160 protein-coding genes, 4 tRNA genes, 1 pseudogene and 1 riboswitch are annotated in these 161,850 nt (G+C 70.9%); of the genes and pseudogenes, 71 read left to right on the top strand and 94 right to left on the bottom strand.

All coding sequences use genetic code 11. The annotated features are described in order from the left end of the window. Positions 1–114: 114 nt before the first annotated feature. Complete coding sequence (locus tag AB0F61_RS14845) at positions 115–543, bottom strand: DUF3151 domain-containing protein (RefSeq protein ID WP_357809010.1); 429 nt, start codon at positions 541–543, stop codon at positions 115–117. A gap of 249 nt (positions 544–792) precedes the next feature. Here AB0F61_RS14845 and AB0F61_RS14850 point away from each other — a divergent pair, with 249 nt between their 5' ends. Next, positions 793–1,986, top strand: a complete 1,194-nt coding sequence (locus tag AB0F61_RS14850) for a hypothetical protein (RefSeq protein WP_357809012.1) — start codon at positions 793–795, stop codon at positions 1,984–1,986. Between the two features lie 51 nt (positions 1,987–2,037). On the opposite strand, the gene fbaA is transcribed toward AB0F61_RS14850, so the two are convergent. After that, the gene (gene fbaA / locus AB0F61_RS14855) at positions 2,038–3,063 is read right to left on the bottom strand and encodes a class II fructose-bisphosphate aldolase (RefSeq protein WP_112640940.1); all 1,026 of its coding nucleotides are present in this window, start codon (positions 3,061–3,063) and stop codon (positions 2,038–2,040) included. 136 nt (positions 3,064–3,199) lie between these two features. After that, positions 3,200–3,583, bottom strand: coding sequence for a phage holin family protein (locus tag AB0F61_RS14860; RefSeq protein ID WP_357809016.1), 384 nt, complete (start codon positions 3,581–3,583; stop codon positions 3,200–3,202). Between the two features lie 124 nt (positions 3,584–3,707). Here AB0F61_RS14860 and AB0F61_RS14865 point away from each other — a divergent pair, with 124 nt between their 5' ends. Beyond that, positions 3,708–3,920: a hypothetical protein gene (locus tag AB0F61_RS14865; protein WP_357809019.1), complete on the top strand. Its 213-nt coding sequence runs from the start codon at positions 3,708–3,710 to the stop codon at positions 3,918–3,920. 4 nt (positions 3,921–3,924) lie between these two features. On the opposite strand, the gene AB0F61_RS14870 is transcribed toward AB0F61_RS14865, so the two are convergent. Then, complete coding sequence (locus AB0F61_RS14870) at positions 3,925–4,989, bottom strand: LCP family protein (protein ID WP_357809022.1); 1,065 nt, start codon at positions 4,987–4,989, stop codon at positions 3,925–3,927. Between the two features lie 2 nt (positions 4,990–4,991). Further along, entirely contained in the window at positions 4,992–5,471 is a 480-nt protein-coding gene (locus AB0F61_RS14875) for a SigE family RNA polymerase sigma factor (protein ID WP_357809024.1), read from the bottom strand. Between the two features lie 139 nt (positions 5,472–5,610). On the opposite strand from AB0F61_RS14875, the gene AB0F61_RS14880 reads away from it, so the two are divergent. Then, positions 5,611–6,432: a DedA family protein gene (locus AB0F61_RS14880; protein ID WP_357809026.1), complete on the top strand. Its 822-nt coding sequence runs from the start codon at positions 5,611–5,613 to the stop codon at positions 6,430–6,432. Positions 6,433–6,604: 172 nt separating this feature from the next. Here AB0F61_RS14880 and AB0F61_RS14885 read toward each other — a convergent pair whose 3' ends face one another. The 14 genes from AB0F61_RS14885 to AB0F61_RS14950 all read right to left on the bottom strand — a co-directional run bounded on the left by AB0F61_RS14885 (position 6,605) and on the right by AB0F61_RS14950 (position 18,669). Beyond that, positions 6,605–6,982 carry a metalloregulator ArsR/SmtB family transcription factor gene (locus AB0F61_RS14885; protein ID WP_030332125.1) on the bottom strand — a complete coding sequence of 126 codons (378 nt, stop codon included), beginning with the start codon at positions 6,980–6,982 and terminating at the stop codon, positions 6,605–6,607. Between the two features lie 57 nt (positions 6,983–7,039). Next, a complete protein-coding gene (locus AB0F61_RS14890) occupies positions 7,040–7,579 on the bottom strand; it encodes an orotate phosphoribosyltransferase (protein WP_357809029.1) in 540 nt (179 codons plus the stop codon). 169 nt (positions 7,580–7,748) lie between these two features. Next, a complete protein-coding gene (locus AB0F61_RS14895; protein ID WP_357809032.1) occupies positions 7,749–8,558 on the bottom strand; it encodes an SDR family oxidoreductase in 810 nt (269 codons plus the stop codon). Positions 8,559–8,568: 10 nt separating this feature from the next. Next, complete coding sequence (locus tag AB0F61_RS14900) at positions 8,569–9,234, bottom strand: hypothetical protein (RefSeq protein WP_357809035.1); 666 nt, start codon at positions 9,232–9,234, stop codon at positions 8,569–8,571. 72 nt (positions 9,235–9,306) lie between these two features. Next, complete coding sequence (locus AB0F61_RS14905; RefSeq protein WP_357809038.1) at positions 9,307–10,128, bottom strand: hypothetical protein; 822 nt, start codon at positions 10,126–10,128, stop codon at positions 9,307–9,309. A gap of 92 nt (positions 10,129–10,220) precedes the next feature. Further along, positions 10,221–10,826 (bottom strand): DUF4178 domain-containing protein, encoded by a 606-nt coding sequence (locus AB0F61_RS14910; protein ID WP_357809041.1) that lies wholly within the window; start codon positions 10,824–10,826, stop codon positions 10,221–10,223. 172 nt (positions 10,827–10,998) lie between these two features. After that, positions 10,999–11,379: a hypothetical protein gene (locus AB0F61_RS14915; RefSeq protein WP_357809044.1), complete on the bottom strand. Its 381-nt coding sequence runs from the start codon at positions 11,377–11,379 to the stop codon at positions 10,999–11,001. A 112-nt stretch (positions 11,380–11,491) separates the two neighbouring features. After that, on the bottom strand, positions 11,492–13,084 hold the full coding sequence (locus AB0F61_RS14920; protein WP_357809047.1) for a polyamine aminopropyltransferase: 1,593 nt from the start codon (positions 13,082–13,084) through the stop codon (positions 11,492–11,494). Between the two features lie 52 nt (positions 13,085–13,136). Continuing rightward, entirely contained in the window at positions 13,137–13,559 is a 423-nt protein-coding gene (locus AB0F61_RS14925) for a DUF350 domain-containing protein (RefSeq protein ID WP_357809049.1), read from the bottom strand. Between the two features lie 33 nt (positions 13,560–13,592). After that, entirely contained in the window at positions 13,593–14,018 is a 426-nt protein-coding gene (locus AB0F61_RS14930; protein WP_357809052.1) for a DUF4247 domain-containing protein, read from the bottom strand. Next, positions 14,015–14,527: a DUF2617 family protein gene (locus tag AB0F61_RS14935; RefSeq protein ID WP_357809055.1), complete on the bottom strand. Its 513-nt coding sequence runs from the start codon at positions 14,525–14,527 to the stop codon at positions 14,015–14,017. The genes AB0F61_RS14930 and AB0F61_RS14935 overlap by 4 nt, the downstream gene beginning before the upstream one ends. Before the next feature lies 1 nt (position 14,528). Then, positions 14,529–15,155 carry a DUF4178 domain-containing protein gene (locus AB0F61_RS14940; protein ID WP_357809057.1) on the bottom strand — a complete coding sequence of 209 codons (627 nt, stop codon included), beginning with the start codon at positions 15,153–15,155 and terminating at the stop codon, positions 14,529–14,531. 177 nt (positions 15,156–15,332) lie between these two features. Continuing rightward, the gene (gene clpB, locus AB0F61_RS14945) at positions 15,333–17,924 is read right to left on the bottom strand and encodes an ATP-dependent chaperone ClpB (RefSeq protein ID WP_357809059.1); all 2,592 of its coding nucleotides are present in this window, start codon (positions 17,922–17,924) and stop codon (positions 15,333–15,335) included. Positions 17,925–18,009: 85 nt separating this feature from the next. Then, complete coding sequence (locus tag AB0F61_RS14950) at positions 18,010–18,669, bottom strand: helix-turn-helix domain-containing protein (protein WP_357809061.1); 660 nt, start codon at positions 18,667–18,669, stop codon at positions 18,010–18,012. An 85-nt stretch (positions 18,670–18,754) separates the two neighbouring features. Here AB0F61_RS14950 and AB0F61_RS14955 point away from each other — a divergent pair, with 85 nt between their 5' ends. The 3 genes from AB0F61_RS14955 (at position 18,755) to AB0F61_RS14965 (ending at position 21,848) form a co-directional block, all read left to right on the top strand. Further along, the gene (locus AB0F61_RS14955) at positions 18,755–19,891 is read left to right on the top strand and encodes an epoxide hydrolase (protein WP_357809064.1); all 1,137 of its coding nucleotides are present in this window, start codon (positions 18,755–18,757) and stop codon (positions 19,889–19,891) included. A 236-nt stretch (positions 19,892–20,127) separates the two neighbouring features. Next, complete coding sequence (locus tag AB0F61_RS14960; RefSeq protein WP_357809067.1) at positions 20,128–20,628, top strand: TrkA C-terminal domain-containing protein; 501 nt, start codon at positions 20,128–20,130, stop codon at positions 20,626–20,628. A gap of 5 nt (positions 20,629–20,633) precedes the next feature. Beyond that, entirely contained in the window at positions 20,634–21,848 is a 1,215-nt protein-coding gene (locus AB0F61_RS14965; RefSeq protein ID WP_357809070.1) for a cation:proton antiporter, read from the top strand. Here AB0F61_RS14965 and AB0F61_RS14970 read toward each other — a convergent pair. Then, the gene (locus AB0F61_RS14970) at positions 21,837–22,295 is read right to left on the bottom strand and encodes a GNAT family N-acetyltransferase (protein WP_357809073.1); all 459 of its coding nucleotides are present in this window, start codon (positions 22,293–22,295) and stop codon (positions 21,837–21,839) included. The genes AB0F61_RS14965 and AB0F61_RS14970 overlap by 12 nt on opposite strands. A gap of 172 nt (positions 22,296–22,467) precedes the next feature. On the opposite strand from AB0F61_RS14970, the gene AB0F61_RS14975 reads away from it, so the two are divergent. Then, a complete protein-coding gene (locus AB0F61_RS14975; protein ID WP_357809076.1) occupies positions 22,468–22,899 on the top strand; it encodes a hypothetical protein in 432 nt (143 codons plus the stop codon). A 321-nt stretch (positions 22,900–23,220) separates the two neighbouring features. Here the strand turns inward: AB0F61_RS14975 and AB0F61_RS14980 are convergent, their stop codons facing one another. The 5 genes from AB0F61_RS14980 to dnaK form a co-directional block, all read right to left on the bottom strand. Continuing rightward, the gene (locus tag AB0F61_RS14980; protein WP_357809079.1) at positions 23,221–23,415 is read right to left on the bottom strand and encodes a hypothetical protein; all 195 of its coding nucleotides are present in this window, start codon (positions 23,413–23,415) and stop codon (positions 23,221–23,223) included. Between the two features lie 137 nt (positions 23,416–23,552). Next, positions 23,553–23,993 carry a helix-turn-helix transcriptional regulator gene (locus AB0F61_RS14985; protein ID WP_357809082.1) on the bottom strand — a complete coding sequence of 147 codons (441 nt, stop codon included), beginning with the start codon at positions 23,991–23,993 and terminating at the stop codon, positions 23,553–23,555. Between the two features lie 30 nt (positions 23,994–24,023). Continuing rightward, entirely contained in the window at positions 24,024–25,205 is a 1,182-nt protein-coding gene (gene dnaJ / locus AB0F61_RS14990; RefSeq protein WP_357809084.1) for a molecular chaperone DnaJ, read from the bottom strand. 85 nt (positions 25,206–25,290) lie between these two features. After that, positions 25,291–26,049 carry a nucleotide exchange factor GrpE gene (gene grpE, locus AB0F61_RS14995; RefSeq protein WP_357809086.1) on the bottom strand — a complete coding sequence of 253 codons (759 nt, stop codon included), beginning with the start codon at positions 26,047–26,049 and terminating at the stop codon, positions 25,291–25,293. 48 nt (positions 26,050–26,097) lie between these two features. After that, positions 26,098–27,960, bottom strand: a complete 1,863-nt coding sequence (gene dnaK / locus AB0F61_RS15000) for a molecular chaperone DnaK (RefSeq protein WP_357809089.1) — start codon at positions 27,958–27,960, stop codon at positions 26,098–26,100. Between the two features lie 220 nt (positions 27,961–28,180). On the opposite strand from dnaK, the gene AB0F61_RS15005 reads away from it, so the two are divergent. Genes AB0F61_RS15005 through AB0F61_RS15015 form a run of 3 tightly spaced genes read left to right on the top strand, consistent with a single transcriptional unit; the run spans position 28,181 to position 32,985 of the window. Further along, positions 28,181–30,022 carry an ABC transporter gene (locus AB0F61_RS15005; RefSeq protein WP_357809094.1) on the top strand — a complete coding sequence of 614 codons (1,842 nt, stop codon included), beginning with the start codon at positions 28,181–28,183 and terminating at the stop codon, positions 30,020–30,022. Beyond that, complete coding sequence (locus AB0F61_RS15010; protein WP_357809097.1) at positions 30,019–31,704, top strand: GTPase; 1,686 nt, start codon at positions 30,019–30,021, stop codon at positions 31,702–31,704. Before AB0F61_RS15005 ends, AB0F61_RS15010 begins: the two co-directional genes overlap by 4 nt. Positions 31,705–31,761: 57 nt before the next feature. After that, positions 31,762–32,985 carry a hypothetical protein gene (locus tag AB0F61_RS15015; protein WP_357809100.1) on the top strand — a complete coding sequence of 408 codons (1,224 nt, stop codon included), beginning with the start codon at positions 31,762–31,764 and terminating at the stop codon, positions 32,983–32,985. A gap of 79 nt (positions 32,986–33,064) precedes the next feature. Here AB0F61_RS15015 and AB0F61_RS15020 read toward each other — a convergent pair whose 3' ends face one another. Together AB0F61_RS15020 and AB0F61_RS15025 are read right to left on the bottom strand one after the other, a co-directional pair. Then, positions 33,065–33,688 (bottom strand): phosphatase PAP2 family protein, encoded by a 624-nt coding sequence (locus AB0F61_RS15020; RefSeq protein WP_357809103.1) that lies wholly within the window; start codon positions 33,686–33,688, stop codon positions 33,065–33,067. Between the two features lie 83 nt (positions 33,689–33,771). Beyond that, complete coding sequence (locus AB0F61_RS15025; RefSeq protein WP_357809106.1) at positions 33,772–34,632, bottom strand: hypothetical protein; 861 nt, start codon at positions 34,630–34,632, stop codon at positions 33,772–33,774. Positions 34,633–35,189: 557 nt separating this feature from the next. On the opposite strand from AB0F61_RS15025, the gene pdhA reads away from it, so the two are divergent. The 5 genes from pdhA to AB0F61_RS15050 all read left to right on the top strand — a co-directional run bounded on the left by pdhA (position 35,190) and on the right by AB0F61_RS15050 (position 42,288). Beyond that, on the top strand, positions 35,190–36,365 hold the full coding sequence (pdhA, locus tag AB0F61_RS15030) for a pyruvate dehydrogenase (acetyl-transferring) E1 component subunit alpha (protein ID WP_357809109.1): 1,176 nt from the start codon (positions 35,190–35,192) through the stop codon (positions 36,363–36,365). Then, positions 36,365–37,354 carry an alpha-ketoacid dehydrogenase subunit beta gene (locus tag AB0F61_RS15035; protein ID WP_357809112.1) on the top strand — a complete coding sequence of 330 codons (990 nt, stop codon included), beginning with the start codon at positions 36,365–36,367 and terminating at the stop codon, positions 37,352–37,354. Before pdhA ends, AB0F61_RS15035 begins: the two co-directional genes overlap by 1 nt. Further along, on the top strand, positions 37,351–38,808 hold the full coding sequence (locus AB0F61_RS15040) for a dihydrolipoamide acetyltransferase family protein (RefSeq protein WP_357809115.1): 1,458 nt from the start codon (positions 37,351–37,353) through the stop codon (positions 38,806–38,808). The genes AB0F61_RS15035 and AB0F61_RS15040 overlap by 4 nt, the downstream gene beginning before the upstream one ends. A 219-nt stretch (positions 38,809–39,027) precedes the next feature. Beyond that, positions 39,028–39,165 carry a hypothetical protein gene (locus AB0F61_RS15045; protein ID WP_167454674.1) on the top strand — a complete coding sequence of 46 codons (138 nt, stop codon included), beginning with the start codon at positions 39,028–39,030 and terminating at the stop codon, positions 39,163–39,165. Positions 39,166–39,507: 342 nt separating this feature from the next. Continuing rightward, positions 39,508–42,288: a hypothetical protein gene (locus tag AB0F61_RS15050; RefSeq protein WP_357809117.1), complete on the top strand. Its 2,781-nt coding sequence runs from the start codon at positions 39,508–39,510 to the stop codon at positions 42,286–42,288. Positions 42,289–42,442: 154 nt separating this feature from the next. Here the strand turns inward: AB0F61_RS15050 and AB0F61_RS15055 are convergent, their stop codons facing one another. Together AB0F61_RS15055 and AB0F61_RS15060 are read right to left on the bottom strand one after the other, a co-directional pair. After that, complete coding sequence (locus AB0F61_RS15055) at positions 42,443–42,634, bottom strand: DUF397 domain-containing protein (protein ID WP_357809120.1); 192 nt, start codon at positions 42,632–42,634, stop codon at positions 42,443–42,445. Further along, entirely contained in the window at positions 42,625–43,392 is a 768-nt protein-coding gene (locus AB0F61_RS15060) for a helix-turn-helix transcriptional regulator (protein ID WP_357809123.1), read from the bottom strand. The genes AB0F61_RS15055 and AB0F61_RS15060 overlap by 10 nt, the downstream gene beginning before the upstream one ends. Positions 43,393–43,827: 435 nt before the next feature. On the opposite strand from AB0F61_RS15060, the gene AB0F61_RS15065 reads away from it, so the two are divergent. From AB0F61_RS15065 to AB0F61_RS15075, 3 genes are all read left to right on the top strand, one after another. Beyond that, positions 43,828–44,049, top strand: coding sequence for a hypothetical protein (locus AB0F61_RS15065; protein WP_357809126.1), 222 nt, complete (start codon positions 43,828–43,830; stop codon positions 44,047–44,049). Beyond that, the gene (locus AB0F61_RS15070; RefSeq protein ID WP_357809129.1) at positions 44,049–44,294 is read left to right on the top strand and encodes a flavin reductase; all 246 of its coding nucleotides are present in this window, start codon (positions 44,049–44,051) and stop codon (positions 44,292–44,294) included. Before AB0F61_RS15065 ends, AB0F61_RS15070 begins: the two co-directional genes overlap by 1 nt. A 162-nt stretch (positions 44,295–44,456) precedes the next feature. Then, positions 44,457–46,295 (top strand): NHL domain-containing thioredoxin family protein, encoded by a 1,839-nt coding sequence (locus AB0F61_RS15075; RefSeq protein WP_357809132.1) that lies wholly within the window; start codon positions 44,457–44,459, stop codon positions 46,293–46,295. A 34-nt stretch (positions 46,296–46,329) separates the two neighbouring features. On the opposite strand, the gene AB0F61_RS15080 is transcribed toward AB0F61_RS15075, so the two are convergent. The 3 genes from AB0F61_RS15080 to AB0F61_RS15090 are packed head-to-tail and all read right to left on the bottom strand — an operon-like array spanning position 46,330 to position 48,579. Next, complete coding sequence (locus AB0F61_RS15080; RefSeq protein ID WP_357809135.1) at positions 46,330–47,079, bottom strand: 5-oxoprolinase subunit PxpA; 750 nt, start codon at positions 47,077–47,079, stop codon at positions 46,330–46,332. After that, a complete protein-coding gene (locus tag AB0F61_RS15085) occupies positions 47,063–47,926 on the bottom strand; it encodes a biotin-dependent carboxyltransferase family protein (protein ID WP_357809138.1) in 864 nt (287 codons plus the stop codon). The genes AB0F61_RS15080 and AB0F61_RS15085 overlap by 17 nt, the downstream gene beginning before the upstream one ends. Continuing rightward, complete coding sequence (locus AB0F61_RS15090; protein ID WP_357809141.1) at positions 47,923–48,579, bottom strand: allophanate hydrolase subunit 1; 657 nt, start codon at positions 48,577–48,579, stop codon at positions 47,923–47,925. The genes AB0F61_RS15085 and AB0F61_RS15090 overlap by 4 nt, the downstream gene beginning before the upstream one ends. Positions 48,580–48,686: 107 nt before the next feature. On the opposite strand from AB0F61_RS15090, the gene AB0F61_RS15095 reads away from it, so the two are divergent. Beyond that, the gene (locus AB0F61_RS15095; protein ID WP_357809144.1) at positions 48,687–49,364 is read left to right on the top strand and encodes a hemolysin III family protein; all 678 of its coding nucleotides are present in this window, start codon (positions 48,687–48,689) and stop codon (positions 49,362–49,364) included. A gap of 72 nt (positions 49,365–49,436) precedes the next feature. Here AB0F61_RS15095 and AB0F61_RS15100 read toward each other — a convergent pair whose 3' ends face one another. Then, the gene (locus AB0F61_RS15100) at positions 49,437–49,724 is read right to left on the bottom strand and encodes a DUF6458 family protein (protein WP_357809146.1); all 288 of its coding nucleotides are present in this window, start codon (positions 49,722–49,724) and stop codon (positions 49,437–49,439) included. A 112-nt stretch (positions 49,725–49,836) separates the two neighbouring features. On the opposite strand from AB0F61_RS15100, the gene AB0F61_RS15105 reads away from it, so the two are divergent. After that, positions 49,837–50,376: a histidine phosphatase family protein gene (locus AB0F61_RS15105; RefSeq protein WP_357809148.1), complete on the top strand. Its 540-nt coding sequence runs from the start codon at positions 49,837–49,839 to the stop codon at positions 50,374–50,376. 47 nt (positions 50,377–50,423) lie between these two features. On the opposite strand, the gene AB0F61_RS15110 is transcribed toward AB0F61_RS15105, so the two are convergent. The 4 genes from AB0F61_RS15110 to AB0F61_RS15125 all read right to left on the bottom strand — a co-directional run bounded on the left by AB0F61_RS15110 (position 50,424) and on the right by AB0F61_RS15125 (position 54,724). Continuing rightward, positions 50,424–50,693, bottom strand: a complete 270-nt coding sequence (locus AB0F61_RS15110; RefSeq protein ID WP_030487564.1) for a DUF6458 family protein — start codon at positions 50,691–50,693, stop codon at positions 50,424–50,426. A gap of 195 nt (positions 50,694–50,888) precedes the next feature. After that, a complete protein-coding gene (locus tag AB0F61_RS15115) occupies positions 50,889–52,745 on the bottom strand; it encodes an acyl-CoA dehydrogenase (protein ID WP_357809151.1) in 1,857 nt (618 codons plus the stop codon). A 117-nt stretch (positions 52,746–52,862) separates the two neighbouring features. Next, positions 52,863–53,987 (bottom strand): PP2C family protein-serine/threonine phosphatase, encoded by a 1,125-nt coding sequence (locus tag AB0F61_RS15120; RefSeq protein ID WP_357809425.1) that lies wholly within the window; start codon positions 53,985–53,987, stop codon positions 52,863–52,865. A gap of 104 nt (positions 53,988–54,091) precedes the next feature. After that, positions 54,092–54,724 carry a septal ring lytic transglycosylase RlpA family protein gene (locus AB0F61_RS15125; protein ID WP_357809154.1) on the bottom strand — a complete coding sequence of 211 codons (633 nt, stop codon included), beginning with the start codon at positions 54,722–54,724 and terminating at the stop codon, positions 54,092–54,094. Positions 54,725–54,911: 187 nt separating this feature from the next. Here AB0F61_RS15125 and AB0F61_RS15130 point away from each other — a divergent pair, with 187 nt between their 5' ends. Then, positions 54,912–55,463: a phosphoribosyltransferase family protein gene (locus tag AB0F61_RS15130; protein ID WP_357809157.1), complete on the top strand. Its 552-nt coding sequence runs from the start codon at positions 54,912–54,914 to the stop codon at positions 55,461–55,463. Between the two features lie 49 nt (positions 55,464–55,512). Continuing rightward, positions 55,513–55,944: an ASCH domain-containing protein gene (locus tag AB0F61_RS15135; protein ID WP_357809160.1), complete on the top strand. Its 432-nt coding sequence runs from the start codon at positions 55,513–55,515 to the stop codon at positions 55,942–55,944. Between the two features lie 10 nt (positions 55,945–55,954). On the opposite strand, the gene AB0F61_RS15140 is transcribed toward AB0F61_RS15135, so the two are convergent. Further along, positions 55,955–56,833: an LLM class flavin-dependent oxidoreductase gene (locus tag AB0F61_RS15140; RefSeq protein ID WP_357809163.1), complete on the bottom strand. Its 879-nt coding sequence runs from the start codon at positions 56,831–56,833 to the stop codon at positions 55,955–55,957. Between the two features lie 48 nt (positions 56,834–56,881). On the opposite strand from AB0F61_RS15140, the gene AB0F61_RS15145 reads away from it, so the two are divergent. From AB0F61_RS15145 to AB0F61_RS15160, 4 genes are all read left to right on the top strand, one after another. Further along, positions 56,882–57,376, top strand: a complete 495-nt coding sequence (locus AB0F61_RS15145; protein ID WP_357809166.1) for a GNAT family N-acetyltransferase — start codon at positions 56,882–56,884, stop codon at positions 57,374–57,376. Positions 57,377–57,433: 57 nt separating this feature from the next. Beyond that, complete coding sequence (locus tag AB0F61_RS15150) at positions 57,434–57,628, top strand: hypothetical protein (protein WP_357809168.1); 195 nt, start codon at positions 57,434–57,436, stop codon at positions 57,626–57,628. Positions 57,629–57,758: 130 nt separating this feature from the next. Further along, positions 57,759–58,463, top strand: a complete 705-nt coding sequence (locus AB0F61_RS15155) for a dihydrofolate reductase family protein (RefSeq protein ID WP_357809171.1) — start codon at positions 57,759–57,761, stop codon at positions 58,461–58,463. Positions 58,464–58,495: 32 nt separating this feature from the next. Beyond that, complete coding sequence (locus AB0F61_RS15160) at positions 58,496–59,140, top strand: dihydrofolate reductase family protein (RefSeq protein WP_357809174.1); 645 nt, start codon at positions 58,496–58,498, stop codon at positions 59,138–59,140. 18 nt (positions 59,141–59,158) lie between these two features. Here AB0F61_RS15160 and AB0F61_RS15165 read toward each other — a convergent pair whose 3' ends face one another. Further along, the gene (locus AB0F61_RS15165; RefSeq protein WP_357809177.1) at positions 59,159–59,503 is read right to left on the bottom strand and encodes a VOC family protein; all 345 of its coding nucleotides are present in this window, start codon (positions 59,501–59,503) and stop codon (positions 59,159–59,161) included. A gap of 181 nt (positions 59,504–59,684) precedes the next feature. On the opposite strand from AB0F61_RS15165, the gene AB0F61_RS15170 reads away from it, so the two are divergent. Further along, positions 59,685–60,440 carry a hypothetical protein gene (locus tag AB0F61_RS15170; RefSeq protein ID WP_357809180.1) on the top strand — a complete coding sequence of 252 codons (756 nt, stop codon included), beginning with the start codon at positions 59,685–59,687 and terminating at the stop codon, positions 60,438–60,440. Further along, positions 60,437–60,790, top strand: a complete 354-nt coding sequence (locus AB0F61_RS15175; RefSeq protein ID WP_357809182.1) for a transcriptional regulator — start codon at positions 60,437–60,439, stop codon at positions 60,788–60,790. Before AB0F61_RS15170 ends, AB0F61_RS15175 begins: the two co-directional genes overlap by 4 nt. Before the next feature lie 20 nt (positions 60,791–60,810). Here the strand turns inward: AB0F61_RS15175 and AB0F61_RS15180 are convergent, their stop codons facing one another. Further along, positions 60,811–61,614, bottom strand: coding sequence for a hypothetical protein (locus AB0F61_RS15180; RefSeq protein WP_357809184.1), 804 nt, complete (start codon positions 61,612–61,614; stop codon positions 60,811–60,813). Further along, positions 61,611–62,198 carry an RNA polymerase sigma factor gene (locus tag AB0F61_RS15185; RefSeq protein WP_357809187.1) on the bottom strand — a complete coding sequence of 196 codons (588 nt, stop codon included), beginning with the start codon at positions 62,196–62,198 and terminating at the stop codon, positions 61,611–61,613. The genes AB0F61_RS15180 and AB0F61_RS15185 overlap by 4 nt, the downstream gene beginning before the upstream one ends. Before the next feature lie 114 nt (positions 62,199–62,312). Here AB0F61_RS15185 and AB0F61_RS15190 point away from each other — a divergent pair, with 114 nt between their 5' ends. Together AB0F61_RS15190 and AB0F61_RS15195 are read left to right on the top strand one after the other, a co-directional pair. Then, positions 62,313–63,257, top strand: a complete 945-nt coding sequence (locus AB0F61_RS15190; RefSeq protein WP_357809189.1) for an ATP-binding cassette domain-containing protein — start codon at positions 62,313–62,315, stop codon at positions 63,255–63,257. Beyond that, complete coding sequence (locus AB0F61_RS15195; RefSeq protein ID WP_357809192.1) at positions 63,254–64,003, top strand: ABC transporter permease; 750 nt, start codon at positions 63,254–63,256, stop codon at positions 64,001–64,003. Before AB0F61_RS15190 ends, AB0F61_RS15195 begins: the two co-directional genes overlap by 4 nt. Here the strand turns inward: AB0F61_RS15195 and AB0F61_RS15200 are convergent. Together AB0F61_RS15200 and AB0F61_RS15205 are read right to left on the bottom strand one after the other, a co-directional pair. Then, positions 63,987–67,139, bottom strand: a complete 3,153-nt coding sequence (locus AB0F61_RS15200) for a BTAD domain-containing putative transcriptional regulator (protein WP_357809428.1) — start codon at positions 67,137–67,139, stop codon at positions 63,987–63,989. The two genes, AB0F61_RS15195 and AB0F61_RS15200, sit on opposite strands and share 17 nt — an antisense overlap. A gap of 144 nt (positions 67,140–67,283) precedes the next feature. After that, entirely contained in the window at positions 67,284–67,670 is a 387-nt protein-coding gene (locus tag AB0F61_RS15205) for a helix-turn-helix domain-containing protein (protein ID WP_357809195.1), read from the bottom strand. Positions 67,671–67,773: 103 nt separating this feature from the next. Between AB0F61_RS15205 and AB0F61_RS15210 the strand changes: the two genes are divergently transcribed. From AB0F61_RS15210 to AB0F61_RS15220, 3 genes are read left to right on the top strand one after another with little or no spacing between them, the layout of a single operon-like run. After that, positions 67,774–68,397, top strand: a complete 624-nt coding sequence (locus AB0F61_RS15210) for an NAD(P)H-binding protein (RefSeq protein ID WP_357809198.1) — start codon at positions 67,774–67,776, stop codon at positions 68,395–68,397. Beyond that, complete coding sequence (locus AB0F61_RS15215) at positions 68,397–68,819, top strand: nitroreductase family deazaflavin-dependent oxidoreductase (RefSeq protein WP_357809201.1); 423 nt, start codon at positions 68,397–68,399, stop codon at positions 68,817–68,819. Before AB0F61_RS15210 ends, AB0F61_RS15215 begins: the two co-directional genes overlap by 1 nt. 36 nt (positions 68,820–68,855) lie before the next feature. Then, positions 68,856–69,905 (top strand): LD-carboxypeptidase, encoded by a 1,050-nt coding sequence (locus AB0F61_RS15220; RefSeq protein WP_357809203.1) that lies wholly within the window; start codon positions 68,856–68,858, stop codon positions 69,903–69,905. Between the two features lie 251 nt (positions 69,906–70,156). On the opposite strand, the gene AB0F61_RS15225 is transcribed toward AB0F61_RS15220, so the two are convergent. After that, positions 70,157–71,191 carry an SDR family NAD(P)-dependent oxidoreductase gene (locus AB0F61_RS15225; protein ID WP_357809206.1) on the bottom strand — a complete coding sequence of 345 codons (1,035 nt, stop codon included), beginning with the start codon at positions 71,189–71,191 and terminating at the stop codon, positions 70,157–70,159. 73 nt (positions 71,192–71,264) lie between these two features. On the opposite strand from AB0F61_RS15225, the gene AB0F61_RS15230 reads away from it, so the two are divergent. Further along, positions 71,265–72,209, top strand: a complete 945-nt coding sequence (locus tag AB0F61_RS15230; RefSeq protein ID WP_357809209.1) for an AraC family transcriptional regulator — start codon at positions 71,265–71,267, stop codon at positions 72,207–72,209. A 115-nt stretch (positions 72,210–72,324) separates the two neighbouring features. Here AB0F61_RS15230 and AB0F61_RS15235 read toward each other — a convergent pair whose 3' ends face one another. After that, positions 72,325–73,425, bottom strand: a complete 1,101-nt coding sequence (locus AB0F61_RS15235; RefSeq protein ID WP_357809212.1) for a carboxypeptidase regulatory-like domain-containing protein — start codon at positions 73,423–73,425, stop codon at positions 72,325–72,327. Between the two features lie 551 nt (positions 73,426–73,976). On the opposite strand from AB0F61_RS15235, the gene AB0F61_RS15240 reads away from it, so the two are divergent. Together AB0F61_RS15240 and AB0F61_RS15245 are read left to right on the top strand one after the other, a co-directional pair. Beyond that, complete coding sequence (locus tag AB0F61_RS15240; protein ID WP_357809216.1) at positions 73,977–74,792, top strand: cellulose-binding domain-containing protein; 816 nt, start codon at positions 73,977–73,979, stop codon at positions 74,790–74,792. 73 nt (positions 74,793–74,865) lie between these two features. Then, on the top strand, positions 74,866–75,105 hold the full coding sequence (locus AB0F61_RS15245; protein WP_357809219.1) for a hypothetical protein: 240 nt from the start codon (positions 74,866–74,868) through the stop codon (positions 75,103–75,105). A 16-nt stretch (positions 75,106–75,121) separates the two neighbouring features. Here AB0F61_RS15245 and AB0F61_RS15250 read toward each other — a convergent pair. Together AB0F61_RS15250 and AB0F61_RS15255 are read right to left on the bottom strand one after the other, a co-directional pair. Continuing rightward, positions 75,122–75,195 (bottom strand) — tRNA-Gly (locus AB0F61_RS15250). Positions 75,196–75,630: 435 nt separating this feature from the next. Beyond that, positions 75,631–76,191 carry a pyridoxamine 5'-phosphate oxidase family protein gene (locus AB0F61_RS15255; protein WP_357809222.1) on the bottom strand — a complete coding sequence of 187 codons (561 nt, stop codon included), beginning with the start codon at positions 76,189–76,191 and terminating at the stop codon, positions 75,631–75,633. Between the two features lie 99 nt (positions 76,192–76,290). On the opposite strand from AB0F61_RS15255, the gene dcd reads away from it, so the two are divergent. Beyond that, on the top strand, positions 76,291–76,869 hold the full coding sequence (dcd, locus tag AB0F61_RS15260; RefSeq protein ID WP_285792496.1) for a dCTP deaminase: 579 nt from the start codon (positions 76,291–76,293) through the stop codon (positions 76,867–76,869). Positions 76,870–76,931: 62 nt separating this feature from the next. Here the strand turns inward: dcd and AB0F61_RS15265 are convergent, their stop codons facing one another. Continuing rightward, entirely contained in the window at positions 76,932–77,972 is a 1,041-nt protein-coding gene (locus tag AB0F61_RS15265) for an NlpC/P60 family protein (RefSeq protein ID WP_357809227.1), read from the bottom strand. Between the two features lie 13 nt (positions 77,973–77,985). Beyond that, positions 77,986–78,121: riboswitch (cyclic di-AMP (ydaO/yuaA leader) on the bottom strand. A 234-nt stretch (positions 78,122–78,355) separates the two neighbouring features. Between AB0F61_RS15265 and AB0F61_RS15270 the strand changes: the two genes are divergently transcribed. Beyond that, positions 78,356–80,332: an N-acetylmuramoyl-L-alanine amidase gene (locus AB0F61_RS15270; RefSeq protein WP_357809229.1), complete on the top strand. Its 1,977-nt coding sequence runs from the start codon at positions 78,356–78,358 to the stop codon at positions 80,330–80,332. Positions 80,333–80,387: 55 nt separating this feature from the next. Here the strand turns inward: AB0F61_RS15270 and AB0F61_RS15275 are convergent, their stop codons facing one another. From AB0F61_RS15275 to AB0F61_RS15295, 5 genes are all read right to left on the bottom strand, one after another. Next, positions 80,388–81,401: an NlpC/P60 family protein gene (locus AB0F61_RS15275; protein ID WP_357809232.1), complete on the bottom strand. Its 1,014-nt coding sequence runs from the start codon at positions 81,399–81,401 to the stop codon at positions 80,388–80,390. A 167-nt stretch (positions 81,402–81,568) separates the two neighbouring features. Next, complete coding sequence (locus AB0F61_RS15280) at positions 81,569–82,570, bottom strand: hemolysin family protein (RefSeq protein ID WP_357809235.1); 1,002 nt, start codon at positions 82,568–82,570, stop codon at positions 81,569–81,571. Then, entirely contained in the window at positions 82,563–83,888 is a 1,326-nt protein-coding gene (locus AB0F61_RS15285) for a hemolysin family protein (protein ID WP_357809239.1), read from the bottom strand. The genes AB0F61_RS15280 and AB0F61_RS15285 overlap by 8 nt, the downstream gene beginning before the upstream one ends. 104 nt (positions 83,889–83,992) lie before the next feature. Continuing rightward, on the bottom strand, positions 83,993–86,191 hold the full coding sequence (locus AB0F61_RS15290; protein ID WP_357809431.1) for a (Fe-S)-binding protein: 2,199 nt from the start codon (positions 86,189–86,191) through the stop codon (positions 83,993–83,995). 208 nt (positions 86,192–86,399) lie between these two features. Further along, positions 86,400–86,663, bottom strand: coding sequence for a cell division protein CrgA (locus AB0F61_RS15295; protein ID WP_357809242.1), 264 nt, complete (start codon positions 86,661–86,663; stop codon positions 86,400–86,402). Positions 86,664–86,884: 221 nt separating this feature from the next. Here AB0F61_RS15295 and AB0F61_RS15300 point away from each other — a divergent pair, with 221 nt between their 5' ends. Genes AB0F61_RS15300 through AB0F61_RS15315 form a run of 4 tightly spaced genes read left to right on the top strand, consistent with a single transcriptional unit; the run spans position 86,885 to position 90,252 of the window. Then, positions 86,885–87,685, top strand: a complete 801-nt coding sequence (locus AB0F61_RS15300; protein ID WP_357809245.1) for a DUF881 domain-containing protein — start codon at positions 86,885–86,887, stop codon at positions 87,683–87,685. Continuing rightward, positions 87,682–89,316 carry a class E sortase gene (locus tag AB0F61_RS15305; RefSeq protein WP_357809248.1) on the top strand — a complete coding sequence of 545 codons (1,635 nt, stop codon included), beginning with the start codon at positions 87,682–87,684 and terminating at the stop codon, positions 89,314–89,316. The genes AB0F61_RS15300 and AB0F61_RS15305 overlap by 4 nt, the downstream gene beginning before the upstream one ends. Positions 89,317–89,320: 4 nt before the next feature. Then, positions 89,321–89,599: a hypothetical protein gene (locus AB0F61_RS15310; RefSeq protein WP_357809251.1), complete on the top strand. Its 279-nt coding sequence runs from the start codon at positions 89,321–89,323 to the stop codon at positions 89,597–89,599. A 2-nt stretch (positions 89,600–89,601) separates the two neighbouring features. Beyond that, positions 89,602–90,252, top strand: coding sequence for an aminodeoxychorismate/anthranilate synthase component II (locus AB0F61_RS15315; protein WP_357809254.1), 651 nt, complete (start codon positions 89,602–89,604; stop codon positions 90,250–90,252). Positions 90,253–90,291: 39 nt separating this feature from the next. Here the strand turns inward: AB0F61_RS15315 and AB0F61_RS15320 are convergent, their stop codons facing one another. The 8 genes from AB0F61_RS15320 to AB0F61_RS15355 are packed head-to-tail and all read right to left on the bottom strand — an operon-like array spanning position 90,292 to position 100,028. Next, entirely contained in the window at positions 90,292–90,990 is a 699-nt protein-coding gene (locus AB0F61_RS15320) for an ElyC/SanA/YdcF family protein (protein ID WP_357809257.1), read from the bottom strand. A gap of 49 nt (positions 90,991–91,039) precedes the next feature. Beyond that, positions 91,040–92,857, bottom strand: coding sequence for a Stk1 family PASTA domain-containing Ser/Thr kinase (gene pknB, locus AB0F61_RS15325; protein WP_357809260.1), 1,818 nt, complete (start codon positions 92,855–92,857; stop codon positions 91,040–91,042). Beyond that, complete coding sequence (locus AB0F61_RS15330) at positions 92,854–94,263, bottom strand: protein kinase (RefSeq protein ID WP_357809263.1); 1,410 nt, start codon at positions 94,261–94,263, stop codon at positions 92,854–92,856. Before AB0F61_RS15330 ends, pknB begins: the two co-directional genes overlap by 4 nt. 1 nt (position 94,264) lies before the next feature. Beyond that, entirely contained in the window at positions 94,265–95,770 is a 1,506-nt protein-coding gene (locus AB0F61_RS15335) for a penicillin-binding protein 2 (RefSeq protein ID WP_357809266.1), read from the bottom strand. Further along, on the bottom strand, positions 95,767–97,257 hold the full coding sequence (locus AB0F61_RS15340) for an FtsW/RodA/SpoVE family cell cycle protein (protein ID WP_357809269.1): 1,491 nt from the start codon (positions 97,255–97,257) through the stop codon (positions 95,767–95,769). The genes AB0F61_RS15335 and AB0F61_RS15340 overlap by 4 nt, the downstream gene beginning before the upstream one ends. Before the next feature lie 30 nt (positions 97,258–97,287). Then, positions 97,288–98,751, bottom strand: a complete 1,464-nt coding sequence (locus AB0F61_RS15345) for a PP2C family serine/threonine-protein phosphatase (protein WP_357809272.1) — start codon at positions 98,749–98,751, stop codon at positions 97,288–97,290. Next, positions 98,748–99,233, bottom strand: coding sequence for an FHA domain-containing protein (locus AB0F61_RS15350; RefSeq protein WP_357410372.1), 486 nt, complete (start codon positions 99,231–99,233; stop codon positions 98,748–98,750). Before AB0F61_RS15350 ends, AB0F61_RS15345 begins: the two co-directional genes overlap by 4 nt. Before the next feature lie 6 nt (positions 99,234–99,239). Further along, a complete protein-coding gene (locus tag AB0F61_RS15355) occupies positions 99,240–100,028 on the bottom strand; it encodes a DUF3662 and FHA domain-containing protein (protein WP_007454122.1) in 789 nt (262 codons plus the stop codon). 206 nt (positions 100,029–100,234) lie between these two features. Between AB0F61_RS15355 and AB0F61_RS15360 the strand changes: the two genes are divergently transcribed. The 3 genes from AB0F61_RS15360 (at position 100,235) to AB0F61_RS15370 (ending at position 102,303) form a co-directional block, all read left to right on the top strand. Continuing rightward, positions 100,235–100,317: transfer RNA gene (locus AB0F61_RS15360), tRNA-Leu, on the top strand. Positions 100,318–100,384: 67 nt separating this feature from the next. Beyond that, complete coding sequence (locus tag AB0F61_RS15365) at positions 100,385–101,500, top strand: NAD-dependent epimerase/dehydratase family protein (RefSeq protein WP_357809276.1); 1,116 nt, start codon at positions 100,385–100,387, stop codon at positions 101,498–101,500. Next, positions 101,497–102,303: a WecB/TagA/CpsF family glycosyltransferase gene (locus tag AB0F61_RS15370; protein WP_357809279.1), complete on the top strand. Its 807-nt coding sequence runs from the start codon at positions 101,497–101,499 to the stop codon at positions 102,301–102,303. Before AB0F61_RS15365 ends, AB0F61_RS15370 begins: the two co-directional genes overlap by 4 nt. 66 nt (positions 102,304–102,369) lie before the next feature. On the opposite strand, the gene AB0F61_RS15375 is transcribed toward AB0F61_RS15370, so the two are convergent. Next, positions 102,370–103,926, bottom strand: coding sequence for a S8 family serine peptidase (locus tag AB0F61_RS15375; RefSeq protein ID WP_357809282.1), 1,557 nt, complete (start codon positions 103,924–103,926; stop codon positions 102,370–102,372). 214 nt (positions 103,927–104,140) lie between these two features. Here AB0F61_RS15375 and AB0F61_RS15380 point away from each other — a divergent pair, with 214 nt between their 5' ends. Next, entirely contained in the window at positions 104,141–104,740 is a 600-nt protein-coding gene (locus tag AB0F61_RS15380) for a hypothetical protein (RefSeq protein WP_357809285.1), read from the top strand. Here the strand turns inward: AB0F61_RS15380 and AB0F61_RS15385 are convergent. The 3 genes from AB0F61_RS15385 to AB0F61_RS15395 all read right to left on the bottom strand — a co-directional run bounded on the left by AB0F61_RS15385 (position 104,708) and on the right by AB0F61_RS15395 (position 106,388). After that, positions 104,708–105,109 carry a hypothetical protein gene (locus AB0F61_RS15385; RefSeq protein WP_357809288.1) on the bottom strand — a complete coding sequence of 134 codons (402 nt, stop codon included), beginning with the start codon at positions 105,107–105,109 and terminating at the stop codon, positions 104,708–104,710. The genes AB0F61_RS15380 and AB0F61_RS15385 overlap by 33 nt on opposite strands. A gap of 206 nt (positions 105,110–105,315) precedes the next feature. Then, positions 105,316–105,537 (bottom strand): DUF397 domain-containing protein, encoded by a 222-nt coding sequence (locus tag AB0F61_RS15390; RefSeq protein WP_357809291.1) that lies wholly within the window; start codon positions 105,535–105,537, stop codon positions 105,316–105,318. Further along, positions 105,507–106,388 carry a helix-turn-helix transcriptional regulator gene (locus AB0F61_RS15395; protein ID WP_110562910.1) on the bottom strand — a complete coding sequence of 294 codons (882 nt, stop codon included), beginning with the start codon at positions 106,386–106,388 and terminating at the stop codon, positions 105,507–105,509. The genes AB0F61_RS15390 and AB0F61_RS15395 overlap by 31 nt, the downstream gene beginning before the upstream one ends. Positions 106,389–107,015: 627 nt before the next feature. Between AB0F61_RS15395 and AB0F61_RS15400 the strand changes: the two genes are divergently transcribed. Together AB0F61_RS15400 and AB0F61_RS15405 are read left to right on the top strand one after the other, a co-directional pair. After that, positions 107,016–107,300 (top strand): hypothetical protein, encoded by a 285-nt coding sequence (locus AB0F61_RS15400; protein WP_357809296.1) that lies wholly within the window; start codon positions 107,016–107,018, stop codon positions 107,298–107,300. A 185-nt stretch (positions 107,301–107,485) separates the two neighbouring features. Next, entirely contained in the window at positions 107,486–107,860 is a 375-nt protein-coding gene (locus AB0F61_RS15405; protein WP_357809299.1) for a hypothetical protein, read from the top strand. A 7-nt stretch (positions 107,861–107,867) separates the two neighbouring features. Here the strand turns inward: AB0F61_RS15405 and AB0F61_RS15410 are convergent, their stop codons facing one another. Next, positions 107,868–108,770: a PASTA domain-containing protein gene (locus tag AB0F61_RS15410; protein ID WP_357809302.1), complete on the bottom strand. Its 903-nt coding sequence runs from the start codon at positions 108,768–108,770 to the stop codon at positions 107,868–107,870. Between the two features lie 169 nt (positions 108,771–108,939). Beyond that, the gene (locus tag AB0F61_RS15415; RefSeq protein ID WP_357809306.1) at positions 108,940–109,623 is read right to left on the bottom strand and encodes a PASTA domain-containing protein; all 684 of its coding nucleotides are present in this window, start codon (positions 109,621–109,623) and stop codon (positions 108,940–108,942) included. Between the two features lie 126 nt (positions 109,624–109,749). On the opposite strand from AB0F61_RS15415, the gene AB0F61_RS15420 reads away from it, so the two are divergent. Beyond that, the gene (locus tag AB0F61_RS15420; RefSeq protein WP_357809309.1) at positions 109,750–111,153 is read left to right on the top strand and encodes a hypothetical protein; all 1,404 of its coding nucleotides are present in this window, start codon (positions 109,750–109,752) and stop codon (positions 111,151–111,153) included. 25 nt (positions 111,154–111,178) lie between these two features. Here the strand turns inward: AB0F61_RS15420 and AB0F61_RS15425 are convergent, their stop codons facing one another. Together AB0F61_RS15425 and AB0F61_RS15430 are read right to left on the bottom strand one after the other, a co-directional pair. Continuing rightward, entirely contained in the window at positions 111,179–112,657 is a 1,479-nt protein-coding gene (locus AB0F61_RS15425; protein ID WP_357809312.1) for a glutamate--cysteine ligase, read from the bottom strand. A gap of 296 nt (positions 112,658–112,953) precedes the next feature. Next, positions 112,954–113,535 carry a YceI family protein gene (locus AB0F61_RS15430; protein WP_357809315.1) on the bottom strand — a complete coding sequence of 194 codons (582 nt, stop codon included), beginning with the start codon at positions 113,533–113,535 and terminating at the stop codon, positions 112,954–112,956. A 99-nt stretch (positions 113,536–113,634) separates the two neighbouring features. On the opposite strand from AB0F61_RS15430, the gene AB0F61_RS15435 reads away from it, so the two are divergent. Further along, positions 113,635–114,141 carry a MarR family transcriptional regulator gene (locus tag AB0F61_RS15435; RefSeq protein WP_357809318.1) on the top strand — a complete coding sequence of 169 codons (507 nt, stop codon included), beginning with the start codon at positions 113,635–113,637 and terminating at the stop codon, positions 114,139–114,141. Positions 114,142–114,371: 230 nt separating this feature from the next. Here the strand turns inward: AB0F61_RS15435 and AB0F61_RS15440 are convergent, their stop codons facing one another. The 3 genes from AB0F61_RS15440 to AB0F61_RS15450 form a co-directional block, all read right to left on the bottom strand. After that, positions 114,372–117,059, bottom strand: coding sequence for a helix-turn-helix domain-containing protein (locus AB0F61_RS15440; RefSeq protein ID WP_357809321.1), 2,688 nt, complete (start codon positions 117,057–117,059; stop codon positions 114,372–114,374). 132 nt (positions 117,060–117,191) lie between these two features. Continuing rightward, positions 117,192–118,340, bottom strand: a complete 1,149-nt coding sequence (locus tag AB0F61_RS15445) for an acyl-CoA dehydrogenase family protein (protein WP_357809325.1) — start codon at positions 118,338–118,340, stop codon at positions 117,192–117,194. A gap of 75 nt (positions 118,341–118,415) precedes the next feature. After that, entirely contained in the window at positions 118,416–119,948 is a 1,533-nt protein-coding gene (locus tag AB0F61_RS15450) for an acyl-CoA carboxylase subunit beta (protein WP_357809328.1), read from the bottom strand. 169 nt (positions 119,949–120,117) lie between these two features. Between AB0F61_RS15450 and AB0F61_RS15455 the strand changes: the two genes are divergently transcribed. Further along, the gene (locus tag AB0F61_RS15455) at positions 120,118–120,678 is read left to right on the top strand and encodes a snapalysin family zinc-dependent metalloprotease (protein WP_357809331.1); all 561 of its coding nucleotides are present in this window, start codon (positions 120,118–120,120) and stop codon (positions 120,676–120,678) included. Between the two features lie 53 nt (positions 120,679–120,731). On the opposite strand, the gene AB0F61_RS15460 is transcribed toward AB0F61_RS15455, so the two are convergent. From AB0F61_RS15460 to AB0F61_RS15470, 3 genes are all read right to left on the bottom strand, one after another. After that, complete coding sequence (locus tag AB0F61_RS15460; RefSeq protein WP_357809334.1) at positions 120,732–121,652, bottom strand: hydroxymethylglutaryl-CoA lyase; 921 nt, start codon at positions 121,650–121,652, stop codon at positions 120,732–120,734. A gap of 173 nt (positions 121,653–121,825) precedes the next feature. Then, on the bottom strand, positions 121,826–123,163 hold the full coding sequence (locus tag AB0F61_RS15465; protein WP_357809337.1) for a biotin carboxylase N-terminal domain-containing protein: 1,338 nt from the start codon (positions 123,161–123,163) through the stop codon (positions 121,826–121,828). A gap of 71 nt (positions 123,164–123,234) precedes the next feature. Continuing rightward, a complete protein-coding gene (locus AB0F61_RS15470) occupies positions 123,235–123,834 on the bottom strand; it encodes a TetR/AcrR family transcriptional regulator (RefSeq protein ID WP_357809340.1) in 600 nt (199 codons plus the stop codon). 82 nt (positions 123,835–123,916) lie between these two features. On the opposite strand from AB0F61_RS15470, the gene AB0F61_RS15475 reads away from it, so the two are divergent. Then, the gene (locus tag AB0F61_RS15475) at positions 123,917–125,140 is read left to right on the top strand and encodes an MFS transporter (protein WP_357809343.1); all 1,224 of its coding nucleotides are present in this window, start codon (positions 123,917–123,919) and stop codon (positions 125,138–125,140) included. Between the two features lie 27 nt (positions 125,141–125,167). Here the strand turns inward: AB0F61_RS15475 and AB0F61_RS15480 are convergent, their stop codons facing one another. After that, positions 125,168–126,325: an FAD-dependent oxidoreductase gene (locus AB0F61_RS15480; RefSeq protein WP_357809434.1), complete on the bottom strand. Its 1,158-nt coding sequence runs from the start codon at positions 126,323–126,325 to the stop codon at positions 125,168–125,170. A gap of 106 nt (positions 126,326–126,431) precedes the next feature. On the opposite strand from AB0F61_RS15480, the gene AB0F61_RS15485 reads away from it, so the two are divergent. From AB0F61_RS15485 to AB0F61_RS15495, 3 genes are all read left to right on the top strand, one after another. Then, on the top strand, positions 126,432–127,013 hold the full coding sequence (locus tag AB0F61_RS15485) for a TetR family transcriptional regulator (RefSeq protein WP_357809346.1): 582 nt from the start codon (positions 126,432–126,434) through the stop codon (positions 127,011–127,013). Positions 127,014–127,080: 67 nt separating this feature from the next. Further along, the gene (locus tag AB0F61_RS15490; protein ID WP_357809349.1) at positions 127,081–127,629 is read left to right on the top strand and encodes a SigE family RNA polymerase sigma factor; all 549 of its coding nucleotides are present in this window, start codon (positions 127,081–127,083) and stop codon (positions 127,627–127,629) included. Beyond that, a complete protein-coding gene (locus AB0F61_RS15495; protein WP_357809352.1) occupies positions 127,626–128,810 on the top strand; it encodes a hypothetical protein in 1,185 nt (394 codons plus the stop codon). The genes AB0F61_RS15490 and AB0F61_RS15495 overlap by 4 nt, the downstream gene beginning before the upstream one ends. A gap of 58 nt (positions 128,811–128,868) precedes the next feature. Here the strand turns inward: AB0F61_RS15495 and AB0F61_RS15500 are convergent, their stop codons facing one another. Both AB0F61_RS15500 and AB0F61_RS15505 read right to left on the bottom strand, forming a co-directional pair. Further along, on the bottom strand, positions 128,869–129,771 hold the full coding sequence (locus AB0F61_RS15500; protein WP_357809355.1) for a sulfurtransferase: 903 nt from the start codon (positions 129,769–129,771) through the stop codon (positions 128,869–128,871). A gap of 168 nt (positions 129,772–129,939) precedes the next feature. Continuing rightward, on the bottom strand, positions 129,940–130,707 hold the full coding sequence (locus AB0F61_RS15505; protein WP_357809439.1) for an SGNH/GDSL hydrolase family protein: 768 nt from the start codon (positions 130,705–130,707) through the stop codon (positions 129,940–129,942). 240 nt (positions 130,708–130,947) lie between these two features. On the opposite strand from AB0F61_RS15505, the gene AB0F61_RS15510 reads away from it, so the two are divergent. The 6 genes from AB0F61_RS15510 (at position 130,948) to AB0F61_RS15535 (ending at position 136,608) form a co-directional block, all read left to right on the top strand. After that, on the top strand, positions 130,948–132,081 hold the full coding sequence (locus AB0F61_RS15510) for a transporter substrate-binding domain-containing protein (RefSeq protein ID WP_357809358.1): 1,134 nt from the start codon (positions 130,948–130,950) through the stop codon (positions 132,079–132,081). Further along, positions 131,967–133,133 carry a hypothetical protein gene (locus AB0F61_RS15515; protein ID WP_357809361.1) on the top strand — a complete coding sequence of 389 codons (1,167 nt, stop codon included), beginning with the start codon at positions 131,967–131,969 and terminating at the stop codon, positions 133,131–133,133. Before AB0F61_RS15510 ends, AB0F61_RS15515 begins: the two co-directional genes overlap by 115 nt. A 78-nt stretch (positions 133,134–133,211) precedes the next feature. Next, positions 133,212–134,981: a proline--tRNA ligase gene (locus AB0F61_RS15520; RefSeq protein WP_357809364.1), complete on the top strand. Its 1,770-nt coding sequence runs from the start codon at positions 133,212–133,214 to the stop codon at positions 134,979–134,981. A gap of 57 nt (positions 134,982–135,038) precedes the next feature. Beyond that, on the top strand, positions 135,039–135,464 hold the full coding sequence (locus AB0F61_RS15525) for a CBS domain-containing protein (RefSeq protein WP_179781533.1): 426 nt from the start codon (positions 135,039–135,041) through the stop codon (positions 135,462–135,464). A 59-nt stretch (positions 135,465–135,523) separates the two neighbouring features. Next, positions 135,524–135,952: a SufE family protein gene (locus AB0F61_RS15530; protein ID WP_088950821.1), complete on the top strand. Its 429-nt coding sequence runs from the start codon at positions 135,524–135,526 to the stop codon at positions 135,950–135,952. Between the two features lie 20 nt (positions 135,953–135,972). Continuing rightward, positions 135,973–136,608 carry a DsbA family oxidoreductase gene (locus AB0F61_RS15535; protein WP_357809368.1) on the top strand — a complete coding sequence of 212 codons (636 nt, stop codon included), beginning with the start codon at positions 135,973–135,975 and terminating at the stop codon, positions 136,606–136,608. Positions 136,609–136,676: 68 nt separating this feature from the next. Here the strand turns inward: AB0F61_RS15535 and AB0F61_RS15540 are convergent, their stop codons facing one another. The 6 genes and pseudogenes from AB0F61_RS15540 to AB0F61_RS15565 all read right to left on the bottom strand — a co-directional run bounded on the left by AB0F61_RS15540 (position 136,677) and on the right by AB0F61_RS15565 (position 140,899). Further along, the gene (locus tag AB0F61_RS15540; protein WP_355028538.1) at positions 136,677–137,225 is read right to left on the bottom strand and encodes a YbaK/EbsC family protein; all 549 of its coding nucleotides are present in this window, start codon (positions 137,223–137,225) and stop codon (positions 136,677–136,679) included. A gap of 95 nt (positions 137,226–137,320) precedes the next feature. Beyond that, on the bottom strand, positions 137,321–137,515 hold the full coding sequence (locus AB0F61_RS15545) for a hypothetical protein (protein WP_357809372.1): 195 nt from the start codon (positions 137,513–137,515) through the stop codon (positions 137,321–137,323). Positions 137,516–137,552: 37 nt separating this feature from the next. Next, entirely contained in the window at positions 137,553–138,335 is a 783-nt protein-coding gene (locus tag AB0F61_RS15550; RefSeq protein ID WP_357809375.1) for an NAD(P)H-binding protein, read from the bottom strand. A gap of 95 nt (positions 138,336–138,430) precedes the next feature. Continuing rightward, positions 138,431–139,084 carry a GAP family protein gene (locus AB0F61_RS15555; RefSeq protein ID WP_357809378.1) on the bottom strand — a complete coding sequence of 218 codons (654 nt, stop codon included), beginning with the start codon at positions 139,082–139,084 and terminating at the stop codon, positions 138,431–138,433. Between the two features lie 51 nt (positions 139,085–139,135). Further along, positions 139,136–140,524, bottom strand: a complete 1,389-nt coding sequence (locus AB0F61_RS15560) for an MFS transporter (protein ID WP_357809381.1) — start codon at positions 140,522–140,524, stop codon at positions 139,136–139,138. 58 nt (positions 140,525–140,582) lie between these two features. Beyond that, positions 140,583–140,899: pseudogene (locus AB0F61_RS15565) on the bottom strand (hypothetical protein). A gap of 162 nt (positions 140,900–141,061) precedes the next feature. On the opposite strand from AB0F61_RS15565, the gene AB0F61_RS15570 reads away from it, so the two are divergent. The 3 genes from AB0F61_RS15570 (at position 141,062) to AB0F61_RS15580 (ending at position 147,459) form a co-directional block, all read left to right on the top strand. After that, positions 141,062–145,525: an HAD-IC family P-type ATPase gene (locus AB0F61_RS15570; RefSeq protein WP_357809442.1), complete on the top strand. Its 4,464-nt coding sequence runs from the start codon at positions 141,062–141,064 to the stop codon at positions 145,523–145,525. Between the two features lie 444 nt (positions 145,526–145,969). Continuing rightward, a complete protein-coding gene (locus tag AB0F61_RS15575) occupies positions 145,970–146,419 on the top strand; it encodes a hypothetical protein (RefSeq protein WP_357809384.1) in 450 nt (149 codons plus the stop codon). Between the two features lie 239 nt (positions 146,420–146,658). Next, positions 146,659–147,459, top strand: a complete 801-nt coding sequence (locus AB0F61_RS15580) for an MBL fold metallo-hydrolase (RefSeq protein WP_357809387.1) — start codon at positions 146,659–146,661, stop codon at positions 147,457–147,459. Positions 147,460–147,528: 69 nt separating this feature from the next. Here the strand turns inward: AB0F61_RS15580 and AB0F61_RS15585 are convergent, their stop codons facing one another. Next, positions 147,529–147,948, bottom strand: a complete 420-nt coding sequence (locus AB0F61_RS15585) for a CBS domain-containing protein (protein ID WP_357809391.1) — start codon at positions 147,946–147,948, stop codon at positions 147,529–147,531. 240 nt (positions 147,949–148,188) lie between these two features. On the opposite strand from AB0F61_RS15585, the gene AB0F61_RS15590 reads away from it, so the two are divergent. After that, positions 148,189–148,725 (top strand): hypothetical protein, encoded by a 537-nt coding sequence (locus AB0F61_RS15590; protein ID WP_357809394.1) that lies wholly within the window; start codon positions 148,189–148,191, stop codon positions 148,723–148,725. Beyond that, positions 148,718–149,524, top strand: a complete 807-nt coding sequence (locus AB0F61_RS15595; RefSeq protein ID WP_357809397.1) for a MerR family transcriptional regulator — start codon at positions 148,718–148,720, stop codon at positions 149,522–149,524. Before AB0F61_RS15590 ends, AB0F61_RS15595 begins: the two co-directional genes overlap by 8 nt. A 35-nt stretch (positions 149,525–149,559) precedes the next feature. Here the strand turns inward: AB0F61_RS15595 and AB0F61_RS15600 are convergent, their stop codons facing one another. Continuing rightward, the gene (locus AB0F61_RS15600; RefSeq protein ID WP_357809400.1) at positions 149,560–149,733 is read right to left on the bottom strand and encodes a hypothetical protein; all 174 of its coding nucleotides are present in this window, start codon (positions 149,731–149,733) and stop codon (positions 149,560–149,562) included. A 173-nt stretch (positions 149,734–149,906) separates the two neighbouring features. On the opposite strand from AB0F61_RS15600, the gene AB0F61_RS15605 reads away from it, so the two are divergent. Next, positions 149,907–150,284, top strand: coding sequence for a carboxymuconolactone decarboxylase family protein (locus AB0F61_RS15605; RefSeq protein ID WP_088986731.1), 378 nt, complete (start codon positions 149,907–149,909; stop codon positions 150,282–150,284). 413 nt (positions 150,285–150,697) lie between these two features. Here AB0F61_RS15605 and AB0F61_RS15610 read toward each other — a convergent pair whose 3' ends face one another. Next, positions 150,698–151,018, bottom strand: coding sequence for a hypothetical protein (locus AB0F61_RS15610; protein WP_357809404.1), 321 nt, complete (start codon positions 151,016–151,018; stop codon positions 150,698–150,700). A 622-nt stretch (positions 151,019–151,640) separates the two neighbouring features. Between AB0F61_RS15610 and AB0F61_RS15615 the strand changes: the two genes are divergently transcribed. Then, on the top strand, positions 151,641–152,327 hold the full coding sequence (locus AB0F61_RS15615; protein ID WP_357809406.1) for a hypothetical protein: 687 nt from the start codon (positions 151,641–151,643) through the stop codon (positions 152,325–152,327). Positions 152,328–152,799: 472 nt separating this feature from the next. Here the strand turns inward: AB0F61_RS15615 and AB0F61_RS15620 are convergent, their stop codons facing one another. Both AB0F61_RS15620 and AB0F61_RS15625 read right to left on the bottom strand, forming a co-directional pair. Next, the gene (locus AB0F61_RS15620) at positions 152,800–153,399 is read right to left on the bottom strand and encodes a suppressor of fused domain protein (protein WP_357809409.1); all 600 of its coding nucleotides are present in this window, start codon (positions 153,397–153,399) and stop codon (positions 152,800–152,802) included. 99 nt (positions 153,400–153,498) lie between these two features. Then, positions 153,499–154,401, bottom strand: a complete 903-nt coding sequence (locus AB0F61_RS15625; protein ID WP_357809412.1) for a DMT family transporter — start codon at positions 154,399–154,401, stop codon at positions 153,499–153,501. 38 nt (positions 154,402–154,439) lie between these two features. On the opposite strand from AB0F61_RS15625, the gene AB0F61_RS15630 reads away from it, so the two are divergent. Genes AB0F61_RS15630 through AB0F61_RS15640 form a run of 3 tightly spaced genes read left to right on the top strand, consistent with a single transcriptional unit; the run spans position 154,440 to position 157,701 of the window. Next, a complete protein-coding gene (locus AB0F61_RS15630) occupies positions 154,440–156,374 on the top strand; it encodes a GGDEF domain-containing protein (protein WP_357809415.1) in 1,935 nt (644 codons plus the stop codon). Then, complete coding sequence (locus AB0F61_RS15635) at positions 156,371–156,553, top strand: helix-turn-helix domain-containing protein (RefSeq protein ID WP_334626924.1); 183 nt, start codon at positions 156,371–156,373, stop codon at positions 156,551–156,553. The genes AB0F61_RS15630 and AB0F61_RS15635 overlap by 4 nt, the downstream gene beginning before the upstream one ends. Beyond that, complete coding sequence (locus AB0F61_RS15640) at positions 156,550–157,701, top strand: tyrosine-type recombinase/integrase (protein ID WP_357809418.1); 1,152 nt, start codon at positions 156,550–156,552, stop codon at positions 157,699–157,701. The genes AB0F61_RS15635 and AB0F61_RS15640 overlap by 4 nt, the downstream gene beginning before the upstream one ends. Positions 157,702–157,756: 55 nt before the next feature. On the opposite strand, the gene AB0F61_RS15645 is transcribed toward AB0F61_RS15640, so the two are convergent. From AB0F61_RS15645 to gyrA, 5 genes are all read right to left on the bottom strand, one after another. Continuing rightward, positions 157,757–157,832 (bottom strand) — tRNA-Ala (locus tag AB0F61_RS15645). A 42-nt stretch (positions 157,833–157,874) separates the two neighbouring features. Beyond that, the gene (locus tag AB0F61_RS15650; RefSeq protein ID WP_007453934.1) at positions 157,875–158,003 is read right to left on the bottom strand and encodes a DLW-39 family protein; all 129 of its coding nucleotides are present in this window, start codon (positions 158,001–158,003) and stop codon (positions 157,875–157,877) included. Between the two features lie 43 nt (positions 158,004–158,046). Next, positions 158,047–158,120: transfer RNA gene (locus AB0F61_RS15655), tRNA-Ile, on the bottom strand. 151 nt (positions 158,121–158,271) lie between these two features. Continuing rightward, a complete protein-coding gene (locus AB0F61_RS15660) occupies positions 158,272–159,186 on the bottom strand; it encodes a DUF3566 domain-containing protein (protein ID WP_357809421.1) in 915 nt (304 codons plus the stop codon). Between the two features lie 4 nt (positions 159,187–159,190). Next, the gene (gyrA, locus tag AB0F61_RS15665; protein ID WP_357109367.1) at positions 159,191–161,713 is read right to left on the bottom strand and encodes a DNA gyrase subunit A; all 2,523 of its coding nucleotides are present in this window, start codon (positions 161,711–161,713) and stop codon (positions 159,191–159,193) included. Between the last annotated feature and the right edge of the window lie 137 nt (positions 161,714–161,850).

Raw genomic sequence — 161,850 nt, forward strand, 5'->3', positions numbered from 1 at the left:
CGGCGGTGGTCAGCATGTTCACCAGGCGCAGCGCCAGGTCCTGGTTCTTGCTGTACTTGGCGATCACCAGGTTGTCACCGGAGAGGACGACGTCGGGCCGGCCGTCGGATCGGGTCAGTTGCTCGCGAGCGCGTCTGCCGCTTCCGGGTCGCAGTCACGCAGGAACTGGGCGCAGCGGGCCGCCTCGTCGGCCTCGCCGATCTCGTCCGCGGCTCGCGACAGCACGTAGAGGCAGCGGAGGAAGCCCCGGTTGGGCTCGTGTGACCACGGCACCGGGCCGTGCCCCTTCCACCCGCTCCGGCGTAGCTGGTCGAGGCCCCGGTGGTAGCCGGTGCGCGCGTAGGCGTACGCCGTCACCACCTGGTCCTGCGCGAACGACCGGGCGGCGAGTTCCGCCCAGGCAGCGCTGAAGGTGGGGAAGCCGGCCGCCACACTGGCGAACGCCTCCTCGGTGCCGGCCTCCTCGGCGGCAGCCAGGGCGGCGTCGGCCTCGTCGTTCGCGGGCAGGCGGGTGGCCGGTGGCTCTGGCAAAAGGTTCTGCATCGCCCCATTCAACCCGGTGGAGGGGGCGACACGCGAGCGGGTCGGCTGACGCGTTCGGCTGAACGGCTGAGGAGTTGGTCACGCCTGCGGCCCATGCCGCTGCCAAGTGTTTTCCACTACAACTAATGGTCCGGAGCCTCCCCAGGAACCGGTTACGCAGGAGCCCGGTGGCCACGGTCACCGGGCTCCTGTCGGTCGCACCCCAGGCCCGAGGTTTGGCCGCCCCCGACCGAGGGGCAGGATGGCCGGGTGCCGACTCCACCTCCCGCGGACGTCATCGAGCCGCAGCTGCACGCCGACGAGATCCAGACCCGCGACGAGTTCGACAGGCAGTTGGCCACCGGCCGACTGACCGGGCTCACCGTGCAGGGCCTGCGCCTCGACCTGGCGCCGGTGCCCGACCTCCGGGACGTCGAGGTCGCCGGCACGCTCTTCGTGGGATGCCGGTTCGCCTCCCGGGACGTCGGGGCCGACCTGGTCCGGCGCGGCGCGAACGTGGTGCCGCCGTTCTCGGGGCTGCCGTACCCGACCCAGCCGTCGCACCTCTACACCCCGGAGGAGTTGGCGGCCGGGTTCGCCGAGGGCGGGTTCACCGGGATGTACGACACCCGGGTGTACGACCACTACCGGGCGCACGGCGGCGCGCTGCCGGACGTCAAGGAGGCGCTGGGTCAGCGCCTGCACGACCACGGCGTGGACAATGCGCTCACCGACGCCACCCGGGCCTGGCTGGCCCGACACGGGTCGCAGTCGGTGGTGGGCATCATGGGTGGGCACGCGGTACGGCGTGGCAGTGCGCCGTACCGGATGGCTGCCGTGCTGGGTTGGGAGCTGGCGCGGGCCGACCGGCTGGTGGTGACCGGCGGCGGTCCGGGGGTGATGGAGGCGGCGAATCTCGGCGCCTACCTGGCGGACCGGCCGGCGGCCGAGTTGACCGAGGCGATCGACCTGTTGGCCGGCGCGCCCGACTTCACCGACCACCACCGGTACACGGCCACGGCGTTGACGGTGCGGCAACGGTACGCGGGCGTGCCCCGGCAACGTGGTGACGATCTCGCCTGGGCGCGGGCCGGTGGCCTGGCCATCCCGACCTGGCTGTACGGGCACGAGCCGGCGAACCTGTTCGCCGGGCGGATCGCCAAGTACTTCTCCAACGCGATCCGGGAGGACACCATCCTGCGGCTCGCCCGGGGCGGCATCGTCTTCGCGCCGGGGCGGGCGGGCACGGTGCAGGAGGTGTTCCAGGCGGCCACCAAGACCTACTACGGCACCGACGGCGCCAGCGGCGCGTACATCTTCCTGGACCGCGGCTACTGGACCTCCGAGCTGCCGGTGGAGGCGTTGTTGCGTCCGCTGCTGGCCGCGTCGCCGTTCGGTGACCTGTCGTCGACGATCCATCTCACCGACGACGTACGCGAGGCTGTCCGCCTGCTCACCGCCTGAACGACGACGGCCGGCTCCCCGCGAGGGAAGCCGGCCGTTGGTGGTGCGTCGTTACTTGGTCATCGTGGTGCCGGTCGAGCGCAGGTGCTCGCACGCCTCGACGACCCGGGCGGCCAGGCCGGCCTCGGCGGCCTTGCCCCAGGCGCGCGGGTCGTACTGCTTCTTGTTGCCGACCTCGCCGTCGATCTTCAGCACGCCGTCGTAGTTGCGGAGCATGTGGTCCGCGACGGGCCGGGTGAAGGCGTACTGGGTGTCGGTGTCGATGTTCATCTTCACCACGCCGTAGTCGAGAGCCTCGCGGATCTCGCTCAGCAGGGAGCCGGAGCCGCCGTGGAAGACCAGGCTGAGCGGCTTGTCCTTGCCGTACTTGGCGCCGACGGCGTCCTGGATCTGCTTGAGGATCTCCGGACGCAGCTTGACGTTGCCCGGCTTGTAGACGCCGTGCACGTTGCCGAAGGTCAGCGCCGCCATGTAGCGGCCCTTCTCGCCGAGGCCGAGCGCCTCGACCATGGCCAGGCCGTCATCGGTGGTGGTGTAGAGCTTGTCGTTGATGGCGTTCTCGACGCCGTCCTCCTCGCCACCGACGACGCCGACCTCGATCTCCAGGACGATCTTGGCCTTGGCGGCCTCGTCGAGGAGCTGGGCGGCGATCTGGAGGTTCTCGGCGACCGGCACGGCCGAGCCGTCCCACATGTGCGACTGGTACAGCGGCTCCTCGCCGCGCTTCACCCGCTCCTGCGAGATACCCATCAGCGGACGGACGAACTTGTCCAGCTTGTCCTTCGGGCAGTGGTCGGTGTGCAGGGCGATGTTCACCGAGTACTTCTTGGCGACCTCGTGCGCGTACGCGGCGAACGCCACGGCGCCGGTGACCATGTCCTTGATCGAGGGGCCGGAAAGGTATTCGGCGCCACCTGTGGAGACCTGGATGATGCCGTCGCTCTCCGCGTCGGCAAAGCCCTTGAGCGCCGCGTTCAGCGTCTGCGAGGAGGTCACGTTGATCGCGGGGTACGCGTACCGGCCAGCCTTGGCGCGGTCCAGCATCTCCGCGTAGGCCTCGGGGGAAGCGATGGGCATGTGATGCGCTCCTTACTTACCACTCTCGGCCGTGCTGGCCGCTGTTGTTCATTTGTGCGCCGGACCGCGCTGTCCTCCGCCCGGCAGTATCCCGTAGGTGAGGTGCGCCGGAACAACCGACCCGGGTGCTAGCGGTTCACCGGCGGTCCAGGTTGTCCGGCACGATGACGCTGATCAGCCAGGTGACCACCGTCATCACGATGGCTCCCCAGAACGCCGCCCAGAAACCGTCCACCTGGAACGGCAGGTCGAGCCCGCGGGCGATCCGGTCGGTGAGCAGGAACAGCAACGCGTTCACCACGAGCGCGAACAGGCCCAGGGTCAGTAGGTAGAACACGCAGCCGACCACGCGGATGATCGGTTTGAGCACCGCGTTGATCACGCCGAAGATCAGCGCCACCACGATCAGGGTGAGCACGGTGTTGCCACCCGAGCGGCCGTGCACGTCGACGCCGGGCACGATGAGCGTGGTTATCCACAGAGCGACCGCGGTGATCAGCAGTCGGATGAGAAAGCCCACCGCACCATCCTGGCACCGGGTCGCGTCGTCGAGGGCTGATTCCGCCTACTCCGCTTCCGGGCGCGGTGCCGGCTCAGCCCGTACGGTGGGTGGGAACCGTGCCCCGAGACCCCCGGGAGGGATGATGGGTCAGCCCGACGAGGACTTCGCCCCCGGCGACCACCTCGCCCCGGACGAGCGCAACCCCGAGGCGGAGCCGGCGGACGCCGTCGAGCAGGCCGCCCCGGCCGGCCCTGTCGACGGCGACGATGCGCCGCAGCGCGGCCTGGAGGTCGACGACTGGGACGCCATGGAGCAGGCCCGGGTGGTCACCGGAGACGAGGACGACTACCGCTGAGTGTTCAGCGGGCGCCGTCCACAAGCTTCGGGTGACGGGCCACCCAGTCGCCGAGCCGATCCTCGCGCAGTGCGGTCAGGAACTCCGGGGCGAGCTTCGGGTCCGCCTCCAGGTAGCGGCTGCGCCCGGTCGGCTCGTGCACCGGCAGGCTGAGCCCGACCGGGTCCAGCGAGCGCAGCGTCGGAACGAGCCGCATCAGGTCCAGCATGGTGGCCTCACCCGGTGACACGGCGAGGTCCGGCCCGACGGCGCTCAGCAGCCTGGTCAGTCGTACCGGATTGGTCAGCACGCCCTGGTCGGAGGCCGAACGCACAAGCCCGGCGGCGAAGATCCGGGCGTTGCGGTCCCGGTCCTGACTGCCCTCGGACAGCCCGCGTCGCTGGCGGAGCAGGTCGACAGCCGCGGCGCCGTCGAGCCGCTGGCACGCGGCCGGGAAGACCCGCCGGGTGTGGACCGACCGCACCTGCTCATCCAGGCAGACCGGCACCCCGCCCACCTCGTTCGTCAGCGACCGCAGAGCGGAGTACGTCAACACCACACCGGTCTCGATGCGGACGCCGGTCAGCTTCGCCACCGTCTGCCGGGTCAGCTCATAGCCCTTGGTCAGATCCGTTGGCCCGTAGCCCGCACCGAACGCGAACGCCGCGTTCAGTTTGTCGTTGTCATGGCCGGAAATCGGCACCCGCAGGTCGCGGGGCAGTGAGATCAGGTACGGGCGGCTGCGGTCGGCCGGAAGGTGCAGCAGCAGTACCGAGTCGGCAAGCGGCGGGGCGGGCGGTCGACTGTCGATGCCGAGCAGCAGGACGGTCACCGCACCCGTCGTCACCGGTCGATCCGGCGCGCCGATCAGGTCGGCGGTCTGCGGCCTCCCGGCGCGTTCGGGGGTGAACAGCGGCACCCCGATGCCCAGTACGCCGAGCACGGCCAGGGCCGCGCCACCGGCCTGCCAGCGACGCCGACGCTGCCGGCGACGTGCCGCCAGCCTGTCGATCGCCGCCCGTACCGGGCCGGTCGGTGGGGTCAGCGGCTCGTGCCGGTCGAAGGCGGCACGCAGGTCGTCCTCAATCATGTTCACGCCTCCACGTACTCGGCCCGAAGCGTGGCCAGCGCCCGGGAGATGGACGAACGTACGGTCCCGACGGCACAGCCGAGGATGTCGGCGATCTCGGCGTCGGGCAGGTCCTCGTAGTAGCGCAGCACCAGGGTGGCCCGTTGCCGGCGCGGCAGACGGGACAGCCAGGACCAGATCTGGTCCCGGTCCACGGCGGTCTGCGTGTGATCGGTGGGCACCGGCACTGTCGCGTCGGCCTCCCCGCGCAGCAGCACCCGGCGGACCCAGGAGCCACGCCGCCAGTCGACGTACTGGTTGGTGAGCATCCGGCGCACGTAGTGCTCGGGCGAATCCGCCCGGGCGACCCGACGCCAGTTGAGCTGGACCCGGACCATGGTGTCCTGAACCAGATCCTGGGCCTGGTGCGGATCACCGGTCAGCATCACCGCGTACCGCAGTAGCGGGGCCAGCCGCGTGTCCGCGAACTCCTCGTACGTCACTGCACCTCCCGGGGCTCCTACCGAGATGACGGAAGCGGGCGGGCGGAACATTGCAGCAGAGCTGACCGAACTCCACGACGCCGGCGGGTGGTGCGGGACCGGTCCGGCGCGGCCGGGACCTTGGGCTTCGGTACCCTTTGTGGCCGTGGACACAGCTGAGAAGACCCGCGCTCTCGTGGAGAGCGTCGCCCTGAACCCGCTCGATCCCAAGGATCTGTTGCAGACCTTCGGGCTGATCGGCGTGTGGGTGATCCTCTTCGCCGAAACCGGCCTGCTCGTGGGCTTCTTCTTCCCGGGCGACTCACTGCTGTTCCTCGCCGGGGTGGCCTCGTCGCCGGTGGCGGACGCGATCTTCGGTGACGGCACCCGTCTTTCGCTGCCCGCCCTGCTGGTCGGTGGCCCGGTCTGCGCGATCCTCGGCGCCCAGCTGGGGCACTGGCTCGGCGCCCGGTACGGCCGGCCGATGTTCGAGCGGCCGAACTCCCGGCTCTTCAAGAAGGAGTACGTGGAGAAGGCCGAGTACTACTTCCAGAAGTTCGGCCCGGCGAAGGCCGTGGTGCTGGCGCGCTTCATCCCGATCGTCCGGACGTTCCTCAACCCGGTCGCGGGCGCGCTCGGCATGCCGGCCCGGAAGTTCCTGGTCTGGAACATCGTCGGCGCGGTCCTCTGGGTGGACGGCATCCTGCTGATCGGCTACCTGCTCGCGGAGCAGATCTACGACGCCATCGGCGACAAGATCGACCGCTACATCCTGCCGGTGGTGGCCCTGATCATCCTGATCTCGGTGTTGCCGATCTTCTTCGAGTTCCTCCGCGACAGGCGTGCCCGCAAGCGCGGCGAGGCGGTCGCGGTGGTCGCGACGGCCAGCGCCGCCGGCGCGGTGGAGGCGGCCCGCGAGGCGTTCGACCACGACCGGCACCAGCACGGCCGGCACCGCCCGGAGCACGGCCAGGACCACTGAGCCCACGTACGACGACGACGGCCGGCCCCCTGGTGCGGGGGTCGGCCGTCGGCATGTCGAACCCGGCCTCCGGCGGTGCGGCCGGGGACGAGCAGGTGTTACCCACCGGTGACGCCACCCCTGGCTCGCCACCGGACGCCGTCCCGGCGCGGGACGGCGTGCAGTGCCTACGTCAGCGGGCCTTCTTGGTGGCCCGCTTACGCGGCGGGGTCAGCAGGTCGGCGATCGTCGCGATCGCACTCGGGACCAGGCTGTAGTACGCCCAGACACCGCGCTTCTCCCGCTGCAGCAAGCCCGCCTCGGTGAGGATACGCAGGTGATGACTGACCGTCGGCTGAGAGAGGCCGAGCGGCGCCGTCAGGTCACAGACGCACGCCTCGCCCTCTGGGGCCGACTGGATCAGGCTGAGCAGCCGCAGCCGAGCAGGATCCGCAAGGGCCTTGAGGACCCCGGCGAGACGCTCGGCATCGGCACGTTCGATCGGCTCGCCGTTAAGCGGCGAGATCTGAGGCATAGTCATTTCGGCCAACGCAGTTCCCACGTATTCCATCCTTCCACCAGCAGCATCGATCCGCCTGCATATCAGCAGATCCGAATCGGCAAACTTTTACGCCACAAGGCCGAGGTCAGCCAACGTATAGGCCGCCCGGTAAGGCAATCCGGCGGCTCGCACCGCGTCGCCGGCCCCTCGATCAACAATAACCGCCACGCCCACGACTTCCGCTCCGGCCTCGCGAAGCGCCTCGACAGCGGTCAACACACTTCCGCCCGTCGTGGACGTATCTTCCACCGCCAACACCCGGCGGCCGGCCACCTCCGGTCCCTCGATCCGCCGTTGCAGACCGTGCGCCTTGCCCGCCTTGCGCACCACAAAGGCGTCCAGGGCACGACCGGTCGGAGCGGTGGCGTGCAGCATCGAGAGCGCGACGGGATCCGCGCCCAGGGTGAGGCCGCCGACAGCGGCGTAATCCCAGTCGGCGGTGAGGTCGAGCAACACCCGGCCGACCAGAGGAGCGGCCTGGTGATGGAGCGTGACGCGCCGCAGATCCACGTACCAGTCTGCCTCCCGCCCCGACGAGAGCACGACCCGCCCGTGGACCACGGCCAGGTCGGTAATGAATTTACGCAGGTCGTCGTGGTCCCCCATGGCGATAGAGGTTACTGCGCAAGTCTGAACGGCGTGTGTGGGGTCCACCCTGACCAGCCCGGCGAGGGACCGATGGTTGGCGATGTTCGACTACGCTCAGCGACTGTCGTGACAGCGGCGCGCCAACGTCTCCGCACCGGCCTCCGGGGGCCGACGGGCCTGTCGAGGCTCAGCGCTCGTCGCGACCGATCCGACCGCGAGTGTCCCGGGCGACCGCCTGGAGCAGTCGACGCGGCGCATGCCGCATGCCGGCGACGACCACCTTGTACTTCCATGCGGGGACACTGACCATCTTGCCTTTGCCCAGGTCACGCAGGGCTTCGGCGACCACATCCTCGGCCCGCAGCCACAGCCACTCGGGCGTCTTCGACATGTTGATGCCGGCCCGCTGATGGAACTCCGTGCGGGTGTAGCCGGGGCAGAGGGCCATCACCCGGACCCCGAACGGTCGGGCTGACAGACCGACGGACTCGCTGAAGTTGGTGACCCACGCCTTGCTGGCCGAGTACGTCGAACCGGGCATGGCCGTACCGAACCCAGCTACCGAAGAGACATTTATCACTGCCCCATTTCGGCGTTCGGTCATCTGTCGCAACGCCGCCAGGGTCAGTCGCATGACCGCGTGCACGTTGAGCCGCAACAGGCGCGCCTCGTCCTCCGCCGTGGAACGCAGGAACGGTTTGTTCAAGCTGATCCCGGCGTTGTTGACAAGCAGGTGCACCGGGCCGCCGTCGGTGAGCCGTCGCTCCACGATGGCGCACCCGTCGTCGGTGGACAGATCCGCCGGGATCGTCTCCATCTCGCGGCCGTGGGCGGAACCCAACTCGCCGGCCAGCTCGGTCAACCGGGCCGCGTCGCGGGCGACGAGCACCAGGTGCCATCCGTCGGCGGCCAGCCGCCGGGCGAACGCCGCGCCGATGCCGGCGGTGGCCCCGGTGATCAGGGCTCGACGCTCGGCAGTCGTGGGGTCGAGCGGCACGGGGCTGTCCTCATCTGGGCGGGTACGGGGGCGCGGGCGGCGCCGACGGCGGTTGGTGCGGGGCGGACGTGAACGCGGGTGGCGCGGATGGTGGCGGCGGCGCGGTCGAGCGGCGGTGACCGAACCAGGCGTTTGCCGCCGGCAGGGCCAGCAGCGCAGCTACTACAAGGTAACCGAGCCCCTGCCCGACGGAAAGCCCGGCGTTGAGCGGGATCCACCAGGACGGGTACGCGTCGCCGACCAGGCCCAGCAACTCGGCGAGAGCCTTGTCGTCGGCACCCAGTTGCAGGGGCGCGGCCCGTTCACCGATGAGCACCGCCACGCTGCAACAGCCGCCGAGCACGCCGAGCCCACTGACCACCCAGGTAGCCACCCGGACGCCGTTGCGAGCCGCCAGCAGCCCGAGGGCCAGGCCGGCGAGCACCGGCGCGGAGAGCGCCGCCACCACCGCGGACAGCACGGCGGACGCGCGGATGAGGGTCACCACGTCGTCGATCTGCTCCGGGCTGGCCGAGGTGTCCCGGGCGGCGGAGCGGAACGCGTCGACCGTCCCGCCCAGCACGATCAGGTCGACCACGGTGTACGCGAGCGCGGCCACCGCCATCACCCACAGCACGGTTGCGGCCGACAGGACGACGGCGGGCCGGCGGGCCGATGCCGATTCGGGGTACGACACGACGAATCCCTCCGGTAGGCGTCGGCTTGCAACCTACTCGGAGGGATCGTCGGCGTCGTGCCTACCGGGCCGTCAACTCGTCGACGGCGGGGTGGACCCGGGCCGGTCCGCGGGCGGCGTGTCGTCCGGGCGGTCCGCCGGTGGCGGCGGGTAGCTCGGCTCCGCACTCGACGGATAGCCCGGCTCACCTGACGACTGCGGGTAGCCGGGCTGGCCCGGGGCCTGCGGGTAACCGGGCTGACCCGGGGCCTGCGGGTAACCGGGCTGACCCGGGGCCTGCGGGGCACCCGGGTAGCTGGCGCCCGGGGTCGGTGGCTCCCAGGCCGCGGTGGCCTTGCGGAAGAACGGGTTGGCCTTGGGCAGCGCCAGCAGGATCAGCGCCGTGAGCAGCGCGATCAGGCTGATCACGCCGAGCACCAGGCTGACCGGTTGGGCCCAGGAGGGCAGCGCCTCCTCCAGGCGACGCTGGATCTCCTCGGCGCTCGGCCCGTCGCCGCCGGCGTCACCGCTGCCGGTGAAACCGCCGGCCGCGTTGCTGAGCAGACCGCCGCCCACGCAGCAGACCATGATGCCGCCGACGATCCAGGTGGTGATCCGGGCGCCGTTGCGGCCCTGGTTGTTGAACAGGGCCAGCACAGCCAGCACGATCGCGAGCAGCAACAGCAGGATGCTGCTGCCGACGCCGATGGCGAGGAAGACGTCGCCCACCTGATCGGCGCCGTCGACGTTGCTGCCCTCGTACGCCGCTCGGATCGCGTCGCGCGTCGCACCGATGGTGCTGAGCGTGACGATCAGTGTGAGCACCTGGCAGGCCAGGAACAGGAAGAGCAGATAGCTGGAGATCGATACAATGGATGGCCGCTGACGGGCCGGCACGCTCTGGGAATCGACCATGATTCTCCTTCCCTCAAATCGCGCCCACACCGTATCGGCAACCGGCCATTTCGGCATGCCGTAACAAGTCGGCACGCCCACCCGGCTCGGGCTCAGCGCTCCAGTGGTCTGGGAAGGATCGTCAGGTCAGCGGGGTCGAGCAGGTCACCGCGGGCCACTCGCCAACCCTCTTCCCCGTACGCCTCGAAGGAGAGTCGTGCCGCGCCGCCGGACTGGTAGTCGTGATAGCGCATCGTCCCTGCCGACGGCAGCCCGGTCTCCGCGGTGGCGGTGTAGCGCGCCTGCCCCGTCTCGGCCCAGGTGTAGCGCCGCCGACCGAGGTCGATGGTCGGGGCACCCGGGGTCACGCTCGCGCCCGGCTCAGCCGTCCAGAGCACCAGCTCCAGTTCGGCGCCGTCCTCCACGGAGAGCCGGTAGCGGGTGCCGGAGCCGTCGTCGAGCAGGTGCTGCACCCAGCTCCAGTCCCCCTCGACCAGGCGGATCGTGCCGCTCACCGCGTACTCCCGATTGCGGATCCGTACCCGGTCGCCCAGGCCCAGGCGGAGTGGGTCGCCCCGCGGTGGCTCCGCCGCCCGGCCGTCCGACGTTCGCCCGCCGGGCCGGGCCGCCGTCGGCCGCCGGCCCCGCACGACGAACACGATGACGACCGCCGCGAGTACGACAAGCGCCACCACCAGGTACGTCACTGACCTGCCCACCCGACCATCTCCCCAGGGACCTCGGCGCAGACGGTAACAACCTTCGGCACCGGTGGGACCCGTACCGTGACCGACAGCTCAGCTACCGACGGCAGCGGTGGCATCGCCTGTTGTGCACGATCGCACTGTGGACGGCCGGGTGGGCGGTGGTTCGTCCGTGTCCGCAGATGGATCACGATGGGGCGAGCCGCCGACTGGCGTAGTCGCCGAGGGTTTCGCGGTCCATCACACAGCCGACGAACGTGGTGAATTCGCTCGGGTCGTCCCGCAACGAGGCCCAGGCCGCTCGGGCCGCCGCCGGGTCGAGCCGCTCCAGCAGCGTGGCCGCGTACGCCCGGCCGGCGGGTGTGCCGTCGGCCAGCACCCGGTCGAGCTGCCGGCGGACCTCCTCGGGGTGGTCGGCGGCGGCTGCCGAAACCCGCTCGTACGCCTCCGTCACCGGCAACACCTGGCCGGCGAAGCCGACCCCACCGAAGGCGAGCGTGTCAGCCGCCACCAACTCGTCGACGGCGGCGCCCAACTCGCGCTCCCAACCCTTGCGCATCCCAAACATGCCTCCACCCTTTCCCCGCCCGCCCCCACTCCACCCTGTTGATCAAGAGGTTTGCGCCATGAGCGGACACTCTCCGGACGCGGCCCGCCTTGTTCAGGCGCCAGTGGTGGGGTCAGTAGCCGCGCCACTCGGTGCGGGCGTAGTCCAGGACCCTCGGTTGCAGGAGGGTGCTCGGGGGCACGTTCAGGCGGGCGCGGTCGGCGGGAAAGGCCGCCGCCGCCCGCAGCACGCCCGGGTCGAGGAACCGCAACCGGGGCGCGTCGGCCGGCAGTTCCAGCACCGGCGGGACGGTTCCCGCCGTGGCGAGCAGAAAACCCCAGTCGCCGAAGGACGGCACGTCGACGTGGTACGGCACGGTGGCGAAGCCGGCTTCCCGCACCGACGCATCGATCGACCAGTACGAGCGCGGCGCGAAGTACGGCGAGCCGGACTGCACCACCAGCCGCCCCTGCTCGGCGAGCACCGACCTGATCAGCGCGTAGAACTCGACGGTGTAGAGCTTGGCGGTGGCCGTCTCGTCCGGGTCGGGCAGGTCGGCGACCACCACGTCGAAGCGCTCGGCGGCGGTACGCAGCCAGCCGAACGCGTCAGTGTTCAGCACCCGTACGCGGGGGTCGTCGAGCGAGCCGCCGTTGAGCGCCCTCAGCTGCGGCACGGTTCGGGCCAGCGCCACCACCGCCGGGTCGAGGTCGACAACTGTCACCCGGCGGACGTCGGGGTACCGCAGGATCTCCCGGACGGCGAGGCCGTCGCCGGCACCGAGAACCAGTACGTCGCCGCGCGGGCCGCGCATCGCCGGATGCACCAGCGCCTCGTGGTAGCGGTACTCGTCGACCGAGCTGAACTGGAGATCACCGTTGAGGAACAACCGCAGGTCGGTGTCGGCGTGGCCGACCTCGCGCACCGACCGGGTCAGCACGATCTCCTGGTAACGGGAGCGCTCGGCGTGCACCACGGGGTCCCGGTAGAGCTGCTGCCGGGCGGTCACCTCGAAGTCGGCGGCAGTCACCCAGGCGTACCCCAGGCTGAGCGCCACCACGACGGAGCCGGCGCCGAGGACGAGCCGGGCCCGGCGGCTCAGCTCCCTCCGGAACACCGTGCAGACCAGGGCGAGACCGGCCACCGCGTTCACCGCGCCGACCACCAGTGCACCCTTGAGCTGGCCGAAGACGGGGATCAACAGGAACGGAAAGGCGAGCCCGCCGAGCAGCGCGCCGACGTAGTCGGCGGCGAACAGGTCCGCCACCGCACTGCCGGCGGCCTGCTCGCGGATGCGCTGCAGCATCACCATCAGCAGCGGAATCTCCGCGCCGATCAGCAGGCCCAGCACGAAGGCGGTGCCGACAAGCGCCGGACCGTACAGGTCGAGCCAGGCAAAGGCGGCGTAGAGGCCGAGTACGGACAGGCCACCGAGCAGGGCCAGGGTCAGTTCGATCACCGCGAACGCAGCGGCGGCCCGGGGCTGCAGCGGCTTCGCGACAAGCGCGCCGACCCCCATCGCGAAGACCATCACGCCGAGCACGATCGACGCCTGCCCGACGGTGTCGCCGATGAGGTAGCTACCGAGCGCGACCAGGGCCAGCTCGTAGACCAGTCCGCAGGCGGCGCAGACGAAGACCGCGAGCAGCACCGCCGCGCGGGCCAGCCGCCAGTGCGGCCGGGCGTCCGTGCCGCCGTCGACCACCGGCGGCACCCCGGTGCTCACGATTCCCCCGGGTACGGCCGGCCGGCACCGCCCGGCCGCGGTCTCCCGGTCATCAGAGGATCGCGGCGGCGATGATCGCGCCGGTAGCCAGGTGCACCACTGCCGACACCCACACGGCGGGGTGCGGCTCCGGGTCGACAAGCAACTCGCCGAGCCGACCCGGGGTCACCGCGTCGAGCAGCAGGAACGCGGCGGCCATGATGACCAGGCCGACGATCCCGTACGCCGCCGCGCCGACCAGCCCCAGGGCGAAGTCGTCGTCGCTGGCGACGATCGCCGCGACCACGATGGTGCCGACGCCGAGCAGGTTGGACGCGAGCAGCAGCGCCGCGTTGCGGTTGCGCTCGGTCCAGATCAGTTCGTGGAGCTTGCCAGGCGTGGTCAGGTCGACCAGCCCGTAGCCGACGCCCATGAGGACGACGCCGACCGCGCCGAAGGCGAGGGTGGCCAGCAGATCGGTGACGAGGTTCTGCACGGAGGGCTCCAGGTGAAGGGGTGGGTCGTCGGGCTACTTGCCGGTGCCGGGGCCGCCGCCCCGAACGCTGCTGCCGCGTCCCCAGCCCCAGTACGACCCGACGGTCGAGTGGTAGCGGGGGTGAGCGGTGTCCATGCCTTCGAGCAGGATCACCGAGCCGGCGGCGATCGGCAGGATCACCACCGAGTCGTCGTCGTAGCGCAGGTAGACGCCGCTGTTGTCGGCGTACCGGTCGGACGGCTTCCACGCGTCGGTCAGTTCCTTGGCGACAGCGGTCGGTGACTTGGTCGAGGTGTACGCGGTGGCCTCCCGGCCGATGTCCCGGCTGACCGCTCGTGAGTACCTGTCCTGCACGTAGTCGCGCGGGGAGAAGGTGCCGTTGACGAGCGCGAAGGCCGCGACCAGCACACCGACCACGGCCGTCGCCGCGCCCACCACGAACCAGCGTCGGTACGTCATCGCAGTGCCACCACCGTCTCGGTCAGGACCAGCTCATTGGTCTGGGGGTACGCGTGCCAGGTACGCCAGCCGACCGACCCGTGCGGCAGGTCGGTGCGTACGGCCAGCGCGGTGACCGCGTCCGGGTCACCGGGAAAGACTCCGACCAGGGCGTACGGGTCGTCGGCCAGGTCGGCGCGGAGCGCGGCGATGCGGCTGTGCAACTCACCGTCGGCGGGGCGCAGCACGCTTGCGGTGAAGCGGTAGCCGCCCGCCTCGTCGTGCAGGGTGCCGGGCAGATGCGGTGGCCGACCAGGCAGGCAGGCGACCGTCTCGGTGAGTCCGACCGCACCGCCGGGGTCGACAAGCACAACCTGGTGGGACGCGCCGAGCAGGCGCAGCCGTAGCCGGACGTCCCCGGGCTGCGTGAGGTCGCGGACGTGCAGCGCGGGGCGCTCCGGGCCGCCGAGTGCCAGGCTCAGGTCGGCGGCGCAGGTGTCGACGTACGGGGTGTGGAGGTTCACCAACACGTCAGCTGGCCTCCGGCCCGGCCTGCGGGTACACCATCACGTCGGCGCGGTGCAGTTCCTCGCCCCGGGCGACCTCCCAGCCGGCCTGGCCGTACGCCTCGAAGGAAAGCCGTTCACCGCCCTGGGCCCGGTAGTCGTGGTACCGGAGGGTGCCACTGGGGTCGAGGCCGGTGCTGCCGGTGGCCGTGAAGCGGGCCTGACCGGACTCCTCCGAGGAGTAGCGGCGGCCGGCGAAGTCGAGGGTGGGCGCACCCGGGGTGATCGTGGCGGCCGGCTCGGCGGTCCAGAGCACCAACTCCAGGTCCGGGTCCTCCTCCACGGAGAGCCAGCGCTTGTCGCCCTCGACGGTGTCCAGCAGGTGCTCGGCCCAGCTCCAGCCGCCCTCATTCACCTGCACCGAGCCCCGGACCGCGTACGACACCTGGCGGATCTCGACGATGTCGCCGGGCTTGAGCGTGCGCGGGTCGCCGCGGAGCGCGTCGCTGTCGGTGTCCCGGAACGGGTCTGCGGGTGCCGCCGGCCGGGTGGCCTTGCGGCCCTTGCGCGCCGCCACCACCGCCACCACGATCCCGGCGACTCCGATCAGACACCCCAGCGTCGCCACCAGGTACGCCACGAAACCATTCATGCCGACCACCTCCCCAAGTGCGTCGGCGGGAACGGTAACAACCCCGCGCACCTGCGGAAACTGATCATTTTCTGGTGACGCGGCAGCTACGGAGCGTCCCGGTGGATCGCCGGTGGGGGTGCAGGACGGGTCGGGCCGACCCCGCCGGCGAGGCGGGATCGGCCCGGGTACGACGGATCAGGCGGCGATGACGGCCAGCCCTTCCTTCGCGTCGGCCAGGTCGACCTTGACGGTGTCACCGTCCCGGATCGTGCCGGACAGGAGAGCCTTCGCCAGTTGGTCACCGATTGCGGTCTGGACCAGGCGACGCAGCGGGCGGGCTCCGTAGATCGGGTCGTAGCCGTGCTCGGCCAGCCACCCCCGAGCGGACTCGGTGATCTCCAGGCCGAGCCTGCGGTCGGCGAGGCGCCGCCGCATCCGGTCGAGCTGGATGTCGACGATGGTCCGCAGGTCGTCGCCGCGCAGCGAGGCGAAGACCACGATGTCGTCCAGCCGGTTGAGGAACTCCGGCTTGAAGTGCGACCGGACCACAGCCAGGACACCCTCCCGGCGCTGCTCGTCGGCGAGCGTCAGGTCACCGATCACCGACGACCCGAGGTTGGACGTGAGGATCAGGATCGCGTTGCGGAAGTCCACGGTGCGGCCCTGACCGTCGGTGAGCCGGCCGTCGTCGAGCACCTGGAGCAGCACGTCGAAGACGTCCGGGTGGGCCTTCTCCACCTCGTCGAGCAGGATCACCGAGTACGGCCGGCGGCGCACCGCCTCGGTGAGCTGGCCGCCCTCGGTGTAGCCGACGTAACCGGGTGGGGCACCCACCAGGCGAGCGACCGAGTGCTTCTCGCCGTACTCGCTCATGTCGATCCGGACCATCGCCCGCTCGTCGTCGAAGAGGAACTCGGCGAGGGCCTTCGCCAGCTCCGTCTTGCCGACACCGGTGGGGCCGAGGAAGAGGAAGCTGCCGGTCGGGCGATCCGGGTCGGCGATACCGGCCCGTGCCCGGCGGACCGCGTCGGAGACCGCGCCGACCGCCTCGACCTGGCCGACCACCCGGCCGCCCAGCGACTCCTCCATCCGCAGCAGCTTGGCCGTCTCGCCTTCCAGCAGCCGGCCGGCGGGGATGCCGGTCCAGGAGGCGACCACCGCGGCGATGTCGTCCGCGCCGACCTCCTCCTTGAGCATCGCGCCGTCGGCCTGGAGCTGGGCCAGCTCCTCCTCGGCCTGCCTCAACTCGACCTTGAGGGCGGGGATGCGGCCGTACCGCAGCTCGGCGGCGCGCTCCAGCTCACCGTCCCGCTCGGCCCGCTCGGCCTCGCCGCCGAGGCGTTCCAACTCCTCCTTGGCGGTGGAGAGCTTGGTGATGTGGCTCTTCTCCGTCTGCCAGCGCTCGGAGAGCACGGTGAGCTGCTCGCGCTTGTCGGCCAACTCCTTGCGCAGCCGTTCCAACCGCTCGGCGGAGGCGGCGTCCGGCTCCTTGGCCAGCGCCATCTCCTCGATCTCCAGCCGGCGGACCGCCCGCTCGATCTCGTCCACCTCGACCGGCCGGGAGTCGATCTCCATCCGGAGCCGGGACGCGGACTCGTCGACCAGGTCGATCGCCTTGTCCGGCAGGAACCGGTCGGTGATGTAGCGGTCGGACAGGGCGGCGGCGGCGACAAGCGCGGCGTCGGTGATCCGTACGCCGTGGTGCACCTCGTAGCGCTCCTTGAGCCCGCGCAGGATGCCGATGGTGTCCTCGATCGTCGGCTCGCCGACAAGCACCGGCTGGAAGCGACGCTCCAGCGCCGGGTCCTTCTCGATGTGCTCGCGGTACTCGTCGAGCGTGGTGGCACCCACCATCCGCAGCTCACCGCGGGCCAGCATCGGCTTGAGCATGTTGCCGGCGTCCATCGAGCCCTCGCCCTTGCCGGCGCCGACGACCGTGTGCAGCTCGTCGAGGAAGGTGATGACCTGCCCGTTGGAGTTCTTGATCTCCTCCAGGACGGACTTGAGGCGCTCCTCGAACTGGCCCCGGTACTGCGCGCCGGCGACCATCGCGCCGAGGTCCAGCGAGATCAGCTTCTTGTCGCGCAGCGACTCGGGCACGTCGCCGGTGACGATCCGCTGGGCGAGGCCCTCGACGATCGCGGTCTTGCCGACGCCCGGCTCGCCGATCAGCACCGGGTTGTTCTTGGTACGCCGGGAGAGCACCTGGATGACCCGGCGGATCTCGGAGTCCCGGCCGATGACTGGGTCGATCTTGCCGTCCCGGGCGCTGGCCGTCAGGTCGACGCCGTACTTGGTCAGGGCCTGGTAGGTCTGCTCCGGGTCGGCGGTGGTGACCCGGCGGTCGCCACCCCGGACGGTCGGGAAGGCGGCGACCAGGGCCTCCTCGGTGGCACCTGCCGTCGTCAGCGCGCCGGACACCGCGCCACCGACGCGGGCCAGGCCGGCGAGCAGGTGCTCGGTGGAGGTGTACTCGTCGCCCAACGGCCGGGCGATCTGCTCGGCGGCGCCGATGGCGTTGACGAACTCCCGAGCCAACGTCGGCTCGGCGATGCTCGAACCGCGGGCGGCCGGCAGGGCGTCGACCGCGCGCTGGGCGGCCCGGCGCAGCTCGGCCGGGTCGGCCCCGACGGCGCGCAACAGACCGGTGGCGGTCGAGCCATCGGTGTCCAGGAGTGACAGCAGCAGGTGCCAGGGCTCCACGGTGGCGTGACCACGCTGGTTGGCAAGCGCGACAGCGCCCGTGATGGCTTCGCGGCTCTTGGTGGTGAGTCTTTCGGTGTTCATGGGCTCCCCCGGATCGGCGTTGTCCACTGAGAAGGACACAACCAGAGTTGAGCGTATTCCACTCAACCTTAGCGCGTGACGCCCATCACTCCCGAGGACGCCACCGCCAGTCGAACTCCCCGGCCGCCGGGGGCGGGCCGGGCAGCGGGTCCGCGTCCGGCACCGTCGACAGGCCCGCCAACAGCACCGCGAGCTGGCGGCGGCGCAACTGCCCGGTCCGCTCCGCATCGGGTACGCGCACCGCCGCGCACGACTCCAGCAGCAACCCCAGATCGGGTACGACCACGTCGGGGCGAAGCCGCCCGCTGGCGCGGGCCCGTTCGAACAGGGCGGTTGCCAGCTCGTTGGCGCGCATCGCGTCCCGGCCCATCTCCTCGGTCGGGGTGAAGGTGCCGGCCAGGTGAACGGTGAGCGAGTGCACGTCGGCGTCGACCACCCGCGCCAGGAAGCCAGCGAACGCGGACCAGTCGTCCGGCTCAGCGAGGGCCGACTCGGCCTCGGCGACGTACCGGCGCAACCCGTCGTGGCAGAGCTGACGCAACAGGTCCTCCTTGCCCGCGTACCGCCGGTAGAGCGCGCTGATGCCGACGCCGGCGCGTTCGGCGACGGCGGCGATCGGGGCCTTCGGGTCGTCGAGGAAGACCGCGCGCGCGGCGTCGAGGATCACCTCGTCGTTGCGGGCGGCCTGGGCACGGCGGCCGGCAAGCGTCTTGCCGGGGGCCGTCTTTCCGGGGGTTGTCGGCATGAACCCAGTCTACCAGTGGAACGGATCGTTCCGGTCTGCTACTGTGATTGCAGAACGAAACATTCCGTTCCGAAGGAGTTCCGAGATGACCGGCACCGCGATCCGCCCGTTCCGCGTCGAGATCCCGCAGACCGACCTCGACGACCTGGCCGCCCGGCTCGGCCGCACGACCTGGCCCGCCGAGCTGCCCGGCACGGGCGACACCTACGGGATGAGCGCCGACCGGGTGCGGGCTCTCGCCGAGCGGTGGCGCGACGGGTTCGACTGGCGGGCCGTCGAGGCCCGGCTGAACGCCCACCCCCAGTTCGTCACCGAGATCGACGGCGAGCAGATCCACTTCCTGCACGTCCGGTCGCCCCGGCCGGACGCCACAGCCCTGGTGCTCACCCACGGCTGGCCCGGCTCGGTCCTGGAATACCTGGACGTGATCGCCCCGCTCACCGAGCCCAGCGACCCGGCCGCGCCCGCCTTCCACCTGGTCATCCCGTCGCTGCCCGGCTTCGGGTTCTCCGGACCCACCCGCAGCGCCGGCTGGAACCGCTTCCGCACCGCCCGCGCCTGGGCCGAGCTGATGAACCGCCTGGGGTACGACAGCTACGGCGCGGTCGGCAACGACGCCGGCTCGATGGTCGCGCCGGAGCTGGGCCGGATCGACCGGGAACACATCCTCGGCGTCCACGTCACCCAACTCTTCTCGTTCCCCTCCGGCGACCCGGCCGAGTTCGCCGGCCTCTCCGAGGCGGACCAGGCAGCGCTCGCGCACCTCCAGTGGTTCTACGAGAACAAGTTCTCCTTCAACCAGGTGCACAGCCAGCAGCCACAGACCCTGGCGTACGCGCTTGCCGACTCCCCGGTTGGTCTGCTCGCCTGGAACGCGCAACTCTTCGACGAGAGCCTGGACGCCGACTTCATCCTGGCCAACGTGGCCCTCTACTGGTTCACCGGCACGGCCGCCTCGGCGATCCGGTTCTACTGGGAGGACGCGCACGCCGGGCAACCGCCGACCGAGCCGACCACCGCGCCGACCGCGCTCGCCATGTTCCCCGGCGACTTCCAGTCCATCCGCCGCTTCGCCGATCGGGACCACGCGAACATCGCCCGATGGACCGCCTACGACAACGACGTCGAGGGTCGCGGTGACGTCGGCGGTCACTACGCCGCCCACCAGGCCACCGACGTCCTGGTCGGCGACATCCGCGAGTTCTTCGCAAGCCTCCGCTGACCGGCCCTGTCGTCGGTGCCCGCGCCCGCTCCACCGGGGGCGGGCACCTCCACGTCCGGACCCGCCCCGCTGCGCGTGCCGAGCCCCTCGCCCGGTTGATCCACTCGGCGTTCCGAAAGTCGGCGTATCCGGACCGCCCGGACACCGCGACTTCGTGAAAACCGAGTCGATCACGCCCGGAGAGACCAGACGCTTCCAAGATCTGCCTTTTGTTCACCGAGCGGTAGCCTTGGCGCGTGCGAGTACGCGTGGAACAGGTTGCCTTACCCGGCATCGGAGTGCGTCACGACCTGGTGACCGAATCCGGCCGTCGGCTCGGCGTGGTCTCCCACCGCAACGGCCGCCGGGATCTCGTTCTTTACGATCCCGACGATCCCGACTCCTGCCAGGCGGACATTCCGTTGACCGACGACGAGGCTGAGGCGCTTGCCGACATCCTCGGCGCGTCGCTGATGCTCGGCCAGCTCTCCGGGCTGCGTGAGCAGGCCGCCGGTCTGCTCACCGAGCAGATCGCCATCACGGCCGGCTCGCCGTACGTCAACCGGAAGCTCGGCGACACCAAGGCGCGTACCCGCACCAGCGCCTCCATCGTGGCGGTGCTGCGCGAAGGCGAAGTGATCGTCTCGCCACTCCCCTCCTTCCGCTTCGCGGCCGGCGACGTGGTGGTCGTTGTCGGGACCCGCAGGGGTCTCGACGGCGTGTCCGCCATCCTCGCCGACAGTGACCCGGACGGCTGAGGCGGATGCACGACTCCACCACACTGCTCGTCGAAGTCGGCGCGCTGCTGCTGCTGCTTGGCGTCCTCGGCCGGCTCAGCCGCCGGGTAGGCCTCTCACCGATCCCTCTCTACCTGCTCGCCGGGCTCGCATTCGGGCACGGCGGGTTGCTTCCGCTCGCCGCCAGCGAGGAGTTCTTCGCCGTCGGCGCCGAGATCGGCGTCATCCTGCTGCTGGTGATGCTCGGCCTGGAATACTCGGCAAACGAGCTGGTCGGCAACCTCCGCTCGGCGGCCCCGGCCGGGTTGATCGACGGCGTGTTCAACGCGCTGCCCGGCGCGGCGTTCGCCCTGCTGCTCGGCTGGGACTGGGTGGCCGCCCTGGTGCTCGGCGGCATCACCTGGGTCTCCTCCTCCGGGGTGATCGCCAAGGTTCTCGCCGACCTGGGCCGACTCGGTAACCGGGAAACCCCGGTGATCCTCTCGGTCCTGGTCATCGAGGACCTGGCGATGGCGCTCTACCTGCCGCTGGTCACCGCCGTACTGGCCGGCACCGGCCTGCTCGGCGGCGGCATCGCACTCGCCGTCGCGGTGGGCACCGTGCTGCTCGTGCTCGTCGTCGCCATCCGGTACGGCCACCTCATCTCGTCCGCCCTGTCGGCGAAGGATCCGGAGGCGCTGCTGCTGGGCGTACTCGGTCTGACTTTGCTGATCGCCGGCCTCGCGGCGAAGCTTCAGGTGTCGGCGGCGGTCGGGGCGTTCCTGGTCGGCATCGCGCTCTCCGGCCCGGTGGCGCACCACGCGACCGAGTTGCTCTCCCCGCTGCGGGACCTGTTCGCCGCGGTGTTCTTCGTCTTCTTCGGCCTGGTCACCGACCCACGGGACATCCCGCCGGTGTTGCTGCCGGCGCTCGCGCTGGCGGTGGTCACGATGGCGACGAAGACGCTCACCGGTTACCTCGCCGCCCGCCGGGTCGGCATCGCGGAACCCGGTCGATGGCGGGCCGGCCTGGCACTCGTACCTCGCGGTGAGTTCTCCATAGTCATCGCCGGGCTCGCGGTGGCCGCCGGGAGCGTCGAGCCGCGGTTGGCGGCGTTGGCCGCGACGTACGTCCTGATCACCGTGGTGACCGGGCCGATCCTCGCCCGGCTGCCGGACTTCCCGTGGTTCAAGCGGTGGCTGCGTACCCGCGCGGCGGCCCAGCGGCGGAAGACCACCCCGGCCGTCGACTCACTGCCCTGAGGTCCACCTGAACGCCGCTGCCGCGTGGGTCGCACCCTCGCGGAGGTAGAAGCGGTGCGCCTCGGTGCGGGCGAGGCCGGACTCCAGGAAGACGTAGTCGGCACCCTGTTCGTCCGCCCACGCCCTGGCCGCCGCCAGGAGGCTGGAGCCGACGCCCCGGGAGCGCCATTCGGGGTGCACGGCGAGATCTTCGATGGAAGCCCTACGGCCGAAGCGCACCGAGAGGATGTCCAGGTAGACGCTTGCCACGCCGACCAACTGATTCTCCTGCGATCGAGCTTCGAAGAGCGCGACGTTTCCGTCGGCGAGTATCTGCGCGGTCCGCGTGACGGCGCGGTCGTGGTCCCAATCCTCGGGACGGCGACCGGGAGGGGCGAAAAGCCATTCCAGCCCCGTGACGAACTCGGCCTCGGCACCTCGCTGGAACCGTTGAACGTGGACTGTCATAGGGGCATCATCTGCCGCGCTGTCGATGCAATGGACCCGCCCGCGCCAACAGTTGCGGAATTGCTCCTCGCGGGTACTACCGCAGCACCCGACGGCGCGTTACCGTTTCGCCGCAGCAGCCAGGGTCCGTAGGCAGCGTTGCCACACGCGGGCGAGAGCGGAAGGTTGGCCGGTGAGCGTGCAGGAGTCGACGTTCCACGGCTTCGCCAACCCCGTCGATCCGAGTCCGGCGGAGTTGCGAGCTTGGGCGTACAAGCCCGATTCGGTGCCGTTGGCTTCGATGCCACCCGACTGGGACCTGTTGGTCTCCGGCGATCGACTGGTGCTGACACTCTTCGAGTTGGCGATGGATCCGACCTGCCCGGCCCGGCGTTTCGCCCTGCACTGCCTCTACATCTACGCGGCCGACGGCATCCGGACGAACTTCCGGGCCCATCCCAAGCGCCGCTTCCGCAAGCTCGTCGAGCAGGCCGAGCGGGACGGCGACGAGCTGATGAAGATCTGGGCGCACAACGGGCGGGTGCTGCTGGCCCGCCCGGACCTCTTCGTCTACCGGGACTGGTGCGAGGGCGGCCTGGTCCGCGAGAACCGCCGCCTCGGCTGAGCTGGATTTTCGGCAATCGACGGCGGGGCGGGGTTGATGTTCGCGCCCCTATGGAGCTGATGTCGTAGACGAGTCGGGCCGGCCCGCTCGGATCGATTCACGCCGGCCCGCTCGGATCGATCGCGACAGAGCCGCGGCGTGATGTCGTAAACGATTCAGCTCCAAAGGGCCCGCGAAGAGGTAGGGCATTCGTCGCGGAAACAACGCCCCCGGGTCCGCGTCCCGGCCCGCACTCGGGACGACGTGCGGGCCCGGACCCCCACTCGGGACGACGAACGGGCCGGGACCCCCCGTGGGTCCCGGCCCGCACGTGGTCACCGGTCAGTCCTGCTTGTGTTCGGTTTCGGCTCGGTTCTTGTCGCCGCCGTGGTCGCCCTGTTCGGCGAACCGGCCCGCGACGATCCGGTCCCGGTAGGTCCCCTCGGTCACCTTGTCGAACTTCTTGCGGACGGTTTCGGCCAGGTTCTCCAAGCGGTCCTCGGTCTGCTGGGCCACCTTCTTCGCCGGCTCCGCCATCGCTCCCCCTCGCCACGCGGGTAGGTCCGAAATAGGCCGATTGCACCCGTATCAACAGGCTAACCGAAGCGGCCCGGACCGCGCCGGGGAATCCGGTGCGGTCCGGGCCGAAGAGACAGCGTCGGGTGAGCGGCAGGTCAACGATCGGGAGTACGGCGAGGTCGCCAGACCACCAGAGCGGTGGACGTGCGATTGGTCGGCACCAGGTCACGTCCCGGAAAGCGGGCGAGTGACTCCAGCTCGGCCACCCGCCGGTAGGCGGCGTCCAGCTCCGCCTCCAGGCGGGCCACCCGCTGCTGCGCCTGCTCCAGCAGCCGCTCCAGCCCGATGATCCGCTTGACGCCGGCCAGGTTGACCCCTTCGTCCTGACTGAGCCGCTGCACCTCGCGCAGCAGCACCACGTCGCGGACGCTGTACCGACGCCCGCCGCCAGCGGCCCGACCGGGCTGCACCAGCCCCAGTCGGTCGTACTGGCGCAGGGTCTGTGGGTGCATCCCCGCCATCCGCGCCGCAACCGAGATCATCAGCACCTTGGCCTCGTAGGCAGGGTCACCCGAACCGAGGAACTCGCCCGACATCCCGCTCACCTCCGCGTCCCTTCCACCGGACTAACTGACCCGACGCACCCGCGCCTCAAGATGTTCCCGTGACGCTGGCGGGCTCTGCTCGGCGAACGCCTCCAGCGCGGTGCGCGCTTCGTCGGACAACCGGGCCGGCACCACCACGTCCAACGTCACGAGCAGGTCGCCGGCCTGCCCGTCGCGGCGAACCACACCCTTGCCCCGGGCGCGCAGCACCCGGCCGCTGGGCGTCCCCGGCGGGACCCGCAGGGTCACCGCGCCGTCGAGCGTGGGCACCCGCAGGTCCGTGCCGAGCACGGCCTCCGCGAAGGTGATCGGCACGCTCAGCGTCAGGTCGTCACCGGTACGCCCAAACAGCTCGTCCGGCCGAACCTTGACGTGCACGAACAGGTCACCGGCCGGACCGCCGCGCTCGCCTGGCTCACCGCGCCCGGTCAGCCGGATGCGCTGACCGTCGGCCACGCCGGCCGGGAAGCGCACGTTCATGGTGCGTGTCTTGGTGACACCGCCGCTGCCGTGGCACTCGGGGCACTTCTCCTCGACCACAGTGCCGACGCCCTGGCAGTTGCGGCACGGCTCGGAGAAGCTGAACGACCCCTGGTTGCGGGTGGTCACGCCGGCACCGTGGCAGACCGGGCAGGTCCGCGGCTGGGTGCCGGGCTTGGCCCCGTTGCCGTGGCAGGTTTCGCAGACGCCCGGCGCGCGCAGCGTCAGGGGCAGCGTCACCCCGCGCACCGCGTCGCCGAAGTCAAGTGCCACCTCGGTCTCCACGTCCCGGCCACGGCCCGGACCGCGTGGCGCCGCCTGCCCACCACCCTGACCGCCGGTGAAGATCGAGCTGAACAGGTCCTGGAAGCCGGTGCCTCCGAAGCGGCGGTCGCCGCCCCCGCCACCGCCGAACATGTCGGAGACGTCGAACGGCATGCCGCCCGGCTGACCCGCGCCGCGGGCGTTGCGCCGGAACGCGCCCGAGCCGAACAGCGAGCGCATCTCGTCGTACTCGCGGCGGCGGCCGGAGTCCGACAGCACGTTGTACGCCTCGGACGCGGCCTTGAACCGCTCCTCCGCCTTGGCGTCACCCGGGTTGTGGTCCGGGTGCGACTCCCGGGCCACCTTGCGGTACGCCTTCTTGATGTCATCCGCGGAGGCGGCCTTGTCCACGCCGAGCACGGCGTAGAAGTCCTTCTCGATCCAGTCCTTGGAACTCACCGGTCCACCCCCTTTCGACCGTCGCGGCCCGGCCGTCCCGCCCACCGCGCGGCGGTGGGCGAGACGGCCCGGTCACTGCTTCGCACTATTCCGGGTCCGCGACCGCGACCAGCGCGGGGCGCAGCAGCCGCTCACCGAGCTGGTAGCCGCGCCGCATGACCTGAACGCAGGTCGGCTCGGTGACCTCGGCCGAGGTCTGGTGCGCGACCGCCTCGTGGCGGGTCGGGTCGAACGGGTCGCCCTGTTCACCGAAGGCGTTCAGGCCGAACTTGCCGAGCGCGGTGGTGAGCTGTTCCGCCACCGTGCCGAACGGCCCGACCAGGTCGCCGTGTTCCCGAGCCCGGTCCAGGTCGTCGAGGATCGGCAGCAGCGCGGCCAGCACCGAGCCGGTCGCCTGCTCCTGCACCAGGTTGCGGTCGCGGTCGACCCGCTTGCGGTAGTTGGCGTACTCCGCCGACACCCGCTGCACGTCCCGGGTCCGCTCGTCCAACTCGGCCCGGAGCGCCTCCAGCTCGGCGCCGAGGGACGTGCCCGTGGGGACGCCGTCCACCGGCTGTGCCGGGGCATCCACCACCGGCGGGCCGGACGGCTCCGGCCCGTCGGTGGAGTTGACCTCGACCTCGATCTCGTCGACCACTACCTCGGCATCCTCGACCAGGCCCTCGGCCGGCACACCGGTCTCCGCGTCGGCGGCGGTGCCCTCCGGCTCCGCCGTGTCGACGAGCTTGCGCTTGTTGCGGATGACGACCCGCTCCCCGTCGCCGGTGGTCGGCTCCGTGGGCGCGGAGCCACCCGGCGTCGACCCGGTGTCGCCCGGGTCGGCGGCTCGTGGCTTCTGCGTCATGCGGCTACCTCATCCCCTTCGCCGTGGACACGTGTCGGAGGCCGAGTGTCACTTCTTGCCGTCCTCGTCCACGATTTCCGCGTCGACCACGTCGTCGGCGCCGCCGGACTGCGGGCCAGGCTGGGCGCCGGTCGCACCCGGGCCGGCCTCGCCACCCGGCTGCTGACCCTGCTCGGCCTGCTGCGAGTAGAGCAGCGAACCGGCCTGCTGGGAGACCTGGGCCAGCTTCTCGTGCGCCGACTTGATCTTCTCGATGTCCTGACCGCCGAGGGCGCCGCGCAGCTCGCCGAGCGCCTCGTTGAGCTGCTCCCGGTTTTCACCGGGCAGCTTGTCGCCGCTCTCGGCGAGGAACTTCTCGGTCTGCCACTGGAGCGCCTCGGCCACGTTGCGGGTCTCGGCGTCGTCGCGACGGCGCTTGTCCTCCTCCGCGTGCTCCTCGGCGTCCCGGCGCATCCGCTCGATGTCGTCCTTCGGCAGCGAGGAGCCGCCGGTGATCGTCATCTTCTGTTCCTTGCCGGTGCCCAGGTCCTTGGCGTGCACGTTGACGATGCCGTTGGCGTCGATGTCGAAGGCGACCTCGATCTGCGGCACGCCGCGCGGCGCCGGCGGGAGGCCGGTCAGCTCGAAGGTGCCGAGCTTCTTGTTGTAGGCCGCGATCTCGCGCTCACCCTGGAAGACCTGGATCAGCACCGACGGCTGGTTGTCGTCCGCCGTGGTGAAGACCTCGGAGCGCTTGGTCGGGATGGTGGTGTTGCGCTCGATCAGCTTGGTGAAGATGCCGCCCTTGGTCTCGATGCCCAGGCTCAGCGGGGTCACGTCGAGCAGCAGGACGTCCTTGACCTCACCCTTGAGCACACCGGCCTGGAGGGCGGCGCCGACGGCGACGACCTCGTCCGGGTTGACGCCCTTGTTGGGGTCGCGACCGGTGAGCTGCTTGACCAGGTCGGTCACGGCGGGCATCCGGGTCGAGCCGCCGACCAGGATGACGTGCTCGACGTCGGAGATCTTGATCCCGGCGTCCTTCACGGCCTGCTCGAACGGGCCCTTGCAGCGGTCCAGCAGGTCCTGCGTCATCCGCTGGAACTCGGCGCGGCTGAGCGTCACGTCGAGGTGCAGCGGGCCGGCCGCGCCGGCGGTGATGTACGGCAGGTTGATGTTGGTGGTGGTGGCGGCGGACAGCTCGATCTTGGCCTTCTCGGCGGCCTCACGGAGGCGCTGGAGGGCCATCTTGTCCTGACCGAGGTCGATGCCGTGCTCACCACGGAACGTCTTGACCAGGTGGTCGATGATCCGCTGGTCCCAGTCGTCGCCGCCGAGGTGGTTGTCACCGCTCGTCGACTTGACCTCGATGACGCCCTCGGCCAGCTCCAGCAGCGACACGTCGAAGGTGCCGCCACCGAGGTCGAAGACCAGGACGGTCTGCTCCTTGGAGCCCTTGTCCAGCCCGTACGCCAGGGCGGCGGCGGTCGGCTCGTTGACGATCCGCAGCACGTTGAAGCCGGCGATCTCGCCAGCCTCCTTGGTGGCCTGGCGCTGGCTGTCGTTGAAGTAGGCCGGGACGGTGATCACCGCGTCGGTGATCTGCTCGCCCAGGTACGCCTCCGCGTCCCGCTTGAGCTTCATCAGCGTCCGGGCCGAGATCTCCTGCGGGGTGTACTTCTTGCCGTCGATGTCGACGGACCAGTTCGTGCCGACCTCGCGCTTGACCGAGCGGATCGTCCGGTCCGGGTTGGTCACCGCCTGGCGCTTGGCGACCTCACCGACGAGCACCTCCCCGTTGCGGGCGAACGCGACGATCGACGGGGTCGTCCGCGAGCCCTCAGCGTTGGCGATGACGGTGGGCTCACCGCCCTCGAGAACGCTGACGCAGGAGTTCGTCGTGCCGAGGTCGATACCGACCGCACGTGCCATCTTCGCTTCCTCGCTTCGTAAGGTTGTGCAGGTGACGGGCGCTGCCCGTTGCTGCCTGGCGGGCACCGCCCGCAGCGGGCCACACCACAAGTTGAGTGAACTTGACTCAATAGTGCCACGCGTTGGCGAATCGTCAAGTCGAGTTGAGTCAACCCGACGCAACCCAGCCGTTACTACCGTCCGGTTGTCTTCTCTTGCATCGGTCGGGCACGCTTTAGCGGTGACGACGCACGGCGATTCCGCCACCCGTTCCGGCGCGCCCGCCGTCGCAGCCCGCACCGGTCCGCCGGACGCCGCGGAGGAGCCGCCCGCCACCACCGGGGACGACGGCCTCCCCGGCGCCCTGTCGGGCCTCCGGGAGGCGATCGGTGCGACCCGGTACCCCCTCGCGCTGCCCTCCGCCGGCCCCGCCCGGCACACCGCCACCGCCCTCACCGACCAGCTCGACGACTACCTGCTGCCCCGACTCGCCCGGTTGGACGCCCCGCTGCTCGTGGTGGTCGGCGGCTCCACCGGCGCGGGCAAGTCGACGCTTGTCAACAGCCTGGTCAAGGCCCGGGTCAGCGCCGCCGGCGTGCTCCGACCGACCACCCGCTCCCCGGTGCTGGTCTGCAACCCGTCCGACGCGGCGTGGTTCCGGCAGGGCGACCTGCTGCCCGGCCTGACCCGCACCACCGAGCCGAGCGACGACCCCCGCGCGCTGCACCTCGTCACCGCCCCCGCCCTCCCCGCCGGGCTGGCCTTCCTCGACGCGCCCGACATCGACTCGGTGGTCGACGCCAATCGGGCGCTCGCCACCCAACTGCTGGCCGCCGCCGACCTCTGGCTCTTCGTCACCACCGCCGCCCGGTACGCCGACGCGGTGCCCTGGGAGCTGCTGCGCAGCGCCCGGGCGCGCGGCGCGGTGATCGCCATGGTGCTGGACCGGGTGCCCGCCGAGGCCAGCGACGAGATCGCCGCGCATCTCGCCGAGATGCTCGCCGAGCAGGACCTCGGCCGGGCACCGCTGTTCGTGTTGCCGGAGACCTGGGTCGACGGCCAGGGGCTGCTGCCCGAGGGCGTGACCGCCTCGCTTGCCGACTGGTTCGCCCGGCTGGCCGGCGACGCGGACGCCCGCTCGGCGGTGGTCCGCCAGACGCTGGACGGGGCGCTGGCCGCGCTCCACCCCGCCGTCGAGGAGCTGGCCGACGCCGCCGACGAGCAGGTCACCGCCGCCGCCGAGCTGGACGAACGGGTCCGGGCCGCGTACCGGGGTGCCGAGCGCACCGTCGAACAGGGGCTTCAGGACGGCCGACTGCTCCGGGGTGAGGTGCTCGCCCGCTGGCAGGAGTTCGTCGGCACCGGGGAGTTCTTCCGAACGCTTGAGGCACGGATCGGCCGACTCCGGGACCGGGTCGTGGCCGCTGTCACCGGCCGGCCGGCACCCGCCGTCGAGCTGCGCAACGCCATCGAGTCGCAGTTGGTCACGCTGCTGCGCGGGGTGGCCTCGGAGGCCGCCGAATCGGCGTACACGGCATGGAAGGCGCACCCGGCGGGCAGCGGACTGCTCGATCCGGCGCTCGCCCACCCGAGCGACGACCTGAGCGAGCGCGCCGAACGGATGGTCCGGGACTGGCAGCGCGGGGTGTTGGAGCTGGTCCGGGTCGAGGGCGGCGACAAGCGGTTCGTGGCCCGCACCGCCGCGTACGCGGTGAACGCCACAGGCCTGGCCGTGATGATCGCCGTCTTCGCCTCCACCGCGTTCATCCCGACCGGGCTGGAGCTGGCCACCGGGGCCGGCACCACCGTCGCCGCGCAGGCCGTGCTCCAGGCGATCTTCGGCGACCAGGCGGTGCGTACCCTGGCCGCCAAGGCCCGCACCGACCTGCTGGCCCGGGTGCGGACGCTGCTCGACGCGGAGGCCGACCGGTTCCTCAGTCGCACCGCGGACGCCCGCCCCGCCGAGGACGCCGGCGACAGGCTGCGCCGGGCCGCCGGCCGGGTCGAGCTGGCCCGGCACCGCAGCGGCCTGTCCGCCGGCGGCGACACCCAGCCGGCCCGTGACGAGGAGGGCTCCCGGTGACCAACATCACCGGCCGGGTACGCGAGGCGTTCCGCGGTGACCAGCGGGTGGACGCCGACGCGCTCATCGCCCGACTGGAGGCGGTGCGGCGCTTCCTGACCGCGGTGGACGGCCTGCTGCCCGACGCCGAGCTGGTGCCCGCGCACACCCTGGTCGAGCGGGCCGGCACCCGGCTGACGCTGTCCCGGGACCACACAGTGGTCGCACTGGCCGGTGCCACCGGCAGTGGCAAGTCGAGCCTCTTCAACGCGTTGGCCCAGTTGGAACTCTCACCGGTGGGGGTTCGCCGGCCCACCACCGGTGTCACCCACGCCTGCGTGTGGGGGCAGTTGTCGGGCGCCAACCAGTTGCTCGACTGGATCGGCGTGCTGCCCCGGCACCGCTTCGTCCGGGAGAGCGCCCTGGACGCGGACGACGAGACGGCGCTGCACGGGCTGGTCCTGCTCGACCTGCCCGACTTCGACTCGGTGCAGCGCTCCCACCGCCTGGAGGTGGACCGGCTCCTCGGCCTGGTCGACCAGGTGGTCTGGGTGGTCGACCCGCAGAAGTACGCCGACCGGGTCATCCACGACAGCTACCTGCGCGAGTTCCACAGACACCGCGACGTCACAGTGGTCGTGCTCAACCAGGCCGACCGACTGCCCCCGGCCGAGGTGCCCCGGGTCCTGGACGACCTGCGTCGCCTGCTCGACACGGACGGGCTGACCGGGGTGCCGCTGCTGTCCACCACCGCCATCGACCCGGCCGGCATGGTGGGGTTGCGCGGCGCGCTGGAGCGGACCGTCGCCGAGCGGCAGGCCGCGCTTCGCCGACTCGCGGGTGACGTCGACACGGTTGTCGCAGGCCTGGACGAGCTGGTCGGCTCGGCCCGCCCGGCGGAGGGACCGGACGACTCGACGGTCGACGGGCTGAACCGGGCGTTGGCCGGGGCGGCCGGCGTGCCCGCGGTCACCAACGCGGTGGAGCAGGCGTACCGGCATCGGGCCGGCGCGGCCACCGGATGGCCAGTGGTCCGGGGTTGGCGGCGGCTGCGACCCGACCCGCTGCGTCGGCTGCACCTGCCCGGCCCGAGCGGCGACCGGGACGACCCGGCGGAGAGCCTTGTCGCGGCCACCTCGGTCCCGGAACCGTCGGCCGCCCAGCGCTCGGCGCTGGGCCTGGCGATCCGCGCGGTGGCCGACCGGGCAGCCGCCGACCTGCCCGCCGCCTGGCCCGGCGCGGTGACCTCGGCCGCCCGGTCCCGCCTCGGTGACCTGCCGGACGCGCTGGACCGCTCGATCGCCGGCACCGACCTCGGCCTGGGCCGTCGACCGCTGTGGTGGCGGGTCGTCGGCGGTGTGCAGTGGTTGGTCACCCTCGCCGCCGTGGTCGGGCTCGGCTGGCTGGTGCTCGGGTACGCGCTGCGGGCCCTGGGCCTGCCGGCGCTGGACAACCCGACGGTCGGTCAGGTGCCGCTGCCCACCCTGCTGCTGCTCGGTGGCCTGCTGGCCGGGCTGCTGGTGGCGGCGCTGACCCGGCCGGTGGTGCGCTGGGCTGCCCGGAGTGCCCGAGCCCGCGCCGAGCAACGGTTGACGGCGAAGGTCGCACTGGTCGGCGACGAGTACGTGCTGACGCCGGTGCGGACCGTGCTCGGTTCGTACGCGCAGGCGCGCGACGCGCTGCGGGACGCCGCCCGCCGCTGACGCCCCGCGCGGCTCGCTACCGCTCTCCATCGGCCCTGGGCGGCGTAGGGTCGGAGCATGGCCACGCCTGAGACCCCCTACGACGCGGTGCTGCACGCCGCACGCGACGTGACCAAGCTGGAGTCCGCCCTCGACGCCGAGATGCTCGGCAGCGCGCTTCTGGGCAGTGTCTACGCCATCGCGGAGACCGACCGCGACACCGCCGTACGGGAGTTCGTCACCGGGTTCCTCGCCGCCACCGCCCGCCGCCGGATCGCGGCGGCCACGACCATCCGGCAGGTCTTCGCCGCGCTCGTCCCGAACGCCGAGGGCACCGAGCGGGTCCGTCCGGGCAGCCAGGCGCCCGCCTGGTCCGGGCAGCTCGGCCGGGTGCACCTCACCGGCACCTGGGCGTACGGCGACGTGTACGGCGACCAGACCTCCTATCTCGCCACCTTCGCCTACGACGACGCGTCGGGTGGCGCCGAGCACGCGTTGGTGGCCCTGGTGGATCACAACATCGGGATCACCAAGGACATCTTCGTCGGCGGGCCGGCGGAACGGATCCTGGACCAGGTCCGGCAGATGTGCGCCGACGACGAGTTGACCTGGTTCCGTACCGAGAATCCGGCCCGACTGCGGGGCGAGGTGGCCCGCCACCTCGCGGTGACCGACGACCTGAGCGAGTTGCCGGGCGAGGGTTCCCTCGCGACCGACCGGGCGCTTGTCGGTGCCCGGCTGGCGATGCTGCCCACCGCGGCCGACCCGACCGGCCCGGCGGCGGTCGAGCCGCTCTCCGCGGCCGAGCGCACCGACCTGGTCCGGCAGTTCCTCGCCGCGCCGGAGGCTGCCCGCTTCGGGCTGGACTCCGTCGACGGGGCGGAGTTGGCCTCACTGCACTTCTGCCTGAGCCTGGTGCTCGACCACTCGGCGAGCTTCCCGGACGGCGATCCGATGCGGTGGAGCCCGGCGGTGTCCGGGTTGTTCCTGCTCGACTGGGTGCACCGCCGGGCGGTGCTGGACATGGACGACGCGGCGATGCTGCCCCGGGTGCTGCGCGCCTGGGCGCGGTACGCGTCACGCCAGCGCGGGCTGCCGGAGGCGGCGGCGACGCGTACCGACGAGGCGATCGAGGAGATGGTGCCGGAGTTCGCCCGCCTCTACTCGACGGGTGAGCGGCGCAGCCCGGCGACCGCCGCGGTGGCGCAGTTGATGGCCGACGGGGTTGACCCGGACGACCCGGCCGCTCTGGACGCCTGGATCGAGGCGAACCGGCACCGCCTCGCCGACGACGGCGCCTGACGGTTTTCCGGGGCGGGCGGCACCTCGCCCGTCCCGGGTCCGCGCCCCAGCGGCGGGCCCCGGTCGCGAGCAGTTCCGGTCAGCGCAGCGCGCCGAAGACCCCCGCGGCGATCAGAGCGCCGAGCACACCACCGGCGAGCACCTGCGACACCGTGTGGTCCCTGAGCCGCACCCTGGACCAGCCGACCAACACCAGCAGCGGCGCGGCGACGACCAGCCGGGTCCCGAAGGTCAGCATCAGGATGACAAGTGTGCCGGCGGCCACCGCCGAGTGGATCGACATCTTCCACCAGTGGCTCACCGACACGCTGACCACGAGACCGACCAGCCCGGCCACGGCCAGCGCCAGCACCGGGCGGGGCGCGCCGAGCACGATGAGCAGGGCGAGTCCTGCCGTCACCGAGGCGAGGCCGACCAGCAGCGGCGCACGGCGCTGCTCCCGGCGGCCGACGTGGTGGTCGGTGAGGCGGCCACGGCGTACCCCGCCGACGACGTAGGCGAACGGAATGCCGATGACGAAGAGCGTGGCGAGCAGACCCCAGACCAGGCCCTGACCCGGTCGGCGCGCGCTGTGCCAGCTCACGGTGACGATCAGCAGCGACACGAGCACGGCCGGCGCGCTCACCTCGGTGACCAGCCGGGCGAGCCGCAGCCCCGGGCCGGGCCGGGTCGTGACCGGGCGGAGTCCCGCACCGCCGCCCACGCCACCCCCTCCGGTACGTGCCTCCGCCGGCGCACCGCCGGCACCGGTCACCGTACCGTCGCGGACACCGCGGGGTGCGTCGGTCAGGCCACTGGGGAACGACTGATCGGGGGCGTCGGCGGAACGCCCGTGGGCGACGGGACCGCTGGGCCGGGCCGGCTGGTCGGTGTGGCCGGGGCGGCGGGTGGCCCGGGGGTGGTGACCGGCACTGACGGCGCCCTGGTCGGCACGGCGGTCGCGGTGGGGACGTCCGTCGGCGTGGGCGTCGGGTCCATCGTGGGCGTCGGGTCCATCGTGGGAGTCGGCTCCGTGGTGGGGGTCGGGTCCGTCGTGGGCGTCGGGTCGATCGTCGGGGTCGGGGTCGGGTCGGGATCCGTCGGATCGGGTTCGGTGGGGTCAGGGTCGGTCGGGTCGGGGTCCGGGGGGTCGGTCGGCGTACCGGTGGTCGGCGGTGGCGGCGGACCGGGCGGGGGGACGGCCGGCCAGGTGCCGCGGGTGGGCTTCGGCGCCAGCGGCGGGTAGGTCGGCGGCCGGCCGGGCCCCGGGCCGGTAACCGTTTCCGATGCGGGCCTCTCCGAGGTACGGCGGGGAGCGGCGGGCAGCCAGCCGCTGGTCGGGCCGACGCTTGGTGTGCCGGGTGGCGGGAGCGCCGGCTGGCTGGTCATCGGCATCGGGATCACCACCGGCCCGATCGACGGAGTCGGAATGAACGGGGTGCTGCTGTCGGGCAGCGCGGTGCTGCCCGGGGTGGCCGAGCCCGCGCTTATCGCGGCGAGGATGGGCATCGACGCGGTGCCGGCCAGCAGTGCGACGGTGAGCAGATAGCCCCGGGAGGGGCCGCCCGCGCCGGGGGCGCGGTGGACACCGACCACCCGGCGGTAGCCACCGGCCGACCGATGCCGGCCGAGCGCCGGTGTGCCGGGACCATCACCTGGCTCGTGCACCGCACACCCCTTGTCGTCGGCTGTCGGAGGACATGGACGCCCACGCGAACGACTGGCCGCCATCGCCGCCGGGCTCGCGCGTCAGGCATGAAAGCCGCATATAACCCGATAGACGTAATCCTGCGGGAATCAGCCTGGCCCAGTTACCGTCCGTCAGCCAACCTCCACCGCGTGTCGACACGCCGGGCTGACCGAACCGTGACGAATCATCGCCGGAACGCCTCGGAACCACAGGCCGGTAGGAGGGCGACAAACAGCGGCAAAGGGTGGGCTGTCGGAATCCGGGCCGGGCGTACTGTGGGCGCGCTCACCTGCTCTGCGAATATGGAGCACGACGGCAACGCAGCCGTGACCTCCGCGCACCCTCGCGGCAGGCGCGGCCCGGCGCCGGCGCTCCCGATCCGGGTTCGGCCAGAACCCGGCTCACGCCGTGCGGCAACCCCCACCGGGGCTAGGCGCGGCCGCCAGGAACCGGTCCGGCAAGAGCCGGGCAGGCGCACGAGTTGCGTGGCCGGGTGACCCCCCGGTGCCGACGCAGACACGACAGGGAGAGACCGATGGCAAAGGGCGACCCCGGGGGCACCACCCGCGGCAGGCGGGCGGCACCCCGCTCCAAGAAGGGCACGGCCGGCGACCCCGAGCTGGTGCAGTTGCTCACCCCCGACGGCGAGCGGATCGACAGCGTCACCGGGCCGGACGGCACCGAATACCGCGTCGACTTCACCGACGAGGAATACCGCGGCCTCTACCGCGATCTGGTGCTGGTCCGCAAGCTGGACGCCGAGGCGACCGCCCTCCAGCGCCAGGGCGAGCTGGGCCTCTGGGCCAGCCTGCTCGGCCAGGAGGCCGCGCAGGTCGGGTCGGGACGGGCACTGCGGACGCAGGACATGGCCTTCCCGACCTACCGGGAGCACGGCGTCCTCTACTGCCGGGGCATCGACCCGATCATGCCGCTGGGCCTGTTCCGCGGTGTCGACCAGGGCGGTTGGGACCCGAACGAGTTCAAGTTCAACATGTACACGATCGTCATCGGCGCGCAGACCCTGCACGCGACCGGCTACGCCATGGGCATCACCATGGACGGCAAGACCGGCACCGACGACGGCGAGGCGGCGATCGCCTACTTCGGCGACGGGGCCACCAGCCAGGGCGACGTGAACGAGGCGTTCGTCTGGGCGAGCGTGTTCAACGCCCCGCTCGTGTTCTTCTGCCAGAACAACCAGTACGCGATCTCCGAGCCGCTTGAGCGGCAGACCCGCGTCCCGCTCTACCAGCGGGCCGCCGGCTTCGGCTTCCCCGGCGTACGGGTGGACGGCAACGACGTGCTCGCCTCGTACGCGGTCACCCGCACGGCGCTCGACAACGCCCGCCACGGGCAGGGCCCCAGCCTGATCGAGGCGTACACCTACCGGATGGGCGCGCACACCACCTCCGACGACCCGACCCGCTACCGGATCGCCAGCGAGGTCGAGGCGTGGCAGGCCAAGGACCCGATCACCCGGGTCAAGGCCTTCCTGGAGAAGCAGCAGATCGCCGACGCGTCCTTCTTCGCCGAGGTCGACGAACAGGCCCGCCGCGAGTCGGTGCACCTGCGCGAGCGGGTGCTCGACATGCCCAACCCCGAGCCGGTGACGATGTTCGACCACGTCTACCCGAACGGGTCGCCGCTGCTCGACAAGCAGCGTGCGCAGTTCAGCCGCTACATGGAGTCCTTCGAGGGGAGCGCCCACTGATGGCCACTGAGACGCTCACCATCGGCAAGGCCCTCAACACCGGTCTGCGCCGCGCCCTGGAGAACGACCCCAAGGTCATCATCATGGGCGAGGACGTCGGCAAGCTCGGCGGCGTCTTCCGGATCACCGACGGGCTCCAGAAGGACTTCGGCGACCAGCGGGTGATCGACACCCCGCTTGCCGAGTCCGGCATCATCGGCACCGCTGTCGGTCTCGCCATCCGCGGCTACCGGCCGATCTGCGAGATCCAGTTCGACGGCTTCGTCTACCCCGCGTACGACCAGATCGTGTCGCAGGTGGCGAAGATGCACTACCGCTCCGGCGGTCGGCTCAACATCCCGATGGTGATCCGGATCCCGTACGGCGGTGGCATCGGCGCTGTCGAGCACCACTCCGAGTCGCCCGAGGCGTACTTCGCGCACACGGCCGGCCTGAAGGTGGTGACCTGCGCCAACCCGCAGGACGCGTACGTGATGATCCAGCAGGCCGTCGCCTCGGACGACCCGATCGTCTTCCTGGAGCCCAAGCGGCGCTACTGGGAGAAGGGGCCTGTCGACCTGGACGCGCCGTTGTCCGAGGCGTACCCGCTGCACTCGGCCCGTGTGGTGCGGCCCGGCACCGACGTGACGGTGCTGGCCTACGGGCCGATGGTGCGGACGTGCCTCGAGGCGGCGACCGCCGCCGCGGAGGACGGCCGGGAGCTGGAGGTCATCGACCTGCGTTCACTCTCCCCGCTCGACCTGGCGGCGGCGTACGAGTCGGTGAAGCGCACCGGTCGAGCGGTAGTGGTGCACGAGGCGCCGTCGAACATCGGCCTCGGTGCCGAGCTGGCCGCCCGGATCACCGAGGAGTGCTTCTACTCCCTGGAGTCGCCCGTGTTGCGGGTGACCGGCTTCGACACCCCCTACCCGGCCGCCCGGGTGGAGGAGGAGTACCTGCCCGACCTCGACCGGGTGCTCGACGCCGTCGACCGCACCTTCGGCTGGTGAGCGACATGTCCCGGATCAAGACGTTCAACCTGCCCGACCTGGGCGAGGGGCTGACCGAGGGCGAGATCCTGGCCTGGCTGGTCAAGGTCGGTGACACGATCGAGCTGAACCAACCGATCGTCGAGGTCGAGACGGCCAAGGCGGCGGTGGAGATCCCGGCGAAGTGGGCCGGGCAGGTGCAGGCGATCCACCACCCGGAGGGCACCACTGTCGAGGTCGGTACGCCGATCATCGCGATCGACACCGACCCGGGTGCCGGCCCGCTGGAGACGCCGTCGACGACGGCGACGCCCACCGGCGATCTCCCCACTCCGTCGGCGGCTTCGCTGGCGGCTGTGGAGTTGGCCCCGGCCGAGGGCATGATCGAGCCGGGCCTGATCGGCGGTGCCGCCCCCGGCGGGCGGACGGCGGTGCTGGTGGGCTACGGCCCGCGTACCACCGCCGCGAAGCGCCGGCCCCGCAAGGGTGCCGTCCCGACGCAGGCCGAGGCGCCTGTCGCGCCGGCACCGGTCACGCCGGCACCGGTCACGCCGCAGCCGGTCGGTAACGGCAACGGCGGTCCGGTGACGGGCGGGCTCGTGTTGGCCAAGCCGCCGGTACGCAAGCTCGCCAAGGACCTCGGCGTCGACCTGAGCACGCTCACCGGGTCCGGGCCGCTGGGCTCGATCACCCGGGAGGACGTGCAGCGGGCGGTGAACAGTCCCGTCGTGGTGGCGGAACCTCTCGCGGCGACGACGGCCCCCAGCTTCGGCGCTGACCGGGAGCAACGCATCCCGGTCAAGGGGGTCCGAAAGCTCACCGCCGAGAACATGTCCCGCTCGGCGTTCACCGCCCCGCACGTGACGGAGTTCCTGACCGTCGACGTGACCCGAGCGATGAAGGCACTTGACCGACTCCGGGGTCGGCGGGAGTGGCGCGAGGTGCGGGTCTCGCCGCTGCTGCTGGTGGCGAAGGCGGTGCTGCTGGCGGTACGACGGCACCCGATGGTCAACTCGACGTGGGCCGGCGACGAGATCGTGGTGAAGGAGTACGTCAACCTCGGCATCGCGGCGGCCACCGAGCGCGGTCTGATCGTGCCGAACGTCAAGGACGCCGGCCGACTCTCGTTGCGTGAGTTGGCGGACGCGCTCACCGACCTGGTGCAGACGGCGAAGTCCGGGCGTACCTCGCCCGCGGCCATGTCCGGCGGCACCCTGACCATCACCAACGTCGGCGTGTTCGGGGTGGACACCGGTACGCCGATCCTGCCGCCGGGCGAGTCGGCGATCCTGGCCTTCGGTGCGGTGCGGGAGATGCCCTGGGTGCACAAGGGCAAGGTCAAGGTGCGTCAGGTCACCACGCTGGGGCTGAGCTTCGACCACCGGATCATCGATGGTGAGCTGGGTTCGAAGTTCCTCCGCGACGTCGGCGACTTCCTCGCGGATCCGGAGGCGGCGCTGCTCGCCTGGACCTGATCGTTCGGAGACGCCAGCCACGGCCGGTGTGCCACGGGTTAACGCCCGGCACACCGGCCGTGTCGTTTAGACGACGGAAGCGTCGGTCAGACGGTCTGTTGACCTTTGATTGTTAGGCAGGTGTCCCAACTCACCTAATAATCGATGGAAGTTGGCGGGGTCCTGCTGTTGAATAGAGGCATCAGGGGCTGACAACCGAATAGCTAGGGGGACCCACCAATGAGCATGATCGAGCGAATCCGCAACCACCGCGACGCCACCCGCCGCGCCCGTGCCATCGAGCACGCGCTGCGCTCGGCGAACTCGCCGGCCGTTCGCGAGGAACTCCTCGTCATCGCCCAGCGTCACATGAGCTGACGCTCCACGACTTCCTCACCTCCTCCAGATCGATGGCCCACCCGGCCCACCGGGTGGGCCTTCGGCGTTCCCGGCCACCCGCCACCGGGATTCCGCCCTGCCGCAGCGCCCGGTACGGTGGGCTTCGGTCGCCGCCCGCCGACCCGGCAGAGGCCGAGCAAACCGAAGCTGCTCGACACCGACCGGCCACGGGGAGTGACGACCGGTGCTCCTTGGACGTGCCGTGCCACCACCCGATACCGTGCGGGGAGCCGGCACAGCGGTACGCCGGCGACGCCGGCAGCCATGCCGAGGAGACCGATCGGCACCGGCGAGCCGACATGTGATGGAGGAGGCGCACCCATGACGTCCGAGGGCCCGCACCGCACCGGCCATGAGCCGGACGAGGTGTCACCGGGCGCCGGCGGACCGGCGCCGTACGGCGACCGCCCGGCGCAGCCGGACAACGGCCACAACGCCGCCGGCCCCGACCTGGGCTGGGCGCCCCCGCCACCGGCGCGGCCCGACCCGTCGACGCCGGCATGGGCGACCCAGTCCGAGCAACCGCCGGCCCCCGCCTGGGGCGCCGCCGCTGCCCCGCAGCCCAACGACCCGCCGCAGCCGGCCTGGGGCGCCGCCCCGGCAGCGCAGCCCAACGACCCGCCGCAGCCGGCGTGGGCGGCCGGCGGTGGCGTGAGCGAGCCGCCGCAGCAGCAGCCCGGCACCTGGCCCGGCAGTGACGGCGCACCAGCCCCGGCGCAGCCGACCTGGGCCGCACCGCAACAGCAGGGCTGGACGCCGGCTGAGCAGGGCACACCCGCACCCACCTGGACTCCGAACGCCGCCGAGCAGCCCGACTGGGCGCAGGCCCAGCCGCCGGCGCGGGGTGCCGCGCAGGTGCCTCCGGCCACCACCGCCTGGCCCGCCCAGGAAGATCCGGCCAACGCCGGTGGCTGGGGCGGCACGGCGCAGACCAACCCGCCCACCGCCGAGTGGCGCGGAGCCGAGGCGCAGCAGGCCGAGCCGCAGCAGGCCGCCAACTGGCCCGGCGGCGCTCAGCAGGACGAGACGCCCGGCAACGGCGGCTGGCCCGCCACCTCCCCGGGACGCGACGACCAGCCCGTGTGGACGCCGGCGGAGCAGTCGCCGCCGACCTGGGGTCAGCCCGCCGAACCGGCCGAGCAGCCCGCCCCCGGGTGGGGCCAGGCCCCCCAGCCCAACGCGGCCCGTGGCGCGGCCCAGGTGCCGGCACCGGCGACGAACTGGCCCGGACAGGACGACCCGGCCCGCTCCGGTGGATGGGCCGCTCAGCAGCAGCAGGCGCAGCCCGCCGGGTGGGGTGACGGCGACGCGCGGCAGGACCAGCCCGCGCAGCCGGCCGCCTGGGGCGAGGCCGAGAGCCGTCCGCAGCAGCCCGACTGGGTGCTCTCGCCGCAGGACCAGCCCGCCGAGCGACCGGAGCCGGTCGGGTGGACGCCAGCGGAACAGAGCCTGCCCTCCCGCGCCAGCGTCAGCGTGCCCGGCAAGGACGGCCCGTCCGAGGTCGAGCCGTGGGCACCCGGCGAGGTGTGGGGTCGCGCCGAGGCGGAAGCCTCCGCGCAGGCCCGCGGGGGCTGGGAGGCGGACCGGGGCGACGAGGCACCGGCCTACCAACCGGGGCCCGCGCCGGGCATCTCACCGGCGAACGCGGTGCCGCTGCCCCCTCAGGAGCAGCGCGTGCCCGGTGCCAGCCTGGCGGCTGCCCCGCCGGCCGACTACGCACCCCAGGCCCAGTTCGCACCGATCCCCGAGCAGCCCGCGTACGCCGAGCGGGAAACACCGGACAACGCCGCGCAGCACGAGGCGGACCCGGCCGGTTGGGGCCGCGCCGAGGACGCCGCCGCGAGTGGCGCGGTGGTACCGGCACCGCGTACCTCTCCGGAGTCCGGAGCGGGCCGCGCGGTGGTGCCGGTGTCGGACGCCGAGTCGGCAGCCGGCGCGGCGGCCCGGGCCACGGCAAGCGCTTCGGTGCCGCTGGCCAGCCGGGTGATGCCCCCGACCGACCAGGCCATCCGTCCGACTGGCACGGCCACACCACAACCTCGGGTGTACGGTCGGCCAGCTCGACCCGAGCCGGAGAACGAGCCGGAGCCGGAGGCGTTCCAGGCCGACCCGGGTGCCGAGCGTCAGGGTGCACCCGAGTGGCAGAACGACTCCCCGCGCCAGGTCACACCGGATTGGCAAAACGACTCGCCGAGCCAGGCCGCACCGGACTGGCCGAACGACTCCCCGCGCCAGGCCGCACCGGATTGGCCGAACGACCCGCAGCGGCAGGCCGCACCGGACTGGCAGAACGATCCGCAGCGGCAGGTTGGCCCCGGCTGGGGCGGCGAGCCCGCCGCCGAGCCGCGCTTCGGCGACCGGCAGCCCGCACCGAACGCGTACGGTGAGGCCCCGTCAGCACCGCCGGCGTTCCCGCCTGGCGTCCCGTCCTTCGTGGACGCGCCCGGCAACAACCGACCGGTGAACGGCACGCGGCCGCACGGCGGTGCCGAGCGGCCGGCCGACCAGTTCGGCGGCCCCGGTTCGCCTGCCGCCGGCACCGCCACGGTCGGTGGCACGTCCACCTTCGGCGCGCCGAACTACGGCGGACCGGGCTCCGGCGGGCCAGGCTTCGGCGGGCCGGCGATCGAGTCGGGGCCGGGCAGCAACTTCCCGCCGGCCTTCCCGCCACCGCAGCAGCCCGCGCCGTCCTGGGGCCAGGAGCCCGGGCAGTCGGATCAGGGCCGATTCGACGCGTTCAAGCCGGACGCCGCCGACGAGCCCAAGGTCGAGCCACCGACGCCGAAGGTCCGCAACGGTCGGGTGCTGGCCGCGGTACTGATCGCGGCGGTGCTCATCCTCGCGGTGCCGCTCGGCCTGCTGCTGCTCCTCGGAAAGGTCGGCAAGGACGACGCGCCGGCCTTCGACCCGGCGGTCGGCACCTGCGTGAAGCAGTCCGGTGAGGGTGGCGCCTCGGCGGCGGACTGCGGCGAGGCGGACGCCTTCACCATCGTCTCCAAGGTGGACGCGAAGGAGAAGTGCACCGACACGACGCAGCCCCACGTGGTGCTGCCGGGTAGCGGCACCAACCGGGTGCTCTGCCTCAAGCCGGCCACCAAGTAACTCCACCGACGGCGGGGTCACGGGCAACCGTGGCCCCGCCGTCGTCGTACCCCCTGGGCCGGCTGCGGCTCAGGCAGGAGTCGCGTCGTCCCGCACAGCGTGAAGCGCCCACCCCCGGCATCAGGGACGGGCGCTCTCGTTCGTCTGGCGTCGGTTACGGCCGCTCGGCGACCTTGCCGACGAATGCGACCCACGCGGCCGGCGGGAAGGTCAGCGCCGGACCCGAAGGGTCCTTCGAGTCGCGCACCGCGACGACACCTGGAAGATTGTCGGCAACCTCGACGCAGTCGCCGCCGTTGCCGCTGCTGCGGGTGCTCTTACGCCACTGCGCGCCGGTCAGGTCCATGTCTTTGCCATCTCCCTAAGTAGGTCGACCGATTGCCAGTGGGACAACGCCTCGCCACGTACGTTTTCCCACGCTGCCAGTATCGCCGCGATGTCTTCGGCCCCGGTAACGACTTGTCCCTGAAGCTGGTTGTCGAGATAGCCGGCGGTTCGGTGCCCGGGCCCGACGGCGATGACGAACGGGCCGTTCAACCCGGCGTACGCGCCAACCGACGACGGAACGATGTGGACGCGAATGTGTGGCGCCTCGCATGCGACGAGGAGCGCCTGAACCTGCGTGCGCATGGTGGCCCGACCGCCGACGGGTCGCCGCAACACGGCCTCGTCGACGACGGCCGTGAAGTGGGGCGGGTCGTCGCGCGTCAGGATGCTTTGCCGGGCAAGCCGTGAAGCCAGGTGCCGCTCGATGTCGCCTCGCGCGATGACGTCGGCCCCGACGAGCACGGCTCGGGCGTACTCCTCGGTTTGGAGCAGACCCGGCAAAACGACCGATTGATACGACCGGAGCGAGATTGCGTCGCGCTCGATCTCCTGCCACGGCCGGAACCAAATTGGCTCACGACGTCTCGAAGTGTCCGGCCAGATGTCCCCAATGGGTCGCCGGAGCGCACTGGCCGCCGCCTCCCGGTGGCGCGGATGGGGTATGTGGTCGTGATTGAGCCAGCGCGCGACCGTCTTACGGTCAACACCGACCCGCTCGGCCAGGGACTCGATCGTGTGGCCCGTCTCGCTGAGGGCGGCGCGTAATGCGTCGTTCACGGCCTCTCCCGTCGGATGCGCGGAATGTCTCGCGACCATATCGCCTACGGGCTGTTTCTGTCCCGTCACCGCCCGCAGGGTTCTTCGTAGACGGCGCGGCCGGTAGGGGCACACCAACCCGGCGGACGCGTTCGTACCGGGGCCGCCCCGACGGCGAGCACTCACGGGGCGGCCCCTCCCAACGTCAGCCAGGGAGAGATCGTGCAAGACGAAAACCCAGAGGAGCAGGCGTCCGCCTCGCCGCCCACGAACCCGGATGTGCCAGCCGCCTCATTCAACCCACGGCCGCCGGGACCATTCATTCCGCCCTTCAACGCCAGCCGCCCAAACCGCGGTCCCTGCCCATCGCTGGCTGCTGGGGGCGCAGTGACGACTGAGGGTGGATTCAGAGCTGGCGACATCGTCCACCTGACGGCCGCCGCGAGCGTGCAATTCATGAAACCGATCTCTGTCCGGGTCATCCGCGAGTTATCCGACCGGCACACGTACCACGGCTGGGTGTGGATCGATGGGTACGAGCTGGGCCCGAAGGGCGAAGCCGTCGCCCGACGCGAGTTGTTCGTGTTGCGCGGCGGGGTGCGCGTTCAGCTTCAGGCCCCACGCCGACCCAACGAACCTCGTCGCCCCTTACGGCGCACTCCCGCGAGGGTCGGCTGATGCACGACCGACCCGAACACAAGCCCTTACGCCCGTCGTGGCGCTGCCCCAACTGCGGCATCCTCTGGCCCTGCTCGGCTGCGAAGCTGCGCCTCCTCGGCCAGTACCGCAACGATCGACCGGGGCTGTTGGCGCACATGACGAAGGTCCAGGAGGAGGCGGAGGCCGACCTCGCCAAACTCAATCCGGACACCGCGCTTCCCGACCTGACGCCCCGCTTCGTCGGGTGGGCCGAAGCCCGTTAGCCCCTACCCCACGCCCCCAGCAGGCCCAGCCCGGGTTGATCAAGAGGTTTGCGTCGTCGGAAGCCGTCCTGCTGACGCAAACCTCTTGATCAACGAGACGTAGGCAGCGGTCTGTCGTCCGGCTCACGGCGGTTCGGACCGGGGCGTGGCAGGCTGACAGGCATGGGAACGACAGCGCGTGTACGTGCGCCCGAACTGCGGGGCCGCCAGTGGCTCAACACGGGCGGACGGAACCTGACCTTGCAGGACCTTCGCGGCAAGATCGTGATCGCGGACTTTTGGACGTTCTGCTGCATCAACTGCCTCCACGTCCTCGACGAGCTGCGCCCGCTGGAGGAGAAGTACGGCGACGTGCTCGTCGTGATCGGTGTGCACTCGCCGAAGTTCGAGCACGAAAAGGACGCCGACGCGCTCGTCGCGGCAGTCGAGCGGTACGGGGTGCACCACCCCGTCCTCGACGATCCTGAGATGGACATGTGGCAGCAGTACGCGGCGCGAGCCTGGCCGACCCTGTCGGTGATCGACCCCGAGGGTTACGTGGTGGCCACCATGGCGGGCGAGGGTCATGCCGAAGGGCTGGCCCGGTTGATCGACGAGCTGATCGCCACCCACGAGGCCAAGGGCACCCTGCACCGGGGTGACGGCCCGTACGTCCCGCCGCCGGCCCCGGAAACGGCGCTGCGCTTCCCGGGCAAGGCGGCGCTGCTGCCGAACGGGAACCTGCTGGTCTCGGACTCGGCCCGACACTCCCTGGTCGAGGTGGCCCCCGACGGCGAGACGCCGGTGCGCCGGATCGGCTCGGGCGAGCGGGGCCGGGCCGACGGGCCGGGTGCCGCGGCGACGTTCTCCGAGCCGCAGGGGGTGTGCCTGCTGCCCACACACGTCGCCGAGGTCGCCGGCTACGACCTGGTGGTGGCCGACACGGTCAACCACCTGCTGCGTGGCGTACGGCTGGAGTCCGGCGAGGTGGTCACCGTGGCCGGCAGCGGCCGGCAGTGGCGCGCCGAGGTCGACGACCACGCCCACGACGCGCTCGCGGTGGATCTTTCCTCCCCGTGGGACCTGGCCTGGTACGACGACAAGCTGATCATCGCGATGGCCGGCATCCACCAGCTCTGGTGGTTCGACCCGATCAAGCGGACCGCTGGCATGTACGCCGGCACCACTGTCGAGGCGCTGCGGGACGGCCCGCTGGCCGAGGCGTGGATGGCGCAGCCGTCGGGGCTGTCCGTCTCCACCGACGGCACCCGGCTCTGGATCGCCGACAGCGAGACCAGCTCTCTGCGGTACGTCGAGAACGGCGTGTTGGGCACCGCCGTCGGGCAGGGCCTGTTCGACTTCGGGCACGTGGACGGGCCGGCGGAGTCGGCGCTCCTGCAACACCCGCTGGGTGTGTGCGCGCTGCCGGACGGCTCGGTGCTGATCGCGGACACGTACAACGGCGCGGTTCGCCGCTTCGACCCGGCGACCAACCAGGTCTCCACCGTCGCGGACGGGTTGGCGGAGCCGAGCGACCTGGTGCTCAGCCCGGCCGGCGAGGTGCTGGTGGTGGAGTCCGCAGCGCACCGGCTGACCCGGCTCGCCCCGGGCGCCCTGTCGGCGGCGGGGGCCAGCACGGTCGACGGTCCCCGGCACCGTACCGAGCGCAAGCCGACAGATGTCGCGGCCGGTGAGGTCACCCTGGACATCGTCTTCACCCCCGCGCCGGGGCAGAAGCTGGACGAGACGTTCGGGCCGTCGACCCGGTTGGTGGTCTCCGCGTCCCCACCGGAGCTGCTGGTGGACGGTGCCGGCACGGGCACCGAACTGACCCGTCGACTGGTGCTCAACGGCGAGGTCACCGCCGGGGTGCTCCAGGTGACCGCCCAGGCGGCGACGTGCGACGCGGACATCGAACACGCGGCGTGCCACCTGACCCGGCAGGACTGGGGCGTACCGGTCCGGGTCGTCGACGGTGCCGTGACCCGACTGCCGCTGGTGCTGCGCGGCCTGGACGCGTGATGTGGTCGGAGGGGCCGGTCGGGCCCCTCCGACCTCACGCGAAGGGAGCCAGGGTGATGCCCGCGTCGATCAGGCTGGCGCGGACGAGTTCGGCGGCGGAGACCGCGCCCGGGGTGTCACCGTGCACGCAGATCGAATCGACCGAGCAGGGGATGATGGTGCCGTCCACCGCCACCACGCTCCGTTCGGTGGCCATCCGCGCCGCCCGTTCGGCGATCTGCTCCGGGTCGCTGATCACCGCGCCGGGTGTGCCGCGCGGCACCAACGCCCCGGTGGGCAGGTAGGCACGGTCGGCGAAGGCCTCCGCGACGACCGGCAGGCCCGCGCCGACGGCGAGTTGGGCGAGCGTCGAGCCGGGTAGGCAGAGCACCGGCAGCTCAGGGTCGTAGCCGCTGACCGCCGCGACCACCGCCGCCGCCTGGGACTCGTTGGTGCTGGCCGCGTGGTAGAGCGCGCCGTGCGGCTTGAGGTAGCGGACCCGGGTGCCGAACAGCCGGCAGAACGCGTCAAGCGCCCCCAACTGGTAGGTCACCTCGTCGCGTAGCTCGGCGAAGTCGTACGCGATGTGCCGTCGACCGAAGCCGGCCAGGTCGCGGTAGCCGACCTGCGCGCCCACCGCGACCCCGCGTCGCGCGGCGCCCTCGCAGACCCGCCGCATAGTGGACGGGTCGCCGCCGTGGAAACCGCAGGCGACGTTTGCGGAGGTGACGAGGCTCAGCAGCGCCTCGTCGTCGCCGAGCCGCCAGATGCCGAATCCCTCGCCCAGGTCAGCGTTGAGGTCCATGGAATCTGACGGTAGTACCTGGCCGGGCCTGCGCGAGCGGGGTCACGTCGGTGACCACTCCGATGACGGGGTATCCACCGGTGGTCGGATGGTCGGCGAGGAAGATCAGGGGCTGTCCGTTCGCCGGCACCTGCACCGCGCCGAGCACGATGCCCTCACTTGGCAGTTCGCCGGGCACCGCGCGGGGCAGCGCCGCGCCGGCGAGCCGCGCGCCGACCCGGTTGCTCACCGGGCTGACGGTGTACGCGGTGCCGAACAGCCGGTCGAGGGCGGTCGGCGTGAACCAGTCCTCCCGAGGACCGGTACGCAGCGTCAGGTGCAGCTCCGACGCCGACGCGGAGCAGACGGTCAGGTCCACCGGCGCGGGTGGCCCGAGTGGCTCGCCCAGCGGCAGCCGGTCGCCGTCGCGCAGCGGAGCCGGGCCGAGCCCGGACAGGGTGTCGGAGGCCCGGCTGCCGAGCACCGGCGACACGTCGATGCCACCCGCCACCGCCAACCAACTCCGTACGCCCCGACGGGCCGGGCCGATCCGCAGTACCGTCCCGGCCGGCACGGTGAGTGGTCGTCCGCTGTCGCCGGGCCGGTCGCCCGCCTGGACCGTCACCTCGGCCCCGGTGACCGCCACCGTGGTGGCCCGGGTCAGCCGCAGGGCGCAGCCGGACAGGGTGATCTCCAGGCCGGCGGCGTGCTCCGGGTTGCCGACCAGCCGGTTGGCCAGCCGCAAGGCCGCCGGGTCGAGGGCACCGGAGCGGGGTACGCCCAGGTGCGCCCACCCCGGCCGGCCCAGGTCCTGCACTGTGGTGAGCGCGCCGGCGCGAAGCACCTCGACAGCGGCCGGACGGGTCATGCCGCCACCATCCGGACCCGGGTGCCCGGTCCGAGCCCGGCCGGCGGGTCGGCGTCCACGTCGAAGAGGACCAGCTCGGTCCGGCCGACCAGCAGCCAGCCTCCGGGGGACGCGCTCGGGTAGATACCGGCGTACGGGCCGGCCAGGGCGACCGACCCGGCCGGTACCCGGGGGCGGGGTGTGTCCAACCGGGGCAACGCCAGGTCGTCGGGCAGCCCGGTCAGGTAGGGGAACCCGGGGGCGAAGCCGCAGAACGCGACCCGGAACCGGGTGCCGGTCAGCCGGCGCAGCACGACGGGCTCGTCCACACCCCAGTGCTCGGCCACCACCGGCAGGTCCGGTCCGTCGAAGGAGACCGGCACGACCACGTCCGCCGCGTCGTCGTCGGCTGTGGTCGCGTCGGGGCGGCTGGTGGCGGCGACGACGCCGGACGACCATCGGGTCAACTGCTCGGCAGTGGTGCTCGGGTCGGGCAGGCCGTCGAGCAGGACCGTGCTGGCCGCCGGCACGATCTCGACGGCGGTCAGCTCACCCTGCGCCCGACGCCGCCACAGCTCGGCCCGCCACGCCTCCACGAGCGCGGCTGCGGAGACGTCGGCGGTGGCGGTGCAGTCGAGGAGCAGGGCGTGCGCCCCGACGGGTCGGATCCGCATCCGTTCATCCTCGCCGATGTCGCGCCGGTACGGAGTTCACGATGACGGTGCCGGGCGTCACCAACACCACTACTTGCAAGTAACCTACGGTGCCGTAACCTGACTACGTGAGCACCTCCGCCCCGCTTCGCCTGAAGCCGGTCGACATCGGCAAGCCCCGGATGCGCGGCTGGCTACACACGTACGCCTTCTTCGTGGCCCTGATCTGCGGCGTCGTGCTCTGCTCGATCGCCGCCACCCGTCCGGGATGGGCGCCCCTGGTCAGCTGCCTGATCTACAGCGTCACGGTGTGCGGGCTCTTCGGCACCAGCGCGCTCTACCACCGTCGGGTGTGGTCGGAGCGCGGCTACCAGGTGATGCGCCGGATCGACCACTCGATGATCTTCGTGTTCATCGCCGGCACGTACACACCCCTCTGCACGATGCTGCTCGCGCCCCGGCCGGCCACCGTGATGCTGGCCCTGGTCTGGGGTGGCGCACTGGCCGGCGTGGCGGTCACGATGGCCTGGCCGCACGCGCCACGCTGGGTGTCCGCGCCGCTCTACCTGGCGCTGGGCTGGGTGGCGGTGGCCATGCTGCCGGAGATCCTGCACGGCGGCGGCGTCGCGGCACTGGTGCTGCTCATCGTCGGTGGCGCGATCTACAGCGTCGGCGCGGTCTTCTACGCGTTGCGCCGACCCAACCCGTGGCCGACGGTCTTCGGTCATCACGAGTTCTTCCACGCCTGCACGCTGCTGGCGGCGCTCTGCCACCACATCGCGATCTACTTCGCGCTCTTCGCCTGAGCCCAGCCGCCGGGCCGACATGCGAGCCGGGGCCCCGCGACGCTGCGGGGCCCCGGAGTTCGCGGGCGAGGATCAGAGCGGCCGGCCCGGCCGACGCACCTCGCGGTACTCCTCCACGACCTGGTTGTCCTGGACCGGCACGACCCGGTCAGCCACCACGCGCTCTTCGCGAACCGGCGCGGCGACAACCGTGCGACGGCGGCTGTTCCAGAAGTAGAGGGTGGTGATCAGACCGGCGACACCGGCCAACATCAGCACCCAGCCGACCACGGAGAGGTCCAGCCAGCCCAGATCGGCTTCCACGGCGAATGCGAGGATCGCGCCCAGCGCGATCAAGAAGATGCTGCCACCAATGCCCATGTCTCGCTCCTCGGCTCTAACCTGGCGTACGACGCGCCGCGGCCGTCGGTAGGGGTGCGGCATCCATCGACTTACCCAGGCACGGAGATCGCCAATCGGGCAAGCTGGGGGCATGACGGACGCCGACCCCGAGACGCGGGCACTTGTGTTGCTCCGGCACGCGAAGGCCGAGCAGGGCAGCGACGCGGCAGATGATGACCAGCGCCCACTCAGTGCCCGCGGGGAAGCGGACGCGGCGGCGGCTGGTGCCTGGCTGGCGCATCACGGCCTGCTGCCCGACGTGGTGATCTGCTCGACGGCGAGACGTACCCGGCAGACCTGGCACGGGGTGGCGATGGGGATGACCGGCACACCGCCGGAGGGTGGCCCGGCCGGTCCTCGGCCGACTGTCCGTTACGAGCCCGGGGCGTACGACGCCCACCCGGAGGAGTTGTTGGCGCTGGTCCGTACGGTCGACGCGGCGGCCCGCACGGCACTGTTGATCGCCCACAATCCGGGCATCTCGCTGCTCGCGGCCCTGCTCGATCCGGAGGGTGCGCCCGATGAGGGTTTGCGGACCGCCGAGCTGGCGGTGCACCGTGGTCGGTTCGCCTGGGCGGAGTTGGGGCCTGCGGGAGCGCCGATCACGGCACGGCACACCGCACGCGGCTGAGCCACCCGTCGATCATCGACGGGTGGCTCAGGGGGTACCTGCCGGCGTCAGGACGGCGGCGCGGTTGGTGGCGGTGGGTCTGGCGGCGGCGGCATCATCGCCGTCGGATGGGAGAGCCGGTTCTCCTCCACGATGAGGGTCCGGGCCCGCTTGCGTCGGTCCTGCCAGAACCAGACAGTGGTCAGCAGTACGGCCAGCCCGGCCAGGATGAACACCCAGCCGACCGCCCGCACGTCGATCCACCAGACGTTGGCCCTCAGTGCGAAGGTCAGGATCGCGCCGATCGCGATGAGAAAAATGCCGCTTCCTACACCCATGTGCGCTGCACTCCCCCGTGCGGTGGCTCTGGGCGTTCCCTTTCGAGGTCACGCGACGGTTACCCGCCACGCCAGCGGCATACCCGACCGGGCTCGGCCAATACGTGCCGCCGCCGGGCGGAGACGGCGACGGCCGGCGGGGCAGAAGCCCCACCGGCCGTGGCAAGTGCCGGGTGGTGCGACCCAGCACAGGACCTAGAAGGCCTCCTCCGGGAGGTCCATGATGTCGAGGTCGGTGCCCTCGATGATCCGCCGGTCGGCGCCGATGCGGGGCAGCACCTCGCGGGCGAAGAAGCGGGCAGCGGCCACCTTGCCGGTGTAGAACGCCTTGTCGCTGGCGGTGACCTCGCCGGCCAGCGCCTTCAGCGCCACGTCTGCCTGCCGCTGGAGCAGCCAGCCGACCACCAGGTCGCCGATCGCCAGCAGGAAACGCCGGCTGCTCAGCCCGACCTTGTAGAGCGCGCGGGTGTCGCCGCCCTGCGCCTCGCCCAGCCAGCCGGTGAGCACACCGAGGATGTTCTGGATCTCGGCGAGCGCCTTGCCGAGCGCCTGCCGCTCCTCCTTGAGCTGGCCGTTGCCCGCCTCGGAGGAGATGAACTCCTGGATCTCGCCGGCGACCGCCATCAGCGCCTTGCCGTTGTCCCGGACGATCTTGCGGAAGATCAGGTCCAGGCTCTGGATGGCGGTGGTGCCCTCGTACAGGGTGTCGATCTTCGCGTCGCGGACGTACTGCTCCAGCGGGTAGTCCTGGAGGAACCCGGAGCCGCCGAAGGTCTGCAGGGACTCGTGCCCGAGCATCTCGTACGCCCGCTCCGAACCGACGCCCTTGACCAGCGGCAACAGCAGGTCGTTGACCCGCTTGGCCAGCTTGGTGGCCTTCTCGTCCCCGGCGGCCTCGGCGATCGCTACCTTGTCCTGCCAGGTGGCGGTGTAGAGGACAAGGGCACGAAGACCCTCGGCGTACGACTTCTGCAGCAGCAGCGAGCGGCGGACGTCCGGGTGGTGCGTGATGGTGACGCGCGGGGCGGTCTTGTCCGCCTGCTGGATGAGGTCGGCGCCCTGCACCCGGCTCTTCGCGTACTCGAGGGCGTTGAGGTAGCCGGTGGAGAGGGTGGCGATGGCCTTGGTGCCGACGAGCATCCGGGCGTACTCGATGATCATGAACATCTGCCGGATGCCGTCGTGCTTGTCGCCAAGCAGCCAACCCTTGGCCGGTACGCCGTGCTCGCCGAAGGTCAGCTCGCAGGTGTTGGAGACCTTCAGGCCCATCTTGTGCTCGACGTTCGTGGTGTAGACGCCGTTGCGCTCACCAAGCTCGCCGGTGGTCTCGTCGAAGTGGAACTTCGGCACCACGAAGAGCGACAGACCCTTGGTGCCGGGGCCACCGACGCCCTCCACCCCGACCGGGCGGGCCAGCACGTAGTGCACGATGTTGTCGCTCAGGTCGTGCTCGCCCGAGGTGATGAAGCGCTTCACACCCTCGATGTGCCAGGAGCCGTCGGGCTGCTGGGTCGCGCGGGCACGGCCGGCGCCGACGTCCGAGCCGGCGTCCGGCTCGGTGAGGACCATCGTGGAGCCCCACTGCTTGTCGATGAAGAGCCTCGCCCACTTCTTCTGCCGCTCGGTGCCCTCGACGTGCAGCACGTGCGCGAAGGACGGGCCGGAGGCGTACATCCAGATCGGGGCGTTCGAGCCGAGCACCAGCTCGGCGAGGGCCCACCAGAGGGCGCGCGGCGCGTTCGTGCCGCCCAGCGCCGGCGGGAGGTCGAGCCGCCAGAACTCGGAGTCCATGAAGGCCTGGTAGGACTTCTTGAACGACGCCGGCAGCGGCGCGGTGTGCGTGGCCGGGTCGAACACCGGCGGATTGCGGTCACTGTCGGTGTAGCTGGCGGCCAGGTCCTCGCGCGCGAGGCGGTCAAGCTCGGCGAGGAAGCTGCGGGCGGTGTCGGTGTCGAGATCCGAGTACGGCTCCTGGCCGAACGACCGGTCGGCACCGAAGACCTCGAACAGGTTGAACTCAAGGTCCCGCAGGTTGCTCTTGTAGTGGGTCATGCTCGCTGGCCCCGCTTCCGGACAGGTGTTACCGATCAGTAACCCCGACTGTATTACTCGCGGGTAGGCAGCGACAAGCGGATCACCCAAGTGACGGCGATTACACACCCGCTCCGGTCAGCTCTCGGCGGCGCCGACCTCCCAACTCGGGACGGCCGCCGCCGCGCCGGTGCGGGCACCGACGTACTCCATCAGGACCAGGGCGATGTCGTCGTCGAGCCGGCCGTGCACCCACTCGATCAGGGCGGTCTCCAGGGAGGCCAGCCCGTCGGCGACCGTGCCGTGACCGAGCAGCCGCCAAGCGCGGTCGGCGGTGGGGAAGAACTCACCATCCCGCCGCGCCTCGCCGAGACCGTCGGTGAACAGCAGCAGCCGGTCTCCCGGCTCCAGGCGCTCGACCCGGGGGCGGACCACAGGCATGAACCCGAGTGGCGGTGCCGGCGCCGGTGGTTCCAGCGGGATCACCGCGCCCCGGCGCAGCAGCAGCGGTGCCGGATGCCCGCAGTTGACGATGGTGAGCGTGCCGCCGCGCTCCTCGACCAGTGCCGCGGTCACGAAGTCCTCGTCGCCGACGTTGCGGGCCACGGCGCGGTCCAGGTCGGCCACGACGGCGCGCAGGTCGGCCCGCTCGTACGCCACGTGCCGGTAGGAGCCGAGAACGATGCTCGCCAGCCGAACCGCGTCCAGACCCTTGCCACGCACGTCACCGATGATCATGCGGACGCCGTAGGGCGTGTCGATCGCCTCGTACAGGTCACCACCGATCTCTGCCGTCGCGGTGGAGGAGATGTAGCGTCCCGCCACCGAGAGCGTGCCGACCTGCGGCCCGAGCGGACGCAGCACCGCCTGCTGGGCCACCGAGGCGAGCTTGGTCAGCTCGACGATCTGCTCCGCCTGCCGCTGCCGGACCGACGCCACCGCCACCGCCAATCCGGTGGTGACCGCGACCGAGACCACGCTGACCGGGGTGATCATCGACATCTTCGGCTCGGTCAGGGCGAAACCGGCCCCGGTCAGGGTCGCCACGGCGCCCACCCCCAGCACCACCGGCCAGGACGCCACGGCGGCGGCCAGCAACGGTACGGCCGACAGCAGCGCGACGTAGTGCGCGAAACGGCCGTCCGCCGCCTCCACCGCCGACACGATCGCGAGCAGGACAAGGGCCGCGCCGAGGCCGGCGCGGGATCCGGGGCTCAGCGGGCGACGGCCCGGCTGGAGGAGTCGCGTGGGTACGACAGACAGTTTGCCTGATCCACGTGAACCGGTGAATGAACCTGACCCGTCGTCCGAGAAGGTTCTGTCCGGCCGGCCCGGGTGACCGGCCGAATCGGCGCGCGCCGACCCGGTCAGCCGAGGACCTCGTAGCGGACGGTGAGCGCGCCCACGTCGACCGAGGCGATGGTGGCGAACGCGGCCCGGGAGAGGTCGAGGCAACGACCGTCGATGAACGGGCCACGGTCGTTGATCCGCACCACCACCGACTTGCCGTTGGCCGGGTTGGTCACCCGGACCTTGGTGTTGAACGGCAGCGTCTTGTGCGCGGCGGTCAGGGCGCTCGGGTTGAACGACTCGCCATTGGCGGTGAGCTGGCCGTCGGAGTAGAACGACGCCCCACACGAGCCGCTCTCCAGCACCTTCGGTGCCGCTGTCGTCTTCTTGGCGGTCGGCTTGGGCTTCGGCGGCGCGGTACGGGTCTTGCCCCGGGAGGCCGCCTGCTGCGACCGGATGGCCGACGGGCTGACGGACGCGCTCGGCGAGGGGATGGCGGTGGGAGAGACGGCCGGGGAACTGGGGGTGAGGCTGCTCGCAGCGGTGGTCGGGGTGAGGTCGAGGGCCACCTGCTCCGACTGGCCCGAGCCGGAGGTCAACTGGACGGCACCGACCGTGCCCCCGACCGCGAGGGCGACGCCGACCGCCGCGGTGGCCACGATGCCCGCCGGGGAGGAGAACATGCGGGTACGGGAGTGCTTGGCTGCCACCGGCCCGGTCCTTTCGTCGTCTGAACAAACCGGGTCGGACCGTAACGAGAGAAGCACTTCCGACGTCAACGTGATCATAGTGGTATGCCCGCATTTGCACGGGTACGTGTAGCCGATCATCCGACCCGGGGTGGGCCGGCCGGCCCGGGTGCCGACGCGCCGACCACCGGTGCCGCAGGATGAGCGGATGCCCGCCGAGCTGACCGCACGCCTGTCCACCCTGTTCCAGTGGATCGACCCCGGTCCGGGCACCAGCCACCTGGTCAGCGACATCTCCGGCTGGTGGCGGGACCCAGCGGTGCTGGTGGAGCTGGGACCGGCCCTGGTCGCGCCGTACCGGGCCGCCCGGCCGACTGTGGTGCTCGCCCCGGCGGTCACCGGGCTGCTGCTCGGGCCGTTGGCCGCCACCGCCCTCGGGGTCGGCTTCGTGGCTGCCTACAAACCCGGCGACGGGCGGTTGCCGGCCGGGCCGCTCACCTGGGCGCAGAGCCCACCGGACTACCGGGGCCGGCGGGTCGACCTGGCCGTGCGGGACCGACATCTCGGCCCCGGCGACCGGGTGCTGGTGGTGGACGACTGGGTGCGTACCGGCGCTCAACTCCACGCTCTCTACGACATCTGCGCGGCGCGTGGCGCCGAGGTGCTGGGCACCGCCGTGGTGGCCGTCGACTGCCCACCCGAGGTCGCAGCCGACCTGCGGATCACCGGCCTGATCAACGCGGCGGATCTGCCAGCCTGACGGCGTATTGCGGCGGCGGTATGGGTCGCACTGGCCTAGCCTCGGCAGGATGTGGCCTCGGATCGGTGAACTGCGCACCCTCGCCCTCGGCACCCCCGGCGAGCTGCGGGCGACCCTCAACACCCTCGTGCTGGCCGGTCTGAAGACCGCGACAGCCGGCCGGCTCGCCGAGTACGCGGAGCAGGGCGAGGAGTTGGAGCACGTCGGCGAACGGTTGGCGATTGTCGACGACGACGACGCGCTGGCCGGCGTGGTGGAGGTCACCGAGGTCGAGGTGGTCCGCTTCGCGGACGTGTCCTGGGACTTCGCCCACGCCGAGGGCGAGGGCGACCGCTCGATCGAGGAGTGGAGAGCCGGGCACTCGGCCTACTGGGCGCGGCTCGGCACCCCGGTCGACAGCGACACCCCGATCGTCTGCCTACGCCTGCGACTGGTCTCCGGCGGCGAGGGCGGAGTGTCCAGCGGCGACCTCGGCACCTGACGCGACCACCTCAGCCGCGCAGCTCGGGCAGCAACCGCGTCGCCACGTCCGCAAGGATGGCCTCGTCGCCGGCGTACCAACTGCTGGCACGCGGCCAGTGCGTCACCACGTCGGTGAAGCCGAGGTCGGCGGCCCGGCCCACCTGATCGGCGAAGAACTGCGCGCTGCTGAGCGAGAAGACCGGTGCGGCGTCCAGCGAGAGATAACGGTCCAGGCTGGCCGGATCGCGGCCGGCCTCGTCCAACGTCCGGTCCATCCGCGCGGACAGCGCCGACACGGTGTCCCACCAACTCTCCACGTCGTCGGCATCCGTGCCGGTGGTCACCCAGCCCTGACCGAAACGCGCCACCAACCGCATCGACCGGGGCCCGTTGGCGGCCACCACGAACGGCACCCGGGGCTGCTGCACGCAGCCGGGGTTGTTGCGGGCGTCCACGGCGGCGAACCAGTCGCCACGCCAGGTGGTGCCGTCCTCGCGGAGGATCAGATCCAGCAACTCGGTGAACTCGGCGAACCGTTCGACCCGCTGGCGCGGCGGCAGCGTCTCGCCGCCCAGCACCGCCGAGTCGAAACCGATGCCACCCGCGCCCAGGCCGAGCAGCAGCCGACCGTCGGAGACGTCGTCCACGGTGGTGATCTGCCGGGCGAACGCGGCCGGGTGCCGGAAGTTCGGCGACGCGACGAGGGTGCCCAGCCGGATGTGGGAGGTCACCGAGGCCGCGGCGGTCAGCGTGGACATCGAGTCGAACCACGGGCCGTCGACGAGGTCGCGCCAGCCCAGGTGGTCGTACGTCCAGGCGTGGTCGAAGCCCCACTCGTCGACCTGCCGCCAGCGACGCCGCGCCTCCGCCCACCGCTGGTCCGGCAGGATCACGATGCCAATCCGCATGATCGCCAGCCTAGTCGTGCCCGCCGGAGGTGCCCTAGCATCGCGGTGATGCGGAGGACCGGACCGACGGTACGACCGGCGGAATTGTCAGATGTGCCGGTACTTGTGGATCTGCGCCTGGCGAACGCCGAGGCCCACCTCGCGCTGGCCCCTGACGTCTACCGACTGCCGCAGCCCGAGACGGTCGCCCACCACTTCACGACCGTGCTGGCCGACGGGACCGGCCGGGACGCGATCCTCGTCGCGGAGCTGGACGGGCAGGTGGTGGGGATGGTCGAGGTGCTGCGCCTACCCGAACCGCCGCCGCACCAGATCCTGCGCCCCGAGCCGTCGGCACAGATCCACACGGTGGTGTCGGGTACGGCCCGGGGACGCGGGGTCGGTTCGGCGCTGCTCGCCACGGCTGACCGGTGGGCGACCGAGAACGGGATCACGAGGCTGTCCGCGGGCATCCACCACCGCAACGACGGTGCGGTGCGCTTCTACCGCCGCCACGGCTTCGGCCCCTCGGGCACCTTGCTGAACAGGCAACTCGGGGGCTGACTCGGTGCGGCACCGCGCAGGGCACCACGCGGCCGTGGCTCCCGCTACCGTTCCGCTGTGGACGTACAGGCGCAGCGGGTGGCCACCGTACGAGCGTTCGGCACGGTGTCGTTGGTGGCCGGCTTCATGACCTCGCTGATCACCATGGCGTCCGACTACGGCGGGTTTGAGCCGCACATCCTCGCCACCTTCCTCATCCTGACCGGCCTCGGTCTGCGGATCGAGGCGGCGATCGTCAACCGAAGGTCGTAGCCTCCCCACCGGACCGAACGGCAGGTGACGCGCGTCACAGTCCGACCCGGTAGGGAGCTGGCGTTCGGCTCCGACTCCTCGGTGAGCGACACCCACGGTGAGGTGTCAGCCGAGGAGAGGACCAGGCGCGATGACGAAGGTGACCGCACAGCTGTCGGTGTCGGTGGACGGCTTCTACGCCGGCCCACAGTTCGACGGGAACGGCAACTGGATGGACTCGGCGGAGAGCGCCGGGTTCTTCCGGGTCACCCGCTGGGTGACCGAGGCGATGGCGTGGCGTGAACGACTGGGTTTCGCCGGTGGCGAGCAGGACACCAACTCCGAGGTCGTGGCCGAGTCGTTCGGGGCCGCCGGTGCGTACGTGATGGGACGCCGGATGGCCGACGGCGGTGAGGTGCCCTGGGGCGAGGAGCCGCCGTTTCGCGCGCCGGTCTTCGTCGTCACGCACCGCCCCCGCCAGCCGTTGCTGCGCGGCGGAGGCACCAGCTTCACCTACGTCACAGATGGCGTGGCCAGCGCCGTCGAGCAGGCGCGCGCCGCGGCCGGCGGCAAGAACGTCGCCGTGGCCGGAGGCGGCAGCCTGGTGCGGCAGGTGCTCAGGGCCGGCCTGCTCGACGAGTTGGAGCTGCACGTCGTACCCGTCGTGCTCGGCACCGGTCTCCGGCTGCTCGACGCGGACCTCGACCTCGGCGAGAAGGAGGCGATCGAGCTGACGCCGACCCGGGTCATCCACACACCGCAGGTCACCCACATCCGGTACGCGGTGAACGGTCGGGCGCCGCTCGTGCTCGACGATCGGGGCAGCGGCGGTGGCTCGACGGTGACCACGAACTGAATCCGACAGGTCAACCCGGAGAGGAGATGCCCATGCCGCAACTGCTGCGGGTGCAGTGCTTCAACGTGTCGCGTGACGGGTTCGGCACCGGAGAGGGGCAGAGCCTGGAACGGCCCTTCGGCCACGCGGACCCCACCGCGCTGTTCTCCTGGCGGGCCGCCACCGCCAGCTTCGTGTACCGCACCGAGCCGGGCGGCACCCGCGGCCTGGACGACTACCTGACCCGCGACGCCGAGTGCAACATCGGCGCGGAGATCATGGGTCGTAACAAGTTCGGCCCCCAGCGTGGTCCCTGGGAGAACCATGACTGGCAGGGCTGGTGGGGGGACAACCCGCCGTTCCACACGCCGGTCTTCGTGCTCACCCACCACGAGCGCCCGTCGTTCAGCCTGTCCGACACCACGTTCCACTTTCTCGACGCCAGCCCGGCCGAGGCCCTGGCCCGGGCGAAGCAGGCGGCCGACGGTCGGGACGTCCGCCTCGGTGGTGGGGTCGCCACCGTCCGCGAGTTCATCGAGGCCGACCTGGTCGACACGATGCACATCGCCGTCGCGCCCGTGGATCTCGACCGGGGCGAGCGGTTGTGGGACAGCCCGGACGAACTGCTCGACCGCTTCCACCTCGAGTCGGTGCCCAGCCCCAGCGGGGTCACCCATCTCCTGTTCTGGCGACGATGACCGTCGTGCCGACCGCCCCTACGGCAGGCGGGACAGCACCAGCATGCGGTTGCCGTCCGGGTCGGTGACCCGGGCGGACCGCTCACCCCACGGCTGGTCGACCGGCTCCTCGGTGACAGTCGCGCCTGCCGAGCGCAGAGCGGTCACGGCGGCGTCGCAGTCGTCGGCGTAGACGCACAGCTCCCAGCGGTGAGCGTCGGCCGGCCCGCCAGCCTCCGGGTTGGCGGCCAGGCCGAGCTCACTGTTGCCCAGGCGGAGGGCGACGAACTCCGGAACGCCGTCGGCGGGGAACCGGTAGGTCAGCTCGAAGCCGACCACGTCCCGGTAGAACCCGATCAGTCGTGGCAGGTCAGGTGTCGTCACGATCGGAAAGGCTTCGGTGAACACGGACCACCTCCACGCCGGACCCTAGTCGGGCCATGGCTCCGGCGGAACAACCACTGTCGATACGGGCAGACGTCGTCATCCACGGAACTCTTGCGCAGATTGGTTTGCGATGCAAACCTATTGGTATTGCAGTTTCGGAGACGACCTGGAGGTCACCGTGTCGGAGCAGCCGAGCACCGCGCCGGACAGCAGAGACACCCCCGGCGAACTCCTCGCGTCGGTCGCCGCGCTCCGGCGGCGCACCCGGGTCACCCGGCACGCCTACTGGTTGCCGCTCCTGCTGTCCGGTCTCCTGATGGTGGCGGCGGCACCCCTGTACGTGGAGTCCGTCGAATCACCCGCCCTGCGCGCCACCCGGGACAATCCCGCGTTGACCGGCCTCGGCGGGGACTTCCTCGAACGCTCGGCGGCCCTCGGGTGGTACTGGCTGGTGGCGCTCATCGGCGGCTACCTGCTCAGCCTCGGTTGGTACCGATGGCACGGCGCGCGGGTGGGTGTGCAGACGCCGACCCGGGCGTACGTCGTCGCCGGCATCGTCGGCACGCTGGTCGGGCTCGTGCTGCCGATCGTGCTGCGGTTCCTGTTGCTCAACTCGGCGACGGCGCTGTCGAACGCGACCAGTTGGGTGACCACACCGCTGTTGGGCGTCTCCCATCGCGGTATGGTCCCGCACCTGGTCATCGCGGTGGGGCTACTGGTCCTGGCCCGACTGGAACGCAGTCGCGGCCTGACGGCCGTGACCCTGTGCTACGTCGTCGCGGTCGTCCTCGTGAACGCCTACTTCCAGACCGCGGACCTCCAGCCGGGTGACCTGAACCGCTACAGCTTCCTGCTGGCGGCCCTGCTGCCCGCACCGATCCTGCTCGTCGGTGGCATCATCGCTCTTTTCACCACCGGTAAGAGGTCGACATGAGCACCGGCACCGGCGGGCACCCGACGAACGGGCTCAGCGACACCGTTCACCAGCGCAACCGACTCGGCATCCTCACCATCGCCGCCGAGGCCGAGCAGGTGGAGGTCGCCTACCTCCGCGACGCGCTCGAACTCACCGCAGGCAACCTCTCCCGGCACCTCGCCGTGCTGGAGGAGGCGGAGCTGATCCGGATCGACCGGGGCTACCACGGGCGCAGGCCCAAGACCTGGATCAGGATCACCGAGCAGGGGCAGGCCGCGTTGACCGCCGAAATCAACGCGCTGCGGGAACTCCTCAACCGCCACACACAGTTGGGCAGTGCTTCGCGGCCGGACGGGCACGGGCAGTGACCTGAGTGCGCCCGGCCTGCCTATCGCCCCCAGGGCTCGGCGGGTCGGCAGTCAGCTCCCGGCTTGCCGTAGACGAGGGTGCCGGAGGAGTCCACGTAACAGTGATCGAACTCGTCCGACGGACGAAACAGCGGTCGCCGGTCGATCTCCACTCCGTTGACGTCGTAGCTGACCAACTCGGCGCTCCTGGTGACGTTGGCATCATCGGTGAGCAGGCCGAACACCCCGTTGACCAACCGCGCCGCGGTCGTCTGCCCGTCGCCGTGTTCCAGCACCAGCCGCTGCACCCGGGCGCTGACCCGGCCGGTCACCGCGACGTCGCCCCCGTCGACTTCGGTCGACATGACCAGGAGCCGCTGGACCGGTCCAGGCAACCAGTCCCGTTGCGGCCAGACACGTTCACCGTTGGCGCCCCCACTGATCTCCCTGTGCGGCTGCATCCAGACCTCGCAGGTGAAATATCCGGTGTCCGTCATGAACAGCACCACGCCACGGTGGTCCTGCTCGGCGGCCACGGCCACATCGTTCATCGACAGTGGAATCCGCTCCATCTGCGTGTTCCACTCCAAGCACTGCTTGACCACCTGGTGCAGCGTCGGTGACAGCTCACTCGAACCCATCGCCAGGTGCTGCACCTCGTCCCCGCTCGGCACCATCGCCACGCCGGCCACCACCGCCGCGGCCGTCGCCACGGTGGCGATCCCGAGTCGTACCGTCCTGCGGCGTCGAGGCCGGCGGATCGACGTCATCAGGTCCGCTCGCATTCGCACCGCCGTGCCGGGCGGCAGGTCACGCTCGGCGGGCGTGTCGAGAATGTCCCTCATCGCTCATCCTCCTGCTTGTTGCCGTCAGTAACCATCCGTGCCAGCCGAGCCCGTGCGCGACTCACACGTGAACGAAGCGCGCCTTCGCTGATGCCCAGGACCGTCGCCGCCTCGCCGTACGGCACGCCGGACCACAGACACAGGGCAACCGCCTCCCGCTCCGCGCGAGGTAATCGGCGGACCACCGCCAAGACCTTGGTCATCTGCCGTTCGTCGTCGAGCCGGGCGACGATGTCGCTGGCCGGGTCCGCGTCCGCCTCCCGCTCCGGTGGCAACCTCCGCAGGGCTGCCCACCACCGGCGGGCCGAGCGCCACTCGGTGCGGGTCGTGTTCGTGGCGACCACCAGCAGCCACGGCAACGCCAACCCGTCCACCAGGACCGCCGCTTCGCCGCGCCTACGCCACGCGACCAGGAAGGTCGCCTGCGTGACGTCTTCGGCCAGCGTCCAGGAGCCGGTAAGCCGGAACACGTGGTTGTAGACCGCCCGGGCGTACCTGTCGAAAAGCCGGCCGAAGGCGACCTCGTCACCGGTTGCGATGGTCGACCACAGGTCCTGGTCAGACGGTCGTATCTGGCTCGTCACACCTGACTATTGCCGGTCGGGGCGAATCTGTTGCAGTCCTGCTCGAAGTCCGTGTCAGGGGCCGTGTCACGGTCGCGTCAGGGCGGTGACAGGCCGGCCGCCGATGGTAGCTGCATGACGAGTTCAGCGATTGCGGTCTCCGGACTGCGGAAGGCCTACAAGGACAAGGTCGTGCTCGACGGCATCGATCTGGACGTCCCCGCGGGCACGATCTTCTCCCTGCTCGGCCCGAACGGGGCGGGTAAGACGACGACGGTGAACGTGCTGACCACGTTGGTGAAGGCCGACGGTGGGACCGTACGCATCGCCGGCCACGACGCCGCCACCCAGGCCAAGGCGGTACGCGCGGCGATCGGTGTCACCGGTCAGTTCGCGGCCGTGGACGAACTGCTGACCGGGCAGGAGAACCTGCGGCTGATGGTGGACCTGAGCCAGGTGCCCACCAGGGACGGCGGGAGGGTCGTCGCGGAGTTGCTGGAGCGGTTCGATCTGACGGACTCCGCGCAGAAGCCGGTGTCGAGCTACTCCGGCGGTATGCGCCGCAAACTGGACCTGGCGATGACCCTTGTCGGAAACCCGCGGATCATCTTCCTCGACGAGCCGACGACGGGCCTGGATCCGCGCAGCCGCCGCACGATGTGGTCGATCATCCGGGACCTGGTGGCCGACGGTGTGACGATCTTCCTCACCACCCAGTACCTCGAGGAAGCCGACCAGCTCGCCGACCGGATCGCCGTACTCGACCAGGGGCGCGTTGTCGCCCAGGGCACGCCCGACGAGCTCAAGCGCCAGATCCCCGGCACGCACGTCCGGCTCCGCTTCACCACCGTCGCCGAACTCGACGCAGCCGCCCGGGTGCTCACCGACTCCACCCGGGACGACGAGGCGCTGGCCCTGCGGGTTCCCAGTGACGGCGGAACCGCCTCGCTGCGGGCCCTGCTGGACCGGCTCGACGAGTACGCGATCACCGCCGAGGGGTTCTCCGTGCAGACGCCGGACCTCGATGACGTCTTCCTCGCCCTGACGGGCACCCGCACCCAGGAGGTTTCCGCGAAATGAGCGCCAAGTCCCATTCGATCGTCATGCTGCGTCGCAACTTCAAGCACATCGCCCGGAACCCGACCTCGGTGTTCAACGCGGTCCTGATGCCGATCGTGATCATGTTGATGTTCGTGTACATGTTCGGCGACGCCTTCAGCGTCGGTGTCGACTACATCGACTACGCCACTCCGGGACTGATGCTGTTGGCGGTCTGCTACGGGCTGGGGGCCACCGCGACGGCGGTGAACTCCGACATGACGAAGGGCATCATCAACCGGTTCAAGGTCATGCACGTCTCCCGAGGTGCGGTGCTGACCGGTCACGTCGTCGCCAGCGTACTGACCAACCTGGTCGCCATCGCGGCCCTGGTCGGGGTGGCCTTCCTGCTCGGATTCAGTCCGTCGGCGAGCCTCCTCGGCTGGCTCGGCGTGATCGGTGTCATCGTGCTGCTCGGCTTCGCCGCCGGCTGGCTCACGGTCGCCCTGGGGCTTTTCGCGAAGTCTCCCGAAACGGCGGGGCTGGCTTCCGTACCGCTTGTCATGCTGCCCTTCTTCAGCAGCGCGATCGTGCCGGCGGACAAGATGGGACCCGGGCTGCGCGAGTTCGCGCAGTACCAGCCCTTCACGCCGATCATCGAAACCCTGCGCGGGTTCCTCAACGGAACGCCGTCCAGCGGTGACGTGATCCCCGCCCTCGCCTGGTGCGTCGGCATCGCTCTCGTCGGATACCTGTGGGCACGTTCCACGTTCACGAAGCGAGCGTGACCGCGACCAACCGGTTCCAGTCCGTCCCACTGCCTTCTCGCGCCGCCTCTGCGAATCTCACTTCGCCGAGGCGGCGCCGTACTTCCCGCTCGATCCGGGCCACGTCCGGCTGGGAATGATCCTGCCGTCCTCGCACACCGGTGCTCGCGGCAAGCAGCCGCGCGGCCAGCTCATGCTGGTCACGGCGCAACGCCAGGTCCGCGACGCCGACGAGCACCCGCGCGATCGAGGGTGCGTGCCCCGTCGAGGCTGCCGCCTCGCAGGCCAGGGCATGGTGTCTGCGCGCCGCATCGAGATCGTCCGCGACGTAACCGAGCAGGTCGTGTGTCACCACGCGGATGTGCGCCTGCTTCGCCTCGTCGCGCAACAGGGTCGTCGCGACACCGACCTGGTGGGCCACCTCGTCGGCATGGCCACGCCAGCGGGCGAGTTCCGCCTGGGACAGGGCCAGCACCGCCAACGCACCAGGCCACGTGACCCGCGCCGCGTGTCGCCGCGCCTCGGCCATGGCAGCCGCGCTCGACTCCTCGTCGCCGAGCAACCAGTAGAGCTGGGCCTGCCGGGACCGCATCCGGATGATGTCCTCGACGGTGCCGACCTCGGTGACGACCCCGGCCGCCTCCTCGTAGTGCTCGCACGCACCGGCGAACTCACCGCGTACGGCGATCAGCTCCGCCAGCTCGGTGAGGGCGAACGAGATCCCGAACCGTTCGCCGATGGCCCGGAACTCGGCCAGCGCCGCCACGAGATACGCCTCCGCATCCCCACCGTCCTGGCCGAAAATGATCCGCATCTTGCCAAGCTGCAAGCGGCCCAGTGCGCGTACCCACGGATCCTCGTCGTCCAGCAGCGGTTCCCATGCGGGCAGGATCGCGTCCGGAGCTCGCAACATGCGTTCCAGTGGGACGACGAGCGCCATCCCCGGGTGGCTGCCGTTACTGCGTCGGCTGAACTCGTATGCCTTGTGAATCCACTCCGCGGCCTGGTGCTCGTCGCCCGGTCCCGAGTTCACGAAGAGCACGACGAGCGCGTACACCGTGGCCCGGATCTCGTCGCTCACCTCACCGGGCGTCTCGGTGGCCGCCATGATCAACTCCATGCCCTCGGTCCGGTGACCACCGAGCCACCAGTACCAGCCGGCGGCCGCGGCCAGCCGCATGGCCGCGTGCGCTTCGCCAGCAGCGAGGGCACCGCGCATCGCGGAACCGATGTTGTCATGCTCGACTTCGAGAGTGGCAAGCCATTTCACCTGGTCCGCGCGGCGAAGCTGCGGCTCCGCGGTCGCGGCCAGGTCGGTGAAGTACGTCAGATGCGCGTGACGCGCCGAGTCCGATTCCCCCGCCTCGGCGAGCCGGTGCGCGGCGTACTCCTTGATCGTGCCGAGCATCCGGTAGCGCAGGGCCTCGTCGCTCTCGGCGACCAACAGCGACTTCTCGGCCAGCGCGGTGACCAGTTCGAGCACGTCCTCCTGCTCGACCTCGCCGCCGGCGCAGACCCGTTCGGCCGCTTCCAGGCTCACCCCGCCCGAGAACACCGAGAGCCGGCGCAGGACCGCCCGCTCGGCGTCGGTCAGCAGCTCCCAACTCCAGTCGACCACCGCGCGCAGCGTTCGGTGCCGGGGCAACGCGGTACGGCTGCCGCCGGTCAGCAGGCGGAACCGATCGTCGAGCCGGCTGGCGAGCTGGTCGATGGACATGGTGCGCAACCTGGCGGCGGCCAGTTCGATCGCCAGCGGCATGCCGTCCAACGCCCGACAGATCCGCGCCATCGTCGACAACGTGGAACGGTCCACCGCCAGATCCCTGCGCACCGCGCCCGCTCGCTCCCGCAGCAACCGGACCGCGGGAGAGGTTGCGATCTCGCTGGGGTCGGCGTCGACGTCCGGCAGGGCCAGCGGCGCGACCGGCCAGAGCGCCTCACCGGTGATGCCGAGCGGTTCCCTGCTCGTCGCGATGATCCGCAGTCGCCGACACTCCCCGAGCAGCCGGTCCGCGAGCACAGCCGCCGACTCGATCACGTGCTCGCAGTTGTCCAGGATCAGCAACGCATCCCGCTCGCGGATCGCGGCGACGAGCCGGTCCATCAAGTCCATGCTCGGTGCCTCGCCGAGCAGAGCGTCCCGGAGCCCGAGCCCCGCGAGCGTCGCCTGCACCACGTCACCGTCCGCGCCGATGGCGGCGAACTCGACAAGCCAGGCGCCGTCCGGCAGGTTGTCGAGCATTCTGCGCGCGGTTTCCGTGGCCAGCCGGGTCTTCCCGGAGCCACCCGGCCCGATCAGGGTCGTGAGCCGGTGTTCGGCGACGAGCGCACCGACCTCGGCGACTGCCTCGTCCTTGCCGATGAAGCTGCTCAACTCGGCGCGAAGGTTGGTCTTCCGGCTCTCCTCGCGCCGTCGCACCTCGCGCCCTTGCACCTCGCCCCGCAGGAGCGCGACGTGCAACGCCGAGAGTTCCGGCGAGGGGTCGACGCCCAGCGCGTCGGCCAGGGCCGCACTCGTGCGCTGATACACCAGCAGCGCCTCGTTGTCCCGGCCGCTCGCGGCGAGGGCCCGCATCAACGCGAGGACCAGCCGTTCCCGCACCGGGTACGCGGCCACCAGGTCGGTCAGCTCCGCGACCAGCTCCGGACCGTGGCCGAGGCCGACCTCAACGTCGAAGCGGTCCTCCAGGGCGGTCAGGCGCAGCCTGTCGAATCGGGTGACCACCGCGTCGAATGCCGCGCTGTCGACCAGACCGACGTCCTGCATCGCCGCACCGCGCCACAGGTCGAGGGCCTGGCGCAGCCGCCGTCCCCGCTGCGAGCCCTCGTCATCGCGAGCCAGGGCGACGAGGCGTTCGAACCGTACGGCGTCCACGGCGTCGGGTTCGACAATCAACCGGTAGCCGTCGGTCTGTCCCTCGATCGACCCGTCGGGCAGCGCCTTGCGCAGCCGGGAAACCAGGCGGTGCAGGGCGTTCGCCGCGTCGGAGGGCGGATGTTCGCCCCAGATCCAGTCGACGAGGGTCCCCTTTGGGACCACCTGACCCGGGTTGAGCGCGAGGACGGTCAGCAGCCCGCGCAGCCGCGCACCCGGCACGTCGATGACGGTGCCGACGTCCGTGCGAACCTCGAATGGACCAAGCATCCCGACCTGCACCTGGCAGATCTTGCCACGGACATGAGAAGTATCCGTGTCACCGATGCCCGCTCCGCCGACGGCTGTCAGGGCGGTCGACCACGCCTTCCACCGCCACGTCGGGAGCTGACCGTGCCGCGGCGTCGAGGCCGCGAGCACGCGAGGTCACCCGGCGCGGTTGTGCCGGGTGTCGTTGTCGTACGACTCGCGGGCGTCGAGCAACTCGTCCCAGTGCTGTTCGGTCCAGGCGCAGGCGACCGCGATCGGTTCGAGCATGCTGCGGCCCACCGGCGTCAGCTCGTACTCCACCCGCGGGGTGACCCCGGCGAAGACGGTGCGCCTGACCAGCCCGTCGCGTTCGAGGGAGCGCAGCGACTGGGTGAGGACCTTGGGGGTGACGCGGCGCAGCGGCACGCGTAGCTCGGAGAACCGGCGAGGCCCCTGCTCAAGGCAGCGGATGATGAGCGCCGCCCACTTGTCGCCGAATCGGATCGGGTTGAGCGAGGACGGGCACAGCTCGTCGAACATGTCGGCGGGCAGAGGTTGCCTCATCGCCAAACCATAACTGGTATCCCGGTGGTAACCACGACCCTCGATAGCGTCGGCGAACCGGCCGAGCGTGTGGGCTCCGGCCGCCGAGGAGAGGGCGTAACTCATGAGGATCGTGGTCTTCGGCGCGGGCGGCCGGGCCGGACGGCAGGCCGTCGCCGAGGCGCGACGGCGCGGCCACCAGGTCACCGCCGTGGTGCGCAACCCGGCAGGCCACGGCGACCTGACCGACGTACAGGTGGTGGCAGGCGACGTGACCGACGCCGTGAGCGTCGCGCGGGCAGCCGCCGGGCACGACGCCGCCGTCAGCGCCGCCGTCGACCTGTCCGTAGCGCCGCACGACTTCTTCACCACGTCGTCGCGCGCCCTGGCCGCCGGCCTGGACAAGGCAGGTGTACGTCGCCTGGTGGTGGTCGGCCTCGCCTCGATCATGCCCGGGGCGTCCGGTGCCGCGCTGATGGACCAGCCCGGCTACCCGAACGAGTACCGGTCCTTCTACCTGGGTCACGCGGCGGGCCTCGACGAGCTTCGGGCCTCCGACCTCGACTGGGCCTACCTGGCCCCCGCCGGCGACTTCGACCACGACGGCACCCGCACCGGCCACTACCGGATCGCCGAACACGGCGACCCGGCAAGCCGGATCAGCTATGCCGACTTCGCGATCGCACTTGTCGACGAGATCGAGGCACCCCGCCACCACCGGGCCGCCGCGAGTGTGCGGGAGGTGTGATGCCGGAGGTCCACGACAGCCCACATCCCTGGGTCGCGGAGCACATCCGCCGGTTCGAGGAGACCGGCGGCCGGCCACGGCCCGGCGTGAACGACCTGCTCCTGACGACCCGAGGCAGGAAGACCGGCGAACTGCGTCGCACCGCACTCGTCTACGAACGCGACGGCGATCGCTACGTGCTTGCCGCCTCCAACCGCGGCGCAGACCACCACCCCGCGTGGTACCTCAACCTGCTCGCCGATCCCTACGTCACGGTGCAGGTCGGCACGGAGACCTTCGGCGCGTACGCGCGCCCCGCCACGGCCGGGGAGCGTCCGCACCTTTGGCGCTTGATGGTTTCGGTCAGGTCGGAGTACGCCGCCTACCAACAACGGATCACGCGGGAGATCCCCGTGGTTCTCCTGGAACCTGTCTCGAAATGAGATGCGTACGGACGGGCAGCCCGGTTGGATCTCGACATGCAGCATGAGCTTGTTCGTCCTCGCAAGGCCCGACCCGGGGACAAGATCGCGGTCCTCTCGCCGTCCTTCGCCGCGGCCGGCGCCTTTCCCGAGATTCACCAGCAGGCCATGCGACGGCTCGCCGACCTGACCGGCCTCGTTCCGGTCGAATACCCGACCACCCGCCAGGTCGGTGCGACCCCGGCAGCTCGCGCCGCGGACATCAACGCCGCCTTCGCCGACCCACAGGTACGCGGCATCCTCGCCGTCGTCGGGGGCGACGACCAGATCACGGTCATCCCGCACCTGGACGCCGACCTCGCCCGAGCCGACCCGAAGCCGTTCCTCGGCACCAGCGACAACACCAACCTGCACCACTGGCTCTGGGGCCTCGGCATCGCCAGCTTCTACGGCGGCTCCTCCCAGGTGCACCTCGGCCCCGGGCCGGCCGTGGACGACATCCACGTCCGGTCGCTGCGAGCGGCGTTGCTCACCGGGGAGCGGCTGGAGATCACCGACCCGGGCGAGTCCGAGGATGTCGGGATCGACTGGGCTGATCCGCGGGCGTTGAAGTCCTTCGGCGAACGCGAACCGACGGAGCCGTGGAGCTGGTACGGGCCCCGTCGCGCGGTCACCGGCCCCACCTGGGGTGGGTGCCTGGAAGTCATCCAGTGGATCCTGACAGCGGGCCGTTTCCCACTTCCTCCCGAGGCTCTCCAGGGCGGGGTGCTGGTCATCGAGACGTCGGAGGAGCTTCTCCCCGCCCGTGAGGTCGGCTGGATCGTCCGCTCACTCGGTGAACGCGGCTTCCTCCGCGCCGTCGACGCGGTGCTTGTCGCCCGTCCGCCGGTCTCCGACCACACCCGCCGACCCCCGGCTGCCGATCGGGCGCGGCTTCGCGAGCAGCAGCGCGACACAGTCGTCGACGTGGTGACCCGCTACAACCCGGAGGCAGTCGTCTGCGTCGGCATCCCCTTCGGCCACACCCGACCGCAGTGGATCCTTCCCCATGGCGGCCCGGTCACCGTCGACGGCGTGCAACGTCGGGTGTTCGCCGACTACCGATAGATCCCGCTCACTCGCCATGCCGGCGGTTGCTCCCCAGCTACCGGTGCCGGCCCCCGCGTCGAGCGCGGCACGGACACCTGTCCGCACCCAGGTGATGAGTGGACAGCGACGTCGAAGGCCCTGACCGGGACTCACGTCCTGGACAGGGCCTTCGCGGTGGAGCGGGTGACGGGATCGAACCCCCACTGTGGTCTCGACCTGTCGAGTGGGGTCACTCGACACGCCGAGACCGCGGTGAGCTTTGCGCCTGGTTACGCCTTGAGCAGTTCCTCGCTCAGGTTCCAGAGGCGCTGTGCGGACTGTGGGTCGATGGCGTGCGGCACGACGGTGGCGGGGGGTAGCTTCCCGGAGCCGAAGGTGATGGGCTGTGGGTTCTCGTCCAGTGGTGAGATGTCGTTGTCCTTCAGGTAGACGCCGCCGATGTCGGCCAGCAGCGGGCTGGTCGCGGCGAAGACGCTGGTGCTGGCGCCCTGTTGCGGCGTCTTGTGCTCGCGGTCGGGGTCGATGACCGGCTGGCCCGACTCGTCGATCAGGCCCATGGCCCGCAGCTGCTCGTCGCTCAACGTGTCCGTGCGCGCCATCCCCTCGGCGATGTGGGGACCCAGATTCGTGCCGTGGATGATGCCCGGATGCACGGCGTAGCCCCGGATTCCGTCTGCGGCCCATCGGCGGTCCAGCTCGACGGCGAACAGCACGTTGGCAGTCTTCGACTGCCCGTATCCGAGCATCCCCATGGGGTCGTACCCATTGGTGAAGTGCGGGTCGTCCCAGCGGATGTCAGAAAGACGGTGCCCCCCGGACGTGAGGTTGACCACCCGGGCGCCGTTCGCGGCCCGCAGGGCAGGCAGCAGACCGAGGGTCAGCTGGAAGTGTCCGAGATGGTTGGTGGCGAACTGCGACTCGTACCCGCGGGCGTCCCGAACCAGGGGACCACCCATGATGCCCGCGTTGTTGATCAGGATGTGCAGCGGGCGCCCTGAGTCGAGGTACTGGGCAACAAAGGCGTCGATCGAGCCTGGGTCGAGAAGGTCGAGCCGGCCGGTGTCGACGCGCTCGATGCCCGTCAACCTGGCCGCCGCCCGGTTGGGGTTACGCGTAGCCACCGTCACGGATGCGCCCGCCTTGCTCAGCGCCCGGGTCGCCTCCAGGCCGAGTCCCTGGTGGCCGCCGGTGATGACGACGTTGATGCCGGACAGCTCGATCCCCGCGAGCACCTCGTCGGCCGTCGACGCCGCGGTGAAGCCGGATCCGATGGGGTGCTGCCGGTGGGTCATGTTCTGTGTCATGGCACCACTGTGCGCCCGAACCCTCGTACTCTGAATGGTTGTCGGTCCGGATTTCTTGTGCGAGAGTACGGAAGTGGCCGGTGATCAGTTGTCCGAGGTGTTGGACCTCGTCGAGGTGCGCGGGCTGCTGACCGGCGGGTTGGCAGCCAGCGGCCGGTGGGTGTCGCGCGCGCCGGTGCAGGATCGCCTGAAGTTCTTCGCGATGGTGAGCGGCAGCGCCCAGCTGACCACCGACGGCGTCGACGGGTCGATCGAGCTGGAGCCGGGTGACGTCGCGATCGTGAACGGCCGGTCGTGGCTGCAGGTCGAAGGCGGCACCGGCGACGGTCCGCCCCGCGTGGTCGTCCCGGAGGAGGCCGATCGCCACTCCGGCCTCGCCGGCGCCGACCGGCACTCCGACGACGTCCTCATCGGTGTACGCGTGGACCTGAACCAGGCTGGTCGCACACTGCTGCTGCAGGCGCTCCCTCCGATGGCGCACGTCCGGGCATCGGCCGCAGCGGCCAGCAACCTACGGACAAGCCTCGACCGGCTGTTCGACGAGGCGACGGGCGGTCGGCTCGGCTCGGCGTTCGCGATCCGGCAGCATGGCCAGCTCCTGCTGCTGGAGGTGCTGCGCGCCTACGTCGACCAAGCCGAGCTGCCTCCAGGCTGGCTACGGGCGCTGACCGACGAACGGCTGCGCCCGGCGATCACCCTCATGCACACCGAACCCGGAAAACCGTGGGGCCTGCAGGAGCTGGCGCGTGCCGCGGCGATGTCGCGCACGTCGTTCGCCGACCGCTTCCGGACAGTTGCGGGGATGCCGCCGGTCACCTATCTCAACCGGTGGCGGATGCTGCTCGCGCAACGCGCCCTCCGCGACGGCGACGTCCGCGTCGGGTCGCTTGCCTCCCACCTGGGATACGCGTCCGAGAGCGCCTTCAGCACTGCGTTCAAGCGCGAGGTGGGCGTGTCACCACTGCGCTACCGGTACAGGGTGCGCGAGGAACAGGGGAACGTGACAGCCGTCGTCTGACACGGACACGTGATCCTGAGCCGTACCCTGATCTGGAACCAACCGCTCCTCCACGCCGTAACTCCCACTACCGCCGACTCAGCACGCTCGGAAGCTACGAACCGCCGCAACAGTATTAGCGGGCCGGCCCGCCGTATGGGTCGTGGCTGAGCTGCTGGATGCCGCCCTGCGGGGGCCCGCTGTACGGGCCGGGGAACCCGTCGGCCGGCGGCCTCGTGTGCAGCACCGCGGTCGGTGCGTCGCTCATGCCCGCTCCGGCCGGCGCCGTCAGCTGAGTGGCCGCGTGCGGAGCTGGCTTGTCCGGCGTGTTCCGGCGGCGGTTCACCAGCAGAGCCAGTGCGCCCAGGCCGGCGGCGACCAGCAGGCCACCCAGGATGAACGGCAGCGAACCGCTGCCCTCGTCGCTGACAGTTTCGAGGGCGGGGGGTGCCGCCGCGGCTACGCTGGTCTCCGGCTCGGGAGCCTCGTCCGCTGCCGCCGTTGCGGTGGGCGACGGCGGGGTCTTGGCGGGCGCGGCCACGGCGGCCAAGGTCAGCCGCACGCTCGCGGTGTCACCGGCGGAGCCCTGTACGGTCGTGCGGGTGGTGCGATAGCCGTCCAGGGCCGCGACGACTGTGATCCGGCCCTCGGCGATCGTCTTGCCGGCGCCTGACTTGATCGAGAACCGGCCGCTTTGGTCGCTCGTTGTACGGTGTTCGTGCCCGGCGCTGTCCCGGACGGTCAGAGCCACGCCGCCGATCGCCTTGCCGTTGGTGTCGCGGACTTGGCCGGACACCCCATCCACCTCGGACGACAGCTTGTCCGCACCGGGTTGCGGCGCGCCCGCGCCGGGTTGCGACGTGCCTGGGCCGTGAATGTAGACCATCTTGTAGGCGAAGCTGTTCTGCCCGCCGAGCCGTACGGCGACCGAGATGTTGAGACCGAGAGTCTCGCCCGCGTTCACCTGGGGCGCGACGACGGTGGCCTGGAAGTCCTGGCTCTGGCCGGGTTTGAGGTTCGGCTCCGCCCGGCAGCCGGTGGTGCATTGCAAGCCACCACTGACCACCACGATGGCCGTTTCGGCCCCACTCCCGTTGTTCGTGACGCGGATCTGAACGCGAACCTTGTCGCCGGGATTCACGTTCTCCGCCGACACGCTCAGGATGCTGATGGGTGCCGGGGCGCCCGCCACGGGTGCCGCGGACACCGCGAGCGTCCCCCCGGTCAGCGCGACCAATGCGGCGGCCCGGGCCCATCGGGCGCGTAGGCGCGTCGTCACTTCCTACCACCCTCTCCACGGGCAGGCGACATCGGCCGATGACGCCGCGGGACACTATGCCCTGTCGAGGATGGGTTGCGCGACTCGCGGCCCCCTACACGGCCTCTCGCAGGGGGACCTCGCGCCGGGCGCTGCTTGATATGCAGCTTCGTGATTGCCGTATTTCTGGCAGGCCGACAGCTACGTCCTGCTGAGGGTCAGCCTCCTCCTCGGCCCATGATCTATCAGCACGCCACCTCGGAGGCCGATCGGGCCATCGCCCAGGCGGTGAGCGACGCGGTAAAGGCCGAGCGAAGGAAGGCCAGCAAGCCCGCGGCTGGCGCCTCGGGCAGGCCCAAGAGGAAGGGTAAGAAGCGTGGCTAGTGGCCCGTGGATGGCCCGCCCGGCGCTCGTGACCCCTGGAACGTCGAAGGCCCTGGTTGGGACTTTCGTCCGGTCAATTGACAGACATTGATTGATGCGGTCAACTGGCGACGCCCGTATCCCCCGGCTCGCCCAGGAGGACCCTCTTGCGTACGCTCCTGACCCTCGCCGCGGCCGCCGTCTGCGCCGCCGGTGCACTGGCCGTCCCCGCAGCGGCGGCGCAGGCCGATCCGGCCGGCACCGCCCTGGCCGGCGCGACCGTCCCGGCCGACGCCTGCGCCGGTACCGTCCAGATCCAGTCGCTCACCTTCAACCCGCCCCGGGTGGTTCCGGGCCAGGCCGTCAGGGCCACGGCCGTCGGGCAGAACTGCACCGCCCAACAGCAACAGGTCGGCACGGCGATCTACGCCCGGTTCGTCGGCTCCAGCCCCGGCATCCCCACCGGCTGCCCGGCCCTCGACCCGCTGCCGGGCTGGGCGGTCACCGTCGATCCGGGCGCGACCTTCAGCTGGCACGAGGGTTACTTTGTGCCCTCCGGCTGTACGGCCACCGGTCTGGAGGTCACGGCCCGGTTAGAGGACGACGCCACCGGCGGCGAGCTCACCCAGACCGCCACGGTGCCGATCGACCCGCCGCCGGCGGCGCCCTGCACCGTGAGCTACCGCACCGGGAGCGAGTGGCCGGGAGGCTTCACCGCCCAGATCACCATCAAGAACACAAGCACCGTGCCGATCAACGGTTGGACGCTCAGCTTCACCTTCCCCGGTGACCAGCACATCGTCCAGTCCTGGTCCACCACCGCCCAGCAGAGCGGTGCCACCGTCACGGCCCGGAACCTCGGCTACAACCCCCTGGTGGCGCCGGGCGCCTCGGTGGTCTTCGGCGTCCTGGGCACCTGGCAGGCCAGCGACGCGGTGCCGATCGCGTTCACGCTCAACAACGTCAGCTGCGCCGCCGGGTAGCCCGCGCACCGGACCCGGCAACACGCTCGCGTCGCGGGCGCCCGGCGCCAGCCTGCGAGACATCATGGCCCGGATGGGCCACGACAGTCCCCGCGCCGCGCTGATCTATCAGCACGCCAATCGGGAGGCCGACCAGGTCATCGCCGACGCGATCGACAAGGCCGTCAGGGCGGCCCGACGCAAGCCGAGCAGGCGTCGGACGCGACCGGGCGCCGAGGACGACGGGACGGGCGCCGAGGCGGGCCAATGGCACAGCGCCCCGTTTCAGCATGACCTAGAACCACGGAAGCCCTGGCGGGACCATCGGTCCTGACCAGGGCTTCCGCGCGTGGAGCGGGTGACGGGAATCGAACCCGCACTGTCAGCTTGGGAAGCTGATGTTCTGCCATTGAACTACACCCGCAAGCGGCACCACTGTACCCGAGTCGTCGAGCCCTTGCATCCAGGCACCCGACCCGCCGCTTGCCCGCGCGCCGCCCTGGCCGCCCTGCCCCGTCTTGCCCGGGTCGGCGCAGGTTGATCCACTCGGGTTCCTGAAAATCGGGGCGTCCGAGCGGCCGGGACACCGCGATTTCACCGAAACCGAGTCGATCCAGCCGGGGCGGCCGCCCGCAGGCCGGGTCGAGCCGGGGCGACGCGACACGAGGGCGGCGCGGGGGCAGTGCCGGGCGGCGCGGGGGGCGACGCGGGGCGGCGCGGGGCGGGGCAGTGCCCGCCGGCGCGGGGCAGTGCCAGACCACACGAGGGCGGTGCCGGGCGGCGCGGGGCAGTGCCCGGCGTACAGCCGGATGCCGGCTCCGTCAGCGCGGAGCCGGCACCGGCTGTCTCTGGGCCGTGGTCAGGCAGCCGTGCACTGGACGTCACGGCTGCGGCGGGTCGGGCGGGTCTGCGGCACGGTGAGCGGCGCGGCGGCCGCCGCCGACGGGGCCTGCGGGTCGAGCCAGACCCGAACGGCCGGCCGACCCGGCGCGAGGCCCGGGACGCCAGCGATGTGCTGCTCGCGGCGGGTCAGCATCGCCACGTCGACGGTGAACTCGAACAGTTGCCAGTCGACCCGTGGCTCGGCGCGGGCGCCCTGCGCCAACCGGGCGACCCGCGCCGGATCGGTCACCGGACGGGCATGGCCCGCCACGTACGCCTCGTCGTCGCTCTCCTCCGGAGGGAACGAGTGCAGCGCGTAGCGGCCATCGCGTTCGAGGTCACGACGCTTCGGGGAGTCGATGATGAAGCAGAACAGACCCTCGTCGGTGATGACCGGGGAGACCGGATGGACCCGGGGCCCGCCGTCGGCGCGGACCGTGGCCAGGTAGCCGAAGCCCGGCCCGTACTGCTGGAGGAGAACGCGGATCCCGTCGGCGAGTCGGGGCTCGTCGGCGGCGAATTCGGACCAGGAAGCCATGTGGGCATTCTATCGAACAAATGTACGAGCAGCGAGCTCGACGCGCTGGTCACCGGCACCGAATCCGGCGGGTTTGAGTCCCGCCGCTATGGTGGTCCGATGCTGCTCTCCGACCGCGACCTGGTCTCCGAGATCAAGGCCGGCACGCTGGGCCTGGAGCCGTTCGAGCCCACCCTGGTCCAACCCTCCAGCATCGACGTGCGGCTGGACCGGCTGTTCCGGGTCTTCAACAACCACCTCTACACCCACATCGACCCGGCGATGCAGCAGGACGACCTGACGTCGGCGGTCGAGGTGCCCGACGGGGAGCCGTTCGTGCTGCACCCCGGGGAGTTCGTGCTCGCCTCGACGCTTGAGGTCATCTCACTTGGCGACCAGCTCGCCGGCCGACTGGAGGGCAAGAGCTCACTCGGGCGGCTCGGGCTGCTCACGCACTCCACCGCCGGCTTCATCGACCCCGGCTTCTCCGGTCACGTCACGCTTGAACTCTCGAACGTGGCGAACCTGCCCATCACCCTCTGGCCGGGCATGAAGATCGGGCAGCTCTGCATCTTCCGGCTCTCCTCGCCGGCCGAGCACCCGTACGGCTCGGCGGTCTACGGCTCGCGCTACCAGGGGCAGCGCGGGCCGACACCGAGCCGCGCGTGGCAGCACTGGCGCACCTGGCCCACCCGCTGAACAGGTGACGACGAGGGCCCGCCGCGACGAATCGCGACGGGCCCTTCGGTCGGCACCCTCGATCAGCCGGGACGGCCGTAGCTGTGGATCGGACCGTCGTCGACCTTCTTCATCTTGATCGGTTGACCGGCCTGCGAGGCGTGCACCACCCAGCCGCCGCCGACGTACATGCCGACGTGGTGGATGTCGCTGTAGTAGAAGACCAGGTCGCCGGGGCGCAGGTCGGCCTTGCTGACGTTCTTGGTGACGCGGCTCTGCGCGGCGGCGTTGTGCGGCAGTGACACCCCGGCCTTCGCCCAGGCGGCGAGCATCAACCCGGAGCAGTCGTACGAGTTCGGGCCCTCGGCGCCCCAGACGTAGGGCTTGCCGATCTGCGCGCAGGCGAACTTGACGGCCGTGCCGGCGGCGCCGCCGGGGTAGCTGCCGGGGCAGGGCGCCGGGCGCAACGGACCGCCGCCGCCGCTGCCGTAGACCTTGAGGCGCAGCTTCTGCAGCTTGTCGATCTCGTCGTTGATCTGCTTCTTCTTCGCCGCCAACTGGGCCTCGGTACGGGTGAGCTGGGTCACCATCTCGTCGAGCGGCGCCTTCTGCCTGGCCAACTCGTCGCGCAGGTCGGCCACCTCGCGGACGTCCTGCTGCTGGTTGTGCGCGAAGCGGTCGAGCATTTCGAGCTGGCCGACCACCTCGCTCGGTGACTGGCTACCCAGCACCGCGTTGACGGTGAGCACGTTCTCGCCCTTGTAGGCGCGCACGGCCAGGGCACTCACCTTGTCCATCGCGACGTCGACCTGACGCTCAAGCGGGGCGATCCGGGCGGCCAGCGCCTGGGCCTGCTTGCGCTTGTTGGCGAGGTCGATCCGGGTGGCGTTGTGCTGTTCGATGACCGGTTCGAGTTTGTTCCAGTCGGCGTCGATCTGGCGTTCGATCTCGGCGACGGACGGGTCGGCGTGGGCCGCCGTGGCGCTGCCGGTCAGGACGACGGCGACGCCGGCCAGTGCGGCGAGCGCGGTGGTGAAGCGGGACCAGCGTGGGCGCGGCGCGATCGACGTGGGGCCGGCTGCTGCCGACCGCTCGGACGACGGCCGCGGGGCATGGAGTGCCACCGGGGTTCCGTACTCCTTCTTCCTGACCGCCTACCGGGTTAGCTGACGGGTTCGGGCGGGAAGTCGGCGCCCTACCGCAGTGGTTGCGGATTCACCCCGGGAGACATGGGTCCCCGGTTCGTTCGGAAACGACTCGGCGGTGTCGGTCCGTTACCGCCCGGGCTGGACGGAGCTGCTATCGGGCCGACGAATGACCAGAGTAGAGACGCTTGTTACCACTCCGCAACCCGTGCGGCCGTGACACTCCGTACCGATCGGAGAGGGTCACCGACCGTACGTGAAGATTTCTTTCCCGACGAGTCGATACATGGAAAGGTATTGACGCGGACTCCCGGCCGGCGCGAAGGTGGCCTCATCTTCACCCGCGAAATCTAGGGGGTTCGATGCACCATCCAACCCTGCTCGCCGGCCGGCGTGCACTGCTCGCCGCCGCCGTGGTCGCCGCCGCGACCGCGGTCCCACCACCCGCCAACGCCGCCGCGCCCACCGCCGACCGTCAGCAGCAGTACGCCGCCGCGGCGGCCGAGTACGGCGTACCGACCGACGTGCTGCTCGGCGTGTCCTACCTGGAGTCCCGCTGGGACAGCAACGCCGGCACACCCAGCACCAGCGGCGGTTACGGCCCCATGCACCTGACCGACGCCCGACACGTGGCCGCGCTGCCCGTGGGCGGCCACCACGACACCGGCACCGAGGACCCGCGCGGCGACGACTCCCGTACCGCGCTGGCACCCGCCCCCCGGCCGGCCGAGGATCCGGCGCCACCCGCCGCCGCGTTGCAGACCGTGGATGCCGCCGCCGCCCTGACCGGCGCGGCCCCCGACGCGCTGCGCACCGACCCCACCGTCAACATCCGGGGCGGGGCGGCGCTGCTGGCCTCGTACCAGCGGGAGTTGGGCGCGCCGGTCGGTGCCGGCACCGACCCCGCCACCTGGTACGGCGCGGTGGCCCGCTACGCCGGCGCGGACAGCGCCGACGCCGCGGCGGCCTTCGCCGACGAGGTCTTCACCACCATCGGCGCCGGCGAGTCGCGGGTGACCGACGACGGCCAGCGGATCACGCTGCCGGCCCGCGCGATCCGTCCGGAGCGCTCCTGGCTGGACCGACTGGGTCTGCGCCGGCTCGCCCGCCCGGACGGGCTGGAATGCCCCCGGACCATCTCCTGCGAGTGGATCCCGGCGCCCTACGCGGCGTTCGGCGACGGGGACTACGGCAACCACGACCTGTCCGACCGGCCCGCCCGGCAGAAGATCGAGTACATCGTCATCCACGACACCGAGGGAAGCTGGGCCACCACCCTGCAACTCGTCCAGGACCCGACCTACGTGAGCTGGCACTACACGCTGCGCTCCGTGGACGGGCACGTCGCCCAGCACGTCAAGACCAAGGATGTCGCCTGGCACGCCGGCAACTGGTACGTCAACGCCAAGGCGGTCGGGCTGGAGCACGAGGGCTTCGCGGCGCAGGGCACCTGGTACACCGAGGCGATGTACCGGACCTCGGCGAAGCTGGTCCGTCATCTCGCGTTGCGGCTGGGCGTCCCGCTGGACCGCCAGCACATCATCGGCCACGACAACGTGCCCGGCACCATCGCCGCGAACGTCCGTGGCATGCACTGGGACACCGGCCCGTACTGGGACTGGACCCACTACTTCGAGCTGCTGCACGCCCCACGGTTGGACACCGGCACCCCGGCCACCGGTCTGGTCCGGATCGACCCGGACTTCGCCACCAACCAGCCGGCGTTCGTCGGCTGCGTCACCGCCGGCGTACCGTGCGCGCCGCGCGGCTCCTCGGCTGTGGTGCTGCGCTCCGCGCCGGCCGCGGACGCGCCACTTGTGAACGACATCGCGCTGCGCCCCGACGGCACCCCGAACACCATGGAGGTGTCCGATCACGGCGCCCGCGCCTCCGCCGGGCAGACGTACGCGCTTGCCGGCCGGCAGGGTGACTGGACGGCGATCTGGTACCTCGGGCAACGGGCCTGGTTCCACAACCCGGCGTCCGCGCCCACCGCGAGCTGGACCGTCGGCCTGGTGGCCACCCCGAAGCCCGGCCGGGCCACCATCCCGGTCTACGGACGGGCCTACCCGGAGCAGGCGGCCTACCCGGCCGGCGTGCCCTACCAGACGATCTCGCCACTGCAGTACACCCTGGCCGCCGGGCAGCGGTACGCCGTCGGCGCGGTGCTGCCGGGCGAGTACTACCGGGCCAGCACGTTCGACGGCTCCTCGCCCGGTGACTGGACGGTGATCCGCGGCAAGAACCGGTACGCGCAGATCCAGTTCGGCCACCGCATCATGTACGTCGACCTGGCCGACGTGCAGCTCCTGCCGTCCCCGGTGGGCGCACCCCGCTGAGAACGACGACGGCCCCCGGTCGGTGACCGGGGGCCGTCGTGTCGCGCGAGGTGTATCAGCCGGGTCTACGGAACCCGGCGACGGGCATCGTGTTGATGCTCGACACCTGCACCGGTTTACCGGCACGTGGTGCGTGCACCATCTGGTTGTTACCCAGATACAGCCCGACGTGACTCAGACCGGAGAAGAAGAAGACCAGGTCACCGGGGCGGGCATCGGCTCGCGCCACGGCCTTCCCCTCGTTCCACTGGTCACCGGTGTGGTGGGTGAGGTAGATCCCGGCCGCCTTGTAGGCGTACTGGGTCAACCCCGAGCAGTCGAACGAGTTCGGGCCGGTGGCGCCCCAGACGTACGGCTTGCCGACCTTGCCGCAGGCGGTCCTGATCGCCGTACGGGCGGCCGCGCTCACCACTCCGTTGATGGTCGGGCAGGCCGCGGTCACCACCGTGGTCTTCGGCATCGACGCCTCAAGCTGCTTGATCTCGGCGTCGATCTGCTTCTTCTTCGCCGCCAGCTCGTTCTGCTGCTTGGTCTGGGTGGTGATCAGGGTGTCCAGCTTCTGCTTCTCGCCGTCGTACTTGGCCCGCACGGCGAGGACGCCCTCGACCTCCTTGCGCTCCTGCGCGGCCAGCCGGTCGAGGATGGTGAGCTGCTCGGTGAGCGTGTCCGGCTTGGCGCTGACCAGCAGTGCGCCAATGTCGTGCGACGGGCCCGAGATGTAGTAGCGGGAGGCGAGATCGCCGACCCGGTTGAGCGCCAGCTCGCTCTGCAACGCCAGCGGCTCGATCTTCTTCTGCAGGTCAGCCGACTTCTGCCGATTGACCTTCAGTTGCGCCCTGACCTTGTTGTACTGCTCGATGGTGGGCTCCAACTGCTCCCACTTCTTGTCGATCTGCGCTTCGATCTCGTCGACCGTGGGCGCGGCGTGCGCCGGGGCGGCGAGCAGGCCCGCGCCGACCACGGCGGCGGCGACCAGGACGAGCAGACGGTGACCAGCCCGGCGCAGACCACCCGGCCGAGCAGACGCAAACAGGTCGTGACGATGAGGGGGCATGGTTGCCACCGGCACCGACTCCTTTGCAACCGACCGCCGGGCGCCTCGCGTGAGGGAAGGGCCGAGGCAGACGACCCACAGCGGTCGGTGCCCCACATTAGGGAAGCGCGGGGCGGTAATCAAGGCGAGTGGAGTAACGGTCACTGTCGTGCGACCGCTTGCACACCAAGGGTATTGGCGCATCAACCAACGATTGCCGTCAATACATCGTCAAGGGTGACCACACCGAGCGGGCGCCGGCCGTCGCTGACCAGCACCATGTGCCGCCGTTCGCGGCGCATGGCCAGCAGCAGGTCCGCCAACGTACGCTCCGGCGGCACCACCGCCAGCGGCCGGTAGACCTCGGCCGGCACCGGCGACCGGCGGCCCTGCCCGGCGTACCCGAGCACGTCCTTGACGTGCACGAAGCCGAGCACCCGACGGGTCGACCGCTGCACCACCGGGAACCGGGACCGGCCGGTCCGGGTCGCCAACACCTCAAGCGACGCAGGCGAGACGTCCTCGGCCACCGTCACCACCGTCGACCACGGCTGCAGGGCGTCCGCGGCCGTGCGGCTGTGCAGGGCCAGGGCGCCGGTGATCCGGGCGTGCTGCTCCTCGTCGAGCAACCCCTCGGTGCGTGCCTGCGAGACGAGCCCGGCCAACTCCTCGGCGGTGAACACCGTCTTCACCGCCTCGGACGCCTCGATCCGCCAGATCGCGAGCACCCGGCGGGCCGCCCACTTCATCGCCAGCAGCAGCGGCTTGGTGGCCACACAGAACGCCAGCATCGCCGGGCCGAGCCAGAGCGCGGAGACCTCCGGACCGGCAAGCGTGATGTTCTTCGGCACCATCTCACCAACGACCGTGTGCAGGAAGACCACCACGCCCAGGGCCAGCACGAACGCCACCGGGTGCACCGCCCGCTCCGGCAGGCCGGCCGCGTGGAACGGAGGCTCCAGCAGGTGCGCCAACGCCGGCTCGGCGATCGCGCCCAGGCCCAGCGAACAGACCGTGATGCCGAGCTGCGCGCCAGCGATCATCAACGGGATCTGGTTCATCGCCGACAACGCCCACCGGGCCCGCTTCGACCCGGCGGCCAACGGCTCGATCACCGTTCGGCGGGACGCGATGAGCGCGAACTCACTGCCCACGAAGAACCCGTTGCCGAGCAGCAGCAGGACGGTCACCAGCAGCTCAGTCATCGTCGTCCGGTTCCGCCGGGCGCAACACCCGGACCTGCTCGATCCGGTGCCGTTCCACCTCGACCACCGTGAACTCCCAGCCGTCCGCCTCGACCGTCTCGCCGGCCAGCGGGATGTGCCCGAGCTGGGCCATCAGGAAGCCGGCCAACGTCTCGTAGGGCCCCTCGGGCAGCCGGAAGCCGGTCTGCTCGGCCACCTCGTCGGAGCGGAGCACCCCGTCGACAAGCACGGTGCGTTCCCCACCGGGCACCGTCAACTCGACCGGGTCGGCGTCATCCACACTCGCCGGGTCGAACTCGTCGGCGATCTCCCCGACCAACTCCTCGACGAGATCCTCGATCGTCACCACGCCGTCCGTGCCGCCGTACTCGTCGACCACGATGGCCAGGTCGGCCCCGGCCGCCTTCAACGCGGCCAGCACGCCGTCCAGGTTGAGGCTCTCCGGCACGTACACCGGCTCACGCGCCACCGAACCGACAACTGTCGTTGCCCGGTCGGCAAGCGGCACGCCCAGCGCGTCGGGCACCCCGGCCACGCCTGTCACCAGGTCCAGGGTCTCCTCGTACACCGGGAACCGGGTCCGCCCGGTCCGCCGGGACTGCTCAAGCAGCTCGGCCACGGTGGCCGTGGCGCGCAGCGCGACCACGTCCACCCGGGGGGTCATCGCCTCGGCGGCCCGCTTGTCGCCGAACCGGACGGTGCGGCGCAGCAGCATCGCGGTGTCGGTCGGCAGCGCGCCGGCCCGAGCCGAGATGGCCGCCAGCAGGCCCAGCTCCTCCGGCGAGCGGGCGCTGGCCAGCTCCTCCTGCGGCTCGACGCCGAGCGCCCGGACCAGCCGGTTCGCGGAGCCGTTCAACCCCCGGATCAGCCAGCCGAACGTCCGGGAGAAGGTGTGCATCGGACCGGCGGTGGCAAGCGCCGCCGGCATGGGCCGGGCCAGCGCCGCGTTCTTCGGCACCAACTCACCGAAGAGCATGGACAGCAGCGTGGCCAGGGCCAACGCCAGGAACGGGGTGAACCGCTCGGTGCTCTCCCCGGCCAGCGGGCGCAGCAGCGGGGTGAACAGCCGCGCCAGGGCCGGTTCGGCCAGGTAGCCGGTGAGCAGCGCGGTGATGGTGATGCCGAGCTGCGCGCCGGAGAGCTGGAAGGAGAGTTCGCGCAGCGCCGCGCGTACCGTCAGGGCGGCCTGGTCGCCTGCGGCGGCCCGCCTGTCGATCTCCGCGCGGTCGACAGTGACCAGGGCGAACTCGGCCGCGACGAAGAACGCGTTGCCCGCGGTCAGCGCAACGAAACCGACCAGGGGCAACAGCGTGGTCAAGAGTAGGCCGTCGATGTCGCCTCACCTCGGCGAGATTCTTGCACGACGGCGGCGGACCCTGAGGGCCGCCGCCGTCGGTGTGCAGAACCCGGGGGTACGCGGCCTCAGCCGCCGACCGGGGCCGTCTCCCTGCCGCCCTGCGGCTGCTCCGGCTTGACCGAACGGAGCAGCACACTCGCCACGTCGATGACCTCGACCTGCTCGCCGGCGCCCTTGCCGTTGACCCCGTCGTTGAGCATCGTCGAGCAGAACGGGCAGCCGACGGCCACCGTCTTCGCCCCGGTGGCCATGGCCTCCTCGACCCGGTCCACGTTGATCCGCTTGCCGATCTTCTCTTCCATCCACATCCGCGCGCCGCCAGCGCCGCAGCAGAAGGAACGCTCGCTGTTGCGCGGCATCTCGGTGAGCTCTCCGGCGATGGCGTCACCGAGCACCTCACGGGGGGCCGCGAAGATCCGGTTGTGTCGACCGAGGTAGCAGGGGTCGTGGTAGGTGACGCCGCCGTCGACCGGCTGCACCGGGGTGAGCTTGCCGGTGGCGACCAGGTGGGCCAGCAACTGGGTGTGGTGGACCACCTCGAACTCGCCGCCGAGCTGCCCGTACTCGTTGCCCAGGGTGTTGAAGCAGTGCGGGCAGGTCGCGACGATCTTGCGCTTGGCCTTCTCGCGGCCCTCGAACGCCTCGTTGAGCGTCTCCACGTTCTGCTGCGCGAGCATCTGGAAGACGAACTCGTTGCCGATCCGTCGCGCCGGGTCGCCCGAGCAGGTCTCGCCCTCGCCCAGGATGGCGAACGACACGCCCGCCTCGTTGAGCAGCGTGGCCACCGCGCGGGTGGTCTTCTTGGCCCGGTCCTCGAACGCGCCGGCACAGCCGACCCAGAACAGGTACTCGAAGTCGTCCACCTCGCCGACCCGGGGCACCTCGAAGTCCAGGCCCTTGGTCCAGTCCTCGCGGGTGTTCTGCGGGGCGCCCCACGGGTTGCCCTTGTTCTCCAGGTTGCGCAGCATCACGCCGGCCTCGGAGGGGAAGCTCGACTCGATCAGCACCTGGTAGCGGCGCATGTCGACGATGTGGTCCACGTGTTCGATGTCCACCGGGCACTGCTCGACGCAGGCCCCGCAGGTGGTGCAGGACCAGAGCACGTCCGGGTCGATGACACCGCCTTCCTCGGCGGTGCCGATCAACGGCTTGTCGGCCTCGGCCAGGGCCAGCACGTCCAGGTGGGCGAGCTGCGCCTGGGTGGCCTTCTCCTCGCCGGTCAGGTCCTTGCCGCCGCCGGCCAGCAGGTAGGGCGCCTTGGCGTACGCGTGGTCGCGCAGGCTCAGCACGAGCAGCTTGGGTGACAGCGGCTTGCCGGTGTTCCAGGCCGGGCACTGCGACTGGCAGCGACCGCACTCGGTGCAGGTGCTGAAGTCGAGCAGGCCCTTCCAGGTGAACTGCTCGACCTGGGCGACGCCGAACTGGTCCTTCTCCGGGTCGGCCTCCTCGAAGTCGAGCGGCTTGCCCTGGCTCGTCATCGGGCGCAGGGCACCGAGGCCGGAGCCGGCCGGCCTGGTCGGCTCCCGCTTGAAGAAGATGTTGGGGAACGCCAGGAAGCGGTGCCAGGCGACACCCATCGTGACGTTCAGTGAGATGACGATCAGCCAGGTCATCGAAATAATGATCTTGATGGCCGCGGCGACGCTCGTACCGTCCTGCCAGTCGGGCAGCACCGCGCCGACGGCGTGGCTGACCGGGGTGGCCCAGATCGGGTACTCGAAGTGGTCGGTGGCGACCTTGAAGCCGCGGATCACCAACCCGAAGATCAGGACCAGCAGCACGATCCACTCGACGAAGTAGCCCTGCCACATCGTCGAGCCGGTGAACCGGGACCGCCCGCCCGGGCGGGTCGGCCGGTTGCGTAGCCGGATCGCCATCAGCACCACGATGCCGACCAGGCCCAGCACGGTGATGACCTCGGTGACCAGGCCGAAGATCGTCCAGTGCCCGACGATCGGCAGCCCGCCGGTCGGGGTGACCACCTCGAAGTACGCCTCGAGCACCAGCAGCGACAGCACGACGAAGCCGACCATCACGAACCAGTGCGCGGCACCGACCACGCCCCACTTGAGCATCCGCGTGTGACCGGCGGTCTCCACGAGCATGGTCCTGGCGCGGGCGGCCTTGTCGGTGAACCGTTCCGGTGCGGGCTGCCCGAGCCGGATGACTGCCACCATCTTCAGGACCGCACGCACCGCAAGCCACACCGCCACGGCGGTGATGGCGGCCGCGAGGATCGTGGTGACGATCTGGACGCTGCCCATCGAGTTGGCCTCCCCGGTCTGCTGCCTGATGACCTCGCTCTGCTCGGTCATGCAATGCAGCCTACGCGAAGGTTACCCAGCAGTAACGTGAGTCATCTCGCAGTAGGCCGCGCTGCCTGCGGACACCATAGGGGGCCCCACCCGATCCTGCCGGGCAGGGGCACGGTGGGGTGACGTGGGACCGCCGACGCGACGACCCCGAGCCGGCTCAGCGCCAGCGGGAGAGCAGCGCCAGCGAGGCGACCATCGCGCCGAAGCCGACCGCGAGGTTCCAGTAACCCCACGCCATGACCGGGTACTCCTGCTCGGACAGGTAATAGAGCACCAGCCAGCCGATGCCGACGACGATCAAGGCGACCGCGGTGATCGGCAACCACACCGGGCTAGGCTTGCGCGTCGACGCCGCCGTCGTCGGACGGACGTCCGTCGGCGGGGTGTACACCTTCTTCTTACGGACCTGAGACTTGGGCACGACGCTCTCCAGAGGGGTGACGACCTCGTCCGGCCTGACAACCGGGCGCGGGGGCGACGGTCCATGGCCAATAATGTTCGACAGCTAGCGTAGTCCCGATTGCCCGTCCGGACCATGAATGGGGTCAGGCCGGTGCACGGAGTGACCGAAAAAGGCGGGACTGTTCGCATCACCGGCCCAGCCGGGGCGGACCGATCCCCGACACGCGGAAGGAACGCTCGGTGGAGTACACATCCGGCGCAACCTCCTGGCAGAAGGTCCTCCGACGGGCCGCCGCCGGGCTACTGCCCCGGCGACCGCGTCAACGCCGACCAGGCTGGTCGATCGGGGTGCCCCTGATCGCCGCCGCGGCGGGGCTGCTCTTCACCACCACCGCGACCACCGCTGGCGGCACCGCTCTGCGTGAGGACCGCCGGCCGCAGCTCAACCAGCTCATCGAGGACCGGCGCGAGCAGGTGGCGGCGAGCGAACGCCGGGCCGCCACGCTGCGCGACGAGGTCCAGCAACGGACCAACACGCTTGCCGGCTCGGACGCCCCGATCAAGGACCAGCAGGATCGCGCCCAGGGCAGCCTCCAGGCCGCCGGCTTCACCGCCCTCGGCGGGCCCGGGGTCACGGTCGAGCTGAACGACGCGCCGCAGCTCGACCAGACCCAGTCGGACGCCGACAACGACGACCTGGTGGTGCACCAGGCGGATGTGCAGGCGGTGGTCAACGCGCTCTGGGCCGGCGGAGCGGAAGCCATGTCAATCATGAACGTCCGCGTGCTGGCAACCAGCGCGGTACGCTGCGTCGGTAACACCCTGCTACTCCACGGCCGGGTGTACTCCCCACCGTTCAAGATCGTAGCGATCGGCGATCCCGCTGCCCTCCAGCAGGCCCTCGCCAGCTCTGAGGGAGTCCAGTGGTTCAAGGACGCGGTCGACGACTACCAGCTCGGCTACAAGGAAACGGCTTCCACGGTGCGAGTCCCGGCATTCGAGGACTCGACCGCCCTACGCTCGGCCACGGTGCCTGAGTGAGTGCGCCGGACGAGCCTCGCGACGGGCGGCACCGGGACCAGGCCGACGACCCGACCGACTTCCTGCCCAAGGTCGACCGGCCCGAGCCGGCGCCGGCCCGGTCGACGCCGGCCGGCAACTGGCCCGAGCCGATGCTGCCCACCCGGCCCAGCGCGTCGCGCCCGCCGGCCACGATTGAGCCTCCCCGCCCGGCCGACCCGACCCCCGGTCACCGGGGTGTCGACGCACCCCCGCCGTGGCCAGGCAGCACCGCCCCCCGATCCGGCCCGCACGGAGGGTCCGACGGTCCGCCGGCGCCCGGCCAGCCGGCCGCGACCAACCCGGGCCCGGTACGGCCCGCGGCCCCGGGCGACGCCCCGAACCGACCCCCCGCGTCCACCGGCCCGTCCACCCGACCGGCGCCCGGGGCCGCGCCCACCCATCCGGCAGCGCCGGCCACCGGTGGCGCGTCAGGTGCCACCGGGACCGTCCCGGGCACGCCCGGTCGGATGCCGACCCGGCCGACGGCCTCCGGCACGCCTGGTCAACAGGCCCCGTCCGGCCCTCCGACGCCACCGGTTGCCGACTCACCGACCGCGTTCATCCCCCAGATCACCGCCCGGCCCATGCGCCCGGCCGCTCCGGGCCCGGATACCTCCTCGCCCGCCGCGCCGGGCCGTGTCCCGCCCACCGGGCCGGGCCGTGCCCCCGCCGCCGGGCCCGATCGTGTCGCCGACCCGGCCGCCACCGCGTTGATCCCCACCGTGACCCCCACCACCCGCCCACCAACAATGGACTCGACAGCGCTGATGGGTGCCGTCCCCCGCACGGCAGGCCCCCAGGAGCCGACCGGTGGCGGCGACCACCCGGGCGAGCCGCCCCGGCCCCGGCGCGGCGAGCGGGTGGTCCAACTCCGGCCGCACCAGACCGGCGAGGGCTACAAGAGCGTCTACTCCGAGCTCACCCGCCCGTCGCTCGGCTCCCGAATCCGCACCGGCGTCCGCGTCACCGGCGAAATCCTGATCACCTTCGGCCTGGTGGTGCTGCTCTTCGCCGGCTACGAGGTGTGGGGCAAGTCGGCCATCGTCGACGCCCACCAGAACGACCTCAACAGGGCACTCACCCAAGAGTGGGGCCCGACCGACGACCCGACTGTCGTCCCGTCGGCCGGCCCGAGCGTCAAACCGTCGCCCCCGGTACACGGCAAGCCGCTCGCCGGCCTCTACATCCCCAAGCTCGACAAGAACTGGGTCGTTGTCGAAGGCGTCACCCAGCAGGACATCCGCTACGCCCCGGGCCACTACCCGGGCAGCGCCCTGCCCGGCCAGGTGGGCAACTTCTCCGTCGCCGGCCACCGCAACCGGGCAACCTTCTGGCGGCTGGACGAGCTGGACGAGGGTGACGCGATCGTGGTCGAGAGCAAGACCGACTGGTACGTCTACCTGGTGTCGCGGTCGCGGATCGTCCGGCCCACCCAGGTCGAGGTGGTGGCGCCGGTGCCCGGCGAACCGGACAAGAAGCCGACCAAGCGGATGCTCACCCTGACCACGTGCAACCCCAAGTTCGACAACTACCAACGCCTGATCATCCACGCCGAACTGGACCGCACCCAACCCAAGTCGGCGGGCCGCCCGGCGGAGCTGGGAGGCTGACCCGATGTACGCGTTCATCTGGCGCAAACTTCCCTTCGGCCTGGCCGGAAAGCTGATCGGCTCGGTGCTGCTGGTGGCCGCCACGGTGGCCCTGCTCTGGTATGTCGCCTTCCCCTGGGCCGAGCCCCTGCTGCCCTTCGACGACGTGCAGGTCGAGTCCGGCGTCCCCGCGGAATCGGGCGACGGCGGCCCGGTGACCGGCGACACCCCGGCCGGCAACGAGCACGAGCTGCCGTACGACACCGACCAGAACAACCCCGCGCCGCCCTCCCCGAGCAGGTGACCATGCGCATCCTGGTGATCGACAACTACGACTCGTTCGTCTTCAACCTCGTGCAGTATCTCGGCCAGCTCGGCGTGGCCTGCGAGGTCCGTCGCAACGACGAGATCGACGTCGACGCGGTGGGCAGGGTGGGCGCGGCCGGCATCCTGCTCTCCCCGGGGCCGGGCAGCCCCGACCGGGCCGGCATCTGCCTGGACGTCATCCGGCAGTACGCGGGCGAACTGCCGATCTTCGGCGTCTGCCTCGGTCACCAGGCGATCGGCGAGGCGTTCGGGGCGACCGTGGCGCGCGCGCCGGAGCTGCTGCACGGCAAGACCTCCGAGGTACGGCACCAGTCGGTAGGCGTACTCGCCGGCCTGCCCGACCCGTTCACCGCCACCCGGTACCACTCCCTCGCCGTGCTGCCCGACACGCTCCCGCACGAACTGGAGGTCACCGGCTGGACCGGCTCCGGCGTGGTGATGGCGATGCGCCACCGGACCCTTCCCATCGAGGGCGTCCAGTTCCACCCCGAGTCGGTGCTCACCGAGGGCGGCCACCTGATGCTCGCCAACTGGCTGGCCACCTGCGGTCACCAGGAGGCGTTGGAGCGCGCGCCCGCACTGGCCGCCGAGGTCGACGCCCGCCGCCGGTCGGCGTTCGCCACCACCTGAGGCCGCGCCGCTCCATCAGCGGTCAGCACGCCGGCCGGATCAGCCGCGCAGCGCGTCCTGCACCGCCGGATCAGCGGGCGAGCGGACCGCGGGCGGGCGACCAAGGACCATGTCCCACGCCGCTTTGCCGCTGGCGAAGTAGTCCCGGACCGACTTTCCGGCGAGCAGGAGCGGACCGCAACCCTCGCACCGTGCGGTGACCCCGTCGACGTCGAGGCCGAGATGCCGGCACAGCGTCACCGCGCGGGACAGATGGAAGGACTGGGTCACGATCAGGGCCCGCTGAACGCCGTACACCTCCCGCGCTCGGGCGCAACTGTCGTACGTGTCCAGGCCGAACGGGTCAGCCACCACGCGACGCGCGTCCACACCGAGTCCGGTCAGATACGCCGTCATCACCGCGGGCTCGTCACCCGACGTGCCGCCCCCGTCGCCCGACACGAGCACGACCTTGGCCCGCCCGCTGGTCACCAACGCGGCGGCGGTCTCCAGGCGGCCGGCGAGCCGGTCACCGGGCCGTTGCCGATCGGCCGCCACGGCGGTACCGAGGACGATCACCACGTCGGCGGCCGGCGCGTCGGCCTCGGCGTACACGTGGCCGCGGGCGGCGAGCGTCGTCCACAGCCACGGAAGGCTGGACAGCAGCAGCGCGACGACCCCGAGGATCACCACGCGTCTGCGGCGTCGAGGACGTCGGCTCACCACCGAGCCGACGCCGGCCACGTCGGCGTCACTCATGCCGCCGCCTGGGCCTGCCACCGGCCGGCCAGGGGCGTTGCCACCCGCCCTAGTCCTCGGGAAGCCGGCTCGGCGGGGGCGGGAACGGCAGACCGACGCCGCCCCCGGTGCCGGGCGTGGTTGGCGTGGCCGACGGCGTGCTGGTCGGCGTGCCGGAGGGCGGCGGCTCGACGACCTTCTCCGGGATGCCGATCTCGATGGTCACGGTCCTGTCCTTGGCCAGTTCGGTGTTCGGAGCCGGATTCTGCTTCTGGACCCGACCGGCCTGGTCCGCCGGCACCTCGTCACCGTCGCGGAACTCGACCTTGTAACCCGCCTCGCGAAGCTCCTGGGCGGCCTCGTCCCGCGTCGAGTTGATCACGTTGGGCACCTTGCTGACGTTGCCCTTGGAGACCTCGACGATCACCGTGCTGTCCTGCGCGACGGTGGTCCCCGACGGCGGGGTCAACTTGAGCACGGTGCCCTTCGAGGCGGGGTTGTCCACCTGCTTGTCCTGGACCTTCAACCCCTGGCCCTCAAGCTGAGACTTGACAAGCTCGTACTGGGAGTTGACCAGGTTGGGGGGGATCTTCACGTCGGGCTTGCCGTCGCAGAGCTGGATGGTCACCGTCTTGGACTGCTCCAGCCGGGTGTTCGGCGGCGGATCCTGCTTGGCGACAGTGCCCTTCGTACAGTCGTTGTCCCGGACCGGGTCACCAAGCTTCGGCTGGAGGTTGGCGGCCTGGATCTCGGTGACCGCGACCGCCTGGGTCTTGCCGACGAGGTTCGGCACCGCCTTGTTGGCCTTCTCCTGCTGCTGGTTCCAGAGCAGGGCGGCGACCAGGGCGATCACCGCCAGCACGCCGACCGCGCTGAACGTCGCGATCAGCCAGGAGGACGCCTTGCGCTGACGCGGGTCACCCACCCGGGCCATCTGCCCGGTCTGCTGCCCACCGGCGGGAGCCGGGTAACCACCCCGACCGCCGGCCGGGGCCATCGCCACCGTCTCCGCCTCGCGCAGCACCGGGGTCGCCAACACGGGCCGGCCGGCGGCGGCGCGGAGCAGGTCGGCGCGCATCTCGCCGGCGCTCTGGTAGCGGTTGAGCGGATTCTTCGACAGCGCCTTCAACACGATCGCGTCGACCGCCGGGGTGACGTCCGGGTTGATGTCGCTCGGCGTCGGCGGCGTCTCCCGTACGTGCTGGTAGGCAACGCTCACCGGGCTGTCCCCGACGAACGGCGGGTGCCCACAGACCAGCTCGAAGAGCACGCAACCGGCCGCGTACACATCGGAGCGGGCGTCGACGGCCTCGCCGCGCGCTTGCTCCGGCGACAGGTACTGCGCCGTGCCGATCACCGCGCTGGTCTGCGTCATGGTGGTCGCGCCGCTGGCCAACGCGCGGGCGATGCCGAAGTCCATCACCTTGACCTGGCCGGTCTGGGTGAGCATCACGTTGCCGGGCTTGATGTCCCGGTGGATGATGCCGTGCCGGTGGCTGAACTCCAGCGCAGCGCACATGTCGGCGCAGATCTCCAGCGCCCGACGCGGCTGCAGCCGGCCCTCGGCGCCGAGGACCTCCTTCAAGGTCCGACCGTTGACGAACTCCATCACGATGAACGGCAGCGTCTCGCCGGTCGGCGCGGTCTCCTCGCCGGTGTCGTAGACCGCCACGATCGCCGGGTGGTTGAGCGAGGCGGCGTTCTGCGCCTCCCGGCGGAACCGCATCTGGAACGTCGCGTCCCGGGCCAGGTCGGTCCGGAGCATCTTGATCGCGACGTCCCGACCGAGCCGGAGATCGCGACCGCGGTGCACCTCGGCCATGCCGCCGTAGCCGAGCAGCTCGCCGACCTGATACCTGCCACCGAGCAGGCGGGCCTGCGCTGTCATCGCGTCTGTCGTCCTTCGCTCGTCGTCGTCCCGCCGTCGCCCGGCTGGAGTCGTATCTCCCGACGGTACGACGTCCGGGTCGGATCGTCGCGCCCGTCGAGCCGCAGCGCGCCGGACGTCGCGGTGCGCGCACGCGTCCCCACGGGTTCGTCGGCCTGCGACTGCTTCTTCAGGTTGTAGGAAATCACGCCGGAGCAGAGCAGGACCAGCACGGCCAGCAAGATGGCGAGGAGCACCATGCCGGGCCGGGACCGCCGCGGCTCGGGGGACGGCGCCGACGGGACGGCCTGCCGGGCGTACGCCGCCGGTTGCTGCTGGCGGGGCGGTGCCGACGGCACCGCCGCGGCACCGCGCGGGTACCCGTTCGGTGCGGCCGGCGGACGGGCGGACGGGACGGCCGGCGCGACGGCGGTGGGGCGCGGCTGCTGGGGTTGCGCGACAGCGGTCGGCCGCAGCCCGGCGGCCGGCGGACGGGCACCCGGCGGACGTAGCTGATGCGCCTGCGGCACCTGGGCCCGACCGGGGGCGGCCGGTGAGGACGGCGCCGCGGAGACCGGCCCGGAGTTGCCACCGGCCCTGGCCTGCTGGGAGAGCGCGGCCTTGAGCTGGCGGGCGACCCCGGCGAGGGCGGCGGCGCTCGGCCAGCGGGCGGCCGGGTCCTTGGCCAACGCCCGTTCCACCACCGCGCGGACCTGGGGCGGGATGTCGGCGGGCAGCGGCCGGGGCGTCTCCCGCACGTGCCGCATGGCGATGTCGAGCGGGTTGTCGCCCTCGAACGGACGCCGCCCGGCAAGACACTGGTAGGCGACCACGCCGAGCGCGTACACATCCGACGCCGGGGTGGCCACGCCGCCGGTGGCCTGCTCCGGTGAGATGTACGAGGCGGTGCCGAGCACCGAACCAGCGGCGGTGAGCTGGCCGACCAGGTCGGAGCGGGCGATGCCGAAGTCGGTGAGCACGAGCGTGCCGTTCGGCCGGACCAGCAGGTTGCCCGGCTTCACGTCGCGGTGCACGATGCCCTTCTCGTGGGCGGCGTGCAACGCGTCCGCAGCCTGCGCGACGAGGGCCATCGTCCGGGCCGGGGTGAGCCGGCCGACCCGACTCAGCGTGGACGACAGGGCGTCGCCCTCGACGTACTCCATGACCAGGAACGCGATCTGCTGGTCGTTGCCGAAGTCGTAGACGTCCACCACGCCGGGGTGGTTGATGGTGGCCATGGTGCGGGCCTCGCCGCGGAACCGCTCGGCGAAGTCCGGGTCGTCGAGCAGGGCGGGGAGCAGGCTCTTGACCGCGACCGTCCGACCGAGCACCTGGTCGGTGCCGCGCCAGACGTCGCCCATGCCGCCGCTGGCGATCCGCTCGTCGAGACGGTAGCGGTTGCCGAGCTGGACGCCAGGGCTGAGCATGTCAGCGACCCCCGGGGTCGTTGATGGCGGCCCGCATGATCTGGCCGGCGATCCGGGCTGCCTCGCCGCTGCCACCGGGGCCGGCCTGCTCGAGCATCACGCAGACCGCGGAGACCGGGGTGCCGTTCTTGTCCATCGCGAAGCCGATGAACCAGCCGTGGTCGGGCCGGTCCGGCGCGGACTGCGCGGTGCCGGTCTTGCCACCGACCGTGTAACCGCTGATCGCGGCCTTCCGTCCGGTGCCGTTCTGGACGACGCTGACCATCATCTCGCGCAGGTCGGCGGCGATCTGCGGCTCGACGGGCTGACGCAGCTCCCGCGGCTTCGCGGTGTAGTAGCTGGTGGTCCGGTCCGGGGCGAGCAGCTGCTGGACCAGGTACGGCCGCATCTGGCTGCCGTTGTTGGCGATCGCACCGGCGATCATGGCGCCTTGGAGCGGGGTCATCCGGACGTTGTTCTGGCCGATCGAGGACTGGGCCAGTGCGGCCTGGTCGGTGCTGCCGTCCGGGTTCTGCATGTCACCGGTCCGGCTGGCCGCCGTGGGCAGACCGTCCTCGCCGAGGTGACCGACGGTGAGGCCCTCCTGCTCGAAACCGAACTGCCGGGCCTTCTCCTTGATCGTGTCGGCGCCGAGCCGCACGCCGAGTTGCGCGAAGCCGGTGTTGCACGACTCGGTGACAGCGGTCATCAGGGTGACCTTCGGCTGCGGGCAGATCGACTGTTCGGCGTTGCGGATCGGGGTGCCGGAGGTGGGCGGCGTCCAACTGGGGCCGGCCGGGATCTGGGTGGTCTTGCTGATGCCGTTCTCCAGCGCCGCCGCGGCAACCACGATCTTGAAGGTCGAGCCCGGCGGCAACGTCTCGCTGAGCGCCCGGTTCTTCAGGGGGCCCGCCGGGTCCTGATCCAGCTTGTTGAACGCTGCGGTCGCCTCGCTACCGGTGTGACTGGCAAGCGGGTTCGGGTCGAAGCTGGGCATGGAGACCAGCGCCTGCACCGCCCCGGTGCGCGGGTCGATGGCGATGGCCGCGCCCCGCTTCGCCCCCACCTGGTTGTTACGCAACTGGTTGTAGGCCGCATCCTGAGCCCGCTTGGAGAGCGCGAGCAGCACGTTGCCGCCACCGGTGTCGTCGCCGGTGAACATGTCCTTCAACCGGTCGCCGATCAACTGGTCGCTGGTGCCGGCCAGGAAGTCGTTCTCCACCCGCTCGATGCCCTGCTCCGCCAGGTTGACCGGCTTGTAGCCGAGCACGTGCGCGTACTCCGCGCCACCCGGGTAGGTGCGCAGGAACTTCAGCTTGCCGGTGGTCTCCTTGCTGGTGGCCACGGCCGTGCCACCGGCCTCGATGTTGCCGCGCTTGTTCTTGTAGTCGGCCACCTGGACCCGGCCGTTGTAGTCGCTGGTGCGGTACTCGTCGGCCTTCTGGAACTGCACCCAGTTGAGGTTCGCGAAGAGCAGACCGAACAGGACCATGACGACGACGCCGACGCGGCGCAGTGGTGCGTTCACGGCTTGATCACCTCCGTGGGAGCACCGTGTAGCTGCTCCGGCGCGCCACCGGTGGGTCGGGCGGCCTTGCTGGCGCTCCCGCCGACCGGCCGGCGGGCTCCGTCGGAGACCCGCAACAGCACCGCGATGAGCAACCAGTTGGCCATCAACGACGAACCACCGGCGGACAGGAACGGGGTGGTCTGACCGGTCAGCGGGATGAGCTTGCTGATCCCGCCGACGATCACGAAGACCTGCAGGCCGAGGGTGAACGCGAGACCACCGGCGAGGAGCTTGCCGAACGAGTCCCGGACCGCGAGCGCGGCCCGCAGCCCCCGCTCCACGATCAACAGGTAGACGACAAGCAGGGCGGAGAGACCGAAGAGGCCGAGCTCCTCACCGAGGCCGGCGAAGATGAAGTCGTTCTGCACCTCGGGCAGGATGTCCGGTTGGCCGCCGCCCGGCCCGGCGCCGAAGAGCCCACCCGTGCCCAGGGCGAGCAGCCCCTGCACGAGTTGGTAGCCCTTGTCGGTCGGGTCGGCGAACGGGTCCATCCAGATCTCTGCCCGCAGGTAGAAGTTGGCGAACGGGCCGCCGACCGTCGAGCCGAGGAAGTAGGCGAGGTAGGCCCCGCCGAAGAAGAGGACCAGACCGATCAGCAGCCAACTGACCCGTTCGGTGGCGATGTAGAGGGTCACCACGAACATGCCGAAGTAGAGCAGCGAGGTGCCCAGGTCCTTCTCGAAGACGAGGACCAGGAGGCTGACCAGCCAGACGCCGACCACCGGACCGAGGTCACGCCCACGTGGGAAGTCGATGCCGAGGAACCGTCGACTCGCCAGCGAGAGCACCTCGCGCTTGCGGACCAGGTAGTAGGCGAAGAAGACAAGCAGCGCCAGCTTGGCGAACTCACCCGGCTGGATGGAGAAGCCACCCACCCGGATCCACAGCTTCGCGCCGTTGATCTCGGAGATGCTCGACGGCAGCACCGCCGGGAGCATCACCAGCACGATGCCGGCCAACCCCAGGGTGTACGCGTACCGGGAGACCGAACGGTGGTCGCGCATGAGGGCGAGCAGACCGGCGGCGAGGATCACCGCGGCGAGCGTCCACGCCAACTGCCGCCCGCCGATGCCGGCGAAGATGGCCAGGCTCTCCCGCTCGGCGACCGGGGCCTCGCCCAGGTCGATCCGACGGAGGAAGCCCACCCCGAGCCCGTTGAGCAGGGCCACCGCCGGCAACAGCGCCGGGTCGGCGAACGGGGCGAGGAATCGGATGACCAGATGCAGACCGAGGAAGACCGCGCCGAGCGCGGCGGCGGGCATCCAGAAGTCCGGGGTGACGGTGTCCAGCAGGTTCGCCTCGACTGTCGCCCCGTACGCGGCCACCAACGCCATGGCGAGCAGAAGCAGGGACAGCTCGGCGTTGCGGCGCGACCGCGCCAGGCGTACGCCGGACTGCTCGCCCGCGGTGGCGGGCGAGGGTGCCGGTGTGGCCGCTACGGTCACAGGTGGAATCCTCGGGATCTCAGCCGACGCTCACTCAGGAGATCGGCAGGCGGCCGGGTCGAGCGCCGGCGTGGCCGAGTCGGAGGGCGTGTTGTCGGGCGTGGTGGATGAACCGGTCGCACCGACAGCGGCGGTGGCACCGACGGTCGGGCTCGCGCTGACGACCCCGTTGGAGGTCGGCGACGCGATGGTGCTCGGGCTGCCGTTCGGGCTCGACGGCGGGTCGGCCGGTGTCGGCGTGCCGCCCGGCGAGGCGGTCGGATCGAGCGGGCAGAGCGGTTTCAGGTTGGGGTTGGTCGGGGTGTCGCTGGTCAGCTCGGCGAGCTGGCGCTCGGCGTCCGGCTCGCTCTTGGCCCGGATGCCGACCTTGACGGTGTCCTGCGCCGCGACCGTGAGGTCGTCCAGTCGCGTGCCGCTGCGGCGGTGCACGGTGGAGAGGTCCATCCCGGCGATCTGACCCTGGACGCCACGGAAGACGGCGACCTGGCCCTCCTCGGTGGCTCCCACGTAGTACTGCCGTTGGGTGTACGTCCAGCCCGCGAAGGCCCCGCCACCGACGATCACCAGCAGGGCCAACGCCATGGCGGCGGTCCGCACCGGGCGGCGCTTCGGCCGGTCCGGTTCGTCGTCCGAGGTCGCTGGCTCCTCGGGCGCGGCCGGGCGTGGTGCGGCGAGCGCCGAGGCTCGGGCGGCCGGAGTGGAGTCGTCCGCCGAGGTCGCCATGCCGCGGTCCCGGGCGGCGGCACCGCCGACGATCGGGCTCGCCTCGACGATGTCCTGATCCGTGGCATCGGCGATGATCACGGTGATGTTGTCCGGTCCGCCGCCGCGCAGTGCGAGCTGCACCAGCCGCTCGACGCACTGCTGCGGATCGGTGTACTCCCGCAGGGTCTCGCCGATGGTTTCGGCGCTGACCACACCCGACAGGCCGTCGCTGCAGATCAGGTACCGGTCGCCGGGCAACACCTGGCGCACCGAGTATTCCGGGTCGATGTCCCGGCCGTCGAGAGCCCGGGTGAGCAGCGACCGCTGCGGGTGGCTGCTCGCCTCCTCGGCGCTGATCCGACCCTCGTCGACGAGCATCTGGACGTACGTGTCGTCCTTGGTGATCTGCGCGAAATCGCCGTTGCGCAGCAGGTAGGCCCGCGAGTCGCCGATGTGGACCATCCCCAGCTTGCTGCCGGTGAAGAGGGTCGCCGTCAGCGTGGTGCCCATCCCCTCCAACTGCGGGTTGGCGTCCACCGTGTCGCGGAGTTGTTGGTTGGCGGTGCCCACGGCCGAACGCAACGCGTCGACGAGTGCGTCCCCGGGGACGTCCTCGTCGAGCGGCGCCATGGCACCGATGACGATGTTGCTGGCGACGTCACCGGCGGCCATGCCGCCCATGCCGTCGGCAACGGCGAGTAGCCGCGGCCCGGCGTAGACGGAGTCTTGATTACCGTCTCGGATCAGACCGCGGTCGCTGTGGGCCGCATAGCGCAGGGTCAGAGTCATGGCCGTAATTCGAGGGAAGTGCGGCCGATCCGGATCGGCACGCCGAGGGGGACGGGGGTTGGTCCGGTGACCTTAGCGCGATCGAGGTACGTGCCGTTAGTCGAGCCGAGGTCCTCGACGTACCACTGCCCGTCACGCGCCACGAGCCGGGCGTGTCGCGCGGAGGCGTAGTCGTCGGTGATGACCAGGGTGGAGTCCTCAGCTCGACCAATGGTGATCTGCGCATCACCGAGAGTGATCCTGGTGCCGGCCAGCTGACCGGCTGTCACTACCAGCTGATGCGCCGCTCTGCCCCGTTTCACCTTCGCCGGCTTGGCCGCCTGCCCCGTCGAGGCGCCGACCGCGCGCGGCGCGGCCACCAGACGACCGGAGCGGGCGCCCGCGAAGAGATCCCGGCGGATCACGCCGACCACTGTGAATACGAAGATCCACAGCAGGATCAGGAACCCGAACCGGGCAACGGTGATGACCAGTTCCGGCAAGGCGGGTCAGCCGTCCACGCGGAAGGTCAGGGTCGTCGTGCCGAGCTGCACCATGTCACCGGGGTTGAGTGCGACAGCGGAGACCCGCTGCCCGTTGACCATGGTGCCGTTCGTCGACCCCAGATCGGTAAGCACGACCTGGCCCCCGTCGAAATCCAACCGGGCGTGTCGCCGGGAGATGCCGACGTCGGGCAGACGCAGGTTGGCCTGATCACCGCGACCGATCACCGTCGACCCCATCTGAAGGGGGTAGGTGCGACCGTCGCCGGAGACCAGCCGCACGTTGCGACCGCCACCGTGCCCGGGCGGAGGGCCGTAGCCACCACCCTGGTCGTACGCGGGGTAGGCGGGCGGGCCGGCGTCGTAGCCGGGTGCCGACACCGGGGCGACCTCGCCGCCGGTGTAGACCTCGGCTGTGACACGGAACATGCCCGTGTCCAGGCCCTCGCCTCGCTCGATCTCCACGATCACGTCGCCATAGACCGTCCAGGCCTGCTCGCCGATGAACTCCGCCTGCGACTGGGCCAACTCCTGGGCCAGCGCAGCGGCGTACGGCGCCAGCCGACTGTGGTCGAACGGCGAGAGATCGATCACGTAGCGGTTGGGCACCAACGTGCGCCCACCGGCCAGGATCGCCTTGTGCGCCTCGGCCTCCCGCTGCATGGCGTTGAGGATCTCCACGGGGTGGACCACCCCTTTGAAGACCTTGGCGAAGGCCCCTTCGACCAGGCCTTCCAGACGCTTCTCGAAGCGTTGCAGCACGCTCACCGGCTCCTCCTCGGGTCCCGAGGACATGATGGTATCCGGCCGGCGCGCGCGCAGCTCACACGCCGCTCGGCCACCTGCTCTCGGCCCGTTCGGAAGGGCCGGGACTGCCGTGCTAATCTTTCGTCCGCCACGAACGGTAATCGTTCGTGGCGAGCGTTTGGGACAGCGTAGTATTCCCGGGGCCGCTGGAGACAGCGGGGCCGGGGCGGCTAGAGTGTTCCGGGTTGTGCCACGGGGATGTGGCGGAATGGCAGACGCGCACGGTTCAGGTCCGTGTGCCCGAAAGGGCGTGGGGGTTCAACTCCCCCCATCCCCACCGACGACGAGGGCTCCGCTTACCGCGGGGCCCTTCCGTCATATCGGGGCGGGCCGGACGTCACGCTATGCTGCGATGGATTCTGTCTCCGATGGACCAGGAGTGGCGTGTGAGTGTCGCGTTGGTGACAGGGTCGGGTGGCCTGATCGGCTCCGAGGCGGTCCGGCACTTCGCCGGCCTCGGTCTGGACGTCGTCGGCATCGACAACGACATGCGCCGGTATTTTTTCGGCGAGGACGGCTCCACATCCTGGAGCCTTGAGCGGCTCGCTGGTGACCTGGGCAACGCGTACACCCATTTCGCGGTGGACATCCGGGACCGGGACGGCCTGGAGCAGGTCTTCAAGAAATACGGCTCGGACATCGCCGTGGTGATCCACAGCGCCGCTCAGCCGAGCCACGACTGGGCGGCCAAGGAGCCGTACACGGACTTCGACGTGAACGCCGGCGGCACGCTCAACATCCTGGAGAACACCCGCCGGCACGCGATCGACGCCCCGTTCATCCACTGCTCGACCAACAAGGTCTACGGCGACCGGCCCAACAGCCTGCCGCTCGTCGAGCTGGAGACACGGTACGAGCTTCCTGAGGACCACCGCTGGTACCAGGGCATCACCGAAGAGATGTCGATCGACCACTCGCTGCACTCGGTCTTCGGCGCCTCCAAGGTCGCCGCGGACGTGATGGTCCAGGAGTACGGGCGCTACTTCGACATGAAGACCGCCTGCTTCCGGGGCGGCACCCTTACCGGTCCGGCGCACTCGGCGGCCGAGCTGCACGGGTTCCTGGCGTACCTGATGCGCTGCGTGATGGAGGGCCGGACATACAACCTGTTCGGCTACAAGGGGAAGATGGTCCGGGACGCGATCCACTCCCGTGACGTGCTCACCGCGTTCGAGGCGTTCTTCCGGGCTCCGCGATCCGCTGAGGTCTACAACCTCGGTGGCGGCCGGCACTCCAACACCTCCCACATCGAGGCGTTCCGGATCGCGGAGGAGATCACCGGCCGCGAGGCGCGGATCAACTACGTCGAGCAGAGCCGCACCGGCGACCACCAGTGGTATGTCAGCAGCATGGCCCGGTTCGAGGAGCAGTACCCGGACTGGAAGATCACTTACGACGTGCCGATGATCCTGCGGGAGATCTACGAGGCCAACGTGGGTAAGTGGGTACCCAAGGCATGACCGCGCGGACCAAGCGCAACGTGCTCGGCGTCCTGGTCGACGCCACCGACTACGCGACGGCGACCGACGCGGTGGTGACCGCGGCGCACGAGCGGCGTCCGCTCGCGCTCACCGCGTTGGCCGTGCACGGCGTGATGACCGGGGTGCTCGACCCGGCGCACAACGCCCGGCTCAACTCCTTCGACGTGGTCACGCCGGACGGCCAGCCGGTGCGGTGGGCACTCAACCTGCTGCACCACGCCGGGCTCTCCGACCGGGTCTACGGGCCGACGCTGACCCTGCACGTGCTGTCGCGCTTCGCCGACGAGGGGCTGCCGGTCTACCTGTACGGCTCGACCGAGGAAACCCTTTCCCGTTTGATCCCGGCACTGGAGCGGATGTTCCCGGCCCTGAAGATCGCCGGGGTGGAGCCGTCCAAGTTCCGTGCTGTCCAGCCGGGTGAGGACGCCGAGATCGCCGACCGCATCCGGTCGAGCGGCGCCCGGTTGGTCCTGGTCGGGCTGGGCTGCCCGCGCCAGGAGGTCTTCGCGTACGCCATGCGACCGCTGCTGGACATGCCGCTGATGGCGGTCGGCGCGGCCTTCGACTACCACGCCGGGTTGCTCCGCCAGCCCCCGCCGTGGATGCAGCGCGCCGGCCTGGAGTGGTTCTGGCGTCTGGGCCTGGAGCCGAAGCGGCTCTGGCGTCGCTACGTCATCCTCAACCCGGCCTACCTGAGCCGGCTCGCCGCCCAGAAGGTCGGCCTCTGGAAGGCCCGCCCGCCGGCGCCGGCCACCGAGCGGCCGGCAACCTTCTCGGTCTGACCCCGATCCGTACGACGCGAGGCCCCACCCGGTGGACCGGGTGGGGCCTCGGTCGTGGGAGACCGGTCAGACGGTCAGGGTCCACGTGTTGATGTAGCCGGTGTCGGCCGAGTAGGTGTCGCGCACCTGGAGCCGCCAGATGCCGTCGGCTGCCTCACCGGAGACGTTCACCGTGTACGTGGCGTTCACGTTGTCGGCGCTGTCCGAGGTGCTGCTGTTCTTCAGCCGGTAGGCGCTGCCGTCCGGCGCGAGCAGGTCGATGACCAGGTCACCGCGGTACGTGTGCACGATGTTCACAGCGACGGTGGAGGCCGACGAGGCGTTGCGTCCACAACCGGAGATGGTGATGGAGCTGGTCACCGCGGCGCCGGCGTCCGGGATCGACACGTCCGTGCCGTTGGTGCCGGTGCAGCCGGTGGGCGGCGGCGGGGTGCTGCCGGTGCCCACGTAGAGCAGCAGGTTCGGCGAGCCCGAGCCGGGGTTGCTGACCACGTTTGGCGTCGCGTTGGCCACCAGTTGGTTGCGGACCTGCGCCGGCGTCCAGCCCGGGTTGGCGCTGGCCACCAGGGCCGCCGCTCCGACCACGTGCGGCGTGGCCATCGAGGTGCCGCTGATCGTGTTTGTCGCGGTGTCGCTGTTGTACCAGGCCGAGGTGATCGACGAGCCGGGCGCGAAGATGTCCAGGCAGGTGCCGACGTTGGAGAACGACGAGCGGGCGTCCGAGCTGGTCGTCGCGCCCACCGTGATGGCCTCCGTGGTACGCGCCGGCGAGGTGTTGCACGCGTTCGCCCCGTTGTCGTTGCCGGCCGCCAGGCCGTACGTCACACCCGAGGCGATCGAGTTGCGCACGGCGTTGTCGAGGGAGCTGTTCGCGCCGCCGCCGAGGCTCATGTTCGCCACCGCCGGCTTGATCGCGTTCGCGGTGACCCAGTCGACGCCGGCGATCACACCGGCGTTGGTGCCGCTGCCGGAGCAGTTCAGCACCCGTACGCCGACGAGTTGGACGGCCTTGGCCACCCCGTACGAGGACCCGCCGACGGTGCCGGCGACATGCGTGCCGTGCCCGTTGCAGTCGTCGGCCGCCCCGCCGTCGACCGCGTCGTAGCCGGAGGTGGCCCGGCCGCCGAAGTCGTTGTGGGAGAACCGGATGCCGGTGTCGATGATGTAGGCGTGCACGTTGCTTGCCGTGTTGGGGTAGGTGTAGGAGCTGTCCAGCGGCAGGTTGCGCTGGTCGATCCGATCCAGGCCCCAGGAGGGTGGGTTGGCCTGCGTGCCGGAGATGGACACGGTGTGGTTCTGCTCGACGTACGCCACCGCCGGGTCGGCCGCGATCCGCGCCGCCGCGCTCGCGCTCACGGTGACCTCGAAACCGCGCAGTGCCGCCGCGTAGGTGCGTGCCACCGTGCCGCCGTGACGGCCGGAGAGCCGCTTCGCGGTGTCGCCGACCCGGTCGCGGGCCACGGCGCTGTCCTTGAGAACGACGATGTAGCTGTCCGGCACGGCGGTGGCCCCGCCGGCGGCCCTGACCACACCGGCAGGTTCGGCGGCCAGGGCTGGCGTGCCGACGGCCAGCACCGTCGCCGTGGCCACCCCGACCAGTACGGACCTTCGTGGAAGACCCATCTCCTACCTCCCTCTGACCGATGGTGGAACGTGACCACCGGCCCAACATCAATCGACGCTCGCCGATCTAGCTGAGGGTAAGTCAGTGGCGGGGCAGTTGGACATGCCGGAACGTCCATATCTCCGTGCGATGACCCCTACGGGCTGGGCGTCCGGGACGAACAGGGGACCGGCCCGGATTCGCCCCAGCGCGATTCGAGAAAGACTCTCGAGCATGGAGAGTCACCTCACCATCCTGCTTCCCGTCGCCGCCGTCTGGCTGGTCGCCGGCGTTGTCGCCGACGGGCTGCCCCGGCTGCGCAACACCCGCATGCTGCGCCGGCGTACCGGATGGTTGCTGGTGCTGACCCTCACCGGGGTGGCGCTCACCGCGGCCGTGCTCGGCGGCGGTCTGTTCAGTGCCGGCAGCGCGCCGGTCGACCGGGCCGCCGCCGGGCTCACCCTGGCCGCCGGTCCGGCGCTGGTGGCGACGGTCTGCTCGGTACGGCGGATCCGCCGGCTGCGGGCCGGGGCGGGCGCGTTCGCGAGCGCCCCCGGCACGCCCGCGCCACACGGGCTGCGTGCCGCCGCGGCCCACCCGCTCGTCGGCTTGCCGTTACAGGTGACCGCCCTGGCCACGGTGCCCGCGGTGATCGGGGCGGTCGGCACCGACCTCGGAGCCGACCCGGGTGTCACCGGGCCGGCGATCACCGTGGGCGCGCTCGCGGTGATCGCCATCGGCGTCCGGCACGCGCTCCGGCACAGCCGGTTCGCCGAGCGGGCACAGCCGGACGTTCCGCGATCAACGCGGACGGCCAGCCCCCTGCACGTATAGCAGTTCCAGGATCGCCCTGGTCGCCTCGAACCAGCGGTCCAGCCACTCCGACGGTGGCAGGCTGCCCTTCGGCGGCAACTCCATGAGCAGGCCGCGAAGCAGCGGATGGTCGGCCAGCGACCCGCTGGGCTCCATCGGCCAGCCGGTGGGCGGAAACGACGGCTCCACAAGTGGGTTCGGGTCCAGCGAGGGCAGCGAGAGCGGAATATCCGCCGACTCGGAGGCCGACGTGTCCCGCCCACTCATCTCCTGGTCGGTCGAGACCACCTCGGTCAGTACGCTGTCCCGACGCGCTCCGCGGTACTTTCCACCGAACCGCTCCGGTTTACCCGGACCGTTGGTGAGATTGTCTGACCCGATCGTCGTCATCCGTCTCGCCTACCTCGCTCGGTTGCCGGTCGGTGCGACGGGTCGTCGACCTGCGCCGTACCGACCAGTTCAACGAGACGGGCCGCCTGTGGCGACGGGAATCCCGGCGGAACCTCGCCGACCCCCGACCCGACCGACCCTCCCCGGACACGGCAAGGCCCCCGTCCGGATGGGAATCCGGACGGGGGCCTCAGTTGACCACTCGGTCAGACCGCGCCGAACGCACCGCCTCGGGTGCCGCCGACGAAGGCGTGCCAGTCACTCGGTGCGAAAACCAGGGCCGGGCCCTTCTTGTCCTTCGAGTCCCGCACTCCGACCGCCCCCGTCACGTACGCCACCTCCACGCAGTTGTCACAGTTCGGCCCGCTCTTCGAGCTCTTGAACCATGCTGCCTGCGTCAGGTCCACGGGGAACCTTTTGGTCGCCATTTCCACAACGGCTCCTCTGCCAGTTTTGCGATGTGTGCGACGGACTCCTCTGGACGTATGGCCGCGGCGCGGATGTGATCGAAGATGAAGCTGTACTTCTGCAGTTCGTCGCTCTTCTCGAGGAAAAGCCCACCCGTGGCGTTCTCCGCGTACACAACATCCGGATCACCGGGCTCAGGGAAGCTGAGGATCGTGAAGGTGCCGTCCATGCCGGCGTGCGCGCCCACCTCGAAGGGCAGGATCTGCAGCGTCACGTTCGGCAACTCGGCCACCTCGACCAACCGCTTGAGTTGGCCACGCATCACCTCGTCCCCACCTACCGGCCGACGTACCACCGCCTCATCGAGTACCACCCACAGATCGACCGGATCGTCCTGGGTCAATAACGACTGACGGCCCAGACGGACACGCACCCTCTGGTGCACCTGATCGGCGGTGAAGTCCGGCCGAGCCGCGCGGATCATCGCACCGGCGTACTCCTCGGTCTCCAGAAGACCCGGTACGACCTGCTGTTCGTACGCCCGGATCGAACTCGCCGCCGCCTCCAGTCCGACGTACGCGCCGACGAGCACCGTGCTGTACGGATGCCACCAACCTTTTTGTCTGGCCTCCCGGGCGATCTGCACCAGCTCGTCGCTCTCGGCACCGACCACGCCGTAGATCCGCAGCATGTCCCGGACGTCGCGAGGTGTGGCGGTGGTGTGCCCGGTCTCGATCCGGGAGACCTTGGACGCGGAACACTCCAACTGCTCGGCGACCACCTCGATGGTGATCCCTGCGGACTCACGCTGGCGGCGCAGCTCGGCACCGAGCCGCCGCCTTCTGATTGTGGGACTGCGCCGCTCACTCATCGCGCAACCCGTGAGTCGCTGGTCCCCGCCGCTGGCTGCTCGACCCCACTCGGGCTACCTCCGGTCGACGCGCCACTGGCTGACACCCGCCGGTGGCGCGACCGTCGTCCGGCGGGCGTTCGCGACGAAGGGGGTGGTGCCGGTCCTCGGCCGGCCGCGACGGGCGAAACCGGCTCCCAGTGTGCCGTCCGTACGCGGAAGGCATCAATAGGCCTTTCGCGGGACTCGCTCACGTATTGGCAAAAGTCGACGTGCAACTTGCATGAAGCACGTCCCTGATGCACTCTGTCCGTATGGCACGGGTTACTCAGCGTCTCGATCCGCTCCCTTGCAGTGGTGATCCCACCGAGGCGGGGAAGCCGGGCACGGCGCGGGCCCGGCCGGCACGACCGAGACGTGCTCCGGGGTAATGACCCCGCCGCTGCAAGCCGGCAAGCTGCGGCGGCGGGCGCGGTTCCCGGAAGCATCCGGGTGGTGGTCGGGTGGCGGCACGTCACCAGCGAGGTACGGCCCGACCACCACCATCCGCACCACCGGTTCACGAGGCACGACCCCGTCACCGGCCGAGACGTCCCCCGTTCAGGCACCGCCGGCACAGCCGCCGGCCAATCCTCCCCAGGAGCCCATGTGCTTCCCCGCACCGGTGACGTACTGCTCGTGACTCGCGCGGCGAGTGTCCAGTTCCTCAGGCCCATCAAGTTCCGGGTGATCCGGGTGCTGGACTGGCCCACCTACGACGGTTGGCTCTGGCTCGACGGCTACGAGTTGAACGCCGCGGGCGACGCGGTCAACCGACGGTCGATCTTCGTCCAGCGGGACGGCTTGCAGCAACTGCAGGCCGCCCCGGAGCCCCGCCCGCACACCGTACGGGCCCGGCGACCGGTCACCCGTACCCCGCTCCGGGTCGGCTGACCGACTCGATCCGCCGCCGGTGGGCGTGCCGTCGCCATAGAATTGGTACGCCCACCCCGGCACCGTTCCACCCGCGCGTCCAGGACCCTGACCCTGGGATGGTCATGGTCAATCAGCCCGCCCTGCGGCGGCACCACCGCTCCCGTATCGCCTATGCATGTGGCCTCCTCGCTCTCCTCGGGGCGATGGTCACAGCCCTGGTCCTCGTCCGCGACCCGGCGATGTCGTCCACCCGGCTGACCGCACCGGTGCCCGCACCGGAGATCACCGTGGTCGACGATCACCCGCCGACGGACGACGGTCCACCGGCGGCCGAGGAACCCGCCTGGCTCGGCGCTGACGCCCAGGGCAACCAGGCCGGCGTCACCGACCCGACCGGATCGGTCGCCGGCCACGGCGCCGGCGGCCAGTCCGACGGCCGTCAGCACCTCGGCGAAGCGGCTCCGACCGGGCACACCGCGACGGACACCCGCCGCTCCCTGTTCTGGTCCGGGATCTTCGGCCTCGCCATCTCACTGGCCGGCCTCGGCCTGGTCGGCACCCGCCGCCGAATGTGGTGACCACCGGTCAGGGCGTGCTCGTCACCGTCGGGCTCGGCGCGGTCGGGCTCACCCCGGTCGAGGGCCGGGCCTGAGAGATGATCAACAACACCTCGTCGTCGGTCGACACCGCCGTGCCAGCTCCCGGCTCGGTGCCCACCACGGTCCCCGGCGGCAGCTCCGACGGCCGGTACACCACCTGGTAGGCAAGGCCGAGCCGGCCCAGCAACCCCTCGGCGGTGGACTGCGGCAGGCCGGTGAGCGGCGGCACCGGCACCTCGACCGGCGCGCTGGTGACCGGCGGGCTGCTCGGTGCCTCGCTCGTCGGCGCGGCCGAGGTGGGGGATGCGCTTGTCGGCGCGGCACTTGTGGCAGTTGCTGACGGAACGGACGGGGTGGAGCCGGGATCGTCCCGGTCGTCATCCTGGTTGGCGAGCACCAACCAGAGCGCCCCGCCGAGCAGGCCGGCGAGCAGCAGCGCGAGGACACCCCACAGGATCGGCAGCCACCATCGCCGACCGCCCTGCTCCTCGACGTACCACTCCCCGGCGGCTTCATCCGGCCGGGGCGGCCGAACCTCGGCCCGACCGGACCACGACGGCGAGGTCGACCGCTCCGCGGGCAGTCGCGTCGTCTGGTCGGCGGGCGGGGGCGGCGGAGTCGGCGCGCCCGGCGCGCCCGGCTTGGTCGGCGCGCCCGGCGGGGTCGGCGCGCCCGGCGGGGTGGCGGCGGAACGATCGATCGGCATGGTCTGGTCAGGCGACCCGGCGGGACGAGCCGGGACGGTCCGGTCGATGGGCGCCGTCTCGTCCGGCTCGCCGGCGGGTCGGGTCGGCTGCGGTGACTCCGCCCGGTCGGCGGCCGGTGGCAGTGGGCGGGTGCGGTCGTCGTCGTGCTCGCCGGCGGGAGGCTCCTGGCGGTCGTCGCTCATCGCACGTCCTTTCCCCAACCGGACGGGCGTCATGGCCCTCGACCGTCAACCTAGTCGCCCAACCGGCCATCGGTGGGGAGCAGCGTGCCGAGCCGCGCCGGTCGCGGGCACGTCGCTCCTCCTCGGCGCCCGCCCCCGGCTGCGACGACGATCGGCTACGGGCCTCAGCTCAGGGAGTGGGCTTCGTCGTCGGTTGTTCGGGGGCCCCCGCGCCACACCAGATGCTGACCTCGTCGTTCCACCGGGCCGAGCCGTCCTCGACCGGCTCCTGCCGGGCGACCTTTCCGTTGCGCCCGCTGATGTACCGCGGATACAGACCCTCGTCGATCAACTCGTCGACGGCCTTGGCGCAGTCCTTTCCGACCACGTCCGGCACCTCGGCCTCTGGCGCCGGCCCAGCCACCTGAAGTTGCACAGTCGTGCCCCGGGCAACCTCGGTGCCCACGGCCGGTGAGGTGCTCTCGACCGTACGACCGGCTCCGCCGCCGAACACCAACCGCCAGCCCAGCCGCTGCTCGCGCAGCATGTCCCGGGCCTGCACGAAGTCGGTGCCGAGCACCGGTGGCACTGTCAGGCCGGCACCCTTGGTCGCCGTGGCGGAGGTCCGGACGGCCGACGGCGTGGTCCGGCCAATGCTCGGCCGAGGTGCGGTGGCCCGGCTGGTCGGCGGGCTGGTCGTGGTCGCGGAAGCCAGCGGCTCCCCCGAGGATTTGTCGCCGTCGCCGGCCAGCAGCCAGCCACCGGTCGCGCCGATCGCGGCGAGCAGCACAACGGCCAACCCACCACCCAGCCACATGCTGGCCCGGTTCGCGCCGCCCGCGGCATCCTGCGGGCCCGTGTTCGTGTCCGTCATACCGCCCACCGCCTCATCACCGGCGACCGTACCGCCCGCCGCCCAGTCCGCCGCACCGGCGGTCCGTCCATACCGGCGGGTCGTTGCGACTCGCCGCGCCGACGACGGGACGTTACGCTGCCCGGCATGGCCAGACAGGGCTGGGGAGTGTCGATCGCTACCGCGATCGGGGTCGCTGCCGGCGCGGGCGCCGCGCAACTGGGCTTCGGCTACGGGCTCGGCGTCATCACCTGGACGCCCACCGATGCCGCAGCCACCGGCACGGCCTGGGCCGACGGCCTCGCCTGGGCCACCTGGCTCGCCGCCAGCTCGACGGTCCTCGGCGCGGTCTGCGCGCAGCGGCTCCATCAACGCGGTGCACCGGCGACGGCCACGCCACCGATGACCGGTCCGGAGGCGACCGAGGATTCCGACCCGGCGACCGCCACGGATCCACCTGCCACCGACACGACGGGCCCGGAGCCGACGGACAGCCGATCGCCGCAGGTGGCCGAAGCGCCGTCCGTCGACCGGGGTGGGCTGCTGCGGCGGGTGGTCCTGGCGCTCGGTGCCGGGATCGGCGGACTGGTCACCGTACTGCTGATCGCCGTTCCCGCGCGGGTCGCGACCGGTGCCGACACCGGGGCACCGCAACGGACCGCCGCCGTGCAGGCGACGCTTGGCATCCTGATCGGCGTGCTCGTCGCCGGCTGGGCGCTTCGCTCCCGGGCCGCCGCGGTCAACGTGACCGCGACTGCCGCCTGGCTCTGGCTGCTCGCGGTGGTCTCGGTGATCGACGGGGTACGCGTCGGACGCGGGCTGACCGGTGCCCAGCTCGGCACGTGGCAGCTTGATCCGGACCACCCGCGGTACTGGATCTCCGACCAGCTTTACTGGCCCGGCGCGCTGTTGGCACTCGTGCCCGCGCTGCTGATCGGCGTGCTTGCCGCCCGGCGGACGGCCCGGTCGTCCGGGCACCGGGTCGGGGCCGCGGCCTCCGGGGCCGCCGGTCCGTTGCTCGTCGCGCTCGCCTACCTGACCACCCTGCCGCACTGGTCGACGCTGGGTCCCGCGCAGCTCTCCACCCAACTGGTCGCCCCGTACGCGGTGATCGCCGGGATCGGCGGCTCCGTGCTCGCCGCTGTCCTCGCCGAGCGCGCCGAGCGGAATCGGGCGGCCCACCGGAGTGCGGCTGGTTCGGCCACGAGGACGGACCTCCGCCCGGCTGCTCAGGTCGACTCGACCCGGGCCACCGTCGACGAGCCGGCCCCGGCCTATCGGGCCGAACCGGCTCCGACAGCCGGACCCGACTCCGAGTCGTCGACTTCCGGCTTGTCAGTCGACACCGTGGGCGGGCGCGGCAGGGCCGACACCGCACCGCAGACGACCAGGACGGGCTCCGCAGCGGGTGCGGGTGCCGCATCCCGGGTGCCCGCGCCGCGTACCGAGCCGGATCTCTCCGGTGCCGCCGAAGCCGCGGAGGACCCGACGCCGAGCGTTCGGCGTACCCGCGCGACCCGCCGATCCGCCCGCCCCACCACCACCGACTGAGCCCGGTCGCCGGGCGGCGGTGGGGTCAGGGCACCGGCCAGGTGTGGACGGGTTCGTTGGCGCGCTGGAGTTCCGCGTAGCGCTTGACCATGTGGTGCAGCGCGGCCGACCGGTCCATGCCGTGCCGCCGCTCCGCCGCCCACACGGCCTCGGTCTGCCAGACGGCACCGTTGCGGCCGGTACGGCAGCGTTGCTCGATGATGCCGAGCAGCCGGTCCCGCTGCGCCGGGGCGACGCCGAAGCCATCCAGGCCGGCCGCGGCGGTGGGCAGCAACCGCTCCTGCACCAGCTTGGTGACCGGCACGTCGCCGAGCCCGGGCCAGTGCAACACGGCGTCGAGGCCACGTCGGGCGGCGGCTTGGAAGTTCTCCTCGGCGGAACTGAAGGTGAGTTGGCTCCAGATCGGGCGATCGGCCTCCGCCAGGCCCCGCGCCAGCCCGAAGTAGAAGGCCGCGTTGGCGAGCATGTCCACCACCGTCGGGCCGGCCGGCAGCACCCGGTTCTCCACTCGCAGGTGCGGCCGGTCGTTCATGATGTCGTAGACCGGTCGGTTCCACCGGTAGACCGTGCCGTTGTGCAGCCTCAACTCCCCGAGCTGGGGCACGCCGCCGGCATGCAGCACCTCCACCGGGTCCTCGTCCTCGCAGATCGGCAGCAGCGGCGGGAAGTACCTGACGTTCTCCTCGAAAAGATCGAAGATCGAGGTGATCCACCGTTCGCCGAACCACACCCGGGGCCGTACGCCCTGGGCCTTGAGCTCGTCGGGACGGGTGTCGGTGGCCTGCTGGAACAGTGCGATCCGGGTTTCGGCCCAGAGCTGGCGCCCGTACAGGAAGGGGCTGTTCGCTCCGATCGCCACCTGCACCCCGGCGATGGCCTGGGAGGCGTTCCAGTAGTCGGCGAAGCTGTCCGGTGCGACCTGGAGGTGGAACTGGAGACTGGTGCAGGCAGCTTCGGGGGCGATCGAGTCGGTGTGCGTCTGCAACTGCTCGACGCCCCGGATGTCCAGCTCGATGTCCTCGCCGCGGGCGCCGACGATCTGGTCGTTGAGCACCCGATAACGCTCGTTCGTGGACAGGTTGTCCTCGACCAGGTGCCCCTCGGTGAGGGTGGGCAGGATGCCGACCAGGACGATCTTCGCGTCGGACTTGGCCGCGCGCTCGTCGGCTCTGGAGAGGCTGCCGCGCAGGTCGTGCTCGTAGTCGGCGAAGCCGGTGCCCTCGATCAGTCGGGGTTCGGCGTTGAGTTCGAGGTTGAACTGACCAAGCTCGGTCTGGAACAGCGGGTCGGCGATGTCGGCGAGGATCTCCTCGTTGCGCATCGCCGGCTCGGCCGCCGAGTCGACCAGGTTGAGTTCGATCTCCAGGCCGGTCATCGGCCGATCGGCGTCGAACCCGAAGTCGTCGAGCATGAGGGCGAAGACATCAAGGCACCGTCGCACCTTCTGCCGGTAGCGGACGCGATCATCCCGGGTGAAGGCGCCCTGCGAGACGTCCCTGCCCATGTGTCCTCCCGACAACCGGCGCGGTCGGGATTCTTCCGTCCCGGATAGCGCATTGTGAACCCTCCACGGTAAGAGCGCCCCCCTGACCGGGGCCAGAGGCCGATGACGGGGAACCGACGTCGACCGGAGCGGCGCACTCGTGGCGCCATCTGTACCCCGTTCGTCGCCAGACCGGACGCGATGGCGGCGCGAGCCGTTCGTGACAAATACCACGACATCGGCGTCAGAGGCGCAGACGACACCGGGCCCACGCCGAGATGCGGCGTGGGCCCGGTGTACCGGCGATGCGGGGCGGATCAGGCCTGGCGGACGGCCTCGCCCTCGATCTCGATCTTGATCTTGCGGCTGACCAGCACGCCCCCGGTCTCCAGGGCGACGTTCCAGGTCAGGCCGAACTCCTCGCGGTCGATCTCGGTGCTCGCGGAGAAACCGAAGATGTCCTGACCGAACGGGCTGCGGCCGACACCCTCGAACTCCACCTCCAGCTCGACCGGCCGGGTGACGTCCTTGATGCTCAGCTCACCGGTGAGCACGAACTCGCTGCCACGACGGGACTTGACCCCGGTGCTGCGGAACTCGAGCGTCGGGAACTTCTCGGAGTCAAGGAACTCGGGGCTGCGCAGGTGTGCGTCCCGGTCGGTCTGGGTGGTGTCGATGCTGGCCGCCTGGATGGTCGCGACGACCGACGACTGCAGCGGGTCCTCGGCGACGGTGATGGTGGCGGTCGCCTCCTTGAACTCACCGCGAACCTTGCTCACCATCATGTGCCGGGCAACGAAGCCCACCCGCTTGTGCGCCACGTCGAGGGCGTAGGTGCCAGCTGCCGGGATGGTGAGGCCGTCCCAGTCGCGGGTAACCGCATCGATGCTGCTGGTCATGCTGCTGTCCTCCAGGAGATTGTTTAGTAGCCCAACGACTGCTGGAGCAAATGTAACCGCAACAATATTCCCTGTGTCAAGTACTGCTAGGATTGACGAGTGAGCAACGTCTTCGACGATCCCCGGATCACCGCCGTCGGCCTGCTCTTCGAGGCACACGCCGGGCTGTCGGCCCGGTTCACCGCCCAACTCGAGGAGCACGGCCTCTCCGCGGTCGAGTTCGAGGTCATCACCCGACTGGCCCGCTCGCCGGGCAACCAACTACGAATGACCGACCTCGCCGCGCAGACCTCGTTGTCGACGAGCGGCGTGACCCGGGTGGTGGACCGGATGGAACGTGACGGGCTACTCACCCGACGGGCCTGCCCGAACGATCGACGCAGCTCGTACGCGGTGGTCACCGCCGCCGGGATGCAACGACTGAACGAGACGCTACCCGGGCATCTTCAGATGATCGAGCAATGGTTCACCGGCCAACTCGATCCGGAGGCACTGGCGGCCCTGCTCGACGGGCTGCGGCGGGTGCGCGACGCCGCGCACCCGTGCGCCACCGCCGGCAGCGAGGACGTCAGCCCCGAGGAGGAGACCGTCCCCACCCAGCCCTGAGCGCCAGGGGCCGACGGTTGCCAGCACCGGCAGAAAGACCGGCAGAACTGGGCCAGCCAAGCCGAAGAATTCGGCCTAACCCGACTTTCCGCTCCCGTGGCGGTGGCAGGCTTCCTGCACCGGGGATTCACCGGGGGGTGACGGCGCGGGCGAACAGCGAGGGGTAGCACCAAGGGGGCTCTTCGTCCGCGCCACTCTCCCCGCCCGTGTGCAGAGGGCACCGGCCCCGCCTATGGCGCTTCCGGGCCGGTCCGGGCGGCCGTCAGCGCGTAGAGCAGCCCCGACTCCTGCGGCAGCAGCCGAATGCCGCTCTCCTCGCAGACCCGTTCCAGCCGTTCCAGGATCGCCGGATCCGCTGTGCTCGCGGCCAGTCCGACAAGCGCCTCCACTACGTCACGGCGCTCCTGTCCTCTGGCGTCGGCGGCGGCCGCGAACCACTCGGCGGCCAGTTCCCGGTCACCCCGGTGCAGCGCCAGATTCCCCTCGATCAACGCACCGAGCCCCGCCTCCGGCCCGCCCGCGGACAGCGCCGCGTCCGCCGAGCGTTGCCTCGGTGCCACAGTCCGCCGGGCCGGCGCTCGCGGCGATTCGGCCGCCACCGCCTCGGCGGCCCCCGAGCGCAGCTCGGTGAGCACCTCGGCCGCCTCCGCGGCACGCCCGTCCTGGGCGAGCGCCAACCCGATCTTCCCGAGCACCCGACTGCGGCGTTTCGGATCACCCAGCTCGGACAACGCCGCGAGCGCCCGCCGGCCATGGTCGACGGCGTCCGCGTACCAGCCCTCCAGGCGGGCGACCTCGGCTCGATTGGCCCACGCCTGCACCCGAAGGCGCTGCTCCCCACTCTCGGCGGCGAGCCGGTCCATCGCGGCGAGCCGGCGGCGGGCCGCGGCCAGATCGCCGGACCGGATCTCGTGCCAGGCAAGGCTGTTCTGCGCCACCGCCAGATCCCGGGTGCGCCCATTGCGGGCGGCCAACCGCAGCGCCGTCTCAGCCTGCTCGCGAGCCTCGTCCTGCCCGCCGACCAAGATCAGCAGGGTGCCGAGGACGTCTCGCGCCTCCAGCTCCCCGGTGACATCGCCGGCCTGTCGGAAGATGTCCAACGCCGCACGCGCCGTCGGCAACTCCTCGGCGCCCGCACCGTGCTCCGCCGCGAGCCGGGCAACCCCGAGCGCGGCCCAGCCACGCAGGATCGGATCGGCGTCGGCGGTCCGCGGGTCCGCCAGCAACCGCCGCAGCCACTGTCGCCCGGCGACGTCACGCCCCCGGAACCCCCACCAGCGGGTCAGGCACGCCGCCAGCAGCAGCGCGGTGAGCGGGTCGTCAGTGGTCGCGTGCGCCAGCGACGAGTTGATGTCGGCGCTCATCTCGTCGAGTCGGTGTACCGCGTCGGGCAACCGGGGGCCGACCAGGTCGTTCGCGGTCCGCGCCACCAGGCGCGCGATCACCTCGGCATGCCGACGTCGGATGCAGGTCAGCTCACCCGCGCCGGCCGCCTGCTCGATGGCGTAGTCGCGGACCGCGTCGAGCAGCCGGAACCGGAACGGCCCGGTGCCGCGTACGCTCAGCAACCCGAGCTGGACGAGCCGGTCCAGCAGCGGAACGGGGTCGATCGCCACCGTGCCGTCCCGGTCTGCCTCGTCGCCGAGCATCTCCTCGGCCAACTCCACCGACCAGCGGTCGCCGAACACGGCGAGCTGCCGCAGCGCTGCCCGCTCGTCGGGCGCCAACAACCGGTAGCTTGTCGCCACCGCGTCCCGCAGGGTGACCGACGCCGCCGAGCCGGGGTACGACTCGTCGGAATGACGGGCGCGTGCCTGCGGGGAGTCCCAGCTCGGGCGGGCCGCCGGATCGGCCGGAGTGGAGAGGTCGAGCACGCGGTCGCCGTACCGGTCGAGCAGCTCGGTGAGGTCGAGCAGTCGGCCCCGGGCGGCCATCAGCTCGATGGCCAGCGGCAGCCCTCCCAGCCGGCGGACCAGCGCGGCGAGCGCTGGCAGCTCGTCGGGGGTGGGCGGCTCCCGGCGGACCTGAGCCAGCCGGGAGGTGAACAACGCGACCGCCGGCCATGATTCGAGCGCGGTCGCCCCGGAGCGTTCGGCGGCAGGCGGCGGCACGTCGAGCGGAGCGACCGGCCAGACCCTCTCGCCCGGCAGTCCGACCGGGTGCCGCCCGGTGACCAGCACCCGCAACGAGGGCACGGAACCGATCAGCCGGTGCAGCGTCGTGGCCACCGGGCCCGGCGCGTGCTCCACCGCGTCCATCACCAGCAGCGCCGGCTGTCCGGTGAGCCGGGCCACGAGGTCCGGCAGTCGGGCCGCGCCCAGTACGGCCATCGCGGCGGCAAACACGTCGGGCCCGTCCGAGCCCTCGGCGACAAGCATCCCGGCCACACCGCCCGGGTGGGCGACGGCCACCAAATGTGCCACCGCCGTCGCCAGCGCGGTCTTGCCGACCCCGGCCAACCCGACAAGGCTCACCAGCCGCGGTCCGCGCTCCGCCGTCAGCATCTCGGCCAGCTCGCTAAGGTCGCGATCCCGGCCGACAAGCGCGACCGGCGGCGGGAGTGCGACAGGAGGGTTGGTGGATGCCGCCCGTGGCGTCGTCCGGTCACCGATCCCGAGCGCGGCCGGGGTGGTGGCCGGCAGGGGTGGCTCGGCGCCGGAGGAGCCGCGGGCGGCGGCCAGGAAAGCCGCCCGGCCGGTGCCGGTCAGCGCCAACGCCGTGGCGAGCAACTCGACGGTGGTGCGTTGCGGCCGGACCGACCGGCCCCGCTCCAGGTCACGCACCGTCCGCACACCCACCCCGGCCCGGGACGCCAACTCGGCCTGGGTCAGGCCGGCGGCGCGTCGATGCCCGCGGAGCAGCTCCGGCAGGGAGGTAGGGCCAGCCGGGCTCCGTGACCGATCATGATCCGGAGTCATGGGCACGAAGAGTACGGATGGACTACGACCGTCGGCAGCCGAACGTCGGGCTACCGACGCCCGTTCGCCGATAATCCGACAGCCCTACGGACAGCCCTGCCGGACCGATCGGTAGGCCGACGCGGCGGACCCTCAGAGACCCAGATCGCGAGCGATGATCATGCGTTGCACCTCGCTGGTGCCCTCGCCGATCTCCAGGATCTTGGAGTCCCGCCAGAATCGGGCCACCGGGTACTCGTTCATGAAGCCGTAGCCGCCGTGGATCTGGGTGGCCTCCCGGGCGTTGTCCACAGCGATCGTGCTGGCGTGCAGTTTGGCGATGGCGGCCTGGCGCTTGAACGGCTCACCGGCGAGCATCCGGGCGGCGGCGTCGTAGTACGCCAGCCGGGCGGTGTGCGCCTTCAACTCCATGTCGGCGATCTTGAACTGGATGGCCTGGTTGGTGCCGATCGGCCGGCCGAACGCGTGCCGCTCCTTCGCGTACTTGATCGACTCGTCGACGCAGCCCTGGGCGAGGCCGACCGCGAGCGCGGCGATGGCGATCCGGCCCTCGTCGAGAATCCGCAGGAACTGGGCGAAGCCCCGGCCCCGCTCGCCGAGCAGGTTGGCCGCCGGCACCCGGCAGTCGTCGAACGTCAGCTCGTGGGTGTCCGAGGCGGTCCACCCCACCTTGGAGTAGCCCGGTGCCACGGTGAACCCGCGCGTGCCGGTCGGCACGATGATCGTCGACAGCTCCTTGGAGCCGTCCGGGTTCGTGCCGGTCACCGCAGTGACGGTCACCATGGCCGTGATGTCGGTGCCCGAGTTGGTGATGAACGCCTTCGACCCGTTGATCACCCACTCGTCACCGTCGAGCACCGCCCGGGTCTGGGTGCCGGCGGCGTCCGAGCCGGTGCCCGGCTCGGTCAGACCGAAACCGGCAAGCGCCTCACCGCTGAGCAGCCTGGGCAGCCACGTCGCCTTCTGCTCCGCCGTGCCGAAGCGGTAGATCGGCATCGCGCCCAGCGAGACCGCCGCCTCCAGTGTGATGGCGACGCTGGAGTCGACCCGGGCCAGCTCCTCCAGGGCCAGGCAGAGCGCGAAGTAGTCGCCGCCCATGCCGCCATGCTCCTCGCCGAAGGGCAGGCCGAACAGGCCCATCTTGCCCATCTGGCGGATCACCTCGTACGGGAAGGTGTGCTGCTCGTAGTGCTCGGCGATGACCGGGGCGACCACCTCGCGGGCGAAGTCCCGCACGCTCTCCCGCAGTGCCGCTTGTTCGTCGGTGAGCCGGAAGTCCATCTCATCCTCCTGTAAGGACGGTCCGTCGGGCGCTCGTGACGCCGGGACGGGTCGCTGCGGGGCCCGCGTCGGGGATCAGACCGGGGTGACGCCGTGCCGACGGCGGGAGAAGTGCCGATCCTTCGTACGGGCGGCCGCGAAGCGACGGACCAGCTCGGTACGCAGGTCGTGCGGTTCGACGATGGCGTCCACCACCAGCTCGCTGGCCAGCCGGACGACGTCGATGTCCTGCTCGTACTCGGCCCGCTTGGCGGCCACGAAGGCGGCCCGTTCGGCCTCGTCCTCGATCGCCGCGATCTTGTTGGCGTAGACCGCGTTCACGGCGGCCTCGGCGCCCATGACCGCGATCTTCGCGCTGGGTAGTGCGATGGTGGCGTCCGGCTCGAACCCGGGGCCGGCCATCGCGTAGAGGCCGGCGCCGTACGCCTTGCGGACCACCACGCAGATCTTCGGCACCGTCGCCTCGGAGATCGCGGTGATCATCTTGGCGCCGTGCCGGATGATGCCCTGCTTCTCCACCGCGCTGCCGACCATGAAGCCGGGTACGTCGCTGAGGAACAGCAGCGGCACGTTGAACGCGTCGCAGAGCTGCACGAACCGGGTCGCCTTGTCGGCCGAGTCGACGAAGAGCACACCGCCCTTGAACATCGAGTTGTTGCCCAGCACGCCGACGACCTGACCGTCGAGGCGGCCGAAGCCGATGGTCAGCTCCTTGGCCCAGAGCGCCTGGATCTCGAAGAACGAACCCTCGTCGAGCAGGCCCTTGACGTACCGCCGCATGTCGAACGCCTGCCGTTCGCTGGCCGGCACCAGCGCGGCCAGGTCGGCCTTCGCGGCCGCGGCGACCGCCGGCGCGGTCGGCGGCGCCTGCGTCCAGTTCGCCGGCAGGTACGACAGGTAGGTCTTCACCACGTCCAGCGCGTCGGCCTCGGTCTTGCAGAGGAAGTGCCCCACGCCGGACTCGGCGGTGTGCACCTTGGCCCCGCCCATCGCCTCCAGGGTCGTCTTCTCCCCGGTGACCATCTCGACCATCCGGTCGGAGCCGAGGTACATGCTGGCGTTGCCGTCGACCATGGCGACCACGTCGCAGAACGCCGGAATGTACGCCCCTCCGGCGGCGCTCGGGCCGAACAGCGCGCACACCTGCGGGATCGAGCCGGAGGCCCGGACCTGGTTCCAGAAGATCTTGCCGGCGCCGCGACGGCCGGGGAAGAGGTCCACCTGGTCGGTGATCCGCGCGCCGGCCGAGTCGACCAGGTAGACCATCGGCACGCCGGCGCCGTACGCGCGCTCGATGATGCGGATGATCTTCTCGACGGTGCGGGCGCCCCAGCTTCCGGCCTTGACCGTGGAGTCGTTGGCCATCAGGCAGACCTGCCGCCCGTCGATGGTGGCGGTGCCGGTGACCACGCCGTCGGCGGGCAGTCCGTCGGCGAGCGCGTTGGCGTAGAGGCCGTCCTCGACGAACGAACCCTCGTCGACCAGGAGGGCGACCCGCTCGCGGGCGAAGAGCTTGCCCTTGGCCGTGTTGGCCGCGTGGTACTTGTCCGCGCCGCCGGACCGGGCCCGCTTGCGGAGCTGCTCCAGTGCCTCACCGTCGAGCGTCACGCCGACTCCCTCGCCATACTGACCTGAACGATCGTTAGGCTAGCGCATCGACGCGACCGACCGCGACCCATGAGCGAATCAGACGGCGACGCTCAGGACAAGACATTGAATAACGTGAATACTTGTCGCTAGGCTCCTGGCACCCCCTCCTCCCGGATTGGAGTCAGCGATGACCTCACGACTCAGTCGGCTCGCGGTCGCCCTGGTGGCGACCGCAGGTGCCACCCTCGGCGTCACGGTCGCCAACCCCGCGCCCGCGTCCGCCGCCATGACCATCTGCTACAACACCAGCCAGGCAGGCAGCTACGCCGGCACCGCCAACCAGGCCGCCTCGATCTGGAACAACGCCACAGTCAACCTGACGCTCTCCGCCAACTGCGGCTCCAACCTGCGGATCTACCAGATCACCGGCGGCGGCTCGTACGCCGTGCGCACCAGCCTCGGCAACGGCCGGGTCTACATCGACACCCAGCAGGCGGCGCAGTACAGCCCGCTGCGGATCATGACCCACGAGATCGGGCACATCCTCGGCCTGCCGGACAACTACAACGGCAACTGCGCGATCCTGATGTCCGGCGGCAGCGCCGGCACCGGCTGCACCAACCCGTACCCGAGCACCGCCGAGGCGAACCGGGTGAGCAACCTCTTCGCCGGCACGTTCAGCGCCACCGACCGTAGCGCGGACATCTTCCGGGACAGCTGGCCGGCCGCGCTCGCTCCGGTGAGCTGACCGAGCAGGCACGTGGGAGGGGCCGGCCCGTCGCCGGCCCCTCCGTCGCGTCCTCAGCCCGGCATCGGCGTCAGTCGGGTCCGTGGGCCGGCGCGCAGGACGCCGGACGGCAGCTTCTTACCGAGCAACTCCTCGGCCAACTCCGCCACCTCGATGAGGGCCGCCAGGTCGATACCGGTGTCGATGCCCATGTCGTGCAGCATGTGCACGGCCTCCTCGGTGGCCAGGTTGCCGCTCGCCCCCGGCGCGTACGGGCAACCGCCCAGACCACCGACGCTGGCGTCGAACTCGGTGACCCCCAGCTCCAGCGCTGTCAACAGGTTGGCCAGCGCCGTACCCCGGGTGTTGTGGAAGTGCAGCAGCACCGGCACCTGCGCGTTGCGGTCGCGTACCGCGGTCAGCAGCTCGCGGACCCGGCGCGGCGTGCCCATCCCGGTGGTGTCGCCGAACGCGACCCGGTCCGCGCCGTCGCGGACCACCCGGTCCACGATCCCGGCCACCCGCTGCGGGTCGATGTCCCCCTCGTACGGGCAGCCGAAGCTGGTCGCGACGATCACCTCGACCCGCGCTGAGGCGCCGTGCAGCAGGTCGATCAGCTCGGCGATGTCGTCGAGCGACCCGTCGGTGGACCGGTTGACGTTGCGCCGGTTGTGCGTGTCGCTGGCCGAGACCACCACCTCGATCTCGGTGAAGCCGGCCGCGAGGGCGCGCTGGGCGCCCCGGGTGTTCGGCACCAGCGCCGAGTAGCGCACCCCGTCGGCCCTGACCGCCCGCTGCCACACCTCGTCGGCGTCGGCCATCTGCGGAATCGCCTTCGGGTGCACGAACGACACCGCCTCGATCCGGCTCACGCCGGTGCCGGAGAGGGCGTCGAGCAGCCGCACCTTGGCGTCGGTCGGGATCGGGTCCTCGTTCTGCAGACCATCCCGCGGCCCCACCTCGCGGATGGAGACGGAATCTGGCAGTTGACTCATCGGTCACCTCGCTGTGACGTCGGATCGGGACAGCAGGTCGGCCGCTTTGCTCTGCTGCCCTATGTGCAACGGTTACTGTCCGCCATCCGGACGACCGCTGTCGCCTATAGGTAAGCAGAGCAAAGGGCGGACGAACCAGTCTTGCCTCCCCGGAGGGACGACGGCCTGGCCGGTCAGCGCATGCGGGAGACGATTCCGGTGTCGTAGGCACCGGAGAGGAACTCCTGGTTGGTCAGCAGCTCGGCGAAGAAGGGGAGGTTGTTCTTCGGGCCGGCGATCTGGAAGGCGGCCACCGCACCCTTCGCGCGTTCCAGCACCTCGTCCCGCGTCGCGCCGCTGATGACCAGCTTGGCCAGCAGACTGTCGTAGAACGGGGTGACCGTGTTGCCCGCGGTGTAGCCGGAGTCCACCCGGACCCCCTCGCCGGTCGGCTCCACCCAGGTCGTGACCTTGCCGGGGCCGGGCAGGAAGCGCTTCGGATCCTCGGCGTTGATCCGCAGCTCGATGGCGTGCCCGCGCGGGGTCAGCGCGTCCGGGTCGAACGTCGGCGCCAGGCCGGACGCCACCCGCAACTGCTCCTCGACCAGGTCGATCCCGTAGACGTACTCGGTCACCGGGTGCTCCACCTGCAGCCGCGTGTTCATCTCCAGGAAGAAGAACTCACCGGTGGCCGGATCGAGCAGGCACTCCACCGTGCCGGCGTTGCGATAGCTGACCGCCTCACCCGCGCGCACCGCCGCCGCCAGCAGGCGGGACCGCAGCTCCGGCGAGACCGCCGGGGACGGGGACTCCTCGACCAGCTTCTGGTTGCGCCGCTGCACCGAGCACTCCCGCTCGCCGAGCGCCACCACCCGACCGTCGGCCAGGCCGAGGATCTGCACCTCGACGTGCCGCACCCGGGGGAAGAACCGCTCGATCAACACCGAGCCGTCCCCGAACATCCGCTCGGCGAACGCGCGCACCTTGTCGTACTCGGTGCGCAGCGCCGCCTCGTCGACCGCCACGCCCATGCCCATGCCGCCGCCACCGGCGGCGGCCTTGACCATCACCGGGTAGCCGATCTCGGCGGCGGCCGTCACCGCCGCGTCCAGGTCGGCGGCCGGGTCGGTGGTGCCGGGCGCGACCGGAACGCCGGCCGCCGCCATCAGGTTCCGGGCGTTGATCTTGTCGCCCATCGCGGTGATCGCGTCCGCGCCGGGCCCGACCCAGATCAGGCCGCTGGACTCGACGGTACGGGCGAACTCGGCGTTCTCCGACAGGAAGCCGTACCCCGGGTGGATGGCCTGCGCACCTGTCGACTTCGCGGCGGCGAGGATCGCCTCGGTGTTGCGGTAGCTCTGCGCCGGGGCCGGCGGGCCGATGAGGACCGCCTCGTCGGCCTCCGCCACGAACGGCAGGTCGGCGTCGGCCTCCGAGTACACAGCGATCGCGCGAATGCCGAGCCGCTTCGCGGTACGGATGATCCGGCGGGCGATCTCGCCCCGATTGGCGACCAACAGCGACTCGATCATGTTTCCTCCCGGCGTCCGGATGGTGGGACGATGTCAGGGAATCATGACCGGCCCGCTTCTGACGAGTCGGCTCAGGCGAGCAGCGCGGCCAGAGTCGCCCCGCGCAGCAGCTCGGCACGACGCCGCCGGTCCACCTCACCACCGAGGAACGGGGTCGAGTTCATCAGGCCGAACGCGGCGTGCGCGAGCACCCGCGCCTCGCCGTCGGGCATGCCCGGGTGCAGCGCGGTGAGCACCGTCACCCACTCCTCGACGTAGAGCCGTTGCAGGCGGCGGATGCGTCGCCGTGGCTCCTCCGGCAGGCGGTCCAACTCGTGCAGGTGCAACGCGATCACCGCCGGGTTGGCCAGCGCGAACTCGACATGAAAGTCGATAAGCGACTCCAACACCTCGCGCGGATCGTCCGGATGCCCGACCGCGCGTTCCCGCCCGCCGGCCAGCAGACCCTCACTCACCGGGATGAGCGCGGCGGCCAGCATCGCCTCCTTACCGGCGAAGTGGTGGTAGAGCGCCGGACCGGTGACCCCGGCGGCCGCGCCGATGTCATCCATCGACACACCGTGGTAGCCACGGGCGGCGAACAGACCAACCGCGATCTCCAGAATCTCGTCCTTGCGGGACCTGCGCCGGCCCGCACCCGCCGCACCCCGTGCCTGCTGATCCACCGTCACCGGGCAAGCCTAGACCGCGAACTGCCTGCGGTGGAGGGCAGCGGCTTGACCCTCGACCCGGTTGAACCCGCACGGTCACCGGATGACCTCCCCTCCTCTCGGCCGAAATTTCCGGCTGCTCTGGTCCGCCGCCGTCTCGTCGAGGCTCGGGGACACGCTGCGTACGCCGGCACTGGCCCTGCTGGCCGCGACGGTGACCCGCGACCCCCGGATCATCGCGGCGGTCACCGTGGCCGGTCAGCTACCGCCGCTGCTCTTCGGCCTGCTCGGCGGCGTCTACGCCGACCGCTGGGACCGACGTCGGACGATGGCAGTGGTCGACGGGGTACGCGCCACCGTGGTGGCGGCGCTGGCCGTGGCGGTCGCCCTCGACCGGGTCGGCGTCGCGGTGCTGCTGCTGGCCGCGTTCCTCCTCGCCGCGCTGGGCACGCTCTTCGACTCCGCGTCGTTCGCCCTGCTCCCGGCGTTGGTGCCCCCGGACGCGCTGCCCCGGGCAAACGGTCGGCTCCAGGCGGGGTCCGCGGTGGCGGGCGGCTTCCTCGGCGCACCCGCCGCCGGCGTGCTCTTCGCCGTCGCCCCGGCCCTACCGTTCGCCCTCGACGCCGTCACCTTCGCCGCCGCCGCCCTGCTCGTGCTGGCCCTGGCACCGGTTCCGGTCGCGAGCGCGAACGTCCGACGCCTGTCGGTGTGGGGCGAGATCGTCGAGGGGATGCGCTGGCTACGCGGCAACCGGCCACTGTGGCGGGTCACCCTGCTCGCCGCCGCCAGCAACCTGGCGATCAGCGGGATCATGGCGGTGCTTGTGCTCTACGCGCTTGACGTGCTGCGGGTGCCGCCCGCCGGGTACGGCCTGTTCGCCGCAGCCGCCATCGTCGGCGGTGTGGCGGGGGCGCTCGGGGCGGGTCGGCTCGCCGCCCGGTTCGGCACGCTGCTGGCGCTGCGCGCCGTGCTCGCCGCGCAGACCGTGGCGCTTACCGGGTTCGCGCTGGCCCGCCATCCGGTGCCGGGTGGCCTCGCGTTGGCAGTCTTCGCCGCCGGGACCGTGGTGTGGAACAGCCTGTGCGCGTCGTACGGGCAGCGGCACGTGCCGGCCGGGCTGCTCGGCCGGGTCGGTGCGGCCCAACGGATGGTCGGTCTGCTCACCGCACCGGTCGGGGCGGTGCTCGCCGGCCTGGCCGCCGCGGCGTACGGCACGGTGCCGGTGGCGGGAGCGGCGGCGGCGACGTTCGCGCTCGTCACAGTGGCCGCGTGGCGGACACTGCGGTCGGCTACGCCCGGCGTGCTGAGCCGCAGCGGGGCAGCCTAGCCGGGCGCCGGCGTCCGGCGGGGCAACCTAGCCCGGCGTCGGCGTCCGGTGGGACAGGCCGGACAGGCGTAGCGCTACCTTCCGGCGGGCCGGCGGCAGCGCACCGAGCAGCCGGATCAGCACGTCCCGGGCGGGTCGGCGGGCCGGGGAGACGGTCGCCAGTCGGGTCAGCCCGGCGGCGAAACCCAGCACGTCCTCGGCCATCGGCCGCTGCCGGGCGCTGTAGTCGTCGAGCAGCGATTCCGGGCCTCCGTCGAGCACGTCGGCCACTGCGGTGCCGAGGGCGACCGCGTCGCAGATGCCGAGGTTCATGCCCTGACCGCCGGCGGGGCTGTGCACGTGCCCGGCGTCCCCGGCCAGCAGCACCGGCCCGGCTCGGAAGGTGTCGGCGATCCGGTGATGCACGCGGAACCGGGAGCCCCAGAGCACCTCGGTCACCCGGTCGGGTCGTCGCGCCGGGCCGCGCTCGTCAAGCAGCCGCTGCAGGTACGACCCATCCGGATCCGAGGGAGCCGTCGCCACCGCGGCCACCAGCCGGACCACTCCGTCCGGCAGCGGTGCCCAGATCAGCGGGCCGGACCGGGCGAGGAAGAGCGCCACCTCGTCGCCGGGCAGGGCGCTGTCCGCCCGCACGTCGGCGAGCACGAAGGATTCCTCGTCGCGGGGGCCGGTGAAGCCGATGCCGGCTGCCCGCCGGACGGTGCTGTGCAAGCCGTCGGCACCGACGACGTACCGGGCGCGCAGCGCCGCCCCGTCGATCTGCGCGAGCACCCCGTTACCGGTCGGGCTCAGGCCGGTCAGCCGGGACGGCCGTCGTACCGGGACGCCGAGGGCATCGAGCTGTGCGGTGAGGACCGCCTCGGTGACCGACTGCGAGACCAGCAGCGCGTAGGGGAAGGGGGACGGCAACTCGTGGAACGGCACCTTCAGCAACACCCGGTCCCGGTCGCGGACGGTGAAGCGCGGCGACCGGATCCCCTGGGCGACAAGCGGCGCCGCGGCGCCGATCCGGTCCAGCACCTCCAGGGTGTACGCGTGCACGACCGCCGCACGGGAGGTCGTCGGCGGCTCGGTCAGTTGGTCCAGCACTGTCACCTCGATCCCGCGTCGGGCCAGGGTCAGCGCGGTGGCGAGACCGGTGGGGCCAGCGCCCACCACCAGCACGTCGGTGCTCACGGGCAGCATGTCCACCTCCGGGGATCTTTTGCCAACATGTGTTGGCAAACACTTGTTGGCAACGCTAGGGCGCTGCTGATTGTGTGTCAACAGTTGTTGGCATACGGTCGTCGACATGACCGCGTCCGCCCAACCGACCCACCCCCGACGCTCCGACGCCACCCGGGCGGCGATCCTGCGAGCGGCCCGGGAACGCTTCGCGGCGGACGGATACGAGCGCGCCACCATCCGGGCCATCGCCTCCGACGCCCAGATCGACCCGTCGATGGTCATGCGCTACTACGGCAGCAAGGAGGGGCTCTTCGCGGCGGCGGCCGAGTTCGATCTCCGCCTGCCCGATCTGGCAGCGGTGCCGCCCGCTCACCTCGGCGAGGTGCTGATCCGGCACTTCCTCGCCCGCTGGGAGGGCGACGAGACCCTCGTGGCGCTGCTCCGGGCCGCCAGCACCAACCCAGGCGCCGCCGAACGGATGCGCGGCATCTTCGTCGCTCAGCTCACCGCAGCCGTGGCCGCGTTCGGCACCGACCCGGCGACGACCGCCCGCCGTGCCGGTCTGGTGGCCAGTCAGGTCCTCGGCCTGGCCTTCACCCGATACATCGTCCGCCTGCCGCCCATGGTGGACACGCCAGCCGAGGACCTGGTCGCCTGGATCGCACCGACGCTGCAGCGCTACCTGACCGGGACGCCGGAAAACTGACCCAACCTTTTACCCCTCCCCATGCGTCTGCCAGGTGACGCGTGACGCGACGGCCGGGAGGGGGCGGATGGCACCGACGGGACACGACGGCCGGGACGGCTACCTCGCCTTCGTGGAAAGCCACCAGCACCGGCTGCTCAGGGCGGCCTATCTGATCTGCGGCAACCAGCACCAGGCCGAGGATCTGCTCCAGGAGGCCCTGATCAAGCTGGCGCTGCGCTGGGCGTCGGTCCGTGACGGCGACCCCTCCGCGTACGTGCGGGCCATCCTCTATCGGGATGCGGTGTCGTGGTGGCGTCGCCGGCGGCGGGAGTGGCTGAGCGCCGCGCCACCGGACCGGGTCACCCACGACCGGGACGGCGCGCTGCGGCTGACGCTGCACGACGCACTGTGCCTGCTGCCGCCCCGGCAGCGGGCCGTCCTGGTGTTGCGCTACTACGAGGATCTGACCGAGGTCGCCACCGCCGAGGCGCTCGGGGTGACCGTCGGCACCGTGAAGAGCCAGTGTCATGCGGCGCTACGCCGCCTCCGCGAGGTCGCCCCGGACCTCGCCCGGGACGCCCGGCCACGGCAGGGCTCGGCCGATCTGGCCACCGGTCTGGAGGTGAACCCGTGAACGAGCAGGACCTGCGCCGGCTGATGACCGTCAGCGTCGAGGACGTCCTGCCCAGCCAGCCGGCAGCGGCCGGCTGGGACCGGGCCCGGCGCAGGCGGCGTACCCGACGGGTCGTGGGCGTGGTCGCCGTGGCCGTGGCACTTGTCGGCGGTGGCACGGTGGTGGCGCTGCGGCCGCCCGGCCCACCGCCGAACCACTCGGTGGCACCGACCCCGACCGTCGTCCCCACGCACGCCGAGCCCGTGCAGCGACCCCCCGCCGAGCTGACCTTCCCACCCGACCCGCTGGCCCGGCTCGGCGGTCCGGCGACGGTGCCGCTCTCCGAGCGACCGGTCCAGCGGGCGCTGGCGCTGTTCCAGCCGACGGACGAGGAGAATCGCGCGGACGGCCCGGTTCGGGTACTCGGCAACGACGGCGTGGTACGCAGCCTCGACGTGGTGACGCTGACGCCCACCCGGGACGCGAGCGGCAACGAGGCGCCCGCCGTGAAGCCGGGCGTGCTGTCGCCGGACGGAAAGTCGGCGGCGTTCGCGCAGCCCGGTGAGCTGATCATGGTCGACCTCACCACCGCGGCGGTACGCCGGATACCGCTCTTCGGCTACCTGGAGATGGTGGTCTGGGCGAACGATCGGGTGCTTGTCGGCGCGGAGGACCGGACGTACGCGGTGGACCGGGTCACCGGGGCGGCGAGCACGATCGACGTGTCGATCTGGGTCGTGGCCGCACCCGACCCGGAGGCCGGCCGCGAGGCGGCGCTGATCGAGCTGATCGGCGAACGGGATGGCCTGAAACTGCGCAGTCGGACCGCGCGCGAGGCGACGATCCGTTCCGAAGAGCGGATCACCGGCGGCGGCCTGCCCGCGCCGTACCAGATCAACGAGTTCTACGGCCGGGGCTGGTTGCACGGCGGGCGGCTGGCCAGCGCGGCGTGGATCACCAGCGGTGAGATCGACGGCGCCGAGGGGGCAGCCGTGCTGGATGCCCGGACCGGTGCCGTGGCCCACCTGCTCGACCTGGGCCGGGAGCGCAGCAAGGGCTGCTGCGAGGTGCTGGGCTGGGACAACAAGGGTGCGGTGCTGCTCCGGATGGAACCGGCCGCCCTGGCCCGCTGGAACCCGGAGACCGGCGAGATCACCGGCATCATCCGCGACCTGCGCGGCGTGATCGCAGTCGCTGGTTGAACGACCGTCCCCGCGCGACAGGGCATCGCGCGGGGACGGTCCACACCACCGCGGCCGCTCAGGCGGTCAGGCCGCCGGGCTGGTCGCCCTTGACGACTGGTGCCCGGACCAGGTTGCCCCACTCGGTCCACGAGCCGTCGTAGTTGCGCACCTGCGGGTAGCCCAGCAGGTGCCGCAGCACGAACCAGGTGTGGCTGGACCGCTCGCCGATCCGGCAGTACGCGATCACGTCGTCGTCGGGGCTCAGCCCGAGCTGGTCGGCGTAGATCGCCTTCAGCTCGTCGGCCGACTTGAACGTGCCGTCCTCGTTGGCGGCGGACTTCCACGGCTTGCTGACCGCGCCCGGAATGTGCCCGCCCCGCAGCGCACCCTCCTGCGGGTAGTCCGGCATGTGCAGCGTCTCGCCTGTGTACTCACTCGGCGACCGGACGTCGACAAGCGGACGGCCGGCGGCGATGTGCGCCATGACCTGCTCACGGTAGGCCCGCAGCGGCGCGTCGTCGCGTCGCGGCACCGGATAGTCGGCGCGGGGACGAGCCGGCTTGTCGCGGGTCACCTCGCGCCCCTCGGCGATCCACTTCTGCCGACCGCCGTCGAGCAGCCGCACGTCGGCGTGGCCGAAGAGCGAGAACACCCAGAGGGCGTACGCGGCCCACCAGTTGAAGTTGTCGCCGTAGAAGACGACAGTGTCACCCCGACCGATGCCCTTCGCGGCGCACAACTCGGCGAAGCGCTCGGCATCCAGATAGTCCCGGGTCACCTGGTCGTTCAGCTCCAGGTGCCAGTCGACCTTCACGGCACCGGGAATGTGACCCGATTCGTAGAGCAGCACGTCCTCGTCGGACTCGACAACCACGAGGCCCTCGTCGCCCAGGTGCTCGGCCAGCCACTCGGTGGTGACCAGCCGTTGCGGGTCCGCGTACGACTGAAGGCGGGGATCAGGATCGTTCGGCACAGACATGATCCCCAAACTACGCCGTAACCCGGGCCGGTGGACGGCCATCGGGGTGCGACGGAGCGCACGTGAGACGCCCTCAGGCGTCACCGCTCACCACCACGGCGTGCTCGGGCTGCGACGCGCCATCGGCGGTGCGCCGCGGCAGCGGCGCGGTGTGCAGCGTGCGCACGGTCAGTCGACGATCGGCCCGAGCGACGGGCGCTTCGCCGTCACCCTGTCACCTGACGACCGGCCGGTCAGCCGCCGCTTCAGCCAGGGCGCGAGGTGCTGGCCGGCCCAACGCACGTCGGCGGCACGGGCGGCCAACCACGGCGACGGCGCCGGGTGCGGCGGGACCATCAGCCACTCCTCGTCGCAACCGACCCCGAGCGCGTTCAACACCTGCCCCGCGACCCGCCGGTGGCCGGCCGGGGAGAGGTGCAACCGGTCGGTGCTCCACAGCATCGGGTTGAGGAAGGTGTCGTCGGCGTACAGGTCGACCATGATGGCGCCGTGCCGCTCAGCGGTCTCGCCGACGGCCTGGTTGAGCAACTGCACCCGGGGGGCGACGAGGCGCTGGCCGGGCAGCCGGGCCATCACGTCGGCGAACCGGAAGAGCAGCACGTCCGCGCCGCCCGAACGCAGTTGCCGGACCACCTCGTCGAAGCGGGACACCAGCGTGTCCGGGTCGAAGGTGCGGCGCAGCACGTCGTTGCCGCCGGCCGCGAAGCTGATCAGGTCCGGCTTCATCGCCACCGCCGACGGCACCTGCTCGGCTACCACGCTGGGGAAGAGCCGACCACGGATGGCCAGGTTCGCGTACCGGAAGTCGGGCCCCGCCTCGGCGGCGAGCCGGGTCGCCACCAGGTCCGCCCAACCCCGGTAGGTGCCGTCCGGGTACGCGTCATCCATGCCTTCGGTGAAACTGTCCCCGACCGCGACAAAACTGCGCCAGCGCACCCGCGCCCCCTCACACCACTCGTTGCCTGCGGCGACCAGTCTGTCACCGGAGACACGGCGGGCAGTGCCCCGATCGGGCGACGTGGCGGAGGTCATGGGCCAGCGGATCGGTTCGGCCACTGGTGCAGAAATCGGTCAGGCGCTACTGTCGCCAATCCGGCCGGTGGCGGAGTGCCGTGGCTCGCGCCCAGGCCCCACAATGGGGGCCGATCACCGGTCCGAGCAGCGGGGAGGGCCCAGTTGAGCCAGGCAAGCGAGCCGAGCCCTCCGGTGCCGGCGGCGACCACATCACCGCGCACCGCACGGACCCGCCAGATCCGGCTCGTGGGGCTCATCGTCGCGCTTGCCGTCCTGGCCGCCGCCCTGGTCCCGATCGTCCTCGCGATGGGACCGCCGACCCGCGACGAGTTGCTGGAGAAGGCCGGCCTCAAGGGGAAACAGCAGCTCGTCATCGGGGTGAAGGACGACCAGCCGGGCATCTCGCAGCACCTTGCGAACAACGTCTGGAAGGGCTTCGACGTCGACATCGCCTACCTGATCGCGGGCTATCTCGGCTTCGACCACTCCCAGGTGCGCTTCGTGCCGATCGAGAGCGAGGACCGGGCCCGTCGACAGGCCCGGGACAACGATGGGTTCGTCATCGTCGACCTGGTCATCGCCTCGTACAGCATCAACGACAAGCGCCGGGAAGAGGGCGCCGTCTTCTCCGCCGCGTACCTGCACACCGAGCAGTCGGTGGTCACCCTGAAGAGCTTCGCGGGGCCGGTGAGCAGCCTGGAGGATCTCCGTGGGCTGACGGTCTGCTCGCTGACCACCTCGACGTCCATCCAGCGTCTCGGCGAGGCCGGCGCCACGCCGGTGGGCCGAAACCGGATCAGCGAGTGCATCCAGGAGTTGTACGACGGCAAGGTGCAGGCCGTCACCACCGACGCGGCGATCCTCGCCGGCTTCGTCACGGCCGACCAGCCGGGCGACGACGGGCAACGTTTCCCGGTGACCCTCAAGAACGCGAAGCCGTTGCGGCACTGGGACATCGGCTCGTCGCCGCAGGAGAGGTGGGGCGTCAACGTCGGCCCCAACCAGGCCCTGCTCGACCTGGTCGACCTCGCGCTCTACGAATCGGCCAAGGACGAGGAGAACTCGGCCTGGGAGAACGCGTACAACGCCAACCTCCGTTGGCAGCAGGGATACAACCTCCCGCAGCCGGTCGCCGAACAGCAGCAACCCGACGCGAGGAAGGTGGAGGTGCGACAGTGGCCGTGGGAGAGGATCGCGCTGCCGCCCCCGGCGCACCCCGGATCACCACCATCTCCGGCGAGACCCGCCGCCCGCGCCGGATGGCGGGGGCGCGGCAGGCGCAGCAGTGGCTGCTGACCCTCCTACCCGCCTTTCCCGTCCTGCTCCTGGTGCTGCGACTGTGGCAGCTCAGCCAACAGGACATGTCCACGATGCTGCTGCTGGTGCAGTACGTCAGCCCGCTCGGCCTGCTCAGCGCCCTGCTGATCGCCCTGGTCTGGGCGTTCCCCGTCGTCGTGCTCACCTTCGGCGTGCTCGGTCGGCTGCTGCGGCTCAGTGCTCCTGACCGGTTCGACCCCGAACGGTCACTGCTGGCCTCCGGGACGGCACGCACCCCTGGCTGGGTGATCAGCGCCGCGGTCGCGTTGGGGGCGCTCACCTGGCAGCTCCGCTTCCTGCCGTCGCTGCTGATGCTCGCCCTCTGGCTGCTCGCGCTGCGCACCCGCTATCTGCACCCGGACCAGCCGACCCGGGTCCTGTTGGTGAGTGTGGCGCTGCCCCTGGCCGCGGCGGTCCTGGCGTACAGCGTGCTGGGGCCGGCGATCTGGGCGGCGTACCAGGATCGGGAGTTGGCCACAGCGGCGCTGCTGGCGGTGCCGCCCGCCGTCACCGTGCTGCTCACCGGCCCGATCCCAGGCTGGATCGCCCCGGCGCTGACCCACGGCCTGGCGTTCACTGTCGCCGCCGTGCTGCCGGTGGTGATGGGCGCGGTCTTCCTCCGGGTGCCGCTGTTGCCCACCGCCGCCATCGAGGTGGTGCCGAAGGAACCGGTCAGGGCGACCCCGGCGGCACCGGCCCCGACAACCGCGACGGGCGACGGCGCGCCGACCCCGGGAAACGGAGCCGGGCCGCCACCGGCCGCCGCCGGCCCGGAGGTGGTGCTCGGCGCGCTCATCGCGGTCACCGACACGTCGACGATCGTGCTGGACCGGGCCGCCACCGTACGGTTCCTGCCGAACGGTTGGGTCGAGTCGCAGGTCCTCTGCCCGCAGGTGACAGCGGTGCCGTACAGCCTCGTGTCGGTGCGTGGTTGGCCGGTCGAGGAGACCGCGCTGAACTGGATGATGCCCCGGCGGCCGGTGGCCGATCCGGACGTCCGCTGTGAGGGCCGGCTCCCCAGCGCGCGGTGACCCGGACCCAAGACGTTCGGGCGACGCACCTGACGAATAGGGTCGCTCGGCCGGTCGGGACGGCTCTACGCTGCGCGCATGCTGCTACGCATGTCGACCCTGCTGCTCCGGACCCTGCGCGAGGACCCGGCCGACGCGGAGGTGCCGAGCCACCGGCTTCTCCTGCGCGCCGGTTACATCCGCCGCGCCGCGCCGGGCGGCTACACCTGGCTGCCGCTGGGCAAGCTGGTGCTGGATCGGATCACCGACGTGGTGCGTGGCGAGTTGTTCGCGATCGGCGACCAGGAGGTGCACTTCCCGGCGCTGCTGCCGGCCGATCCCTACCGGACGAGCGGCCGGTGGACGGAGTACGGCGACGACATCTTCACCCTCGCCGACCGGCGCGGTGCCGAGCACCTGTTGGCGCCCACCCACGAGGAGATGGCGGCACTGCTGGTCAAGGACCTGTTCACCTCGTACCGGGACTTCCCGGTGACGCTGTTCCAGGTGCAGACGAAGTTCCGCGACGAGGCGCGGCCCCGGGCCGGGTTGCTGCGCGGCCGGGAGTTCCTGATGAAGGACGCGTACTCCTTCGACCTGGACGAGGCGGGGCTGCGGGACGCGTACGCCCGGCACCGCGCCGCGTACCAGCGGATCTTCGACCGGTTGGGCCTGGACTACACGGTCGTGCACGCGATGTCCGGCGCGATGGGTGGCTCCGCGTCGGAGGAGTTCCTGGCGGCGACACCGGTCGGCGAGGACACCTTTGTCGGCTGCACCGTCTGCGCCTACGCGGCAAACACCGAGGCGGTGGTCACCCGGGCGCCGACCGCCGGTGACCCGACCACGCAGCCGGCCGTCGAGGTGCACGACACCCCGGACACCCCGACGATCGCCGGTCTGGTGGAGCTGGCGAACACCAGGCGGTTGGGCGGTCGGGACGGCTGGACCGCCGCCGACACCCTGAAGAACGTGGTGCTGTCCGTCCGGCAGCCTGGTGCCGACCGGGCCGAACCCCTGGTGGTCGGGCTTCCCGGGGACCGGGAGGTCGACCTGAAGCGGGTCACCGCCGCGCTGGCGCCGGCTCAGGTGGCCGTCTTCGACGAGTGGGCCGAGCATCCGGAGCTGGTTCGCGGGTACATCGGTCCGCAGGTGCTGGACAAGCTGGGCATCCGCTACCTGGTCGATCCCCGGGTGGTGCCCGGCTCCGCGTGGCTGACCGGGGCGAACGAGGCGGGCCGGCACGCGACAGATGTCGTCCTCGGGCGGGATTTCACGCCCGACGGGACGATCGAGGCGGCCGAGGTGCGCGCCGGCGATCCCTGCCCCGACTGCGCCGACGGCGAGCTGACGATCCGGCGGGGTATCGAGATCGGGCACATCTTCCAGCTCGGTCGCCGGTACACCGACGCGTTCGCTGTCGACGTGCTCGGGCCGGCCGGTAAGCCGGTCCGGCCGACCATGGGCTGCTACGGCATCGGGGTGTCCCGGGCGGTCGCGGCGGTCGCCGAGCAGCACCACGACGACCGGGGGCTGGTCTGGCCGGCGGCGATCGCGCCGTGCGACGTACACCTGGTGGTGGCGGGCAAGGGGCCGCAGCTCGACGCGGCGCTGGAGCTGGGCGGGCGTCTCGCCGCCGCCGGCCTGCGGGTGCTCGTCGACGACCGCACGCACGTCTCGGCCGGGGTCAAGTTCACCGACGCGGAGCTGATCGGCATTCCCCGGGCCGTCGTGGTCGGCCGCCGACTCGCCGAGGGGTACGTGGAGCTGCGCGAGCGGGCCGGCGACGGGCGCACCGAGCTGCCGCTTGACGGTCTGGTGGACCGACTCGTGCAGGAGGTACGCCAGGAACGTGCGAGCCTGGTGTAGCTGCCGCGTCACCGGGTAGTGCAGTCGGATCGGGTGGAAACGTCTTCGGAGGCTCTCATGACCGGTTACCGGGTCAGTGACGTGATGACCAAGCAGGTGGTGTACCTGCCGGCGGAGACCACCCTGGACGAGGCGGCCAGGGTGATGAAGGAGGCGGACATCGGCGACGTGGTGGTCACCGACGGCGCCAGCCTCGCCGGCATGCTCACCGACCGGGACATCGTGGTACGGGCCGTGGCGGAGAACAGCTCACCCGCGGCCACCACCATCGGCTCGATCGTCACCCGTGAGGTGGTCATGATCGAGCAGCACTGCACGGCGGGCGAGGCGGCGGCGCTCATGCGGGACCGGGGCATTCGCCGGGTACTGGTCTGTGACAGCGACCGCAAGCTGGTCGGGATCGTGTCGCTCGGCGACCTGGCCATGCAGCTCGACCCCACGAGCGCGCTCAGCGAGATCAGCGAACAGTCGCCGACGGCGTGACGAACGGCCCGGTGTGCGCCGCCGGCCTGTACGCGAGTGGCCGGCGGTAGCCTCGACGCATGGCTGACATGCCGGCCCGACTGGCCGAGATCGTCGACGAGTTCGCCGCCGCGCCGCGCGACCTGGTGCTGGAGATGCTCCTGGAGTACGCGGACGTCATCCCGGTGCTGCCGGAGGGCGCCGCCGCACGCGAGGGCATGGAGCAGGTCCCGGAGTGTCAGACGTCGTTCTTCCTGCGCGCCAGGGTGACCCCGGAGGGCACCGTGGAGACGGTCTTCGACTGCCCGCCGGAGGCGCCCACCACCCGGGCGTTCGCCGGGATCCTCGCCGAGGGGCTGGCGGGCGCGAGCGCCGAGCAGGTGCTGGACGTGCCGGACGACCTCTACCAGCGGATGGGCCTGGCGCAGGCGATCAGCCCACTGCGGATCCGCGGCGGCACGGCGATCCTGGGCCGGCTCAAGCGTCAGGTGCGGGAACAACTCGGCTGACCGCGAGGTTGCCACCGATCATGGAGATCGAGATCTACGCGGACGTCATCTGCCCGTGGTGCTACATCGGCAAGCGCCGCCTGGATGAGGCTCTCGCCAGCTACCCGGGCGAGGTGACGGTCCGCTACCGGCCGTTCCAGCTCGACCCGTCGCCGGTCGCCGAGCCGCTCCCCCTGGTGCAGGCGTTGGCCGGCAAGTTCGGCGGCCCGGACCGTGCCCGGCAGATGGTCGACCACGTGACCCAGGTCGCGGCAGCCGACGGGCTCCGACTGGACTACGACCGGGCGGTGATCGCCAACACCTTCGACGCGCACCGGCTGGTCTCCTACGCCACCGACCACGGTCGGGCGGCCGAGATGGTGGAGGCGCTCTACCAGGCGCACTTCGTGCAGGGTGTCGACGTGGGCTCCCGGGAGGCGCTGGCGACCCTGGCCGGCACGATCGGCCTGGACGCGGCCGACGCACGCCGCTTCCTCGACTCCGACGAGCGCGTCACCGACGTCGCCACCGAGTTGGCCACCGCCCGGGACCTCGGCATCACGAGCGTGCCGACCTTCGTCCTGGCCGGGAAGTACGCGGTCTCCGGTGCCCAGGAGGTGCAGACCCTGCTCGCCGCGCTCGCCGAGGTCGAGCAGCGCGAGGCCGCCGCACACTGAGCCACAGGAGCGCCGGGCATCGGTGATCACGATGTTTCACGTGCAACAACATCGATGCCGGTGCCTGCTCAGGCCGGCCTGGCCAGCCCTTCCACCACCTGCGCGCCGGGCAGCGCGCCCAACGCCGGCCCCGGCAGTGCGATCTTGCTGTGCCGTACGCCGGACCCGATGATCACGTGCGGGGTGGCGATGACCCGCGCGTCCACCAGGATCGGCCACTGCGCCGGCAGCCCGATCGGGGTGATGCCGCCGTACTCCATCCCGGTCAACTCGACCGCGTCGGCCATCGGCGCGAAGCTCGCCTTGCGGACGTCGAGCGCCCGACGGGCCACCCCGTTCACATCGGCTCTGGTGGTGGCCAGGACGATGCAGGCCGCGTAACGGACCACACCCTCACGCTTGCCCGCCACCACGACACAGTTGGCCGACACGTCCAGTCCCACCTCGTACGCCGCGCAGAACGCGGCGGTGTCGGCAAGCTCGGCGTCGATCGGCGCGACCAGCACGTCGTTGACGTCCACCGGCGCGTCGGCGGGCCACTGGGCGATGGCTTCCGCCACCGGCGGGGCGAGCAGGTCCAGGCGGGCGCGGGCGGGTTCGGTCTTCAGCGTTCCCATCACGGATGCGATCCTCGCATCCGCCACGCTGAACCGCCCGACGGCACCCGGACCAGCGCTGGACGCCACCGGGCCGCGCCGAACCGATCCGGTGCTCAACTGCCGGCGAGGAACGCGTTGTCGCGCAGGAACGAGCGGTCACGGGACGCCGCCAACTCCTCCTCGCGCTGGGCCTTGGCCCGTTGCAACTCAAGGTCCTCCAATGCGTGCCGGACTCCGAGCCGGATCACGCCGTAGAGGAAGACGAAACCGAAGACGTAGAGGATCACCGTGGTGACGACAGCGAACATGGCGTCACCGTAAGACGAACGTGAACCGTTGTTGCTCTCATTTCCGCCCGGTTCCCCCGTACGTGTCGGCGAGGTGGTCGGCCCAGGTGCGGGCGCCCTTGGGCAGCGCCTCGGTGACCAGGCCACCGGCGCGCAACTCGCGACCGAGTCGGCCGGGGATCCGCACCGGCAGCAGCGGTCGGCGCGAGCCTCGGGCCTGCCGCCACGTCCGGACCGCCTCGTCGAAGCGGATCACCTGCGGCCCGCCGTACTCCTCGGTGCCGCCAAGCGGGCCGGCGACCAGCCGCGCTGCCAGCCGGGCCGCCACCTCACCCGGGTCGACCGGTTGGGCGAGCACCGCCCGGTCTCCGATCACCGGCCCCAGCCGGGCGCTTGAGGCGAGCAGGTCGTCCAGGAACTGTGGAAACTGGGTGGCCCGCAGCACCGACCACGGCACCGGGCCGGCCGCGACCACCTCCTCGGCGGCGAGCTTGTGCCGGTAGTACGGGAACGGCACCCGGTCCACCCCGACGATCGAGACGTAGACGAGGTGGAGCACCCCGGCCGAGCCAGCGGCCACCACCAGCCGGCGGGTGCCCAGCACGTCCACCCGATAGGTCTGCCCGCCCCTCGGCGCGGACGCCAGGTGCAGCACCGCGTCCATCCCGGCCACCGCCTCGGGCAGCCCGTCGCCCGTCGCCAGGTCCGCCACCACCCACTCGACCTCGGAGCCGGTCTGCGGCCGTCGGCTGGTGGCCCGGACGGTCATCCCGTCAGCGTGCAGCCGGGGAAGCACCGCACGTCCGAGGCGACCGCTCGCTCCGGTGACCAGAATCCTCATCTCGTCCTCCCTTTCTGCCGCGAACCACGGCGCGCCCGTCGTCCCACGCGGTGTCGACGAACGACCTGGCAGTTCCGTGACCGGCTGTGCTCGACTCAGCCCGAGCGGATCAGGTCCAGCACGGTCAGCAGCGCGAAGAACGCGATCACGATCTCGTTGACGATCCAGGCGTGTCCCTCGGCCCACTCCCGCATCCGGGTCAGGGCCCGCGCCGCCCTACCCCCGAGCAGCAGCAACGCCAGCAGGGGCAGGGCGAGCAGGAGCACGGTGAGCAGCACGAACGGCACCAGATGCCACCACGGCAGGTCGTGTCGGGCCACACTCGCCCCGACGGCGGCCATGGTCAGGTCGTCGGTCGGCGTCAGCACGAAGAGCAACGCGCCAAGTCGTAGTGCCGCACGCGGGTCGGCGTGCTCGATGCTCCCCAGCCACCTCGGGGGTCCGGACCGGTCCCGCCGTACCCACACCACCACGGCCAGGCCGACCAGCAGGCCGAGAACCACCAGGTCGATGGCGGGACCGCGGTCGACCTTTCCGGCGACGGCACTGGCGCCGGCGGCCAGCCCGCCCAGCCAGCGGGTCAGCAGCCAGCTCAGCGTCACTCCGGCCGTGACCACCAGCCCGGCCCCGGCGAGGAAGCCCAGTGACGCCGCCCGGGGCCGATCCGACGAGGCGAGGAAGACCGACACGACAAGTTGACTCCCGGCGACCATCACCACGGCGAGCGGCAGGATGGTCAGGAAGTTCATCGCCCGCCATCCTCCCGGCCCAACCAGGCCGGCCGGGACCGAATCCGCGGATCACCCGCCCGGTCGCGCGCCTGGGCCCACCACGACGCGACCGGCCAGCAGCGCCCCGAGCAGCGCCAGGCCCGCCGTCACCGCCAGCGTCGCCGCGTAACTGGCCGGGCCGGGCGCGCTCCCCGCGGCCAGCACGGCACCGGTGAGCGCGAGCACTGTCGCCGCGAAGAGGGAGTCGCCCAGTTGCAGGGAGGAGCTGTTGCGGCCCTGCTCACCGGGGGCCGACAGCTCCAGGGTGAGCACCGACAACGACGGGTAGAGCAGCCCCATGCCGAGGCCGGCCGCCGCCCATCCGAGCACCGCGACGGCCACCGGAAGCTCGGGCCGGACGGCCAGCGCCACAGTCGCCGTGCCGACCGTGATGCAGCTCAACCCGACGCGCGGCAGGCTGGCCCGGGACGCCGGCACCGGGATCCGGCCCTGCAACCAGGAACCGGCCGACCAGGCCAGCGCGCCCACCGTGAGGACCAGCCCGGCGGCGGTCGGCGAGAGGCCCCGCTCCCGGGAGAGCATCAACGGGATGACCACCTCGGCGCCGACGAAGGCCGCCGACGCCAGCCCTCGCAGCCCCACCACTGTGGGAAGCCCTCGCGCCGCCCGCAGGAACCCGGCCGGCAGCAGGCGCGGGGCACACACCAGCAGACCGACCACGGCCAACGCGACAAGCGTCAGGGCCGCCGCGCCGCGCTGCTGTCCCCCGATGTGCAGCAGTGCGGCGCTCACCGCGGCCCCACACGCCCAGCCGATCCGCCCCGCCGCGCCGGCCGGTGGCCGGGTCGCCGCGTTCCGCCCCAGCGACCGCAGGCCGGGGTGGATCAACAACACCGCCGGCACCGCCACCGCCGGCACCGCGAGGAAGACCCAGCGCCAGCCCAGGTTCTCCACGATCAGGCCGGCCACCGCAGGCCCCACCAGCGACGGTACGACCCACGCCGCCGCGAACGCCGCGAAGATCCGCCGGTGCAGTTCCGGCGGGTACGCCTGCCCGACGATCACGTAGAGCGCCACCGAGAGCAGCCCGGACCCGAACCCCTGCACCACCCGCCCGACGACGAGCACACTCATCGCGTGGGCGGTCCCGGCGATCAGCAACCCCACCACGAACCAGGCGACCCCGTGCCACATCGGCCCCCGTGGGCCTCTGGCGTCACACCAGATACCGGAGACCACCATGGCCAGCACGCCCGTGGCGAACGGGCCACCGAACGCGATCCCGTACAGCGCCACCCCGTCGAGGTTGCGGGCGACGGTCGGCATCGCCGTACCGACCGCCAGCGCCTCGAACGCGAGCAACGAGATCAGCGCGACGCTGCCCACCGTCATCGCGCGCAACCGGGGTGCGAACAGCCCTGCTACGTCCGGTGCGGTGGTGGCGACTGTGCTCGACATCGCCCGAGCATGCGACTTCAACCCGCATTCATGTCAAACACCGGTGACCGGTGTCTCGTCAGGCGTCCTGCAACGCCTGTCCGACCCCGCGCACGAGCCCCGACATGTGCTGGTCCGCCAGCAGGTGACCGGCGGTGATCACCAGAGCGATCGGCCACTCGATGACCTGGAGCGCGGCGAGCACACCGAGCCCCGCGTAGTAGGCGATCTTGTCCGGTGGCGGTACCGCCACGTCGCCCAGCATCGGTAACGCCACCCGCCGGTTGTACATCCGGACGTTCTCGTGCGAGCCGTTCAGATGTCGCGTCAGCGTGCTCATGCCGGCCTCCCCATGTCCGGTGATGGTCGTCGGGTTCCACGGCCCACCCCGTCCATGCGCCGGCGACGACGGAAAGTTCCACCACCGGAGGGGCATAACGGACGGCAGGTCGGGAAGCCAGGCCGCCGGACGTGAGCGCGGTGGGAGGACGACATGGGCAAGGTCAGGACCAGCAGCAACAGGGAGCCGGGCCGGCGTCCGTCCAGCCGTACGCCTCGATGACGGCGGCGGGTCGCGCAGCCAGCCGGATCCTGCCGTCCTTCGGCATGCCGCACCTGGTCGGCGAGGCGTCCCGGACCGTCGGTTCGGCCGCGACCCGGCTGGCCCGGACGGCCGGGCTGACGCGGCGTCGGGTCTGGTCCCGACCGGGCCGACACCACATCGAGGTGCACGGTGTCTGCCAGGACGGCGGGAACCAGTTGGCCCGTCAGGTGGAGGGCGCCCTGGAGCGCCTGCCCGGGGTCTCCTGGGCTCGGGTCAACGCCCCGTCCGGGCGGGTGGTGGTTGCCGTCGGGACCCCCGAGCCGGCGCTGCGCGACCTGATCGCCACCATCAGCCGGGTCGAGCGGACCTGTGACCACGAACCGGATCCGGAGATCCCGCCACCGCACCCACCGGAGGAAGGGCCGCGAACCCCCCGTACCCTCGGCGCGCTCGCCTCCGACGCGCTGGGCCTGACCATCTCGGCGGCCACCCGGATCCTGCCGTTCGCGCCGCTGCCCGGTGAGGTGGCGGGCGTGCTCACCGCGATTGACCTGCAACCGAAGCTGCACGAGTTCATCGGCAAACGACTGCGCTCCGACCCCCGCGCCGACCTCCTCTTTCCCCTTGCCGAAGCGGTGGTGCAGGGCCTGACCGGCCGCTGGACCGGGATCGTCCTCGACGGCGCCCAGCGGGTGGTGCAGTGGGGCGAGGCACGGGCCCAGCTCTCGGCCTGGGAGCGGGCCGAGCCACGACTGACCGGCGACGCGGAACGAGCCACCGCCCGCTGGCCGGTCGTCGAGCGTCCCCGCCCAAAGCCGGACGGCCCGGTCGAGCGGTACGTCAACCGCATGCTCGCCGCGGGTGCGGCGGCGGGTGCGGCGGCGATGCCGTTCGCCGGGCCCAAACGGGCCATCGCGGTGGGCCTGTCGACGCTGCCGAAGGCGCCCGGCAGCGGACGCGAAGGGTACGCCGCCCAACTTGGCTGGATGCTGGCCCGGCGCGGAGTGATCGCGATGGACCGCAGCGTGCTGCGGGAGCTGGACCGGATCGACACGCTCGTGCTTGACGCCGCCGTGCTCGGCTCGGACCGGGGCGTACTCGCCGATCTGGCACCGGTGCCCGGCGCGGACGTCGACCAGGTGGCGGAGCGGGCCTTCGCCCTGTTCGACCCGGACGACCCGGCTGCTTCCCGCACCGCGGACGGCTGGCGGCTCGGACCGCTGGATCAGATGCCCAGCACCGACCTGGGCGACATCCCCGACGGCGACCGGCTGCGCTCCGCCAGCGGCCAGTTGCTCGGCCTCGCCCACGGCGACCGGCTCGCCGCGCTGTTGCGGGTCGAGCCGGAACCCGCGCCCGGCATGGACGGCCTGCCAGCCGCCGCCCGGCAGGCTGGCCTGCGGCTGGTGGTGGCCGGCGGCGACGAGCAGCGGTACGGCTTCGCCGACGCGATGCTGCCCGGCGGCGACCGGCTGGCCGAGTCGGTACGCGCGTTGCAGCGCGACGGCGCGGTGGTGATGCTGGTTTCGGCGGACCGGAAGGCGCTCGGCGCGTCCGACTGCGGTCTGGGGCTCGCCGCGCCGGAGGCGCTGCCGCCGTGGGGTGCACACCTGCTGGTCGGCGCCGACCTGCGGGTGGTGGCCCTGGTGGTCGAGGCGACCGGGGTGGCCCGGCGAACGGCCCAGCAGAACATCCGGCTGGCCATGGCGGGCACCGGTCTCGGGGCCTTGGGAGCGTTCACCGCTCCGCCTACCCAACTGCCCCACCGGGCGCTCGTGGCGGTCAACGGCGCGGCCGGGTTGGCCTTCGCGAACGGGGTGTGGCAGGCCCGCCGGCTGCACGGCCAGTCGGACACTCCGGCACCTGTCACGACCGCCTGGCACCTGATGCCGGTCAGGACCGTGCTCGACCACCTGCACACCACGCCGGACGGCCTGACCAGCGCGGATGCGCAGCAGCGGCACCACGGCAGCACCGGCGGGAACGGCGACACCGGAGCCGGACGTGGTGGTCTGCTGCGCGCCTTCGTGGACGAGTTGTCCAACCCGCTGACCCCGGTGCTGGCCGCCGGGGCGGTGCTGTCCGCGTCGTTCGGCTCGCTTGTCGACGCCGCGCTCGTTGGCAGCGTGGTCGGTGGGTCCGCCCTGATCGGCGCGGTGCACGAACGCAACACGGAACGGTCACTTGCGGAGCTGCTGTCCCGTTCCGCGGTGACGGCACGGGTGCGTCGGGACGGCGGCGAGCAGGTTCTCGCCGCCGAGGATCTGGTCCTCGGTGACGTCATCGCCCTGGAGCCGGGTGACTCGGTGCCCGCCGACTGCCGCGTCCTCGAGTCGGTGGGCCTGGAGGCGGACGAGTCGTCGCTGACCGGCGAGTCGCTGCCGGTCGCCAAGTCCAACCGGCCGGTGGTGGCCGCCGCCATCGCCGATCGACACTCGATGCTCTACGAGGGCACCACAGTCGCCGCCGGGCACGGAACCGCGGTGGTGGTCGCTACCGGCTCGGACACCGAATCCGGTCGGAGCCTGGCGCTCGTTCGGCAGGCCCCACCGACGAGCGGGGTGGAAGCCCGGCTCGGTTCGTTGACACGTGCCGCCATCCCGTTGGCCGCCGGTTCGGCGGTGGCGGTGGCCGGCGCGGGCCTGCTTCGGGGCGTACCCCTGGCCGAGACGGCGGCGACCGCGGCGAACCTCGCCGTGGCGTCGGTGCCGGAGGGGCTGCCGTTCCTGGTCAGCGCGGCGCAGTTGGCCGCCGCGCGGCGGTTGGCCGAGCACGGCGCGTTGGTCCGCAATCCGCGCACCATCGAGGCGCTGGGTCGGGTGGACGTGCTCTGCTTCGACAAGACCGGCACCCTCACCGAGGGCCAGTTGCTGCTCGCCGGGGTCGGCGACGGCGTGGGCGACCGGTACGCCGCGGTGGACCGGCTGGACGACCGGCTCCAGTTGACGCTTGCCGCGGCGCTGCGCGCCACCCCCGCCGCGGCCAACCCGGAGGAGTTGGCGTTGCAGACCGACCGGGCGGTCCGGCGGGGCGCGGGGGTGGCCGGGGTGGTGGAGCAGACCGGCGCGGCTGGTTGGCGGGCTGCCGGAGGGCTGCCGTTCGAACCGTCCCGTGGCTACCACGCGAGCGTCGGCGAGACCGAAGGTCGCCTGTTGCTGAGTGTCAAGGGCGCTCCGGAGACGGTGCTGCCGCGTTGTTCGGCCCGGCGCACCGACGGCAGTCAGGAGCCGCTCGACGACGCCGGCCGCGCGGCGCTGGAACGGATGCTCGCCGATCGGGCCGGGGCGGGGAACCGGATCCTGGCCGTCGCCGAGTGCCAGGTGGACGACCCGAAGGTGACCGACGCCGACGTCCGAGGGCTGACCTTCGTGGGTTTCCTGGCCCTCGCCGACGGGGTGCGGGAGAGCGCCGCCCCGGCGGTACGCCGGATCCGCCAGGCCGGCGTGCACACCATCATGATCACCGGTGATCATCCGGCCACCGCCGAGGCGATCGCGGCCACCATCAGCGAGCACGACGAGCAGCGCGTGGTCACCGCCGGTGAACTCGACCAGCTCGACGACGACGCGCTCGCCGAGCGGTTGGCCAACACCGATGTGGTGGCCCGCTGCACCCCGGCGCACAAGGTACGGATCATCCAGGCGTTGCAGAAGTGCGGACGAACCGTCGCGATGACCGGCGACGGTGCCAATGACGCCCCGGCGATCCGGCTGGCCGATGTCGGCATCGCTCTCGGCCAACGGGGCACCCCGGCGGCGCGGGCCGCAGCCGACCTGGTGGTCACCGACGACCGGTTGGAGACCATCATCGCGACCCTGATCGAGGGGCGGGCGATGTGGTCGTCGGTGCGGCACGCGCTCAGCATCCTGGTCGGCGGCAACCTCGGCGAGATCGCGTTCAGCGTGCTCACCGCCGCGGCGACCGGCCGCTCCGCGCTCACCGGACGACAACTGCTGCTTGTCAACCTGCTCACCGACCTGGCGCCGGCGCTGGCCATCGCGGTCCGGCCACCCGCGTCGGACCACACCGACGCGCTGCTGCGGGAGGGCCCGGACACGGCGCTCGGCGAGAGCCTCACCAGGGAGATCGGGCTGCGGGCTGCGGCCACCACGCTGGGCGCGACCGCCGGCTGGACGTTGGCGCGGTACACCGGACGCCGACAACGGGCCGGAACGGTCGCCCTCGTCTCCCTGGTCGGCACCCAACTCGGACAGACCGTCCTGGCCGGCGGCACCAGCCCGGCCGTGCTGGCGTCCACGGCGGCGTCACTGGGGGTGCTCGTCGTGGTGGTGCAGACGCCGGGGGTGAGCCAGTTCTTCGGCTGCACCCCGCTCGGGCCGGTGGGCTGGACCATCGGGGCCGGCTCGGCGCTCGGCGCGACCTTCGCCAACGGCCTGCTCACCAGGCTGGTGGAACACCTTCCGGCGGCGCGACCAGACACCGCTCAGCCCTCGCCCGAGGCTGTACACACGGACTGACCGTCGCTGCTCCGCTTACGGACCCGGCGCTGCGTGTCGCCCGACTTCCGCAGGAAGCGGTTACCACCATTCGTGCCATCGGTGGCGTCCGTCCGGTAAACAAGCGCAAGGAGTTGTCGGGTGGTGACTCGTTCCGCAGGTGCCGACCCTTCCGGTGCGGATAAGTATCGCAACTCGGCGATTACCGACCGCGTCTCGCCGACCCGGTTCTCCACGTCCGTCGTACAGATTTCCAGCTCAGGACACTCCCCGGATCGGACGGGCAATCATCTGCGGCGGAATGCGCGGCAAGCCGGGTAGATACGCAAGTCAAGATCTGCAAGGATACGTTCGCGGTACGGCGAAAGCCGCTTCACCGCAGTCAAAGGCGCGCGCCACTGTACAGGTCCTCGCCCTTTGCCCACGAAGGACGACGGAGTGCAACCAGGAAGGACCCCGAAAACAGTGAAGAAGGTAAAGGCGGCGGTTTCGTCTGCTCTCGTGGCGACGGCCGCGCTGACCGCCTCGCTCTCCATTGGTGCACCCGCACAGGCTGCGTCGAACCCGTACACCCCGACGGGCGTGTGTGGATCGGGTTACCGGAACGTCGCCAGCCAATCGCTTCGTTCGCTGTCGACGAACGGCGTTCTTGCCACGGTCTACGTACTCAAGAAACTGACGTCGGACACGCCGTCCTTTTGCGTGGTGACGCTCAAGTCCAGCGCGACGACCGGCAACTCCAACACCGTCATGGCCACCATCAAGGATGCCCAGGACAGCAGCGACACCAGGACCGACAAGGGGGGCTTCGGCTACTACGCCGGCCCGGTCAAGGTAACCGCCGTCTGCGTTAGGTGGGGTGGCGAGTACAACCAGGGCAGCTACAACCTGAGCTACTACGACCTCGCCTGCTGACGTTTGCGGGCAATGCCCGCGGCGCGCTCGAAGATACGTGAATTGCGTCCGCCCGTCGACGCCTTACCGGGATTCGGTTGGCGTCGGCGGGCGGCTCTCGTGGTAAGCAATTACTTCAGCGCAGCGACCGGGGGCCGGCTCGGCGCTCGGCGCGACATTCGCCAACGGCGCGCTCACCCAAGGGCTGAGCCGCATGCTCACGGCTCGTCGGGGTACCGCAGCCGCAGGAGGTGGGCACCATGGCGGAGCAACCCGAGGTGACGTTCATCGGCACCGCGACGACAGTGCTGCGGATCGGCGGGTTCACCCTGCTGACCGACCCGAACTTCCTGCATCGGGGCCAGCGGGCGTACCTGGGCAAGGGTTTGTGGTCGCGCCGGCGCACCGACCCGGCGCTGCGGATCGCCCAGCTTCCGGAGCTGGACGCGGTGGTCCTCTCCCACCTGCACGGCGACCACTTCGACCGGGTGGCCCGCCGGGAACTGGACCGCGCCCTGCCCATCGTCACCACCCCGGCAGCGGAACGCAAACTGCGTCGCTGGGGCTTCCAGTCCGCCGAGGGCCTGCCGACCTGGTCGTCCCGGGAGCTGCACCGCGACGGTACGACACTGCGCCTGACCTCGATGCCCGGACAGCACGGCCCGGGTGCCCTGGACCTGCTGATGCCCGACGTGATGGGCACGATGATCGACGTGGAACGCGCCGGTCGTCGGGAGTTCCGGCTGTACGTCACAGGTGACACCCTCAACCGGCCGATGCTCAGCGCCATCCCGGAGCGCTACCCGGACATCGACGCGATGCTCATCCACCTCGGCGGCACGACTGTCGCCGGAATCCTGCTCACCATGGATGCCCGCCAGGGCGCCGACCTGGTGGAACTGGTCCGCCCGAAGCTGACCGTGCCGATCCACTACGACGACTATCCGGTGTTCCGCTCCCCGCTCGCGCACTTCGTCGACGAGGCCCGCCGCCGTGGCTGGGTGAAGCAGGTACGCACCATCGCCCGCGGCGAGACCGCTTCCCTCACCCCGCCTGACTGACCGCCGAGGCGACTCCCGGTACGACGATCGCCGCCCACCCGGGGCGGCGATCGAGGACGGGTGCGACGGTCAGGCGCGTTCGGAGATGGCCTCGATGAGGTCACCCACGGGGCGCTCCGGCAGAGAACGGGCCACGTCGGCGACAGCCACGATCCCGACCAGCTCATGCCCGTCGATCACCGGCAGCCGGCGTACCTTGTGCTGGCCCATGGTGCGCAGGATCTCGGCCGCGTCGTCGTCCGCGCCGATCGTCACCGCCTCACCCTGGGCCAGCTCGCCGGCCGTCACGGTGGCCGGGTCGCGGCCCTCGGCCAGCACCTTCACCACGATGTCGCGGTCGGTCAGCATGCCCTTCAGCCGGTTGTCCTCCCCGCAGATCGGCAGGGCGCCGACCCCCAGCTCCGCCATCTGCTTCGCGGCCGACTTCAGGTCGTCCTGCTCGCGGACACAGGTCACGTCGTTCGTCATGATCTCGCGTGCCGTAGGCATTGGTAAGACACCTCACTTCCGGGGGGTTGTTGCCGTTTCTCCTACCCCGGTCGGCCACGGCCATGCAGTCGATGTCGCTCTGGGTGAGGCGTGTGGGGTAAGTGCCGAGCAGTCCTGGACCTCCACCGCTGCCGCGTTCTAGCGGTACGCGGCCACAACGCTGGTCGCATCGTTGGGGTAGGGCGAGGCTCACGAACCCGGCTTGACCCTCACCCTGCGTGAGGCTGAATGGTGGGGTGCATGAGTGACTACTACAACGCGTTTGAGATGAGCCCCGTGCCCCCTCCCAGCCCGGATGCGGTTCCGCCGGAGCCATTCCACGGCATCTATGGGATGCCCGCGTTCGTGACGGTCCCCACGAGCGATCTGACGGCGTCGGTGGACTTCTGGATCCGTGGGCTCGGGTTCTTCGAGCTGTTCAGCATCCCCGGCACGCTTGTGCACCTGCGCAGGTGGGCGTTCCAGGACGTACTCCTCATCCCGGCGACGAGCGTTCCGGAGCAGACACCCGCGGTCAGCGTCAGTTTCGCGTGCGTGCTCAGCCAGATCGATTCCCTTGTCGAGGCCTGTCGTGCGTTGAGCCCGAACTCGGTCGATGGTCCACGGGACACTCCCTGGAACACCCGGGACGTAGAGGTGATCACCCCCGAAAACGCACGGATCGTTTTCACTGCGGCGAAGCCCTGGGATCCGGCCAGTCAGGAGGCGCGGAGCCTTGAAGCCGTCGGGATCACCCCACCGGGCGTCGGTCGCGGCGACAATGAGGAGCATGCCTGATGTCGCTGACGCCGATGGCCTGACCGTCGGTCAGGTCTCGGCGCGTCTGGGCGTGACAGTCCGCGCGCTGCACCACTGGGATGAGATCGGTCTGGCGCGACCGTCGCTGCGCACGGCGGGCGGATATCGGCTCTACACCGCCGGCGATCTGGAACGCCTACACCGCATCGTCGTCTACCGTGAGATCGGTTTCGACCTGGCCAAGATTCGGGCCATCTTGGATGACTCGACCCCAGACGTGCCTGGTGCATTGCGCGCGCAGCGCACCCAGGTTGCCCAACGGATCGACCGCCTCCAGCAGCTCAGCACCGGACTGGATCGGATGATCGACGCCCACGAGCGCGGCCTGCTGCTGACCATCGAGCAGCAGGCCGCGATCTTCGGTCCCGATTGGAACCCGGACCGGCACGCCCAAGCCCGTCAGCGCTACGGGGACACGACGCAATGGCAGCAGTACGCCGAACGCTCAGCATCTCGCAGTCCTGAGGAATGGCAGGCCATCGCCGACACCATTGCCGCCCTCGACCGCGCCCTCGCGGACGCGATGGACGCCGACGTCACACCTGGCAGCCCAGAAGCCAATCAACTCGTCGAGCGGCACCGCGAAGCGTTCACTTCGTCGTACTTTCCGCTCACCAGGCAGATGCAGGTCTGTCTCGGCCGCAGGTTCGAGGCCGACCCGGCATTCACTGCCCACTACGACGGCATCCGCGCCGGCCTTGCGACGTGGTTCCGTCGAATCATCGACGCCAGCGCGCGCGCCCACAGCATCGACCCCGACACCGCGACCTGGCAGTAGAGCGCGGGTCCGGAAGGCACTCGTGGAAGCGTTGATCATAGCGGCTCGATGCGATGGATGCTCACCGATCGATGTCGGCGGCTGGCGTTGGAGTCAAGGGACTTGGTGTCCTGCACCAGCGGTTGTTGGCTGTTGTCGTGCGTCTCGCTGACTTCTCGCTGACGAAGGACGTTGATGAGGCGGGACTTGCGAGCGGCGGCAACCTCCACCGCTGCCGACCCTTCAGGCGTGGGCTGACGCACCGGGTGCGGGCAGGCGCTCCACCGCATCCGATGCTATCGCGACCACCGGTTTCCCGGAACGGCCGACCGAACGCCGGGGTGGACACGATGCTGGAACCGAACGGCAGTCGATCGGCTGACACGTGCGGAGGTGGCAACGCATGCCCGACGATCCCCGATACCAGCAGGCCCTCGACACCGCGGAGCGCCTCCTCGGCCAACCGTTGACCCTGCCGCTGGCCGACGGGGAACCCGCGGTCGGTCAGGACTTCCGGCGGCTGGCGACCGAGCACACCTTCGGCGACTCGTGGCCGCGACCGGGCCTGGACCTGCGGAGCCGCTGCCTGATCTCGGTGGCCGTCGCGGCGGCGCTGGGCACCCACGAGCCGCTACGGGGGCAGTTGCGCATCGCGCTGACGTCCGGCGTGACCAAGGAGGAGATCGTCGAACTCTTCATCCACCTGGAGGCGTACGCCGGGGCGGCCCGGGCGTTCGACAGCTACCAGGTGGCCGCGGCGGTCTTCGGCGAGCACCGCTGACGACGCTGCCAGCACCCGTCAACGATCGGGGTGGAGCATCATGACCGACACCACCGGCACGACAGTCGCCCTGGTCCACGGCGCGCCTTCGCCGACAGTTCGGGCTGGAACGCCGTGGTCGCGAGCCTGCAGGGGGCCGGCGTCACCACCACCATCCCGATGCTCCTATGGATGTCAAGCTGCCCGAGGCACCATCTTTCCCACAGAGCTTGACCCTTCGTCCCGAAGGAACTTCCGAGCCGGCTAGACCAGCTTCGATTTTTTGCTGAGCTGCGGGGAGGGTGCGCCAGCATCCACGTTCGTCCGGCGGTGTGCGTACCGGTCGTTACTCGGTTAGTCACTCAGGTCCGGACGCTCAGGGTTGCCAGCACGGGGGGATAGACGCCGTAGCTTGCAGGGTCCGACCCTTCTGATCAGGTACCGGTCACAGGTGCGCAAATTTCCGTTGCTCGATCGCCGGCCGCGTCGAACGCGGCCAGGTCGTCCTGCGCCTCCACCAGTTGTTGCAGTGTCACGGCGAGGTCCTGCCACAGGTCATGCCACGACTCCTCCCCACCAGCGGCGGCGGCCTCCCCGGCAAGCTTCAACGCGCGCCTTAGCTCGGGTTCGGCCTGGGCCACAGTCAGAGAGCCATCCTCTAGCTCCATCGAAACCCGACCAAAGATCGCACAGGCACCGCCTCCCATGTCGGAGGCATGCCTGCCAATGGAACAGCTGGTCGCGACCATTGCCATCGAAACGGCAACCAGCGCCGTCCTACTCAGGGGGCCGGCTACTGTGCTACCACAAGCGCGTCTCACCAGCACATTATGGTTGCCATCCCGATGCTCCTATGGAGGTCAAGGGGCGAGGGCGGCGAAGTCGGCGCGTAGGCGGTTCCACGATCTACGGCACTGCTACGCGACGTGGTCGGTGTCCGGCGGAGTCCCTGTCAACATCGTCCAGGCGGTGATGGGCCATGAGCAGGCACACCCCGGCGGAGTTCCATGAGTCGGTGCGCAGGGTCTTCGGCGGCTCTGCTGACGACCAAAGATGACCGTCAATCCGAGGTCGGGTCAGCGGGGGAGAAGAATAGGCCGTGACCTGCCCAGATGATGTGGTGGAGCCCAGGGGACTCGAACCCCTAGCCCCTGCCTTGCAAAGATCAAGACGGCTGTCTGTCTGCGTCGGTGACTGCCGCTGACCTGCTCGACCTGTCGGCTGTCGTCGCTTCTCGCTCCTGCCCGTCGGCCGGCTTGGCTGTACGGATGGCTGTACAGCCACACGCGATGCGTCCGCCCCATGACCTGAGGGCGGCCGGCTGCTTCGGCTCTGCCGATGGCTGCACGACCAAGCACTGATCCGTATAGTTTCCTGATGTCCGACGCTGAGGTGCTAAACGAGTTCCGACGGGCTTTGGTTGAAGGCCTTTTTCGCTCTTGTGTCAGAGATGGCGACATTGAGATAGCCAACCGGCCCGCTAGCGAAATCATCGCCGACTTTGATGAAATACTCAGAGAAATGGTTGATGACCCGGGATTCTCCGGTGAACAAGTACACCCGATCTTTGACCATGGCGACAAACTTCTGAGCCGAGCCGAGTCCGAACTGTCCACCGGAGACCCGTTAATCTCCATCGTATTTTACGTGATTTGGCTGGAGCACTACGTAAACGGCACGTTAGCCTGGGCGTTCGAGCGTCAGGGCCACACCCGAGACGCCTACTTCCCGATAATCCGTCAGCTCAACATTGAGATCAAGCTAACCGCGACCTGGAAGCTGTTGGGCCTTCCCGAGGTGTCAAGGGAAAAGCTGGCGCTTATAAAGCAGGCCATCGAATTGCGGAACGGATTTATTCATTACAAGTGGCCGGCCTTGACACACCGGGAAGCGGACCAGCAGAAGGATCGGGAGCGTCGCATAGCTGCGGAGATGCCTTCACTCGTGTCGCACTTGCTAGAACTTGAAAACGAGCTACTTTGGTCGGGTCGCGAGGAAGAGATCGTGGCCGCGTTTCGCGAAGATGTCACGAGACGCGAGTCGCGCCAGGACGGCGCGCCTTAGCAGACGATCATTTATTCGCCTACCTGACACCGGCACCTCGACCTAGCTGCCATCCCGTCTGCCGCCGACCCACACACCGTGGAGCGGGCCAGGGCCAGGGTGACAAGGTGGAGCGCCCTGCTGGACGAACGACCTTGTCACCCTGGCCCTGGTCTGCTCGGCTCGCCTGGGTCGGTGGCTGGCGGGATGGCATCCCACCACCCACGAACCGGAACCGTTCGGCAACTCCATCTCGGAGTCGTCTGGCCCCCGCCGGAGGCAAAGGCTCCTATCGGCCGGCGCGCCGGCCGATGCCGGCGCTTGCGCCGCCAGCAGGCCGAGCGCGACCGGCGCGGCCCGCTTGCGGGCCGCCTTGATCTGTTAGAGCGGAATTCGGCAACCAACTGCTACCGGTGCTTGTCGTGTCTCGGCTGATGCTTGACGCTCGCGTCCCACCACATGCTTGGCGGCGGCTGTGTGCAGCGGGTGAGGGCTAGCGCGTCGGGTCGGTAACGAGCATGGGCGAGCGCTCGGCCAGCTCGCTCAGTATCTCGGCCGTCGTGGTGGCCTTCATGCGGTCCAGTTCGTCTGCGGTGATCCCGACGACGGTCAGGAACCGCGCGGAGCCGTGCGGGGAGTCGATGGGCGGCAGTTCAGGGTCGGCAGCGAAGGCTAGTGCGCGGAGCCGGGTGGTCGCCTGGCCCGTGATCGGGCCGCCCGGGTCCATGCGATGGCCTTCGGTGAAGGGCCTACCGCTGGCGAACACGTAGTCGACCAGTCGTTCAAGCAGACGCAGGGACCACGCGGGAGGTTGGTCGGCGTCCATGGGTACGCGCATCGTCAGCTCGTATCCCCAGCCGCTGACGTCCAGCTCATCGCTGTTCTTGGAGAACAGCTCGGTCATCCCGAACGTAACCAGCAACCAGTGGCCGGTGGATCGGTACGCGCTCAAGCCGTAGAGGCCCTGCCCCGGGAGGTTGTTCGTGCCCCAGTGCAGTGGATTTTGGTCACTCACCCTGATTGCCACTGCCGCCTCAATTGCGGCCCAGCCGGGAGCCTCGTCTGCAACGTCGACCATGAGCTCCCTCGCCATAGCTTCGCTACCTGGATTACCTGGCGTAGCCAGGCTAGATCAACTGTCAAGCATGTGGTGGGACGGATCCGTCGCGCATGTGGTGGGACTAGACAACTGCTACCGGTGCTCGGCCGACCGCTTCCGGGTGAGGGTGACCCCAGCGAGGACGAGTGCGATGCCGGCCGCGATCGCGGCGGTGACGGCTTCATGGAGGAAGATCCACCCGAGGATCACGGCGACGATGGGCAGGAGGTAGGTGACGACAGACGCAGCGGTCGGGCCTTCGTCATCGATGATGCGGTAGTTCAGGACGTAGGCGGCTCCGGTGCCGAGTGCGCCGAGTACGAGCAGGCTTGCGACAGCGTCAAGTCGCCAGGTCGGTGATTCCAGCCCGGCGAACGGCATGGCCAGGGCTAGCAGGACTGTGGCTGCGCCGAGCTGGGCAGCCGACAGCATGAGCGGAGGGATTCCGCGGCCGGTCAGGAATCGGCCCATGTAGACGTAGCCGATTCCGTAGCTGGCGGCTGCGGCGAGGCAGGCGAGCCCGCCCCAACTGGCGATCTCGCTTGCGGATTCCCAGGGCGAGAAGATGACCACGACTCCCAGGAAGCCGAGGGCGAACCCGGCAGCCTTCTTCACGGTGACGGCTCGGTCAACACCGACAAGGAACGCGAGGAGCAGCGTCCATAGCGGCGTGGTCGCGTTCAACACGCCTGCCACGTTCGACCCGACCGTCTCTTCCCCGACGCCGAACAGCACGTACGGCACCGCGTTGGAGACCAGGGCCGCGACGAATAGATGCCCCCAGACAGATCGCTGTCTCGGAAAGCGCAGGCCACGCGATAGGGCGATGGGCGCCAGGATCACGAAGCCGAGCAAGAGCCGGGCGAACACGATCTGCACCGGGTTGAAGCCCCGCAGCGCCAACTTGATCCACAGGAAGCTGGAACCCCAGAGCAATGCCAGAGCAGCCACCCGGGCGACGCCTGCCCGGGTGACGCTCTGGTGGTCAGTCTTCAACGGGCATCTCGTAGTCCAGGCCGTTCACGTCGGCTCGCATGACCGCCGGAGACCTCGTCCTCACCGCCGTCGCCTCCCGCCTGCGCACCATCCACGGCGTGCCCGCCCGCCTCGGCGGGGACGAGTTCGCCGCACTGCTCCTCGACCCGAAGCCGGCCGCGGCTGCCCGCCAGCTCGCCGCCGTCATCGCCGCCCCCGTCCGCCTGCCCTCCGGGGTGTCGGTGTCGGTGACCGCCAGCATCGGCCTCGCACCCGCCAGCCCTGCCGGCCTCGCCGCCGCCCTGGCCGACGCTGACGCGGCCATGTACCGGGCCAAGACCACCCGGGCCGGTGTCGTGGCGTTCGACCCGCTGCGCGATGACCACGCCACCGCCAATCCCCGCCCCGTGTCCCTGCGCCGCACCGACCTCGACTCCGGGCAGACCGAAGTCATCGACATGCCCTGCGGCGCCACCCAAGAGGCCAAGTGCCCCGCCTGCGCCACCCGCGCCCGCCGGCTGCGCCAGCAGCAAATCCGCGAGGGATGGCACCGCGACGACGAACCCGACCCCGGCCCGCTACCCGCCACCGACGCGCAACGCGGCCTGATCGTCGCCCGCGCTCACCTCGAATTCGCCCGCGACGAAGCAGCCCGCGTGTCGCAGTGGGATCAGGTCGCGGACCTGGACGACGCGATCGAGGAACTGGAATCACAAATCACCACCGAGGGGATGCGCGGTCGCCCCGCCCCACCCCACGGCGGCGAGGACCAGGAGGACGGCGACGGCAAGCGGCGGGTCCGCTCCACCAAGCGGCGGCAGGACGCCCCGGACCTGCCCCGCCTCCCGGTCGAGAACCGAACCGTTGGGCGGACCTTCGACGGGCGCGACGGGCAGGTGTTCCGACCGTCGATGTTCCTCACCCTCACCCTCGGCTCCTACGGCCGCGTCCACTCCGACGGGACACCAGTCGACCCCGACGCCTACGACTACCGACGTGCCGCCTGGGATGCGGTGCACTTCCCCCGGCTGCTCGATCGGTTCTGGCAGAACCTGCGCCGCGCGGTCGGCTGGAACGTCCAGTACGCCGGTGCCGTCGAGCCACAGCGACGGTTGGCCCCGCACGCGCACTTCGCCATCCGGGGCACCATCCCTCGGGCCCTGGTGCGGCAGGTTGCCGCCGCCACGTATCACCAGGTGTGGTGGCCCTCGGTCGACATGCGGGTCTACGAACCGGGGCAGGCGCCGCAGTGGGACGCCGATGCTGCCGGCTACACCGACCCGACCACCGGTCGGCTGCTGCCGTCGTGGGATGACGCCCTGGACCTAGTCGACGCCGACCCCGACGCGCAACCCGTCCACGTCGCCCGCTTCGGTGTGCAGGTCGACGCCAAGGGCGTCCTCGCCGGGACCAAGGATGCTGATCGGTGCGTCGGCTACATCACCAAGTACCTGACCAAGCAGGCCGCCGACTGCCACGACTTGACCACCGGCCGGCAGCGGGCGCACCTGGAACGGCTCTGGCAAGAGCTGCGGCACACGCCGTGCTCGGAGCGGTGCGCTAACTGGCTGCTCTACGGCGTCCAGCCCAAGAAGGCAAAGCAAGGACTGCGGCCGGGGAACTGCAAGAACAAGGTCCACAAGCGGGAAACCCTCGGCATCGGCGGGCGCCGCGTCCTCATCTCCCGGCAATGGTCGGGCAAGACGCTGACCGATCACCGGGCCGATCGCCGCGATTGGGTCAAGGCGCTTCTGGGTGTCACCACCGACGCCGACACCGCCCCGCCCGGCGGCGAACAACGCCACGCCTGGGAACTGGCTCGCCCGACCGACCCTGACGTTGCGCCGCTCGGGCATCGAGTCCTACGGGCGATCTCCGAACGCATCCAATGGCGCGCCCAACTCGACGCCGCCAAACGCGCCGCCGCCGACCCACCCGAGGTTTCGGCAACCACCGCACCTCAATCCGCAGAGCAGGAAGGGACCGGAGCATGAGCGAGAAGAAGAGCGTCCGCCCGGCTGAGGCTGCGGCCCTGCTCGGCGTCTGTCGGGACACCGTGTACGTCCTGATGCGATCGGGCCGGCTGCGTTCGATCAAGGCTGGTCGGGCTCGGCTGATTCCGTTGTCTGCGCTGGATGAGTTCTTGGCGGCTGATGAGGAGTTCGCGGCATGACGGGCCGGCGTCGGCGTTCTCATGGTGAGGGCTCGGTGTACGAGCAGCGGCCGGGCGTGTGGGCTGCGGTGGTCGACCTCGGTTGGATCGACGGCAAGCGGAAGCGGAAGTACGTCTACGCCAAAAGCGAGGCTGAGGCGGTCCGGAAGCGAGACGAGCTGCGGCGCCAACTTCAGCTCGGGGTCGACCTCACCGCGCAGCCTCGGACGTTGGAAGCCTGGTTGACCGAGTGGCTGCGGGACGTGAAGGCGCACGACGGCACCCGACCGTCAACGCTGGTGCGCTACCGCCTGGCCGTGAGCAAGCACCTGGTGCCGGGCCTCGGTCGGGTCAAGCTCGACCGGCTGACGCCTCGGGACGTGCAGCGGTTCCTCACCGGGCTGCGCGGCAAGCTCGCACCGGCCAGCATCATCAAGGTGCACGCAGTGCTGCGCGTCGCCCTGGCCGACGCTGAGCGGATGGACTTGGTCCCGCGCAACGTCGCCAAGGCAGCCAAGCCACCAGCCCTCGGCAGAACCGAGCGGCGCGCTTTGACGCCCGAGGAAGCCAAGACGCTGCTGTCGGTGTTGACCGGGGACCGGTTGGAGTCGCTGTTCGTCCTGGCGCTGGCGACCGGGCTGCGGCGGGCTGAGCTGTTGGGCCTGCGGTGGTCGGATGTCGACCTGCCGGGGAAGGCGCTGTTCGTTCGGCAGACGCTCCAGCGAACGGATCACGGGTTGGTGTTCGTGCCACCGAAGACGCACCGATCGGCCCGTCCGCTGCCGCTGTCGGCTCTGGCCGTTCGGGCGTTGGAGGCACAGCGGGTGCGCCAGGCCAAGGAACGGCTCGCGGCCGGGGAGGTGTGGTCGGATCTGGGCCTGGTCTTCGCCAGCACGATCGGCACTGCGATGGAGCCGCGGAACGTCAACCGGCGCTTTGAGCAGCTCCGCGCGGCGGCCGGGCTGGACTGGCTGCACCTGCACGACCTGCGGCACGCCTTCGCCACGTTCCTGCTCGACCAGGGCGAGGAGCTGCGGACGGTGATGGAGCTGCTCGGGCACTCCACGATCCGGATGACGGCCGACACCTACGGCCACGTTCTGCCGGCGCGGGCTCGTCAGGCTGCCTCGGCCATTGACCGGATTCTCAGCCAGGAGGGGACGGCGTGACCGGCTTGGCTGTACGGATGGCTGTACTCGGACCGAGATCAACCGGTGAAAGTGCTGGTGGAGCCCAGGGGACTCGAACCCCTAACCCCTGCCTTGCAAAGGCAGTGCTCTGCCAGTTGAGCTAGGGCCCCGTGGACGGCCGCGGCGACGACCGTTCGTCGCCGCGTCAGACGTCAGCGCAGGTCCGGCGCGGTGGTCGCCTCGTGCCACAGGGCACGCTCGTCGTTGGCGGCCTTGACCTTGTTGAAGACGACGGCAGCCACGCCGACGACGCCGGCCAGGATCAGCAGCTTCTTGAACATGGGGCGACCCCTCGTGCTCGACTAACGTCGGACGACCGTGCGGTGGGGCTAGATGGAATCGAACCATCGACCTCAGAGTTATCAGCTCTGCGCTCTAACCGACTGAGCTATAGCCCCGCGTTGCGACGAGCAAGATTAACCCATCCGCTCTGCCGGCCCCAAATCGGGGTCCGGGCCTGCGGGCCGGGACGTCGCCGCCTGCCAAAACCTACCCGAGTACGGGACGCCGGAGCGACCGCATTCCGCGGTGCCCCGGCGTCCCGGTCACTCAGTCCCGCTCGGCGAGCGTCAGCTCGATCCCGCCGACCAGGTCGGCGCAGACGTTGTAGACGAACGCTCCCAGCGTCGCCAGCGCGGTGAACAGCACCACGTTGACCAGGCCGATCAGCGCCGAGCTGAGGATCACGCCCTTGGCGGTGATCTGGAAGCCGCTGGTGCTCTGCCCACCGCCGGCGTTGACCAGGTCGCTCAGGCTCTCGTTGACGCTCTTGAACACACCCATCGCGTCCAGCGCCAGGTAGAGCACCGAGGTGGCGACCACCACGACGATGAAGAGCACCACCGAGACGGCGAACGCGAACTTCATCACCGACCACGGGTCGATGCGCTTCAGGTTCAGCCGCGCCCGGCGCGGTCCGCGGGACGCGGCCGAGCTGACCGACGTACGCGCGGCACGTACCGCGTCACCGACGCGGGCAGCCCCGACGGCCGACGCGTTGCCGATGCCCGGCGGCAGGCCACCGCCGCTGACCGGGCGGCCGGCAGCGGAGGTACGAGCCCCGTCGGACGGCGGCTGGGTCATGCCGGGGGTGATCCGCGGCTGGGTGCCGGTGGCTCCGGTCGACGCGGCCTGGCCGGGCCGGACGTTGATCGGCTGGGTGGTCGCCGGCCGGGCCGAGGGTGCCGCCGCCGAACCCGAAGGTGTGGCGGCGGACGTCGGCGCCTCGGCACCGGACGTCTCGGTCTTGTCGCCCGAGCCCGAGTCATCGTCACCGGTGGGCGGCTCCGGCGGGGGTGTCATGCCCGGGGCCCTGGTGAATTTCGGGGCAGGCGCGTCGGCGGGGACCGTCGCCCGGCCTACGGCCGCGCGGCCGGTCGCTGGTGTGCCGCCCTTGGCGGCCTCCTCGTCGACCGGGTTGGCCGAGGTCCCCGTGTTCCCCGACTTCGCCTGTGTCTCCGTCATTCAACTAGTCCTGTTCGTCAGGCTCGTCGGCATTGCGAGCAATCGCCACGATAGTCACGCCGTCCGGGAGGTCCATCAGCTTGACCCCCATTGTGTTCCGGTCACGCGTACGGCGTACAGGCTTCACCGGAGTCCGAATGACACCACCATTGCTGGTGATCGCGAACAGCTCGTCGTCCGGATCGATCACCACCGCGCCAACCAGACCACCGCGCCGTTCGGTGATCTTTGCAGTCAACACGCCCTTACCTCCCCGGCCCTGCACCGGGTATTCCTCGATCGGGGTCCGCTTCGCGTATCCCCCGTTCGTGGCCACCAGAACGTCCAGACCCTCGCGAACGACCTCCATGGCCAGCAGGACGTCGTCGTCCGTGAAGCGCATGCCGATCACACCCGAGGTGGCCCGGCCCATCGGCCGCAACGCCTCGTCCGAGGCGTTGAACCGGATCGCCTGTGCCTTCTTGGAGACCAGCAGCAGGTCGTTCTCCGGCGCAACCAGCGCAGCACCGACCAGCTCGTCCTCATCGCGCAGGTTGATCGCGATGATGCCGCCGGAACGGTTGGAGTCGAACTCCTCGAGCCGCGTCTTCTTCACCAGGCCGTTCTTCGTGGCCAGTACCAGATAGGGGGCTACCTGGTAGTTCGGGATCTCAATGATCTGCGCTATCTGCTCGTCGGGTTGGAAGGCGAGCAGGTTGGCCACGTGTTGGCCCTTGGCTACCCTACTGGCCTCCGGCAACTCGTACGCCTTGGCCCGGTACACACGGCCCTTGTTCGTCAGGAACAGGATCCAGTCGTGGGTCGAGCAGACGAAGAAGTGGCTGACGATGTCGTCCTGCCGCAGCGTAGCGCCACTGACGCCCTTGCCGCCGCGTCGCTGCGAGCGGTAGAGATCGACCTTGGTCCGCTTGGCGTACCCGGTGCGGGTGATCGTGACGACCACATCCTCACGGGCGATGAGGTCCTCCATCGAGACCTCACCGTCGAACGGGATGATCTGCGTACGCCGGTCGTCGCCCCACTTCGCGACGATCTCGCCGAGCTCCTCGGAGACGATCTTCCGCTGCCGCTCCGGCTTGGCCAGGATGTCCTTGAGGTCGGCGATCTCGATCTCAAGCTTGGCCAGGTCGTCCACGATCCGCTGCCGCTCCAACGCGGCGAGCCGGCGCAGCTGCATGTCCAGGATCGCGGTGGCCTGGATCTCGTCGATCTCCAGCAGCCGGATCAGGCCCTGCCGGGCGTCGTCCACGGTCGGCGACCGCCGGATCAGCGCGATCACCTCGTCCAGCGCGTCCAGCGCCTTACCCAGACCGCGCAGGATGTGCGCCCGCTCCTCGGCCTTACGCAGTCGGAAAGCGGTCCGCCGACGGATCACGTCGATCTGGTGCTCGACGTAGTAACGGATGAACTGCGCCAGGTTGAGCGTGCGCGGCACCCCGTCGACCAGGGCCAGCATGTTGGCGCCGAAGGTCTCCTGGAGCTGGGTGTGCTTGTAGAGGTTGTTCAGTACGACCTTCGCGACCGCGTCGCGCTTGAGCACAAGCACGATCCGCATGCCGGTACGGCCGGAGGACTCGTCGCGGATGTCGGCGATCCCGGCGAGCTTGCCCTCCTTGATCAGCTCGGCGATCCGCTCCGCGAGGTTGTCCGGGTTGACCTGGTAGGGCAACTCGCTGACGACCAGGCAGGGGCGGCCCCGCTTGTCCTCCTCGACCTCCACGACGGCGCGCATCCGGATCGAGCCACGGCCCGTGCGGTACGCGTCCTGGATCGCGGTGGTGCCGACGATCAGGCCGTGGGTCGGGAAGTCCGGGCCCTTGACGATGCCGAGCAGCGCTTCGAGGGTGGTCTCCTCGTCCTCCTCCGGGTGCTCCAGGCACCACTGCACCGCCGCGCCGATCTCCCGCAGGTTGTGTGGCGGGATCTTGGTGGCCATGCCGACCGCGATGCCCTCGGAGCCGTTCACCAGGAGGTTGGGGATCCGCGACGGCAGGATAGTGGGCTCCTTGGCCCGGCCGTCGTAGTTGTCCTGAAGGTCGACGGTGTCCTCGTCGATGTCCCGCAGCATCTCCATGGCCAGCGGGTCGAGCTTGCACTCTGTGTAACGCATCGCGGCGGCCGGATCATTACCCGGCGAGCCGAAGTTGCCGTTGCCGTCGACCAGGGGGTAGCGCAGCGACCAGGGCTGCGCCATCCGGACGAGCGCGTCGTAGATCGCCGAGTCACCGTGCGGGTGGAACTGGCCCATCACGTCGCCGACGACACGGGAGCACTTCACGTAGCCGCGGTCCGGCCGGTAGCCGGAGTCGAACATCGCGTAGAGGATCTTGCGGTGGACCGGCTTGAGCCCGTCCCGCACGTCCGGCAGCGCACGCCCGACGATGACGCTCATCGCGTAGTCGAGGTAGGAGCGCTGCATCTCCACCTCGAGCCCGACCGGTTCGATCCGGTCGTGCGCGACCACGGCGGCGATGGCCTCGGCGGGGACCTCGGGCTCGTTCGGTGTGGACTCGGGAGAATCGGTCACTGTATACCCTTATCAGACTCAGAGTCGTTTTTGTGCTGTGGATAACCGCTGTGGATACCGGCCAAGCTGTGGATAACTCTGTGGACCGGTGGAGCGGCCGGGCGCTGCCCGGCCCGATCGGAAGTGGGTCGGGGAGG

It is taken from the genome of Micromonospora sp. NPDC023888 (assembly GCF_040639415.1).
GTDB lineage: Bacteria > Actinomycetota > Actinomycetes > Mycobacteriales > Micromonosporaceae > Micromonospora.

Coding starts and splice junctions, on each gene's coding strand:
- AB0F61_RS15105 (WP_357809148.1), top strand. CDS start 49,837: ATGACGGACGCCGACCCCGAGACGCGGGCACTTGTGTTGCTCCGGCAC.
- AB0F61_RS15410 (WP_357809302.1), bottom strand. CDS start 108,770: ATGAGCGACGACCGCCAGGAGCCTCCCGCCGGCGAGCACGACGACGAC.
- AB0F61_RS15640 (WP_357809418.1), top strand. CDS start 156,550: ATGACGGGCCGGCGTCGGCGTTCTCATGGTGAGGGCTCGGTGTACGAG.
- AB0F61_RS14905 (WP_357809038.1), bottom strand. CDS start 10,128: ATGGTCGATTCCCAGAGCGTGCCGGCCCGTCAGCGGCCATCCATTGTA.
- AB0F61_RS15430 (WP_357809315.1), bottom strand. CDS start 113,535: ATGACCAGCAGCATCGATGCGGTTACCCGCGACTGGGACGGCCTCACC.
- AB0F61_RS15175 (WP_357809182.1), top strand. CDS start 60,437: ATGAGCACCGGCACCGGCGGGCACCCGACGAACGGGCTCAGCGACACC.
- AB0F61_RS15315 (WP_357809254.1), top strand. CDS start 89,602: ATGCGCATCCTGGTGATCGACAACTACGACTCGTTCGTCTTCAACCTC.
- AB0F61_RS15595 (WP_357809397.1), top strand. CDS start 148,718: ATGCCTGATGTCGCTGACGCCGATGGCCTGACCGTCGGTCAGGTCTCG.
- AB0F61_RS15440 (WP_357809321.1), bottom strand. CDS start 117,059: ATGACTCCGGATCATGATCGGTCACGGAGCCCGGCTGGCCCTACCTCC.
- dnaK (WP_357809089.1), bottom strand. CDS start 27,960: ATGGCACGTGCGGTCGGTATCGACCTCGGCACGACGAACTCCTGCGTC.
- AB0F61_RS15500 (WP_357809355.1), bottom strand. CDS start 129,771: ATGTCTGTGCCGAACGATCCTGATCCCCGCCTTCAGTCGTACGCGGAC.
- AB0F61_RS15545 (WP_357809372.1), bottom strand. CDS start 137,515: ATGTTCGCTGTCGTCACCACGGTGATCCTCTACGTCTTCGGTTTCGTC.
- AB0F61_RS15075 (WP_357809132.1), top strand. CDS start 44,457: ATGGGAACGACAGCGCGTGTACGTGCGCCCGAACTGCGGGGCCGCCAG.
- AB0F61_RS15205 (WP_357809195.1), bottom strand. CDS start 67,670: ATGAGGCAACCTCTGCCCGCCGACATGTTCGACGAGCTGTGCCCGTCC.
- AB0F61_RS15605 (WP_088986731.1), top strand. CDS start 149,907: ATGCCCGACGATCCCCGATACCAGCAGGCCCTCGACACCGCGGAGCGC.
- AB0F61_RS15310 (WP_357809251.1), top strand. CDS start 89,321: ATGTACGCGTTCATCTGGCGCAAACTTCCCTTCGGCCTGGCCGGAAAG.
- AB0F61_RS15630 (WP_357809415.1), top strand. CDS start 154,440: ATGACCGCCGGAGACCTCGTCCTCACCGCCGTCGCCTCCCGCCTGCGC.
- AB0F61_RS14980 (WP_357809079.1), bottom strand. CDS start 23,415: ATGGCGGAGCCGGCGAAGAAGGTGGCCCAGCAGACCGAGGACCGCTTG.
- AB0F61_RS15420 (WP_357809309.1), top strand. CDS start 109,750: ATGGCCAGACAGGGCTGGGGAGTGTCGATCGCTACCGCGATCGGGGTC.
- AB0F61_RS15130 (WP_357809157.1), top strand. CDS start 54,912: ATGCCCGCCGAGCTGACCGCACGCCTGTCCACCCTGTTCCAGTGGATC.
- AB0F61_RS15070 (WP_357809129.1), top strand. CDS start 44,049: ATGCACGACCGACCCGAACACAAGCCCTTACGCCCGTCGTGGCGCTGC.
- AB0F61_RS15220 (WP_357809203.1), top strand. CDS start 68,856: ATGCAGCATGAGCTTGTTCGTCCTCGCAAGGCCCGACCCGGGGACAAG.
- clpB (WP_357809059.1), bottom strand. CDS start 17,924: ATGAACACCGAAAGACTCACCACCAAGAGCCGCGAAGCCATCACGGGC.
- AB0F61_RS14965 (WP_357809070.1), top strand. CDS start 20,634: ATGCACGACTCCACCACACTGCTCGTCGAAGTCGGCGCGCTGCTGCTG.
- AB0F61_RS15465 (WP_357809337.1), bottom strand. CDS start 123,163: ATGATCGAGTCGCTGTTGGTCGCCAATCGGGGCGAGATCGCCCGCCGG.
- AB0F61_RS14870 (WP_357809022.1), bottom strand. CDS start 4,989: ATGATTGAGGACGACCTGCGTGCCGCCTTCGACCGGCACGAGCCGCTG.
- AB0F61_RS15425 (WP_357809312.1), bottom strand. CDS start 112,657: ATGGGCAGGGACGTCTCGCAGGGCGCCTTCACCCGGGATGATCGCGTC.
- grpE (WP_357809086.1), bottom strand. CDS start 26,049: ATGACGCAGAAGCCACGAGCCGCCGACCCGGGCGACACCGGGTCGACG.
- AB0F61_RS15485 (WP_357809346.1), top strand. CDS start 126,432: ATGACCGCGTCCGCCCAACCGACCCACCCCCGACGCTCCGACGCCACC.
- AB0F61_RS15355 (WP_007454122.1), bottom strand. CDS start 100,028: ATGTCCTCGGGACCCGAGGAGGAGCCGGTGAGCGTGCTGCAACGCTTC.
- AB0F61_RS15525 (WP_179781533.1), top strand. CDS start 135,039: ATGACCGGTTACCGGGTCAGTGACGTGATGACCAAGCAGGTGGTGTAC.
- AB0F61_RS15370 (WP_357809279.1), top strand. CDS start 101,497: ATGACCGCGCGGACCAAGCGCAACGTGCTCGGCGTCCTGGTCGACGCC.
- AB0F61_RS15455 (WP_357809331.1), top strand. CDS start 120,118: ATGACCTCACGACTCAGTCGGCTCGCGGTCGCCCTGGTGGCGACCGCA.
- AB0F61_RS15365 (WP_357809276.1), top strand. CDS start 100,385: ATGCTGCGATGGATTCTGTCTCCGATGGACCAGGAGTGGCGTGTGAGT.
- AB0F61_RS15225 (WP_357809206.1), bottom strand. CDS start 71,191: ATGACACAGAACATGACCCACCGGCAGCACCCCATCGGATCCGGCTTC.
- AB0F61_RS14985 (WP_357809082.1), bottom strand. CDS start 23,993: ATGTCGGGCGAGTTCCTCGGTTCGGGTGACCCTGCCTACGAGGCCAAG.
- AB0F61_RS15570 (WP_357809442.1), top strand. CDS start 141,062: ATGACGGCGGCGGGTCGCGCAGCCAGCCGGATCCTGCCGTCCTTCGGC.
- AB0F61_RS15615 (WP_357809406.1), top strand. CDS start 151,641: ATGTCCGACGCTGAGGTGCTAAACGAGTTCCGACGGGCTTTGGTTGAA.
- AB0F61_RS15620 (WP_357809409.1), bottom strand. CDS start 153,399: ATGGCGAGGGAGCTCATGGTCGACGTTGCAGACGAGGCTCCCGGCTGG.
- AB0F61_RS15065 (WP_357809126.1), top strand. CDS start 43,828: ATGAAACCGATCTCTGTCCGGGTCATCCGCGAGTTATCCGACCGGCAC.
- AB0F61_RS15610 (WP_357809404.1), bottom strand. CDS start 151,018: ATGGCAATGGTCGCGACCAGCTGTTCCATTGGCAGGCATGCCTCCGAC.
- pdhA (WP_357809109.1), top strand. CDS start 35,190: ATGGCAAAGGGCGACCCCGGGGGCACCACCCGCGGCAGGCGGGCGGCA.
- AB0F61_RS15180 (WP_357809184.1), bottom strand. CDS start 61,614: ATGAGGGACATTCTCGACACGCCCGCCGAGCGTGACCTGCCGCCCGGC.
- AB0F61_RS15345 (WP_357809272.1), bottom strand. CDS start 98,751: ATGACTCTGACCCTGCGCTATGCGGCCCACAGCGACCGCGGTCTGATC.
- AB0F61_RS15415 (WP_357809306.1), bottom strand. CDS start 109,623: ATGACGGACACGAACACGGGCCCGCAGGATGCCGCGGGCGGCGCGAAC.
- AB0F61_RS15245 (WP_357809219.1), top strand. CDS start 74,866: ATGGGCCACGACAGTCCCCGCGCCGCGCTGATCTATCAGCACGCCAAT.
- AB0F61_RS15520 (WP_357809364.1), top strand. CDS start 133,212: ATGCTGCTACGCATGTCGACCCTGCTGCTCCGGACCCTGCGCGAGGAC.
- AB0F61_RS15460 (WP_357809334.1), bottom strand. CDS start 121,652: ATGAGTCAACTGCCAGATTCCGTCTCCATCCGCGAGGTGGGGCCGCGG.
- AB0F61_RS15330 (WP_357809263.1), bottom strand. CDS start 94,263: ATGCTCAGCCCTGGCGTCCAGCTCGGCAACCGCTACCGTCTCGACGAG.
- AB0F61_RS15190 (WP_357809189.1), top strand. CDS start 62,313: ATGACGAGTTCAGCGATTGCGGTCTCCGGACTGCGGAAGGCCTACAAG.
- AB0F61_RS15550 (WP_357809375.1), bottom strand. CDS start 138,335: ATGAGGATTCTGGTCACCGGAGCGAGCGGTCGCCTCGGACGTGCGGTG.
- AB0F61_RS15585 (WP_357809391.1), bottom strand. CDS start 147,948: ATGCCTACGGCACGCGAGATCATGACGAACGACGTGACCTGTGTCCGC.
- AB0F61_RS15380 (WP_357809285.1), top strand. CDS start 104,141: ATGGAGAGTCACCTCACCATCCTGCTTCCCGTCGCCGCCGTCTGGCTG.
- AB0F61_RS15035 (WP_357809112.1), top strand. CDS start 36,365: ATGGCCACTGAGACGCTCACCATCGGCAAGGCCCTCAACACCGGTCTG.
- pknB (WP_357809260.1), bottom strand. CDS start 92,857: ATGACAGCGCAGGCCCGCCTGCTCGGTGGCAGGTATCAGGTCGGCGAG.
- fbaA (WP_112640940.1), bottom strand. CDS start 3,063: ATGCCCATCGCTTCCCCCGAGGCCTACGCGGAGATGCTGGACCGCGCC.
- AB0F61_RS15145 (WP_357809166.1), top strand. CDS start 56,882: ATGCGGAGGACCGGACCGACGGTACGACCGGCGGAATTGTCAGATGTG.
- AB0F61_RS14940 (WP_357809057.1), bottom strand. CDS start 15,155: ATGAATGGTTTCGTGGCGTACCTGGTGGCGACGCTGGGGTGTCTGATC.
- AB0F61_RS15475 (WP_357809343.1), top strand. CDS start 123,917: ATGACCTCCCCTCCTCTCGGCCGAAATTTCCGGCTGCTCTGGTCCGCC.
- AB0F61_RS15390 (WP_357809291.1), bottom strand. CDS start 105,537: ATGGCGACCAAAAGGTTCCCCGTGGACCTGACGCAGGCAGCATGGTTC.
- AB0F61_RS14890 (WP_357809029.1), bottom strand. CDS start 7,579: ATGGGGGACCACGACGACCTGCGTAAATTCATTACCGACCTGGCCGTG.
- AB0F61_RS14930 (WP_357809052.1), bottom strand. CDS start 14,018: ATGACGTACCGACGCTGGTTCGTGGTGGGCGCGGCGACGGCCGTGGTC.
- AB0F61_RS15375 (WP_357809282.1), bottom strand. CDS start 103,926: ATGGGTCTTCCACGAAGGTCCGTACTGGTCGGGGTGGCCACGGCGACG.
- AB0F61_RS15560 (WP_357809381.1), bottom strand. CDS start 140,524: ATGTCGAGCACAGTCGCCACCACCGCACCGGACGTAGCAGGGCTGTTC.
- AB0F61_RS15080 (WP_357809135.1), bottom strand. CDS start 47,079: ATGGACCTCAACGCTGACCTGGGCGAGGGATTCGGCATCTGGCGGCTC.
- AB0F61_RS15480 (WP_357809434.1), bottom strand. CDS start 126,325: ATGCTGCCCGTGAGCACCGACGTGCTGGTGGTGGGCGCTGGCCCCACC.
- AB0F61_RS14955 (WP_357809064.1), top strand. CDS start 18,755: ATGACCGGCACCGCGATCCGCCCGTTCCGCGTCGAGATCCCGCAGACC.
- AB0F61_RS14950 (WP_357809061.1), bottom strand. CDS start 18,669: ATGCCGACAACCCCCGGAAAGACGGCCCCCGGCAAGACGCTTGCCGGC.
- AB0F61_RS15385 (WP_357809288.1), bottom strand. CDS start 105,109: ATGACGACGATCGGGTCAGACAATCTCACCAACGGTCCGGGTAAACCG.
- AB0F61_RS15320 (WP_357809257.1), bottom strand. CDS start 90,990: ATGAGTGACGCCGACGTGGCCGGCGTCGGCTCGGTGGTGAGCCGACGT.
- AB0F61_RS14885 (WP_030332125.1), bottom strand. CDS start 6,982: ATGGAATACGTGGGAACTGCGTTGGCCGAAATGACTATGCCTCAGATC.
- AB0F61_RS15395 (WP_110562910.1), bottom strand. CDS start 106,388: ATGAGTGAGCGGCGCAGTCCCACAATCAGAAGGCGGCGGCTCGGTGCC.
- AB0F61_RS15555 (WP_357809378.1), bottom strand. CDS start 139,084: ATGAACTTCCTGACCATCCTGCCGCTCGCCGTGGTGATGGTCGCCGGG.
- AB0F61_RS15270 (WP_357809229.1), top strand. CDS start 78,356: ATGCACCATCCAACCCTGCTCGCCGGCCGGCGTGCACTGCTCGCCGCC.
- AB0F61_RS15445 (WP_357809325.1), bottom strand. CDS start 118,340: ATGGACTTCCGGCTCACCGACGAACAAGCGGCACTGCGGGAGAGCGTG.
- AB0F61_RS15160 (WP_357809174.1), top strand. CDS start 58,496: ATGCCGCAACTGCTGCGGGTGCAGTGCTTCAACGTGTCGCGTGACGGG.
- AB0F61_RS15115 (WP_357809151.1), bottom strand. CDS start 52,745: ATGACCCACTACAAGAGCAACCTGCGGGACCTTGAGTTCAACCTGTTC.
- AB0F61_RS15290 (WP_357809431.1), bottom strand. CDS start 86,191: ATGGGCAGCGTCCAGATCGTCACCACGATCCTCGCGGCCGCCATCACC.
- AB0F61_RS15580 (WP_357809387.1), top strand. CDS start 146,659: ATGGCGGAGCAACCCGAGGTGACGTTCATCGGCACCGCGACGACAGTG.
- AB0F61_RS15015 (WP_357809100.1), top strand. CDS start 31,762: ATGGCCACGCCTGAGACCCCCTACGACGCGGTGCTGCACGCCGCACGC.
- dcd (WP_285792496.1), top strand. CDS start 76,291: ATGCTGCTCTCCGACCGCGACCTGGTCTCCGAGATCAAGGCCGGCACG.
- AB0F61_RS14970 (WP_357809073.1), bottom strand. CDS start 22,295: ATGACAGTCCACGTTCAACGGTTCCAGCGAGGTGCCGAGGCCGAGTTC.
- AB0F61_RS15050 (WP_357809117.1), top strand. CDS start 39,508: ATGACGTCCGAGGGCCCGCACCGCACCGGCCATGAGCCGGACGAGGTG.
- AB0F61_RS15540 (WP_355028538.1), bottom strand. CDS start 137,225: ATGGGAACGCTGAAGACCGAACCCGCCCGCGCCCGCCTGGACCTGCTC.
- AB0F61_RS15405 (WP_357809299.1), top strand. CDS start 107,486: ATGGTCACAGCCCTGGTCCTCGTCCGCGACCCGGCGATGTCGTCCACC.
- AB0F61_RS15530 (WP_088950821.1), top strand. CDS start 135,524: ATGGCTGACATGCCGGCCCGACTGGCCGAGATCGTCGACGAGTTCGCC.
- AB0F61_RS14915 (WP_357809044.1), bottom strand. CDS start 11,379: ATGTTTGGGATGCGCAAGGGTTGGGAGCGCGAGTTGGGCGCCGCCGTC.
- AB0F61_RS15110 (WP_030487564.1), bottom strand. CDS start 50,693: ATGGGTGTAGGAAGCGGCATTTTTCTCATCGCGATCGGCGCGATCCTG.
- AB0F61_RS15280 (WP_357809235.1), bottom strand. CDS start 82,570: ATGACTGAGCTGCTGGTGACCGTCCTGCTGCTGCTCGGCAACGGGTTC.
- AB0F61_RS15135 (WP_357809160.1), top strand. CDS start 55,513: ATGTGGCCTCGGATCGGTGAACTGCGCACCCTCGCCCTCGGCACCCCC.
- AB0F61_RS15100 (WP_357809146.1), bottom strand. CDS start 49,724: ATGGGCATTGGTGGCAGCATCTTCTTGATCGCGCTGGGCGCGATCCTC.
- AB0F61_RS15195 (WP_357809192.1), top strand. CDS start 63,254: ATGAGCGCCAAGTCCCATTCGATCGTCATGCTGCGTCGCAACTTCAAG.
- AB0F61_RS15660 (WP_357809421.1), bottom strand. CDS start 159,186: ATGACGGAGACACAGGCGAAGTCGGGGAACACGGGGACCTCGGCCAAC.
- AB0F61_RS15045 (WP_167454674.1), top strand. CDS start 39,028: ATGAGCATGATCGAGCGAATCCGCAACCACCGCGACGCCACCCGCCGC.
- AB0F61_RS15255 (WP_357809222.1), bottom strand. CDS start 76,191: ATGGCTTCCTGGTCCGAATTCGCCGCCGACGAGCCCCGACTCGCCGAC.
- AB0F61_RS15140 (WP_357809163.1), bottom strand. CDS start 56,833: ATGCGGATTGGCATCGTGATCCTGCCGGACCAGCGGTGGGCGGAGGCG.
- AB0F61_RS14865 (WP_357809019.1), top strand. CDS start 3,708: ATGGGTCAGCCCGACGAGGACTTCGCCCCCGGCGACCACCTCGCCCCG.
- AB0F61_RS15055 (WP_357809120.1), bottom strand. CDS start 42,634: ATGGACCTGACCGGCGCGCAGTGGCGTAAGAGCACCCGCAGCAGCGGC.
- AB0F61_RS15085 (WP_357809138.1), bottom strand. CDS start 47,926: ATGACCCGTCCGGCCGCTGTCGAGGTGCTTCGCGCCGGCGCGCTCACC.
- AB0F61_RS14845 (WP_357809010.1), bottom strand. CDS start 543: ATGCAGAACCTTTTGCCAGAGCCACCGGCCACCCGCCTGCCCGCGAAC.
- AB0F61_RS15635 (WP_334626924.1), top strand. CDS start 156,371: ATGAGCGAGAAGAAGAGCGTCCGCCCGGCTGAGGCTGCGGCCCTGCTC.
- AB0F61_RS15090 (WP_357809141.1), bottom strand. CDS start 48,579: ATGCGGATCCGACCCGTCGGGGCGCACGCCCTGCTCCTCGACTGCACC.
- AB0F61_RS15155 (WP_357809171.1), top strand. CDS start 57,759: ATGACGAAGGTGACCGCACAGCTGTCGGTGTCGGTGGACGGCTTCTAC.
- AB0F61_RS15490 (WP_357809349.1), top strand. CDS start 127,081: ATGGCACCGACGGGACACGACGGCCGGGACGGCTACCTCGCCTTCGTG.
- AB0F61_RS15215 (WP_357809201.1), top strand. CDS start 68,397: ATGCCGGAGGTCCACGACAGCCCACATCCCTGGGTCGCGGAGCACATC.
- AB0F61_RS15210 (WP_357809198.1), top strand. CDS start 67,774: ATGAGGATCGTGGTCTTCGGCGCGGGCGGCCGGGCCGGACGGCAGGCC.
- AB0F61_RS15535 (WP_357809368.1), top strand. CDS start 135,973: ATGGAGATCGAGATCTACGCGGACGTCATCTGCCCGTGGTGCTACATC.
- AB0F61_RS15590 (WP_357809394.1), top strand. CDS start 148,189: ATGAGTGACTACTACAACGCGTTTGAGATGAGCCCCGTGCCCCCTCCC.
- AB0F61_RS15650 (WP_007453934.1), bottom strand. CDS start 158,003: ATGTTCAAGAAGCTGCTGATCCTGGCCGGCGTCGTCGGCGTGGCTGCC.